Annotated in this window: 185 protein-coding genes, 2 tRNA genes, 1 other RNA gene, 4 pseudogenes and 1 riboswitch; of the genes and pseudogenes, 111 read left to right on the forward strand and 81 right to left on the reverse strand. The window is 59.5% G+C overall.

Features of this window, described 5'->3' with window-relative positions; translation table 11 throughout:
- Together VJ651_RS04175 and VJ651_RS04180 are read left to right on the forward strand one after the other, a co-directional pair.
- Nucleotides 1-789, forward strand: a pseudogene (locus VJ651_RS04175) (hypothetical protein); the annotation flags it as partial.
- Between the two features lie 7 nt (nucleotides 790-796).
- Nucleotides 797-1,396, forward strand: a complete 600-nt coding sequence (locus VJ651_RS04180; RefSeq protein ID WP_324106223.1) for a hypothetical protein — start codon at nucleotides 797-799, stop codon at nucleotides 1,394-1,396.
- A 136-nt stretch (nucleotides 1,397-1,532) separates the two neighbouring features.
- On the opposite strand, the gene VJ651_RS04185 is transcribed toward VJ651_RS04180, so the two are convergent.
- The 6 genes from VJ651_RS04185 to VJ651_RS04210 all read right to left on the reverse strand — a co-directional run bounded on the left by VJ651_RS04185 (nucleotide 1,533) and on the right by VJ651_RS04210 (nucleotide 7,988).
- Nucleotides 1,533-4,760, reverse strand: coding sequence for a pilus assembly protein (locus VJ651_RS04185; RefSeq protein WP_324106224.1), 3,228 nt, complete (start codon nucleotides 4,758-4,760; stop codon nucleotides 1,533-1,535).
- Nucleotides 4,761-4,832: 72 nt separating this feature from the next.
- Nucleotides 4,833-5,360, reverse strand: coding sequence for a pilus assembly PilX N-terminal domain-containing protein (locus tag VJ651_RS04190; protein WP_324106225.1), 528 nt, complete (start codon nucleotides 5,358-5,360; stop codon nucleotides 4,833-4,835).
- Nucleotides 5,360-6,439, reverse strand: coding sequence for a PilW family protein (locus VJ651_RS04195; protein WP_324106226.1), 1,080 nt, complete (start codon nucleotides 6,437-6,439; stop codon nucleotides 5,360-5,362). The genes VJ651_RS04190 and VJ651_RS04195 overlap by 1 nt, the downstream gene beginning before the upstream one ends.
- A 5-nt stretch (nucleotides 6,440-6,444) precedes the next feature.
- On the reverse strand, nucleotides 6,445-7,038 hold the full coding sequence (gene pilV, locus VJ651_RS04200) for a type IV pilus modification protein PilV (protein ID WP_324106227.1): 594 nt from the start codon (nucleotides 7,036-7,038) through the stop codon (nucleotides 6,445-6,447).
- Nucleotides 7,035-7,538 carry a GspH/FimT family pseudopilin gene (locus VJ651_RS04205; protein WP_324106228.1) on the reverse strand — a complete coding sequence of 168 codons (504 nt, stop codon included), beginning with the start codon at nucleotides 7,536-7,538 and terminating at the stop codon, nucleotides 7,035-7,037. Before VJ651_RS04205 ends, pilV (VJ651_RS04200) begins: the two co-directional genes overlap by 4 nt.
- Before the next feature lie 9 nt (nucleotides 7,539-7,547).
- Nucleotides 7,548-7,988 carry a type IV pilin protein gene (locus VJ651_RS04210; protein WP_324106229.1) on the reverse strand — a complete coding sequence of 147 codons (441 nt, stop codon included), beginning with the start codon at nucleotides 7,986-7,988 and terminating at the stop codon, nucleotides 7,548-7,550.
- 176 nt (nucleotides 7,989-8,164) lie between these two features.
- On the opposite strand from VJ651_RS04210, the gene VJ651_RS04215 reads away from it, so the two are divergent.
- On the forward strand, nucleotides 8,165-9,157 hold the full coding sequence (locus VJ651_RS04215; protein WP_324106230.1) for a serine/threonine protein kinase: 993 nt from the start codon (nucleotides 8,165-8,167) through the stop codon (nucleotides 9,155-9,157).
- Between the two features lie 16 nt (nucleotides 9,158-9,173).
- Here the strand turns inward: VJ651_RS04215 and VJ651_RS04220 are convergent, their stop codons facing one another.
- Both VJ651_RS04220 and VJ651_RS04225 read right to left on the reverse strand, forming a co-directional pair.
- On the reverse strand, nucleotides 9,174-9,512 hold the full coding sequence (locus VJ651_RS04220; protein ID WP_324106231.1) for a hypothetical protein: 339 nt from the start codon (nucleotides 9,510-9,512) through the stop codon (nucleotides 9,174-9,176).
- 21 nt (nucleotides 9,513-9,533) lie between these two features.
- Complete coding sequence (locus VJ651_RS04225) at nucleotides 9,534-9,980, reverse strand: Lrp/AsnC family transcriptional regulator (protein WP_324106232.1); 447 nt, start codon at nucleotides 9,978-9,980, stop codon at nucleotides 9,534-9,536.
- A gap of 131 nt (nucleotides 9,981-10,111) precedes the next feature.
- Here VJ651_RS04225 and VJ651_RS04230 point away from each other — a divergent pair, with 131 nt between their 5' ends.
- The 8 genes from VJ651_RS04230 to VJ651_RS04265 are packed head-to-tail and all read left to right on the forward strand — an operon-like array spanning nucleotide 10,112 to nucleotide 19,973.
- A complete protein-coding gene (locus VJ651_RS04230) occupies nucleotides 10,112-11,203 on the forward strand; it encodes a saccharopine dehydrogenase family protein (RefSeq protein WP_324106233.1) in 1,092 nt (363 codons plus the stop codon).
- Nucleotides 11,204-11,233: 30 nt separating this feature from the next.
- Nucleotides 11,234-12,739 (forward strand): aldehyde dehydrogenase family protein, encoded by a 1,506-nt coding sequence (locus tag VJ651_RS04235; RefSeq protein ID WP_324106234.1) that lies wholly within the window; start codon nucleotides 11,234-11,236, stop codon nucleotides 12,737-12,739.
- A 56-nt stretch (nucleotides 12,740-12,795) separates the two neighbouring features.
- Complete coding sequence (gene astC / locus VJ651_RS04240; protein ID WP_324106235.1) at nucleotides 12,796-14,052, forward strand: acetylornithine/succinylornithine family transaminase; 1,257 nt, start codon at nucleotides 12,796-12,798, stop codon at nucleotides 14,050-14,052.
- Nucleotides 14,053-14,084: 32 nt separating this feature from the next.
- On the forward strand, nucleotides 14,085-15,116 hold the full coding sequence (locus tag VJ651_RS04245) for an arginine N-succinyltransferase (protein WP_324106236.1): 1,032 nt from the start codon (nucleotides 14,085-14,087) through the stop codon (nucleotides 15,114-15,116).
- Between the two features lie 8 nt (nucleotides 15,117-15,124).
- Nucleotides 15,125-16,165: an arginine N-succinyltransferase gene (gene astA, locus VJ651_RS04250; RefSeq protein ID WP_324106237.1), complete on the forward strand. Its 1,041-nt coding sequence runs from the start codon at nucleotides 15,125-15,127 to the stop codon at nucleotides 16,163-16,165.
- Nucleotides 16,158-17,621 (forward strand): succinylglutamate-semialdehyde dehydrogenase, encoded by a 1,464-nt coding sequence (gene astD / locus VJ651_RS04255; RefSeq protein ID WP_324106238.1) that lies wholly within the window; start codon nucleotides 16,158-16,160, stop codon nucleotides 17,619-17,621. Before astA ends, astD begins: the two co-directional genes overlap by 8 nt.
- Before the next feature lie 12 nt (nucleotides 17,622-17,633).
- Entirely contained in the window at nucleotides 17,634-18,980 is a 1,347-nt protein-coding gene (gene astB / locus VJ651_RS04260) for an N-succinylarginine dihydrolase (protein ID WP_324106239.1), read from the forward strand.
- 51 nt (nucleotides 18,981-19,031) lie between these two features.
- Nucleotides 19,032-19,973, forward strand: a complete 942-nt coding sequence (locus tag VJ651_RS04265; protein WP_324106240.1) for a succinylglutamate desuccinylase — start codon at nucleotides 19,032-19,034, stop codon at nucleotides 19,971-19,973.
- A 43-nt stretch (nucleotides 19,974-20,016) separates the two neighbouring features.
- On the opposite strand, the gene VJ651_RS04270 is transcribed toward VJ651_RS04265, so the two are convergent.
- Genes VJ651_RS04270 through VJ651_RS04280 form a run of 3 tightly spaced genes read right to left on the reverse strand, consistent with a single transcriptional unit; the run spans nucleotide 20,017 to nucleotide 24,038 of the window.
- A complete protein-coding gene (locus VJ651_RS04270) occupies nucleotides 20,017-21,693 on the reverse strand; it encodes a putative bifunctional diguanylate cyclase/phosphodiesterase (protein ID WP_324106241.1) in 1,677 nt (558 codons plus the stop codon).
- Between the two features lie 5 nt (nucleotides 21,694-21,698).
- Nucleotides 21,699-22,100 (reverse strand): response regulator transcription factor, encoded by a 402-nt coding sequence (locus VJ651_RS04275; protein WP_324106242.1) that lies wholly within the window; start codon nucleotides 22,098-22,100, stop codon nucleotides 21,699-21,701.
- A 9-nt stretch (nucleotides 22,101-22,109) separates the two neighbouring features.
- Nucleotides 22,110-24,038: a response regulator gene (locus VJ651_RS04280; RefSeq protein WP_324106243.1), complete on the reverse strand. Its 1,929-nt coding sequence runs from the start codon at nucleotides 24,036-24,038 to the stop codon at nucleotides 22,110-22,112.
- Nucleotides 24,039-24,443: 405 nt separating this feature from the next.
- On the opposite strand from VJ651_RS04280, the gene VJ651_RS04285 reads away from it, so the two are divergent.
- The 11 genes from VJ651_RS04285 (at nucleotide 24,444) to VJ651_RS04335 (ending at nucleotide 36,738) form a co-directional block, all read left to right on the forward strand.
- Nucleotides 24,444-28,730 (forward strand): hypothetical protein, encoded by a 4,287-nt coding sequence (locus VJ651_RS04285; protein WP_324106244.1) that lies wholly within the window; start codon nucleotides 24,444-24,446, stop codon nucleotides 28,728-28,730.
- 219 nt (nucleotides 28,731-28,949) lie between these two features.
- Complete coding sequence (locus tag VJ651_RS04290; RefSeq protein WP_324106245.1) at nucleotides 28,950-30,068, forward strand: tetratricopeptide repeat protein; 1,119 nt, start codon at nucleotides 28,950-28,952, stop codon at nucleotides 30,066-30,068.
- Complete coding sequence (locus VJ651_RS04295; protein WP_324106246.1) at nucleotides 30,068-31,348, forward strand: L,D-transpeptidase family protein; 1,281 nt, start codon at nucleotides 30,068-30,070, stop codon at nucleotides 31,346-31,348. The genes VJ651_RS04290 and VJ651_RS04295 overlap by 1 nt, the downstream gene beginning before the upstream one ends.
- A gap of 322 nt (nucleotides 31,349-31,670) precedes the next feature.
- Complete coding sequence (locus tag VJ651_RS04300; RefSeq protein ID WP_324106247.1) at nucleotides 31,671-32,618, forward strand: hypothetical protein; 948 nt, start codon at nucleotides 31,671-31,673, stop codon at nucleotides 32,616-32,618.
- A 73-nt stretch (nucleotides 32,619-32,691) separates the two neighbouring features.
- A complete protein-coding gene (locus VJ651_RS04305; RefSeq protein ID WP_324106248.1) occupies nucleotides 32,692-32,859 on the forward strand; it encodes a hypothetical protein in 168 nt (55 codons plus the stop codon).
- Between the two features lie 302 nt (nucleotides 32,860-33,161).
- Nucleotides 33,162-33,416 carry an AbrB/MazE/SpoVT family DNA-binding domain-containing protein gene (locus tag VJ651_RS04310; protein ID WP_324106249.1) on the forward strand — a complete coding sequence of 85 codons (255 nt, stop codon included), beginning with the start codon at nucleotides 33,162-33,164 and terminating at the stop codon, nucleotides 33,414-33,416.
- Nucleotides 33,410-33,730, forward strand: coding sequence for a type II toxin-antitoxin system PemK/MazF family toxin (locus tag VJ651_RS04315; protein ID WP_324106250.1), 321 nt, complete (start codon nucleotides 33,410-33,412; stop codon nucleotides 33,728-33,730). Before VJ651_RS04310 ends, VJ651_RS04315 begins: the two co-directional genes overlap by 7 nt.
- Nucleotides 33,731-33,748: 18 nt before the next feature.
- On the forward strand, nucleotides 33,749-34,063 hold the full coding sequence (gene flhD, locus VJ651_RS04320; protein ID WP_136414970.1) for a flagellar transcriptional regulator FlhD: 315 nt from the start codon (nucleotides 33,749-33,751) through the stop codon (nucleotides 34,061-34,063).
- Nucleotides 34,064-34,171: 108 nt separating this feature from the next.
- A complete protein-coding gene (locus tag VJ651_RS04325) occupies nucleotides 34,172-35,224 on the forward strand; it encodes a hypothetical protein (RefSeq protein ID WP_324106251.1) in 1,053 nt (350 codons plus the stop codon).
- A 150-nt stretch (nucleotides 35,225-35,374) separates the two neighbouring features.
- On the forward strand, nucleotides 35,375-35,854 hold the full coding sequence (locus VJ651_RS04330; protein ID WP_324106252.1) for a chemotaxis protein CheW: 480 nt from the start codon (nucleotides 35,375-35,377) through the stop codon (nucleotides 35,852-35,854).
- A gap of 515 nt (nucleotides 35,855-36,369) precedes the next feature.
- Nucleotides 36,370-36,738, forward strand: coding sequence for an SPW repeat protein (locus VJ651_RS04335; protein ID WP_324106253.1), 369 nt, complete (start codon nucleotides 36,370-36,372; stop codon nucleotides 36,736-36,738).
- A gap of 80 nt (nucleotides 36,739-36,818) precedes the next feature.
- Here the strand turns inward: VJ651_RS04335 and VJ651_RS04340 are convergent, their stop codons facing one another.
- Entirely contained in the window at nucleotides 36,819-37,019 is a 201-nt protein-coding gene (locus VJ651_RS04340) for a DUF2905 domain-containing protein (RefSeq protein ID WP_324106254.1), read from the reverse strand.
- Nucleotides 37,020-37,253: 234 nt separating this feature from the next.
- Between VJ651_RS04340 and VJ651_RS04345 the strand changes: the two genes are divergently transcribed.
- From VJ651_RS04345 to VJ651_RS04365, 5 genes are all read left to right on the forward strand, one after another.
- Nucleotides 37,254-37,802, forward strand: a complete 549-nt coding sequence (locus VJ651_RS04345) for a hypothetical protein (RefSeq protein WP_324106255.1) — start codon at nucleotides 37,254-37,256, stop codon at nucleotides 37,800-37,802.
- A 144-nt stretch (nucleotides 37,803-37,946) separates the two neighbouring features.
- Entirely contained in the window at nucleotides 37,947-39,428 is a 1,482-nt protein-coding gene (gene styD, locus VJ651_RS04350) for a phenylacetaldehyde dehydrogenase StyD (protein ID WP_324106256.1), read from the forward strand.
- A gap of 80 nt (nucleotides 39,429-39,508) precedes the next feature.
- Nucleotides 39,509-41,617, forward strand: a complete 2,109-nt coding sequence (locus VJ651_RS04355; RefSeq protein WP_324106257.1) for a PQQ-dependent dehydrogenase, methanol/ethanol family — start codon at nucleotides 39,509-39,511, stop codon at nucleotides 41,615-41,617.
- A gap of 296 nt (nucleotides 41,618-41,913) precedes the next feature.
- Nucleotides 41,914-42,882, forward strand: coding sequence for a helix-turn-helix domain-containing protein (locus VJ651_RS04360; RefSeq protein WP_324106258.1), 969 nt, complete (start codon nucleotides 41,914-41,916; stop codon nucleotides 42,880-42,882).
- A gap of 118 nt (nucleotides 42,883-43,000) precedes the next feature.
- The gene (locus VJ651_RS04365; protein ID WP_324106259.1) at nucleotides 43,001-45,100 is read left to right on the forward strand and encodes a TonB-dependent receptor; all 2,100 of its coding nucleotides are present in this window, start codon (nucleotides 43,001-43,003) and stop codon (nucleotides 45,098-45,100) included.
- Nucleotides 45,101-45,119: 19 nt separating this feature from the next.
- On the opposite strand, the gene VJ651_RS04370 is transcribed toward VJ651_RS04365, so the two are convergent.
- On the reverse strand, nucleotides 45,120-46,145 hold the full coding sequence (locus tag VJ651_RS04370; protein WP_324106260.1) for an XdhC family protein: 1,026 nt from the start codon (nucleotides 46,143-46,145) through the stop codon (nucleotides 45,120-45,122).
- A gap of 82 nt (nucleotides 46,146-46,227) precedes the next feature.
- Complete coding sequence (locus VJ651_RS04375; protein ID WP_324106261.1) at nucleotides 46,228-47,751, reverse strand: CoA-acylating methylmalonate-semialdehyde dehydrogenase; 1,524 nt, start codon at nucleotides 47,749-47,751, stop codon at nucleotides 46,228-46,230.
- 555 nt (nucleotides 47,752-48,306) lie between these two features.
- Here VJ651_RS04375 and VJ651_RS04380 point away from each other — a divergent pair.
- From VJ651_RS04380 to VJ651_RS04400, 5 genes are all read left to right on the forward strand, one after another.
- Nucleotides 48,307-49,557, forward strand: coding sequence for an ABC transporter substrate-binding protein (locus VJ651_RS04380; RefSeq protein ID WP_324106262.1), 1,251 nt, complete (start codon nucleotides 48,307-48,309; stop codon nucleotides 49,555-49,557).
- A 107-nt stretch (nucleotides 49,558-49,664) separates the two neighbouring features.
- Nucleotides 49,665-50,546: a branched-chain amino acid ABC transporter permease gene (locus tag VJ651_RS04385; RefSeq protein WP_324106263.1), complete on the forward strand. Its 882-nt coding sequence runs from the start codon at nucleotides 49,665-49,667 to the stop codon at nucleotides 50,544-50,546.
- Nucleotides 50,547-50,551: 5 nt separating this feature from the next.
- Nucleotides 50,552-51,556, forward strand: coding sequence for a branched-chain amino acid ABC transporter permease (locus tag VJ651_RS04390; protein WP_324106264.1), 1,005 nt, complete (start codon nucleotides 50,552-50,554; stop codon nucleotides 51,554-51,556).
- The gene (locus VJ651_RS04395; RefSeq protein ID WP_324106265.1) at nucleotides 51,553-52,305 is read left to right on the forward strand and encodes an ABC transporter ATP-binding protein; all 753 of its coding nucleotides are present in this window, start codon (nucleotides 51,553-51,555) and stop codon (nucleotides 52,303-52,305) included. Before VJ651_RS04390 ends, VJ651_RS04395 begins: the two co-directional genes overlap by 4 nt.
- A complete protein-coding gene (locus tag VJ651_RS04400) occupies nucleotides 52,305-53,027 on the forward strand; it encodes an ABC transporter ATP-binding protein (protein ID WP_324106266.1) in 723 nt (240 codons plus the stop codon). Before VJ651_RS04395 ends, VJ651_RS04400 begins: the two co-directional genes overlap by 1 nt.
- A gap of 60 nt (nucleotides 53,028-53,087) precedes the next feature.
- On the opposite strand, the gene VJ651_RS04405 is transcribed toward VJ651_RS04400, so the two are convergent.
- The 7 genes from VJ651_RS04405 to VJ651_RS04435 form a co-directional block, all read right to left on the reverse strand.
- Entirely contained in the window at nucleotides 53,088-54,215 is a 1,128-nt protein-coding gene (locus tag VJ651_RS04405; protein ID WP_324106267.1) for an ABC transporter substrate-binding protein, read from the reverse strand.
- A gap of 209 nt (nucleotides 54,216-54,424) precedes the next feature.
- Nucleotides 54,425-54,814 (reverse strand): carboxymuconolactone decarboxylase family protein, encoded by a 390-nt coding sequence (locus VJ651_RS04410; protein ID WP_324106268.1) that lies wholly within the window; start codon nucleotides 54,812-54,814, stop codon nucleotides 54,425-54,427.
- 25 nt (nucleotides 54,815-54,839) lie between these two features.
- The gene (locus VJ651_RS04415) at nucleotides 54,840-55,232 is read right to left on the reverse strand and encodes a tautomerase family protein (protein WP_324106269.1); all 393 of its coding nucleotides are present in this window, start codon (nucleotides 55,230-55,232) and stop codon (nucleotides 54,840-54,842) included.
- Nucleotides 55,233-55,313: 81 nt separating this feature from the next.
- Complete coding sequence (locus VJ651_RS04420; RefSeq protein ID WP_324106270.1) at nucleotides 55,314-57,710, reverse strand: xanthine dehydrogenase family protein molybdopterin-binding subunit; 2,397 nt, start codon at nucleotides 57,708-57,710, stop codon at nucleotides 55,314-55,316.
- A 13-nt stretch (nucleotides 57,711-57,723) separates the two neighbouring features.
- Complete coding sequence (locus VJ651_RS04425; protein WP_324106271.1) at nucleotides 57,724-58,215, reverse strand: (2Fe-2S)-binding protein; 492 nt, start codon at nucleotides 58,213-58,215, stop codon at nucleotides 57,724-57,726.
- Between the two features lie 22 nt (nucleotides 58,216-58,237).
- A complete protein-coding gene (locus VJ651_RS04430; RefSeq protein ID WP_324106272.1) occupies nucleotides 58,238-59,092 on the reverse strand; it encodes a xanthine dehydrogenase family protein subunit M in 855 nt (284 codons plus the stop codon).
- A gap of 32 nt (nucleotides 59,093-59,124) precedes the next feature.
- The gene (locus tag VJ651_RS04435; protein ID WP_324106273.1) at nucleotides 59,125-59,781 is read right to left on the reverse strand and encodes a carbon monoxide dehydrogenase subunit G; all 657 of its coding nucleotides are present in this window, start codon (nucleotides 59,779-59,781) and stop codon (nucleotides 59,125-59,127) included.
- A 315-nt stretch (nucleotides 59,782-60,096) separates the two neighbouring features.
- Here VJ651_RS04435 and VJ651_RS04440 point away from each other — a divergent pair, with 315 nt between their 5' ends.
- The gene (locus VJ651_RS04440; protein WP_324106274.1) at nucleotides 60,097-60,768 is read left to right on the forward strand and encodes a TetR/AcrR family transcriptional regulator; all 672 of its coding nucleotides are present in this window, start codon (nucleotides 60,097-60,099) and stop codon (nucleotides 60,766-60,768) included.
- Here VJ651_RS04440 and VJ651_RS04445 read toward each other — a convergent pair whose 3' ends face one another.
- The 13 genes from VJ651_RS04445 to VJ651_RS04505 form a co-directional block, all read right to left on the reverse strand.
- Complete coding sequence (locus VJ651_RS04445; protein WP_324106275.1) at nucleotides 60,769-61,233, reverse strand: VOC family protein; 465 nt, start codon at nucleotides 61,231-61,233, stop codon at nucleotides 60,769-60,771.
- A 185-nt stretch (nucleotides 61,234-61,418) separates the two neighbouring features.
- The gene (locus tag VJ651_RS04450) at nucleotides 61,419-62,102 is read right to left on the reverse strand and encodes a type 1 glutamine amidotransferase domain-containing protein (RefSeq protein WP_324106276.1); all 684 of its coding nucleotides are present in this window, start codon (nucleotides 62,100-62,102) and stop codon (nucleotides 61,419-61,421) included.
- Nucleotides 62,103-62,172: 70 nt separating this feature from the next.
- Nucleotides 62,173-63,282, reverse strand: a complete 1,110-nt coding sequence (locus VJ651_RS04455) for an alkene reductase (protein ID WP_324106277.1) — start codon at nucleotides 63,280-63,282, stop codon at nucleotides 62,173-62,175.
- 89 nt (nucleotides 63,283-63,371) lie between these two features.
- Nucleotides 63,372-63,968 (reverse strand): TetR/AcrR family transcriptional regulator, encoded by a 597-nt coding sequence (locus VJ651_RS04460; RefSeq protein ID WP_324106278.1) that lies wholly within the window; start codon nucleotides 63,966-63,968, stop codon nucleotides 63,372-63,374.
- A gap of 333 nt (nucleotides 63,969-64,301) precedes the next feature.
- Nucleotides 64,302-64,377: transfer RNA gene (locus tag VJ651_RS04465), tRNA-Lys, on the reverse strand.
- A 154-nt stretch (nucleotides 64,378-64,531) separates the two neighbouring features.
- Complete coding sequence (gene ybgF, locus VJ651_RS04470) at nucleotides 64,532-65,278, reverse strand: tol-pal system protein YbgF (protein WP_324106279.1); 747 nt, start codon at nucleotides 65,276-65,278, stop codon at nucleotides 64,532-64,534.
- A 2-nt stretch (nucleotides 65,279-65,280) separates the two neighbouring features.
- Nucleotides 65,281-65,808: a peptidoglycan-associated lipoprotein Pal gene (pal, locus tag VJ651_RS04475; RefSeq protein ID WP_324106280.1), complete on the reverse strand. Its 528-nt coding sequence runs from the start codon at nucleotides 65,806-65,808 to the stop codon at nucleotides 65,281-65,283.
- Between the two features lie 38 nt (nucleotides 65,809-65,846).
- A complete protein-coding gene (gene tolB, locus VJ651_RS04480; protein WP_324106281.1) occupies nucleotides 65,847-67,118 on the reverse strand; it encodes a Tol-Pal system beta propeller repeat protein TolB in 1,272 nt (423 codons plus the stop codon).
- Between the two features lie 3 nt (nucleotides 67,119-67,121).
- On the reverse strand, nucleotides 67,122-68,009 hold the full coding sequence (gene tolA / locus VJ651_RS04485) for a cell envelope integrity protein TolA (protein WP_324106282.1): 888 nt from the start codon (nucleotides 68,007-68,009) through the stop codon (nucleotides 67,122-67,124).
- The gene (locus VJ651_RS04490; RefSeq protein WP_136415033.1) at nucleotides 68,006-68,443 is read right to left on the reverse strand and encodes an ExbD/TolR family protein; all 438 of its coding nucleotides are present in this window, start codon (nucleotides 68,441-68,443) and stop codon (nucleotides 68,006-68,008) included. The genes tolA and VJ651_RS04490 overlap by 4 nt, the downstream gene beginning before the upstream one ends.
- The gene (tolQ, locus tag VJ651_RS04495; RefSeq protein WP_324106283.1) at nucleotides 68,443-69,144 is read right to left on the reverse strand and encodes a protein TolQ; all 702 of its coding nucleotides are present in this window, start codon (nucleotides 69,142-69,144) and stop codon (nucleotides 68,443-68,445) included. The genes VJ651_RS04490 and tolQ overlap by 1 nt, the downstream gene beginning before the upstream one ends.
- An 81-nt stretch (nucleotides 69,145-69,225) precedes the next feature.
- A complete protein-coding gene (gene ybgC / locus VJ651_RS04500) occupies nucleotides 69,226-69,645 on the reverse strand; it encodes a tol-pal system-associated acyl-CoA thioesterase (protein WP_324106284.1) in 420 nt (139 codons plus the stop codon).
- A gap of 19 nt (nucleotides 69,646-69,664) precedes the next feature.
- Complete coding sequence (locus VJ651_RS04505) at nucleotides 69,665-70,411, reverse strand: SDR family oxidoreductase (protein WP_324106285.1); 747 nt, start codon at nucleotides 70,409-70,411, stop codon at nucleotides 69,665-69,667.
- A 151-nt stretch (nucleotides 70,412-70,562) separates the two neighbouring features.
- Nucleotides 70,563-70,671, forward strand: a riboswitch (ZMP/ZTP riboswitch).
- Between the two features lie 92 nt (nucleotides 70,672-70,763).
- On the opposite strand from VJ651_RS04505, the gene glyA reads away from it, so the two are divergent.
- The 13 genes from glyA to VJ651_RS04570 all read left to right on the forward strand — a co-directional run bounded on the left by glyA (nucleotide 70,764) and on the right by VJ651_RS04570 (nucleotide 81,465).
- Nucleotides 70,764-72,008 (forward strand): serine hydroxymethyltransferase, encoded by a 1,245-nt coding sequence (gene glyA / locus VJ651_RS04510; protein ID WP_324106286.1) that lies wholly within the window; start codon nucleotides 70,764-70,766, stop codon nucleotides 72,006-72,008.
- A 182-nt stretch (nucleotides 72,009-72,190) separates the two neighbouring features.
- Nucleotides 72,191-72,661, forward strand: a complete 471-nt coding sequence (gene nrdR / locus VJ651_RS04515) for a transcriptional regulator NrdR (protein ID WP_136415043.1) — start codon at nucleotides 72,191-72,193, stop codon at nucleotides 72,659-72,661.
- Between the two features lie 78 nt (nucleotides 72,662-72,739).
- A complete protein-coding gene (gene pilV / locus VJ651_RS04520) occupies nucleotides 72,740-73,363 on the forward strand; it encodes a type IV pilus modification protein PilV (RefSeq protein ID WP_324106392.1) in 624 nt (207 codons plus the stop codon).
- Nucleotides 73,364-73,383: 20 nt separating this feature from the next.
- A complete protein-coding gene (locus tag VJ651_RS04525; RefSeq protein WP_324106287.1) occupies nucleotides 73,384-74,370 on the forward strand; it encodes a PilW family protein in 987 nt (328 codons plus the stop codon).
- Nucleotides 74,367-75,101, forward strand: a complete 735-nt coding sequence (locus VJ651_RS04530) for a pilus assembly protein (RefSeq protein ID WP_324106288.1) — start codon at nucleotides 74,367-74,369, stop codon at nucleotides 75,099-75,101. The genes VJ651_RS04525 and VJ651_RS04530 overlap by 4 nt, the downstream gene beginning before the upstream one ends.
- Entirely contained in the window at nucleotides 75,085-75,564 is a 480-nt protein-coding gene (locus tag VJ651_RS04535) for a type IV pilin protein (RefSeq protein WP_324106289.1), read from the forward strand. The genes VJ651_RS04530 and VJ651_RS04535 overlap by 17 nt, the downstream gene beginning before the upstream one ends.
- Nucleotides 75,561-76,115: a GspH/FimT family pseudopilin gene (locus tag VJ651_RS04540; protein WP_324106290.1), complete on the forward strand. Its 555-nt coding sequence runs from the start codon at nucleotides 75,561-75,563 to the stop codon at nucleotides 76,113-76,115. The genes VJ651_RS04535 and VJ651_RS04540 overlap by 4 nt, the downstream gene beginning before the upstream one ends.
- 83 nt (nucleotides 76,116-76,198) lie before the next feature.
- Complete coding sequence (gene ribD / locus VJ651_RS04545; protein ID WP_324106291.1) at nucleotides 76,199-77,290, forward strand: bifunctional diaminohydroxyphosphoribosylaminopyrimidine deaminase/5-amino-6-(5-phosphoribosylamino)uracil reductase RibD; 1,092 nt, start codon at nucleotides 76,199-76,201, stop codon at nucleotides 77,288-77,290.
- Nucleotides 77,291-77,303: 13 nt separating this feature from the next.
- Nucleotides 77,304-77,918, forward strand: coding sequence for a riboflavin synthase (locus VJ651_RS04550; RefSeq protein ID WP_324106292.1), 615 nt, complete (start codon nucleotides 77,304-77,306; stop codon nucleotides 77,916-77,918).
- 132 nt (nucleotides 77,919-78,050) lie between these two features.
- A complete protein-coding gene (gene ribBA, locus VJ651_RS04555; RefSeq protein ID WP_324106293.1) occupies nucleotides 78,051-79,163 on the forward strand; it encodes a bifunctional 3,4-dihydroxy-2-butanone-4-phosphate synthase/GTP cyclohydrolase II in 1,113 nt (370 codons plus the stop codon).
- 134 nt (nucleotides 79,164-79,297) lie between these two features.
- Nucleotides 79,298-79,783: a 6,7-dimethyl-8-ribityllumazine synthase gene (gene ribH, locus VJ651_RS04560; RefSeq protein WP_136415056.1), complete on the forward strand. Its 486-nt coding sequence runs from the start codon at nucleotides 79,298-79,300 to the stop codon at nucleotides 79,781-79,783.
- Between the two features lie 3 nt (nucleotides 79,784-79,786).
- Nucleotides 79,787-80,257, forward strand: a complete 471-nt coding sequence (nusB, locus tag VJ651_RS04565; protein WP_324106294.1) for a transcription antitermination factor NusB — start codon at nucleotides 79,787-79,789, stop codon at nucleotides 80,255-80,257.
- Nucleotides 80,258-80,295: 38 nt separating this feature from the next.
- On the forward strand, nucleotides 80,296-81,465 hold the full coding sequence (locus tag VJ651_RS04570) for a pyridoxal phosphate-dependent aminotransferase (protein ID WP_324106295.1): 1,170 nt from the start codon (nucleotides 80,296-80,298) through the stop codon (nucleotides 81,463-81,465).
- 73 nt (nucleotides 81,466-81,538) lie between these two features.
- On the opposite strand, the gene VJ651_RS04575 is transcribed toward VJ651_RS04570, so the two are convergent.
- Nucleotides 81,539-82,486, reverse strand: coding sequence for a transglycosylase SLT domain-containing protein (locus VJ651_RS04575; protein ID WP_324106296.1), 948 nt, complete (start codon nucleotides 82,484-82,486; stop codon nucleotides 81,539-81,541).
- Nucleotides 82,487-82,954: 468 nt separating this feature from the next.
- Between VJ651_RS04575 and ubiD the strand changes: the two genes are divergently transcribed.
- The 10 genes from ubiD to VJ651_RS04625 all read left to right on the forward strand — a co-directional run bounded on the left by ubiD (nucleotide 82,955) and on the right by VJ651_RS04625 (nucleotide 92,505).
- Nucleotides 82,955-84,439, forward strand: coding sequence for a 4-hydroxy-3-polyprenylbenzoate decarboxylase (ubiD, locus tag VJ651_RS04580; protein WP_324106297.1), 1,485 nt, complete (start codon nucleotides 82,955-82,957; stop codon nucleotides 84,437-84,439).
- A 69-nt stretch (nucleotides 84,440-84,508) separates the two neighbouring features.
- Nucleotides 84,509-84,607: signal recognition particle sRNA small type (gene ffs / locus VJ651_RS04585), an RNA gene on the forward strand.
- A 195-nt stretch (nucleotides 84,608-84,802) separates the two neighbouring features.
- Nucleotides 84,803-86,713, forward strand: coding sequence for a DNA polymerase III subunit gamma/tau (dnaX, locus tag VJ651_RS04590; RefSeq protein WP_324106298.1), 1,911 nt, complete (start codon nucleotides 84,803-84,805; stop codon nucleotides 86,711-86,713).
- Between the two features lie 21 nt (nucleotides 86,714-86,734).
- Nucleotides 86,735-87,061, forward strand: a complete 327-nt coding sequence (locus VJ651_RS04595) for a YbaB/EbfC family nucleoid-associated protein (RefSeq protein WP_136415068.1) — start codon at nucleotides 86,735-86,737, stop codon at nucleotides 87,059-87,061.
- Between the two features lie 68 nt (nucleotides 87,062-87,129).
- Nucleotides 87,130-87,744: a recombination mediator RecR gene (gene recR, locus VJ651_RS04600; protein WP_324106299.1), complete on the forward strand. Its 615-nt coding sequence runs from the start codon at nucleotides 87,130-87,132 to the stop codon at nucleotides 87,742-87,744.
- Between the two features lie 30 nt (nucleotides 87,745-87,774).
- Complete coding sequence (locus VJ651_RS04605; protein ID WP_324106300.1) at nucleotides 87,775-88,446, forward strand: N-methyl-D-aspartate receptor NMDAR2C subunit; 672 nt, start codon at nucleotides 87,775-87,777, stop codon at nucleotides 88,444-88,446.
- On the forward strand, nucleotides 88,443-89,687 hold the full coding sequence (locus VJ651_RS04610) for a CaiB/BaiF CoA-transferase family protein (RefSeq protein ID WP_324106301.1): 1,245 nt from the start codon (nucleotides 88,443-88,445) through the stop codon (nucleotides 89,685-89,687). Before VJ651_RS04605 ends, VJ651_RS04610 begins: the two co-directional genes overlap by 4 nt.
- Nucleotides 89,688-89,695: 8 nt before the next feature.
- Entirely contained in the window at nucleotides 89,696-90,736 is a 1,041-nt protein-coding gene (locus VJ651_RS04615) for an ABC transporter substrate-binding protein (RefSeq protein WP_324106302.1), read from the forward strand.
- 49 nt (nucleotides 90,737-90,785) lie between these two features.
- Nucleotides 90,786-91,595, forward strand: a complete 810-nt coding sequence (locus tag VJ651_RS04620; RefSeq protein ID WP_324106303.1) for an ABC transporter ATP-binding protein — start codon at nucleotides 90,786-90,788, stop codon at nucleotides 91,593-91,595.
- Nucleotides 91,596-91,653: 58 nt separating this feature from the next.
- A complete protein-coding gene (locus VJ651_RS04625; protein ID WP_324106304.1) occupies nucleotides 91,654-92,505 on the forward strand; it encodes an ABC transporter permease in 852 nt (283 codons plus the stop codon).
- Between the two features lie 33 nt (nucleotides 92,506-92,538).
- Here VJ651_RS04625 and VJ651_RS04630 read toward each other — a convergent pair whose 3' ends face one another.
- Nucleotides 92,539-94,032 carry a PLP-dependent aminotransferase family protein gene (locus tag VJ651_RS04630; protein WP_324106305.1) on the reverse strand — a complete coding sequence of 498 codons (1,494 nt, stop codon included), beginning with the start codon at nucleotides 94,030-94,032 and terminating at the stop codon, nucleotides 92,539-92,541.
- Here VJ651_RS04630 and VJ651_RS04635 point away from each other — a divergent pair.
- From VJ651_RS04635 to VJ651_RS04645, 3 genes are read left to right on the forward strand one after another with little or no spacing between them, the layout of a single operon-like run.
- Complete coding sequence (locus tag VJ651_RS04635; protein WP_324106393.1) at nucleotides 94,021-94,536, forward strand: GNAT family N-acetyltransferase; 516 nt, start codon at nucleotides 94,021-94,023, stop codon at nucleotides 94,534-94,536. The genes VJ651_RS04630 and VJ651_RS04635 overlap by 12 nt on opposite strands.
- A 21-nt stretch (nucleotides 94,537-94,557) precedes the next feature.
- Entirely contained in the window at nucleotides 94,558-95,019 is a 462-nt protein-coding gene (locus VJ651_RS04640) for an OsmC family protein (protein ID WP_324106306.1), read from the forward strand.
- Nucleotides 95,020-95,055: 36 nt separating this feature from the next.
- Nucleotides 95,056-95,688: an FMN-binding negative transcriptional regulator gene (locus VJ651_RS04645; protein WP_324106307.1), complete on the forward strand. Its 633-nt coding sequence runs from the start codon at nucleotides 95,056-95,058 to the stop codon at nucleotides 95,686-95,688.
- A gap of 89 nt (nucleotides 95,689-95,777) precedes the next feature.
- On the opposite strand, the gene tal is transcribed toward VJ651_RS04645, so the two are convergent.
- From tal to pgi, 4 genes are all read right to left on the reverse strand, one after another.
- The gene (gene tal, locus VJ651_RS04650) at nucleotides 95,778-96,713 is read right to left on the reverse strand and encodes a transaldolase (RefSeq protein WP_324106308.1); all 936 of its coding nucleotides are present in this window, start codon (nucleotides 96,711-96,713) and stop codon (nucleotides 95,778-95,780) included.
- Between the two features lie 85 nt (nucleotides 96,714-96,798).
- Nucleotides 96,799-97,668 (reverse strand): SIS domain-containing protein, encoded by an 870-nt coding sequence (locus VJ651_RS04655; protein WP_324106309.1) that lies wholly within the window; start codon nucleotides 97,666-97,668, stop codon nucleotides 96,799-96,801.
- A 45-nt stretch (nucleotides 97,669-97,713) separates the two neighbouring features.
- Nucleotides 97,714-99,186 (reverse strand): glucose-6-phosphate dehydrogenase, encoded by a 1,473-nt coding sequence (gene zwf, locus VJ651_RS04660; RefSeq protein WP_324106310.1) that lies wholly within the window; start codon nucleotides 99,184-99,186, stop codon nucleotides 97,714-97,716.
- A 117-nt stretch (nucleotides 99,187-99,303) separates the two neighbouring features.
- Complete coding sequence (gene pgi / locus VJ651_RS04665) at nucleotides 99,304-100,953, reverse strand: glucose-6-phosphate isomerase (protein WP_324106394.1); 1,650 nt, start codon at nucleotides 100,951-100,953, stop codon at nucleotides 99,304-99,306.
- Nucleotides 100,954-101,205: 252 nt separating this feature from the next.
- Here pgi and edd point away from each other — a divergent pair, with 252 nt between their 5' ends.
- The gene (edd, locus tag VJ651_RS04670) at nucleotides 101,206-103,122 is read left to right on the forward strand and encodes a phosphogluconate dehydratase (protein ID WP_324106311.1); all 1,917 of its coding nucleotides are present in this window, start codon (nucleotides 101,206-101,208) and stop codon (nucleotides 103,120-103,122) included.
- Between the two features lie 3 nt (nucleotides 103,123-103,125).
- Nucleotides 103,126-103,749, forward strand: coding sequence for a bifunctional 4-hydroxy-2-oxoglutarate aldolase/2-dehydro-3-deoxy-phosphogluconate aldolase (locus tag VJ651_RS04675; RefSeq protein ID WP_324106312.1), 624 nt, complete (start codon nucleotides 103,126-103,128; stop codon nucleotides 103,747-103,749).
- Nucleotides 103,750-103,766: 17 nt separating this feature from the next.
- Here VJ651_RS04675 and VJ651_RS04680 read toward each other — a convergent pair whose 3' ends face one another.
- Genes VJ651_RS04680 through VJ651_RS04690 form a run of 3 tightly spaced genes read right to left on the reverse strand, consistent with a single transcriptional unit; the run spans nucleotide 103,767 to nucleotide 105,719 of the window.
- Entirely contained in the window at nucleotides 103,767-104,717 is a 951-nt protein-coding gene (locus VJ651_RS04680; protein ID WP_324106313.1) for a diguanylate cyclase, read from the reverse strand.
- 25 nt (nucleotides 104,718-104,742) lie between these two features.
- Nucleotides 104,743-105,357: a chemotaxis protein CheX gene (locus VJ651_RS04685; RefSeq protein WP_324106314.1), complete on the reverse strand. Its 615-nt coding sequence runs from the start codon at nucleotides 105,355-105,357 to the stop codon at nucleotides 104,743-104,745.
- Nucleotides 105,357-105,719, reverse strand: a complete 363-nt coding sequence (locus tag VJ651_RS04690; protein WP_324106315.1) for a response regulator — start codon at nucleotides 105,717-105,719, stop codon at nucleotides 105,357-105,359. The genes VJ651_RS04685 and VJ651_RS04690 overlap by 1 nt, the downstream gene beginning before the upstream one ends.
- Nucleotides 105,720-105,874: 155 nt before the next feature.
- On the opposite strand from VJ651_RS04690, the gene rpiA reads away from it, so the two are divergent.
- Nucleotides 105,875-106,546, forward strand: a complete 672-nt coding sequence (rpiA, locus tag VJ651_RS04695; protein ID WP_324106316.1) for a ribose-5-phosphate isomerase RpiA — start codon at nucleotides 105,875-105,877, stop codon at nucleotides 106,544-106,546.
- A gap of 67 nt (nucleotides 106,547-106,613) precedes the next feature.
- Here rpiA and VJ651_RS04700 read toward each other — a convergent pair whose 3' ends face one another.
- Nucleotides 106,614-106,886 (reverse strand): oxidative damage protection protein, encoded by a 273-nt coding sequence (locus VJ651_RS04700; protein WP_136415107.1) that lies wholly within the window; start codon nucleotides 106,884-106,886, stop codon nucleotides 106,614-106,616.
- 55 nt (nucleotides 106,887-106,941) lie between these two features.
- Nucleotides 106,942-108,252 (reverse strand): amino-acid N-acetyltransferase, encoded by a 1,311-nt coding sequence (argA, locus tag VJ651_RS04705; RefSeq protein WP_324106317.1) that lies wholly within the window; start codon nucleotides 108,250-108,252, stop codon nucleotides 106,942-106,944.
- 134 nt (nucleotides 108,253-108,386) lie between these two features.
- On the opposite strand from argA, the gene hrpA reads away from it, so the two are divergent.
- The 12 genes from hrpA (at nucleotide 108,387) to VJ651_RS04765 (ending at nucleotide 128,204) form a co-directional block, all read left to right on the forward strand.
- Complete coding sequence (hrpA, locus tag VJ651_RS04710) at nucleotides 108,387-112,265, forward strand: ATP-dependent RNA helicase HrpA (RefSeq protein WP_324106318.1); 3,879 nt, start codon at nucleotides 108,387-108,389, stop codon at nucleotides 112,263-112,265.
- 345 nt (nucleotides 112,266-112,610) lie between these two features.
- Nucleotides 112,611-113,921, forward strand: coding sequence for an NAD(P)/FAD-dependent oxidoreductase (locus VJ651_RS04715; protein WP_324106319.1), 1,311 nt, complete (start codon nucleotides 112,611-112,613; stop codon nucleotides 113,919-113,921).
- Between the two features lie 335 nt (nucleotides 113,922-114,256).
- Entirely contained in the window at nucleotides 114,257-114,823 is a 567-nt protein-coding gene (dcd, locus tag VJ651_RS04720; RefSeq protein ID WP_136415121.1) for a dCTP deaminase, read from the forward strand.
- Nucleotides 114,824-114,851: 28 nt separating this feature from the next.
- Nucleotides 114,852-116,507: a PAS domain S-box protein gene (locus tag VJ651_RS04725; RefSeq protein WP_324106320.1), complete on the forward strand. Its 1,656-nt coding sequence runs from the start codon at nucleotides 114,852-114,854 to the stop codon at nucleotides 116,505-116,507.
- The gene (locus tag VJ651_RS04730) at nucleotides 116,504-117,136 is read left to right on the forward strand and encodes a response regulator transcription factor (RefSeq protein WP_324106321.1); all 633 of its coding nucleotides are present in this window, start codon (nucleotides 116,504-116,506) and stop codon (nucleotides 117,134-117,136) included. The genes VJ651_RS04725 and VJ651_RS04730 overlap by 4 nt, the downstream gene beginning before the upstream one ends.
- Before the next feature lie 388 nt (nucleotides 117,137-117,524).
- Nucleotides 117,525-117,986 (forward strand): chemotaxis protein CheW, encoded by a 462-nt coding sequence (locus VJ651_RS04735; RefSeq protein ID WP_324106322.1) that lies wholly within the window; start codon nucleotides 117,525-117,527, stop codon nucleotides 117,984-117,986.
- On the forward strand, nucleotides 117,973-119,361 hold the full coding sequence (locus tag VJ651_RS04740; protein ID WP_324106323.1) for a CheR family methyltransferase: 1,389 nt from the start codon (nucleotides 117,973-117,975) through the stop codon (nucleotides 119,359-119,361). Before VJ651_RS04735 ends, VJ651_RS04740 begins: the two co-directional genes overlap by 14 nt.
- Nucleotides 119,358-119,999 carry a chemotaxis protein CheW gene (locus VJ651_RS04745; protein ID WP_324106324.1) on the forward strand — a complete coding sequence of 214 codons (642 nt, stop codon included), beginning with the start codon at nucleotides 119,358-119,360 and terminating at the stop codon, nucleotides 119,997-119,999. The genes VJ651_RS04740 and VJ651_RS04745 overlap by 4 nt, the downstream gene beginning before the upstream one ends.
- Nucleotides 120,000-120,036: 37 nt before the next feature.
- Nucleotides 120,037-121,671 carry a methyl-accepting chemotaxis protein gene (locus tag VJ651_RS04750; protein WP_324106325.1) on the forward strand — a complete coding sequence of 545 codons (1,635 nt, stop codon included), beginning with the start codon at nucleotides 120,037-120,039 and terminating at the stop codon, nucleotides 121,669-121,671.
- Nucleotides 121,672-121,719: 48 nt separating this feature from the next.
- Nucleotides 121,720-123,921 carry a hybrid sensor histidine kinase/response regulator gene (locus tag VJ651_RS04755; protein WP_324106326.1) on the forward strand — a complete coding sequence of 734 codons (2,202 nt, stop codon included), beginning with the start codon at nucleotides 121,720-121,722 and terminating at the stop codon, nucleotides 123,919-123,921.
- 11 nt (nucleotides 123,922-123,932) lie between these two features.
- Nucleotides 123,933-125,003 (forward strand): chemotaxis-specific protein-glutamate methyltransferase CheB, encoded by a 1,071-nt coding sequence (cheB, locus tag VJ651_RS04760; RefSeq protein ID WP_324106327.1) that lies wholly within the window; start codon nucleotides 123,933-123,935, stop codon nucleotides 125,001-125,003.
- Between the two features lie 9 nt (nucleotides 125,004-125,012).
- Nucleotides 125,013-128,204 carry an EAL domain-containing protein gene (locus VJ651_RS04765; protein WP_324106328.1) on the forward strand — a complete coding sequence of 1,064 codons (3,192 nt, stop codon included), beginning with the start codon at nucleotides 125,013-125,015 and terminating at the stop codon, nucleotides 128,202-128,204.
- A 475-nt stretch (nucleotides 128,205-128,679) separates the two neighbouring features.
- On the opposite strand, the gene VJ651_RS04770 is transcribed toward VJ651_RS04765, so the two are convergent.
- From VJ651_RS04770 to VJ651_RS04815, 10 genes are all read right to left on the reverse strand, one after another.
- Nucleotides 128,680-130,929 carry an arginine/lysine/ornithine decarboxylase gene (locus tag VJ651_RS04770; protein WP_324106329.1) on the reverse strand — a complete coding sequence of 750 codons (2,250 nt, stop codon included), beginning with the start codon at nucleotides 130,927-130,929 and terminating at the stop codon, nucleotides 128,680-128,682.
- Nucleotides 130,930-131,188: 259 nt separating this feature from the next.
- A complete protein-coding gene (locus tag VJ651_RS04775) occupies nucleotides 131,189-132,538 on the reverse strand; it encodes an erythromycin esterase family protein (protein WP_324106330.1) in 1,350 nt (449 codons plus the stop codon).
- A gap of 84 nt (nucleotides 132,539-132,622) precedes the next feature.
- A complete protein-coding gene (locus VJ651_RS04780; protein WP_324106331.1) occupies nucleotides 132,623-133,804 on the reverse strand; it encodes an SRPBCC family protein in 1,182 nt (393 codons plus the stop codon).
- Nucleotides 133,805-134,383: 579 nt separating this feature from the next.
- Nucleotides 134,384-134,953 carry a DUF4337 domain-containing protein gene (locus VJ651_RS04785; RefSeq protein ID WP_324106332.1) on the reverse strand — a complete coding sequence of 190 codons (570 nt, stop codon included), beginning with the start codon at nucleotides 134,951-134,953 and terminating at the stop codon, nucleotides 134,384-134,386.
- An 8-nt stretch (nucleotides 134,954-134,961) separates the two neighbouring features.
- Entirely contained in the window at nucleotides 134,962-135,444 is a 483-nt protein-coding gene (locus VJ651_RS04790) for a dihydrofolate reductase (RefSeq protein WP_324106333.1), read from the reverse strand.
- Complete coding sequence (locus VJ651_RS04795; RefSeq protein ID WP_324106334.1) at nucleotides 135,444-136,238, reverse strand: thymidylate synthase; 795 nt, start codon at nucleotides 136,236-136,238, stop codon at nucleotides 135,444-135,446. The genes VJ651_RS04790 and VJ651_RS04795 overlap by 1 nt, the downstream gene beginning before the upstream one ends.
- Before the next feature lie 58 nt (nucleotides 136,239-136,296).
- Nucleotides 136,297-138,084, reverse strand: coding sequence for an ABC transporter transmembrane domain-containing protein (locus VJ651_RS04800; RefSeq protein ID WP_324106335.1), 1,788 nt, complete (start codon nucleotides 138,082-138,084; stop codon nucleotides 136,297-136,299).
- The gene (locus tag VJ651_RS04805; RefSeq protein ID WP_324106336.1) at nucleotides 138,081-139,202 is read right to left on the reverse strand and encodes a carotenoid 1,2-hydratase; all 1,122 of its coding nucleotides are present in this window, start codon (nucleotides 139,200-139,202) and stop codon (nucleotides 138,081-138,083) included. Before VJ651_RS04805 ends, VJ651_RS04800 begins: the two co-directional genes overlap by 4 nt.
- The gene (locus tag VJ651_RS04810) at nucleotides 139,202-141,742 is read right to left on the reverse strand and encodes an FtsX-like permease family protein (RefSeq protein ID WP_324106337.1); all 2,541 of its coding nucleotides are present in this window, start codon (nucleotides 141,740-141,742) and stop codon (nucleotides 139,202-139,204) included. Before VJ651_RS04810 ends, VJ651_RS04805 begins: the two co-directional genes overlap by 1 nt.
- Entirely contained in the window at nucleotides 141,739-142,401 is a 663-nt protein-coding gene (locus VJ651_RS04815) for an ABC transporter ATP-binding protein (RefSeq protein ID WP_324106338.1), read from the reverse strand. The genes VJ651_RS04810 and VJ651_RS04815 overlap by 4 nt, the downstream gene beginning before the upstream one ends.
- Nucleotides 142,402-142,589: 188 nt before the next feature.
- Between VJ651_RS04815 and egtD the strand changes: the two genes are divergently transcribed.
- Nucleotides 142,590-143,543 carry an L-histidine N(alpha)-methyltransferase gene (gene egtD / locus VJ651_RS04820; protein WP_414691310.1) on the forward strand — a complete coding sequence of 318 codons (954 nt, stop codon included), beginning with the start codon at nucleotides 142,590-142,592 and terminating at the stop codon, nucleotides 143,541-143,543.
- A gap of 14 nt (nucleotides 143,544-143,557) precedes the next feature.
- Nucleotides 143,558-144,793: an ergothioneine biosynthesis protein EgtB gene (gene egtB, locus VJ651_RS04825; protein ID WP_324106339.1), complete on the forward strand. Its 1,236-nt coding sequence runs from the start codon at nucleotides 143,558-143,560 to the stop codon at nucleotides 144,791-144,793.
- A gap of 12 nt (nucleotides 144,794-144,805) precedes the next feature.
- On the opposite strand, the gene VJ651_RS04830 is transcribed toward egtB, so the two are convergent.
- Nucleotides 144,806-145,255 (reverse strand): GNAT family N-acetyltransferase, encoded by a 450-nt coding sequence (locus VJ651_RS04830; protein ID WP_324106340.1) that lies wholly within the window; start codon nucleotides 145,253-145,255, stop codon nucleotides 144,806-144,808.
- 171 nt (nucleotides 145,256-145,426) lie between these two features.
- Between VJ651_RS04830 and senA the strand changes: the two genes are divergently transcribed.
- Nucleotides 145,427-146,614: a selenoneine synthase SenA gene (gene senA, locus VJ651_RS04835; RefSeq protein WP_324106341.1), complete on the forward strand. Its 1,188-nt coding sequence runs from the start codon at nucleotides 145,427-145,429 to the stop codon at nucleotides 146,612-146,614.
- A 131-nt stretch (nucleotides 146,615-146,745) separates the two neighbouring features.
- Here senA and VJ651_RS04840 read toward each other — a convergent pair whose 3' ends face one another.
- Nucleotides 146,746-148,149 (reverse strand): DEAD/DEAH box helicase, encoded by a 1,404-nt coding sequence (locus VJ651_RS04840; RefSeq protein WP_324106342.1) that lies wholly within the window; start codon nucleotides 148,147-148,149, stop codon nucleotides 146,746-146,748.
- Nucleotides 148,150-148,496: 347 nt separating this feature from the next.
- Nucleotides 148,497-149,279: an enoyl-ACP reductase FabI gene (gene fabI / locus VJ651_RS04845; RefSeq protein WP_324106343.1), complete on the reverse strand. Its 783-nt coding sequence runs from the start codon at nucleotides 149,277-149,279 to the stop codon at nucleotides 148,497-148,499.
- Nucleotides 149,280-149,633: 354 nt separating this feature from the next.
- Between fabI and VJ651_RS04850 the strand changes: the two genes are divergently transcribed.
- Genes VJ651_RS04850 through VJ651_RS04865 form a run of 4 tightly spaced genes read left to right on the forward strand, consistent with a single transcriptional unit; the run spans nucleotide 149,634 to nucleotide 155,115 of the window.
- A complete protein-coding gene (locus tag VJ651_RS04850; RefSeq protein ID WP_324106344.1) occupies nucleotides 149,634-151,433 on the forward strand; it encodes an extracellular solute-binding protein in 1,800 nt (599 codons plus the stop codon).
- 3 nt (nucleotides 151,434-151,436) lie between these two features.
- On the forward strand, nucleotides 151,437-152,498 hold the full coding sequence (locus tag VJ651_RS04855; protein ID WP_324106345.1) for a microcin C ABC transporter permease YejB: 1,062 nt from the start codon (nucleotides 151,437-151,439) through the stop codon (nucleotides 152,496-152,498).
- The gene (locus VJ651_RS04860) at nucleotides 152,495-153,538 is read left to right on the forward strand and encodes an ABC transporter permease (protein ID WP_324106346.1); all 1,044 of its coding nucleotides are present in this window, start codon (nucleotides 152,495-152,497) and stop codon (nucleotides 153,536-153,538) included. The genes VJ651_RS04855 and VJ651_RS04860 overlap by 4 nt, the downstream gene beginning before the upstream one ends.
- A complete protein-coding gene (locus VJ651_RS04865) occupies nucleotides 153,535-155,115 on the forward strand; it encodes an ABC transporter ATP-binding protein (protein ID WP_324106347.1) in 1,581 nt (526 codons plus the stop codon). Before VJ651_RS04860 ends, VJ651_RS04865 begins: the two co-directional genes overlap by 4 nt.
- Nucleotides 155,116-155,154: 39 nt before the next feature.
- Here VJ651_RS04865 and VJ651_RS04870 read toward each other — a convergent pair whose 3' ends face one another.
- Nucleotides 155,155-156,639, reverse strand: coding sequence for a transglycosylase SLT domain-containing protein (locus VJ651_RS04870; protein WP_324106348.1), 1,485 nt, complete (start codon nucleotides 156,637-156,639; stop codon nucleotides 155,155-155,157).
- 132 nt (nucleotides 156,640-156,771) lie between these two features.
- On the reverse strand, nucleotides 156,772-157,545 hold the full coding sequence (gene gloB / locus VJ651_RS04875; RefSeq protein ID WP_324106349.1) for a hydroxyacylglutathione hydrolase: 774 nt from the start codon (nucleotides 157,543-157,545) through the stop codon (nucleotides 156,772-156,774).
- Nucleotides 157,546-157,548: 3 nt separating this feature from the next.
- Between gloB and VJ651_RS04880 the strand changes: the two genes are divergently transcribed.
- The 14 genes from VJ651_RS04880 (at nucleotide 157,549) to VJ651_RS04945 (ending at nucleotide 175,090) form a co-directional block, all read left to right on the forward strand.
- A complete protein-coding gene (locus VJ651_RS04880) occupies nucleotides 157,549-158,325 on the forward strand; it encodes a class I SAM-dependent methyltransferase (protein ID WP_324106350.1) in 777 nt (258 codons plus the stop codon).
- 2 nt (nucleotides 158,326-158,327) lie between these two features.
- Nucleotides 158,328-158,762: a ribonuclease HI gene (gene rnhA / locus VJ651_RS04885; protein WP_324106351.1), complete on the forward strand. Its 435-nt coding sequence runs from the start codon at nucleotides 158,328-158,330 to the stop codon at nucleotides 158,760-158,762.
- A gap of 78 nt (nucleotides 158,763-158,840) precedes the next feature.
- Complete coding sequence (locus VJ651_RS04890) at nucleotides 158,841-160,001, forward strand: efflux RND transporter periplasmic adaptor subunit (protein WP_324106352.1); 1,161 nt, start codon at nucleotides 158,841-158,843, stop codon at nucleotides 159,999-160,001.
- A gap of 12 nt (nucleotides 160,002-160,013) precedes the next feature.
- Nucleotides 160,014-163,106, forward strand: coding sequence for an efflux RND transporter permease subunit (locus VJ651_RS04895; protein WP_324106353.1), 3,093 nt, complete (start codon nucleotides 160,014-160,016; stop codon nucleotides 163,104-163,106).
- A 2-nt stretch (nucleotides 163,107-163,108) separates the two neighbouring features.
- Nucleotides 163,109-163,828, forward strand: a complete 720-nt coding sequence (gene dnaQ / locus VJ651_RS04900) for a DNA polymerase III subunit epsilon (RefSeq protein ID WP_324106354.1) — start codon at nucleotides 163,109-163,111, stop codon at nucleotides 163,826-163,828.
- Nucleotides 163,829-163,865: 37 nt separating this feature from the next.
- Nucleotides 163,866-163,940: transfer RNA gene (locus tag VJ651_RS04905), tRNA-Val, on the forward strand.
- A 163-nt stretch (nucleotides 163,941-164,103) separates the two neighbouring features.
- Nucleotides 164,104-165,321, forward strand: coding sequence for a tyrosine-type recombinase/integrase (locus VJ651_RS04910; RefSeq protein WP_324106355.1), 1,218 nt, complete (start codon nucleotides 164,104-164,106; stop codon nucleotides 165,319-165,321).
- Nucleotides 165,322-165,530: 209 nt separating this feature from the next.
- Nucleotides 165,531-166,295 carry a hypothetical protein gene (locus tag VJ651_RS04915; protein ID WP_324106356.1) on the forward strand — a complete coding sequence of 255 codons (765 nt, stop codon included), beginning with the start codon at nucleotides 165,531-165,533 and terminating at the stop codon, nucleotides 166,293-166,295.
- 88 nt (nucleotides 166,296-166,383) lie between these two features.
- Nucleotides 166,384-166,617, forward strand: coding sequence for an AlpA family phage regulatory protein (locus tag VJ651_RS04920; protein WP_324106357.1), 234 nt, complete (start codon nucleotides 166,384-166,386; stop codon nucleotides 166,615-166,617).
- Between the two features lie 9 nt (nucleotides 166,618-166,626).
- A complete protein-coding gene (locus VJ651_RS04925) occupies nucleotides 166,627-166,950 on the forward strand; it encodes a hypothetical protein (RefSeq protein WP_324106358.1) in 324 nt (107 codons plus the stop codon).
- Nucleotides 166,951-167,179: 229 nt separating this feature from the next.
- Nucleotides 167,180-168,202 carry an AAA family ATPase gene (locus tag VJ651_RS04930; protein WP_324106359.1) on the forward strand — a complete coding sequence of 341 codons (1,023 nt, stop codon included), beginning with the start codon at nucleotides 167,180-167,182 and terminating at the stop codon, nucleotides 168,200-168,202.
- Nucleotides 168,203-169,050: 848 nt separating this feature from the next.
- Nucleotides 169,051-170,607 carry a class I SAM-dependent DNA methyltransferase gene (locus tag VJ651_RS04935; protein WP_324106360.1) on the forward strand — a complete coding sequence of 519 codons (1,557 nt, stop codon included), beginning with the start codon at nucleotides 169,051-169,053 and terminating at the stop codon, nucleotides 170,605-170,607.
- A gap of 88 nt (nucleotides 170,608-170,695) precedes the next feature.
- Nucleotides 170,696-171,955: a restriction endonuclease subunit S gene (locus tag VJ651_RS04940; protein WP_324106361.1), complete on the forward strand. Its 1,260-nt coding sequence runs from the start codon at nucleotides 170,696-170,698 to the stop codon at nucleotides 171,953-171,955.
- 54 nt (nucleotides 171,956-172,009) lie between these two features.
- Nucleotides 172,010-175,090, forward strand: a complete 3,081-nt coding sequence (locus VJ651_RS04945) for a type I restriction endonuclease subunit R (protein ID WP_324106362.1) — start codon at nucleotides 172,010-172,012, stop codon at nucleotides 175,088-175,090.
- Between the two features lie 52 nt (nucleotides 175,091-175,142).
- Here the strand turns inward: VJ651_RS04945 and VJ651_RS04950 are convergent, their stop codons facing one another.
- The 4 genes and pseudogenes from VJ651_RS04950 to VJ651_RS04965 form a co-directional block, all read right to left on the reverse strand.
- Nucleotides 175,143-175,445, reverse strand: coding sequence for an STAS-like domain-containing protein (locus VJ651_RS04950; protein WP_324106363.1), 303 nt, complete (start codon nucleotides 175,443-175,445; stop codon nucleotides 175,143-175,145).
- Nucleotides 175,426-176,289 (reverse strand): ATP-binding protein, encoded by an 864-nt coding sequence (locus VJ651_RS04955; RefSeq protein ID WP_324106364.1) that lies wholly within the window; start codon nucleotides 176,287-176,289, stop codon nucleotides 175,426-175,428. The genes VJ651_RS04950 and VJ651_RS04955 overlap by 20 nt, the downstream gene beginning before the upstream one ends.
- A gap of 393 nt (nucleotides 176,290-176,682) precedes the next feature.
- Nucleotides 176,683-177,057 (reverse strand): hypothetical protein, encoded by a 375-nt coding sequence (locus VJ651_RS04960; protein ID WP_324106365.1) that lies wholly within the window; start codon nucleotides 177,055-177,057, stop codon nucleotides 176,683-176,685.
- An 8-nt stretch (nucleotides 177,058-177,065) separates the two neighbouring features.
- A pseudogene (locus VJ651_RS04965) lies at nucleotides 177,066-177,545 on the reverse strand (chromate transporter); the annotation flags it as partial.
- A 540-nt stretch (nucleotides 177,546-178,085) separates the two neighbouring features.
- On the opposite strand from VJ651_RS04965, the gene VJ651_RS04970 reads away from it, so the two are divergent.
- The gene (locus tag VJ651_RS04970) at nucleotides 178,086-179,036 is read left to right on the forward strand and encodes a DUF5996 family protein (protein WP_324106366.1); all 951 of its coding nucleotides are present in this window, start codon (nucleotides 178,086-178,088) and stop codon (nucleotides 179,034-179,036) included.
- Between the two features lie 52 nt (nucleotides 179,037-179,088).
- A pseudogene (locus tag VJ651_RS23600) lies at nucleotides 179,089-179,561 on the forward strand (DUF2127 domain-containing protein).
- A 114-nt stretch (nucleotides 179,562-179,675) separates the two neighbouring features.
- On the opposite strand, the gene VJ651_RS04975 reads toward VJ651_RS23600, so the two are convergent.
- Entirely contained in the window at nucleotides 179,676-180,587 is a 912-nt protein-coding gene (locus VJ651_RS04975) for a LysR family transcriptional regulator (protein ID WP_324106367.1), read from the reverse strand.
- Nucleotides 180,588-180,836: 249 nt separating this feature from the next.
- On the opposite strand from VJ651_RS04975, the gene VJ651_RS04980 reads away from it, so the two are divergent.
- The 8 genes and pseudogenes from VJ651_RS04980 (at nucleotide 180,837) to VJ651_RS05015 (ending at nucleotide 188,640) form a co-directional block, all read left to right on the forward strand.
- Nucleotides 180,837-182,069, forward strand: coding sequence for an acyl-CoA dehydrogenase family protein (locus VJ651_RS04980; RefSeq protein ID WP_324106368.1), 1,233 nt, complete (start codon nucleotides 180,837-180,839; stop codon nucleotides 182,067-182,069).
- 47 nt (nucleotides 182,070-182,116) lie between these two features.
- Entirely contained in the window at nucleotides 182,117-182,878 is a 762-nt protein-coding gene (locus VJ651_RS04985; protein WP_324106369.1) for an SDR family oxidoreductase, read from the forward strand.
- A 13-nt stretch (nucleotides 182,879-182,891) separates the two neighbouring features.
- Nucleotides 182,892-183,965, forward strand: coding sequence for a phosphotransferase family protein (locus VJ651_RS04990; RefSeq protein WP_324106370.1), 1,074 nt, complete (start codon nucleotides 182,892-182,894; stop codon nucleotides 183,963-183,965).
- 244 nt (nucleotides 183,966-184,209) lie between these two features.
- Complete coding sequence (locus tag VJ651_RS04995) at nucleotides 184,210-184,737, forward strand: flavin reductase family protein (protein WP_324106371.1); 528 nt, start codon at nucleotides 184,210-184,212, stop codon at nucleotides 184,735-184,737.
- A 22-nt stretch (nucleotides 184,738-184,759) separates the two neighbouring features.
- Nucleotides 184,760-185,719: pseudogene (locus VJ651_RS05000) on the forward strand (NAD(P)H-dependent flavin oxidoreductase); the annotation flags it as partial.
- A 120-nt stretch (nucleotides 185,720-185,839) separates the two neighbouring features.
- Nucleotides 185,840-187,030 (forward strand): DUF3095 domain-containing protein, encoded by a 1,191-nt coding sequence (locus VJ651_RS05005; RefSeq protein WP_324106372.1) that lies wholly within the window; start codon nucleotides 185,840-185,842, stop codon nucleotides 187,028-187,030.
- A 187-nt stretch (nucleotides 187,031-187,217) separates the two neighbouring features.
- Entirely contained in the window at nucleotides 187,218-188,066 is an 849-nt protein-coding gene (locus VJ651_RS05010; protein ID WP_324106373.1) for a helix-turn-helix transcriptional regulator, read from the forward strand.
- Between the two features lie 94 nt (nucleotides 188,067-188,160).
- Complete coding sequence (locus VJ651_RS05015; protein WP_324106374.1) at nucleotides 188,161-188,640, forward strand: 2,4'-dihydroxyacetophenone dioxygenase family protein; 480 nt, start codon at nucleotides 188,161-188,163, stop codon at nucleotides 188,638-188,640.
- A gap of 64 nt (nucleotides 188,641-188,704) precedes the next feature.
- Here the strand turns inward: VJ651_RS05015 and VJ651_RS05020 are convergent, their stop codons facing one another.
- The 3 genes from VJ651_RS05020 to VJ651_RS05030 form a co-directional block, all read right to left on the reverse strand.
- Complete coding sequence (locus tag VJ651_RS05020; RefSeq protein ID WP_324106375.1) at nucleotides 188,705-189,388, reverse strand: FecR family protein; 684 nt, start codon at nucleotides 189,386-189,388, stop codon at nucleotides 188,705-188,707.
- A 130-nt stretch (nucleotides 189,389-189,518) separates the two neighbouring features.
- A complete protein-coding gene (locus tag VJ651_RS05025) occupies nucleotides 189,519-194,861 on the reverse strand; it encodes a pre-peptidase C-terminal domain-containing protein (protein ID WP_324106376.1) in 5,343 nt (1,780 codons plus the stop codon).
- Between the two features lie 1,236 nt (nucleotides 194,862-196,097).
- Nucleotides 196,098-198,314 (reverse strand): YgiQ family radical SAM protein, encoded by a 2,217-nt coding sequence (locus tag VJ651_RS05030; protein WP_414691311.1) that lies wholly within the window; start codon nucleotides 198,312-198,314, stop codon nucleotides 196,098-196,100.
- Between the two features lie 250 nt (nucleotides 198,315-198,564).
- Between VJ651_RS05030 and VJ651_RS05035 the strand changes: the two genes are divergently transcribed.
- Nucleotides 198,565-198,894 carry a hypothetical protein gene (locus VJ651_RS05035; protein ID WP_324106377.1) on the forward strand — a complete coding sequence of 110 codons (330 nt, stop codon included), beginning with the start codon at nucleotides 198,565-198,567 and terminating at the stop codon, nucleotides 198,892-198,894.
- A 59-nt stretch (nucleotides 198,895-198,953) separates the two neighbouring features.
- Here VJ651_RS05035 and minE read toward each other — a convergent pair whose 3' ends face one another.
- The 6 genes from minE to kynB form a co-directional block, all read right to left on the reverse strand.
- Nucleotides 198,954-199,217 (reverse strand): cell division topological specificity factor MinE, encoded by a 264-nt coding sequence (gene minE / locus VJ651_RS05040; RefSeq protein ID WP_324106378.1) that lies wholly within the window; start codon nucleotides 199,215-199,217, stop codon nucleotides 198,954-198,956.
- Nucleotide 199,218: 1 nt separating this feature from the next.
- Nucleotides 199,219-200,034 carry a septum site-determining protein MinD gene (gene minD / locus VJ651_RS05045; RefSeq protein ID WP_324106379.1) on the reverse strand — a complete coding sequence of 272 codons (816 nt, stop codon included), beginning with the start codon at nucleotides 200,032-200,034 and terminating at the stop codon, nucleotides 199,219-199,221.
- A gap of 30 nt (nucleotides 200,035-200,064) precedes the next feature.
- Nucleotides 200,065-200,805: a septum site-determining protein MinC gene (gene minC / locus VJ651_RS05050; protein WP_324106380.1), complete on the reverse strand. Its 741-nt coding sequence runs from the start codon at nucleotides 200,803-200,805 to the stop codon at nucleotides 200,065-200,067.
- A gap of 286 nt (nucleotides 200,806-201,091) precedes the next feature.
- Nucleotides 201,092-201,931, reverse strand: a complete 840-nt coding sequence (kynA, locus tag VJ651_RS05055; RefSeq protein WP_324106381.1) for a tryptophan 2,3-dioxygenase — start codon at nucleotides 201,929-201,931, stop codon at nucleotides 201,092-201,094.
- A 16-nt stretch (nucleotides 201,932-201,947) separates the two neighbouring features.
- Nucleotides 201,948-203,198: a kynureninase gene (kynU, locus tag VJ651_RS05060; protein WP_324106382.1), complete on the reverse strand. Its 1,251-nt coding sequence runs from the start codon at nucleotides 203,196-203,198 to the stop codon at nucleotides 201,948-201,950.
- Nucleotides 203,195-203,842, reverse strand: a complete 648-nt coding sequence (kynB, locus tag VJ651_RS05065) for an arylformamidase (protein ID WP_324106383.1) — start codon at nucleotides 203,840-203,842, stop codon at nucleotides 203,195-203,197. The genes kynU and kynB overlap by 4 nt, the downstream gene beginning before the upstream one ends.
- Before the next feature lie 133 nt (nucleotides 203,843-203,975).
- On the opposite strand from kynB, the gene VJ651_RS05070 reads away from it, so the two are divergent.
- Complete coding sequence (locus VJ651_RS05070) at nucleotides 203,976-204,449, forward strand: Lrp/AsnC family transcriptional regulator (RefSeq protein ID WP_324106384.1); 474 nt, start codon at nucleotides 203,976-203,978, stop codon at nucleotides 204,447-204,449.
- Nucleotides 204,450-204,502: 53 nt separating this feature from the next.
- On the opposite strand, the gene VJ651_RS05075 is transcribed toward VJ651_RS05070, so the two are convergent.
- Entirely contained in the window at nucleotides 204,503-205,033 is a 531-nt protein-coding gene (locus tag VJ651_RS05075; RefSeq protein WP_324106385.1) for a hypothetical protein, read from the reverse strand.
- A 413-nt stretch (nucleotides 205,034-205,446) separates the two neighbouring features.
- On the opposite strand from VJ651_RS05075, the gene phbB reads away from it, so the two are divergent.
- A complete protein-coding gene (phbB, locus tag VJ651_RS05080) occupies nucleotides 205,447-206,193 on the forward strand; it encodes an acetoacetyl-CoA reductase (RefSeq protein ID WP_324106386.1) in 747 nt (248 codons plus the stop codon).
- 439 nt (nucleotides 206,194-206,632) lie between these two features.
- On the forward strand, nucleotides 206,633-207,337 hold the full coding sequence (locus VJ651_RS05085; protein ID WP_324106387.1) for a phasin family protein: 705 nt from the start codon (nucleotides 206,633-206,635) through the stop codon (nucleotides 207,335-207,337).
- Nucleotides 207,338-207,448: 111 nt separating this feature from the next.
- Here VJ651_RS05085 and VJ651_RS05090 read toward each other — a convergent pair whose 3' ends face one another.
- From VJ651_RS05090 to VJ651_RS05110, 5 genes are all read right to left on the reverse strand, one after another.
- Nucleotides 207,449-208,261 (reverse strand): Crp/Fnr family transcriptional regulator, encoded by an 813-nt coding sequence (locus VJ651_RS05090; RefSeq protein WP_324106397.1) that lies wholly within the window; start codon nucleotides 208,259-208,261, stop codon nucleotides 207,449-207,451.
- A 475-nt stretch (nucleotides 208,262-208,736) separates the two neighbouring features.
- Nucleotides 208,737-209,381, reverse strand: a complete 645-nt coding sequence (locus VJ651_RS05095) for a response regulator (RefSeq protein ID WP_136415241.1) — start codon at nucleotides 209,379-209,381, stop codon at nucleotides 208,737-208,739.
- A complete protein-coding gene (locus tag VJ651_RS05100; RefSeq protein WP_324106388.1) occupies nucleotides 209,378-210,547 on the reverse strand; it encodes a PAS domain S-box protein in 1,170 nt (389 codons plus the stop codon). The genes VJ651_RS05095 and VJ651_RS05100 overlap by 4 nt, the downstream gene beginning before the upstream one ends.
- Nucleotides 210,548-211,184: 637 nt before the next feature.
- Nucleotides 211,185-212,765 carry a PAS domain-containing protein gene (locus tag VJ651_RS05105; RefSeq protein WP_324106389.1) on the reverse strand — a complete coding sequence of 527 codons (1,581 nt, stop codon included), beginning with the start codon at nucleotides 212,763-212,765 and terminating at the stop codon, nucleotides 211,185-211,187.
- 242 nt (nucleotides 212,766-213,007) lie between these two features.
- Nucleotides 213,008-214,747: a PAS domain-containing protein gene (locus VJ651_RS05110; protein ID WP_324106390.1), complete on the reverse strand. Its 1,740-nt coding sequence runs from the start codon at nucleotides 214,745-214,747 to the stop codon at nucleotides 213,008-213,010.
- 323 nt (nucleotides 214,748-215,070) lie between these two features.
- Between VJ651_RS05110 and VJ651_RS05115 the strand changes: the two genes are divergently transcribed.
- A complete protein-coding gene (locus tag VJ651_RS05115) occupies nucleotides 215,071-215,538 on the forward strand; it encodes a DUF2721 domain-containing protein (RefSeq protein ID WP_324106398.1) in 468 nt (155 codons plus the stop codon).
- A gap of 35 nt (nucleotides 215,539-215,573) precedes the next feature.
- Here the strand turns inward: VJ651_RS05115 and VJ651_RS05120 are convergent, their stop codons facing one another.
- Nucleotides 215,574-216,479: a peptidase U32 family protein gene (locus tag VJ651_RS05120; protein ID WP_324106391.1), complete on the reverse strand. Its 906-nt coding sequence runs from the start codon at nucleotides 216,477-216,479 to the stop codon at nucleotides 215,574-215,576.
- A 256-nt stretch (nucleotides 216,480-216,735) separates the two neighbouring features.
- Here VJ651_RS05120 and VJ651_RS05125 point away from each other — a divergent pair.
- A partial coding sequence (locus tag VJ651_RS05125; RefSeq protein WP_414691307.1) for a transposase occupies nucleotides 216,736-216,857 on the forward strand: 122 nt, incomplete at its 3' end.

Consider the following 216,857-nt stretch of genomic DNA (forward strand, 5'->3'; position numbering starts at 1 on the left):
GCGGGCAGTGTGGACAATCCCAGTGGATTGGCAAGAATTAATGTCTCGGCCAGCAATTTTTCTGTGAACAATACGGCGATTGCGGCCTATGGCGGTGACCTGCTTGGGAACATGTGGCGCTTCGACCTGAATGCTGGCGCCGTCACCAAAATTGCGCAGTTTGGCGTGAGCAAGCCAATCATGGCCGCGCCGGAAATCGGTGATGTCAATGGCAAAACGGTTGTCTACTTCGGCACTGGCCGATACCTTGGCAACAGCGATCTGGAGGACACCAGGGCACAATCGATCTATGCAATCAAGGACGACGGCGCCGCGGCGCTGACTGATACGACGAAGCTCATCCAGCAGACGCTTTCCACATCGGACGCGGGGGTGCGCACTGCGACCAAGCAGGATGTCGACTGGACGTCTGCCGATGTGCGCGGCTGGTTTATCAATCTTCCGGACAGCGGTGAACGGATCGCCCTTGATCTTCAACTCTACGCAGGCACCCTGGTTGCGAGCAGCATCGTCCCCACCGCATCGGAGTGTCAGCCCGGCGGCTATAGCTGGCTGTATCAGCTCGATTACAAGACGGGCGGCTATGTTGGCAATACGAGCGTGCCGGTAGCGATGAAATCGACATCGCCGTATGTTGGTGTCACTGTATCGAGGCTGCCAACGGGATTGCCGGTGATTTATCCGATCAGTGCCGATGGCTCTTTGACCAAACCGTCTATCCTGGAGGTCCAGCCTCCGAATGCCGTCGGCGGAGCGCGGCGCGTGATCTGGCGCGAACTGTTTGAATGAACAAGGCATGAGGTCGTATCATTTGCCCGCGCTGCTGTTGTCGGCAACAGCCCATCTTGGCGCCGGCTTTGTTGTTGCGGCAAGTACGGGGTTGCAAGGAGGCGGTACGCCAGCAGATGCGGCATCCCGCAAGCCTGTGTCGATAACCCTGGAAACGACGGATAAGGCAACGGCGAAGCCACGTTCGACGGTCGCAAAATCTGAAACGTCGGAAAAGTTGCCGGAGCAAGCGCTTGACGAGCATGTCGTACTTTCGCAGCGCGCTGCGACGACGTGGGTTCCGGCAATCCAGGCGCCCCCCGAACCGCACTATTTCCGTGTGAGCGAGCTGACGGAAAAACCGCATGTTGTGAGGGACATTGCTTCCAATCTGACGCTGGCGACGCCGGATATTCCGACGCAGGCCGCAGTTCTGCGACTGTTCATCAATGATGAGGGTGGAATCGACAAGGTAGTGATCGAAGAATCGAGACTCCCTGCGAATGCGCAGCGGCGCATTGTTGATGCGTTTTCCGGGATCATGTTCCAGCCGGGGAAAATCGGGCGGCTTTCGGTGAGAAGCCAGTTGAGAATTCAAATCACCTTGCAGGACGTCGTGGCATCATGAGGCCGATTTCTTTTTGACATCCAGCCGCAGCGCATTTCCGAAGTGAAGTGGAAGCGGGCGTGCGTGACTCGTTCACCGCTTTCGTACGCTTGCCGGCAAACCACTTGAGCGCAGAATGCCGGCCGCACGCAACTACTTACTTCTTGTACCAGTACGTCCTCTTGGTCTTCTTCGGCACATCCGCATCCTTGTAGCAGTTCTCCAGTGCCGACTTGCAGGGGATCGTCGAAATCTGGGGCGGTTGCCCTTCGATGGAGACGCAGCCGATGCAGAAGCCGACCTTCTTTCCGCCAATGCTTACCACGCCGCTGACCGGTGACGGTGGCAGGCCGCCGCCGTCCAGCGTGGTGCTTGTCATGGTTCCGTCGAACAGGCTCAGGCTGTAAATCCTTGCCACGCCAAGGGAGGTCGAGCACGAGTGCTCGGCGGGCGGGATGGCCTGGTTAGTGCCGAAATTTGTGACCCCGCCAACCGTAAGTGGGGCATTGACCGATTTCTCGCCGACGCCGAGCGTGTGGTAATAGCCGCGCCCCGTTCCATTGTAGGTGGCGCTGGTGGCATCAAACAGCGATCCCTCCGTAATCGTTGCTTGCCCGGAGCCATCCTTGCCCGGCTTGATATCCTTGAGCATGTACAAGCGGTTGGTCGTGTTGTACGAAGCATTTGTGTACAGGGGGTGTTCGCGGTCACCGGAGCCGACCAGTACCGCGTCGTAAGACGTGGTCTGCGATGTGGCACCGACGGGAACAACGCTGGGCTGGAAAAGGAACTTGCGCGGCGTCGTACCGGCGCCGCACGGGCCGCTGCTGCAACCGAGAGCCGCCAGTTTGGTGACCTGCCAATTCGACGGCGCAGTTCCGGCGGATGGCTCGAGATCGACACGCCAGACGTTGCCGCCCACGTCGACGGCATACATGCGTTCAACATAGCCGTCGGCATCGCGATCAAGCAAGGCAATGTCAGCGGCGACACTGTAATCCATGCCGGACACCTGGCGCGTTGCGGAGGCGGTGGGGCCTGCGCTCCACACCAGGTCGCCGGTTACGGCGTCTAGTGCAAAGATGCCACGGCCCATGGTGTCGGCGGCAGGCGGCTCACTGTCTTGTGTGCTGCTGTAGCCGGCACCGAAGATCAGCACCGGATTGGGGTTGCCCTTCACCACTGCGAGCTTCGGGCGGGACCAGGTCTGGCCGAGTTCGCCCATGCCGGTATCGCTGTATGATTTCTTCCACAACACCCGCGGGCTGGAAGGGGAGGTGACGTCGATTGCGTAGACGAATCGTCCACCACGCCGCATGGTGAGATAGATATAGGCACGCGCGATGCTGCCGTCGGCGTTCAGCTTCTGGTACATCCCGGTCGGGCCGTCGACGAAGTAGTCTTTGGGCTGCGGATGGAGGTCCGGATCGGTGGTGGAGAGCTTCAGCACCGGCGAGTTCTCGCGCTGGCGCTTGAGCTTGCTGTAGAACTCCGGCAGCACCAGCCCCCACAATTCGCTACCAGCTGGGACGCCGGCGATAGCCGCTGTCTGGTTGCCGTTAACCGCATGGAACACGCCGTCGTTACTGCCGTAGTAGACCACGACAGATTCGGACGAGCCGCCGTAACTGATCACCACCGGGCGCGAATGCAGAACATCGCCGTGAATGGACGGGCGAACAGTGACGCCACCCGGGCCGTGCTCATCGCCCTTGTTGTCTTCGCCTCGCACCCAGTTGATCAGCTTGGTGCGGTCCAGATCGGTCGAAACGCCTAACATGGCCTGCGTGATCGCCGAATTGCTTGGCGCAAAGACATTTGCACTGTTCGTCAGATCGGCATTGCAGCCTGTGCCGCCCGGGCAGTAGGTATATAGCCGCCGCGGATTGGTGCTGGATCCCGCCGCGCTGGTGTAGTTGTCGAGCAGGTTGTCGATTCTGAGACGCTGCGCTGCACCGCCTTTCTCCACCACTTCGCCATCCGGCGAATCATAGGCCCCGCCGGCTCCCTGGGGGCTGTTCTTCCAGAAGCCGCCGGTGCTGTCCGGTACGCCGGCTGCGTTCTTGACTGTCCAGAAGCTGACTGCGTTGGGCGAGATGAAACCCGTGCCGGAGGACGCGATGGCGGAAGCGCCGGTACTGTCGGCCAGCCGCAAGGTACCCGAGCTGGAATCCATCATGAACTGGTACTGCTTGAGGTTGCCGACCCAGCGCGGATTGCCGTCCTTGTCGGGACGGAACATGCCCATGTAGATCTGGTTGAGGTAGGTGCCTTGTGTGTTTACGCTGACCGGAAGGCTGGAGGAGGCGAACACGCTGTTGACGGCCTGGACTTCGTTCAGGATCTTGGTCAGGGCGGCACTGATTTCGCTGTAGCTTGATGTGGCGAAATATTTGCCGCCGCCGACATTGGCCATGCTGTTCAGCAGCGCCGGATAGTCGGACTTGCAGCTTGGGCCCAGCAGGCCCACCGTATAGGTCGTGATATTGCGCAAGCCGCCGGCTGTGCCGCTGAGATCGACCTGGTACATGTAGCGTGTCCACTCGTCAGCGTACAAGCCGGACGAATTGGTATGGTTACCCATCGAGTAGGTACCGCAACTGAACGCCGGGCTCGACACGACCGGACAGGATGAGGCGTAACCGAAGGTGCCGTAGCAACCGGACGGTACGGTGATGCTTGTTTTCAGGGCAGCCGTAATGCCGGGCGCGGTGTTGAGTGCTGAGCTGGGGTTGGCGCTACCGCCGTCACCCGGCGTACCGGAATTCGTGAACGCGTTGCCAATATAGACGATATAGTTTTTTTGGCAGGACTCCTCTGTGACCCCGGAATAGGTGGTTCCTGAAAGGCCGGTTTTCCCGGCAAAATAGGCCCATGCCTCCTGCACGACCGCTGCGGTCGCTTCGCCGCTGGCCTTGATATTGTTTGCCGTGTTGCCCGAGGTGACCCACTGCCTGATCCAGGCTTTCAGCGCGGCCTTGTTGGCCACCGTCATTGGTGTGAGCGGCTTGACCAGACACCCGCCGTTGCCGCCGCTAGCGCAGCCGAAGTTGGTGCCGAAGGAGGCGTTGAAAAACATCATCCCGATATTGACTTTGGCGCTGCCGTCAGAATTGACATCAAGGGAATTGATGACGTTGTAGATGGCGCACTGTTCGATGCCGCCGGCCGTGCCGTTGAGCGTCGGCGCCGTACCATCGTCGTCATAGGTGCAATTACCGGCATTGGCGGAAAAATTGGCCGCGTTGTCGAGAATGATCAGCAGGTTAGGCGCATGACCCGTATTGTTGCCGTCATAGATATCAATATCGTCGGCTCTGCCCGCAAGCGGAGAGAAAAGAAGCGCGGCGAGCAGCCCGGCCCGGAAAATTGACATTGTCTTCATGGTGATTTCCTCCCCGGCATGGATGCGCCGTTCGTCTTCCTTGTGTGTTCAACTGTTGAATGTGGTCTTGGATCAGCAGCCTGACATCCGGCCCGCGCGAACCGCAACGCCTTGCACCAGCGTCGTCTTGGCGCCGCTGTTGCTGTCGCTGACATCGGCCTGGATTTCCCATAGCTGCTTGTTGCACAGCGAGGCTTCGAGAACCTGCTTTTCCGTGCCACCGGAAACCTGGGTGACGGAGGTCGGATCGGCGGAGCCGAAGCAAGCCAGATCTTTAGGGTCATTGGCGCTCAATTCATCCGTGGACACCGGAGCCGTATTGGCACAGACGGGTTGCGACACGGCGACGTTGTAGTCGACTGCACCCATCGGCACGGTAATGGTCTCCGCGACCGGATTGTTGGTGTAGTCGGTATCCAGCACTTGTTCGATCGCCTGCTGCGCAGCGGCGGTTGCTTCCCCCTGGATTTGCATGTTGCCGGTAATCCGCAGGTTGGTAGTGCTGGAGCGGATGCCCGATACCACGAGCAGGGTCAGCACGACCAGCATGATCATGGCGACGACGAGCGTGGCACCGGATTGATCGTGTTTGGTTTTCATCATGACCTCCGCCCGCTGGGATTGGTTGCGCGAACGACTTCGCTGAAGACGCGCCGTTTGTACGCATCACTGAACGGGCCCACCGAGCCTGAGGCGCCAAGCGCATAGGTTTTTGCATCGGTGTACCCTGCGGTACGCTCGGCGTTGCGTGCGAGGATATTGGCTCTGACCGTCACGACGTTGCCCCAGTCGGCCGCTGTCAATGCCACGCCGACGTTATTGTTGGTTCCGGTGGTGTAGTAGTCCGGCGTACCGTCGCCATCGGAATCGATGCCGTAATCGAGCTGCATGTTTTCAATGCCCTCGGCCAACGGCATGATGGTGAACGAAGCGACGCCTCCTGTGACCGTGAGCTCGAGTCGCTTGAGCGTGGGAACGGGATTGCCGCTGTCATCGCCGCTGCCGGAACATGAAGTTCCGCTGGCGGGCACATTGCAGGGGCTGATGAAGTAGATGTGGACGGTATAGCTGCGCAAAGGTGCGGCAGTGCCGTCGCGTTTCTTCAATGTGAAGACGCTGGTGTCTGATCCCGTGCCGATCACTTTGTCCATGGTGCTCGATACGTTCAACCCTGCCTGCACATAAGGCTGGGCGGCCGCGGCGCTCGCCAGCGGAATGGTGGCCGTGTCCGCACGCCGCACGACGAGAATATCGGTCCCGGGCTTATGATCGGCACTCGAGAGGCAGCCGGACACGGGAGAAGGTACCGAAGCGGGAGAGTCATAGCCCTGAATCGGCAGGCTGATGGCGCTGACCAGGTCGGCGATGGCGGTCGCGCACGGATCATACAAGGAAGTAGGCGCCGGCACGTTGTAATACTCGCCCCAGAAACCCGCGAGTTCCAGGTCTTCACGCAGCAACTGCGTTGCATAGCGGCCGTTTTCGATTTGCCGGCTGGCCCTGTCCAGTTCTGTCGAGGCTTTGCTCTGCTGCGTAATCAAGGAGGTGATTCCGGCCATCAGGGCAAGTCCTATGGCAATCGAGATCATCAATTCCACCAGCGACAAGCCGGCGTGCCGGTTCAGCTGCAATAACGATTGGCGATGGTGCCTGACGAGTTTGTGGTTGAAGGTATCCATGGCAGTCAATCGAGGGCTGCGATTCTGAGAGTGACGCTCACCACGCGTCGCCATTTTTCGTCGCCGTAATTGCCTTTTGCGCAGTTCCAGGCGGCGGGAGGCGCGGCGGTCTTGCCGAGGCCTTGCCAGGCAACGCTGACCTGATAGACGCCGGTGCTTGCGTCGTAGGTGACGCAACCGCGTGCGCCATTCATTGCGCCTAGATTGGCATTGTTGTTGGTGGCGACTTCCGCGGCGCCATTCAGCAAGGCGCTCCATTCAGCCATGTCCTGTAAGGCGAGGGCGTTCTGGGTTGCCGTGCCGGCAGCGCATGCCGGGACTGCGGTTGAAGACGTGCCGAGGTACGGTGTCCCCGCCGCTGCATCGGTCGTGAAGGCATAACAACTGGCGACATTCCGGTTGGCGTTGATGCGCGCGACCATGTCCTGCAGCAGCACCAATGCCTGGGCCCGTTGATAGGATTCGGCCTCCGACCGGTGGCCATGCATCATGGTCCCGGCCAGTCCGAGCAGGCCGATCAGCAGAACCGTCAGCGTCACCAGGACTTCAACCATGTTGAAGCCGCCCTGCCTGATGAATCGATTGATGGAGGTATTCATGAGCAGCTTCCCGTCTTGCCGTTCGGCAGGCCGCTCAATGTGACCTTGACACAGCGGGTGTGCGAACCGCCGGTGATCTCGAACGTCGGCACGGTCAATCCCTGGACTCTTCCATTGCTGCCGTAGGTCACGGAGCTGACGGGGCTGGTGATGGTCAGACCGTTGTATGCGCTCTGCTTTCCGAGTGTCGTCGTGGCGCCGCCGATGGTGACATCCACCGTCCAGCCATTCTTCCAGTCGCCCGACACCGGTGTTGCAACCACATTGGCATTACGCTTGATGGCTTCGCTGCGCGCCAGGACGAGCATGGCTGTCACATCGTGCGAGGCGGTGGTGATAGCCTGGCTTCCCATGAAGCTGCTCAATGACGGCAACCCGATGCCAAGAAGGATCGCCGCGATCGCCACGGTGATCATCAATTCCGTCAGCGTGAAGCCTCCGGAGTGACCGACGCGCTTCACGCGGGTATCGATGATCTGCAAGGAGCGGACGTTGGCCAAGATGTTCTCTTACCAGCAGCTTGAAACGGCGGCACTCCCCGAAACACCTTTGGTGCCGTCCTGTGTCAGGGTCAAGGTGCCGCAACTGGTATCACTGGTCAGCTGACCGCCTGTCGGTGTGGCGGTGATGGTATAGGACGGCGGCGCAGCGACCGTGGTAATGGTGACCGTGTAGTTGCGCATGACATCCGTCGGCACTGCAAGGAGATCGGTAACAGTGGCGGTATATTGGCGACTGTCCAGCAGGTATTGCTCTTCCTTGTTGGCGAGCGACATCATGAAGCTCTCCGCCGCCGAACGGTTCGACTTGGTCACGTTCCGCGTATAGGACGGGTAGGCAATTGCCGCGATGATTCCGACGATTGCAAGCGCGATCATCAGCTCGATGAGAGTGAAGCCGCGATCCGAAAGCGCTCTGGTCGTGCGGATAGTGCTTATTTTTCTGTTCATGTTGTTGGTAAATTGCCTATGCGAAAAAACACTCTGTCAATACCATAAACATAGGATACCAACTTATTGCTGTACGGCAATATTCAGGTGATGATCGGTTGTTTTCGGGATACGAGTGGTCAAGTCGCCCAGCAACTGGTTGGTGGGGAGGGGCGTGCCGCGTACAATGTCCGACGATGAACACCACCGCCTCCCACCCCTTCTCCCGCCTGACCCCCGATTCGGTTCTTGCCGCTTTGGAAAGCCTCGAACTGTATGGCGACGGCCGCCTGCTCGCGCTCAACAGCTATGAGAACCGGGTTTATCAAATCGGCATGGAGGATGGCTCGCCGCTTGTTGCCAAGTTTTACCGCCCGCAGCGCTGGAGCGATGCGGCCATTCTTGAAGAGCATGCGTTTGTTCAGGAGCTGGCCGAGCGGGAAATTCCCGTGGTGCCGGCGCTATCGCTGGCGGGGAAGGGAACGCTGCATCATTTCGAGGGGTTCAGTTTTGCCGTCTTTCCCCGGCATGGCGGCCGCGCGCCGGAGCTGGACGATCGCGCGACGCTGGAGTGGATGGGGCGCTTCATCGGACGCATTCATGCCGTCGGCGCGTTGCAGCCGTTCCAGACGCGGCCGACGCTCGATGTGGCGAGCTTCGGGGAAGAACCATGCGAATACTTGCTGACCCACGGTTTCATTCCGCCTGATCTGGCCGACGCATATCGCAGCGTCGTCACGCAGGCGCTGGATAGCGTACGGCGTTGCTATGACCGCGCCGGCGAGGTGCGCCATCTGCGCCTGCACGGCGATTGCCATTGCGGCAATGTGCTCTGGACCGACGCCGGCCCGCATTTCGTCGATTTCGACGACAGCCGGATGGGGCCGGCGATCCAGGATTTATGGATGCTGTTGTCGGGCGAGCGGACGGAGATGGTGCGGCAAATGTCCGATCTGCTGGCGGGATATGAAGACTTCTTTGAATTCAACGAACGGGAATTGCATCTTGTCGAGGCACTGCGGACGCTGCGCCTGATTCACTATGCCGCATGGCTGGCACGGCGCTGGGATGACCCGGCCTTTCCCGCGGCCTTCCCATGGTTCAACACCCAGCGTTACTGGCAGGACCGCATCCTCGAACTGCGCGAACAGATTGCGCTGATGGATGAGCCGCCGCTGTGGCAGGGCTGAACACTCAGCGCCTGCATCAAACCTTTTGCGCAGCAGCCGCGAGCGCGTCCAGATTCTCGATCAGCTTGTCGACCGTCGGCGCATTGTGCGCGGTCACGACCGCATATTCGATCGCGTCGTCGCGTGCGGTCTTCGAAAAATACTTCAACAGGTAGTCCGCATTTTCCACGCCGGGCTTGCCGCGCAGGTCGTCCCTTGCGAGCTTGCGCACATACCAGACGGCATAGCCGTTCGACTCTTCGCAACAATAGATTTCGACCGAGTGGAAAGGCCCGAGCGGATGCGTCTCCGGATCGGTATGCCAGATCACCTTGCGCCACAGGTGGTTCTTCTTGGTATCGGGGATGGAATGCATGAGGATGCTCCTTTTCGGTATCTAAATTGCGCCTCGATCGATGCGCTTGGTGAGGATGATCGAGGTCGAGGTCTGCCGCACGCCTTCGATGGCGCCGATCTGGTCGAGCAGCCGGTCAAGCGCGCCGGTGGACTGGCAGCGCAGCGTGAGCATGTAGTCGACCGGACCGCTGACGGCGCACAGGGTTTCCACTTCCGGCATTTTCTGCAGCACCTTGACCAGATTGGTCGCCTTGCGCGGGTCCATCACGACGCCGACATAGGCGCGCACTGCCGGTTGATACAGTTCCTGGTTCAGTCGCACGCCGTACCCGGCGATGATGCCGCGTTTTTCCAGATTGCTGATGCGTGCAATGGCGGTGGTGCGCGCAATATCGACCCGCTTGGCGATGGTGGAGGTCGGCATGCGTGCATCATCCATCAGCAAGGCCAGGATCTTGTTGTCGATATCATCGAGAGTCGGCTTCATCTTGTGCGATCTGTCCTATCGTTTCGTCAGATTGTAGTTGAATCATACGTTATGACAACGCTTTGCTCCCTGTTTTCTGACATCGAGCAACTTTAGACTGAGGACATGTCCCCGCAATGGAGGTTCGCGCCATGAAAACCAAACTCATCCTCCTCGGTGCCGGCAAGATCGGCGACGCGATCCTGAACCTGCTGTCGCATTCGGGGGATTACCGGCTGACGGTGGCCGACTGCGATCCGCAACGGCTTGCCCATGTGCAGGCAATGCGCTTTCCCGATGTCGCGGTGGTGCAGGCGGACATCTCCGATGCGAAAACCGTGCTGGACCTGATCGATGGGCACGATGTCAGCTTGTCCGCGTGCCCCTACTTCCTGACCCCGGTGATCGCGGCGGCGGCGAAAAAAGCCGGCTCGCATTATTTCGACCTTACTGAAGACGTGGAGAGTACGCGCGTGGTGAAACATCTCGCCAAGGAATCGCCCACCGCCTTCGTGCCGCAATGCGGCCTCGCGCCCGGTTTCATCTCGATCGTCGCCAATGATGTTGCCAGCCACTTCGACACCTTGCGCGACGTGCACATGCGGGTCGGCGCGCTGCCGACATTTCCGAGCAATGCGCTGAAGTACAACCTGACCTGGAGCACCGACGGTCTGATCAATGAATACTGCAATCCCTGCGAAGCGATTGTCGACGGGCAGTTGCGCGAGGTGTCGGCGCTGGAGGAGGTCGAGCATTTCTCGCTCGACGGCATCGCCTACGAGGCGTTCAATACCTCGGGCGGTCTTGGCACCCTGTGCGAAAGCCTGGCCGGCAAGGTGCGGAATCTGAACTACAAGACGGTGCGCTATCCGGGGCATCGCGATATCATCAAGATGCTGGTGCGCGATCTGCAGCTGGGCTTGCTCGACCGCCGTCCGATCCTGAAGGAAGTCCTGGAGACAGCGATACCGATCACTCGACAGGATGTGGTGCTGGTATTCACCAGCGTGTGCGGCATGCGCGAGGGCCGGCTGGAGCAGGAGACCTACGCGAAGAAGATCTACAGCCAGCAGGTGAATGGCCAATTGTTGTCCGCCATTCAGATCACGACGGCTACCGGGATCTGCACGATGGTGGACCTGGTGATGCAGGGCAAGCTGCCGAAGGCGGGCTTGATCCGGCAAGAACAGGCGAAGCTGAGCGATTTCCTGGACAACCGCTTCGGCCGCTTCTATGCAGCCTGATTCTATGCCGCCTGATAAAGGAGCATTCGAATGGAATCCGTTACGCAATTATTTGCCGAACTCGGCGTCGACCTGACGCCATACCAGGGCAGGAGCCTGCACAGCATCAGCCCGGTCAATGGCGAGACGCTGGCCGGCTTGCATGCCGATACGCCGCATCATGTGCAGGAAAAAATCGCGCGCGCCCACGCCGCATTCGGCCAGTGGCGCGCAGTTCCGGCGCCGCGGCGCGGGGAACTGATCCGCTTGTTCGGCGAGGAATTGCGCACGCACAAGGAAGCGCTTGGCAAGCTGGTGACGATGGAATCCGGCAAGATCCTGCAGGAAGGACTGGGCGAAGTGCAGGAAATGATCGACATCTGCGACTTCGCGGTCGGCCTGTCGCGCCAGTTGTATGGATTGACCATCGCCTCCGAGCGGCCGGGCCATCGGATGATGGAAACCTGGCACCCGCTCGGCGTGGTGGGCGTGATCTCGGCGTTCAATTTTCCGGTGGCCGTGTGGTCGTGGAATGCCGCGCTGGCCTTCGTCTGCGGCGACAGCGTGGTGTGGAAACCCTCCGAGAAGACGCCTCTGACGGCGATCGCCGTGCAGGAATTGTTCAGCAAGGCAATGCGACGCTTCGGCTCCGACGCGCCGCAGGGCTTGTCGGAATTGATCGTCGGCGGACGCGAAGTGGGGCAGGAGCTGGTGGACGATGCGCGCGTATCGCTGGTCAGCGCCACCGGCAGCACGCGCATGGGCCGCGCAGTTGCGGAACGCTGCGCGCAACGGCTTGCACGCTCCATCCTGGAACTGGGCGGGAACAATGCGATGATCGTCGCTGCCAGCGCCGAGCTGGAACTGGCGACGCGCGCCATCGTGTTCTCCGCGGTCGGCACCGCCGGCCAGCGCTGCACCACCCTGCGCCGCCTGTTCGTGCACGACAGTGTGTACGACACGCTGGTGCCGCGCCTCAAGAAAATCTATGCATCGCTGCCGATCGGGAATCCGCTGCAGAAAGAGACTCTGATCGGACCGCTGATCGACGGCGCCGCGTTCGACGGCATGCAGAACGCACTGGACAGGGCACGCTCGGAAAACGGCCAGGTGTTCGGCGGCGAGCGTGTGCAGATCGCAGGATGTGAGAACGCGTACTACGTCCATCCGGCGCTGGTGGAAATGCCCGCGCAAACGCCCGTCATGCACCATGAAACCTTCGCGCCAATACTGTATGTGGTGCGCTATCAGACGCTGGATCAGGCGATCGCCTGGAACAATGCGGTGCCGCAGGGCCTGTCGTCGAGTATCTTCACGACCGATCTGCGCGAAGCGGAGCGGTTCATGTCGTCAAGCGGCAGCGATTGCGGCATCGCCAACGTGAACATCGGTCCGAGCGGCGCGGAAATCGGCGGCGCGTTCGGCGGCGAAAAGGAGACCGGTGGCGGCCGCGAATCAGGTTCGGATGCCTGGAAGGCATATATGCGGCGCGCGACCAACACGGTCAACTACAGCCACGCTTTGCCGCTGGCGCAGGGAATCAATTTTGATTTTTGAAGCGGGCGGCGTTGGCCTTATCATTGGAAGAAAAATCAAACACAATGGAAAATGGAATGACTGCAACGCAGCGACTTGATGCAAAGGCAATGTCCGATGCCGAGCCTGTCACACGGAAAACTTTTGACGAGGTGATGGTGCCGGTCTACGCGCCGAGCGCGATGGTGCCGGTGCGCGCGCATGGCCTTGATCTGTGGGATCAGGAAGGCAAGCACTATCTCGATTTCACCGCAGGCATCGGCGTGACCAGCCTGGGGCACGCGCATCCGGCGGTCGTCGAGACGCTGAGCGCGCAGGCGGAAAAGCTGTGGCATGTGGGCAACGGCTACACCAACGAACCGGTGCTGCAACTGGCGCGCGCGCTGACCGCGGCCACCTTCGCGGACCGCGCGTTCTTCTGCAACTCGGGTGCGGAGGCGAATGAGGCGGCGTTCAAGCTGGCGCGCAAATATGCTCACACGCGCTTCGGTCCGTCCAAATCGCGCATCGTGTCCTGCGTCAATGCCTTCCATGGACGCACCTTGTTCACCGTCTCGGTCGGCGGCCAGCCGAAATACACAGAGGGCTACGAGCCGCTGCCGGCGGAGTTGCTGCACATTCCGTTCAATGACATCGACGCGGCGCGCGCCGCAATCGGCGACGATGTTTGCGCGCTTGTCGTGGAACCGGTGCAGGGCGAAGGCGGGGTGCTTCCGGCGGATGTGGAGTATCTGAAGGTATTGCGCGCACTTTGTGATGCAAGCGGCGCCTTGCTGATCTTCGACGAAGTGCAATGCGGCATGGGCCGCACCGGCGACCTGTTTGCGTACATGGACTATGGCGTCACGCCGGATATCCTGACTTCCGCCAAGGCGCTCGGCAACGGCTACCCGGTTGGCGCGATGCTCACCACCGACGACGTGGCAAGCGCATTCACGGTCGGCGCGCACGGCACGACATACGGCGGCAATCCCCTGGCGGCATCGGTCGCGCTGAAGGTGCTGCAAACCATCAATACGCCGGATTTCCTGGCGCGCGTGAGGCAGGCTTCGGCGACGCTGGTGAAAAAGCTGGAAGCGATCAAGGACGACTACCCGCAGGTATTCGCCCAGGTGCGCGGCAGGGGCCTGATGCTGGGCATGGTGTTGACCGACGCCTGGCGCGGACGGGCCAAGGACATCACCAAGGCAGCCGAAGCGCAGGGACTGATGCTGCTGATCGCCGGCCCGGACGTGGTGCGCCTGCTGCCGGCGCTGGTGGTGAGCGATGCGCAGATCGAGGATGCACAGAGTCGCTTGCGGCGCGCACTTGACGTCGTGTTGTCCGCGCAATGAGGGGACGCGTCGGCTATTGATGGGAGAACTCCGTGTTCGTGGTCCGGCCCACAGCAAGCTCAGACATTCCGGCACTTGAAGCCTTGGCATCGGTAGTGACGCCCGGCGTGCACACCTTGCCGAGAACGCGCAGCACGATAGAAAGCGCGGTGGAGCGGTCGAACGCCGCGTTCGCGGCGCACCCCGATACGCCGTCGACGGAAGCCTACCTGTTCGTGCTGGAGTCGACGGTCGACCAGTCGCTTGCCGGCACGGCGGCGATTTCCGCCACGGCCGGCGCGAGCGGCACTTTCTTTGCATTCCGCAACGACGTGTTGAGCCAGGTATCGCGCGACCTGAACATCAGTCACAACGTGCACGCACTGAGCCTGTGCTCGGACTTGACAGGGCATTCGCAATTGTCCGGTTTTTACCTGCGCGAGCGACGCCGGGCAGGAGCCGAGGCCGCATTGCTGTCGCGCGCGCGACTGTTGTTCGCGGCGGTCGCACCACGCCGTTTCAGTGAAAAATTCTTTGTATCGATGCCGGGCATGACCGACGCCGACGGCAGCTCGCCGTTCTGGGAAGCGCTGGGGCGCAAGTTCTTCCAGATGGATTTCCTGCAGGCTGAACGCATGATCGAAGGCGCTCGCAATCGCACCCTGATCGTCGAGCTGATGCCTCCCTATCCGGTGTATGTGCCGCTGCTGCCCGCCGAGGCGCAGGCGGCGCTGGGACAGGTGCATGGCGAAGGCGAATTGCCGTTTAGGCTCCTGACCGAGGAAGGCTTCGAGCCTGACGCGTATGTCGATATTTTTGACGGCGGTCCGATCCTGTGCGCGCGCAGAAATGCCTTGCGATCGTTCTCCCGCTCGATGCCGCGCATGGTCACCGACGAGGCAGGCAAGGCAACCCGCGCAAGCCGCGGCATGTACCTGATTGCCACGGCGCGCGACGAGCGCTTCCGGGCCATCGTGGCGGAATGCGCGTCCCCCAGGCTGTCGGACAGCATCACGCTCACCCAGGAGGCGATGCGCCGCCTGGATGTGGTGAAGGGCGATTCCGTGTTGTGTGTGAAGCTATGAGGCCGCCGATGCCAAAGCTGGTAGTCCGCGCCATCCGGGAACAGGATCTGGAAGGCCTACTGGCGCTGGCGCAACGGGTCGGTTCGGGCATGACCACATTCAAGCCGGACCACCTGGCGCTGCGGCTGCGGGTCGAAGTCGCCTGCGCTTCGTTTGCCGGGCGGATTGCGCCGACGCAGCGCGATTATCTGTTCGTGATGGAAGATGTCGAGGCAGCGCGGGTGGTCGGCGTCTGCGCGATCAAGAGCGCGGTCGGCCTGGTCGACCCATTCTACAACTACCGCATCGGCACCCTGGTGCATTCCAGCAAGGAGCTGAACGTCTTCTCCCGCATGGACACGCTCTACCTGTCCAACGACCTGACCGGATGCGCGGAGCTGTGCTCGCTGTTCCTGCACCCCGATTACCGCGTCGGCAACAACGGCAAGCTTCTGTCGCGCAGTCGCTTCATGTTCATCGCGCAGTTTCCGCATCTGTTTCCGGAAAAGCTGATCGCGGAAATGCGCGGCTACCAGACGCCGGAAAGCCGTTCGCCGTTCTGGGACAGTCTCGGCCATCATTTCTTCCAGATGGATTTCGATCGCGCGGACGATCTCACCAGCCTCGGCAAGAAATCCTTCATCGCCGAACTGATGCCGCGCCATCCGCTGTATGTCGCCTACCTGCCGCAGGAGGCGCAGGACGTGATCGGCCGCGTGCATGTCGATACCGCGCCGGCGCGCCACCTGCTTGAGCAGGAAGGCATGCACTTCGAAGGTTATGTCGATATTTTCGACGCCGGCCCGGTCTTGCAGGCGCGCGTCGGCGAGTTGCGCGCATTGCGCGACAGCGCATTGTCCACAGTTGAAACCGGCGATGCGACACAGGCCGAATCGCCATCGCTCATCGCGAGCACGGCGATGCAGGATTTCCGCGTGATCGCGGCCGATGCCTCTCCGAACGCCGGCCGCATTGCCTTGTCGGGCGAACAGCAGGCACTGTTGGGCTGCGGCGACGGCGACTTCGTGCGCAGCATGTCCCTTAACCCGAGGAAGAATCCGCATGCATAGTCATTTCTTGAACGGACAATGGATAGCCGGCGAAGGCGCGCCGCTCCTTGTCCACAATCCGGCCGACGGGATACAGATATGGAGCGGCAGGGCCGCCAGCGCAACCGAAGTCGACGTCGCCTGCATGTCGGCGCGCGCCGCCTTCGGCAAATGGGCGATGCAGCCCGTCGATGAACGCGTTGCACTGTGCCAGCGTTTTCGCGATCTGCTGAAGAAGAACAGCGAGGAGCTGGCAAGGCTGATTTCAATGGAAGTCGGCAAGCCCTTGTGGGAATCGCGCACCGAAGTAAGCACCATGGCCAACAAGATCGACATTTCCGTTCAGGCCTATCATGCGCGCACTGGCGAATCCCTGAGCAAGGTCGCGGACGGCAATGCGGTGCTGCGGCATCGGCCGCACGGCGTGTTCGCGGTGTTCGGCCCGTACAATTTCCCCGGCCATCTGCCCAACGGCCATATCGTGCCGGCACTCATTGCCGGCAATGCCATCGTGTTCAAACCGAGCGAGTATGCGCCGCAAACCGCGATCAAGACTGCGGAACTGTGGGAGCAGGCCGGCCTTCCTTACGGGGTCTTGAACCTCGTGAACGGCGGTCGCGATACCGGCGCCGCGCTCGCGCAGCATCCGCAGCTTGACGGCATCCTGTTCACCGGCAGTTATCAGACCGGTGCGCTGCTGCACAAGCAGTTCGCCGGGCAACCGGGCAAGATGCTGGCGCTGGAAATGGGCGGCAACAATGCGCTGGTCGCCTGGGATGTCGGCAACATCGACGCAGCGGTGCATCACGCGATTTTTTCCGCGTTCGTCAGCGCGGGGCAGCGCTGCACCTGCGCGCGCCGGCTGATCGTCCAGGACTCGCCGCAGGGACAGGCCTTGATCGAGCGGCTGGTTGAGGTTGCCGGAAAAATCCGCATCGGAAAATTCGATCAGGAGCCTGCGCCGTTCATGGGGCCGGTGATTTCTGTCCAGGTTGCACGAAAACTGCTGCGGGCTCAGGATGATTTGATCGCGCGCGGCGGCAAGGCCTTGCTTGCGATGCGATCGCTGGCGGCGGATACAGGGTTCCTTACGCCCGGCATCATTGACGTGACAGGCGCGCTGGACGTGCCTGACGAAGAATGGTTCGGGCCGCTGCTGCAGGTGCTGCGCGTTGCCGATTTCGACGCGGCGCTGCATGCCGCCAATGCCACGGCCTACGGCCTCGCTGCCGGCTTGCTGTGCGACGATGAAGCGCTGTGGCGGCGCTTCGTGGTGCAGGCGCGCGCCGGCGTCGTCAACTGGAACCGGCCGACGACCGGCGCGGCCAGCACAGCGCCTTTTGGCGGCATCGGCAAGTCAGGCAACCACCGTCCGAGCGCGTATTATGCCGCCGACTACTGCGCCTATCCGGTCGCTTCGATCGAGAGCAACACGCTCGAGATGCCGAAGAATCTCTCGCCGGGTCTGGCGTTCTGAAAGAGGGGAACCATGTCGATGGCACGCGAATACAACTTCGATGGGCTGGTCGGCCCGTCGCACAATTACGCAGGCTTGTCCTTCGGGAACGTGGCGTCCGCACGCAACTTCGGCAGCGTGGCCAATCCGAAGCAGGCGGCGCTGCAGGGGCTCGCCAAGATGCGCGCACTGGCGTCGCGCGGTTTTGCGCAAGCGGTTCTTCCGCCGCAGCTGCGACCGAACTTCAGCCTGCTGCGCACCGTCGGCTTCAGCGGCAGCGATGCCGAGGTCATCGCCCGCGCCAGCAGGGAAGCGCCCGCCATCCTCGCTTGCGCTTATTCGGCCTCGCCGATGTGGACCGCCAACGCGGCGACCGTCAGTCCATCCGCCGACACTGCGGACGGACGCACACACTTTACCGTGGCCAATCTGAACAACAAGCTGCATCGGTCTTTCGAACATGTGGAAACCGAACGCGCCTTGCGCGCCATCTTCGCCGAGGAGAAGTTTTTTGCCGTGCATGGCGCGCTGCCGTCGACGCCCGCGTTCGGCGATGAAGGTGCCGCCAACCATACGCGCTTGTGCGCTTCATATGGAATGTCGGGCGTGGAAGTGTTCGCCTACGGCCGCGTGGAATTCGAACCCGACGCGCCTGCACCCAGGCACTTCCCGGCGCGCCAGACGCTCGAAGCCAGTCAGGCGATCGCCAGACGGCACGGCCTGCACGAGCAGCGCACGATATTCGTACAGCAAGATCCGGCCACCATTGATCAGGGCGTGTTTCATAACGACGTGATCGCCGTCGGCAACGGCAATGTGCTGTTCTATCACCAGCAAGCATTCGTCAACGAGGCCGAGACGATTTCCGCGCTGCGCAGGGCGATGGAGAACGTGGGGGCAGAATTGCGCCCGATTCGCGTGACGGCGGACGAGGTCTCGGTCGCCGATGCGGTGTCGAGCTATCTGTTCAACAGCCAGCTGCTCTACCGGCCGGATGGACAGATGATTCTGGTCGTGCCGCAGGAATGCCGCGAGAATCAGGCTGTGTCGCGATACCTGCAAAGCCTGGTGGAAAGCGAGGATCCGATCGACGAGCTGATCAGCTTCGACCTGCGGCAAAGCATGCGCAACGGCGGCGGACCCGCATGCCTGCGTCTGCGTGTCGTGCTGAACGACGCGGAGGCGGCGACGATGCATCAGGGCGTGATCATGACGAACGATTTGTACGGCCAACTGGTCGCGTGGGTGGAAAAACACTATCGCGACTGTCTGGCGCCGGAGGATCTGGCCGACCCGTTGCTCGCCGTCGAGATCAGGACGGCGCTCGATGAACTCACCGGGATTCTGCGTTTGCCCGGTTTATACGACTTTCAGCGCTAAATGCCGGATCCCGACATATCCGATTCAGTACGCGCAATTGCTGCAGGCGACTTGACGCAGATCGCCGCCGGCTTCGATGCGTCCGGATATGTCGTGACGCAGCCGGCAAGCGGCATCCTGCAGGTCACCACGCCTAACGCTGCGCCATCGCGTGCACGACTTCTGCTGTCGGTTGGCGTGCACGGCGACGAAACCGCGCCCATCGAAATGCTGGTGCAGATTCTTCATGGACTCGCCGCGCAGCCGCATTCCCTGCGGGTGAATCTGATGGTGGCGATCGGCAATCTGGCGGCCATCCGGCAGGGCAAGCGTTTCATCGACGTCGACATGAACCGCTTGTTCCGCGAGGCGCGCGGCGCGCTGCAATCCGGCGCGGAGGCGCAGCGTGCCGATGAGCTGATGCGTGCCGCCAGCACGTTTTTCTCAGATTCGGATGCAGAGAACTGGCATCTTGATCTGCACACCGCGATTCGTCCTTCGCATTACCCGACCTTTGCCGTCATCCCGGCCAACATCGCCGCGCCGCGCAGGGACGTATTGGCGGGCTTGCTGGGGCAAGCCGGCATCGGCGCGCTGGTCATCAGTCCGCCCTCCGCGGGAACCTTCAGCGGCTACACGGCAACCCGTTACGGTGCCGCCAGCGCGACGGTGGAATTGGGGCAGGTGACTGCGCTGGGCAGCAACGACCTGAGCCGGTTCGCCGCCGCACAGCAGGCGATCGACGGTTTTCTTCGCATCGGCCACGTGCCGGCAGGGATCGAGCGCCCGCATGTGTTCACCGTGACGCAGGAGCTGATCAAACGCAGCGATGCGTTTCGCATGGCCTTCGATGCCAGCACGAAAAATTTCACGCCGATGGAGCCGGGTACAGTCATTGCGGCGGATGGCGACACCGTGTACCGCGTCGGCCCGGTTACTGAATATGTCGTCTTCCCCAATCCGGATGTGCGCGTCGGATTGCGCGCGGGACTGATGGTGGTGCGTCAGGCCTGAATCGGCGGACAGGAACGGAACGCGCAATGCAATATCGGTCTGTTCATTTCAGCAAGGCCGGCTTTCCGAAGTGATATCCCTGCCCGAGTGCGACGCCGAAGCCGCGCAGTATGTCCGCTGTTTCCTGATCTTCCACCCATTCGGCGATAACGTCCATGCCGAAGACCCGTGAGATTTCAACCATGGCGCGCACGAAGACCTGGTCGTTCGGGCTGTGCGGCAGCTTGGCGATGAAAGAGCCATCGAGCTTGAGGTAGTCGAAGTCCAGTTCCTTGATGTAGTAAAAGGAAGAAAAGCCGACACCGAAATCATCCAGCGCAAAACGGCAGCCGAGGCTCTTGATGCGGCGCACGAAATGGCGCACTTCTTCGAGGTTGTAGAAGGCCGCCGTTTCGGTCAGCTCGAAGATGATGCGGCTGGGGTCGATTTCCAGGCTCTTGATGCGTGTCTCGATCAGGTGCAGCAGGTCGGGGTCGCCGATCGACTTGCCGGAAAGGTTGATCGCAATCCCGGCATTCGCGGGCACGCGCGCCACGTCCCGCAAGGTGGCCTTGACCACGGCGCGATCCAGCTCTCCGATCAGGCCGAATACTTCGCAGGTCTTGACCAGTTCGCCGGTATTGCACGGCGTGCCGTTGTCATCCATCAGCCGCAACAAGGCTTCGTAATGGCTGACGGCCCCGGTGTCGAGATTGATGATCGGCTGGTAATGCATGGCAATGCGCTGCGTATCGCGCAGCGCCGCGCGCACCACCGCGACCGTATTGAGCTGATGCGACAGCTCGCGTTTATGCACATCGTCCGCTTCACTGTACAAATGGATGCGATTGCGGCTGCGGTCGCGCGCCAGATGCAGTGCGAAATCGGCGCGGTTGAGCAGGTCTTCCATTTCCATCATGCCGTAGGCGCAGGCTCCGCCGGCGACCACGGTCAAGGTGAGTACTTCGCCCGCCAGCGGCATCTTGGTGCTCTCGACCGTCTCGGCCACATTGAGAATCCGCTGTTCGACCTGCCCATGATCAATCGCATCGAAATGGATGGCAAACATGTCGCCGCCGAAGCGGGCAAGCAGATCCGATGACCGCACCAGCCGCGACAGGATGCGCGCGGAAAGCTGCAGCGCCTTGTTTCCTTCGTTGCGTCCGTAGCTGTGGTTGATATGGTTGAGGCCGACAATCTTCAGCAACAGCAGTGCGCCGGCCGATGTGCCATCCGGCATGTCCCGCAGGCGATCGGTCAGGCGCTGTGAAAACCCCGCCTTGTTCATCAAGCCGGTCAGCGTATCGTGGTGCGCCAGCGCCATCTCGTTGACGGACGCGCTTTTCTGTTCTTCGTACTTCGCGATCGCGTCGACCACGGTGGCGCGCAGGGTATCGAAGCGCAAGGGCTTGGTCAGGTAGCCGTAGGCGCCATTGCGCAGCGACGCGACCGCGTGCTCGGCGTCGTCGTGGCTGGTGGACATGATGAACAGCGGCGGCTGCGGGCGGCCGCGCGTCGCTTCCAGCAGACCCATGCCGCCGATGCCCGGCATCGAAATGTCGCACAGCACCAGATCGGCAGGCTGATCTTCCAGCAGGCGCAGCGCTTCTTCTCCGCTGGCCGCGGTGATAACCGAGAACCCCAGTTTTTCCAGCATCGACTTTCCTGCCATGCGCTCGACCGGCCCGTCATCGACGACCAGCGCGCTTTTTGCGGAAAGTTTATTAACCGCCGAATCCATTCTGTTCACCCCTGTTTTTGCACTTGTTTCTGCTTCAGGCAGTTTTCGATGGCGTCCACTACCTTGATGGCGTTGAAAGGCTTGACCACGAAGCCGCTGGCACCCGCCTGCAATGCGGTCTGCACATTCTCCAGGGTGGGAAGCGCACTGATCATGATGACGCCGACATTCGGCAGCTTTTGCCGGATCGCTTGCGTCGCCTGGTGTCCGTCCATGCGCGGCATGGCAATGTCGATGAAGGCGAGGTCCGGCTTGTGCATCTCGCACAGTTCAATCGCCTTTTCGCCGTCGCGCGCCTCTCCGACGACCTGGTGACCGTGCTCGCGCAGCAGCATGCGCAGCACATGGCAGGTGGTGGCGTCGTCATCGGCGATGATGATGTTCAGAGCCTTGGTTCGTTTGCGCATAGTGCTCCGTCAGGAAAGCATCGATTGCAGTTTCCCGCTGATGCGCCGGAATTCGGCTTCGATGGCATTCATGCGTCTTTCAAAATCGATCCTAGCGCCGCTCTTCATGAGCATCTCCAGATCCCTGCACATGGCCGACAGGCCGGAAGCGCCGATCGATGCACTGCTGCCGCCGAGCGCGTGCGCGGTCTTCGCAAACAAGACATGGTCGCCGCACGCATGGGACTGGCGCAACAGCGCTAGGCGCGGCGGCGCATCGTTCTGGTACAGCGCCGCAAGCTCGCGGAAATCGGCGCCGAACGCATCGTGCACGTATTCGAGTTCATCGGCGCAGGGCGCAGCCATCGGCTCCGGTTCTGCGGCGGCATGGGCCGGCAGCCAGCGCGCCAGCGTTTCCTGCAAAAGCTGCGGTCGAATCGGTTTGGAAATAAAATCGTCCATATCGGACGCCAGGCATTTGTCGCGCTCGTCCTGAGCCGTGCTCGCAGTCAGCGCCACAATCGGCGTGCGGCGGCCGTTGCCCTGCAATGAGCGAATCGTCTGCGTGGCTTCAAAGCCGTCCATCACTGGCATGTCGCAATCCATCAAGATCAGGTCGTAGCCGACTTCGCGGTGCATGTCGACCGCCCGCTGTCCGTTGTCCGCAAGGTCGGCCTGGCAGCCGAATTTTTCAAGCATGCGCAGCGTGACTTGCTGATTCACCGGATTGTCCTCGGCGATCAGAATGCGACGACCGGCAAAGGGCAGTCGTGCTCCTTTGTCTTCCGGCGTTGAGGTCGTGCCGCTGGCGTTGGCGCTGACGGGCGACGGCTTGCTCTCCCTGATTTCCTCGCACAAGCGCAGCAGTGCGGTCGCATCGCGCAGCAGCTCGGGCTTGACGAACGAAGCTGAAAATCCGGACAGCGTCAGGCTGGCCTGATCCGGCTGTGCCTGCTCGTCCAGGAGTACCAGCGCGACATGCCAGTATGCCGCATCGGCCTTGATTGCCGCGCCCAGCAGTTCGCCGTCCATGCCTTCGATCCATCGATCGAGCATGACAACCCGAAAAGGGTCTTGCGCTGCCTTAGCCGCGGCCAGGCTTTTCAATGCCTCCACGGCGGAGCCGCTGGCCTGCACGCGCATTCCCAGTGCGGTCAACATCGCCGCAAGTGCCTCGCGTTGCGGAGATGCTTCCGATACGAGCAGTGTTCGCATATCGGCTGCGGGATTTGGCGCGAGCGGCAAAGAGAGGGAGAGGCGCAGGGACGTGCCCTGTTGCGGGAGGTTGCTGATGCCTATCCGTCCGCCCATCAGCTTGGCCAGTTGCACGCACAGGGCCAGCTCAACGGCGGCGGTGCTACGCGGTGGCATCACCGGTTCTGTTTCCTGGTTCAACATCGCGACGAGACGTTCGCCGATGTCGAATAGTCCCGGGGCGTGGAGCTGGATGCGCACATCGCACGCGCCGTTTTCGCACTTGGCCTGCGTGGTGATGGTGATATTGGACTGTTCGGAGAGACGGATTGTGCCATTGACCAGCATCGAGACCAGTTGCCGCAGCCGCGCCGGATCGCCTTCCACCAGGACCGACGGTGGCTCGTCGAGATGCAACTGGACGCCCTTGATGCGGGCGGCTGCGATCTTGTGCAGGCATGCTCCCTGGATTTCCGGGCGCAGATCGAATGGCGTCCGCGCCAGCGCGAAGCGATTCGCTTCCAGGAGCGACATGTCGACGACGCGTTCGGTCAGGTCGAGCAGGGTATCGAGCTTGTTCTGGACGACAGCCGCATATTCCCGCTGGGAGTCCGACAGATTCGTGTCGCGCAGCATGGTCAACATGCCGGCGATGCTGTTCATTGAGGTGCGGAGGTTGTGATTGAGGTCGGCAAACTGGCGGCCCAATGGCGACGTGCCGGAGTCGTCCAGGACTTCAATCGCCTGATCAACAGGCTCTGTCATCTTCGTGTTTTCTTTGAGCATGACTGACGCTGGCGGCGGTCGGCGGTACGGCGACGAACCGCGCAGCAATTTCATAACGAAGTTAGCAATGAATCATAGCGAGGTTCCGGCTACTGTAGTGCCTTTTGAAACAATTTGTCTCGTGTTCACATCAAGTGTTTTTGTCTGCAAGCGGGGGTGTTAGCCGGATATTGACGAAACGACAACTGCGAGGATGCGCGCAATCCCTTTTTGCCGAGATTGTGGATGCAATATATGCAATACATATTCATGAACTGGCTCGGATTTCCCCCTTTATTCGCGCCCCCGATTCACTACCGCGCCTCTGATAATGCATGGTAAGAAATTCCGGCCAGCGGCAAGAACAAGAGAACGCCGGAATCGCTCATCCAGCGGGAGTCCAAGATGGAAACGAATCAGGCGATGCGAAACAACCTCAACGAGCAGGACAAGTCCTACGACGACGAAGACGTCGATCGCAGCGCTGGGGTGCAGCCGGCAGCGACCAACCCGCGCACCGGCGGGGTCGATCTAAAAGCGATCCGCGAGGCCATCGCCCGCGTCGAAGCCGAAGCGAAAGCAACCGTCGCCGCCGAAAATCGCGCCCACGCCGAAGCGCGCGCACGGGCACTCGCCGAAGACAAGGCCAAGATGGAAGCGGCGGCCGCCGCCGAGGCCTATCAAAACGCCAGGGCAGCCGAAGAAGCGATTGAAGCAGGCCGCGCGCGACTGGATGCGGAACGCCAGGCCCGCGAAGCCAGCGAGGCCCGCGCCGCCGCCGTCAAGAAGGAGATCGAAGCACTGCGCGCACGCGCACAGGCGGAAGCCGAGGCCAAGCGCATGGCGGAAGAGCGCGTCCGCGCCGAGCAGGAAGCCCGCAAGCGCGCGACCGAACAGATCGTGAAGGAAACCGAACTGGCCGCGCGCGCCACTGCCGCCGCCGAAGAGCTGGCGCAGGAAACCGAACTGGCGCGCTGGCAAGCCGCCCAGCGTGTTGCCGCCTCCGAAGCCGCGAAACAGGAGGCGGAAGCCCGTGCCCGTGCCGACGCGCGCATGGTCGAGCTGGCCCGCGAACAGGAACGCCGCGAGCGCGAAGCGCGCATGGCCTCCGAGATGCTCGCCAAGGCGCGCGCCGAGGCAATGGAAGTGGCACGCGAGCGCGAGCGTGCCGAGGAGATGGCATTGCAAGCCGCCTTGAGCCGTGCTCCGGTCGAGGTCCGTGCGCGCGAGGAAGCCCGCGCACGCGCGCTGGCCGAGCAGGAAAGCGAAGCCTCCGCACAGGCCCGGGCCGACCTCGAACGCAAGGCTGCCGATGCCTACCAGTTGCGCCTGCAGGCCGACGCCGAGCTGCGCGACGCCGCCGTGCGTCGCGAACAGGCCGAATCCCTGGCAGCGGCCGCCGCCCAGGCACGCCGTGAAGCGGAAGAGCGTATTCGCATCGCGACCGAAGCACGCATCCGGACCGAGCGTGAACTGCAAACCCTGGCGCTGACCCGCGTCGAAGCCGAGCACAAGGCCGACATGCAGGCCCGCGCACGCGCCGCCGCGGAAGCGCGCGCCGTGTGCGAGGCGCGCGAACGTGCCGAAGCCGAACAACAAGTCGCCGAAGCGATGCAAAGCCGCGCGGAGGAAGAGCAGCGCGCCAGGCAGCTCGTGGAAAAGCGCATCGAATTTGAACGCGCCGCCGCCAAGATGGCCGCCGACCAGGCCGCTGCGGAACAGCAGGCCTATGAGCGTGCCGCCGAACATGCGGAACTGCAACGCCAGACCGCCGAATTCGCCGCCGCCAAGGCGCGTGAAGCGGTCGAACTGGCGCGTACCGAGCGCGAGCGCGCGGAGGCCGAACAGAAAGCCGTCGAGGCCTTGCAGGAAAAGCTGCGGGCCGAAGAAGCCGCCATTGCGCAAGCCGCGGCGCGTGCCGAGGCCGAGCGTCAGCACACCGGTTTGCTGCGCATGCAGGAGCAGGCGGAACTGGCAGCCCGCGCGGCCAAGGAAGAAGAATGCGAAGCCGCCAAGACCGCGCTCGCCAAGGCGATGGAGCGCGCCGATGCACAGCGCGAGGCTGCCAATGCCGCCGTCCTGAAAGCGCGCGAGGCGGTCGAACTGGCACGCCTGGAACGCCAGCGCGCAAATGACGAGCAGCAGGCCCTCGCCACCTTGCAGCAGAAAGTGCAGGTCGAGCGGCAACGTGCGGAAGCAGCGCAAAAGGTACTGAAAGCCACCCAGGAAAAACTCGCCGCGGAACAGGCCGCGCTGGCCGAGGCCGAAGCGCGCGCCCAGGCCGAACTCGAACTGGCCGAATCCCTGCGCGCAAAGGAAGAATCCGACCGCGCCTTGCGCGCCGCGCATGAAGCCGAATCCACTGCCGCTCGGCATACCGCCGAGCAAACCAACGCCGCCGTCGAACTGCAGCGCAAGACCGCCCAGCTGGCTCTGCTGAAGGCACGCGAAGCCACCGAAGCCGCGCGTGCCGAACGCGAGCGTGCCGAAGCCGAACAGAAGGCGCTGCAGGCTGAACAAACCAGGCGCCAGGCCGACGAAGCCGCGCGCGTCGAAGCGGAAGCGCGCATGCGCGCCGAGCAGGAGCAGGCCGAACTGCTGCGCGCAAGGGAGCGTGAGGAACTGGAAGCGCGCTCGGCAATTGAAGCCCGGCTGGCTGCGGAAAAGGAGCAGTTGGAGCAGGCCGCCCGCAAGGCCGATCTGGAACGCGAAGCCGCCGAGGCGGCCGAAGCCGGCGCGCGCGAAGCCGTCGCACTGGCCCGCACGCAGGAAGAGCGTGCCGCCGCCGAGAAGCAGGCGCTGGAATCCATGCAGAAGAAGCGCGCCGCAGAGGAAGCGGTACGCAACTATGCCGCCGCCCGCGCCCGCGCCGAGACGGAACACGCGGAAACGATGCGCGCTCGCGAACAGGCCGAGCTGGCTGCGCGCGACGCCATCCAGGCCCGGCTTGAGGCGGAAAAGCAGCAGCTGGAACAGGCAGCGCAACAAGCCGAAATGGAGCGCAAGGCCGCTGAAGCGGCGGAAGCGAAAGCGCGCGAAGCCGGCGAACTGGCTCGTATCGAACAGGAGCGCGCCACTGCCGAACAGCGCGCGCTGGACGCCGTCCGCGACAAGCTCGCTGCCGAACAGGCGGCAAAAGCCGATGCCGAAGCACGCGCACTCGCCGAGCATGAACAGGCCGAAACGATCCGCGCGACCGCGCAAGCCGAGCGCAAGGCGCGCGAATCGGTCGAAACCCAGCTCGCCGCCGAAAAACAGCGCATGCAGAAGGCGGCGGAGCGTGCCGAACTGGAACGCCAGGCCGCCTACGTCGCGCTGAAAAAGGTACGCGAAGCGATCGACCTGGCCAAGGCGGAGAAGGACCGTGTCGCCGCCGAGCGCGAGGCGCTCGAAGCCATCCAGGCAAAACTTGCCGCCGAAACGCAACTGCGCAATGAAGCGCAGGCACGCGTCAAGGCGGAAGCAGAGCAGGCCAAAGCGATGAAGGCGCGCGAGCAGGCTGAGCGCGTGGCACGTGAGGCGAGCGAAAGCGCTTGCGCCGCAGAGCAGGAGCTGCTGGCAAAGGCCGCCGAGAAGGCCGAATCACAGCGCAAGACCGCCGAGCTGGCAATCGCCAAGGCGCGCGAAGCGATCGACCTGGCCACGGAAGAACGCCGCCGAGCCGCAGCCGAGCAGAAATCGTTGGAAGCGGTGCAGGAGAAACTGCGTATCGAACGCGAGCGCGCCGACATTGAACAGAAGACCCTGGCCGCGATCGAAGAAAAACTGGCGGCGGAAAAGAATGCAGCGCACGACGCGCAAGCACTGCTGCGCATCGAGCAAGAGCAGGTGCAGATCACGCGCGCGCGCGAGCAGGCCGAACGCACGGTGCGAATCGCGAGCGAAAGCCGACTTGCCGCCGAAAAGCAATTCCTCGAAAAGGCAAGTGAACACGCCGAGTTGCAGCGCCTGGTCGCCGAAACCGCCGAAGCCAAGGCGCGCGAAGCCATCGAACTGGCTCGCGTCGAGAGCGCCCGTGCCAAGGCCGAACAGCAGGCGCTGGCAGCGATTCAGGAAAAGCTGAAAGCGGAAGACATCGCACGTGTCGAAGCCGAGCAGCGCGCCAGGGCGGAACGCGAAGCGGCCGACCTGGCCAGCAAGCGCATGGAAGCGGAGATCGAGGCGCATGCCGCCGAAGAAGCACGGGTGGCCGCCGAACGTCGCGCATTGCAGGCTGCGCGCAGGCAGAAGGAATATGCGGCAACGAGCACGGAGCAGGCCGAGACGCTGCGTGCCAGAATCGAACGCGAACAGGACGAGGCGCAGGCGATCGCCGCCGACCTGATTGAACGCATGGCGCAGAAGAGCGAAGCGCTCGGCGACTGGCGCGTCCGCGCCGAGAGCGTGCTGGCCGAATCGCCGGTGCCGGCAGTCAAGGTCCGCGCGGTCCGACGGCCGCTGGTCGCGGTACTGGGCGGTGCCGCCTTCGCTGCAGGCGTAGCGGTTGCCAGCACCTGGGCCCTGCAGACCGCACCGGCAAGCACGGAATTGGCGCACAAGGCGGTCCCGGCCGTCGCAACCTCCGTCAGCCAGTCCGGCCCGATCGGTATTGCCATCCCCTCAAAATTGCAAATGTCCTATCAACTCAGCGCCCAGCCGGAAATCGCCCCGGCCGTCGAGAGCACGGCGCAGGTCGACGCCGTGAAGGAATAGGCGAGGGCAGCCCGCGTTGTTTTTTCCTCTGCCAGTCCTTGCAGGGTTGGCAAGCCGCCGCTTCCGAAATAGCGTATTTAAGGCAGGAAGTATAGAATGCACTGGTTTAAAAATCGGCGCGAGCGGCTTGTCAACAACGCTGCATTCCGGCTACCGTACGGTTTCCATGCGCTTCCCGTGCGCTTTCTTTTTGCTGCAAAATAACACCAACCAAGACTCATGACTTTCTTCTCGCGCCGCATGATCCGTATTCGTTTGCGCCCTGTACTGAATAACACCATTGCATTGTCCGGTCTGGTGGCAGCCTTGTTTGCCGGTCCCGCGTTCGCGGACGATTACACCGACGTCAACAAGCTCATGCGCGGCGGCCAATATGCGGAAGCACTGACGAAAGCGGATGCCTTCCTGAACAAGAATCCGCGCGATGCGCAGATGCGCTTCCTCAAGGGCGTGATTCTCACCGAACAGAACAAGGCGGCCGAAGCCATCACGGTCTTCACCAAGCTGACCGAGGACTATCCTGGATTGCCTGAACCGTACAACAACCTCGCCGTGCTGTATGCGGCGGCCGGTCAGTACGAGAAGGCGCGCCTCGCACTGGATGCTGCCATCCGCACCAATCCGAGCTACGCGACCGCCTATGAAAACCTGGGCGATGTGCATGCCAAGCTCGCAAGCCAGGCCTATGACAAGGCCTTGCAGCTCGATTCCGGCAATTCCGCCGCGAAGTCCAAGCTGACGCTGGTACGTTCACTGGTGGGCAACATGAACGGTGGCACCAAGGTGGCCGCCGCTGCACCTGCACCGGCTCCGGTGGGCGCGGCGCCTGCGCCGGCACCCAAGGCTCCGACCCCGGCAGTGCCGGCACCGGCCGCGCCGCCGGTCGCTGCTGCACCCGCTCCGGTCAAACCGGCACCGATCGCAAAAAATGAAGCCCCCAAGCCTGAGCACAAAGTGGAGCCCAAGGCCGAGCCGAAACCAACGGCGAACGCCAATGTCGAACGGGACGACGTGTTGAAGGTCGTGCATGGCTGGGCCAAGGCCTGGAGCTCGCAAGACGTGAAGTCGTATCTGGGCTATTACGGCAGCGATTTCCATACGCCGAACGGACAGTCCCGCAAGGCATGGGAAGACGACCGGCGCGCACGCATCGTCGGCAAGAGCAACATCAGCGTCAAGGTCGAATCCCCGCAAGTCAGCATCAATGGCAATACGGCAACGGTGAAATTCCGCCAGGTTTATGTGTCGGACCGTCTGACCGCAAACACCCGCAAGACCCTCGTGCTGGCCAACAAGGGCGGCAAGTGGCAGATCAAACAGGAGAATACGGGTAGCTGATGTTGCGTTTCCAATCTACCAAGCGCCAGCCAAGCGCCGGCACCTCTAGGCAAGTCCTGTCCTGGTTGCTGGCTGCCAGCCTCATGGCCGCGCCTTTCGTCGCGAACGCGAAGGCGCATGCCAAAAAGCCGGCGCACGCGCCCGCGCCCGCACGGGCAGTCGCCGCGCCGGTGGCGGACAAGCCGGATCCCGAAGTATTGCTGGTCGAAGTGTATAAAGAGCTGGGCGCCAACCGTTTGCGGCACGCGCTGGCCAAGGCCGACAAGCTGGTCGAGGACTATCCGAATTTTCGCCTCGGCCATCTGATTCGCGGCGACCTCCTCCTGATGCAGACGCAGCCGGTCACCACCTTCGGCGCAGTCAATGGCCCGGAGGACAAGCTCAAGAACCTGCGCCAGGAAGCGATCGTGCGCCTGAAGTGGCTACGCGAACGTCCGGATCCGAGCCTGCTGCCGCGCCTGGTACTGCAATTGCGCGATGACCAGAAGCATGTGATCCTGGTCGACGCCAAGCGCTCGCGCCTGTACGTGTATGCCAATGATGCCGGCCGTCTGAAATTCGTCAGCGACTATTACGTCAGCCAGGGCAAGCTCGGCGTCAACAAGCTCAAGGCCGGCGACCAGAAAACGCCGATCGGGATCTACTACATCACCAGCCATCTCTCGGGTGAGCGCCTGCCGGACTTTTACGGCTCCGGTGCGTTGCCGATCAATTATCCGAACGAATGGGACAAGGTCAACGGACGCAGCGGATCGGGTATCTGGCTGCACGGCACGCCCCCAGACAGTTACAGCCGTCCGCCGCTGTCCTCCGACGGTTGCGTCGTGCTGACCAATCCGGACCTGCACAAGCTCGCCGGTTCGGTCGAGATCGGCAAGACGCCGGTGGTGATCAGCGAAAGCGTGGACTTCGTCAGCAAGACCAAGTGGGAAAGCGATCGCCATCTTGCGACGCATCTGGTGGATGACTGGCGGCGCGACATGGAGAGCATGAATCCGCAGCGCGTGATGGAAAATTACTCTCGCCAGTTCCGGTCCGACCGCGGTGAGGACCTGAGCACCTGGTTTGCAAAGCACCAGCAATTCATGAGCGGCGTGAAGGATGTCTCGATCGAGCTGAAAGATTCGACTTTCTTCTTCTACCCCGGTCGCGACAACATGATTGTCAGCACCTTCACCCAGGAGTCGCGAGTGGGGAAGAGCAAGACATCGATTCGCAAGCGCCAGTACTGGGCGAAGGAAGGTGCGCAGTGGAAAATCGTGTATGAGCTGAATCTCTGAGGCGACACGAATAACGCACGCAATATTCACGGAACGGCTGCCTGATGGAATGGCAGCCGTTTTTCTTTTTCCGGCCCGATTCCGTTCTCAAGGGAATTATCGTTGCGAGAGCAGGCGATGATATTAATCAAGCGATGTGCTCGTTTTTGCTCAGGAACAGTGAAAGAAGCTCGCCGGATACTTTCCTGTTGAACTAAGTTTTGCCGACAATGGTCATTCAGAAGCATGTGCATCGGATAACACGCAGGTCGCCATGCGATGCCAGAATTGCGGGGCGGAAAACACCGGATTTGCACGGATTTGCGCCTCTTGCAGCAAGCCAATGCCCGTTCCGGGTGGCTACCAGAAGTTCAGTCAGACCGGCCATGCCCAGTTCGAAGGCAAGGGCATCGGCGGCGCGTCGTCTTTGCTTGAATACGGAGTACGGCTGCGCGCTCATCGATTCAGGAGGACATGCCATTTGACCGCTGCCAAGCAACGTACCCCACCTCCCGCGCCGAAACGCGAGGATCTTCGCCGCAATAGCGCCGCGGCAACCGCCCCCCGCGGCGAGCGGACACGCACTCCACAGGAGTCCTCTGCGGATTCGACTACCCGGCAACGAACCGAGCCGCAGTGGAACGACACTGCCGCCTTCGCGCATCAGGAGCCGCCCTGGCAGACCGCCTTTCAGGAGGGCAAACCCAAACCTCGCCGCGTTTCGCGCCTCATGCTGATGTCGGGTATCTTCGTCATTGGCGCCGCCGTCGGCCTGGGTGTCGCCGTCTGGTTCGGCAATTCCGGCACACGCCAGGCTCCTGCCCGTGCATCTCTGCCGCCGCCCACGGTTCAAGCGCCATCGCAAACGGAAACGCAGGGGGCGCGCGCTCCGGTTCGCGGCATCAGTCCGGATGAACTTCCCTACGACGGTGCACCACCGCCGCAGCAAGCCGAGCAGGCGCCCGCAGCCACGCCGGTCCCGACGCAGAAGGCCGAGGAGCACGACGATGGTGTCGACTCTGGCAAGGGCGCGACGACCGCCAGCAGTAAGCAAGCCGAAACCGATACGCTCAGCGCAGCACCGCCAAAGCGCGCCAGGAAGCCGGAGGTTTCCGAGGCGGGCCGGGCTGCATCGGAAAGTCCTGCGCCCAGGCCGCGCGCAAAGCCGGTCGAGAAGAAGACTGCCAAGGCGCCGTCGAAACGTCATGTGCCGCAGCAGGCCGCCGCCAAGGACAAGGAGATCGAGCGTATCCGTCAGCAGGCGGAAGAAGAGTTAAAAAAAAAAGACTAGCGCCAGGCGAAGCGTAGGAGAAGCACGCCTCTCCAAACGCAAGCGCACCGGCCAGGCGTACGGCGGGCCGACGATGTCCGCCTCGTCGCAATCGCGCTATGCCGCCACGCGCGCCACGCTCGCGCGCTGCGAACGCATCCAGGGCCTCATCGATCGCGAGAAGTGCAAGTGGCGCATCTGCGCCGGCAAGTGGGGCAAGAACGGTTGTCCATCCTACGAGCCGCACATTCCCGCCTATTGACCACCTCATTTCCCGCACGCAATCTGCCGCGTCTTCCCGCCTCGCTGAGCACCCCTTCAAAGCGCAATTTTCCTTTTCAGTAACTTAAAGTACTTTTTGAAGTTTACTTAAAGTGTTACTTCACTAACCGCAGCCGCTGCGCTCTCGCTTTTCCGGTTTACCGATGACATTTCATCCTGTTTTTCATAATAGTTAAAACAAAGTAATAACATAAAAAATTATGTACCAACATTGTTTTAATAAAAATTTGCTATGCGGTAATTTTGTTGTACTATGTTAGAACATCAGTTCGAGGAACTTCTATGAAGACTGCAATCCGCAAGATGGGCAATTCGCAAGGGGTGTTGATTCCCAAGCCATTCTTGATGCAGACCGGTCTTGATATCGGCGAGGTCGAGATTGAGGTGGAGAACGAAGCGATCGTGATCCGCAAGCCGAGGAAGAAATCCCGTGAAGGATGGGCGGAGGCATGCCGTTTGCTTGCGGACAAGTCCGCAGAACTTCCGATCGCCTGGCCTCTGATTACCAACGAAGCGGATAGTGGATTCACATGGTAAAGCGGGCCGATGTATGGCTGGCCGATTTTGAAAAACCGATCGGCAGCATGACCCAGAAGCGATGGCCTTGCGTCGTCGTCTCGCCTGAGGAAATGGACGAGTACCTGTCCACGCTCATCATGGCGCCGATGTGCTCGCACGAACTGCCCGCGCCGTTTCGTATTCCCGTCACGTTCATGCAGAAAGAGGGGCTGATCCTGCTGGATCAGATTTGCACCCTCGAGAAGTCGCGTTTGGTAAAGAAGCTGGGGGTCATCAGCGAGGAGACGATGGCCAAGACTCTGGAAGTTCTACAAGAAGTTTTCGCTTATTAAACATAAGGACCGTACTCAATGGCTAACGATTATTTGTCAGAAATTCGCGATGTCAATCTGAGCTACCTGATGATTGCCCAGCAAATGATTCGCCACGATCGCGCAGAGGCCATATTCCGCCTCGGCATCAGCGGCGAGATTGCCGATCTGCTGGCCAGCATGAGTAACGGTCAAGTCCTGAAAATGGCCAGCTGTAACGTGATGCTCTCGCGCTTCCGCTTCAACGATACGGCGATCCTGTCGACGCTGCTGCGCGACAAGGCCGGCACCGCCAGCGCGCCGGTGCATGCATCCATCATCATGGCGTCGCAGGCGCCCGAAACCATCCTCTGACGGCGCATTGACGCCGCCAGCCCCTTGCGATCATGTGCGCCTGTTCCGGACTGCCGCTTGCCTTGCGAACGCGTGTCGCATACATCGCCGCGCTAGGAGCGGCATAGCATGCAAGCGCTCGACGTGCTCAATGTGCTCGACAGTCCCCTGCGGTGGGAGACCGAACGGCAGAATCGCATTCATCAGGAAGCCCTCGAGCAAAAGAAGAAACAGCCGCGCGCTGGCGATGCACGCAAAGATCCGCACCTGATCGCCAATCCCGCGCAACACAAGAACACCAGCGCGGCCGTCACCCTCCCGCAGGAATGGGTCGACAAGGTCCGCAACATTCCCGATATGCGCTCCGCGCTGATTCCGCTCGACGAGCAGACTGAAGGCAGCGAGTGGAGCAAGCCGTTTTCCCTTTGCAAGGCGGACATGGAGCCGTGGCTGTCCTTTTACCAGGGTTACCGCGAGTCGCGCCTGTTCCTTGAGAATGCTTCCGCCGACCAACAGGATGCCTCGCAACTCGATTTCCCGGTGCGCGCGCTGCTGGAATTGAAGCAAGCCGGCGCGAACATCATCCTGCAGCCGCCGGTTCAGATCAACGGGCTGGTTGAGTATCATGATCTCGAGGGCGAACTGAATGCGTGTCGCGATCAGGTACTCGCCAAGGCGCTCTTCAAGGTGGCCAACGAAGTCCATCAAAACCATCTCAGGAAAGCCGTCGAACGCGGTCGCGCAATGGGCAACCTGCTGCATGATGCCCTGATGGGCGAAGGCCATGCGAATCTGATCCGGGCCTGGGAAAAGGTCTACCAGCGCAAGCCGACCATCGACGAACTGCACCAGATGCTGACCACCGGACGTGTCCGGCTCTCCGAGAAACGGCAATCGCCGCCGGAACCGAAGGCCATCCAGAGTCAGGCGAGGACGGCTCCAGCCCGCAGGGAAACGGCGCCGGATCCCGAGGATGATGCGATCGTCGTCAACGTCGCGCGTGCGCGGCCAAATCCAACCGCGTTGCCGCCGGAAGAACGCGAGAAAACCGTCGCTCCGACCCCATCCCCGCCTCAGTCCCCGCCCACATTCACGCCCGGAAAAACGCGCGCAATCCTCGTCCATGTCTTGCAGGCGACGGTGTGCTGCGCAGCACTTGCCGCACTGGTTTTCCTGACCTGATCTTCCCGAAAGCAGGAAGCGGCTCCCGTCCTCGGGAAGCGGCAGGCGGTGTGCTGCCGCAGCGCCGACGAAGTTCATCGACGCTGGCAGGCGCCTACGAGGCTTGGTGGCATAAAACTTGCGACACGGCAAGTTTTAAACGGGCCAATCATGAATTCTTCCGAAGTTCACAACGCTTCCTCCATGGAAGTCATCGCTTTCACCCTGGGAAGCGAAGAGTACGGCATCGACATTCAACGGGTACAGGAGCTGCGCGGTTACGACGCGGTCACCCGCCTCGCCGACGCGCCGGATTACATCAAGGGCGTCGTCAATCTGCGCGGCCTGATCGTGCCGATTGTGGATATGCGCATCAAGTTCAATATCGGCACGCCGACCTACGACCAGTTCACGGTCGTGATCATTCTCAATATCGCCGGCAAGGTGATCGGCATGGTTGTCGACAGCGTCTCCGACGTCATTACCCTGGCCGGGGAAGAAATCAAGCCGGCGCCGGACATGGGATCCACGCTCAATACCGACTACCTGATCGGCCTCGGCACGCGCGACGATCGCATGCTCATTCTGGTCGATATCGACAAGCTCATGTCGGGCAGCGAAATCGGATTGATCCAGCGCCTTGCCGCCTGAGACAACGTCGATTGACAGTCCACTCGGCAAGCACGCATTGCGGCGGTGCGGAGATGAACCTCGCTGCGCAAAAAAGGTCTTCAGGAAAGCTGGCTGCGGCGACGGAAAATGTGCCCGAAGTCCTTCGCGAGCCCTTCTGTTTCTGAAATGAGTTCTGCGCCAAAGGAGAATTTCGATGGCACCTCATCAAGCTGAAGACAAATGCGCGCTTCCGCGCTGCACCTGTTCCGTGCCGGTCGGACAACGGTATTGCAGCGAAGAATGCCGGCGCGAACACGCGAATCAGGACGAGCAGGGCGAGCAGTGCCCCTGTGGCCATGCGGAATGTTCGTCGAACGGGCCAAGCGGCGGTGTGACCTTGTAGATTATCAGCTCTGCGTGCAGCGAACGATGGTCGCAATGAAGATGAAGGCGAAACCGCGTCATCGCCTGCCCTCGCGCATCCGGAACAATCGCTCGTCTCCAAATATCTAAATCTGCATTCACCACGCAACTGAAGAAAGGAGGTAAGCATCATGAAAACCAAACGATGGCAAGACTGGATCAATCTGCTTCTCGGTGCCTGGCTGTTTGCCTCGCCGTGGGCATTGAAATACGCAAGCACCCTGCCGAAGGCTGCCTGGAACGCCTATATCCTCGGCGCCGCGATCGTGATCTTCGCGGCGGTCGCGGTATCCGTTCCGAAAGCATGGGAAGAGGCGATCAACATCATTCTCGGGGCCTGGGTGGCGATCTCGCCCTGGGTATTGCGCTTTGCAGCCGAAAAGAATGTCGCCATGAATGCGGCACTGGTTGGATGCGCGGTGCTGCTCCTCGCCATCTGGGCGATGGTGCGCGATCAGGACTTCCAGCGCTGGCGCCATGGAGGACATACCGCCACGTAGACATCACGTAGGCGCGCTCCTGCCGCGAAGCAAGCCGATCCCCTTGGGGCATGCATCCAAGGGGATTTTTTTATGGGTGATCAGCGGCGGAAAATCCAGAGCAGAAGCGACAGCAAGAGCGACACAAGAATGCTGGTCATCACCGGGAAATGGAAGCTGAAACCTTCACGCACGATATGTATGTCCCCGGGCAAGCGGCCAAACGGAAGCCGGGACAGCCATGGCCAGAACACGCCGGCAAGCAGGAGAAGGGCGCCGGTAATCAGGAGAAAGCGCTGCATGTGAAGGGCTGCCGCAAGGATGATCGACACTGCATTGGACGCCGAGGAGCATTCGCAATTCCCGCTCAGGCAGCACGCCAATTGCGCGCTTTCCGCGTGTCTTGATACGAGTCAATGAAATATATTCTGGAAAGAAATACCTTCTCCTCATCGGCAGGCGCAAAGGACAAGAACGCGTCCGATTCCATCGCGTGAAACTCGAACAAATCACGCATCATCTTCATCACGTCTGCAATGAAAATTTCTGTAAAACTTGCCGCAGCCGTACTGGCGCTCGCTGCGCACACGGCCTGGGCCGGCAATCTCGCGCTGTTCGGATTGGAACTTGGCGTGGCCACCCTCGACAATGTGCAAAAGGAAATCGGCGCGAAAACGCGCCTGGTTCCGGCGGGGACCAACCGGTATACGCGCGGCCCGATGCTGTCCGGACCGGGCAAGGGAATCGATGTCGAAGGGCTGAGCGAAATCGTCTTCATCTTCGACACGGCCCGAAAACTGAACGCCGTCGTCATGTACTTTCCGAATGGCGAGGGCAGCCGCGACGGACGAATCGGCACCTTTCGCAAGGCCATGAACGGACTGGCCGCCAGATACACGCTGGTCGAAAAACGCATCGCGTCGGGCGGCGATGCCTACGCGCGCTTCAAGCATGGCAACGCAGTCATCGAGCTTGATGCGCCGCGCTACGACTTCGACATGACGCTGCGCTACATCACCGGCGATCTGCAGGACGCGTTTATCAGGCAAACCGGCAGTACGCCGCCTGCGAAGGGTGCCGGCTAGACCCTGACAGTGCATGGGCAATGCAGCCTGCCTGAAACGTCTTGCACGATTTGACAAGCCCGCTGCACGGGCCTTCAAGCTTCGAAGCGATCCCCGGTGTTACGGTGTGTGCTCCGCATAACAACCAACATCAGGAGACGCTCCATGACCAATCTCGCAGATATCCGCCAATCCATCCGTTCGAAAATGCTCATCAACGGAGAATGGTGCGGCGCTCAATCCGGCAAGACATTTGCCGTTTTTGATCCGGCCAGCGGCGAAGAGATCGCACAGGTGCCCGAATCGGACGCCGGCGACATTGACAGGGCGGTGCGCGCCGCGCGCGCGGCCTTCGAGTCATCGGCCTGGCGCGACATGCTGCCGGCGCAGCGCGAGCGCCTGCTGCTGAAACTGGCCGACCTGGTCGAAGCCAACAACCTGGAACTGGCGCAACTCGAGACCTTGAACAACGGCAAGCTGCTCGGTGTATCGCAAGCCATCGACATCAGCGCCAGCGCGCAATGGCTGCGTTACATGGCCGGATGGACCACCAAGATCGAAGGCAGCACGCTGGATCTGTCGATCAGATTTACGCCGGGCGTGAAGTACAACGCATCCACGCGCCGCGTTCCGGTCGGCGTGGTCGGCGCCATCGTTCCGTGGAACTTCCCCATGCTGATGGCGATCTGGAAAATCGCTCCGGCGCTGGCCTGCGGCTGCACGGTGGTCCTCAAGCCCGCCGAGGAAACACCGCTCACCGCCTTGCGTCTGGCTGAACTGGTGCAGGAAGCCGGTTTCCCGCCGGGTGTGCTGAACGTGGTGACCGGCGACGGTCCGGTGGCGGGCGCGGCGCTGGTCAATCATCCCGGCATCGACAAGGTGACCTTTACCGGTTCCACCGAAGTCGGTCGCATCATCGGCCAGCAATGCGGCCAGGCCATCCGCCGCGCTTCGCTCGAGCTGGGCGGCAAGAGTCCGGTGCTGGTCCTGGAAGACTGCGATCCGGAACTCGCCGTGCAGGGCGCGGCCGCTGCGATCTTCCTCAACCAGGGGCAGGTTTGCACCGCCGGCTCGCGCCTGTATGTGCACAAGAAGAACTACGACCGCGTGGTCTCCGGCCTGGCTTCCGTGGCGGAAAACACCGTGCTCGGATCCGGCTTCGATCCCGCCACGCAAATGGGTCCGCTGGTATCTGCGCGCCAGCGTGAGCGCGTGATGGGCTATATCGAAAGCGGCCGCAGCGAGGGCGCGGAAATCGTCAGCGGCGGCGTCGCACCGAACCGTCCGGGTTACTTCGTCAAGCCGACGGTCGTCTCGAACACTGCCTGCAAGTCGCTGACCGTAGTGCGCGAGGAAATTTTCGGGCCGGTCGTGGTCGCCATGCCTTTCGACGATATCGACAGCGTGCTGCGGGAAGCCAACAACAGCCAGTACGGCCTGGGCGCCAGCATCTGGACCAACAACCTGAGCGCGGCCAACAAGCTGATCGACCGCATCGATGCCGGCACGGTCTGGGTCAATACGCACAACGTGGTCGATCCCAGCATGCCCTTCGGCGGCTTCAAGAGCTCGGGCGTCGGCCGCGAGCACGGACGCGCCGCGCTGGATGCCTATACCGAAATCAAGTCGGTCTGCATCGCCTACTGATTGGTTCAGCGCCGGCAAGAGCGCTCATGCCCCGGTCGCTCGGCCGGGGCGACGATTTTCCATAAGAAGAGGAGGAGTGAATGAACAGGAAAGCAGTGTTCGCCATGGCATTTGCCGCAGCGGCTTTTATCGCGCCGCAGTGGGCTGCCGCCAAGGCCGGGCCGGCCAACGTCGATGCCGCACGCATTGCGGCCTCGCGGAAGGACGGCGCCAACTGGCTCAGCCATGGCCGCACTTACGCGGAGCAGCGCTACAGCCCGCTGGCAAAAATCAATGATCACAACGTCAGCCGGCTCGGGCTGGCCTGGTACGCTGATCTCGACAACGACCGCGGCCTGGAAGCAACGCCCATCGTGGTCGATGGCGTGCTGTATGCGACGCTCGCCTGGAGCCGGGTGTTCGCGGCGGATGCCGCCACCGGCAAGAAGCTGTGGGAATTCGATCCCGGCGTCGAAAAATCGAAGGGGCGGCACGCATGCTGCGACGTCGTCAATCGCGGCGTCGCGGTCTGGAAAGGCAAGGTTTATGTCGGCACCATCGACGGGCGCCTGATCGCGCTCGACGCATCCAGCGGCAAACAGATCTGGTCCGCCCAGACCACCGACAATACACAGGCTTACACGATCACCGGCGCGCCGCGCGTCGTCAACGGCAAGGTCATCATCGGCAATGGCGGCGCGGAACTCGGCGTGCGCGGCTACTTCTCGGCCTATGATGCGAACAGCGGCAAGATGGCCTGGCGTTTCTATGTGGTGCCGGGCGACCCCTCCAAGCCGCAAGAATCGCCCGAGCTGGAAAAGGCGCTGAAGACCTGGAACGGCGAGTGGTGGAAATATGGCGGCGGCGGAACCGCGTGGAACGCCATGGCTTACGATCCGCAGCTCAATCTGCTGTATGTCGGCACCGGCAATGGTTCGCCATGGAACCGTCAGATTCGTAGCCCGGAAGGCGGCGACAACCTCTATCTGTCGTCCATCGTCGCTGTCAACGCCGATACCGGGCGCATGGTCTGGCACTACCAGACGACACCGGGCGATTCATGGGACTTCACCGCGACCCAGGACATCATCCTCGCCGACATGGAGATCAACGGCAAGAAGCGCAAGGTGCTGATGCAGGCGCCGAAGAATGGTTTCTTCTACGTGCTTGACCGCCAGACCGGCGAATTGCTGTCGGCCGAAAAATTCGGCAAGGTGACCTGGGCCGAGCGTGTCGATCTCAAGACCGGCCGTCCCGTCGAGACGCCGGGTGCGCGTTACGAAAAGGATCCGTCGGTGCAATGGCCAGGTCCGTTCGGCGCGCACAACTGGCAGCCGATGTCCTTCAGCCCGAAAACCGGCCTCGCCTATATTCCCTACCATGAGCTGCCCTTCGTGTATTCGAACGGGGCGAAGGATTTCCACTATCGCCCGGGAGCCTGGAACCTCGGTTCCGGCGAGGAAAACTTCACTGCCTTCCCGCGTGAAGTCGCCAGCGGTGCACTGGTTGCCTGGGATCCGGTCAAGCAGAAGGCTGCATGGACCGCGCCCTATGCCTTCCACTGGAACGGCGGCACGATGGCGACCGGCGGCAACCTGGTGTTCCAGGGCACGGCTGATGGCCGCTTCGTCGCCTATTCGGCCGATGCCGGCAAGAAGCTATGGGAATTCGGTGCGCAGACCGGCGTGATGGCGGGGCCTGTCACTTACTCGGTCGGCGGCAAGCAGTACGTCGCCGTCATGGCCGGGTGGGGTGGTGCGGCCGGCCTGATCGGCGGCGAGGCAACGCTTGCACCCGGCGTACGCAACATCAGCCGCTTGCTGGTCTTTGCACTTGACGGCAAGGAAGCGCTGCCGCCGATTCCGGTCAAGAAGGTCGTCTATACGCGCATACCGCAACCGGTGCAGGCCTCGCCCGAGTCGATCGCACACGGCAGCCGGATCTTCCACACCACCTGCGCCATGTGTCACGGCGTCGGTGCGGTGAGCGGCGGCATCATCCCCGACCTGCGCTTCTCCTCCGATGCCACGCGCAATGCCTTCGAAGAGATTGTGCTCAAGGGCGCGCTGCATGCACGCGGCATGGCGTCGTTCGGAGACGTCGTTACCAGTGCCGATCTGGCGGACGTCAAGGCATACATCATGGACAAGGAATATGCCGACTACATGAAGAGCAAGGAACAGCACGACAAGCAGAGCGCGCAACGCTGATTTTTCTCTTTTCCCCGGCGGCATCGATGTCTGTGGGCGTCGATGCCGTTTTTTTGATTATTAATCCATGGAAATGCAATTTCTCAGACTTTCGTTTGTTAAAACCGAGACAATTGGGGCCAGGCGATTATGGTAATCTGCACGGACAAAAAGCTGTACCGAACAACATCCGCAGGAGACAACGGCAGGCTCGCGTCGCGGTCGCTTCATTGAGAGCGGCATCGGCGAACCGCCTTCGCACGCACAGTGCGATCCACTCGTTGCATGAGCCGCCGCACCACATTGGAGATAGCGCCATGGCATCGCTGTTTGCGCCGCAAGTCGACCGACTTCATGAATCGCATGTGCATTCCCTCGATCAGTTGACGGAGATGGTGCACACCAGTTTCTACGAACTGGACTGCCGCTACACCACGCCGGACCGTTGTCATACACGTGCACTGGCGGCGAAATTCAAGGACAGCCTGGTATCCATGGTCGACACCACCCCAGCGATGTTCCGTCGCACCGATGGCGCATCGTCGCGTTCCGAAGCCGGCACTTTCAAGATCATGTGGCAGATCACCGGGCAAAGCTGCATCCAGCAGGGCGGACGCGAGGCCATGCTGGTTCCCGGCACCTGGGCGGTGTATGACAGCACCCGGCCGTACAGCGTGAATGTGCTCGACGAGGACAGCCGCTTTGTCGTGCTCTTCCTGCCGCAGAACGAAGCCTATGCCTGGGGGCCGGCGATTCCGCGCCTGCTCGGCACTGCGCTCTCCGGCAAGGGAACGGCGGAGGTGGCGCTGTCGGCCATCGGCCGCTTGCTCGACGATCAGGTCACGCTCGACAGCGCGGGGCAGATGGTGGTGCAGGACTCGGTGGTCGCGCTGATGGCTGCGGCCATGCGGCAGACCGGCAATTGCGACACATCGGCACAGTCGCGCGTCATGAATCCGCACAAGCTCGAGCAGATCCGCGAGTTCATCCTTGAGCACATTGCCGAACCCGACCTGTCGGCCGAACGCATCGCGCAGGCCTTCTCCATGTCGCGTCGTTCGCTCTACTACCTGTTCGACCGGATGGGCGAGACGCCGCACGCCTATATCCTCGGAATGCGGCTGGAGGCGGCACGAAAGAGCCTCGCCGATCCGCGCGAGGCGGACAAGACCATCACGCAGCTCGCCTATGAATTCGGTTTCTCCGACGCCGCGCATCTGAGTCGCGCATTTCACGAACGCTTCGGCGTCAGCCCCAGCGGCTGGCGCGCGCATCGACGCATGTGACATGCGTTGCACTTGCACGCAAGTTCAATTCCCTGCATGAATCTGCAAGCACGGCTTGCCGGCCTGCTGTTACCTTTCCCCAGGCAAATACGTCATCGCGAAGAGGCGCTTGACGTCGATGAACAAGAAAAGGATTGCGTCATTCATGCTCGACCACTTCAAACCCGCGTCTTCCGCACTGGCAGGAGTCGTGATTGCCGGCACCTGCATTGCCGCGTCCGCCCAGGAACGCTCGCTCGCGCCGGTGAGCGTCACCGGCAATCGCGTTCAGCAACGGCTGTTCGACACGCCCGCCGCCGACGGACTTGAGCTCGACTGGCGCGAGGGCGCCGCGCCGGCAGTGAGCATGACGGAAGCCTTGACGGCCGTGCCCGGCATTGCGGTGCGCGACCGGCAAAACCTTGCGCAGGACGTTCAACTCTCGATCCGCGGCTTCGGCAGCAGGGCGACCTTCGGCTTGCGCGGCAGCCGCTTGCTGGTCGACGGCATTCCGGCATCGACGCCGGACGGGCAGGGGCAGGCATCGACCGTCAGCATGATCGCCGCGCAGCGCGTCGAGGTGCTGCGCGGGCCATGGGCGCAGATGTATGGCAATGTCGGCGGCGGCGTGATGCTGGTGGAAACCCGCCCGGCGCCGGATGCGGCGGAGGCCGATATGCGGCTTGCGGCGGGCAGCCGCGGCTTTCGGCAGGCGATGCTGAGCGGTGGCGCGCCGCTCGGCCCCGGACTCGACCTGCGCGCGGATGTATCCGGCTTCGACAGCGACGGCGCGCGCGAGCATTCGGCCGCGCGGCGTCGCTATCTTGATCTGCGCATGGACTGGAAAGCGGATGCAAAAACCTCGCTGCGATTCGGCATCAACGGTTTTTCGCAACCGCTCGCGGAGGATCCGCTCGGATTGACGCAGGCAGAGTACCAGCGCAATCCGCGCGGCGTGACTTCCGTGGCCGAGCAATTCAACACTTGCAAGACGGTGGATCAGTACCAGCTGGGCATGGCTGGCGAGCATCGCCTCGGCGCAATCGACCGGCTCTCGTTCAGCAGCTACGCCGGGCAGCGCAAGCTGCGCCAGTTCCTTGCGTTCAGCGGCGCCGCTCTCACCAGTTCCGGCGGCGTGGTCGATCTGGAGCGCCAGTATTACGGCGCATCGGCCGCATGGCATCACGATTTCCGTACCAGCGACAAGGTGCCTGTGCGCTGGAGCGTCGGCAGCGAAATCGAGGCCACGCGCGACAAGCGTCTTGGCTTCGTCAATGCCAACGGTAGTGCGGGCGATGTGCGCCGCGATGAAGACAATGACGCCACCGCGTACGGACTGTACGCGCAGGCGGATGCCTACGTGCATCCGGAAGTGCTGCTGTCGGCGGGTGCGCGCTACAGCCGCGTCGACATGCGTGTCGATGACCGCTACATCACATCCGTCAGCCCGGACGACAGCGGCAGCATTTCCTACAGCCGCTTCAGTCCGGTGATCGGCGTGCTCTGGCATGCGACGGAATCACTCAATACCTTCGCCAACCTCGGTTATGGATTCGAAACCCCGACGCTGAGCGAGCTGGCCTATCGGCAGGGCGGTAGCGGCTTCAATTTCGCGCTGCAACCGGCGCGCAGCCTTCATGCCGAAACCGGCCTGAAGTGGATGCGCGATGGGACATCGCTGCAGGCCACGCTGTTCCGCAGCACCACCGATGGGGAGATCGTGCCCTTGGTCAACCAGGGTGGGCGAACCATCTTCCGCAATGTCGACGGCGTCGAGCGCTACGGTCTGGAGCTGGGCGGCAAGCTGCGTTGGCGGCAGATCAATTGGACGCTCGCCTATACCTGGCTGCAGGCGCGATTCACGGACGGTTTTCAAAGTGCTGATGGCAGGACGGTCAATGCGGGGAACCGCTTGCCCGGTACCGCGCGTCACACAATCCAGCTCGAAGCCGCTTGGAAGCCAAGCGAGACCTCGCGCTTCGGCGCGGAATTGCATGCGGAGAGCCGCATCCAGGCCGACGATCTGAACACCGAAGCAGCGCCCGGGTACTTCACGCTCGGCCTCAATGCCGAGCGCGCGTTCCAGGTGGGGTCGCACCGCGCCTCGGCCTTCGTGCGGTTCGACAATCTGCTGGACCGCAATTACATCGGGTCGGTTATCGTGAATGAATCGAATCGCCGCTTCTATGAACCGGCGGCAGGGCGTACTGTCCTTGTCGGCATGCGCATTTCCTTGTGAGACACGCTGCCGGCCAGTTCTACGGCGTCGGCAAGCCGCAACCGGCAGTTGCCGGCTGTAGTGCAACAGTCTTGCCATGGCCGGCCTGTTGTTCCGGCACGAACTGAACGCCGTTTCTGATCGCGGTCATCTCGGCGAGAGTCGAGATCGCGATTTCGGGTGGCGTCTTGCTGCCGAGATGCAGTCCGATCGGACCGTGCAGCTTGCCGATCTGGGCATCGGTGAGGTCAAACTGCCTGAGGCGCTCGCGCCGTTTTTCGCTATTCGCGCGCGAGCCGATCGCGCCGACATAAAATGCATCGGAACGCAGCGCTTCCATCAGCGCCAGATCGTCCAGCTTCGGGTCATGGGTGAGCGCGACGACGGCACTGCGGGAATCGAGCCGCATCTCCATCACCAGATCGTCCGGCATCGCATGGACCACCGGCACCTCGGGCAGATTCCATGCAGTGCGGTATTCTTCGCGCGGGTCGCACACCACGACCTGGTAATCCATCCCGGTCGCGATCTGCGCCAGAAAGCGCGAAAGCTGGCCGGCGCCGATCACAAGCAGACGCCAGCGCGGACCGTGGACGGTCACCAGTTCTGTTTCGCCGAGCTGCAGGCACTGCCCCGGGTGGGCGGACAGCAATTGCACCTGGCCACGCAACAAATCCAGATGACGAGCCACCAGCTGCTGCTGCGCCACGCGCTGCAGCAGCTCCGGGATGCGGCTGGCATCCGACAAGGGCTCCAGAGCGAGCCGGATTGTGCCGCCGCAGGGCAGGCCGAAGCGGTGCGCTTCGTCCGCCGAAATGCCATAGGTAACGATCTGCGGAAGATCGGCGGGGATGCCGTGCATGCGCACGCGCTCGATCAGATCGTCCTCGATGCAGCCGCCCGACACCGAACCGACCACCCGGCCATCGGCGGCCATCACCATCATTGCTCCCTCGGGGCGGGGACTGGAGCCCCAGGTCTTGACGACGGTGACAAGCTGGCAGCGCAGGCCGGCCGCGAGCCAGTCGGTACAGGCTTTCAACACTTCAAGATCGATGCTGTCCATAGCGGATTGTCCTGTTCATGCGTCCGTCAAATGATACCTGCCGCCATTCCCGATCGCGGCGGCAGGTTTGCGCAGAAGCGCCTTACTTCGAGGTCGGTATCGCGAATTCGGCGCCTTTCGCGATCGAGGCCGGCCAGCGCTGCATGACCGACTTGTAGTGCGAGTAGAAACGCACGCCTTCTTCGCCATAAGCATGGATGTCGCCGAACAGGCTGCGCTTCCAGCCGCCGAAGCTGTGGAATGCCATCGGCACCGGAATCGGCACGTTCACGCCGACCATGCCGACCTTGATCTGCTTGCAGAACTCGCGTGCCGTACCGCCGTCGCGCGTGAACACGCAGGTGCCGTTGCCGAATTCATGCGCGTTGATCAATTCCACTGCGGAAGCGAAGTCGGGAACACGAACCACCGCCAGCACCGGCCCGAAAATCTCTTCGCGATAAATCTTCATTTCAGGCCGCACATGATCGAACAGCGTGCCGCCGAGGTAGAAGCCGTTTTCATGGCCCGCCAGCCTGAAGCCGCGGCCGTCAATCTTTAGTTCCGCGCCTTCTTCCACGCCCGACTGGATGTAATCCATGATCTTTTGGCGATGCTGGCCGGTGACGACCGGCCCCATTTCGGCGGAGAGATCCATACCGTCCAGAATCTTCAGATTACGCACGCGGGGAATCAGTTTTTCAATGAGCGCATCGCCGGTATTGCCGACCGCGACCGCCACCGAGATCGCCATGCAGCGTTCGCCGGCCGAGCCGTAGGCGGCGCCCATGAGCGCATCGACCGCCTGGTCGAGGTCGGCATCCGGCATCACGATGGCATGGTTCTTCGCGCCGCCCAGCGCCTGCACCCGCTTGCCCCTGGCCGCGCCGGTTGCGTAAATGTACTCGGCGATCGGCGTCGAACCGACGAAGCTGACGGCGGCGATGTCGGGATGATGCAGGATGGCGTCCACGACAGTCTTGTCGCCCTGTACCACATTGAACACGCCGTCCGGCAGTCCAGCCTGCTTGAGCAGTTCCGCCATCAAGAGACTGGGCGAAGGATCGCGCTCGGAGGGCTTGAGAATGAAGGTATTGCCGCAGGCAATGGCAACGGGAAACATCCACATCGGCACCATCACCGGGAAATTGAATGGCGTGATGCCGGCACAGACGCCCAGCGGCTGGCGCATCGCAAAAGCGTCGATACCGGTCGCGACCTGGGCGGTGTAATCGCCCTTGAGCAACTGCGGAATGCCGCATGCGAATTCGACAACTTCGATGCCGCGCTGCACCTCACCCTGAGCGTCGGTGAACACCTTGCCGTGTTCGGCGGTGATCATCGCCGCCAGGTCGTCCTGATGCTGTTCCAGCAGGGCCTTGTACTTGAACATCACCCGTGCGCGGCGCAACGGCGATACCTCCGACCAGGACTTGAACGCCTTGCGGGCCGCCGCGACCGCCTTGTCCACTTCGGCGGCATCACCGAGCGCGACGCGTTTCGTCACCCGGCCGGTCGACGGATTGAAGACGTCGGCGAAACGGCCGGTGGCCGACGGACTGACAGCGCCGCCGATGTAATGCTGGATATCTTCCTGCAGATGTGCGGCTTCTGTTGGGGCATTCATGTTTTCTGGGCTCCTGATAACGATAGGGTGGTGGAACATTCAAATTCGCCTGCATGCGTATGCAAGCGCTGCGAACCCGCATTCTTGCTACGCCGCCGGGGCGATGAAGCCTCCGGATCGGCACCATGCAGTGCAGCATTCGCATCTGTGCGCTGTCAGGGGTGCGCCGTGCCAGGTCTCGTGAACCGGGCGTGGCGCACCGAATTCCGGCCTTTCGTTGCAGCAGTGGCTTGCACCGTCGGCGGAACGTGCCGGTAACGCGCCAGCAGCCGGAATCGTGATTGACATCGGATTCCTCAGCCACTATATTTACCAACGGGTAAATAATATATTATGATTCGGCGAACGGCAAACTATTTACCAAAGGGTAAATAAATATTATTATTCAATCAGAGGAGACCGGGCTTTTGCCTGCGCCGTTGTAGTGTGCAGGGACTGCCTTACGCAGGATCGTTGCAGAAGTCTGAAGAAGTGGAGCGGATGCGCGCCTCCCGGCGCAGTGCCTGCCTCGGAAAGCAAACATAAGAGCTGTATTTCCAACCTGGAGGAGTCAACATGGATAACTCGAAACATAGCAAGATGCGCCGCAAGGTCCTGCGCACCATGGTCGCCGGCGGTACGCTGGCAGCCGGCGGCGCGGCATTGCCGTCGCTGGTGCGCGCGCAATCGGACACGGTGCGCGTCGGCTTTCCCGTTCCGCTGACCGGCGCGTTCGCAGCCGAAGCGCAAGCCGTGGTGCGCGGCGCGGAACTGGCGATCAAGGAATTCAACGATGCGGGCGGACTCAATGGCCGCAAAGCCGAGTTGCTGGTGCGCGACGACAAGCTCAATCCGCAGGAGGCCGCCACCCGCACCATCGAACTGATCGACAAGGACAAGGCGCACTTCATCGTCGGCTCGGTGTCCTCGGCCGTGCAACTGTCGGTCAACAACGTGACCAAGCAGCGCAAGGTGATCTACAACTCGATCAGCCAGTCCGACACCATCAACGAGGCGAAAGACTGGAGTCGCTCCACTTTCCATGAATGCCTCAACCCGCACATGACAGCGGGCGCCGTGGCGCGCTATGCAATTCCGAAAATGGGCAAGCGCGTGGTCTTCCTGACGGCTGACTATGCCTACGGCCATGAAATGGTGCGCGGCTTCCAGACCGCAGGCAAGGCGCTCGGCATGGAAGTCCTGGCCGATATCCGCCATCCGCTCGGCACCACCGACTTTTCCAGCTATTTCCCCAGGATCCTTGCGCTCAAGCCGGATGTGCTGATCGTCTGCAATTTCGGCCGCGATCAGCAGATCGCTTTCAAGCAGGCGAACGACTTCGGCATCAAGAAGCAGATGAAGATCATTGCGCCCCTGCTGATGCACAACGGCCGCAGCGTCGACGGACACAAGACCTACGAAGGTGTCATTGGCGGCACCGGCTACTACTGGGGGCTTGAAGGCTCGCTCGCATCGTCGAAGAAATTCAATGATGCGTTCAAGGCCTTGCACAAGGGCGTGTACCCGACCGACTACGCCGGTCTCGGCTACGCCGGCGTGCGCAATGTGCTTGCCGCCGCCAAGTTCGCGGGCACCACCGATACCGAAAAGGTGGTGGATGCGCTGCGCGCCGTCAAGGGCGACCTGTACAAGGGGAACGTGTTCTTCCGCCAGTGCGATCACCAGGCCGTGCAGTCGGTGCTGATCATCGAATCGAAAGACCGCTCCGCCGCGGCCAATGATCAGGACATCTTCAGGATCCTGGCAACGGAAACCTTTGACGAGAGCAAACTGCGTTCCTGCAACGAGCTCGGGCATCAGGCCTGATTTGACAACGAAAGGAGGAGGGCGCAGGTTGAAGGGCGCCCGCCTCCACGCAGCGCGCACGCTACGCATTGCGCATCGCGTTATTCAGTACAACAGTCAGGTTGATCATGGATCTCTCTTTCAGTCTCATCGCGCAGCAGCTTGTCACAGGCCTTGCGCTCGGTTCGATATATGTCCTCGTCGGTGTCGGCCTGTCACTGGTTTTCGGCCTGCTCACGATCGTCAATTTCGCGCATGGCGCGTTCTTCATGGTCGGCGCGTATGTCGGCGTGTTCATTTTCGCCAAGACGGGCAATTTCTGGTTCTGCATGGTCGCGGTCCCGCTTGCCACAGGCGCGATCGGCCTTGTGGTCGAACGTTTCCTGGTGCGCCCCTTGTACGGCAGGGGAATCGACTATCCGCTGCTGCTGACCTTCGGCCTGGCCTACGTCATGATGGATGTGGTCCGCATGGTTTTCGGTGTGCAGGGCGAGCAGTTCGACACGCCTGAACTCCTCCAGGGTGCGGTCGATATCGGCATCGGCATGTTCCCGATCTATCGCCTGTTCCTGATCGCGGTGACGGCGGTGGTGCTGTTGCTCTTGTGGCTGGTGATTGAAAAAACGCGTTTCGGGCTGATCGTGCGTGCCGGCGCGCGCGACCCGATGGTGCTGCGCGTGCTGGGCATTGATGTGTCGAAGGTCTGGCTGGCCATTTTCGGCGTGGGCACGGCCATCGCCGGGCTGGCGGGCCTGCTCGCGGCACCAATGCGCGGCGTGTCGCCGGAGATGGGTGTTCCCGTTCTGATCGAAGCCTTCGTGATCACCGTGGTCGGCGGCATGGGTTCGCTTGGCGGTGCGATTGCAGCCGGCCTGCTGGTGGGCGTCGTCATGAGCTTCACCACCTTGTTCGCGCCTGAGCTGGCCGACTTTTCAATGTTCGCCTTGATGGCGATAACGCTGATCTTCAAGCCGAACGGCTTGTTCGGCCGCAAAGGTTTGATGAGCTGATTGCCATGGAAAAAATCTCTTCACCCATTCTCGCCAAACCGGACCTCATCGCACCGGCGTGCCGGGCCCCGGCAATCGGAAGCCTGCTGGCACAGTATCCCGCCGCAAGCGCAATTACGGTGCTCGCGCTGTTCCCGCTGGTATTTCCGTTTTATTCACTGGCCATCAATATTCTCCTGTTCGGCCTGTTCGCGGCGGGCTACAACCTGACCTTCGGTTACACCGGCAAGTTGTCGTTCGGGCATGCCGCCTTCTTCGGCAGCGGTGCTTACGGCTGCGGCATCCTGATCTCGCAGTTCGGCATGGGCTGGCACGTCGCCCTGATTTCCGGCGTGCTGCTGGCGGGTGTCATCGCGCTGGTCATCGGCCTGCTGGCGATGCGCACGCGCGGCATTTATTTTGCGATGGTTACACTGGCACTTGCGCAATGCGTCTACTTCTTGTTCTTCCATGCCACTTCGCTGACAGGTGGCGACAACGGTCTGCGCGGCGTCAACGTGGGCGCCGTCAACCTCGGCTTCGTGAAGCTCGATTTGCTCAATCCCTTGACCAAGTACTACTTCACGCTGGTCTTCGTGGCGCTGGCGGTGTGGCTGCTCGCACGCATTCTGCAATCGCCGTTCGGCGCGATCCTCGAAGCCTTGCGTGAAAACGAGCATCGCGCACGAGCCTGCGGCGTCAATGTCGAACGCACGCGACTGCTGTCGCTCGTCATCTCCGGCATGATCTGCGGTCTGGCCGGGGCACTGAACGCCATCAACCTTTCGACGGTGTCGATCGACAGCCTGTCCTACCACACCTCGGGGCAGGTCATGATGATGACGCTGCTGGGCGGCATGGGAACCTTCTTCGGCCCCTTCATCGGCGCCGGCATGTTTCTCGGCATCGAGCACATCGTCACGGGATTCACCGAGCGCTGGCAGTTGATCGTCGGCGTCATCTTCATCGTCCTCGTGCTCTTTTTCCCGAAAGGCATCTGGGGCACTGTTCTGGATTGGTACAAGAAATGAATGCTTCCGCCATCCTCAGCACCCGCAACATCACGAAAAAGTTCGGCGGATTTACCGCCAACAAGGATGTCAGCGTCGATTTTCCGAAGGGCAAACTGACGGCCATCATCGGGCCGAACGGCGCGGGAAAGTCCACGTTCTTCAACATGGTGTCGGGCAGCTTCGCTCCGACCTCGGGCGACATCCTGTTCGACGGCAACAGTGTCGTCGGCCTCAAGCCGCATGAATTCGCGAAGGCCGGCATCTCGAAGTCGTTCCAGATCACCAATCTGTTTCCGGCATTGACCGTGCTGGAGAATGTCCGGGTCGCCGTGCAATCGATGCACAGCGCTTACGATCTCTGGACACCGCGCAGTCGTCGCACCGAATGGGTGGAGCAGGCGGAGCGCTTGCTGGAGCTGGTCGGCCTGCAGGACAAGCGACGCGAGAGAGCGGAAAACCTGGCGCACGGCGAACAGCGCAGCCTGGAAATCGCGGTCGCACTCGCCTGCGATCCGAAGCTGTTGCTGCTCGATGAACCGACCGCCGGCATGAGCCCGGAGGAGACGCGGGTCATCATGGACCTGATTCTCAAGCTGCTGGAGCATCGCACTGTCGGATTGGTCGAACACAAGATGAAGCTCGTCATGGGCGTGAGCGACAACATCATCGTCCTGCATCACGGCGAACTGCTGGCGCAAGGTTCGCCGGACGAGATCCGGGCCAATGAAGAAGTGAAGCGCGTCTATCTGGGCAAGGGGAATCACTGATGGCAGAGCAGGCAATTTTGTCGGTGGACAAACTCAACGCATGGTATGGGCGCAGCCACATCCTGCAAGGCGTGAGCTTTCACGTAATGCCGGGTGAGGTGGTGTCCCTGATCGGACGCAACGGCGCAGGCAAGACGACGTCCATGAAGAGCATCATGGGCTTGTTGTCCCGCACTTCCGGTTCTGTCCGTTTTGATGGAAACGATATCCTGCAGGAGCCGGCACATCAGCGCTTCCATCGCGGACTCGCCTATGTTTTCGAAGAGCGGCGCATCGTTCCGGGATTGACGGTGATGGAAAATATCGAGCTTGGCGTCATGGCCTCGCCCGAAGATCGCCGCCGCACACGCGAGGTGGTCGAGGAAATCGCGGAGACCTTCCCGCGACTCAAGGAACGCCTGTCGCAGGAAGCGGTCACGATGTCGGGCGGCGAACAGCAGATGCTGGCGATTGCCCGCGCGATGGCAGCGCGGCCGAAGATGATCATGCTCGACGAGCCGAGCGAAGGCATCATGCCCAAGCTGGTCGATGAAATGTTCGAGTACTTCGAGGACCTGAAGAAACGCGGCGTCACCATTCTGCTCGTCGAGCAAAGCGTGGAACACGCACTGCGCATCTCCGATCGCGCCTACATCATGGACCAGGGAGAAATCGTCTACGAGTCCACCGCCAAGGCGCTGCTGGCGGACGAGCAGATGCAGGAGCGCTATTGTTCGGTGTGACGACCCGTCACACCGGCTGCGACACAGGATGGGCAGGCACGATCGCCCATCCTGCCCGGTTCAATACGACAAGCGCGCGTTGACCCCGACAACGGCGATGTCGAGATAGGAAGAGCCGCGGCGATTGGTGCTTGTGAAGTCGATCGGATAACCGGCCAGTTTATAGTCATGCATGGAGCTCAGGCTCTGCGTCACTTTTTCCGGGGTCGGGTGCGGGCCTGACAACTTGATGGCTTCGACGGCGAGCCGGATGTTCAGATACGCCTCGAAGAGGAACGGGCTGGGTGTGATTCCCTTGAGACTTGGCGTCTGCATGAAATTCTTGAATTCCCTGCTCAAGGCAAACTCGGATGAATTCGGATTGGGCACAACCTGGCTGATACCGATGCCGCGAACTTTTTCTTCGCCCGCGAATTCCGCCAATCCCTTCGGCGATACGAAGGACAAGGCATAGAGCTGTGCAAAGCCGGTCGGTGCGTCATACACCTTCATGAACCGGTATACCGCTTCCGGCACGCCCATCAGCAGAATCGCCTGGGGCTTGGAAGCGATGAGCTGTTTCGCGTTGGCGGCGAAGTCGCGCTCTCCCGGCTTGTAGGACGATTTGAGAACGATGTCGAAATTGTATTGCTGCGAAGCCTTGGTCAGGCTGGCCAGCACATCCGCGCCGAAACCGTCATCCTGGTAGAACACCGCCACACGCTTCAGGCCAATGGTGGATACATGCCGTGCGATCTTCATGATTTCGTCGTTATACGACGCGCGGGTGTGGAATATCTGATCCGATCCCGGTCCTCTGATCGCCTCGGAACCGCTGTACACACCGAGCAGCGGCAGCTTGTACTTGTTCAGGGTGCCGGTCTTCACGAGGGTTGCCGTATTGGCGGTGCCGGCACCGTTGACTAGCACGACGACATGGTCCTTGGCGACGATGTCCTCGACCATGCCGACTGTTTTCTTGGGATCGTAACCGTCGTCGCGCAGGACAAGCTTCAACTGATTGCCGTTGATTCCGCCCTTGGCATTGACCTGGTCAAGATAGGTGGTGGTTACCTTGAGCACATCGGCCGTGGTGAGCGCAAGGGGGCCCGTTATCCCCGATACGCATCCGATCTTCACTTCTTCGGCATTGGCCAAACCAAGCGCCAGGCTTGCGGCCATGGCCGCAACGATTTTCTTCGAGTTCATATGTCCCCCTTGTGGTGTGTGGTTGTACAGGCGTGTCTCCGCCTTTGCGCTTGATGTTAGCTGATTTATGTGGGAAACGGTATGGTCGGCCGTGCTCGTTGTCGTAAGTCGGAACAACTGTCATGGGCGCGACATTTGCATGACCGAGAGTCAGGACCGCATAGCGGAATTGGGCAGGCTGAAGTCGTTGCCAATGCACCGTATTGGCGTCACGGCTGTTGCTGTTCCGCGATGTATTCCGCAATGATGCGATCGGCGATCTTGAAGCCTTCGGACGCGATCGGCACGCCTGCGTACACGCCCGCCTGCAGCAGGACTTCGGCGATCTCCTGCTCGGTCACGCCATTGTTCAGTGCGCCGCGCACATGCAATGCCAGCTCATTCCAGCGCGCCATGGCCGCCAGCATGGCAAGGTTCAACATGCTGCGCGTCTTGCGATCCAATCCTTCCCGAGACCACACATAGCCCCAGCATTGCGTCGACGTGAAATCGACAAAATGCTGGTAGAAGGGCGATGCAGTCGCCACGTTGCGGTCAACGAAGGCCGCGCCCAGCACCTCGCGGCGAATCGACTGACCGATCTGCTTTGCATCCGACATGATTTTTCCTCTCAATGAACAGTGCTCAGGCCTGGAGTGGCGGGACATACTGCGCGAGGCCATTGCCGAAGGACCAGTCCTCCTTGCGCACCTCGACAAGATTGATGATCAGGTCCTTCGGATTGAAACCGATTGCTTCCACGCCTGCGGCGAGCGCGCGGTACAGGGCCTGTTTCAGCTCAATGGTTCGGCCGGCATTGAGGAAGATCTGCACGAAGATCACCTCTTCTTCATGCGGTACGTCCAAGTAGGAATCGGGAAATACAAGATTGCCGGGACGATGCTCGGTGATGATCTGGAACTTGTCGGCAGGCGGCACGTTGATGGTGTCGACCATGGCCTGGTGAATGGCATCGCCGAGGCGACGGCGGAAATCTTCGTTTTTCCCTTCGCGCAGGTTGACTCTGACTAAAGGCATGTTGTCTCCGGAAATGAGTACGTGGATGAAGTAAACGGTGAAGGCCGCTGCCACACAGGGGCGGCAGCGGCCTTGATTGGCTTAGATCGTGCCGAGCGCGCGCAGGATCTTTTCCGGCGTGATCGGCTGCGATGTGACCGACACCTTGAATGGTGACAGCGCATCATTGATCGCGTTCATGACGGCCGCCGGCGCGCCTGCGGTTCCTGCTTCACCGGCGCCTTTTGCACCGAGCTGCGAAGTCGCGGTAGGCGTCTCCACATGCGCCAGCACGATGTCCGGCATTTCCGACGCCATCGGCACCAGGTAGTCGGCCATGCTGCCGTTGGTGAGCAAGCCGTTGCTGTCGTACAGGCATTCCTCGAACAGTGCGCCGCCGATGCCTTGCACGATCGCGCCGCGCATTTGCTCGTCGACCAGCATCGGGTTCAGGATCCGTCCGCAGTCTTCCACCGCCCAATGCTTCAGCAGCTTCACGAAGCCGGTTTCGACATCCACTTCGACATAGGAAGCCTGTACGCCATTGGTGAAGGCGAACGGATAGTCGCGTTGGGCATAGGTGCGCGTGACGACCAGTTCAGGCAAGGGGCCGGGCGGAAGGGTGTCGGGACGGAAATGAATGATGCGGCCGAGTTCGGCAAGCTCGACAAGACGCTCGCCGCTCGCGCGATCCACCACATGGCCGCGCGCGATGTCCAATTCCGCGACGTCGCGCTTGAGTACGATGCCTGCAAGCTTCCGCAAGTTCTCGCGCAATGCCAGGCCGGCCTGCAAGACCGCCTCGCCGCCGATGCCGGCGCCGCGCGATGCCCAGGTGCCGCCGCCATACGGCGTCACCTCGGTGTCGCCGGTGACGACCTTGACGCACTCCATCGGCACGCCGACGGCATCGGCGGCGATTTGCGCAAAGATCGTTTCGGTGCCCTGGCCTTGCTCGCCCACGCCGACGAGGCAGGTCACCGTGCCGGTGGGCTCGAAGCGGATCGTCGCGCCATCCTGCGCGGCGATGCGCGCTCCGCCGACACCATAGAATGCCGCGCCGGGATTGGTCAGCTCGATCAGCACCGCAATCCCGATGCCGCGATAAATTCCTTGCTCGCGCAGCCTTGACTGCTCGCGCCGTAGCGCAGGGTAATCCATCAGCTTTTCCAGCTTGTCCAGGCATTGCTGGTGCGACAAGCGCTCCAGCTTGATACCCGACGCACCGGAACGCGGGAAGCTGTCGTCCGGCATGACGTTCCTGCGACGCATTTCCAGCGGGTCGATGCCCAGCTTCACGGCGGCGGCGTCGACAATGCCCTCCGTCACCGCGCACGCGATCGGATGGCCCACGCCGCGGTACTGACTGGTCGGTGCCTTGTTCTGGAACACGACGTCGAGCGTCGCACGGTATTCCTTGTGCTGGTAAGGACCGCCAACGATGTTCAGCACCTGGTTGCCTTCGATCGCGCTGGTGCGCGGATATACCGAATACGGCCCGACGCCAGTCAGGTCAATCATGTCGAAGGCAAGGATCTCGCCGTCGGACTTGGCCGCAAGGCGCAGCTTCACCACATGTTCGCGCGCATGGATATCGCTGACGAAGGACTCGAGGCGGTCGGCGACGAATTTCACCGGACGCTTGAGCAGGATGGATAAGGCCACCGTCGCAAAATCATCCGGATAGGAATGCACCTTGATGCCGAAGGAACCGCCCACGTCTTTGCAGATCACGCGCACGGACGTCTCCGGCAGATCGAAGTGACGCGCATACAGATCCTGCATCATGTGCGGCGCCTGATGCGAATGGTAGACAGTCAGTTTCCGCTCGGCCGGATCGAAGTCGGCCAGCACCGAGCGCGTCTCCATGGTCACGCCGGTATGACGGCCGAAGCGGTAGGTCTCTTCCACCACCAGGTCGGCAGCGGCAAAGGCGGCATCCACATTGCCCGTATCAATGGTCTTGCGAAAGCACAGGTTGTCGCCCAACTCGGGATGAATGACCGGAGTATCGGGCGCCAGCGCGGTTTCCATATCGGTGACCGCCGGCAGTTCTTCCCAATCCACATTCACCATCTGCAAAGCATCTTCGGCTTGCTGACGCGTCTCGGCGACGATGGCCAGCACCGGTTCGCCCTGCCAGCAGGCGCGTTCAATCGCAAGCGGATACTGCGGCGGCGATTTCATGCCCGGCAAATGCGCAAGCGTGGCCACCCACGGGCTGCATATCGCTGCGATCTGCTTGCCATCCACGATCGCAATCACGCCCGGCATGCTGCGCGCGTAATCGGCATCGATAGTGCCAATGCGCGCGTGTGCCAGCGGGCAGCGCAGAAAAACGACATGCGCCATGCGGGCCAGCACTACGTCGTCGACGTAGGTACTGCGCCCCTCGAGATGACGTCGTGCATTGGGCCGCGACACCGAAGTGCCGATATATGCATTTGCTTGTCCGGCGGCGGAAACGGCGTTCAGTTCTTTGCGCGTAACATCGTTCATGTTCTTCTCCTGCTCACCGGCCCGCGCCGTTCGCACGGCGCTGCTGCAGCACGTCGGAAATGGCATCGACAATCGATTGATACCCGGTACAACGGCAGTAATTGCCGGACATGTATTCGCGCACCTGCTCGCGGTCGGCGTCCGGCTTTTCGTGCAGCAGCGCGGACGCAGTCAGCAGCATGCCGGAGGTGCAAAAGCCGCATTGCAATGCGTTGTGCGCGTGAAATGCCGCCTGCAGATCCTTCAGATCGCCGCGATCGCTGGCACCGTCGATGGTTTCGATTTCCTTGCCATCGGCCTGCACTGCCAGTACCAGGCAACCGCGCACGATCTCGCCATCGAGGCGAATGGTGCACGCACCGCACACGCCGTGTTCGCATCCGGCACGCGCGGTCTTCATGCCAAGCTCGTCGCGCAGGAAATCGATCAGGTGAAGTCGCGGATCGACCGGCCTCTCGACGGTCACGCCGTTGACGCGAAGATTGATGAGCATCGGTTCGGACATCTTGGTCTCCATCACAACAGGTTTAAGCCGCAAGCCGCTGAAGCAGGCGGCGCATCAGGACTGAGGCGAGATGCTGCTTGGCCTCTGCGGAGTGATACAGGTCGGCGGCGGGATGCAATTCCGTGGCCAGGGCAGTGCGTGCTGCCTCGAAAGTGTCGGCATTCAGGGGCTTGCCCTCGATAGCAGCCTCTGCCGCGCGTGCACGCAAGGGAATGTTGCCGGTGCCGAGGAACACCAGCCTGACCTGCCGCAGCACACCGTCAGCAAATTGCCCGCTGGCCGCAAGGCCGACAATCGCGTAGTCGCCGCGGCGACGCGCCAGCTCGTCGAACGCAAAGTGCATCGAGCGCGGCTGAAGAGGAAATTCGCACGCAGTCACGATCTCGCCAAGTTCCATCGCTGTCGTATAGAGGTCCTGGAAAAAATCCTTTGCCTTGACGCGGCGCTCACCGGACCGGCTGGCGAGAACGATGCTGGCGTCGAGCGCGACGGCGCAGGTCGGCCATTCGGCGGCCGGATCGGCGAACGCGATCGACCCTCCCAGCGTGCCGCGATTGCGGATCGCGCGATGCGCCACGAAGGGTGCGGCCATCGAAAGCAGCGGAACGTGTTCCGCGATCAGCGGCGAGTCTTCGATCTCGCAGTGGCGGGTAAGGGCACCAATCTGGACGCAGTCGCTGTGCAGCGTGATGCCGCTCAAGCCCGGTATGGCATTGATATCGAGCAGCAACTGCGGCTCGGACAAGCGCATGTTCAGGGTGGCGAGCAAGGACTGCCCGCCTGCGATGATGCGTGCATCGTCGCCATGCGTTTCCAGCAGCGAGAACACCTGGGCGAGCGAGCTTGGTTTGACGTAATCGAATGCGGGTGCTTTCACGATGACTCCATGGTTGCAAAGGCGAGAATCGATCAGGACAGCCAGCGGGTCGTCAGCAAAGTGAAGACCACGCCGATGCCGAACCAGAAGAAGCGGTACAGCTCATGCTGAAAACCGCCGCCTGCGAATGGGACCTGCACCGGGAGAGGCGCGCTTGCCGACCGTGGCGGAGCGGATGCGGTCGAGGGGATGTTGACTTGTGCTGCATCGGGCGTCACCTCGGCTGCTGGCACGGCGGCGGCCTGGGCGGGACTTTGCAGCGCGGCGTCGAACGCGGCGAAGAATTCATCGGCCATTTTTTTCGCCGACGAGTCGATCAGGCGGCCGCCGATCTGGCCAAGTTTTCCACCGACCGATGCTTCCACCGAATAGGTCAGGCGTGTGCCGGCGCCTTCTTCCGCGAGTGCAACCGCCGAGCGACCCTTGGCGAAGCCGGCAGCGCCGCCCGCGCCTTCAAAACTCAAGGTGCATTTCGCTGGCGCCTCCATGTCGGTCATGAAAATCTTTCCCGAGAAACGCGCGCGCACCGGACCGATTTTCAGCATGACGCGCGTGTGCGTTTCCGCTTCCGAGATCTTGTTGATCTCTTCGCAGCCGGGTATGCAGCGCGAAAGGATCGCCGGGTCGTTGAGCGCCTCCCATACCTTTCCGCGAGGCGCACCGATGAGCTGTTCTCCGATGAGTTCCATGTTTCTCCTTAAGGCAGTGCTTGTTGGGACAGGGCGCGCCGCGAGGCGATTTACCGAGGTGAACCTTGCTTCGGGCGCGATGCCGCTTGTTCTGTTTTTCTATTATTTACCAACTGGTAAATGAAGTCAAACAATAGTTCTGGACGAGATTCATCGAAGCCGGCAGTCAATACGGGTATCATTAGCGCCACTGAGAAATGGCTCATCAGATTCGTCCGGCAGGTGCCGGCAAGCGCTGCCAATGGCAGGCCCGGATGAGTCCGACCAACCGGGAAAGGCGCGCGACCCGCGCTCCCCACTGCACAATTCATCGTCATGCGAGCTCGAACCAAAGAACCGACACCGGACGCCGCCAAGAAAGAAGGCAAGGTCCGCCAACGCCTCAGCACCCAGGAACGCGAGCAGCAAATCCTTCAAGGTGCCATCAAGTTTTTCTCCGAGCGCGGGCTCGAAGGACAGACGCGCGACCTGGCAAAGAACATCGGGATCACCCACCCGCTGCTGTATCACTATTTTCCGACCAAGCAGGCGCTCATCGACCGGGTGTACCAGGAGGTATATCTGGGGCGCTGGAAGCGCGAGTGGGAGACATGGCTTGACGACAAAGATGCGGAACTGGAAGAGAAGCTGACTCGCTTCTACCTCGACTATGCGGCAACGATCCTGACGCCGGAGTGGGTTCGCATACTGGTGTTCTCAGGCTTGAATGACGGTTCCATTCCGGACAAATACCTCGGCTTGCTCAGGCAAAAGTTGTTTCCACGTATCGTCACTGAAACGCGCAAGCATCTCGGCCTGCCGCTGCGCGGCAAGATTAGCGAGCGAGAGAATGAACATGCCTGGGGCCTGCACGGGGGCATCTTTTATATCGGTATCCGGCAGTGGGTGTACAACCTGCCCGGGCCGGAAAACCTCACCCAGGTCATCAAGGATCGCGTGCATGCCTACATCGTGGCGGCGCAGGAAATGTTCGGTGGCGAGAAGTAACTAGGCGCTCTGCATACTCGCAGCAAGGTCTTCTGCCGCAGCATAGTTCAGTTCAATCGTGATCCCGTTCGGATCCTCCAGAAACACCTGATGCAAATCCATTTCCGGAACGCGACGTTCCCTGAACGGGATGCCATGCGATTTCAGGGCAGCATACGTCCCGGCAAGCCCGGTTACGCGGAAGGCGACATGATCGAGTTTGCCTGTCCCGCCACCTTCCCTTGATTCCTTCGCGCCCAGATAATCAGTGAGGCCTTCTGTATCCTGCGGGTCCACGCCGACGATATGGACCAGGGCATTGCCCGCCGGTTCGCCGTTGACGCCGGCAGGGTAGAGCCAGGCACCGGGAAAGCGGAATGGCGGCCGAGGGCCGGTAACCATGTTCAACGCAAGGCGGTAGAAGCGGATCGACTCTTCGACATCGCTTGTGCGGATGGAGTAATGATCGAGTGTGCGAACTTGCATGGCGGACCTCGGCAAGGGAGAGTGTTTTATGCTTTATTGAACATATGGTAAATTAAATCATTGCCGAGGGAAAGTGTTTTGTCACGGACGCGGCCGATTGGAAGCTGGCGAGGCGCTTGCCGCCCATGTGCGGAGCCGGGTGCCGCGTGCTACGCGGTACCCGAGCACCCGTGAATGCGGACTGCTTACGCTTGCCGCAGCATTTGCAGGAGCGCCGCTGCCGCCGGCTCAGACGACGCCGGATTCTGTCCGGTGATGAGGGTTCCGTCGACAACGACATGCGGATGCCAGTCGGCTTCCTTGCTGTATTTGCCGCCGTTCTTCACCAGGGCATCCTCGACCAGGAATGGCACGATTTCAGTCAGCTGCACGGCGGCTTCTTCGGTATTGGTAAAGCCGGTCACGCCCTTTCCCTTCACCAGGGGCGTGCCATCTGACGTCTTCGCATGACGCAAGACACCCGGGGCATGGCAAACCGCGGCAACAGGCTTGCTGGCGGCGTACATGGTTTCAATCAGGCGGATGGAATCACGGTCTTCGGCAAGATCCCACAAGGGGCCGTGCCCGCCGGGATAGAACACCGCGTCGTAATCACCGGCGGATACCTCGGACAGTTTCACGGTCCGCGCAAGTGCGGCTTGTGACTCGGCATCGCTCTTGAAGCGTCGGGTAGCATCGGTCTGCGCAGTCGGGTCGTCGCTCTTCGGATCGAGCGGCGGCTGTCCACCCTGGGGCGAAGCCAGCGTGATGTCCGCGCCCGCATCCTTGAAAACATAGTAGGGCGCGGCGAATTCCTCGAGCCAGAAGCCCGTCTTTTTTCCCGTGTTGCCCAGTTGGTCGTGCGATGTCAGCACCATCAGAATTTTCATCTTTGCTCCTTGCGTGTATGTGTTGAGGGAATGCGAGGCAAGGTTCAAGAGCTTGCCTCGCGGATCGGCTTCAAGCGGTTTCGAGCTGCAGCGTCGGGTAGTCGGTATATCCGTGTGCGCCACCGCCGTAGAATGTTGCGCGATCCGGCTTGTTCAGTTCCGCGCCGCGACGGAAACGCTCGACCAGATCCGGATTGGCAATGAAGGGACGACCGAATGCAATGGCGTCCGCAATTCCCTTCTGCAACAAGGCTTCTGCGCTCTCTGCGGTATAGCCGCCGCAAAAGATGAGCGCACCGGAGAACGCCTCGCGGATCTGCGCACGGAAGGCGTCTGTGAGCTTGACGCCGCCAGCCCAATCCGGTTCCGCAATATGCAGGTAGGCGATGCCACGACGGCTGAATTCCTTCGCCAGATACAAGGCACTGGCTTCCGGTTCGGTATCGGCGATGCCGTGCGCGGCAAAGTGCGGCGACAGGCGTACGCCGACGCGTGAGGCGCCCATGACGTCGACCACCGCATCGACCACCTCGAGAATCAGGCGTGCGCGGTTTTCCAGCGAGCCGCCATAGCTGTCGGTGCGCTGATTGCTGTTGGTCGAAAGGAATTGCTGCAACAAGTAGCCGTTGGCCGCGTGGACTTCCACGAAGTCAAAGCCGATGCGCTTTGCCCGTTCTGCCGCCTGGCGATATTGCGCCACGATGCCCGGCAATTCTTCCAGCGCAAGTGCGCGCGGCGTCTCGCACGGCAAGGTGGCAAGGCTGCCATCCGGCTGAATGACAAAGCAGCTCGAGTTCGCCGGCGCGAGAGCAGAGGGCGCAACCGGCAGAGTGTCGTTTCCCTGGATGAGTCGATGAGAAATGCGTCCGACGTGCCACATCTGCAAGGCAATCCGTCCGCCTTTTGCATGTACGGTTTGCACAATGTTTTTCCAGCCCGCTTCCTGTTCATCGGTATAAATGCCCGGCGTCCAGGCATAGCCCTGACCCTGACGCGAAATCTGGGTGGCTTCAGTGATGATCAATCCGGCACTGGCCCGCTGTGCATAGTATTCAACGTTCAAGGCCGTCGGTACATCGCCCGGCTGGCCGGCACGCGAGCGGGTGAGGGGTGCCATGATGACCCTGTTGGGAAGGGATTGAGAGCCGAGGGTGAGGGGCGAAAGCAGCTTTTTTGACATGAATTCCTCGCTATAAATATTAGACCGGTCGTCTAGTTAAACATCGAAAAAAAAGGCGAACAATCGCCCACTTGCAAAGATGAATCCATTCAGCCGGCACTGAGCATGTGTTCAGTCTGGCGATAAGCAATGTTCAAGGCATCGATGCTTCGTTTCGCCTTCGCGCGCAAGGAGGCTCCCAGCCACATCGCATACAGCGCTTCGGCAAGCTGTTGGGAATCATGAGCGCGATCGAGCGACCCTTCTTCCTGTGCCGCGAGGATGGCGTCGGCAATCAGGCGAATGACGCTATCCATGCCATCGGCCAAGGCTTTTCGCATCGGTTCCGACAGATCGGAAACTTCCGCCGTCAACTTGACCGCCAGGCAGGTGTCATGACACTGACTGGCGACATGCAACTGGCGCCAACCATCGAAATAAGCCAGCAATCTTGCATGCGCCGGAACCGCCTTGTCCGCGAACAGCTTCCGCAATCGCTCTTTGTAATGCTCGAAGTAGCGCTCCAGCAAAGCCACGCCAAAACCTTCTTTGGACTGGAAGTAATGATAAAACGAGCCCTTCGGCACATCTGCGGCGGTCAGCAGTTCGCTGAGCCCCATCGCGGTAAAGCCGCGCCCGAGTATCAAGCCTTCTCCTACGCAGAGAATGCGTTCGCGATTGTCCTGATAACGCGTATTTCGTTCCATGGTGTGGATTGTACTAGACCGGTCGTCTAGAAGCAATCGCCGGATTTATCTTCATGAAGAAGATAGAAGGATTGCGCAGTGGCATTGAACGCCTTGCGAACGGGCTAGCTGGGCCGGACAGATTGGCGACGCACACTTTTTTGTTCGCTGCACGTTAAGCAGCAGGGCACGACTCGAGGGGATGTAGCGGAATTGTCGGCCAGGCGTGATGCGACTCGGTTGGCTCCGCATGGCGTCGTTAAAGCCGCATAATCCAGCCTTGAATTATTTGATCGCGGCAACTTGCAGCGCAAATAAAAACAGCTCCCATCGCTGGAAGCTGTTTTCGATTTCTGGTAGGCCGTGCGGGACTCGAACCTGCGACCAACGGATTAAAAGTCCGCTGCTCTACCAACTGAGCTAACGACCCGAAAGACAGCGATTATAAGAAGCTTTTGTGTTTGCTGTCAAATGGTGCAACGAAAATTTCCATCAACAATGGCAGCCGACGGCATCGATAATATTCCTGACGACAGAAGCGATGATCGTAATGCGATCCGTCGCATCCGTCGCGTCGGCAATTCTCACTTCAATGCAGTCAGGCGTTCTTTTGCCGTGCGTGCTGCGGGCGAATCCGGATACTGCGCGACCAATGTTTCCAGCGTTTTCTTCGCAGATCCCTTGTCCTTCAATTCCATATGGCAGCTTGCGATGTTCAACAGGGCATCCGCTGCCTTCGGGCTGTCCGGATAATTCTTCACGACCACCTGCTGCGCCGAAATCGCGTTGCGGTAATCGCGTTGCGCATAGTAGGTGTTGCCCAGCCAGTATTGCGCGGACGGCGCAAAACCCGAGTTGGGATAGCGGCGCAGGAAATCGAAGAAGGATGCGCCGGCGTTCTTGTAATCGCCCGCCTTGAAGTAGGCAAGCGCCGCTTCGTATGCGCGTTGTTCACCCTGTTCGACGCTGACTTCCTTGCCATCGACCGTGATCTGCTGCGGCTCCAGCTTGCGCAGGCGCGTATCGAGATCGACGTAGAAATCCTTCTGCCGCTTCTGCGTATTCGCCAGTTCGTTGGTCAGCATTTCAATCTGGCCGCGCAAACGAGCGATTTCCTGCTTCAGCTGCTCATTCTGGTTATTGAGATCGAAGCTGTTCGACTTGTCTGCCTTGGCGTTGATTTCGCTCTGCATGTTGTTGAGGCGCTCGCGGATTTCGAGAATGGCCCGACGCGCTTCATCGTCTTCAAACAGGGCGGCGCGCGCCTGCAGCGGCACCAAAGAAATTGCGGCCATGGCGGCCGCGGCCAGTGTGGATTGGAATTTATTCATGGTTATTGGTAGACCAGATCGGCACGGCGATTTTCGGCCCAGGAAGCCTCATCACTGCCGCTTGCTTTCGGCTTTTCCTCGCCGAACGAGACTGCTTCCATCTGCGAGTCGGACACGCCGAGCAGGGACATCGACTTGCGGACGGCTTCCGCGCGCTTCTGCCCCAGCGCCAGGTTGTATTCGCGGCCACCGCGCTCATCCGTATTGCCCTGGATGACGATCTTGCGGTTCTTATTCGCGGTCAGGTATTTCGAGTGCGCCTGGACCAGCGGCTTGAACTCATCCTTGACGATGTAGCTGTCGAAGTCGAAGTAGATGCTGCGTTTCGCCAGGACGCCCTTCGGGTCGTTCAGCGGATCGGTAGAGCCGGTTGTGATCGGCGCAACCGTGCGTGCATCGGCGGAGGTCGTCGGAACAGTGCCTGAGCGCTCTTCAACTTTGACCTTGTCGTCCAGTTTGACGGACGAGCCGCACGCGGTCAGAAACAACGCGCTGGAAAGGATGAGAGCCAGACTTGTGATGGGGCGCATTTGAATTCTCCTGATTAAATTGTTTCCACAAACTCATATTATTTCATGAATGGTCCCCAGGTAGGTTCGCGCACGTCGCCTGCCTGGGTTGTCAAGGTCTGCTTCACACGGCCATCGACCGACACAACGGCGAGCGTGCCGCGACGACCGGACTCGGTGGCGTACATGATGTATTTGCCGTTCGGCGCAAAGCTGGGCGACTCGTCCTTCGTTGTGTCGGACAGGCGCAGCTCCTGCCCGCTGGCCAGGTCGAGCGCATACAGCTGGAAGCGGCCTTCGCGACGCGAGATAAACGCAAGGGTTTTTCCGTCGGGCGACAGGCGAGGGCTGATGTTGTAACTGCCGTTGAACGTCACCCGGTGCGCTTCACCGCCATTCACGCTCATGCGATAGATCTGCGGCCCGCCGCTGCGATCGCTGGTGAAATAGATGCTCTGCCCGTCAGGCGAGAACTGCGGCTCTGTTTCGATGCTTGTCGTGCTGGTCAGCTTGCGCAAGCCGCCGCCATCCGCATTGACCGTGTACACCTGCGTATAGCCGTCGCGCGACAAGGCAATGGCGAGCTTGCTGCCGTCCGGTGACCATGATGGCGCGGAATTGCTGCCGCGGTAGTTGGCAACCACGATACGCTGGCGGCTGACCAGATCCTGCACGTAGACCACCGGCTTTCTGGATTCGAACGAGACGTACGCGACCTTCGTGCCGTCGGGCGACCAGGCGGGTGAAATGATCGGTTCATTCGAGCGCAATGCGACCTGCGTACCTTCTCCATCCGAATCGGCGATCTCCAGGCGATATTCGCGTCCTGCCTTGGTGACATAGGCGATGCGGGTGGCGAATGCGCCGCGCACGCCAAGCAGCTTTTCGTAGATATCGTCCGCGATGCGATGCGCCGCGACGCGCAGCCGATCAGGCGCGGCGACCTGGCCAAAGCCCGAGAGGTTGGACGATTTCAATGTGTCGAGCAAGCGGTAACGCACGTCGAGGCGGCCGTCCGCCAGGCGCTGCACGCTGCCGACCACGAGGGCTTCCGCGCCGCGCGATTTCCACTCGTCGAAGTTGACTGGTGTGGTTTCAGACATCACGTTGCCGGTGTCGATGATCTTGAAGAAACCGCTGCGCGTGAGATCGGCCTTGACGATGGCGGTGATCTGTTGCGGTGCTGCCGCTTCATCTGCAAATCCGGCGATGGCGACGGGAATCTGATTGGCGCCCACACCGGAAATTTCCACTCTCAATTGGGCATGCGCGAGGGTGGCAACCATCAATCCCAGTACGGCGATACTGCGAAATAGAAGAGTCTTCATCATGACTTATTGGTCTTTCGGTCTATGCGAGATAGTAATTTTGGACGGCACGCTGCCTGTTTTGTCGTCGCGTGGGAAGGGCTGCGACTTGTCGATCGCCCGCAGCACGGCTTCGTCAAAACCCGGCACGTTGGAGGATTTCAGCTTGCGCGGCGCACCGCGCAGGGTTCCGTCAGGCAGTAGTTCGACGACGAATTCGACAGGCGGGTTGCCGGTCAGGTCGAGCGGCACATTGAAGACGGTATGCGATTTGATGCGTGCAGCGATCTTCTGCATATAGCCGGCATCCGCGCGGCCGCCCTGGGATTTCGCCTGTTCGCCGGTTCCGCCGCTACCCGTCACGCCGCCGGTAATGCGGCGCATTTCCTCATCGCGCGCCTTGGCCAGCAATTTCGCATCGGCTTCTTCCTGTTTGCGTTTCTTCTCGGCTGCGTCTTTCTTCGCCTTTTCAGCTTTCTCTTTGTCGAGCCGCTTGGTTTCTTCCTGTTCTTTCAGCTTCGCCAGGCGTTCTTTTTCTTCTTCCAGCCGCTTCTTTTCCTTTTCCTTGCGCAGCTCTTCTTCGTGGCGCTTCTTCTCTTCCAGCGCCTTGCGCTTTTTTTCCTGTTCCAGCGCGATGTCCGGCTTCGGCACCGGTGCTTCCTCAATCGCTTTGGGTTTGGGTGTCTCTTTGACAACAGGCTGCGGTTCCGGTTCCTTCTGGGGAACAGGAAGGGGCGCCGCTTCGCGGGTCTCGGGGCTCCATACTTCTGCCTCGATGGTGGCCGGCGTATCGTTCTGCCAGCGCACGCCTATCCAGAGGAAGGCGAACAGCAGTGCATGCATCAGCGCCGCAAAAGTCAGAGCGCGCCAGCGTCCGGGTTCCTTAGGGACGATGTACGGTGTTTCGTCGGTCATTGCTTGGTCGCCAGCCCCACGCGATTGATGCCCAGTTTTTTCGCTTCCGAGATCACCTGGATCACTTCGTCGTACTTGATGTCCTTGTCGGCGGAGATCATCACTGGCAGATCCGGATGCTCCTCATGCAGGGCGCCCAGTTTCTGCACCAGCGCGCTGCGTCCGCCAACCTTGTCGGCAGCCTGTCCGCGACTCTTGTTGCCGCTGATGCCGATCGTCGCGCTGGTATCCGGTTTCAAGGAAATCTGAATGTATTCCGTCGGCGGCAATGCCGACTTGCCGGCCGTCGGCAGATTGACCACGCCGGGATTGGTCATTGGTGTGGCCACCATGAAGATCACCAGCAGCACCAGCATCACGTCGATATAAGGTACGACGTTGATTTCGGATTTGAACTTGCGGCCGCGTCCGCCGCGCATCGTGCTGTTCGCCATTAGCGGACCTGCCGTTGCAAGATGTTGGAGAACTCTTCGATGAAGCTTTCGAAGCGGATCGCCAGGCGATCGATGTCATGCGAATAGCGGTTGTAGGCGACCACCGCCGGAATCGCGGCGAACAGGCCGATGGCCGTCGCAATCAGCGCTTCCGCAATGCCCGGCGCGACCGCCGCCAGGGTCGCCTGCTGCACGTTCGCCAGCCCGCGGAAAGCATTCATGATGCCCCACACCGTGCCGAACAGACCGACATACGGCGATACCGAACCGACCGACGCGAGGAAAGCCAGGTGCGACTCCAGCGCGTCCATCTCACGCTGGTAGGCAGCCCGCATCGCGCGGCGCGCGCCGTCGATCACGCTGCCGGAATCGACGTTGCCCTTGGCGGCAAAGGTCGCCTTGACCTTGATGAATTCGCCCATGCCGGATTCGAAGATACGCTCCAGCGCACCGCTCTTGCCTGCCGTATGGCGGCGATTCGAGGTGGCTTCTTCATACAAGGCATTCAGGTTGCCGCCCGACCAGAAAGCGCGCTCGAAATCCTCGGTCTGCGTCTGGGCGCTCTTGATCGCAAACATCTTGCGGAAGATATATGACCAGCTCATCACCGAGACGAGAAGCAGCAGAGCCATGACGAGCTGGACGAGCAGGGAGGCGTTGCCGATAAGGGAAATGAAGGAGAGGTCTTGGGTGACGGTCATTGGTCTGTATCTATGTGCAATTATCTCGTTATGCCGCAACGCACCGGAACGGCACCGGCGCGATTGAGCAATGAGGGGAAATTATCCTGTCTTTTTTATCCTGGCCAATACCTCGTCGGGTATCGGACTGGGGCGGAACGTCCTGGTATCCACGCAGCCAACCCTGATGCGTCCGCTGGAAAGCAGATGCCGCTGTGTTCCATCGACGCGCCAGGCTTCTTGTACAAATTGTACCGAAGCACGTCCGAGCCTTTCGACAACGACGGTGAGTTTCAGTTCATCATCTAATTTCGCCGGAGCATGATAATCCACTGCCGTGCTTTTGACGACGAACATTGAATGATGCTTTTCTGCTAACAATCCCTGGTTGATTCCGGCTGCGCGCAGCCACTCGGTCCGCGCGCGCTCGAAGAATTTCAGGTAGTTTGCATAGAACACTACGCCGCCGGTATCCGTGTCCTCATAATAGACGCGAACGGTCCAGGTGAAATCGGCATTCATCACAATCCGGTCCGCGCCTTTAACTCGTTCGCTTGATGGAGAAAGGTCCGAATCCCTGACAGGTCGGCATCATTTCAATGTAATTGATGTTGACATGCGGCGGCAGGGTCGCAATCCAGTAGGCGGTCTCAGCGATGTCCGCGGAAGTCAGCGGCACCGTGCCTTCATAGACTTTCGCCGCGGCTGCGTCATCCTTCAGGCGCACATTCGAGAATTCGGTTCCACCGCACAAGCCCGGAGCGATATTCGTGGCACGCACCCCGGTTCCGACCAGGTCCGCGCGCAGATTCAGCGTGAACTGATCGACAAAAGCCTTGGTCGCACCGTAGACATTCCCGCCCGGGTAGGGATAGGCGCCGGCGGTCGACCCAATGTTGATCACGGTGCCGCGCCCACGTGCCACCATGCCGGGGAGGACCATGTGAGTCATGGTGACCAGACCCTTGCAATTGGTATCGATCATCGTTTCCCACTCTTCCAGCGAGGCCTGATGTGCCGGCGCGATGCCAAGTGCCAGGCCGGCGTTGTTGATGAGGACATCAATATCGCGCCAATCGGATGGAAGTGCCGACAATGCGCTGCTGATCGATGTTTTGTCGCTGACATCCATTGCAACAGGCAAGAGAGCAGAGCCAAGTTCCTTGGCCAAACCGTCGAGCCGATCCTTGCGGCGGCCGGTTGCGATCACCTTATGACCCATTTTGGCGAATTTGCGCGCCATTTCGGCGCCAAAACCGGAAGTTGCGCCCGTAATCAAGACGATCATATTGCCTTTCCCTTTTTTCGAATGAACGGTTGTCAAAATTGTAGCCGAAAGGCGGCATTCCGCCTTGAACAAACTTTCCAGACGGCACTAGCGATGGTGTATACCCTCATCCTTGCTGAAATCAGGTACCTATCTTACAATCTAGCTCCATTTCGTCTCACGTAACTGGCGAAAAAGGCCGGGCAGTATTTCCGGCGACAAGGTGGGCATCCACCGGGGAACGTGAGACTTATCTTTAGCCGTTCGCCTGGGCAGCCCAAATGGAATGCACGACTGAGGCTGCCTGTCATTTCTATCGGCCCTCATTCGATTTAGGCAAACCCACTTTGCAACTTAATCGATTGGAGTTTTCATGTTTTCAAAAGACCAGACCATCGCCAAAGTCGATCCTGAACTTTGGTCCGCCATCCAGCAGGAAAACAAGCGTCAGCAAGATCACATCGAGCTGATCGCGTCCGAGAACTACACGTCGCCGGCTGTCATGGAGGCGCAAGGCTCTCAGTTGACCAATAAATATGCGGAGGGTTATCCGGGCAAGCGCTATTATGGCGGCTGCGAATTCGTCGACATCGCCGAAACGCTGGCAATCAACCGCCTGAAGGAATTGTATGGCGCCGAAGCCGCCAACGTGCAGCCGAATTCCGGCTCGCAAGCCAACCAAGGCGTCTTCTTCGCGATGCTCAAGCCGGGCGATACCATCATGGGCATGTCGCTGGCGGAAGGCGGCCACCTCACCCACGGCATGGCGCTGAACATGTCGGGCAAGTGGTTCAACGTGGTCTCCTACGGCCTGAATGACAAGGAAGAGATCGACTACGACGCGATGGAGCGTCTGGCCCATGAGAAGAAGCCGAAGCTGATCATCGCCGGCGCTTCCGCCTATGCGCTGCGCATCGATTTCGAACGTTTCGCCAAGGTGGCAAAAGACGTTGGCGCCTACTTCATGGTCGATATGGCGCACTACGCGGGTTTGATTGCTGCCGGCGTGTATCCGAATCCGGTGCCGCATGCCGACTTCGTCACGTCCACTACACACAAGTCCTTGCGCGGTCCGCGCGGCGGCGTGATCCTGATGAAGGCCGAGCACGAAAAGGCCATCAACTCGGCGATTTTCCCGGGCATCCAGGGCGGTCCCCTGATGCACGTGATCGCCGCCAAAGCGGTCGCATTCAAGGAAGCACTGTCCCCGGAATTCAAGGATTACCAGCAGCAGGTCGTGAAAAATGCAGACGCGCTGGCCAAGGCCTTGATCGCGCGCGGCTTGCGCATCGTATCCGGCAGAACCGAATCGCACGTGATGCTGGTCGACCTGCGGGCGAAGAAGATCACCGGCAAGGAAGCCGAAGCGATCCTCGGTTCCGCGCATATGACCTGCAACAAGAACGCCATTCCGAATGATCCGGAGAAGCCGTTCGTGACCTCCGGTATCCGCCTCGGCAGCCCCGCCATGACGACCCGCGGTTTCAAGGAAGCGGAGGCAACCAAGGTCGGCAACCTGATCGCCGACGTGCTGGACAATCCGCATGACGCGGCCACCATAGAACGCGTGAAAGCGGAGGTCAAGAAGTTGACCGAGGCATTCCCCGTTTACGGTTGAGTGCGTTACTCTGTGCCGCGAGTCTTGCGGGATGTGCGGCACATTGGAATGCGAGATGAACTGATGTAGAGTCCGAAAAGCGGTTCGTCTTGCATTCCGCACCATATTCATGGGATTGAAATTTCGGGCGGGTGGCAAGAAAATTATTTAATTAACAATTTTTCAAAGGCAACACCGCCGCCATGAAATGCCCCTTCTGTCATCACGAGGACACCCAAGTCATCGATACACGCGTGTCGGAGGAAGGGGACACCATTCGCCGCCGTCGCCGCTGCGCCCATTGCGACAAGCGATTTACCACCTACGAACGCATCGAACTCTCGATGCCGGTTATCGTCAAGAAAAACGGCAGTCGTGCCGAGTTTGATCCTGCGAAATTGCGCGGCAGCCTGATGCTCGCTCTGCGCAAGCGTCCCGTTTCCGCCGAGGCGGTCGACGCTGCGATTCATCGCATCGAAGAAAAACTGCTTTCCAGTGGCGCCCGGGAAGTTGTATCAGGCCACATCGGCGAGCTGGTCATGCGAGAACTGAAACGCCTCGACAAGATTGCCTATATCCGCTTCGCATCCGTCTACAAGAGCTTCGAAGACGTCGCTGAATTCCAGGACGCGATTGCCGAAGTCGGACCAGAACGCAAAAACCCCGCAAAGTAATTCATCGCGGCCATAAAGGCGCTCAGTTTTTTCGAGTAAATTATTGTCATAAAAACAATTATGCCTCATTTTTATAAAATGAATCCATGCAGTACATCTCGTTCATGGGCAGGCCGTTGCCAAACGTGGCAGTCGTGCGCCGCAGGCTTTTCCTTGGTTGAAGCATTGGTTGCCATCGTTGTCCTGGCAATCGGCGTGATCGGGGCCGCAGGGCTCCAACTGGCGGCCTTTCGCACCGCGCAGCAATCTGCATATCAAACGTCTGCCTTGCAAATCGCCAGCGAAATGGCCGATGCGATCAGAATGATTAATCAGCATTTGAGCCAGGCAGGCGGTGCAAGCCCGTTCGCGCAAGTAAGCTACCAGTCGACGGGCGACGGTGATCTGCCGATGCCACCGAAGCTCTGCTATGCCGCCAGATGCGATGCAGAGGAACTCGCCCAATTTGAACTCTATGAGTGGAAAAGCCGCGTACACGCAACGCTGCCAGGTGGACGGCTTGTGATTTGTCATGACGCATCACCATGGGATAGCGGGAAAAAATCACTATCCTGGGATTGCACGGGCACATCGGAAAGTACGGCGCCTTTGGTAATCAAGGTTGGCTGGCAAGCAAAAAATCCGGACGGTGCCTTGGTCAAGGATGGTGATGGCAAGTTCCCTCCCAGTGTCGCAATTACGGTCGGGCTCCCTGCAATATGAACGCTCTCCCGATATGCAGAGTGCCCGATCCAGGCCAGGCGTCTCTCGCCGAGCAATACGGCCTGACCCTGGTCGAGCTGATGATTTCAATGGCCCTTGGTCTGCTGATTGTGATGGCAACGACGACACTGTTTGTTTCGACGAAAACCACCTATTTGATGCAAGACGATGATGCGCGCATACAGGAGACCGGACGTTACGCCATCGACGTCATCACGAGATCGATTCGAACTGTTTCCTTTGAAGAAGAAAGTTCATCGGAGCTGCCGATTTCCGCAGCGATGACGAATGCAAGCATTTCCGGACTGGATGCGGCCGGTTTGAAAAGCAGAACGCAGGGCATTGATGGGCCATACACAAAAGCGGTCAACGGAAGCGACGTGCTTGCTGTCCGATTTTCTGGCGCCGGAAGTGGAGACAATGGTGACGGCACGATGCTCAATTGTGCCGGCTTCAGTGTTTCTGCACTCAGTGCCTCGGAGAGTGCGGATGAGAGTCGTGGCTGGAGCATCTTCTACGTCGCCGAAGATGCGAGTGGGGAGCCCGAGTTGTATTGCAAGTATCGCGGCGACGATTCCTGGACCTCGCAGGCAATCGCGCGCGGGGTCGAATCATTTCAAGTTCTTTATGGACTCGATATGGACGACGACGGCTTGCCGGACCAGTTTTTGAACGCAACCGCCATTGATGCCCTGGACAATGCAAGCTCGTCTCGCGACGCGAGACTGCATGATCGGGTCACAGAACGGCGGGGAAAAGGCTATTGGAAAAAAGTCGCAGCAGTGAAGTTTTCACTGTTGATTCGAGGCGCGAATCGTACTCAAAGCGAGAAGGCGACGACTCAGTACGACCTTTTCGGCAAGGATTATTCAAACGCCTATGCCGGCGCGGATGCCGGCGTGCGTTTGCTGGAATCCTCGTTGCCGAAATCGGTACGAGGCAGACAACGGCGGATCTTTAGTTCAATGGTGCTGTTGCCAACCGCGCTGGCCAAAAACCATACATGAATTCCGGATTTCCAAGACGTGCTCGGCCGTCGCTCGGGTTCCGCTCATCCTTTGCGCGACAACATGGAGCGGCGCTGATTGTGGCGCTCTTGATGTTGACGGTTGTTCTGACGCTTGCCGTATCTGCGGCAAACATGGCGCTTCAGGGAGAAAAAGCAGCCCGCAATGACCGCGACCGCCAGATTGCCTTGCAGGCTGCGGAAGCGGCATTGCTGGATGCCGAACTGGATATCGAGGGTTCGCCTCCCGGCGAAACCGCGCGTAGCGATTTATTCGGCAGCGAACAAATGGAGCGTATTCCGAATGGCTGCAGCCCGGGAGCTTCCCGGCAATTTCTTGGCATATGCACTACCGATGACCGTATGGCTCCGGCCTGGCAAACCGTCGACTTTACGGATGCAGGCGCGGATGCGGCCTCGGTACCCTACGGCTTTTTCACTGGGCGGGCCTTTCAGGTCGGACAAGGTTCACTGCCAGCGCGCCTGCCTAGATACATCATTGAACTCGGTGTTCACCGGAATCCGGATAACTCTGCCGTCAAACCCGAAGCAGAGAATGTTTACCGGATCACGGCAGTGGGATTCGGTACACGCGAGACCACACAAGTCGCCTTGCAGACGCTTTACAGGAAAAAAGGCCGTAGCAAACCTGAAACCAATGTGCCGGTCGGTCGATTCAGCTGGCGCGAGATACATAACTGGGAGGAATTGCGTAGTGGTTCTCAAAAGTAGGGGGCGACAAGGGGCATGCAAACCGGACCGTGCGGGATTCACCCTCATTGAAGTCATGGTCGTGCTGGTCATCATCGTGATCCTTTCCTTGATTGCCTACCCGGGTTATCAGGAAGCGGTTCGCAAGGGAAGGCGAGCCGAGGCGCGTGCCGCATTGATGCAGCTCCTGCAGCAGGAGGAGCGCTCCTACTCGCAGCACAACAGCTATATCAAGTTTTCGCAGGAATCAACTGATGAAGAAGAAAAGAAGTTCAAGTGGTTTTCCGGCGAAACTTCAAAGAGCAGCGCCTACGAGATCAAGGCCGAGCCATGCAAGAACGACACAATCAGGAATTGTGTGCAACTGATTGCCATGCCGGGTACGAAGAATGTTGATTCAAGCTACAAGGACATTGCTTGTGGTGAATTGAGCGTGACCAGCACTGGCCTGAAGGCCGCCAACAGTCCCGGTTGCTGGAAATGAGACGCCGACATGCATGGATTCCGGCGACAAGGCACCGCGGCCTTTCGCTGGTTGAACTACTGACCGTACTCGCAGTTGTCGCTGTTCTGCTTGCAATGGGTTTACCAAGTCTCCAATCCTTCATCCAGAGCCAGCAGATAAGCGCAGTCGTTAACGACTTTTATGCGGCCATCAGCCTGACTCGCTCGGAAGCGATCCAGCGCGGGACTCGGGTCGATTTGGTGCCGCAGGACGCGGATGGGAACTGGGCCAGCGGCTGGGTCGTGTTTGTCGATGAAAACAATAATCAAAGGCCAGACGCAGGAGAAAGAGTGATTTTCATCCATGATGCGCTTCAGAAAGGCACCAGCATCAGGGCAAGTCTTACCGATTCGACAGTACAATATCTCGCGTATAGCGGCGCGGGCCGGACTCGTACCAATTCCAGCAGTCAGCGAACCCAATTCGGAACATTCACATTCAAGTTGAATGATCAGGTGCGCAAGATCAAGCTCAATTTCCTGGGGCGGCCACGTGTGTGCAATCCGGCACGCGAGGGAACATCCTGCTAGGCGTGGATGCATTTGGGTCGATGGCGGAGATACAATCGCCCAGGCTTGACGCGCCGAACTTATTAACCGAACTCACATCATTCGTGGATATACATTCCGACTCACAGGGCATCGAACTCGCGCTGCAATGGGCGGCGAAAGGACTCTTTATCACCGCGCCGAATCCCAGGGTGGGGTGCGTGATCGTCAAGGACGGACGGGTTATCGGTGAAGGATACACGCAGCCGGCGGGGCAGGCGCATGCGGAGATACAGGCGCTCAACGATGCCGCCAGGCGGGGAGCCGACGTTCGCGGCGCCACGGTCTACGTTACGCTCGAACCTTGCAGTCACTATGGTCGTACGCCACCATGTGCGGACGCCTTGATTCGTGCCGGCGTGGCGCGAGTGGTTGCCGCAGTGGCCGATCCCAATCCGCTCGTTGCCGGCCAAGGCGTGGCGAAGCTGAAGGCCGCGGGTATCGAAGTGGCATGCGGTGTACTGGAAGATGAAGCGCGCGAATTGAATATCGGCTTTATGTCCCGCATGCAGCGGGGCAAACCCTGGATTCGCATGAAGGCGGCTGCCAGCCTCGATGGCAAGACGGCACTGCATAACGGATGCAGTCAATGGATCACCTCCGACGCCGCGCGAAATGACGGACACTGGTGGCGTGCCCGAGCGTGTGCCGTGCTGACCGGCATTGGCACCGTGCGGGAAGACGACCCTCGGCTCAACGTGAGGGCGATTGACACACCGCGTCAGCCGCGCCGAATCGTGATCGACAGTCAGCTGCAGATAAGTCCGGACGCCCGCATTCTCGAGGGCGGCGGTACATGGATCGCAACCGCCTGCTCCGATCCGGAGAAGGAAGCGCGTTTGCGCGAACGCGGCGCTGAAATCCTCATGCTGTCGAACGCGCAAGGCAAGGTCGATTTGCCGGCCCTGATGCTGGAATTGGGGAGGCGGCAGATCAATGAGCTGCATGTCGAGGCAGGATTCAAGCTGAACGGATCCTTGATTCGTGAAGGATGCGTCGATGAATTGTTGCTCTATCTGGCTCCCAGCCTGCTCGGAGACGCGCGAGGTTTGTTCGATTTGCCGGCACTGGAAAACCTGAACGGCCGACAGCAACTCGCTTTTCACGAAATCAAGCAAATCGGGCCGGATTTGCGTATCCTTGCTCGTTTCATCTGATCGGATTGCACTCATGTTTACCGGAATCGTCGCCGCGATCGGCACTATCACATCCATTACTCCCTTGGGCAATCAGGCCGATTCGGGCGTGAGGCTGACGATCGATGCCGGCGGCCTGCCAATGAGCGATGTTGCACTCGGCGATTCGATTGCACTCAACGGCGCCTGCATGACGGTCGTGAGCAAGACGGACAAGGGGTTTGTCGTCGATGTGTCACGCGAAAGCCTGAACCGCACAGCCGGTCTCGATGCGGTCGGCGAGGTCAATCTTGAAAAGGCGCTCACGCTGGCCGACCGGCTAGGTGGCCATCTGGTATCGGGGCATGTTGACGGACTCGGCGTGGTTCGCAAGTTCGATCCGGTTGGCGAATCGATGGAACTGGTCATCGAAGCGCCGAAGGAACTCGCCAAGTATCTCGCCTATAAAGGCTCAATCGTGGTCAACGGCGTATCGCTGACCGTCAATCGCGTGACCGATGGGCTAAATGGATGTGAATTTTCCATCAACCTCATACCGCATACGGTGGAAGTCACCACGCTCAAACACTTGAAACCTGGTACGAAGCTTAATCTGGAAATCGACCTGATCGCGCGTTATGTGGAACGTATGTTGAGCATGAAGGACTAGGTGCCGCGCAAATTGGTTGTGTGATTGGCAAGAAAGTGTCTTTAGGCGTGGCCGCGCGATCAATTGTTTCGGCCTTGAAAGTTAGGGGCGGTGTAAATCCTTTAAAATAGCAGGCTACATAGGATTTTAGTCATGGCTATTTCAACAACTCAAGAAATCATCAGCGAGCTGCGCGCAGGCCGCATGGTCATACTGGTGGATGAGGAAGACCGCGAAAACGAGGGCGACCTGGTTCTTGCCGCGGAATTCGTCACTCCGGAAGCAATCAATTTCATGGCGAAGTTCGGGCGCGGGCTGGTCTGCCTGACGCTTACCGAAGAGCGCTGCAATCAGCTCAATCTGCCGATGATGACCTCCCGTAATGGAACTTCATACGGCACCAATTTCACGGTATCGATCGAAGCCGCCGAGGGAGTAACGACTGGTATCTCTGCGGCTGACCGGGCAAGGACGGTGCAGGTCGCAGTGGCAAAAAATGCCGGGCCGGCCGATATCGTTCAGCCTGGTCACATTTTCCCGCTGAAGGCACAGAAGGGTGGTGTGCTGATGCGCGCCGGCCATACCGAGGCGGGTTGCGATTTTGCAGAACTCGCCGGACTGACGCCAGCTGCAGTCATTTGCGAGATCATGAAGGACGACGGCACCATGGCGCGTCTTCCCGACCTCATGGAGTTTGCGAAGGAGCATGGACTGAAAATCGGCACGATTGCCGACCTGATCCATTATCGCAGTCGGAATGAAAGCATCGTAGACCGGGTCGCGGAACGCCAGATGCATACCGTGCATGGCACCTTCAGGGCCATTGCCTATCGTGACAAGCCGAGTGGCGGCGCGCACCTTGCGCTGGTGCACGGCGACGTCAAGCCGGAACTTGAAACGCTGGTTCGCGTGCACCAACCGGTGTCGATTCTCGACCTGCTGGAAACACAGGCAACCACCCATTCATGGAACCTGGCTTCGGCCATGTCCGCCATCAAGGCCTCCGAGCGCGGTGTCATGGTTTTGCTGAATTGCGAGGAATCCGCCGAGCAGATGTTTGCGCAGTTTGAAGCGCTGAATACGCCCGACGCCAAGCCGCAGCCGCGCGGTTCGCGCATGGATCTGCGGACCTACGGCATTGGCGCCCAGATCCTGAAGGACCTGGACGTCGGAAAGATGAAGCTGCTGGCCAATCCGCGCAAGATGCCGTCGATGACCGGCTTCGATCTGGAAGTCGTTGGCTACCAGGATAAGCCGGAAAGCTGATTCCCCGCTTTTACTGGCGCAAATAGCTGCTACATTTCTGTAATAACAAACGCTCCACGCGTGGTTCGCTTGCCCGAACGAAACACGCGTGGTGTCTGATTTTAACGAGCGCAGTCGCGCATGAAGGAACAACCATGACCGTAGGAACATACGAGACCAATTTGAGCGGCGAAGGCGTGCGCGTCGGTATCGTGCAAGCCCGGTTCAATGAAGATGTCTGCCACGGGCTGCTGTCTTCGTGCCTGGCCGAACTGAAGCATCTCGGCGTTGCTGACGAGGACGTACTGCACGTCACGGTTCCTGGCGCATTGGAGATCCCGTTTGCGCTGCAGAAGATGGCGGAAACCCAGCAGTTCGATGCGCTAATCGCTATCGGGGCGGTCATTCGTGGTGAAACCTACCATTTCGAACTGGTATCCAACGAGTCCGGCGCGGGCATTACCCGGGTTGGTCTCGACTTTGGCATTCCGATTGCCAATGCCGTGCTGACGACGGAAACTGACGAACAGGCAGAAGTGCGTATGGCTGAAAAGGGCGCAGATGCCGCTCGTGTTGCGGTCGAAATGGCGAACCTTGCCATTGCTCTGGAAGAACTCGCTGAAGCAACCGAGGAAGAGTAATTCATGACACAGAAGAATGTTCATGCGAATCCGAACAAGAATCGGACGCCACGCCATCGCGCGCGCGAATTCGCACTGCAGGGCTTGTATCAGTGGTTGCTGAACAACGAAGATACGGGGGCGATCGATGCGCATATCCGTGAAGCGCACGGGTTTGACAAGGCCGATGCCGAGCACTTTGATACGCTGCTGCATGGCACGATCAGGCAGGTTGACAAGCTGCGCGAAGGCCTGGGCCCTTTGATCGACCGTCCGATCGATCAATTGTCGCCGGTTGAGCATGCGGCGCTGCTGATCGGCGCCTACGAGCTCAGCAATCATCTGGAAATTCCCTACAAGGTCGTGATCAATGAAGCCGTCGAGCTGACCAAGTCATTTGGCGGCATCGATGGCCACAAGTATGTGAACGGCGTACTCGACAAATTCGCAGCCAAGGTGCGCGACGTCGAAGTGGATGACGCGAAAAGGCGCTGAGAACGACAAGCTGATCCGCCGCAAAATCAACTATTGTGATGAATCCCATTCTTGCTTCGCGACTGGCCAACATTGCGCCGTTTCATGTCATGGAACTCGCGAAAATGGCGACGGAACTCGAGCGCCAGGGTCGTTCGATCATTCATATGGGCATCGGCGAGCCTGATTTCACGGCGCCGCCGCCGGTCATCGAGGCTGCGACTCGCGCCATGGCGGATGGCAAGCTGCAGTACACCTCCGCAGTCGGTATTCCTTCCTTGCGCCAGGCGATCTCCGCACATTACGAGCGTGTCTACGGTCTGGACATCGCGCCGTCGCGCATCATCGTCACCGCCGGCGCTTCTGCCGCGCTTCTGCTGGCATGCGCGGCCTTGGTGGAAAGGGATGCCGAGGTACTGATGCCCGACCCGTCTTATCCTTGCAACCGGCATTTCGTGGCCGCCTTTGAGGGCGTCGCAAAGCTGATCCCCAGCGGTCCGGAGGATCGATTCCAATTGTCCGACGCGACGGTGTGCGATCAATGGTCGCCGGCCACGCGAGGCGTGTTGCTCGCATCGCCCTCGAATCCCACCGGCACCTCGATTCCGCATGATGAATTGGCAAAAATCGTCGCCAGCGTTCGGGAGCGAAAGGGCTTCACGATTGTCGATGAGATCTATCAAGGGCTGACTTACGACGAAGCGCCATTTTCGGCCTTGTCGCTGGGTGAGGACGTGATTGTCATCAACAGTTTTTCCAAGTACTTCAACATGACAGGTTGGCGTCTCGGCTGGCTGGTCGTGCCGGAACGGATGGTCCCGCAGGTGGAGAAGCTGGCCCAGAATTTGTTCATCTGTGCATCCAGCATTGCGCAGCATGCCGGTGTCGCCTGTTTTTTGCCTGAATCGATTGCAATCTATGAGCAGCGCAAGGCTGAATTCAAAAGGCGTCGCGACTACATCGTTCCCGCCCTGCGCGAACTCGGTTTCAAGGTGCCGGTGACGCCGGATGGTGCGTTCTATGTGTACGCGGATTGTTCCTCGTTGTCAGATGATGCGGACCGGTTGACGATCGAGATGTTGAACAAGGCGGGAGTGGTGCTGGTACCGGGACTCGACTTCGGCCCTTACACGGCGCGTCAGTATATTCGTTTGTCCTATGCGACATCCATGGACAATTTGCGTGAAGCGGTCGGCCGCTTGACGAGTTTTTTCGCCCAACGATCCTGAGCGACGCAGGGACGTTTTTGCAGGAAATAAAAAAAGGAGCCTCGAAGGCTCCTTTTTTACGACTGTTGCAAGCTTACAGCGCCGCGAACTGATCCGCCTTTGCCAAGGGTTCAGTCTTCCCTTCGAGCTTCGCGGATTCTCCGTCCGACTCAGCCTTGCGCTCCTGGCGGGGCTTGAGCGTACCGGAGCTCGCCGAAGTCGAGAAAACCGGAACCTTCTTGCCCATCGCGACTTCCTTCAGCCGCCGGTATTCTGCCAGCACCTTGGCACCATAGCCGGAATCGGAGTCGGATGCGCCGGCTCCGACATACAGTTTCAGTCCCGCCTCGACAGAGCCGCCGCGGGTGACGTAATCCTTCAGAATCAGCGAGCCAACCCGGATGTTCGCGACCGGATTCAGCGCCGCCTTCACGCCTCCCAAGTCCTCGAACTTGTCGTGGTGGACCTTGGACATGACCTGCATCAGGCCTTGCGCTCCGACCGGGCTCTCCGCGAACGGATTGAATCCGGACTCGATTGCCATGACCGACAGGATCAGGAGCGGATCGAGCTTGATTTCCTTGGCTGTCATGTAGGCGGCCGAAACGAGCATGTTGGTGGCGTCGGACGCGACCCGATAGCGCTTGGACAACCAGCTCGTCACCCACTGTTGCTGGCGGGTGTTGCCCACTGCGTCCTCGGCCGCAACCGCTGCATGCGCATTGCCGGCGGCGGCCGCTTTGGTGATCGACTGGGCCGGCATGTCAAGGGCCGCCGTGGTAGGAGGCGTTTCCTCATCCGTTACTTCGTCTGCGCTTGCTTCAGCGAACGGAGACAATTCCTTGAGCTGATCGGCGATTTCCGGCTTGACGAACATGATGCCAAGCGCGGCGATGGCGATGATCCCGAGGACGAGTACGGTGTGATGCGCGGTCGTAATGAAGCCGCTGACGGTGTCGCGGGCGAATACCGCCCATGCGGCCGACTGGCTGGCAGTTTTACGGGTAACGTCGAACGTTGCCCGGATAAATCGATTTAACATTGAACCTCCTAATCGTCGCGGCATGCGAAGAACCCACTACAAAGCCTTGTAGACCCTTGTGCTTGCCGAGAATCGGTCATCGTCCGCTGCCGCGCGCGGCGCAGCATGCAGACGTCGGAATTGTTTGCTCCAGGCTGGCGGCTGCGCGAAGGCGCCGGATCAGCGGCAAACAACTTGTTCGGGGAGAAGGCAGACGCCTTTTGGAAACACTCCTTAAAATGTTATGTGGGCCCCGACCCCGTGAATGATGAAGATTTTTGCTGCCTCGCCTTCACTCCCCAGGCGGGCCTCCTCATCGAGTTGGGCAAATTCTAGGGGGCTGTTTATATCAAGTCAATACTATCAACTTGATTCTTTATAACTTTTGAATCTAGATTTATCGCTGCACCGCAACAGAAAATCAATAAAATCAACTACTTGGGCTTGCAATTAAAAAATAGAAGCAGCTCTTCAACCTTGTGAAAAATCATGAAATATTCTGATTTGCGGGATTTTATTTCCCAATTGCAACAATTGGGCGAACTAAAGCATGTCGCGACGCCGGTTTCTCCGTATCTTGAGATGACGGAGATATGCGATCGGACCCTGCGCGCGGGCGGTCCGGCGCTTCTTTTCGATCAGCCGAGCGGCCACACGATCCCGGTGCTGGGCAATTTGTTTGGTACGCCGCGTCGCGTCGCATTGGGCATGGGCGCGGAGGATGTGAGCGAACTGCGCCGCATCGGCCATGTGCTGGCATCGCTGAAGGAGCCGGAGCCGCCGAAGGGATTCAAGGACATCGTGGGCTTAGGTTCGATGGTGAAAGCCTTGTGGGACATGGCGCCGAAAGAGCATCGATCGGCGCCATGCCAGGAAGTCGTTTGGGAGGGGAATGATGTCGATCTGGCGAGGCTGCCGATCCAGCATTGCTGGCCGGGCGACGTGGCGCCATTGATCACCTGGGGACTGGTGGTGACCAAGGGGCCGCACAAGAAACGGCAGAACCTCGGCATCTACCGCCAGCAGGTCGTCGGTCGCAATAAGGTGATCATGCGCTGGCTGGCGCACCGAGGTGGCGCACTCGACTTTCGCGAGCATTGCATCGTCAATCGCGGCAAGCCATATCCGATTGCGGTCGCCCTCGGAGCCGATCCGGCAACTATCTTGGGTGCGGTGACCCCGGTACCGGACAGCCTGTCCGAATACCAGTTTGCCGGCCTGCTGCGCGGCAGTCGGACCGATCTCGTGAAGACGATCGGCAGCGAACTGCGCGTCCCGGCCTCGGCGGAGATTGTGCTGGAGGGGCATATCAATCCTGATCCATCGCATCCGAGTGGTTATGAACATGCGCTGGAAGGCCCGTACGGTGACCACACGGGTTACTACAATGAGCAGGACTGGTTTCCGGTGTTTACGATCGATCGCATCACCATGCGGCGCGATCCGATTTATCACTCCACTTATACAGGGAAACCGCCGGATGAGCCGGCGATCCTGGGCGTGGCGCTGAACGAGGTGTTCGTTCCCTTGCTGCAGAAGCAGTTTGCCGAAATCACCGATTTCTATTTGCCGCCCGAGGGCTGCAGCTACCGCATGGCGCTGGTGCAGATGAAGAAGTCCTATCCGGGCCACGCCAAACGCGTGATGTTCGGAGTCTGGAGTTTCCTGCGTCAATTCATGTATACCAAGTTCATCGTCGTAGTGGATGAGGATGTCAATGTGCGGGACTGGAAGGAAGTGATCTGGGCGATCACGACGCGTGTCGATCCGGCGCGGGATACGACCTTGGTGGAGAACACGCCCATTGATTATCTCGACTTTGCGTCACCAGTGAGCGGGCTGGGTGGCAAGATGGGAATCGATGCGACCAACAAGTGGCCGGGGGAAACCCAGCGTGAGTGGGGAAGGGCGATTGCCATGACCGATGAAATCAAGGCGAAAGTCGATCGCATCTGGCAAGAGTTGGGGATCTGATCGGCTGCAATCGGCTGTACACGGGAAATGCTCGGGCGTGCCGGGCGCTTTGCTGTTAAAATAGCGCTAGGCGGGCCCCTGCGCATTGTGGCATGGCCAACCTGGTCAGGTCGGGAACGAAGCAGCCAAAGCCATTTCCCGCAAGTGCCGCAGACAAGGCTCGCCCCTTTCCTGTCTTATCCTCATTAAACTTCCCGTCCGTTGCCTGGTGTGCGTTTTCGGCGTCATGCCGTATGCATGCAATATGCATGTTTACCCTTGCGTAATCGGTATTCTTTTTCTGGCATCGATGTGAGCAAGTGCCGTCTATAACTTGCAGCATGTCAGGTAAAATGCGGCGTATCGACAATTGCCATCGCCACCATGTCCTATCAAGTTCTCGCCCGCAAGTATCGCCCCAAGAGCTTCGAGACGCTCGTCGGGCAGGAGCACGTCGTGCGGGCGTTGACGCACGCATTGGACCAACAGCGCTTGCATCATGCCTATCTTTTTACCGGCACCCGCGGCGTGGGCAAGACAACCTTGTCGCGCATTCTCGCGAAGTCGCTGAATTGCGAAACCGGCATCACCGCCAAGCCCTGCGGAACATGTGAAGCGTGCACGGCCATCGATGCGGGGCGCTTTGTCGATTACATCGAAATGGACGCGGCGTCGAACCGCGGCGTCGACGAGATGGCGCAATTGCTGGAACAGGCGGTTTACGCGCCGTCCAATGCGCGATTCAAGGTCTACATGATCGACGAAGTTCATATGCTCACCAACCATGCGTTCAATTCCATGCTGAAAACGCTGGAAGAACCGCCTGAGCATGTGAAGTTCATCCTGGCAACGACGGATCCGCAGAAGATTCCGGTTACCGTGCTGTCGCGCTGCCTTCAGTTCAACCTGAAACAGATGCCGCCCGGTCATATCGTCGGGCATCTGGACAATATTCTCGGCCAGGAAGGCATCGATTTCGAACCGCCGGCATTGCGCTTGCTAGCCCAAGGGGCGCACGGTTCGATGCGCGATGCCCTGTCGCTGACCGACCAGGCAATCGCATACGCTGCAGGCAAGGTGACCTTGGAAGCAGTGCAGGGAATGCTTGGCGCGCTTGATCAGTCTTATCTGATTCGCGTGCTGGATGCACTGGCAGCGAAGGATGGCGCAAGCCTGCTGGCTGTCGCAGATGAAATGGCGACGCGCAGCCTGTCGTACAGCGCGGCGCTGCAGGATTTGGGGACCTTGTTGCACCGGATTGCGCTGGCGCAAACCGTGCCCGCCGCGCTGCCCGATGATGTGCCGGAAAGGGAAGATATTCTTCGCCTGGCGCAAATATTCGATGCGGAAGAGGTGCAATTGTTTTACCAGATTGCGGTGCATGGACGAAACGAGTTGAGTCTCGCGCCGGACGAGTATGCCGGCTTCTCGATGACCTTGTTGCGCATGCTCGCCTTCCGTCCTGGTGTGGGTGGTGCTGAAGCAAGGCCGGCGGCGGCGACGCCTGCGGTTTCTTCGCCGGCGCCGATGCCTGCGCGACCGAGTGCCGCATCGCAGCCAGCGGCAGCGCCGGCGCCTGCAGCACGTGCCGCAGGCGGCATGAGCCCGGCACGCGCCGCGCTGGAAGCTGCCCGCAACGGCGGCAAGCCGCAGGCTGCGGTTTCCTCGTCCGCGAGGCCCGCGCCGGCTTCCATTCCGCCATGGGAAGACGAGCGCCCTCAGGAAAGTCAGCGTCGTTCAGACGATTCTGCCGAGGCAGCGGCTCAAAAAAAAACTGAACCGCAATCGCACGGCGCGGGACAGGCCGATGCTGCGGTTGCGATAGAAGAGGCACCGCCCGCGGTGCGGCAGGAAGCAAGCGCAGTGATCGCGCGTGTAAAACCAGCCCCCGCAAAGCCGATGCCGTCCTTGAACTGGGATGGCAACTGGCCGGCGCTGGCTGCCGCCTTGCCATTGCGAGGCGTGGCGCAGCAACTTGCGCAACAGAGCGAGTTGCTGGGATGTGAAGACAACGGTGGCGGTGTGCAAGTGCATCTGCGCATCCCCCTTGAAACCTTGTGCTCGGCCGGCAGCGTCGACAAACTGACAGCGGCTTTGGCGGAGCACTTCGGAAAACCGACCCGGGTCACAACCGAGATCGGCGCGGTGGAGCAGACCGCGAACGCACATGCGACAGCGGAACGCGAGGCGCGCCAGCGTCAGGCGGAGGAAAGCCTGCAGAGCGATCCCTTCGTGCAGACCTTGATGCGCGAATTCGGCGCGACTATCGTGCCGGGATCAGTCAAACCAATTTAATCAACGATCAGGAGTATCACCATGATGAAGGGCCAACTCGCCGGGCTGATGAAGCAAGCCCAGGCCATGCAGGACAACATGAAGAAGATGCAGGACCAGCTCGCCGGGATCGAAGTCGAAGGACAATCGGGCGCTGGCCTGGTCAAGGTCGTGATGACCTGCAAGAACGACGTCAAGCGTGTGTCCATCGATCCGTCGCTGTTGGGCGACGACAAGGACATGCTGGAGGATCTGGTTGCGGCGGCATTCAACGATGCAGTCCGCAAGGCGGAAGCGACGACGCAGGAAAAGATGTCGGGCATGACTGCCGGCTTGCCGCTGCCGCCGGGCTTCAAGCTGCCGTTCTGATTGGCGTGGATTGTTGACGTCCGCAGCACGGGCCGCGGCCCTGGTCGCGTCCGTGTGGCTTGACGCCGATGACAGAGAAAAAATTGGTGAAAACTCCCTCCAGTCTTGAATTCCTCACAGAAGCCTTGCGCCGCTTGCCCGGTGTCGGGCCGAAGTCGGCGCAGCGCATGGCTTACCACCTGATGCAGCATGATCGCGAGGGTGCGGCGATGCTCGGCCGTGCGCTGACGCAGGCGGCCGAGCGCATCCATCACTGCGCGAAGTGCAATACCTTCACGGAAAACGAGATTTGCGAAACCTGTCTCGACGCGTCGCGCGATGCCAGCCTGTTATGCGTGGTGGAGACGCCGGCTGATCAATTGATGATCGAGCAGACGATGACGTACAAGGGGCTGTATTTCGTGCTGATGGGCCACCTGTCGCCATTGGACGGAATCGGGCCGAGGGATATTCACCTTGAAAAGCTGATTGCGCGAGCGACGGACGGCGTGGTCAGCGAAGTGGTGCTGGCGACCAACTTCACCAATGAAGGCGAGGCGACCGCTCACTACATCAGCGAGACGCTCAAGGCGCGCGGCCTGAAGGTCAGCCGCCTCGCGCGCGGCGTCCCGGTCGGCGGGGAACTCGAATACGTCGACGCCGGAACGATTGCGCGAGCGATGCTGGACCGTCGCTCAACCTGAGCCGGAATCCTCCGGCGCGAGCGCACAGCGATGTTTATCCATACCGCGGAAAATCAGAGCTGGTTGCGTGCCCGATGGCAGGCGCTGATGACGCATCTCGCATCGGACCGGGCGGCCGCCGACTCCGCCTGGGAAGTGCTGGTCAGGCACTACGCAGAACCCCATCGCGCCTACCACAATCTTTCCCACATCATGGCATTGCTGCGTCATGCCGACGCTGAACGCGCGCATATGGCTCGTCCGGAAGTCGTCGAGCTGGCGATCTGGTTTCATGACCTGATCTACGATACGCGCGCAACGGACAACGAGCAGCGCAGCGCCAGGTGGGCGCATCACGCCATGCATGCCATGCGTATCGACGCGGATCTGATCCATCCCGTCGAACAGTGCATCCTCGCGACACAAAGACATGAGGTGCCGTCGGCTCAGATTGCCGATCTGCCCTTGTTCCTCGACATAGACCTGTCCATTCTTGGCAGCTCTCCCGAGATCTATCACCGCTACAACCAGGCAATCCGGGCCGAGTATGACTGGGTTCCGCCGCAGGCTTACCGATCCGCTCGCACCGACGTATTGCAGCGTTTCCTTGCGCGTTCGACGCTGTTTTTCACGCCATCGATGGCGGCGCGTTTCGAAGCACAGGCGCGGCAAAACATCGCATGGGAATTGAAAGAGTTATCGTCTTTACAAACAGGGATATGACAAATAAAGCTTCCTCCGGCCCCCTGGCGGGCATCAAGGTTCTGGAACTCGGGACGCTGATCGCCGGACCGTTCTGTTCGCGCATGCTGGCCGAGTTCGGCGCGGCAGTGATCAAGATCGAGTCGCCCGACGGCGGCGATCCGATCCGGCAGTGGCGCGTGCTGAAGGATGGAACCTCGCTCTGGTGGTCGGTGCAATCGCGCAACAAGAAAAGCGTCACGCTGAACATGAAGGAGGCGCGTGGTCAGGAAATCGCCAGGCGTCTTGCGCTGGACGCGGACATCATCATCGAGAACTACCGGCCCGGCGTTCTGGAAAAATGGGGTGTCGGTTACGAAGACCTGAAGAAGATCAACCCGGCCACGATCATGGTTCGGCTTTCGGGTTATGGCCAGACTGGACCGATGAAGGACCTGCCAGGCTTCGGCGCAATCGGGGAGTCGATGGGCGGCATGCGCTATGTTTCCGGACACCCGGACCGGCCACCGGTGCGGATCGGCATTTCGATTGGCGATTCACTGGCGGCCTTGCATGGCGTAATCGGCGCGATGATGGCATTGCGTCACCGTGACGTGACCGGTGGCCGCTGGAACGGCAAGACAGGCGAGGACTCCGTCGCAGGGCAGGGCCAGATGGTCGATGTGGCCTTGTATGAAGCGGTGTTCAACATGATGGAGTCGCTGGTGCCTGAATATGATTTCGCCGGCGTCGTGCGGGAGCGTACCGGCGGCGCGCTGCCCGGCATCGTGCCCTCGAATACCTACACCACCAGCGATGGCGAGAACATCGTCATTTCCGGCAACGGCGATGCGATCTTCAAGCGCCTGATGCTGGCTATGGGACGCGACGATCTGGCGAACGATCCGCAACTGGCACGCAATGATGGACGGGTGCCGCGCACCGAAGAAATCGATGGCGCAATCCAGGCATGGTGCGGCACGCAGACGATCGACAGTGCGCTGGCCATCCTCAAGGCAGCGGACGTGCCGGTCGGGAAGATCTATTCGGTGCGCGACATGCTGACTGATCCGCAGTTTCTCGCCCGCCGCATGTTCGAGCAACATGCCTTCCCCGACGGCACGCCGATCAAGCTGCCGGCGATCACGCCCAAGCTGTCGGAGACGCCCGGCGAGACCAAATGGCTGGGCCCGGCGCTCGGTGAGCACACCGCTGAAGTCTTGCGCGGGCTGGGGTATGATGATCAGCACATCGCGCAGTTAAGACACGATCACGTCATTTAGGGGACAGCATGAACAAGAAATTCTGGAAGCAGTTCGCCATCGCGCTTGCACTTTTCCTGCTTGGCTACTTTACTTTCAACAGCAAGCTGTTTGCGCAGACGCTGGAGAAGCCCAAGGTCTCCATCGCAGTCGGTGGCAAGAACCTGTTCTACTATCTTCCCCTGACGATCGCCGAGCAGCTCGGGTACTTCAAGGAGGAAGGGCTGCAAGTCGAGATCAGCGATTTCGCCGGCGGCGCGAAGGCGCTCCAGGCCCTGGTCGGCGGCAGCGCGGATGTGGTATCGGGTGCGTATGAGCACACCATCAACATGCAGGCCAAGGGGCAGCCGATCACGGCCTTCGTGTTGCAGGGCCGCGCGCCGCAAATCGTGCTGGCGGTATCGAACAAGGCCATGCCGAACTACAAAACGATCGCGGATCTGAAAGGCAAGAAGATCGGCGTCACCGCGCCGGGTTCATCGACCAACATGATGGCTAATTTCGTACTGGCGAAAGGCGGACTGAAGCCGAGCGACGTATCCTTCATCGGCGTCGGCACTTCGGCCGGCGCGTTGTCGGCGCTGCGTTCGGGACAGATCGACGCGATTGCGAATCTCGACCCGGTCATCACCATGCTGCAGCAAAAGAATGAAATCAAGGTAGTGGCTGACACCCGAACGCTCAAGGACACCAATGAGGTTTTCGGCGGCCCGATGCCGGCCGCCACGCTCTACACCACCGACGCCTTCCTGAAAAAGAATCCGAACACGGCGCAGGCGCTGACGAATGCCATGGTTCGTGCCTTGAAATGGCTGCAGAAAGCCGGCCCCTCGGACATCATCAAGGTCGTGCCGGAAAGCTATCTGCTGGGCGACCGCGGGCTGTACATCGAAGCTTTCCTGAAAGTGCGCGAGGCGATTTCGCCTGACGGCATGATGCCGGAAGCCGGACCGAAGACCGCGCTGAAGACCTTGCAGGCATTTGAGCCTCAACTCGCCGGCAAGAACATCGATTTGTCGAAGACCTACACCAACGATTTCGCGAAGAAGGCAAACGCGAAATACAAGTAAGGTCCTGTCCGGCAGCATTGCGGACCACTTCGTCCGGAGACGACAATCGATGATTCCTGCGCTTTCGCTCGACAACATTACCTGCACGTTCATTTCCAGGGACGACCGCTCGCAGCGTTACACGGCGGTCGCCGACACGACAGTCCATGTCGCGCCGGGGGAGTTCGTGTCGATTGTCGGTCCCACCGGTTGCGGCAAGTCCACCCTGTTGAATCTGGGCGCAGGACTTCTTCAAGCTTCATCGGGTAGCGTCAAGGTGTTCGGAGAAACGCTGGACGGAATTAACCGTCGTGCGGGATACATGTTCCAGGCGGAGGCATTGATGCCGTGGCGCAGCGCCCTGCAGAACGTGATCGCCGGCCTGCAGTTTCGTGGCATGGATGAAGCACAGGCGCGCGGGCTCGGTGAGGAGTGGCTGACGCGGGTCGGCTTGCAGGGCTTTGGAGACCGCTACCCGCATCAACTGTCGGGCGGCATGCGCAAGCGCGTCGCCCTCGCGCAAACACTGATTCTCGATCCCGACATCATCCTGATGGACGAACCGTTTTCCGCGCTCGACATCCAGACGCGCCAGTTGATGGAAAACGAAGTGCTCGAATTGTGGAGCGCGAAGAAAAAGGCGGTGCTATTCATTACTCACGACCTGGACGAGGCAATCGCCATGTCGGATCGCGTCGTCGTCCTGTCCGCCGGGCCGCGCACGCATCCCATCGGAGAATTCCGGATTGATCTGCCGCGTCCGCGCGACGTCGCCGAGATTCGCACGCATCCGCGCTTTGTTGAATTGCATGCGCGAATCTGGGATGTCTTGCGCGAAGAAGTGCTGAAGGGATATCAGCAGCAGAAGGTGCGCGCTTGACCGATTCAGAAACTTCTCGCCGGAAGAAGAGGGCCTTGTCCGACTTCAAAGCATAATCATGTGGCGCATTCTCAAACCAAATCATAAAAATCTTCGCGTCTGGCAGGCATTCGTCCTGGTTGCCTTCTTCGCCATCTGGCATGTCGCCACGCGCGATCCGCAGGCAGCATTCTTCTTCGGCGAACCGCTCAAGGTACTGGCCCGGGTCTGGGAGTGGTTCACCGTCGGCAGCGGCAGCCTCGAGGTGGGAATTGGTGACGCGACCTGGTTCACCCTGAGTTTTCCTGCCGAGATTTATTCGCATCTGCTGGTGACCCTGGCCGAAACCCTGCTCGCGTTCGGCATCGGCACAGCGCTCGGACTCGGCTTCGGGCTGTGGCTGGCTTTGTCGCCGGTCGCATCCGCGATTCTCGATCCCTATATCAAGGCAGCCAACTCGATGCCGCGCGTGATTCTTGCACCGATTTTCTCCATGTGGTTCGGCCTAGGCATCTGGTCGAAAGTGGCGTTGTCGGTCACGCTGGTGTTTTTCATCGTGTTTTTCAACGTCTATCAGGGCGTGAAGGAAGTGAGTCCGGTCGTGCTTGCCAATGCGCGCATGCTGGGCGCCAGCCGGCGGCAATTACTGCGTCACGTGTACCTGCCATCCGCCATGTCGTGGGTGTTCTCCAGCCTGCATACCTCGGTGGGGCTGGCCTTCGTCGGCGCAATCGTCGGCGAGTACCTCGGCTCCGCGCGCGGAGTCGGCTATCTGATCCTGCAGGCCGAAGGCACGTTCGATATCAATACCGTCTTTGCGGGGATTCTGGTGCTGACCGCATTTGCGCTGGTGTTGGATGGCATGGTGGGTGTCATTGAGCGACGCCTGATGAAATGGCAGCCGAAGTCCGGTGAAACCGAAAAGATGTAAAGCAAGTCCTGCATCCGCCTGTCCAATTGAACGTTACTTCTCCAAAAGCCCGCGCAGCGTGGACACACCGCGCTTGATCTCCGCCTCGGGGATGGACGCAAATCCGAGCAACAGACCCGAGACGCGGCTTCCCAGTCCCGCTACCTCCTGATCGGCGTTATAAAACTGCGATAGCGCGCGCAGCTCGATGCCGTGCGGAAGGGCCGTGCGCGTCAGCATCTGGTCATTGCGCTTGCGCCGGAACCGGACCGGGAGATGCAGGCCGGCATCGGCGGGACCGATGTGAAACTCGTCCGGCATATGTGCGGCAATGGCGTCGAGCAAGGTGGCGCGCCGTTCGGCATAAACTTCCCTGGTGCGCTTGATGTGGCGGCTGAAGTGGCCTTCCGCAATAAAGTCGGCAAGCACCATCTGCGGCCCGATCGCGGTATGCCGGTCGAGGATGGCCTTGCCTTGTGCGAATGCCTCCGCGAGTGCCGGCGGAGCCACGATATAACCAAGGCGCAGGCCCGGAAACAGCACTTTCGACAACGTGCCGACGTAGATGACGCATCCGGCCTTGTCCAGGCTTTGCAGCGAGGCGATCGGCGGCCCGGTGTAGCGGTATTCGCTGTCGTAGTCGTCTTCCACCACCCACATTCTTTTCTCCGCTGCCCATGCCAGCAATTCAAGCCGGCGCTGCAGGCTCATTGTCACGCCGAGCGGAAGCTGGTGCGAGGGCGTGACATAGGTCAGCTTTGCATCAGGATGCATGGCTGCGCCGAAGGACACGGAAAGTCCTTCATCGTCGATCGGGATATGGCACACGTGCGCTTGGGCGGCCCGCAGCGATGCATTGATTCCGCGATATCCGGGCTCCTCCACCCACGAGGCATCGCCGGGCGACAGCAGCAGGCTGGCAATCAGGAACAATGCCTGCTGCGAACCGGACGTGATGATGATCTGCTCCGGCGCGCAATGGACGCCGCGTGCCGCGCCCAAGTACGCGGCCAGTCCTTCGCGCAAAGGATGAAAGCCGGCCGCGTCTCCGTATCCCAGCTCATGCGGCGTATGACGCCAGCGCCGCGCCTCCAGCCGTGCCCAGACATCGAATGGAAACACGTCCAGCCCCGGCATGCCGATGCGGAAGGCTTTGGGCACGCCTGAGTGGTAGTTGAGCACCGCTTGCGGTCCGACGAAACATTGCCCGCGTGCGGAGAGCGGTCGGAGCATCTGAGGCCGGGCGGCGACGCCATGCAACCGGGATTTGGGCGCGATGGGAAGGCTGGCGCTGACGAAGGTTCCTCGCCCGACCGTGCCCGACAGGTATCCCTCCGCCATCAGTTGTGCATAGGCGTTCAGCACTGTCTGGCGCGACACGCGCAACTGCGATGCAAGTTCGCGCGTCGGCGGCAATTGCATGCCGGGGCCGATCGTGCCGGCCAGAATGGTTTGCTTGACCGCCTCATACAGCTGGCGAAACATCGGCGCGGATGCCGTTGGATCGAGCTGCAGACTGGCGAGCGATTGGGCGAGATGCATGGTCATGCTGTTTCTGAAATTGGTATTTTAAAAATAGCATTTATTGGCTATTTAAGAAAGCCAAAGCAGGAGATATGCTGCGGTAAATCGGACTGGAAAAGGAAAGACATGGCATCCATTTCATATCGCACTAATGCTCGCATTTCGCCGGAACAGCTGGCTGAGATATTTCACCGTTCCGGAATTCGCCGGCCGGTTGACGACCTTGCCCGGATGGAGGCCATGCTTGCGCATGCGAACCTGCTGATCACCGCCTGGGATGGCGAGCAATTGGTCGGTGTTGCGCGCGCATTGACCGATTTCAGCTATTGTTGTTACCTGTCCGACCTTGCCGTCGACCAATCGCATCAGAGGCGCGGGATAGGTGCGGCGCTGGTGGAGCAGGTGCGACGTGCGATCGGCGAAAAGTCCATGCTGCTCCTGCTTGCAGCGCCGGAGGCCATGCAGTACTACCCGAAGATCGGGTTTGAGCCGGTGCCGAATGGATGGATTATCAAGCGCGCCGCATAAGCAATTTCATCGGGGATTTATATGCATACTTACGAAGCGAAGGTTTCCTGGAAGCGCCAGGATCAGAAATTTGTCGACAATCGCTACAGCCGCGGGCATGCATGGCATTTTGATGGCGGCGCGGTCGTGCCCGCCTCCTCGTCGCCCTACGTCGTGCCCGTGCCGATGTCAATCGCTGCCAATGTCGATCCGGAGGAGGCGCTGGTTGCTGCAACTTCCAGTTGTCACATGTTGTTCTTCCTGTCGATTGCGGCAGCACGGGGTTTTGTGGTGGACTGTTATGAAGACAAGGCTGTGGGTGTGATGGAAAAGAACGGTGAAGGAAAACTCGCCATGACACGCATTACACTGCGCCCGGAAATCGCGTTCGGCGGCGAGCGCGCACCCACGCAGGAGGAACTCGACGCGATTCATCATGCCTCGCATGCGCAGTGTTACATTGCGAATTCGATCAGGGCCGACGTCCTGGTCGAGCCCGCATGAGTGTCGCCGCTTGATCCGCGTTTTGATGAGGACCACATGTACCTTCAACAGCAATTCGAAGAAACCCGATTGGACGTGTTGCACGGCCTGATGAAGTCGCATCCGCTCGCCACGCTCGTGGTGCAGTCCGCATCCGGGTTCGTCGTGAACCACATACCGCTTCTCGTGTGCAGCCCGGACGGCGAACTCGGAACCTTGCGCGGGCATGTCGCGCGTGCCAACCCGGTTTGGCAGCAGCTGGCGGACACTGTGCACGCCGTCGCAGTCTTTCAGGGGCCGGAGTCCTACATCACGCCCTCGTGGTATCCAAGCAAGCATACCGACGGCAAGGCGGTGCCGACCTGGAACTACGCTGTGGTGCATGCGCACGGTATTCCACGTGCGATCGACGATGCGGACTGGCTGCTCAATCACTTGAGAGAAATGTCCGACGAGCACGAACGGACCCAAGCTTTGCCGTGGAAGATTTCCGATGCGCCGGCAGACTTCATTGATCGCCTCGTCGAAGCGATCGTCGGTATTGAAATCCCCATTGCCAGGATCGAAGGTAAATGGAAGGTGAGCCAGAATCGTCCGGTGGGGGACAGGCTGGGCGTTGCGGCGGGATTGCGTGCACGCGGCGACGATCGTTCGCATGCCATGGCGGATCTTGTGATGCAGCGCGCGTGAGAGGCGGCAGGGAAACGCTGAGGATCGTTTCGGGAGCGCTATGTGGCGTGCCCCGGCGCACGCCATGGCTTACAGCCCATCCTCGTGTTTCAGCGTAGCGCTTCCACCATTTTTTCAAGCTTCACTGCATCGGCGCAGAACAGGCGGATGCCTTCAGCCAGCTTCTCGGTACCCATTGCGTCTTCGTTCAGCATGAAGCGGAAAGCTTTCTCGTCAAGGTTCAGCTTCTGGATATTGGCCGACTGCGCATCTTCCAGGCTCAGTCGCCGCGTGACCGGCGCTTCGCTCTCGGCAAGTTTTTGCAGAAGCTCAGGGCTGATGGTCAGCAGGTCGCAGCCGGCCAGTTCCGTGATTTGCGAGGTGTTGCGGAAACTGGCGCCCATGACTTCGGTCTTGTAGCCGAACTTGCGGTAATACTGATAGATCCGCTTGACCGATTGCACGCCCGGGTCGTCCGCACCGGTGTAATCCTGGCCGGTGGACTTTTTGTACCAATCGTAGATGCGTCCGACGAAGGGCGAGATGAGTTGCACATTCGCTTCCGCACAGGCAATCGCCTGCGGCAGTGCGAACAGCAGCGTCATGTTGCAGCGGATCCCTTCTTTTTCCAGCACCTGCGCGGCACGAATGCCTTCCCAGGTCGATGCGATCTTGATCAGAACGCGTTCGCGCGAAATTCCCGCTGCTTCATACAGCGCGATCAGTGCGCGGCCCTTGTCGATCGTGCCCTGCGTATCGAAGGACAGGCGCGCATCGGTTTCGGTCGATACCCGTCCAGGGACCAGTTTCAAAATCTCCAGACCGAACGCTACCAGCAAGCGGTCGATCACCTCGGCGGTCGGTTTCCGTACATGGTCGTGCACCGCTTTTTCCAGCAGCGGCTTGTATTCATCCTTTTGCACGGCCTTGAGGATCAGCGACGGGTTGGTCGTAGCGTCGCGCGGCGCAAACGCCTTCATCGACTGGAAATCGCCGGTGTCGGCGACGATGGTGGTGTATTGCTTGAGTTGTTCGAGCTGGTTCATGAAAAATCCGGCGAAGAGGAAGCGACAATCTTCAATGATAACCGGATCGACCGCCGGCCGGTTAGACCTGTATCAGCCTGGAAGCTCAGATTTTGGGCGGATGCCTGAGGAAGGAGTCGAACTGCATATCGAGTTTTTGTAGCGCCTTTTGCGCATTTTGCATCTTCTTGCGGAATTCCGGGCCGCCCTTGAGCGCCAGACCGACTGCGAGAATGTCGATTACCACCAGATGCGCCAGGCGAGCCGAAATCGGCGTGTAGGGGTCGATGTTGAAGCTGAGGTCGATCGGCACGAGCGCCGTTGCCAGATCGGCCAGCGGCGTCCCGCTCGGCGTCAGCGCGATTACATCCGCTCCGACTCGCCTCGCCAGTTGCACGCTGTGAAGCAGTGAGGTGCTGTTGCCGCGTTGCGAGATGGCGACAACGGTATCGCCTTTTTTCATGAGCGCCGCAGAGATTGCATGAATATGCGGGTCGGCATATGCCACCGTGTGCACGCCGGAGCGGAAGAATTTGTGCTGCGCATCTGCCGCCACGATGCCGGATGTGCCTTGACCCCAGAATTCGATCTTGCTGGAGCGCGACAGGATATCGAGCGCCTTTTCGATCGCTGCGGGATGCAGGTTGTTGCGCAGGTCGAGCAGGGCATTGATGGAGCGGCTGCAAATCTTGTTGACGAGGTCTGCCGCGAGATCGCTTTGCAGAGGCAGTTCGTCTGCATGCGGCACCGCCAGCGCCAGCGTCTGCGCCAGTTTCAGCTTGAAGTCCTGCCAGCCGTCGTAACCCAGCGCGCGGCAAAAGCGCACCACGGTCGGCTCGGATACCTGCGCGTTTTTGGCGAGCGCGGTGATGTTTCCCGCCACCGCGAGGTCGGGATTCTTGAGTACCGCGATGGCGACCTTTTTTTCCGATTTGGATAATGTGTCGATCTGGGTCTTGATGGAGTCGAGCAGCATGGGCGATCTATGAATGTCTTCCGGCAGGCAGATTATAGTTGCCCGTTACAGCTCAGGAAGCGCTTCTTCACGCCATTGCAATCCATCGCGACTGATCAGCGCGCTGGAAGCGGCCGGCCCCCAGGTGCCCGAAGCGTAGGGTAGCGGCTCGTCGCCTTCCTGTTCCCAGTAATTCAGGATTGGCTCGACCCATTCCCATGCAGCTTCCAGTTCGTCGCTGCGCATGAACAGGGTGAGTTGACCGCGCAGCACGTCCAGCAACAGGCGTTCGTAGGCTTCCATGCGCGGCATCTTGAAGGTTTCGCGGAAATCCAGTTCCAGCTCCACCGGACGCAGGCGCATGCCGTCGCCCGGAGTTTTTGCCATCAGGTTGAGCTGCAGGCCTTCGTCGGGCTGCAGCCGGATGATCAGGCTGTTCGGCTGGAAGCTGCTGTTTGGCTGCGCGAAGATCGAATGCGGAATGGTCTTGAAGCGCACCACGATTTCCGCGAGCTGGTCCGCCATGCGCTTGCCGGTGCGCAGGAAGAACGGCACCCCAGCCCAGCGCCAGGTGTCGATCTCTGCCTTGAGCGCGACGAAGGTTTCCGTGCGCGAATGCGGATTGGCCTGCGGCTCCTTGCGATAACCGGGAACCGCTACCCCCTCCACATGGCCGGAGCGGTACTGACCGCGAATGACGTTCTGCGCGAGCGTGTGCGGCGTGAAGCGCTTGAGCGAGCGCAGCACCTTCAGCTTTTCGTCGCGCACGGCATTCGGCGTGGCCGATACGGGCGGCTCCATTGCGACGATGCACAGCAATTGCAGCAGGTGGTTCTGCAGCATGTCCCGCAGCGCACCGGCGGTTTCGTAATATTCCATGCGATTGCCGACACCGATCTCTTCCGCGATGGTGATCTGCACGTCGGAGATCCATTCGCGCCGCCACAAGGGTTCGAACAGCACATTGCCGAACCGGAGAGCCAAGAGGTTCTGCACCGTTTCCTTGCCGAGATAGTGGTCGATGCGGAAGATCTGCGACTCGGAAAAGAAGCGGCCGACTTCGGCGTTGATCTGCTTGGCGCTGCTGAGATCGCGGCCCAGCGGCTTTTCCAGTACGACGCGCGACTCGGGCGTGGCAAGTCCGCATTCGGCGAGATTCTGGCAAATTCTTGCGAACAGGCTCGGCGGAGTCGCGAGGTAGAACACGCGAGTGATGGCAGGGTCCTTGCGCATTGCCTTGGTCAGTGCCGCATACGTCTTGCCGTCGGTCGCATCCAGCGACACGTAATCAATATGGGCGCAAAACGCATCCCATGCCGTCTGGTTGAATGTCTCTCTTGGAATATGCGGTTTGGCGTTCTCGTCGACCGCTTTCAGGAATTCATCGCGGCTCCATTCATGCCGCCCCACGCAGATGATGCGGGCGGTGGAGGGCAGGTCGTTGACGCGGTTGCGGCTATAGAGCGCGGGCAATAGCTTGCGCATCGCGAGGTCGCCGCTGCCGCCGAACAAGACCAGATCGAAATCGTGAAGGGCCATGATGTGAAGTGATTTAGGTAAACAAAATCCGGCTCGGTAATGAGCTATTCATTGTAGTCTGCTTGTTGCCATTGTCGATGCGCGGAAACCGCGCCGCCTGGTCGACAATCGAGAACTTTATTCGGACAACGCGGCTTTGGCTCGCGCAATCAGTGCGTTCGTCGAGCTGTCATGCGCGTCCGGGCGGGGAGTGCCGGTCAGTTCCGGCTCAATGTTTTTCGCCAGCACCTTGCCCAATTCCACGCCCCATTGATCGAAACTATTGATACCCCAGATTGCACCTTGCACGAACACCTTGTGTTCGTAGAGTGCAATCAATGCTCCCAGCGTTGCCGGCGCCAATTCGTCCATCAGAATGGTGTTGCTCGGGCGGTTTCCGGGGAAGATCTTGTGCGGCCGCAGCGCTTCGATCTCTTTGTCAGAGAGGTGTTGCGCGCGCAGGTCGGCGCGTACTTCCTCGGTGTTCTTGCCGCGCATGAAGGCTTCCGATTGTGCAAAACAATTTGCGAGAAGAACCGTATGGTGACCCGACAGGTCGTGCATGGGTTTCAGCGCGGCGATGAAATCGACAGGAATGATATCCGTACCGAGATGCAGCAGCTGAAAATAGGCATGCTGGCCATTCGTGCCGACGTCGCCCCATACAACCGGGCAGGTCTGCACTGAGAGCGTTACGCCGTCAGCCGCCACGCGCTTGCCATTGCTTTCCATCTCAAGTTGCTGCAGGTAGGCGGGAAACCGGTTCAGGTCCTGATGATAGGGAGCGATCGACAAAGATGTGGTGCCAAAGAAATTGCGATACCAGACGCCGATCATGCCCATGATCACCGGCATGTTGCGCTCGAGTGGCGCGGTGCGGAAATGCTGGTCCATCGCGTGGGCGCCGCCGAGGAATTCGCTGAAGGCGTCGAAGCCGATCGCCAGCGCAAGCGGCAAGCCGATCGCCGACCAGATCGAATAGCGTCCGCCTACCCAGTCCCAGAACGGGAACATGTTGTCGGGATCGATGCCGAATTCGCGCACTGCTTCGACGTTGGTGGAAACCGCGACAAAGTGTTTCGGCAGATCGGCTGCAACATGGCGGCTGAGAAACCATTCGCGAGCCGACTGCGCGTTCATCATCGTCTCCCTTGTGGTAAAGGTTTTGGAGGCGATAATGAATAGCGTGGTCGCTGGATTGACCTTCGACAACACCGCATCGAGGTCGTGCCCGTCGACATTGGAGACGAAGTGCATGGTCAGACGCGGGTGCGTGAAAGGCCGCAAGGCGCGGCAAGCCATGGCCGGACCAAGGTCCGAGCCGCCGATGCCGATATTGACGATGTCCGTGATGGCGCGACCGGTCGCGCCGAGCCAGGCGCCCGACCGTACGCGCTCTGTGAACGCCTGCATATGATCGAGGACGGCATGAACCTCCGGGAGTACATCCTGTCCATCCACGACCAGCGTCGCACTGCGCGGCATGCGCAAAGCAGTATGGAGGGCCGAACGATGTTCGGTGACGTTGATTCTCTCGCCGCTGAACATGGCGTCCCTCTTCTGCTCCAGGCCGCGTTCGCGCGCGAGTTGAAACAGCAATTGCATGGTCGTATCGTTCAGCCGGTTCTTCGAATAGTCGAGCAGCAAACCTGCTGCTTCCGTGGAGAAACGGTCAAAACGGTCCGGCTGGCCGGAGAAAAGGGTCCGCATCTGCCAGTTCTTCGCTTCGGCGTAGTGCGAGGAAAGCGCATGGAAGGCGGCGGCATCGGTAAGGTTGATTTCGCGCATGTCGAGCAGGGTTTCCAAAAAAGTCAATTTATTCAACTATACAACATTTTTTGGTAAATTCACTACAAAATATTAAACATGTTTTGTGGCTTGTTTGAGGTGGCTCAGTAAGAATATTGGCGCTTCTGCTCTATTTCCTGGGCTTTGGCTTGCCGGAAGGTTGTGGTGGCAGGGGAAATGCTCAAGCACGCTGAGTCCTTCCATTTCTGCAAAAATGTAGTAAAATTTCAAAAAAATTGCGAAAGGCTGATCATGTCTCTTCATCCCGTCCTGAACACCGTCACCGCGCGCATCACGCAACGCTGCCGGCCCTATCGTTCCGCGTATCTCGCGCGTATCGAGGCTGCCCGGCTGAAGGGCGTGCAGCGCAGCGCCTTGTCCTGCACGAACTTGGCGCATGCCTTTGCCGCCTTTCCTGCCAACGACAAGCTGAAACTCAAGCAGCAGCATGCGCCATCCATCGCAATCGTCTCGGCATACAACGACATGTTGTCGGCGCATCAGCCGTTCGAGCGTTTTCCGGATGTGATCAGGGAAGCGGCGCGTTCGGTCGGCGCTGTGGCCCAGTTTGCCGGTGGCACGCCTGCCATGTGCGACGGCGTCACACAGGGGCAGCCGGGCATGGAGTTGTCCCTGTTCTCACGCGATGCGATCGCAATGGCGACGGCGATTGCCTTGTCGCACAATACCTTCGACGCGGCGCTTTTTCTCGGCATATGCGACAAGATCGTGCCGGGGTTGCTGATCGGCGCACTGCACTTCGGCCACTTGCCGGCGGTGTTCGTTCCGGGTGGGCCGATGACTACCGGTCTGGCGAACTCGGAGAAGGCCAAAATTCGCCAGTTATACGCGCAAGGCAAGATTGGACGTGACGAACTGCTGGAATCGGAAGCGCAGTCCTATCATGGTCCCGGCACCTGCACGTTTTACGGCACCGCCAACAGCAATCAGATGCTGATGGAAGTGATGGGCCTGCATCTGCCGGGAGCCGCTTTCATTACGCCGAATACGCCCCTGCGCGATGCGCTGACTGCGGCGGCTACTCGCCGGGCAGCGGAAATCAGTGACCAAGGCAAGGACTATATTCCCGTGGGCCGCGTGGTGGATGAGAAATCCATCGTCAATGCCATCGTGGCGCTGCTCGCCACCGGCGGCTCAACCAACCATACACTGCACCTGATTGCAATCGCCAAGGCGGCGGGCATCGTGATCGACTGGAACGATTTCGACGAATTGTCCGGTGTCGTGCCGCTGCTGGCGCGCATCTATCCCAATGGCGATGCCGATGTAAACCATTTTCACGCAGCGGGCAGCACTGGTTTCGTAATCCGTGAATTGCTCGATGCCGGCTTGCTGCACGAGGATGTGACGACGGTCCTGGGCAAAGGACTGCGCGCCCATTGCGTGGAACCGTTCCTGCAAGGCGAGTCGGTCGTCTGGCGGCCTGCGCCGCCGGCCAGCGGCGATCTGGCAGTGCTGCGGCCGGCAGCGGAACCGTTTTCGGCGGATGGCGGACTGCGTCTTCTCTCGGGCAATCTCGGACGGGCTGTCATCAAGGTGTCCGCGGTCAAGCCGCAGCATCGCGCGGTCGAGGCGCCGGCGCTGGTGTTCAATTCGCAGGAAGAATTCATGCTTGCCTACAAGGCAGGCAAGCTGGATCGGGATTTCGTCGCCGTCGTGCGCTACCAGGGGCCGCGCGCGAACGGCATGCCGGAGCTGCATGCCTTGACGCCGGCGCTGGGCAGTTTGCAGGATGCCGGAAGACATGTTGCGCTGGTCACTGACGGGCGCATGTCGGGCGCCTCAGGCAAAGTGCCGGCGGCCATCCACGTCTCGCCGGAAGTGCTGAGCGGTGGACCGCTCGGTCGCGTTCGCGACGGCGACCTGATCCGCCTTGATGCCGATGCCGGCGTGCTGCAGGCCTTGGTGGCCGACGCTGAATGGGATGCGCGCAGCAACGAGGAAGCCGAATTGTCCGCCAACCATGTTGGCATGGGGCGCGAACTGTTTGCGATGTTCCGCGCATCTGTCAGTGCTGCCGAGGAGGGGGCTGCTACCTTCGGCTTGCCGCCTCCGCTGCACATGCCGGAAGAGCAGGACAACCAGCTTGCGGTGCCCGAAGATCAATCCTTCTCCGATGAAGATTCCCTGATTAAAGTGAATAAATAAATCATGACACTGCTCGACATAATGCGTGCCTCGCCGGTCATTCCGGTCATTGCCATCGATAACATCGATCACGCCGTACCCTTGGCGCAAGCGCTGGTTGCAGGCGGAATCCGCGTACTGGAAGTGACGCTCCGCACGGCGCACGGATTGCCGGCCATCCGCGCGATGGCGGAGCAGGTGCCCGATGCGATTGTCGGCGTCGGCACTCTGACGCAGCCGGATGAATTCGCAGCTGCGAGGGATGCTGGCGCGGTGTTCGGCGTATCTCCGGGGCTGACAACCAGCCTGATCAGCGCGGCGAAAGCGAGCGGGCTGCCTCTGCTGCCGGGCGTGATGTCGCCCTCCGAGGTGATGGCGGCGCGCGAAGCCGGTTTCCGTCAATTGAAACTGTTTCCCGCCGTGCCGGCCGGTGGCATCGGCATGCTCAACGCGATCGCCGGTCCGCTGCCGGATGTGACTTTCTGTCCTACGGGCGGCATCTCGCAGGAGACGGCTTCGCAATTTCTTGCATGCAAGAACGTCGCGTGCGTCGGCGGATCATGGCTGACGCCAAAGGAGGCGATGCAGGAAGGGGATTGGGCACGGATCACAGAATTGGCGCGGGCAGCGAGCCGCCTGCGCACCTGAACCCTGCAATGCCGGCGTCAAACGCGAACGGTTGATGTGTCGGCGTGTACGACCACGCAATTGCGTCCTGAACGTTTGGCCTGATAGAGCGCGCGGTCGGCTCCGCGCACGAGGCTGCTGGTCTTGGCGAGATGTTCGGGCGTCAGGGTACTGACACCGAGGCTGACCGTCACGTATTCCGCGACACCGGAAAAGGCATGCGCCAGCGCAAGCGATTCCACTTCCGCGCGCATCGCTTCCGCCACCTGCAAGGCGCCGTCTTCGTTGGTATTGGGAAGAATCACGGCGAACTCTTCACCACCATAGCGGGCAACCAGGTCGTTGGCGCGATTGAGGACGCGGTCCAGCGATGCTGCGATCTGTACCAGGCATTCATCGCCGCGCTGATGTCCGTAATTGTCGTTGTAGTTCTTGAAGTAATCGACGTCGATCATGATCAGCGAAAGCGGTGAGGCATTGCGTTTCGCGTTCCTGAATTCATGTTCCAGGTGCAGATCGAAGCGGCGGCGATTGGCAATGCCCGTCAATCCGTCGACCAGGGACTGCGACTGCAATTCGACGGCTTGCTCACGCAACTTCCTTTCGCGCGATACCGCCATGCTGACATCCGTGATCTGCACCAGGCAATGGCGCGGCAGGGTTTCAACATGCAGCGGCATGACATGCACAGCCTGCTGCATGCGTGCGCCGGCGGCGGCATCGGCTGGCGTCGAATAGAGCGGGAAGGGCGCCTTGTTCAGCGTTTGCGACAGCAGAGAGGCAAAATTGTTGCGCAAGGCCTCGGTGATGGCGACATGCGTGCGCCCATCCGTCATGTCCGGGAACACTTCCGTAAAGGCTTTCCCTATGACGCTGTCGGCCGGCATGCGCGAATGCTGTTCGACCCAGTTGTTCCACAAGACGATGCGCTGCTCGGCATCAAAAACGATGATGCCGGTGCGGACCGCCTTGAGAACTCCTTGTAGCAAGCCGAGCTGCATGATATTCCCGGCCTCAGCCGGACAGTTTTGCGAGATAAGCGTTGATGTACAGCTGCAGGTCATGCAGCGCAGGCATGTCGAGCAGGAAAGCGACGTATCCGTGGATCTGGTGCTTTTCGATATTGAAGTCGATTTTCAGCGTGAGCACGATGCCATCCCATTCCTTGCCCGACACGCTGAGAATGTCCTCGCTGGTGCCGACGTGGTACATGGGCAGCGATCCGTGCAGCTCCTTGCCGGATGCATTGGCCAGCGTTCCCATGCAGGAATTGAGGATGATGTTGCCGATTTCACTCATCGCTTCCTGTTCCATCTCGCTGAGTTCTTCGAGCGAGAGGCTTTGCCCGACCATCAGGCGCACGATTTCCAGGCTCTTTTCCTCAGGGAACATCAGGAAGGCTTCGGTCTTGAATGCGCCTTCGAAATGCTGCGTGATGGCGCAGATGCGGCGGCCCTCGTCGCTGCCCAGGGTTTTCGCCACCTCGGAGCGGCTCTGGAAGGCAATCATCGGCACTGACATCTTCACTTCTTCATTCACGATGCGGCTCATCGCCGCGGCCGCCTGGCCGACTCCAAGGTTGAAAATTTCAACCAGGGCATCGTGTTGAAGCTCAGTGAGTCGGAACATTACCGGTTTTCCAGAACAGAGATCACCTGGTCGATACGGGCTTCGGTAATCGGTTTTTCGGCAAAACCGATGCCGAGCGCTTGCGCCTTGTCGCGAGTGGCATCCTGCACATTGGCGGTCAGCAGGGTGATGCGGGCGGAGGGGCACTTGGCCTGGATTTTATCGACTGCGGCCAAGCCACCCATGCCAGGCATGTTGAGGTCCAGCAGGATCAAATCGGGCGTGACTGTTTCCAGCTTGTCAATTGCCTCCTCGCCGCTGGCCGCTTCCGCAATATTCCAGTCGGGGTGTCTCTGGAGGATGTACTGCCTGGACAGCATGCGGGAAACTTTGCTGTCGTCGACCACGAGTACGGTTGTCATCTTTATATCGCTCTTGTATCAGTTCGTGACGCAATCATTCTTTGGAGTAAGTCTACCACTCGATTGAGCGGCGACGATGCCCCGGCCGGAGAAAAAGTCTTCTTGATCGCGGGTCTCGATTAAAATAACGGCATTCTTTTTCATTGCAATGCACCATGACCCAAGACGAATTGAAACAAGCCGTTGCCCGCGCCGCAATCGAGTATGTACCTGACGGAGAGATCATCGGCGTCGGCACTGGTTCCACCGCCAATTTCTTCATTGACGAACTTGGCAAGATCAAGGGGCGCGTCAAAGGCGCGGTAGCGTCCTCCGAAGCGACGGCCGCGCGCTTGAAATCGCATGGCATCCCGGTGCTTGACCTGAACGAGGTGGACTCGATGTCGGTCTACATCGACGGCGCGGACGAAATTACCCCGCAGGGCGCCATGATCAAGGGCGGCGGCGCAGCATTGACTCGCGAAAAGATCGTGGCATCGGTCGCCAGGAAATTTGTCTGCATCGCGGATGGCTCCAAGCTGGTGGACATGCTCGGCGCCTTCCCGCTGCCGATTGAGGTGATTCCCATGGCGCAAGCCGCCGTGGCGCGCAAGCTGAAATCCTTCGGCGGCGAACCGCGCCTGCGTATGAAGGACGGCAAGCCGGTCATGACCGACAATGCCTGCATGATCATCGACCTGGTTGGACTGAAGATAGCGAATCCGGCCGAACTGGAAGCGCAGATCAACAGCATTCCCGGTGTGGTCACGGTCGGGCTGTTTGCACATCGCGGCGCGGATGTCGGCCTGCTGGGAACGGCGGAAGGCGTGAAGAAGCTCAACTTCTGAAGCATTCATCGCAAAGCAAAAAGCCCGCTCGACAATGTCTGCGGGCTTTTTTTCTGGCGACAGAGAATTATTCGCTCGGCGGCACGTAACCGGCTGCCTGATCGGCGCCGGCGCCGAAAAAGTGGTTTTCCATCTGCTGCGCCAGGTATTTTCGTGCGCGCGCATCGGCCAGGTTCAGGCGGTTCTCGTTGACCAGCATCGTCTGGTGCTTGAGCCAGCCGGCCCAGGCTTCCTTCGATACGCTTTCGTAAATCCGCTTGCCGAGTTCACCCGGATACGGCGGAAAATCGAGACCTTCGGCTTCCTTGTTCAGTTTGATGCAGTGGACCATGCGGGCCATGTTTTTCACTCCTCGTTCATTCAAATGTGCTGCCTTGTTGGAAAATGCAGCGGTGTTAAAGTTGCTTGATCAGTACCAATGATTTGCGTTGCCAGTTATACATGTGCTGCCGATCCTTCGGTAGATCGTCGACTGTCGCATGCACGAATCCGCGCTTGAGGAACCAGTGCGCGGTGCGCGTCGTCAGCACGAACATCCGGGTAAATCCGGCTGCCCGCGCGCGGTTTTCCATGTGTTTCAGGATACGCTCGCCGTCGCCCTGGCTTTGCACTTCCGGATTGACCGTCAGGCATGCCATTTCAGCCATTTTTTCCGCCGGGAAGGGATACAGCGCGGCGCAGCCGAAAATCACGCCGTCATGCTCGATCACCGAGAAATAGTCGATTTCACGTTCGATCAGTTCGCGACCGCGCTTGACCAGTGTGCCGTCGGCTTCCAGCGGCTCAATCAATTTGAGGATGCCGCCGACGTCTTCAATGGTCGCCTCGCGCAGCGTTTCGAGGTTTTCGGTGCTGACCATGGTGCCGACGCCATCGTGCGTAAAGATTTCCAGCAGTGCTGAACCGTCCATTTCGAAGGGGACGATATGCACCCGCGGCACGCCCGCGCGCGACGCTTTTGCGCAATGCTGCAGGTAGAAGGCAGTATCGGCCGGCAATTTGCCGCTTTTCAGCAAGGCGTCCGCCTGGGCGGCGGTCAATTCGCGCACGTCGCGGCCTTCCTGGTCGGTCATCAGCGGTGTTTCGGTAATAAAAATCAGCTTGTCGGCGCGCAGGGCGGACGCGGCGGAGACGGCCACATCCTCCATGGTCAGATTGAAGGCCTCGCCCGTTGGCGAGAAACCGAGCGGCGACAGCAGCACCAATCCGCCGGCACTTAATATCGGATGGATGGTCTCATAAGCGATCTTGCGCGCCACGCCGGTGAATTCCAGATCGACCCCGTCGATGACACCGATCGGGCGCGCAGTGACGAAATTGCCGGAAATGATACGAATCGCAGCATGTGCCATGGGGGTATTCGGCAAACCCTGACTGAACGCGGCTTCGATATCGAGCCTCAATTCGCCGGCCGCCTCCTTCACGCACTCCATCGCTGCCGCATCCGTGATGCGCAGGCCTTTGTGGTAGCGCGCGGTGAGGTTGCGCAGCGCGAGCTGCTCCTCGACCTGGGGACGCGAACCGTGCACGATGACGACCTTGATGCCGAGCGCATGCAATAAGGACAAATCCTGCGCCAGCACGGGAAGGGCGCCGGACACCACCAATTCGCCGGGAAAGGCGACCACGAAGGTCTTCCCGCGGAATGCGTGAATGTACGGCGCGACCGAGCGCAGCCATTGAACGAATTGAATTGGATTTTCCATGAACCGCATTATATACAGTGCGCCATGGATCGACCGCGCAAACTGATCCCGCGCACCCGTGATATTGGTTGCGCAAGGGGGCATGGCGCCGGTTCCCGCGACGATCCGTACCGCTCTGTATAATTCGCCCCGATATGTCTGCATCCGAACAAGCCCAGAAAAGCCCCGCGAAGCCCCGTCCGCAACAGGGCAAACCCGCTGCGCCCGCGGTTCGCAATCCGCTGCCTCCGATTACCTTCCCCGAGGAGTTGCCGGTCTCCGGCAAGCGTGCGCAGATCGCGGACGCCTTGCGCGCCCACCAGGTCATCATCGTTTGCGGCGAGACCGGTTCCGGCAAGACCACGCAACTGCCGAAGATCTGCCTCGAACTCGGCCGCGGGACGTCGGGCCTGATCGGCCATACTCAGCCGCGCCGCATTGCGGCGTCTTCGACCGCAAAGCGCATCGCGCAAGAGCTTGGTTCGCAACTCGGCGTCCACGTCGGCTTCAAGGTGCGCTTCACCGACACCTTGTCGAAGGGCGCGTCGATCAAGCTGATGACGGACGGTATCCTGCTGGCGGAGACGCAGACCGATCCCCTGCTCAGACAGTACGACTCCATCATTATCGACGAGGCGCATGAACGCAGCCTGAACATCGATTTCCTGCTCGGCTATCTCAAGCAGTTGCTGCCGAAGCGGCCGGACCTGAAGGTGATCATTACCTCCGCGACCATCGATGCGGATCGCTTCGCGCGACATTTCGGCAAAGGCGACAAGCCGGCGCCGGTGATCGAGGTATCGGGCCGCCTGTATCCGGTCGAAGTGCGCTACCGCCCGGTCGAGCCGAACGACAAGAGCGAAACCAAACTCTCCGCGCAGAAGGAACAGCGTGACCTGATGGATGCGGTCGTCGATGCGGTGGATGAACTCGCGCGCATCGGTTCCGGCGACGTGCTGGTGTTTCTGCCCGGCGAACGCGAAATCCGAGATGCCGCGGAAGCCTTGCGCAAGCATCATCCGCCGCACGTCGAGATCCTGCCCCTGTTCGCGCGCCTGTCGGTGCAGGAGCAGGAGAGGGTGTTCAAGATTTCGAACGCGCGTCGCATCGTTCTCGCCACCAATGTCGCGGAAACCTCGCTGACGGTACCGGGCATCCGCTATGTCGTCGATGCCGGGCTGGCGCGCGTCAAGCGCTACAGCTATCGCAACAAGGTCGAGCAATTGCAGATCGAGCCGATCGCGCAGTCCGCCGCGAACCAGCGTGCGGGCCGTTGCGGCCGCGTTGCTGCGGGCGTTTGCATCCGTTTGTATGACGAACAGGATTTCCTGCAAAGACCGAAATTCACCGATCCGGAAATCCTGCGTTCCTCGCTGGCCGCGGTCATCCTGCGCATGAAGTCCTTGCGCCTGACCGATGTCGAGTCGTTTCCCTTCATTGAACCGCCGATGGGACGCGCCGTCGCGGACGGCTACCAGCTGCTGCAGGAGCTGGGCGCGGTCGATGACAACAACCAGCTGACGCAGCTCGGCAAGCAGCTCGCGAAACTGCCGCTCGATCCGCGCGTGGGGCGGATGATCCTTGCCGCGCGCGACAATGCGGCGCTTACGGAAGTCTTGATCATCGCGTCCGCGCTATCGGTGCAGGATCCGCGCGATCGCCCGATGGAAGCACAGGATGCGGCCGACAACGCGCACAAGAAATTCGCCGATGAAAAATCCGAGTTCCTGAGCTATCTGAAAATCTGGAAGTGGTTCGAGGACGCGATCGAGCACAAGAAATCGAACAGGCAGTTGATGGACAGCTGTCGCGCCAATTTCCTGTCGCAGCTGCGCCTGCGAGAATGGCGCGACGTGCATTCGCAATTGCTGACGCTGGTGCGCGAACAGGGCTGGCGCATGAACGAATCGCCGGCCACCTATGAGCAGCTGCACACTGCGCTGCTGACTGGCTTGCTGGGCAACGTCGGCTACAAGTCGGAGGAAGAGCCGCACTATCTCGGCGCGCGCGGCATCAAGTTCTACATCTGGCCCGGATCGCATCTGGCGAAGAAAGCCGGGCGCTGGGTCATGGCGGCGGAACTGGTCGACACGACTCGATTGTATGCACGCTGCATCGCGCAGATTCAGCCGGAATGGCTGGAACGCGTCGGCGGCCACCTGCTGAAGAAATCCTATGGCGATCCGCGCTGGGAAAAACGTACCGGGCAAGTCTCGGCCTACGAGCGGGCGACGCTGTACGGCCTTGTGGTGTACAGCCAGCGTCGCATCAACTTCGGCGTGATCAACCCGGCCGAGGCGCGCGAGATTTTCATTCGCAGCGCGCTTGTCGGCGGCGAGCTGGACACGCGCGCACCCTTCCTCGCGCACAACCAGAAGCTGGTGCGCGAGATCGAAAACCTCGAACACAAGTCGCGCCGCCTCGACGTGCTGGTCGACGAGGAACTGATCGCGGCCTTTTACGACAAGCTGATTCCGCAGGAAGTGCATGACGCCTTCGAGTTCGAGAAATGGTACAAGCAGGCGACGGTCAAGAATCCGAAACTCTTGCACCTGAACCGCGACGACCTGATGCGGCACGAGGCCGCAGGCGTGACCACCGATCTGTTCCCGAAGAAAATGCCGGTGGCGGGTGTTGACATGATGCTGTCGTATCACTTCGAGCCCGGCAGTCCGCGCGACGGTGTGACACTCACCATTCCGCTGTATGCGCTCAACCAGGTGTCGGCCGAGCGCAGCGAGTGGCTGGTGCCCGGCATGCTGAAGGAAAAGGTGCACCTCTTGCTGAAGTCGCTGCCGCAAAAGCTGCGCCGACATTGCGTGCCGCTGCCGGATTATGCCGCCGGTTTTTGCGAGCGGATCGCGTTCGGCAAGGGCAGTTTGATCGATGCGGTGATCGCGGATGTGCGCGAGCAGACCGGCATTGCAGTCAAGACCACCGACTTCAAGCTGGAGACCTTGCCTGCGCATCATTTCGTGAATTTCAAGATTGTCGACGAACACGGACGACAGCTGGAGATGGGCCGCAACCTGGCAGGTTTGCAGGCTGAATTCGGCGGGCAGGCACGGGAGAGCTTTCAGCGGATCGCCGAAAAAACGGTGGTGGCGCCGGCTGCGACAACGGAAACTGGCCATGTTCGCGCAAGCGGTGTTGTAGCCTCGCCGAGTAATGGCGGCGGCACCGAACACCAGAACCTGACTGCGTGGTCCTTCGGTGAATTGCCGGAGCTATTGGAAATCCAGCAAGGCAAGCAAACACTGATCGGTTTCCCGGCGCTGGTGGACAAGGCGACGCACTGCGATCTGGAGGTGTTCGACGATCCGGCGGAGGCTGCCCGCGTGCATCGTATCGGCCTGCGCCGCCTGTTTGCGCTGCAGCTGAAAGAGCAGCTCAAATACCTGGAAAAGAACATCCCCGGTCTGCAGCAAATGGGTATGCAATTCATGTCCCTCGGTTCGCAGGAAGAGCTGCGCGACCAGATCATCCAGGCCGGGCTTGAACGTGCCTGCCTGCAGGACCCGTTGCCGAAAAATGCCGAGGAATTCAATCAGCGCAAGGATGAGGGCAAGTCACGGCTGGGTCTGCTGGTCAATGAGATCGCCCGTCTTGCCGCGCAAATCCTGGCCGAGTACTACACGCTGCCGAAGAAGCTGCAAGGCGCAAAGGCGCACGCTCAAAGCGCGGCCGACATGCAGTCGCAATTGCAGGCGCTGATCGGCAAGCGCTTCATCGCGGAGAACGATTACGGGCAGCTGTCCCATTTCCCGCGCTACCTGAAGGCCATTGGCGTGCGCCTGGAAAAACTGCGTGCCGATCCGGCGCGTGACCAGCGTTTGATGGCGGAGTGGGCGCAGGTGGCGGCGCCCTGGCAGCGGGCGCAGAAAGACAGGCAGAAGGGCACCGATCCGAAGATGACGGAATTCCGCTGGCTGCTGGAAGAGCTGCGGGTATCGCTGTTCGCCCAGGAACTGCGTACACCGATGCCGGTGTCGGCCAAGCGGCTGCAGAAGGTCTGGGAGTCGATGCAACGCTGAGAAATTGCCGTTTCTATTTTGGCGGAAATGACGGCCATCAAGAGCGGGATACGGCCTCCGGCTGAAGCCGCTATTGCCTGAGCGCAAGCGACGATCCAAGCTCCCAGTAATTCCCACCGGGATATGACGTGGCATATCTTGTGGTGCGATCAGCGCTGAATATCGGTTTCATCTGCGCCGCGACATGAAGCCGGTACACGACCCTTGATCTTATTCAATTGACAATGGCAGGCCGCCGATATAGTGGTTTTTTGTAAAACCTGATCCATCTGGAGGGGTAATGCAAGAATCAGCGGCAAGCTTTGTTGCAATGTGGGGCGGCTCGGCGCGGACGAGAGAGCGCACATGAAACACGTCATTATCGGCAACGGTCCGGCAGGCGTGATCGCCGCGGAAACGATTCGCAAGAATGCGCCGGTCGACGATATCGTGCTGATCGGCGACGAACCCGGCCCGCCCTATTCACGCATGGCCATCCCGAACTTCCTGGCCGGGAACACCAATGAGGCCGGCACCTATCTGCGCCGCGACAAGAACTATTTCGCGCGACTGCAAATCGTCCAGATATCCGGGCGCGCGGTCCATGTCAGCAGCCGTACCCGCACCGTCAAGATGGAAGACGGCAGCGTGGTCGACTTCGACAAGCTCTTGATTGCAACCGGCGCGAGGCCGCGCATGCCGCTCATTTCCGGCATCGACTCTCCCGGCGTGCATGCCTGCTGGACTCTCGATGACGCGCGCGCCATCATGGACCTGGCCGTGCCGGGTGCGCGCGTGATTCTGATCGGCGCCGGATTCGTCGGTTGCATCGTGATGGAAGCCTTGGCTGCGCGCGGCGTCGATCTGACAGTGATCGAGAAACGCGATCGCATGCTTCCCAACATGATGGGGAAGGGCGCCGGCGAGATGATCCAGCGCTGGTGCGAGAAAAAAGGCATCAAGGTGCATACGGCGACGCGGGTGGCGGGCATCATCGGCGACGGTTCGCCGCTGACGGTGCGCTTGTCGAATGGCACGCAATTGCACGCCGACCTGGTCGTGCATTCGGCCGGGACGACGCCCAATATCGAATTCCTGAGAGGCAGTGGCATCCGTTATCTGCAGGGAGTCGTGGTCGATGCATCGATGCAGACCAATGTGCCGGGCGTGTATGCCGCCGGCGATTGCGCTGAAGCGTTCGACAGCGCAAGCTGCCGCAGCATGATTTCCGGCGTTCAGCCCAATGCGGCGGATCAGGCTTATTGCGCTGCCTTGAACATGACCGGCAAGAGCGCCTTCCAGCGCGGATTGCGGCAGATCGACGTGTTCGACACGATGGGATTGATTTCCTCTTCCTTCGGTCAGTGGCAGGGCGTGCGCGGCGGGCAATGGGTGGAAATCGCGGACGAAGAGCATTTCAAATACCTGCGCCTCGAATTCAGCCAGGATGTCCTGATCGGATGCAATACCGTCGGCGTGACCGAGCATGCGAGCATCCTGCGCGGACTCATCCAGCACCATGTTCATCTCGGGGAGTGGAAAGATCTGCTGCTGCAGGATCCGACCCGCTTGAAGGACGCCTACCGCGAATGCGTGCAGCAGCAGTATGTGCATCAGGCGTCGCCATATCATGTGCCCGGGACTTCTTATCCGGGCGAGCTGCGCCAGTCGGTCTAGCAGGTTGTTGAAAGACTACTGCGCGGGGCGAGCTTGGATGCCGCGGTGCTCTGCGTACCGCTCTGTACGCGTGTGGTCCTCACACCCAAACTCGCGCCGCTCGCGACGTTTTTCAACGTCCTGCTACGGAATGTCGTTTCAACAAGATTGTCCGAATTTTTGGCCCATCCGCTGCGCCAAAGCTGATACGCCCTTCGGAATAGTGGCTCGGCGAATGTTTTCGCGTAAAATCGCGGGTCAACGCGCATAAAAGACCCTTCCGGCTTCACGCTTCGCTCGCCGGCCGCGACCTGATATGCGTCGCTCCGACCCCATATCAACCCTCCGCGAAAACAATGAGCATTAAATCCGACAAGTGGATCCGCCGCATGGCGCAGGAACACGGCATGATCGAACCGTTCGAGCCGGGCCAGGTGCGCCATGTGAATGGCCACAAGATCGTCAGCTACGGCACTTCGTCGTATGGCTACGATATTCGCTGCGCAGACGAATTCAAGATCTTCACCAACATCAACAGCACGATCGTCGATCCGAAGAATTTCGACGAGAAATCCTTCGTCGATTTCAAGGGCGACGTCTGCATCATCCCGCCGAATTCGTTTGCCCTGGCGCGCACCATGGAGTACTTCCGCATTCCGCGCACCGTCCTGACCATCTGTCTCGGCAAATCGACCTATGCGCGTTGCGGCATCATCGTCAACGTGACGCCGTTCGAACCCGAATGGGAGGGCTATGTGACACTGGAGTTTTCCAATACCACGCCGCTGCCCGCGAAGATCTATGCCGGCGAGGGTTGTGCGCAGGTTTTGTTCTTCGAAAGCGACGAGGTCTGCGAAACCTCCTACAAGGATCGTGGCGGCAAGTACCAGGGGCAGCGCGGAGTAACGTTGCCGAAGACCTGAGCACGACCGGTTCTGTCCGGTTTCGCACATGACTTCCGAAAGCGCCATCAACGAGCGCCGGCTGCGCACCCTGAGCGACCTGACGAAACGGATTTCGCTCGGGAACCGACTGGACGACTGCTTCGACCTGATCCGCGAGGCGCTGTCGCGCAATCAGCGCGACATTCCGTTTGCCGTGCTTTTCCTGGCCGATGCCGGCGGTCGTCTTGGCGAGCCGGCATTTTGCTCCGGCTTGCCCGGCGCACAAGCGATTTCCATCCCCTTGCATGCGACCGGCGGCGGCGATGAGCATCCCGTCGCGCGCGCTGTGCGCACCGCAGAGCCGCAGTTGTTCCACGCGCGCGGGATATGCGGCGAGACCGCTTCCTGCAATGGCTGCGCGGAGCGCGATCAGGCGCTCGCCTTGCCATTCCTGTTGCCGGGGCAGTCAATGCCGCGCGGAGTGCTCGTCGTCGGCATCAATCCTGACCAGCCTTTCGACACGACCTATCGCATGTTTCTCGAACTGGTGGCTGCACATATCGCGACGGCCGTGGCGCATGCCGAAGCGGTCGGCGCGGAGCGGCGCAAGGTGGCAAGCCGGACGCAAGCGCTGCAGACGGCCAGCAAGCTGCTTTCCGCTGTTTTCGACAGGGCGCCCGGCGCCATCGCGATCACTGATCTCGACGGGCGATTCGTGCGCGCCAATCCGGCCTATCAGCGTCTGGTCGGATATGCTGAAAGCGAACTGATCGGACGCTCGATGCAGGATCTGGCCGATCCCGACGATTTCACGCGCAAGGCGGCGCTGCTGGAGCAGCTATTGCGCGGCGAGCGTGCATCCTTCGAGCTGGAAATGCGCTACGTGCGCAGGGACGGCTGGGTCATCTGGGTCAATAATTTCGTGTCGGTCATCGATGATGAACAGCGTCGACCTCGCTATTTCGTCAAGATCGCGCAAGACATCACCGACCGCAAGCGCACCGAGCGTGAACTGCTCGTCTCACGCAATGAATTGCGCGCCCTGTATGACAGGCTGCAATCGGTACGCGAAACGGAGCGGGCCGCCCTTGCACGTGAAGTGCATGATCAACTGGGGCAGATCCTTTCCGCGGCAAAAATCGATATCAAGCTGCTTGAGGACGATATTCGCCGCCGCGACACGGTGCTCTCACGGCGCAAGGTCTCAACCGAACTTCGCTCCGCCCGCGGCACGCTTGACAAGGCGATCCTGCTGGTTCGGCAGATCGCAACCGAACTGCGTGCGGTGGAGGTCGAGGAGCAGGGCTTGTATGCAGCCGTTGAATGGCATGTCCGCGATTTCGAGCGGCGCACGAGGGTCACCTGCCATGTCACGCTGCCAGCAGATGTACCGGAGCCGCAAGGCGCAAGGGCGACTACACTGTTCCGGATTTTTCAGGAGGCGATGACCAATGTGCTGCGGCACGCCAATGCAGGCCAGGTCTGGATCAGTGTCATGCAACGCGGGCGCAACGTGCTGCTTCGCGTACGTGATGATGGTGCCGGCATTTCCCGTGAACGCGTACGCAGCGCGCATTCAATCGGCATCATTGGCATGCGCGAGCGCGCCGAACTGGTCGAGGGGCGTCTGCTGGTGGGGCCGCTGCGCTGCGGCGGCACCTTGGTCTCGGCCCGCATTCCCATGAGCGCCGCGAACGATACGCAGAGGGGAAATCGCACATGATACGAATCATCATCGCTGATGATCACGAACTCATTCGAGAAGGCATCAAGAAGATCATCCGATCTTCCAGGGACATGCGGGTCGTGGGCGAAGCCGGCGATGTCGACGGCTTCCTCACGCTCGCCACTCAGCATGCTCCGGACATAGCAATTCTGGACATCGGACTTCCGGGATACGACGGTCTGGAAGGGCTGGCGGAAGTGCGTCTCCGGTTTCCGGACATGCCGGTGCTTATCCTGAGCATGCATCCCGAGGAGCGCTTCGCGATCAGGGCGCTAAAGGCCGGCGCCGCGGGCTACATCACCAAGGCCATGGCGGCCGAGGAATTGATCAAGGCGATCCGCAAGGTCATGTCCGGCGGCAGCTATGTCAGTCCGCGCCTCGCGGAACTGCTGGCGCTGGAAGTGCGCGAGTCGCACGACGCGGCCCTGCATGAAAGTCTGACCGTTCGCGAACTGCAGATCGCTTCATTGATTGCTTCGGGCAAGCAGATCAAGCAGATCGCCGCCGAACTGTCGATCAGCATCAGTTCAGTCAATACCTATCGTCTTCGAATCTTCAAGAAGATGGGATTGTCCTCGAACGCGTCACTGATCCGTTATGCCGTAAAACACGGCCTCGTCGAGTAGATTCCCTTCCGCGCAATCGCGGCAAGGACGGATGGTCGCGGCCTCCGTCTCGTTCCTCTTTTTCGTCTTCGTGTCGTTAAATTTGCGACAGGATGGCGCATACATTGCGACAATTACAGTCAGCCAATGCCTGATGTTGTCGTGTAGAACTATCCACTATGATCAATTCAGTGCGGCGCGTCGGATACGCATCGTTTTTTAAATACCGGGGGAAATTTTTTTCGCGCGGGTTCGACCGAATTTGCTGCATAGGGAGCATCGTCCGACTGCAATGCATATGCATGCATATCGACGGGCAAGGTGGCCGGGTATTTCCGGAAGATGGATGTGATGATTTTGCGGAGGCCCGGTTGTATTCATCGCCCGATTTGATGCATGGGAGCTTGCGATGAAATTGATTGAATTCGAATGTCGAGGCCATCGTTTCGCAATGCCCCTTGATTGTGTGCGACGCGTCGTTCCCGGCGCGATGCCGACGCCGCTTCCCGGAGCACCCGATATCGTCCTCGGCGCACTTAACCTGGGAGGCGAAATCCTCGCGGTCATCAATTTCAACCGGCGCATCGGCGTTCCTTTTTCCGGCATTGATTCGTCGCAATTCCTGCTCGTGTCGGACCTCAGCGACTTTCCGGTCGGTTTCGTGGTCGACAAGGTGAATGGCGTCACCGAACGCGACCTGGGCGGAGCGACCGTACTGCCCGAACGGTTCGCGGCAGGGGATTTCGTCGAGGCGGTAGCCCGGCTTGACGACGGCTTGTGCGTCATCATCGATCCGGACCAATTCCTGTTCGATGAAGAGAAAAGCCTTCTTGGCGAAGCGTTGGAGAAGGTGCGGCATGAAGATCATTGAAAGCGCGGTCACGCCGCTGCTTCTCAACCAGCTTGAGGCAAGGATCGAAGCTGAGATCGGCCTGTCTTTTCCAGCGCCGAAACGGCGCGACCTGACCAACGCCATGCGTGAGATGGCGGCTTCCGCAGGTTTCGAATGCGCGAAGGATTGCATTGACTGGCTTCTTGCCGACCCATGGGATGGCGCGAAATCGAAAATGTGCGCACGTCATCTGACGGTCGGCGAGACTTATTTTTTCAGGGAACCGCGCGCGTTCGATCTGGTCTGCGATTACACAAGGGAGAAAATGGCCGAGGACGATGCGCGCCTGCGCATCTGGAGCGCCGGCTGCTGCACTGGCGAGGAGCCATACTCCATCGCCATGGCGCTCAAACAGGGCTTGCCTCAATTGGACCCGCGCCGGATTTTCATCCTGGGTACCGACCTCAACGGCATCAACCTGCAAATTGCTCGCGACGGCATATATCGTCAGTGGTCGTTTCGTGCGCCCGGCAAGCTGCCGCAGCCGCGCTGGTTCCGGGAGGAAGACGAGAACCGGCTCCGGCTCGACGCTTCGATCACGAACATGGTGCGCTTCGCGGAGCTGAACCTGACCGATCCGGGGTATCCGTCAGCGGCGACGCAGACGCAGGAAATGGACATCATCTTTTGCCGCAACGTTCTGATGTATTTCTCGAAATTGCAGGCGCGACGAGTCATCGAGCGCTTCCGGAAATGCCTGGTCGATGGCGGCTGGCTGATTGTCAGTCCGAGCGAGGCGTCTGCCGACATGTTCAGCGGATTTTCCCCCGTCTATTTTCCGGATGCGATCTACTTTCAGAAAACCGGCGCTTCCAGCCAAAGCGCGCCGGAAAAATGGGCATTGCCGACCGCGTCGTTCGCCGCCCCTCAGTTGGATTGCGCTGCGCCCGTGCATGCGGAGCCGGCATCCGCGAGCATCCGACCGCCCGCGCGCAAGAATCATCCACGAGAAGCTGCAGCCGGCGCCGCTGCCCGGGCGCGCACGCTTGCGTCCGAAGGCAAGGTCGATGCCGCCATGCATTGCCTCGACCGATCGATCAACAACAATCCGCTCAGCGTGGAGCTCCACCACGCCAAGGCCTTGATTGCGATGGAGGCGGGAGCGCAGCGCGACGCCTTGCAGAGCCTGAAGCGCGTGATTTACCTCCAGCCCGATTTCATCCTCGCGCATTACCTACTGGGTGTCCTGCAAACGGCACGCAGCAGGCCGAGGGACGCGGTCCGGCATTTTGAAACGGCCAGGGAAATGCTCAGCGGTCTGCGCAGCGACGAGGTGGTGCCGGGATCCGACGGCCTCACTGTCGCCAGCTTGCTGGATTCGGTGGGCGCGTACATCGGGAAGGGGAGCGCATGACGCACAAAGTCCCGGCACGCCGTCGCGCAGGCACGATTGACTGGGCCGGCATTCATCGTCGCCTGGAGGAAATGCGCAATGCGATAGACAACATTGGAGCAAACAATCTCCTTGATACCATGGAGCAGGAAAGAATTCTGCGCGAACGCGCCGTCGCATTGGCCAAACCCGTGTTGCCGTCGAAGGCAGACACGCTTGCCGGCGATCGCATCGATATCCTGGTCTTTCAGGTGGCTGGCGAGAAGTACGCCTTCGACGCCGCGTTTGTCGCGCAAGCCTATCCGGTGCCGCCTGTCGCAGCGGTTCCCGGTACACCGGATCACGTGGTCGGCATCGTGGCCATCGAGGGGGATGTGCTGTCGGTGATCGATCTGCGTTCTTTGCTCGAGCTCCCGCTTTCCAGTCTGACGGATCCGACCGCAATCATCGTCCTGAAGAACGACGCAATGGAATTCTGTGTGCTCGCCGAGGAGATCGCGGGAATGGAGCAGGTTTCGGAGGAGGCGCTTCAGCACGCCTTGCCGACCATGGGCAGCAAGCAAACGAATTATCTCAAGGGTGTGACCGCCGATCGTGTCGCGGTGCTGGATGCGGAACAGCTTCTGTCCGATGCGCGCCTGGTGGTCGACATGCGCTGACGACAAGACAGATAAGACAGTGGAAATTGGAGGGGCGATGAAAACGATTCTGGATCTCAGCACGCGTGCCAAGCTGTTGCTCGGCTTTGGGCTGTTGATTGCTCTGCTGGCGACAGTCAGCACGATCGCGTATCGCGACACGGCGCATCTGAAGGAGTCGCAACGCGAGTTGTTCCAGGAAGATTTGTCGATTTCGCTGGAACTGATGGCCTTGCGCACCACGCTGAACCGCGAGCGCGTCGCGCTGTTGTCGCTCGTGATCGGGGATGCGGAAGAGCAAGCCAGGCAGCGGCTGAAGCTCGAACAGGAAGGCGCGGCATTCGAGGCCTTGATCAAGAAGCTCTCCGCGCACAAGCTGAAAGATACCGTCTTTGCGCAAAAACTCGACAAGCTTGTCGGTCTACGCCGGCATCTCATCGAAGACCGCAATCGCGAAGTGTTTCCCGCAGTGAAAGCCGGGAAGCGCGATCAGGCCGCGTCGATCATCCTCGGGCCCTTGCAGCAATCCTTTCAGTCATTTCGCGAACTGGCCGATCAGATGGGCGAGGAGCAGATTGTCGAAGCGGAGAAGCGTATGCGCGAATCCGAAATACTCGTCGATACCGCGCAGACCACACTGATCGTCGCCAATCTCGTTGCCATCGTTCTTGGGCTGGCGCTTGTGCTCTGGCTGGACCGACTGATTGCCATGCCGCTGAAGCAGGCCACCGCTGTCGCGCAGAGGATCGCAGGCGGTGATTTGACGGTGAGCGTGCCGACATCTGGCGGCAAGGATGAAGTCGGCCAGTTGCTGGGCGCGCTCGACACCATGGTGGATAACTGGAAGCAGACGCTGAAAGAGATCAGCGGCGGCATTGTCACGCTGAGCGCTGCCGCCAGCGAGATCCTCGCCAGCACCATGCAGGCATCGGCGGGGGCGACGGAAACGGCGGCCGCAGTCAGCGAAACCACGGCAACCGTGGAAGAGGTGAAACAGACCGCGCTGCTGGCGAGTCAGAAGGCGCGCACCGTGTCGGACGCGGCGCAACGCGCGGTGCAGACCGCGGATGCCGGCCGCAAGGCGGTCGAGGGCGGCATGGAGGGCATGGAAAACATTCAGGAGCAGATGGAATCCATCGCGGAGACCATCGTGCGCCTGAGCGAGCGCAGCCAGGCCATCGCCGAAATCATCGCCACCGTGGGCGGTCTGGCCGAACAGTCCAACCTGCTGGCAGTCAATGCGGCGATCGAAGCCGCCAAGGCCGGCGAGCAGGGCAAGGGGTTTGCGGTCGTGGCGCAAGAGGTCAAGGACCTGGCCGACCAGTCGAAGCAGGCTACCAGGCAGGTGCGCGTGATTCTGAGCGACATCCAGAAGGCGATCAGTGCGGCGGTCATGACGACCGAGCAGGGATCAAGGACGGTTGCCGGCGGCGTCGAGCAGACCACCGAGGCGGGCAATGCGATCAGGAGCCTCGCGCAGAGCATTTCCGATGCGGCCCAGGCGGCGGCCCAGATCGCGGCGTCCAGCCAACAACAGCTCGCCGGAATGGACCAGGTTGCCATGGCAATGGAAAACATCAAGCAGGCCAGCGCCGAGAACGCAGCCGGTGCCAGGCAATCGGATGCCTCTGCCCAGCACCTGCATGAGCTGGGCCAGAAACTCAAACAGGTGAGCGAGCGCTTCAAGTTCTAGTGCGATCAGATCATGCCGGATCCGAAGAACGCGTTTCTGCAAAAATTGATGCAGACTTTCCGTGTCGAGGCGGAAGAGCATCTGCAGAACATCGTCTCGCAAGTCGTGCTTCTGGAGCAGAAGGGCGAATCGCCGTCGCAGGAGCAGGTGGAGCGCATCCTGAAAACGCTGCATACCCTCAAGGGCGCGGCGCGTGCGGTCGATCTGACCGATCTCGAGACGCTCTGCCACGCGATGGAAAACGTTTTCTCGGCGATGCGCACCACGGGCGACGGGCTTGCCGCCGAACAGTTCGACCTTGTCCATCAAGCCTGCGGTCTGGCCCGGACCCTGACCAACGAACCGCCGGGCAGGGCGCGCAATCTTGCCGGAGCGCTCGCGCAGCGGCTGAACAGTCTGAGCGCGCAACTCGACGCCGGCGCAACCAGCGTACCGGCGGCACCGGATGCTGCGCAACGCTTGCCGGATGAGGATGACGAACCGGCGCATCAGGCTGTCCGCACCAATGTCGTCAAGGTCGAGGGACAGAATCTCGACGCCATCCGGTATCAGACCGAAGCCTTGCTCTCGGTAGAGCTGGGACTGCAGCAACATATCGCGGATCTGCTTGCTCTTGCCGACAACATGGCCGAATACACCGCGCGTCTGCCTCCCGCCGAACCCATATCGCACAGGCGGGCGCGTTCCGCACGATCAATGCAATCAAAGGATGCGGCCGGCGAGAGCAAGGCGCCCAGGACCGACAAGGTGCGCGAGGATTTCGAACTGCAATGCCGGCGCCTGGCGAACGCTATCGGCAGGACGCAGCGCGACTTCTCGACGATCCGCTCGCGCCTGCTGGATGCGACGCTGGAAACCGCACTGGTGCCGTGCACATTCGCCCTGGAGCAGCTTCCAGGCCTGGTCCGGAATCTCGCGCGAACCCGGGCCAAGGAAGCAGTGCTGTACATGCAGGGAGAGAGCACACGCATGGACCGCCGCATTCTCGACACGATACGCGAGGTCATGATCCATCTCGTGACGAACGCGGTTGACCACGGCATCGAAGCCGCCGAGAAACGCCTTGCGGCGGGCAAGTCGGCGGCGGGCGCGATTCGCATCACGGTGGCGCAATGCAGCGACAATCGGGTTGCATTCACGCTTAGCGACGACGGCGCCGGGATTGACGTCGAAGCGATCATCAAGGCCGCAACCGGCCGCGGCAAGCTGAGCGCCGGGCAACTGGCCGGTCTGAGCGACCGGCAAAAGCTCCAGCTCGCGCTGCACGCGGGCGTTTCCACCAGCCGCGAAGTGACTCACCTGTCCGGCCGCGGCGTCGGTCTGGCCATCGTCGCGGAAAAAGTCGCCTCGCTCGGTGGCGAACTGTTGATCGACAATCGCCCCGGCGAGGGATGTTCCTTCGAATTGCTGCTGCCGGTGCGGCTGGCGACTTTGCGCGGCCTGATATTGCGCAGCAGGGGCGCGCAATTTGTCCTCGCGTTATCCGGAATCGAGTCGGTGCGGGCGCTCAGAGAGGGCGACATTCGGACGATCGAGAACCGGGAAACCCTGCTGGTGCGCGAGAGCGTCGTGCCCGTGATCCGGCTCGGGCACTTGCTGGGTCTGGAGCGTGTTGCGGCCGGGCCAGCCGGCGGCGAAAACATAGCGCTGATCGCACGTGCCGGAGGAACCCTGTTTGCATTGCTCGTCGACGAGATTCTCTCCGAGCAGGAAGTGTTGCCCAAGGGTTTGGGCAAGCAGTTGCGGCGCGTCCGTTTCATCGCCGGCGCGACGCAATTGGGCGATGGCAGCCTGGTGCCCATACTCCGCATGGAAGACATTGGCGCACATGGATTGACGGGCAATGACGCTGCATCTGCGGGCCGGGTGCAAGGCGAGACACGGGTCGCGAAGCGGATTCTGGTGGTCGAGGATTCCATTACCTCGCGCCTGCTGCTGAAGCACATCCTCGAGGGCGCCGGTTATGCGGCGGAAACGGCGATTGACGGATTGGATGCCTTGTCGAAGCTGCGCCAGGGGAATTTCGATGCTGTCGTCAGCGACGTGGAAATGCCGCAAATGGATGGGCTTGAGCTCACTGCGCAAGTTCGCGCCAATCCGAAGACCGAGGAGTTGCCGGTGATTCTCGTGACCTCGCTGCAATCGTCCGAGGAAAAGGAACGCGGCTTGCGAGCAGGCGCCGACGCCTATGTGGTGAAGGGCGCATTCGATCAGGACAGCCTGCTGGCGACGATCCGGCGTCTGATTTGAAAGGAAGGACGATGATACGCGTGTTGGTGGCGGACGATTCCCCTTCGGTGCGCGAGGTGCTGGTGTACATCCTCGGCTCGGACCCGGAGATCGACATCGTCGGATGCGCCGAGGACGGCGAAGAAGCGGTACGGATGGCGCAGCAGAAAAAGCCGCATGTCATCACCATGGATCTGCACATGCCGAAGCTCGACGGCTTCGAGGCGACGCGCAAGATCATGCAGACCTGCCCGACGCCCATCGTCATCGTCAGCGGCAGCGTGGATCCGGAGGAAGTCGGCATGAGCTTTCGCGCGATCGAGGCCGGCGCGCTGGTCATGGTGCAGCGCCCCTTCGGCATCGGCAACGCGATGCACAACCAGACCTCGAATGCGCTGATCCGTACGGTGAAATCGATGGCCGAGGTGAAAGTGGTGCGTCGCTGGTCGCGGGATCCCGCCGTGAAGAATGAAAGCGTCGGCACGGCGATCGCCGAACCGCGGAAGAGGCAGTGCAAGCTGGTGCTGCTCGGCGCATCCACCGGCGGGCCCGCCGTGCTGCGCGACATCCTCGCCCAGTTGCCCGTCGATTATCCGCTGCCGGTTGTCATCGTGCAGCACATGGCCTCGGGCTTTGTCGACGGATTCGCGGATTGGCTATCGTCTGCAAGCGGCTTCAAGGTCGCGCTCGCGACGCATGGGGAGCACCTGGTCGGCGGCCGTGCCTATCTTGCGCCCGACCGCTTTCAAATGGCCATCGGCCGGAACCTGCAGATCGAATTGTCGTCCGGCCGCCCCGAGCACGGAATGCGCCCGTCGGTGTCGCATTTGTTCCGGTCGATCCACAAGGAGCTCTGCCGCGGAACGGTCGCCGTGCTGCTGACCGGCATGGGCAAGGATGGCGCACAGGAGCTGCGCCAGCTCAAGGACAAGGGTGCGATCACGATCGTACAGGACCGCGCCACCGCAGCCGTGTACGGGATGCCGGGCGAGGCCATCAAACAGGACGCGGCATCGCTGATCCTGGATCCGGTGGAGATCGGAAAACTATTACATGCGTTGGGCAGGGAGTTGCCCTCGAATTCGCCTTATATCGGTATTTGAAGGAAAAGAATGAATCACATCGTTGTCCAGAACGAATTGCCCGCCGACATTCTGGTCGTCGAGGACAGTGAAACGCAGGCGGGTCAAATTGCGCATCTGCTGGAAACTGCCGGATACCGCGTTCGCGTCGCGAGAAACGGGCGCGAAGGCCTGGCGCAGGCGCGGGCGGTCAAGCCGACACTGGTGGTGAGCGATATCGCAATGCCCGAGATGGATGGCTTCGCGATGTGCCAGGAGATCAAGAAGGACATCGGACTGAAGGATGTGCCGGTCATTCTCCTGACTGCGCTGACCAGCCTGTATGACGTGATCAAAGGACTCGACTGCGGCGCTGACAATTTCATCCGCAAGCCGCTCGACGGAAAATACCTGCTCGGCCGCATCCGCTTCATCCTCGCCAATCGCGCGTTGCGCAGCAACGACCGGGTCGAACTGGGCATGAAGATCAATCTCGGCGGGCAAACGCATTTTGTCACGGCCGAGCGTCAGCAAATTTTCGACCTCCTCATCTCGACGTATGAGGAAGCGATACAGATGACGGAAGAGCTGCGCCTGCAGCAGAGCCAGATTGCGCATTCCTACCAGTCCCTGCACGGCTTGTACCGGATCGCGGAAGCGTTGAATCCGACCATCACCGAAAAGGCGGTTGCCGAGATGGCGCTGGAACGCGCGCTCGACCTGCCGGGTGTGATCGGCGGCTGCGTTCTTCTGCTCGATGCCGAGGGTGGATTCCGTTGTGTCGCTGCGCAGGATTTCGGCACTGCCGCTCAAGTGGCCGAGGAGAAGATGGACTGTGCCTGTCGCAGCAGACTGCTGGCAGGAGATTTTCGCGTGCCGCAGGTCATCGAGGATTGCGCGATGTTGCGCCAGGATCCTGTCGCTTATCCGAACGGAGGCGGGCACGTCAGCGTGCCGCTGGCCGTCGGCGACCGCACTCTGGGCGTGATGAATCTTCTCATCGTCGACACGAACGCGGTGAGCGAAGAAGACCTGCGCGTGCTCGACACCGTCGGCAACCAGATCGCCATCGCGCTGGAACGGGCGAATCTGTATGCGCACATGGAAGCGCTGGTCAAGGAACGCACCGAAGCATTGCAGGCGGAGCGCAATCTGCTGTCCGCCGTGGTCAACACGACCGGCGCGCTGGTCTTCCTGGTCGACCTTGCCGGCCGCATCGTGATGTTCAATCCCGCCTGCGAACAGACGCTAGGATGGAAGGCGGAAGAGGTGCAGGGGCGCACTTACTGGGAGCTCTTTCTCGATCCGGAGCGCGCGAAGGTGGTCAAGTCCTTCTTCGGCAGCCTCGACATCACGAAATTGCCGGCGCAAATCCAGGGTGACTGGATTGCGCGCGACGGCAGCCGTCGCAATATCATCTGGTCAACCACCTTCCTCAAAAATTCGGAAGGCAGCGTCGAGTATTTTCTTGGCAATGGCATCGATGTCACCGAGCTTCGCCTGGCCGAGGAAAGAGTGCGCTATCTCAGCAACTTCGACACCTTCACGGGGCTGCCCAATCGCATTCTGCTCAGGGATCGTGTCAGGTTCTGGCAGGAGCGCGTGTCGGCGACCAGGAAGGTCATGGGGTTTCTGGTCATCCACTTCGATCGGCTCACGCTCATCCGCGAAAGCCTGGGAATCCGTGCCGAGCAGGACCTGCTGCTGCAGATCACGCGCCGTCTCAAGGAATGGGCGTCGGCGGACGACAGTATTGCGCGCTACGGCGACACCAGTTTCGCAGCGATCGCCGTACGCTCCGAGCCGCAGGATCTGTCCGTCGTGGCGCGCCAGATCCTCGCCGCGATGAGTGCGCCGTTTCAATTTGAACAGCAGGATGTGCACATCGACGCCCATATCGGAATCACCATTTTCCCGAATGATGGCGAGGAGTACGACACGCTGTCGCAGGGGGCGGAGGCAGCCATGCGCCGCGCGTTGACCAGCAGGACGGAGCGGTGCGAATTCTACCGGCCGGAACTCAACCGCGAAGCGAATGACCGCTTCAAGCTGGAAAATGCACTGCGCCGTGCGCTGGAGCGCGACGAATTCCTGCTCCACTATCAGCCGCAGGTCAGCCTGAAGACAGGAAGGATCGTCGGATTCGAGGCGCTGCTGAGATGGCAACAGCCGAAATTCGGGCTGGTTCCGCCAGGGCGATTCATCGGTCTCGCCGAGGATACCGGACTCATTCTGCCGATCGGCGCATGGGTGTTGCGCACGGCATGCGAGCAGATTCGCGCCTGGCGGCAGGCGGGCTTGCCGCCGGTGCCGATTGCGGTCAACCTCTCGGCCAAACAGTTTTCCATGAATATCGCCGATACGGTCAAGAGCATTCTCGAGCAGACAGGCGTGGATCCGAGCCTCATCGAACTCGAGCTGACCGAGACGGTGTCCATGGAGGATCCGGAAAATACCATCCAGATCCTGCGCACGCTCAAGGAAATGGGCGTGCTGCTGGCGATTGACGATTTCGGGACTGGCTACTCGAACCTGAACTACTTGAAGCGGTTCCCGGTCGATAAGCTCAAGCTCGACCAATCATTTGTCCGCGACCTGATCTCCGACCCGGATGACCTGTCCATCTCGCATGCGATGATCGCCATGGCGCACAGCCTGCGCCTGACAGTAATTGCCGAAGGAGTGGAAACCGAGGGGCAACTTGCTCTGCTCGCGCAGCACGGTTGCGATGAAATCCAGGGTTACTTCTTCAGCAGGCCGGTGGATGCGGCCAGCGCCGCAAGCATGCTCAGTGAAAACAAGTCGCTGGCGCTGGCTACCCTTGAGCGCCGTCCGTACCGGCGCACAGTGTTGATCGTCAGCGGCGGGGCAGACCTTGCCGCGCCGATGCGGGACGCGATGACACGTGCGGGATTCACTGTGTTCCAATCCGGCAGCGCGGCGCAAGCTTTTGAAGTGCTGGCTGCCGAGGAAGTCGGCGCCGTTCTCTTCGATGGCCGCATCCGGGACATGGACGGGGTCGAATTCCTGGCCCGGGCGGGCCAGATGTATCCGATCGTCGTCCGCATGATATCGATGCATGACGACGATCTGCGGTCGATCGGCGAGATCAAGGGAATCTTCAGGATTGTGCCCAAACCCTGGAAGCTTGCGGAACTCCTTGCGGCCCTTGGCGATGCGCTTGCCGAGTTCGAATCGAAGGCAAAAAAAATCCCTCTTCCTTCGCAGGAAGAGGGAGGATAAGGGGTAGCGTATTTGCGATACGGCCATTTGTACTTCACACACGCTGCCCCCAACCCAAACATCTCCTCCACGGAGACGCAGCCCACCCCTAAGGAGCCTGGAAACGGATTTGAATTGGATTGCTCATGCGATGAATCCTCGTCGCATCGAGAAATTCATCGCATGTTCGAAACTCGGCTTGCCATGAGCGCGCGTCGGTTACCTCGCTGAGGTTCTTCTGCATCTCATTGCGTGTTGTTATTGTTTAATGATGATGCACGGAAACACTCTGCGTGACTGTTTCACAATTGCGAGAGATGTTGCCAAATGTAAAAACGGGGAACGCAAGTCCGATGCCAGGAGGAAATTCGGTGGAGAGTGACAGAGTTTGTCAGTGCACGCGGGGATGCGGGCATTTGTGGATTCATCCGGTGACAATTCACGTCAGGTGAATGCGGGCGCAATGCGAATTCATCCGCACTGCGCCCGATGAAGCTTACCTCACGCAGTCGACGTAGTAACCGCGCTTGCCGTTGACTTCCTGCGTCACGAGGCCGTGGACGTCGGTCTCGAAGCCCGGGAACTTCTCGTTGAAGTCGCGTGCGAATTTCAGGTAGTCGACGATGGTCTTGTTGAAGCGCTCTCCCGGAATCAGCAGCGGAATGCCGGGCGGGTAGGGCGTCAGCAGGATCGCGGTGACGCGGCCTTCCAGTTCGTCGATTGCAACGCGCTCGATCTCGCGATGCGCCATCTTCGCGAACGCATCCGACGGCTTCATCGCCGGCTGCATGTCGGACAGGTACATCTCCGTGGTCAGGCGCGCCACGTCGTAGATCTTGTACATGTCGTGGATGTTCTGGCACAGGTCGCGCAGGCCGATGCGCTCGTAGCGCGGATTGGCCGCGGCGAACTCCGGCAGGATGCGCCAGATCGGCTGGTTCTTGTCGTAGTCGTCCTTGAATTGCTGCAGCGCCGTCAGCAGCGTGTTCCAGCGGCCCTTGGTGATGCCGATGGTGAACATGATGAAGAACGAATACAGGCCGGCTTTTTCGACAATGACGCCGTGCTCGGCCAGGTATTTGGTGACGATCGACGCCGGGATGCCGGTCTCGCCGAACTTGCCGTCCAGCGACAGGCCCGGTGTGACGATCGTGGCCTTGATCGGGTCGAGCATGTTGAAGCCCGTCGCCAGCTTGCCGAAGCCGTGCCAGTTGTCTTCGGCGCGGATGATCCAGTCTTCGCGCGAGCCGATGCCTTCTTCGGCAAAAGTGTCCGGTCCCCAGACCTGGAACCACCAGTCCTGTCCCCACTCCTGATCGACCTTGCGCATCGCGCGGCGGAAGTCGAGCGCTTCCAGGATGCTTTCCTCGACCAGCGCGGTGCCGCCCGGCGGCTCCATCATGGCGGCGGCCACGTCGCAGGACGCGATGATCGCGTATTGCGGCGAGGTGGAGGTGTGCATCAGGTAGGCTTCGTTGAACATGTCCTGGTCGAGCTTCACCGTCTGCGAATCGCGCACCAGGATCTGCGATGCCTGCGACAGGCCGGCCAGCAGCTTGTGGGTGGATTGCGTCGAGAAGATCAGCGATTCCTTGGCGCGCGGGCGGTCCTTGCCGATCGCGTGCATGTCCTTGTAGAACTCATGGAAGGTCGCGTGCGGCAGCCATGCCTCGTCGAAGTGCAGGGTGTCGATCTCGCCATCCAGCATATCCTTGATGGTTTCGACGTTGTAGACCACGCCGTCGTAGGTCGATTGCGTGATGGTCAGGATGCGCGGCTTCTTGTTCTTCGCTTCGCGGGCGAAGGGATTGGCCTCGATCTTCTTCATGATGTTTTCGATCTTGAATTCCTCCAGCGGGATCGGACCGATGATGCCGAGGTGGTTGCGCGTCGGCATCAGGAACACCGGAATCGCACCGGTCATGATGATCGAATGCAGGATCGACTTGTGGCAGTTGCGATCGACCACGACGATGTCGCCGGGGCCAACCGTCGAGTGCCACACCATCTTGTTGGAAGTCGAGGTGCCGTTGGTGACGAAATAGCAGTGATCGGCATTGAAAATGCGCGCCGCATTGCGCTCGGAGGCGGCGACTGGACCGGTATGGTCGAGCAGCTGGCCGAGTTCTTCCACCGCGTTGCAGACGTCGGCGCGCAGCATGTTCTCGCCGAAGAACTGGTGGAACATCTGGCCGATCGGCGACTTCAGGAATGCCACGCCGCCCGAGTGGCCGGGGCAATGCCATGAGTAGGAACCGTCCTTGGCGTAATGCACCAGCGCACGGAAGAAGGGCGGCGCCAATCCGTCGAGGTAGGAACGCGCCTCGCGGATGATGTGGCGCGCGACGAATTCCGGCGTGTCTTCAAACATGTGAATGAAGCCATGCAGCTCGCGCAGGATATCGTTGGGGATGTGGCGCGAGGTACGTGTTTCGCCGTAGAGGTAAATCGGGATGTCGGCGTTCTTGTGGCGAATCTCTTCGACGAAGGCGCGCAGCGACCGGAGCGCATGTTCGGTTTCTTCCGAGCTGCCGCCGCCGAACTCCTCGTCATCGATCGACAGGATGAAGGCGGAGGCGCGCGATTGCTGCTGCGCGAACTGCGACAGGTCGACATAGCTGGTCACGCCGACCACTTCCATGCCTTCGCTTTCCATTGCTTGTGCCAGCGCACGGATGCCCAGACCCGATGTGTTCTCGGAGCGGAAGTCTTCGTCGATGATGACGATGGGGAAGCGGAATTTCATGAGGTCTCCAAAGGGACAGATGACAGGGAGACGCCTGGGTCAGTCGTGGCAACAACCGCTTGCGCGCCGAAAAAAACGAATTTTCGCAGATATGGAGATTATGTGGGGAAAAACGCAGGCAAAGCTTGCAGATTCGCCGCCCACCCACCGCTTTCCGCCGGCGCGACGGCCGGCGGGTGTCATTTTGATAAGTTTGCGCCTGCGGCCGGCACTTGCCCGATCGGTAGGCTTTTCCGGCCGATCGCTGCGCATTCAGCGCCTAGACGCCGACCGGGTAGGTTTCCGGCGCTTCCCCGGGCTCCTTGTGCGTGCCCTGATCCAGCGCCTGCACGGCCTGGGTTTCATCGAAGTGCAGCACCGCGTCGAATTGATGGGCCAGATGCGCGTAGAAATAGTGGCTCTGCCGCTCGGTGTTCGGGGCATAGATGACGCCGATCGCCCGTTCCAGGAGAGCGCTGGACGGCAGCACGCGGGTCTCGACATGATTGATGCGCAGCGGCAGCATGAAACGCGGCAAAGCTGTACGGTGAAAGGCTTCCTCGTAGCTGCCGGGCAGGGCGGGCCGGACCTGCTTCTGCTCGGCCGGGCCGTCCCAGTCGGAAGCGGCCATGACCGTGCCCTGATAGGTGGTAAATCCGATCAGCACCGCGTTGTCATGGTAGCGTTCGCGCGCCAATTGGCCGACGTTCCATTCGCCCTGGTAGCCGATTTCGGTCGCCCGTGCATCGCCGATGTGGGAATTGTGCTCCCACACCACGATTTTGGCGGCCTTGCCGGGTCTGGATAAATGCGTCGCCAGCGCCTGCAGGGTATCCGCCATGTGCAAATCGCGCATGTTCCAGGACGAGATCCGGCCCTGGAACATGGTGCGATAGTACTTTTCGGCGTTCCTGACCAGGCGCGCGTTCTGTTCCGCGTAGAAGAACTCGTCCGCCGCAAGCTGGTCGTCCGCATCGCGGAATTCGAGCGCTCTCGAGCGCAGGTCATGCAGTTGGGCGAGCACCTGTTCTTCGCAGGAGGGCGACATGCCGAAGCTCGTCGCATAGCCGTAACGCTGGCTGTCCCGATGATAATGATCGAAGCAGGCATAGCGGGCGCGGGCACGCGCGGCGGCTTCCGGATCCACCTTGTCGAGGTAGCGCAGCACCTCGTTCATCGAGGTGAACATGCTGTACAGGTCGAGTCCGTAAAAGCCGGCACGCGGCGCTTGCGAGGGCAAGGCCTCGTTATGCGCGCGCAGCCAGTCGACGAAGCCGAGCACATCGGTATTGCGCCACATCCAGGTGGGGAAGCGTTCGAAACCCGACAATGCGCGTTCGGCGGAAACATCGTCGCCGCTTCCGCGCACGTAACGATTGACGCGGTAGGCATCGGGCCAGTCTGCCTCGACGGCAACGGCATCGAAGTTCTTTTCGAGGATCAGGCGCTTGGTGATTTCAGCGCGCTCCCGGTAAAACTCATGCGTGCCATGGGTCGCTTCGCCCAGCAGCACGAAACGCGCGTCGCCAATCAGATCCATCAAGGGATCGTAATCGTTGCTTGACCCGGTCAACAGATGCGCAGCCGAAGCGATCGACACGCTGAGTGGAGAATTGGTAGCGGTAGTCATGGCTCATCCGGATCGGAGAGGTTGGACATGCCTGAAGCCGCTTCCCCGGAAAGCGGTTTCAGGTGCTCTTTGCAATGCTCACGTTCAATGCACGATGGCGCCCATGCGCGATGCAGGCTGCGCGGCATCGCGTGGCGACATGCCGCTCTCGATGAAGGACTTCATGCGCATCAGATCCTCATCCATCTGCCGTTTCGGATTGCCATTGAACAGCGAGGCGACCGCATGGCCAAGCGTTCCGGCGGGCGGGTTGTAAACCATGTGCACGCTGACCCGCGTGCCATCGCCTTCCGGTTCGAAATGCACCGTGCCGGTATTCTGTACCGTCGCGTCCGGCTCACTGCGCCATGCAAGGCGTTCCGGGCGATGCGAGTCGGTGATGACCGCGTCCCATTCGATTTGCGTGCCGGCCGGTCCGCTCACGATCCAGTGCGAGCGTCCATTGCCCAGATCGCGCACTTCCTGCACGTTGGACATGAAGCGCGGGAAGTTCTCGTAGCGTGCCCAGGTATCGAACACGGTATCGGGCGAGGCCTGGATATAGATGGTCTTGTGCAGATCGACGGCCTGCTTGCCAGCGCTCATCATGCGGGTGAAGGGGCGGTTGCTGATACTGCGCGCCAGCAAGCCGATCCCGATCGCGGCCGCCGCGGCGCCGACCGGCGAGCGGCGAATCAGCCCGTACAGGCCGAGCGCGCTGCCACCGACGGTACCCACCGCGCGCAAGGCGGGCGGCCAGGTTTCCTGCATCATGGACGAGCCGGCGCGGCGCAACCTGCCTTCGCCTTGCAGGCTGGGAATTCCCGCGCCGCTTTCATGCACATCCAGATAGTCCTGCACCTCGTTGACGCCGGCCACCGACTGCACGCAATCGAGCAATTGCTGTCTTTCACTGGCAAGGACAGAACCATGCAAGGTAATGCAGCCATTCTGCGCATTCACCTTGACTGCACGGGGATGCGATACGACACGGCCGATTTCCTTGCGTACGCGCGCCACCAGCGTTTCGTCGTCGCCGGTTTGAGAGCGTTGCGAGAACAGGCGGCCCGCCTGCGCACGCCAGCCCTGCATCCGATTGTTGAGATCGCGCGATGCGACATCGATCGCCCCGCTGGTCTTGGTCGCCACGCTGCGCACCTTGTCGGAGGCCAACGCACGGCGGCGCCTGCCGCGATCAGGATCCGCCAGATACATCGCGACCGCACCCAGTGCGGCGCCCGCGACCCAGAATGCCAATGATTGACCCTTGCTTGATTGCTGATCCATATCCATCTCCTTTATTCAAGTATTGACGGTGCGTGGCACAAGCCTGTCGGAGCGGAACGAATCACACCTTGGCAGGCATTGCTCACGATTCCTGCATACCAGACCCATTCATACGGCTTGATGTTCCCGAAATGATCATCACTTGCGTTCAGCCTGCCTCGAATTGCCGGGGGTTAAGCATGTGGGAGTGCGGAGTAAAGGCGGAATCGACGCGGCATGCTGGCCTTGCGAGGGTGGCGGAAAATTCATGGAGAGCATGTCTGCCATCGGCCGGAGCCAGAAGCGATACTGCCGATTTCGTTCACTGCGCCTGCCATGCCGCCCTTTCCGTGCCTGTCTTCCAGCGGGTGTCATGCGCTGAAAACTGGCAACCAATCAACAGGATCGATCGAGATAGAATCGGGAAACATCCAAACAGTTGGACATGACATATGCATAAACGTTGCACGCCTTCGGCGAGTTTGCATATGCCACGGGAGGCGGTGAAGCGAAACGGCAGGAACGAGGAGGGGAAAGGCCGCCGGCTTTGCGCAAGTCGACGGCCAGGTATTGCGTTGGTTCAGGGCATGGTGCTCCGAATCAGAAGTGCAGCCATGCCATCACGCCAAGCGCGATGCCCACGCCTGCCACGCCATAGGAGGCGAATTCCAGCCACTTCTTGCGGGTCAGGAGCGTAATTGCAGCCAGTGAAATCGCGATCTGCTCCGCGGTCATCGCCTGTGCCCAGCGATGATGCTGATGCATCTGCTCGTCCGATTGCTTGTCCCAGTCGTGCGACACCGCTTCCAGCTTCTCGGCATCGGTCTTGATGTCGGTCTTTTCCTTCTTGTAGCGTTCGACTTCCGACTTGTATTTTTCGGTATCGACGCCGGGCAGGCTCATCGCCAGTTCCGCCAGATTCTGCTTGTTGGACTTGGCCTGATAATAATTCCACTGGTTGGACGCTTCGGTCTTCTTGATCGCCGCGTTGTTCTTGAAGAGCGCCGCGTTGTTCTGCGTCGCGCCGGCCTGATAACCGAAAATCGCGCCAACCGTCGCGAGTATCGCCGTGGTCACCGCGATCTTGCTGGAAAAACTATCGCCGCCGTGTGCGGCATGTTCCACTTCATGGTCATGCGGACCATGTACATGAAAGCCGTGTCCTGACATTGCCTCTCCTAGATTCTCTGGTAAGTAACGAATGCGTAGTCGAATCCGTTTGGATCGGAATGATACTTCTCGCGCGCGACTTCTTTCCACTGCTTTGGATCGATCGCCGGGAAAAATGCATCACAATCGAAGATCCTGGCAATTTCGGTAACCACCAGGCGGTCGGTGTGCGGCAAGGCTTCTTGGTAGATCTGCGCGCCGCCGATGATGCAGGCTTCCGCGTCGCCCACCAGTTCGATCGCCGCATCGAGCGACGTCACCGCCTCGACGCCCTCATGCCGCCATGCGGCGTTGCGGGTGATGACGATATTGCGCCGGTTGGGCAGGGGGCGGCCGATCGACGCGAAGGTCTTGCGGCCCATGATGACGGGATGCCCCATGGTCGTGCGCTTGAAATGCGCCATGTCTTCCGGCAGGCGCCAGGGCAGGGAATTGTTAATGCCAATGCCACGTTGTGCGTCGGTGGCGACGACGATGGTCAAGTGCGCCATTACACCGCCACCGGCGCCTTGATATGCGGATGCGCCTGGTAATCCGTGATCTCGAAATCCTCGTACTTGTACTCGAAGATCGAATCCGGCTTGCGCTTGATGAGCAGCTTCGGCAGCGCATAAGGCGTGCGCGACAACTGTTCCTTCACCTGCTCCATGTGGTTCGAGTACAAATGGCAATCGCCGCCGGTCCAGATGAATTCGCCGGGCTGCAGGCCGGTCTGCTCCGCCACCATGTGGGTGAGCAGCGCATAGGACGCGATATTGAAGGGCACGCCGAGGAAAATGTCGGCACTGCGCTGGTACAACTGGCAAGACAATTTGCCATCGGCCACGTAGAACTGGAAGAACGCATGGCAGGGCGGCAGCTTCATCTGCGGAATGTCGGCCACGTTCCATGCCGAGACGATCATGCGGCGCGAATCGGGATTGTTCCTGATCTGATCCATCACCTGCGCGATCTGGTCGATGTGCTTACCGTCCGGCGTGGGCCAGGAGCGCCATTGATAGCCGTAGATGGGGCCGAGGTTGCCATCCGCATCGGCCCATTCGTCCCAGATCGAGACGCCGTTGTCTTTCAGGTATTTGGTGTTGGTCGAGCCGGCCAGGAACCAGATCAGCTCGTGGATGATGGACTTCAGATGCAGCTTCTTGGTGGTCAGCAGCGGAAAGCCCTGCTGCAGATCGAAACGCATCTGATAGCCGAACACCGAGCGGGTGCCGGTGCCGGTGCGGTCGGTTTTTTCGGTGCCATGTTCTTGAACATGGCGCATGAAGTCGAGGTATTGGCGCATGTGTGTTTTTCGTGAGTTGCGCTATTTTAACGGGTAAAAAGGCGGCAGCGTGTTTGCTTTAATCTTGCGAAAACTGCAACGCCGCGAGACTGGCATAGAGTCCGCCTTGCGCCGTCAGCGACGCATGGGTGCCGATTTCGATGATCCGCCCGTGCTCCATCACGACGATGCGGTCGGCGCGCTGCACGGTTGCCAGCCGGTGTGCGATCACCAGCGTGGTTCTCCCCTTCATCGCCGCTTCCAGTGCGCTCTGCACCAGGCGCTCCGATTCCGCGTCGAGCGCGCTGGTGGCTTCATCGAGCAGCAGCAGCGGCGGATTCTTCAGCAAGGCGCGCGCGATCGCAATGCGTTGCCGCTGGCCGCCGGACAGGCGCACGCCGCGCTCGCCGAGGAAGGAGCGGTATCCCTCCGGCAGCTTCTCGATGAATTCATGCGCCGCCGCCAGCTTGGCAGCGGCGATGACTTCTTCATCGCTTGCGCCTGCGCGGCCATAGCGGATGTTCTCCATCGCATCGGCCGAGAACACGACCGTATCCTGCGGCACGATGCCGATGGCGTCGCGCAGCGTGTGCAGGTCGAGCTTGCGGATGTCGACGCCATCGAGCCGGATACTGCCGTTCTGCGGGTCATAGAAACGCAACAGCAGCTGAAACAGCGTGCTCTTGCCCGCGCCCGATGGGCCCACGACGGCGACGTTTTCTCCGGGGCGGATGTCGAGGGAAAGATCGAGCAGCGCCGGCGACTGCGGGCGGGAAGGGTAGCGGAAGCCGATCCCTTGCAGCGTGAGCGAAGCACCGTTCGCCGTGCGCGGCGGCAAGGCTTGCGGCTGCGAAGGCGACTGAATCGGCGAGCGGACCGCCATCAGCTCCAGCAGGCGTTCCGCCGCACCTGCCGCGCGTTGTGCGTCGCCGATCACCTCGGACAGCGCACCGATCGCGCCGGCCACGATGGTGGCATACAGGATGAACTGGCCAAGCTCGCCAGCCGTCATGCTGCCCTGGATGACCGCTTGCGCGCCGAGCCACAGTACGAACACATTCGCGCCGAACACCAGCAGGATCGCGACCACCGTCAGCAGTGAGCGCGCGCGGATGCGCTGCAACGCGACCTGAAATGCACGCTCGACCAGTTCGCCAAAGCGTTGCGCTTCCAGCTTCTCGTGGGTGTATGCCTGCACCGTCGGCATCGCATTCAGGATTTCACCGGCGAGTGCCGAGGTGTCCGCGACACGGTCTTGCGATGCACGCGACAGCTTGCGCACGCGCCGACCGAACAAGACGATCGGCAATACCACCGCGGCAAGCAGCACGATGATGATCCCGGCCAGCTTGGCGCTGGTGACGAACAGCATGATGAGGCCGCCGATGCAGAGCAGTGCATTGCGCAGCGCCATGGAAATGCTGGTACCCACCAGTGTCTGGATCAGCGTGGTGTCCGTGGTCAGCCGCGACAGCACCTCGCCGGTTTGCGTGGTTTCAAAAAACTGCGGGCTTTGTGTGACCACATGGCGATAGATGGCGCTGCGCATGTCGGCAGTCACGCGCTCGCCGAGCCACGACACCATGTAGAAGCGCGCCGCGGTGGCGATCGCCAGCACGCTGGCAACGCCGAACAGCGCAAGGAAATACAGGTCGATATGCGCGCTGCTTTTCGCTCCGGCCGCGCCGAAGCCGAGATCGATCATCTGCTTGAACGCATACGGAATCGCAAGCGTGGCGCCGGCGGCGACGAGCAGCGCGATGCCCGCGAGGATGATCTGCTTCTTGTAGGGGGCGAGAAATGGCAGCAGGCCCTTGAGGGTGGCCAGGCTGCCTTTGCGTGTTTCTTTTAATGTGCTTGTTGTCATAATTTGAGTGGTTTGACGTAGCCCGTCAGTTCGAGATAGCCGCGGCCGGCTGCCTTGCCGTCGCGCTTGACGGTGACCGCGCCCTCCCAATACACCGCACCGGTTGATTGCCGCGAATCGAGCTCCTGATCGTCCTGCAGCGGGGCCAGGTCCCAGGTTGTCGACCCGGTTTCGATGCGCGTGGCCACGGGGTAAGTCGCATTGGTGCGCGGCGAGTTCCAGCGGCGCTGCGGCAGGAAGCGCACCTGATCCGGATCGTAGTTTGTGATGCGTCCCGCCGGATCGCGCAGGGCGGCATGCGCCCACAGCTTGGCGCCATCCTTGCCGCGGATCTGAAATGCCATCAGTGCGGAACCGTCATCGAGATTGATGCCGGTCCAGTCCCAGCCGGCCGCGTCGGCGTCCAGCACGCTGGTCGACCATTCATGATCGAGCCAGGCAATGCCGCTGACCTTGACTGGTTTCCCCTTGCGCATCACGGTACCGGCAAGCTTGAGCTGGGGTTCGCTGTAGTAGTAACTTGCCTGTCCCGGCTTCGGCCCCTTGCGGGAAAATCCATGATCGCCCTGCAGCATCGGCTCTTGTGTGGCCGTCAGCGAAAAATCCAGCGCGAAATCGTGTGCTGCGGCATGCATGCGATAGCCGCCATTCGCGTTTCGCACCAGGCGCCAGTCGCCAAGCTTGACGTCGGTATTGCCTTGCTTTGAATATGCGAGGTCGAAGCCTTCGCGCGCAATCTTCTGGTCGTGCAGGAGCCTGCCGATGGCCGGATCGGACAAGGCCGCATGCGCGATGATGAGCTGTTTTGGAGCGAAGCGGCTCGGGTTGGCCGGGTCGTGCTCGGTAGCGGAGCGGAAGAAGGTGATCTGGAATCCAAGCTGCTTGTTATCCGGCGTTTCCAGCCAGCCGGTGACATACCACCACTCGGTGCGGAAATCCGGATGCGCGCCGAAGTCACGCGGAAAGATAAGCTGCCTGCCCGGATCGACTGTCGCGAATCGCGGCGCATCGGCAAACGTCGGCGCCGCCACAAACGGCAAGAGCGACAAAAGCAGTACCATCCAGCGTGCCGCAGCGCAGAACTTGTTCGACAAGGACGAAAACATGGCGCTGGCCATTACCAATCCTCCCTTACTGCACGCACCGCCTGTCCGGACACGGCGTATCGCCCCGCGATCAGGGCAGTAACTGCCGCCGAACCCGAGAGCACCGCGGCGACCGTGAGCAGCACATTCCATGGCATGTGCAATTGCATCGTCCAGTGGAAGGATTGCGGATTGACCACAAACACCAGGATCAGACTGATCGCGCCGCCCAGCAGAAAACCGGTCGCCACGCCCAGCAAGGAAAGCAGGCCGCCCTCGATCGCCAGCATGGCGAGGATCTGCCGGCGCGTGACGCCGATGTGACGCAGCATGCCGAATTCCTTTGCGCGCGCGAGCGTTTGCGCGGAAAAGGTTGCCGCCACGCCGAACAGGCCGATCACGATGGCCACCACCTCCAGCAGATAGGTCACGGCAAAGCTCCTGTCAAAAATCTTCAGGGTGATGGCACGAATGTCGCCGGGCAGGGCGAATTCGAGCGCAGCGCCGAACGGCAACCGTCGCAATTCGGCGATCACTTGTTCCGCCTTGATGCCGCTGCGCAAGCGCAGCGCCGCGTCATTGACTTCCATGTCGCCCGACAAGCTCCGGTAATCCGACAAACGCATCTGGATCGCGCCCGACTGTCTTGCGTAATCCCGCCACACGCCGGCCACGACGAACGGGGGCGTGCGGCCTGCAATATTCAGCGAAACGCGCGCGCCGACACGGAAGCGATACAAATCGATGACCGCTTCCGATACCCAGATCGGCATCACGCCAGCCGGCAATTCGCTCGCCGACAAAGCCTTTCCTGCAAGCGGCAAGGTCTTGCCCGGATCGACAACATCGATCGGCCTTGCCATCAGCGTGACCGGCGGACGCGCCGGATCAAGCACCAGCGGCAGCGTGCGCAGGAAATCGGCGCGTGCGACGCCCGGCAAGGATGCGATCGCTTGCTGGTCGGCGGGAGACAGCGCGCCGGTGTTGCCGCTGAGGGCCGAGCGCACATAGAGGTCGGCGGAGAGCACATCCGACAGCCAGTTGTCGACCGAGACCCGGAAGCTTGCCACCATGATCGCCATCGCCACCAGCAGGCTGAAACTCGACAGCACGCCGCCGAGCGCAATCGCCGCCTGGTTCGGCGCGTTCGCCAATCGTGCCAGCGTCAGCGTCGCGATGACCTGCGGCTTGCGGCCTGTGATGCCGGACAGCATCGCAAACGCCAACGCCGAAAATCGCGGCATCAGCCCGAGGCCGCCAATCAGCAGCAAGGCAATCGCAAGATAACCGAACAGCGGCAGTTCGAAGACTGGAGGCAGACGCGTCAGCAGTGCACCGGCAGCGAGGCAGGTCAGCGACGGCCAAGGCGAGGACAGTCTGGACAAGGCAACGTCCTCGCTCCCCGACTTGATCGCCTGCGCCGGTCTAGCGCGGGCGGCTTCCCATGCCGGACTGGCGCAGCCGAGCAATGCGGCAAGCGTGCCGAGAGCGAAGAACAGTGCCGCGGCCCAGGGCGAGAACTGCACGGTCGGCTGGACGCCGGGAAAATACCCGCCGCCCAGGTCGCCTCCGAATAAGCGCAATGCCGCCGCAGCGATTGCATAACCGCCGGCCAGACCCAGCAGCGATCCGGTGACGCCAAGCAGTCCACCCTCCAGCAGGATCTGGCCCAGCACCTGCCGGCGCGTCATGCCGATCACGCGCAACAAGGCAAGCTGGCTGCGCCGCCGTATCACCGACAAGGCTTGGGTGGAAAAAACCAGGAAGGCGCCGGTGAACAATGCCACCAGCGCCAGCACATTCAGGTTGACGCGATAGGCGCGCGACATGTTATTGGTCCGCTCCTCCTGGTCCTCGGTCTCCGTGACCAGATATTGCGGCTGCAATTCCCTGGCCAGCGCGGCCTTGAACGCGGCGCGATCGATGCCTGCGGCCAGCTTCAGGTCGATATGCGAAAGCTGCCCGATGCGGCCGAAGCGCCATTGCGCCGCCCCGATATCCATGACCGCAATGCGCTGTCCCGCACGTGCGCGCACCAGTCCGCCGGCCACGCGCAAGACGAGCGCTCGCGTTCCGACGCGCAATTCCAGCCGATCTCCGCGCCGGACCTGCAGCCATTCCATCGCCGCCGGCGAAAGAAAGATCGCATCGTCGGCGAGCGTGTCGAAAGGCCGGTCTTCGGCCGGCATGCCGATCAGATCCGGTGCAATGGCTGCGGCCTTGAACATGTCGATGCCCAATATCTTGAGGGCGCTGCGCTGCCCCGGAATCGCCGCATCGATTTCCAGCACCGGATTGGCGAGCGCGATGCCTTCATGCTGCGCGAGACGGGGATAAAGCGATTCGTCGAAGAAGGCTTGCGTGCTGCGCACCTGCAGGTCGGCCTGGCCGGACAGGCTCTTGATCGCTGCGGAAAACTCGTTGTAGGCGGCGGCATTGATCAAATGGATGGCGAAGCCGAGCGCCACACCCAGCGCAATCGCGCCGGTGGCGATCAGCGTCCGCACCGGATGCGCGCGCCATTCGCCGAGCGTCAGCCATTGGCCGAGAAAGGATCGCTGGCCGCCACTCATGCCGGTACCGATTCCATCGGCAGCAATCCTTGCTTCGTCAACATCAAGATGCGATCCGCGGTGGCCGCTGCTGCCGGCGAATGGGTGACGAGAATGCCGGACGCGCCATTTTGCTTGATTTCATCACGCAGCAGGCGCAGCACCTCGTGTGCGGTATCCGGATCGAGGTTGCCGGTCGGTTCGTCGGCCAGCAGCAGTTTCGGCTTGTGTACCAGGGCGCGCGCAATCGCCACCCGCTGCAATTCGCCGCCGGAAAGCTGGCGCGGAAAATCCTGTTCCCTGCCGCGCAGGCCGACCGCCGCCAGCATCAGCCTCGCTCTGTGTGTCTCGCTGTGATTGAGCATCAAGGGCAAGGCAATATTCTGAAACAGCGTGAGATGCGGCAGCACGTGAAAAGCCTGGAAAATGAATCCGAACTTTTTTCGCCTCAGCAAGGTTGCTTCATCGTCGTTCAGCGAAGACATCGGCACGCCATCAACGACAATTTCGCCCGCATCCAGCGAATCGAGGCCGGCGACCAGATTCAGCAGGGTCGATTTGCCGACGCCGGACTCTCCCATGATCGCGACGTATTCACCATCCTTGATGTCATGCGACAAGTTGCTCAGAACATTCCGGCCATTGGGATACGACTTGCTGATATTGCGAAGCTGTAACATCGATACGCTTTCTTCTCGGTATGCCTGATTGCTGAAGCTTACTTGTTGTGACAAAAAAGATCGGGATGCCCTGTCCGGACTTGTGACGCATCAAGGGACGGTCAATTCACGCGACCTATGATAGCCAAATTCCCTTCACGCGGCGTCGCCCGGATCGGCCACCGCTGCATTGCCCTTGACAGGAAATCTTGCAAAGCGGATTCATTCAGATCTATCACAGGAACACGGATGCGATATGCGCGGAGCTCAATGCAGGCTTGCTCGCGCCGCAAGCCTGCATCTCGCCGAAATTCCTCTATGACGGGCTGGGTTCAAAATTGTTTGCAGCCATTTGCGAACTGCCGGAATATTACCCCACGCGGACCGAGGCGCTGATTTTTGAGCAATACCGCGCCGAGATCGCGCGATCCACGGGACGCGGTTCCACCTTGATCGATTTGGGCGCGGGCAATTGCGAGAAAGCCGCCAGTCTGTTTTCCGCCTTGCAGCCGGTGCAATATGTGCCGGTCGATATCTCGGTCGATTTCTTGCGCGAGGCGGTCGAGTGTTTGCGCTACCGCTATCCGCAGATCCGGATGACGGCGCTGGGCATGGACTTTTCCAGCGCGCTCGAACTTCCCGACGCAGTTCGCTCTGAAAAGCGCTTGTTCTTTTATCCTGGCTCGTCGATCGGCAACTTCACGCCGGAGGAAGCCGCGGCCTTTCTCGGCAGAGTGCGCGATGCCTGCCGTGCCGACGGGGGCCTGCTCATTGGGGTTGATCTCATCAAGGATGAGGGCTTGCTGTACGCGGCCTATGACGACGCCATCGGACTGACCGCGGCATTCAATTTGAATATGCTGCAACATTTGAACCGTTTGCTCGGAACCAACTTCAAGCCGCGCGACTGGCGCCATGTCTGCGCGTTCAACGCCGGCGAGAGCCGCGTCGAATTGCACCTGGAAGCGCTGCGTAGCGTGATCGTGACGTGGGACGGCGGCGAGCGGCGTTTCTCAGAGGGCGAACGCATCCATACCGAAAACAGCTACAAGTACACGCCCGAGAAATTCCTGCAATTACTGGAGCGCGCCGGATTCGCGCATGTGAACAGGTGGAGCGATCCCCATGGCTGGTTCATGTTGTGCCATGCACGGGCGGTTTGAAACGGGAGGTGAAGATGAGCGCATTCGCTGACGATCTGCAATCTGCCTACCGCCGTGTTCGCGGTCGCACCGTCGCCTTGTCGGAGCCTCTGACCGATGAAGACTGCTGTGTGCAGTCGATGCCGGACGCCAGCCCTGTCAAATGGCACCTGGCGCACACGACCTGGTTTTTTGAAACCTTCATCCTCGAGCGGTTCGAGAAGGATTTCCGCTCGTATCATCCGGCGTATCGGGTACTGTTCAATTCCTATTACAACGGCATTGGCGAAAAGCACCCGCGCCCGCAGCGCGGCATGCTGACCAGGCCCTCGCTGGGCGATGTGCGTGCCTATCGCCGCAACGTCGATGAGCGGATTGCGCTCCTGATGTCGGGCAAGGAAGAGCACGATGAAATCGCACGTTTGCTGGAAATGGGCTTGCACCACGAACAGCAGCACCAGGAATTGATCCTCACCGACGTCAAGCATCTGCTCTCCCTGAACCCCTTGCTGCCCGCATACAGCAGCACAAGCTTGCCGAACACCAGCTACGAGGAACCGATGGCCTGGCGCGCATACGATGCCGGTGTCGTCGAGATCGGCCATGCCGGCGACGTATTCTGTTTCGACAATGAATTGCCGCGTCACCGCCAATTCCTCGAACCGTTTTCGCTGGGCTCCAGGCTGATTTCGAATGGCGAATACCTCGCATTCGTCGAAGATGGCGGCTATGCGGAGCCAGGCTTGTGGCTGTCCGAGGGATGGGATTGGGCACAGGCCAACCGAGTGGCGCAACCGATTTACTGGCGCCAGGGCGACGATGGATGGCAGGAATTCACGCTGCATGGTTTGCAGCCGCTCGATCGCCATCGTCCCGTGACGCATGTTTCCTGCTTCGAGGCGGATGCCTATGCGCGATGGAGCGGTGCACGTCTGCCGACAGAGTTTGAATGGGAACATGCCGCCACCGGCGCGAGCGATTTCGGGCACGGCAGCTTTCATCCGAGCGCACATATCGGCTCGCGGGACACCGAACTGACGCAGCTGTTCGGCGAATGCTGGCAATGGACCGCGAGCAGCTATGCGCCTTATCCCGGATATCGCGCGGAGGCAGGCGCCATCGGCGAATACAACGGCAAGTTCATGTGCAATCAGTACGTGCTGCGCGGCTCGTCCTGCGCGACGCCGCCCGGACATGCGCGCACGACCTATCGCAATTTCTTTCCCGCATACGCGCGCTGGCAGTTTTCCGGCATTCGCCTGGCGAAATAAGGATAACCGTCTTCAGTCCACATTCAGGCTGTAGTGAAAGAAGCTGGTGTCACGCTGGTAACCCACGGACTCATATAACTTCTGCGCAGGGTTGTCGTGCGCCGTGGAAAGAGCAAGCCGCTTTGCCCCGCATGCCACGGCATGCATCCTGGCCGCCTCCAGCAAGGCCTTTCCCGCACCTGTGCCGCGTGCTTGCGGCACGACAAACAAATCGTTGAGGATCCAGATCCGTCTTGCACTGACTGAAGAAAACGACGGATATAGTTGCGTAAAACCGAGAGCTTCACCTTGCCCGTTCTCCGCCAGCAGAATGACCGACTCCAGCAACGCCAGCCGATCGCGGATGAACTCGCGCGCCAGTGGCAAATCGGACGCCTGCCCGTAGAACTGCCGATACCCGTCGAACAAGGGAGCGATGATCTCGACGTCGACTAATCCCGCCTGGCGAACGTTTACTTGCATGGTGTCCCTCTCCACAGTGATGTTGAAAGGGCATCATTGTACGTCGGCGCTTTCGCTCGCAGGCATGATTCGCGCTTGCATGATTTCGCTGACGCGTTGTTGGCTTTTGCCAATGCGAGGTCGATAATTGGCAAATACCCCTGACATTTCAAGATCTGTTCAAGCATTGCAATGAATTTTTCCTTCCGAACCGCCGCGCCCAATGAGTTGGCCGGAGCGCTGCAGGATGCACGCGATTACACGCTGACACTCTTTGAATGCTATGCGGCGGCAGGTCTGGACCTGCCGGGCAAGGTTCCGGTCCTTCCTTCCATCAATCCGCCCTTGTGGGAACTGGGACATATCTCATGGTTTGCGGAGTGGTACATTCTGCGCGACGCCCAGTCGAGCGATCCGACTGCCGCGCAACGTACCTCCATGCTGACCAAGGGAGACGACTGGTTCGACCCCAATACCGTATCGCATCGCGCGCGATGGAAAATCGAGCTGCCGAGCACCGGCGCACTGAAGACATATTGCCGTGAAGTGCTCGATCGCGTGCTCGACAAATTGACGCGCGCGAAGAACGAGCATGCGGCGCTCTATCCGTATCGACTGGCCCTCGCGTATGAAGACATGCGTGGAGAAGCATTGGCCAGTGGCCTGCAAACACTCGACGTGGTCTTGCCGCAGCAACTCGCCAATCATGCGATTCCTTCCTGGGCGCAGGGTGAAATCCGTTTTCCCGGCGGCACCATCCATCTCGGCAGCACGCCGGATTCCGGATTCGTGTTCGATAACGAAAAGTGGGCGCATCCTTATTATGTGCCGGTCTTCACCATGGATTCGACCCTGGTGTCGAACGCGCAGTACAGCGAATTCGTGGCGGACGGCGGCTATCAGAAGCCGCAGTTCTGGACTACGGCGGGACGCGCGTGGTTGATGGCGCAGGATCGTTCCGCGCCGCGAGATTGGGTGCGCGAAGGCCGGCACTGGCGTTGCCGCCGTTTCGGGAAAGAGATTGCCTTGCCTGCCAATGAGCCCGTGCGTCACATCAGTCTGTATGAGGCGCAGGCTTATTGCACCTGGGCAGGGCGTCGCCTGCCGACGGAAGCGGAATGGGAATTCGCGGCCATGTCCGGCCATCCGGCATTTCGCTGGGGAGATTTATGGGAGTGGACCTGCTCGCCCTTCGAGCCGTATCCGGGATTCGCGCCGGATGCCTATCGGGAGTATTCCGCACCGTATTTCATGACGCATCAGACGGTACGCGGCGCGTCGTTCGCAACAAGACTGCGTATCCGGTCGCCGAAATTCCGCAATTTCCATTTGCCTGAGCGCGACGATCCGTTCATCGGTTTTCGTACCTGCGCCCTATAAGAAAAATGTCCACGGAAAACACAAAAGGCACGGAAAAATTTATTGAAAATTTCCGTGCCTTCCGTGGGGTACGCCGAATGTTTTCCGTGGACAGATTCCCCTCAGGGCTGCCCGCGGATGCTATCGATCAATCAGCGGTCGCCGAAGGAACGACGGCTGTTACCGCTGTCACCGAAGCGCGAACCTTTGTTGAAGCCGCCTTCCTTGCGCGGAGCACCCGGCTTGCTGAAGGTGCGCTGACCCGGCTTGGCGCTGCTGTTGCCACGGTTGTCGCCCGGCTTCCAGCCGCCCGGTTTGCGGGCGCTGCGCGGCGCGGAGGCCGTCTTTTTCGGCTCCAGGCCTGCGACGACATCGACAGGGATCAATTGCTTGGTGAAACGCTCGATACGCTTGATGTTGATGTTTTCAGCATGGTTCACCAGCGAAATCGCCAGACCGTTGCGTCCTGCGCGGCCGGTGCGGCCGATACGGTGGACATAGTCTTCCGGGAACTTCGGCAGGTCATAGTTCACCACGTGCGTGATGCCCGGCACGTCGATGCCGCGCGCCGCTACGTCGGTTGCCACCAGCACTCGAACCTGGCCGCGACGCAGTGCATCCAGCGTACGATTGCGCGCACCCTGATGCATGTCGCCATGCAAGGCAGCAGCGGCAAAGCCGGCGATGTTCAGACGATCGGCAATCGTATCGGCATCGCGCTTGGTCGCGGTAAATACCACGGCCTGGTCCAGCGACGCATCGCGCAGCAGGTGATCGAGCAGGCGGTTCTTGTGCGACAGGTCATCGACGAAGTGTACGCGCTGCTGGATGTTCTCATGCTTGGTCGCGGAACCGGCGATCTGGATCACCAGCGGTTCACGCGTGATGCGCTTGGCCATGTTGCCGACCACGCCGTCGAGCGTAGCGGAGAACAGCATGGTCTGACGCGTTTCCGGCGTCGAAGCAACGATCTTTTCGATATCGTCGATGAAGCCCATGTCCAGCATGCGGTCGGCTTCGTCCAGCACCAGAATTTCCAGTTGCGAGAAATTGATCTTGCCCGATTCCATGTGATCGATCAGGCGACCCGGTGTGGCGACGAGGATTTCCGGATTCTTCGCCAGCAATTGCATCTGCTTCGGATAGGGCATGCCGCCGAGGATCGAAACGGCGCGCACGCGGCGCAGATAGGAGCCGTATTTGGCGGTCGCGGTCGTCACTTGCAGCGCGAGTTCACGGGTCGGGGTCAGCACCAGCATCTTCGGTTGCGCCGGCTGGAAACGAGGACGCTCGCCGCGCGAACGGGCGGACTGGCGTTCCTGGTTGGCGGTCTTTGCGCCCGGCTGCGGTTGTTGCTCGGCCAGCGCGAATTTGTGCAATGCCGGCAGCATGAATGCTGCGGTCTTGCCGGAACCTGTCTGCGAGGACACCATCAGGTCGCGGCCTTGCAGGGCCGCGGGAACTGCCTGCTCCTGAACGGAAGTAGGTTTGGTGTAGCCGGCTTCGGTCAGTGCTTTCAGAATGGACGCGTGCAGGCCAAGTGCTTCAAAAGTCATTGTGTTTCTTTCTTAAAATTCAACGCCGCGACCACACACAGGACGGGTGCGCAGGCGTATTAAAAAGGCAACGCCAACCAACGAAACAACTGAGAATTTTTCTGAGAAATTTCGGCACAAAAGCTTTGCGCCGGGACGGTGTCTGAAAATCAACACCAAAAGGCGGGATGGCTTTATCGTTTATTGCTAAAGGGTTGCGATGCTACGATATGCATGCTTGTTGCGATGCACTGCGGCGCATTATACAGACTAATCGATTTCGGTGCCGGGTATTTTTTGCGCTGCAAAATGCGTGGGCAAGCGCAATCCCGGCGGGCAGGGCGGACATGCGCCGCCCTGGGAACCTCTTACTCTTCCGGCGCGTACATCACGTGCGAGAAGCCGCCGTCGACATAGGTGATTTCGCTGGTAATGCCGGATGCCAGGTCCGACAGCAGGAACGCAGCGGTATTGCCCACGTCTTCGATCGTGATGTTACGACGCAGCGGCGCATGCGCGGCGACAATGCCGAGCAGTTTGCCGAAGTCCTTGATGCCGCTCGCCGCCAGCGTCTTGATCGGGCCGGCGGAAATGCCGTTGACACGAATGCCTTTCGGGCCGAGGGCCTCTGCCAGGTAGCGCACGCTGGCTTCCAGCGATGCCTTGGCGAGACCCATGGTGTTGTAGTTCGGCGTGGCGCGGGTCGAACCCATATAAGTAAGAGTCAGCAGCGAGGAGTTCGGACGCAGCATCGGTAGCGCCGCCTTCGCCATTGCCGGGAAGCTGTACGAGGAAATGTCGTGCGCGATGCGGAACGATTCGCGCGACAATCCGTCCAGGAAATTGCCCGTGATGGCTTCGCGCGGCGCGAAGCCGATGGAGTGCACCATGCCGTCCAGATGATCCCAGGACTTGGCAAGATCGGTGAACACGCCATTGATCTGTTCATCGCTGCCGACGTCGCATTCGAACACCAGCTTGCTGCCGAATTCATCGGCGAATTCCGTGATGCGCTCCTTGAAGCGCTCGCCAACATAGGTGAATGCCAGTTCGGCGCCTTCACGTTTGCAGGCCTGCGCGATGCCGTAAGCGATGGACCGGTTGGACAGAAGGCCGGTGATCAGTATTTTTTTGCCTTGCAGAAACGCCATGAATGACTCCAAATGAATTTGTCGTATTTTATCGCTTAACGGGCTGCGGGCTGCCTGCGTCAGCCGGAAATGCAGTTAAAGTGCCCGTTTCCGCCGTTTTTGCGTTTGATTTCACGAATTGGGCACGATTGTAGGGAGACTTCGGGCGCACGGCAACTTTTGCGTTTGCGCAGCAAGCTTGTTTGAAAATTCCAGTTGGTGCTAATTGCTGTGATAAAACACGGAAATTCAATTAACGTGCGGCAAGTCTCGTTGATCGGCTAAAAAACTCGTCAACTCAACCTGTCCCTTTCGGTACAATAGCCCCACTTTTTCGACCCGCTATGCTGAACGGCATTTCTCGTGAACAGGCGAATGCGTAAATATTTCCTATCCTTTCTGCTTGTCAGTAGTCTCCCATACAGCGGCAGCGCATTCGGCGCCCATGCCTTTTCCATGTACGACACGCCGAAGTATCCGGCAGGTTTCACGCACTTCGATTATGTGAATCCCGATGCGCCGCGAGGCGGCGAGTTGTTTCTCGCGAATCCGGACCGTCGAACCAGCTTTGACAAGTTCAATCCGTTTTCGTTGAAGGGCGTGGCGGCGGCCGGGGTATCCAACCTGATGTTCGAAACCTTGGCGACCGGTTCTTCCGACGAGGTTGCCACCATGTACGGTCTGCTGGCGGAAGACATGGAGCTGGCGCCGGACCGGATGTCGATGACCTTCCGTCTCAATCCGAAAGCGAAGTTCAATAATGGCGACCCGGTAACCGCTGCCGACGTCAAATACTCCTACGATACGCTGGTCGCGAAGGGCGCTCCACAGTTCAAGTCGATCTTTGCCGACGTCAAGCAGTGCGTGATCGTCGATCCGCGTACCGTACGCTTCGACTTCAAGGCGCTCAATCGTGAGTTGCCCCTGATCGTGGGCGGCGTCCCGGTGTTTTCCCGCAAGTGGGGCGCCGGCACCTCATTCGACAATATCCAGCTTGAACCGCCGATTTCCACCGGCCCCTACCTGATTGACCGTTACGACGTGGGCCGCTCGATCAGTTACAAGCGCGATCCGAATTACTGGGGCGACGACGTTCCCTCGCGCCGCGGCATGTTCAACTTCGGGCGCATCCTCTACCGTTTTTACAAGGATGATGTGGCACGCCTGGAAGCGTTCAAGGCGGGCGAATTCGACGTTGTTGTCGAATACAGTGCGAAGAACTGGGCGCGCAGCTATATCGGGCCGAAATTCAAGAGCGGCGAAATCGTCAAGCGCGAGCTGCCGCATTCCAACGCTGCGGGCATGCAGGGTTTCGTGATGAATTTGCGGCGGCCGCAGTTTGCCGACATCCGCGTGCGCAAGGCGCTCGGTCTCGCGCTGGATTTCCAGTGGATGAACCGGCAACTGTTTTATAACCAGTACAAGCGCATTTACTCCTTCTTCAACAACAGCGAGCTGGCGGCGGTCGGCATGCCCAGCGAAGGTGAACTGAAAGTGCTGCAGCCCTTGCGCGACAGGCTCGACCCGGCCGTGTTCGGGCCTGCACCGGTGCCTCCGCGCACCGATCCGCCGAGTTCATTGCGCGCCAATTTGCTGCAGGCCAAGGCATTGTTCAAGGAAGCCGGCTGGGAGTATCGCGACGGCGCGCTGCGCAACAGCAAGGGCGAACCGTTCACCTTTGAAATCCTCGACGATCAATCGGCTTTGTCGCGCGTGATCAGCGTGTATGTCCGCAACCTGCAAAAGCTCGGCGTGCAGGTCAAGCAGCGCACCGCCGATTACGCGCTGGTGCAGAAGCGCATGGAGGAATTCGATTTCGACATGACCAGCATTCGCTTCCCGGATACGAACAGTCCGGGCAATGAAATGTTCGACATGTTCAGCTCCAAGGCCGCCGACGAAAAAGGTTCGAACAATGCCTGGGGATTGAAGGACCCCGCTGTCGACAAGCTGGTCGCGGGCCTGGTTTCCGCGGAGACGCGCAAGGATCTGGTCGCCGCAGCCCGTTCGCTCGATCGCGTGCTGTTGAACAAATACATAGTCGTGCCACATTGGTATTCTTCCACACACAGGGTCGCGTATCGCAGCCGCTTTGGCATTCCGGCCAAACTGCCTTTGTATTACGCTGCGGACCCTTACGTGATTTCAACCTGGTGGCAGGAAAAGGCAAGGTAGAGCATGAATATCTGGTCTTATATCGGAAAGCGGGTATTGCTGATGGTGCCCACCCTGCTGGGTGTCATTGCCATCACTTTCGCGGTCATTCAGTTCGTGCCCGGCGGCCCTGTCGAACAGGCGCTGATGGAATTGAAAAAAGGACAGGTTGCCGGCGGCGAAGCCACGGGTGGCGGCGGCTCCGAATATCGCGGACGCCAGGGCATCGATGCCGAGCGCGTGAAAGAGATCAAGGCCTTGTACGGCTTCGACAAGCCGCCGCTGGAACGCTTCTGGCAGATGCTCAAGGGCTTTGCCACATTCGATCTCGGCAAGAGTTTTTATCACCATGCGGATGTGTGGCAGCTGGTGAAATCGAAGCTGCCGGTGTCGATCAGCATCGGGCTATGGACCTTTTTCCTGACCTACCTGATATCGCTGCCGCTGGGCGTTGCGAAAGCGGTTCGCGAAGGCAGCCGATTCGATGTCGCAACCAGCATCGCGGTGCTGATCGGCTATTCGATTCCCGGCTTCGTGCTGGGCGTGTTCCTGCTGGTGCTGTTCGGCGGCGGCAGCTTCCTGCAATGGTTTCCTTTGCGCGGACTGACCTCGGATAACTGGGATCAACTGTCCTGGTTCGGCAAGATCACCGATTATCTCTGGCATATCACGCTGCCGGTCACCGCATCGGTCGCCGGTTCGTTTGCAGTGATGACGATGCTGACCAAGAACACCTTTCTCGAAGAGATTCGCAAGCAATATGTGCTGACCGCGCGGGCCAAGGGCTTGAGCGAGAAAACCGTGCTCTACAAGCATGTATTCCGCAATGCGCTGATTCCATTGGTAACCGGCTTTCCGGCGGCATTCATCGGCGCCTTCTTCGCCGGCAGCCTGCTGATCGAAACCTTGTTTTCGCTCGACGGTCTTGGATTGCTTTCCTACGAATCGGTGGTTCGCCGCGATTATCCGGTGGTCATGGGGACGCTTTATCTGTTTACGCTGATCGGCCTCGTGGTGAAATTGCTGGGTGATCTTTGTTATGTGTGGGCCGACCCGCGCGTCCAGTTTGAAAGTCTGAGCCGATGAATTCAAACAATAAGAACCGTTCCGTCTCGCCCTGGCGTCGCATCTGGCTGCGTTTCAAGCAGAACCGCCGCGGTTACCTGAGCCTGATCATTTTCTGCGTGTTCTTTGGCATCAGCCTTCTTGCAGAGGTGATCTCGAACGACAAGCCGCTGGCGGTGCGGTACAACGGCCGGATCATGTTTCCGATCGTGACGACTTACTCGGAGAAAGTGTTCGGCGGCGATTTTGATACGCCTGCGGATTACCTCGATCCCTTTATTCAGGATCAGTTTCAACGCCCCGGCAACTGGGCCATTTATCCGATCAATCGCTATTACTTCAACACGCTGAATTATTTCGCCAAGTCGCCCAACCCGGCGCCGCCGTCCGCCGATAACTGGCTGGGAACGGACGACCGCGGCCGCGACGTGTTTGCGCGTCTGCTGTATGGTTTCCGGGTTTCGGTATTGTTCGGCTTTGCGCTGACCATCACTGGCGTCATACTCGGCGTCGTGACCGGCGCGATACAGGGTTACTTCGCCGGCAAGACCGATCTGTTCTTTCAGCGTTTCATGGAAATCTGGGGATCGATGCCGGAACTGTATCTGCTGATCATTTTCGCGTCGATCTTCGAGCCCGGTCTGGGCTTGCTCCTGATCCTCCTGTCCTTGTTCGGCTGGATGGGGCTGTCCGATTATGTGCGCGCCGACTTCCTGCGCAACCGTAACCTGGAATATGTGCAAGCCGCGCGCGCGCTCGGCTTGTCCAATCGGCAGATCATCTGGCGTCATGTCCTGCCAAACAGTCTGACGCCGGTAGTCACCTTTCTGCCGTTTCGCATGAGCGCCGCGATTCTCGCACTGACCAGTCTCGACTTTCTCGGGTTGGGTGTGCCGCCTTCGACGCCAAGCCTGGGCGAACTCCTGGCGCAGGGCAAGAACAACCTCGATGCGTGGTGGATAGCGACGTCGACTTTCGTGGTACTAACAATGACCTTGCTGTTGCTGACCAATATCGGCGATGCACTACGCAACGCGCTGGATGTCCGGAGGAAAGCATGAGCTTGCTGGATGTACAGAAATTGCGGGTGCAGTTCGGCCCTTCGACAGTCGTCAGCGATGTCAGCTTCACCATTGCGCCGGGTGAAAAGTTCGCGCTGGTCGGCGAATCCGGTTCGGGCAAAACGGTGACATCGCTGTCCATCCTGCGCTTGAATCAGGATGCGCAATACAGCGGCCGCATCCTGTTCGAAGGCCAGGATCTCCTGCAAAAACCGGAAGCGGCGATGCGCTCCGTGCGCGGCAAGGATGTCGCGATGATCTTCCAGGAACCGATGACCGCGCTCAACCCGCTTTTCACGATCGGCAACCAGATCGCGGAAGTGCTGATGCTGCACGAAGGCATCAGCACCAAGGAAGCGGCAAAACGTACCGTCGATCTGCTGGAAAAAACCGGCATTCCGGAACCCGCGAGGAGGGCGCTCGCCTTTCCGCACCAGTTGTCCGGCGGCCAGCGCCAGCGCGCAATGATTGCCATGGCGCTGGCATGCAAGCCGAAGCTGCTGATTGCGGATGAACCGACGACCGCACTCGATGTGACGATTCAGGTGCAGATCCTGGAGCTGCTGAACCAGTTGCAGCGCGAAGAAAACATGGCGGTGCTGATGATCACGCACGACCTGAACCTGGTACGGCATTTCGCGGATCGTGTCGGCGTGATGGAAGGCGGGCACTTGATCGAAACCGCGACGACAGCTGATTTGTTTGCCAATCCGCGCGAAGCGTACACCCGCAAGCTGCTCGCCAGCCACCCACAGCGCGTGGTTGAAACGGTTGATATAAATGCCGCACCCTTGCTCACTGCGGAGCAGATGCGCTGCACCTTTTCGATCAAGCGCGGCGTGTTCAAGAAGGTGCCCTTCGTGGCGGTCGATAATGTCGATTTGCAGTTGAAGCCGCATGAAACGCTCGGCATCGTGGGGGAGTCCGGCTCCGGCAAGTCGACGCTGGGAATGGCGCTGCTGCGCCTTTCATCCGCCGAGGTGGATGGCCGTATTGCCTTTGTCGGGCAGCCGATCAGCGAGATGTCCAGCACTGCGCTGCGTCCTTTGCGCGCGAAGATGCAGGTGGTGTTCCAGGACCCGTTCGCATCCTTGTCGCCGCGTCGCACCATCGAACAAATCGTGGGCGAGGGCCTGGCCTTGCACCAGCCGCAACTGGGCAGGGATGGTTTGCGCGCGGCGGTTGCCAAAGGTTTGATCGAGGTTGGCCTGGCACCGGAGATGATGTCGCGCTATCCGCATGAGTTCTCGGGCGGACAGCGTCAACGGATTGCGATTGCGCGCGCGCTGGTGCTCAAGCCGGAATTGATCCTCCTCGACGAGCCGACGTCTTCGCTCGACGTGTCGGTGCAAATGCAGGTGTTGATGCTGCTGGCGGAACTGCAGCGCAAATACGGAATGGCGTATCTCTTTATCAGCCACGACCTGGCTGTGATTCGCGCCATGGCGCATCGGGTGATGGTCATGAAAGACGGCAAGGTCGTCGAGAGCGGGATGACGGAAGAAGTGCTGTCGAATCCGACGCAGCCATATACACAGCGGCTGCTCGCAGCGGCGACTTATTCCACGCTTTCATAACGGGCAGGACAGCGCAGGCTCCAGGCCTGCGCGGATTTGTCAGCCGTGTCTTTTCTTGCTGGAGGATGCGGTCTTGCGGGTGGGGGCCGGTGCCGCCTTGCGATGGGTAGTGGTGCCTCGCGCGACGTGGCGTTTTCCCGATGCCTTGTTCGGCACATTGAGCTGCAGCGTTTGACCGGCAGCGACCTTGTCGCGCTTCAGGTTGTTCCAGTCCTTGATCTGCGTAATGCTGACGTTGTGCCGTTTCGCGATCGAAGCGAGGGTGTCGCGTTTGCCGACCTTGACATACAGGCGACGGGTTTCCGGCACGTCCGGCACGGTCACCATTCTCGCGTTGTCCACGATTTCCGGTGCGATATCCTTTTCCGGCGCATGCTCCGGTTTAGGAACCAGCACCGTGGATCCCGCCTTCAGGAGCATTTTCGGCGGGATATGGTTTGCTTCGCGAATCACTTCCGGCGTGGTGCCGAATTTCTTTGCAATGGTCTCGATCCGCTCGCGCGCACTGGTCACCTTGTGCGCCGTCCATGAAGACAGAGCGTGCCCCCATTTCGCCAGGTTCGACTTGAATTTTTCGGCATTGCTCTGCGGGAGCAGGATCTGCGTATCCGAGCTGCCAGTGATGACAGGACGATTGAACTGCGGATTCAGCGCCTTGAATTCGTCGATCGACAGCTCGGCCAGTTGGGCTGCGACCTTGATGTCGATATCGCGCGTCTTGCCGATCGTGACGAAGTAGGGCTGGTTCTCGACCTTCGGCAGCATGATGCCGTATTCCGCCGGCGAGGCGATGATGTTCTTGACCGCCTGCAGTTTCGGCACGTAGTTGCGCGTCTCCGCCGGCATGTACTGCGACAGGCTGTTGAAGTCGGTCGGGCGACCAGCGGCCTGTGCCTTGTTGATCGCGCGCTGCACCGAACCTTCGCCCCAGTTGTAGGCGGCCAGCGCGAGCTGCCAGTCGCCGAACATGCCATACAGCTTCTGCAGATAGGTCAGCGCCGCATCGGTCGACGCAATCACGTTGCGGCGATCGTCCTTGAACATGCTCTGCGTCAGATTGAAGTCCCGCCCGGTGGACGGAATGAACTGCCACATGCCGGCCGCCTTCGCGGTCGAATAGGCCTGCGGATTGAAAGCGGACTCGATGAAGGGCAGCAGCGCCAGTTCGGTCGGCATGCCGCGCTTTTCGAGTTCCTGCACGACGTGGAACAGATAGCGCGAGGCGCGTGTCGTCGTGCGTTGAATGTAGTCCGGACGCGAGCTGTACCACTGCACCTGGTTCGCCACCAGCGGATTATCCAGATCGGGAATGCCGAAACCCTTGCGGATGCGCGCCCAGACATCCACCTCTTCCATCGCGAGCAATTGCACCAGCGGGTCGTTGGGATCGTAGGGCTTCTCCAGTGCGGAGACCTGCGTCCATGTATTCAGAGGAAGGGAAAGATCCGCAGCGTGCACAGCGAATGGTGCGCTGAGGAGAAGAATCGCTGTAAACGGAAATTTTCTTATTTTCAGCGGCTGCATGGGTCCTCGCTTGCTGTTTTATTGCGGGGCTATCGTCAGGCACCCGGGGAATCAATGGAGTTTACGTAATGGTGTTTTCCTGCGTCAAGGCTTATTGCAAAACATTACGGACCGACAAGTCGACCGCGCTGCTCAACGGTAGGAATTTTTCCATTGCCGTAAGGCAGTAAAAACGGCGATAGGTTCCCTGTCGGAAAGGTGCCCGGCTGCGACAAGCCGGTCGGCAATGCCGGATTCACGGTACCGCAGGAACGGATTTGTCGATTTTTCCAAGCCGATCGTTGAGGGAACCGTGGGCTGTCCCTGATCGCGCTTGACTTGTTCCTGCTGAATACGTGCTTTTATTGCAACATTTTCAGGTTCGACTTCATTGGCGAAGCGAAGGTTCGCCAGCGTGTATTCATGCGCGCAGTAGATTTGCGTTTTATCAGGAAGCGCGGCGAGTTTTGCGAGCGAGGCAAGCATTTGTTCGGGCGTGCCTTCAAACAAGCGGCCGCAGCCGCCCGCAAACAGGGTGTCGCCGCAAAACAGCCAGCCCTGTTCCGCTGCGAAATAAGCAATATGGCCGCGCGTATGGCCGGGCACGTCGAGTACACTGAGTCTCAGCGCCGGCTGGGCGAGCGTGACCGTATCTCCTTCGCCCAAGGGGTGGGTGATCTGCGGAATGGCCTCATGGCGAGGTCCGAATACCGGCACCTGGAAGTGCCGCAGCAGTTCGGGCACGCCGCCGACATGGTCAGCATGATGATGAGTCAGTAGAATAGCGGCCAGGGAGAGGCGATGCTCTTCGAGTGCGGCCAGAATGGGCGCTGCATCACCCGGGTCGACCACCGCGGCATGTTTGCCATCGTGAATCAGCCAAAGGTAGTTGTCCTGGAACGCCGGTACAGTCAATACATTCAACATACGATGGAACGTCAGTCGCCTGAAAAAGCCATTATAGCGCTCGGTCCCTGGCTGGATACGCCGGCCGGAGCCTACGTGCGCGCGTGGCAGCAGGAACGGCTGGACATGCTGACCGCGGATATCTTCGGTTTCAATGCCATGCAGATCGGCCTGCCGCAGATCAATGCGCTGCAGGCCAACCGCATGCCGCACAAGTGGCTGACCGATACGCAACTGCCATCGGTAAACAATGACGGATCGCGCTCGCCGATCGTCGTGGTGCATGATTTCGCCGAATTGCCTTTTGCCTCGCAAAGCCTCGATCTGGTGGTGCTGCCGCATGTGCTTGAGTTTGCGGATGAGCCGCACCAGGTGCTGCGCGAGGTCGAGCGCGTGCTGATCCCGGAAGGGCAGGTCATCATTTGCGGCTTCAATCCTGCCAGCCTGTGGGGCTTGCGACAGGTCGCCAGTCGTGTCACCGGAGCGCATTTCCTTCCGCAGAATGGCGAATTCATCAGCCTGCCGCGTTTGAAGGACTGGCTGAAACTGCTGAACATGGAAGTCAACCGCGGGCATTTCGGCTGCTACGCGCCGCCATGTGTCACCGACAAATGGTTGAACAGGTTCGTCTTCATGGAAAAGGCAGGCAATCGCTGGTGGCCTTTTCTTGGCGCGGTGTATATCGTGCAGGCGATCAAGCGCATCCGGGGCATGCGGCTGATCGGCCCGGCCTGGACGCGGAAAGCCGCCACCGCGCCGCAAGGCGTTCCCGTCACCAATCGAATTCAAAAGCACAAGTAAGCATGGACAAAGTTGAAATTTTTACGGACGGGGCCTGCAAGGGAAATCCCGGTCCCGGCGGCTGGGGCGCGTTGCTGATCGCCGGCGGACATAAGAAGGAAATGTTTGGCGGAGATCCCAAGACCACCAACAATCGCATGGAGCTGCAAGCAGTGATCGAAGCCTTGTCGGCGCTCAAGCGTCCGTGCGAGGTCGTCGTCCACACCGACAGCCAGTATGTACAAAAAGGCATCAGCGAATGGATCCACGGCTGGAAGGCGCGCGGCTGGAAAACAGCCGCCAAGGAACCGGTCAAGAACGTCGACTTGTGGCAGGCGCTCGATGCGGCGCAAGCCATCCACACCATTGAATGGCGCTGGATCAAGGGCCATGCCGGCCATGACGGCAACGAGCGCGCCGATGCGCTCGCCAATCTCGGTGTCGCCTCAGTAACTTAACGTGGCTGCTTGTGCTACATTCGCTCGTTGGCGACGAGTTCGCATGCTGCCTGGTATTCATCCTGACAAGTAAAGTTCATGGACGCACGAAGATTGTTGTACCCCGGCATAGCTGCCATTGGTATTGCCGCATTGGGTTCGTACGCGTATTACGCGCAGCGTCAGCCGCAAAGGCCGGTCGAGCAAACAGCAATCGCCGCACCGGCAGCGCCCGGCACGGGCAAGGCAACAGGCGCAGGCAGCCCCGCCGCCGTTGATGTTGCTAAAGTCACAAGCACCAGGCTAATCAGCGATGTGAATGCAGTCGGGACCATACGCTCGAATGAATCGGTTGTGATGCGGCCTGAAGTGTCCGGCCGCATCAGCAAACTCAATTTCGATGACGGACAGCAGGTGAAGAAGGGGCAATTGTTGATTGCCTTCGATTCCACCGTCAATCAGGCCGAAGTCCTGCAAGCGAAGGCCGAACTCGGCATTGCCAAAGCCAATTTTGAGCGCAATGCCGACCTGGCCAAGCAAAAGTTCATCTCCGAGCGTGCCAGAGACGAGTCCCTTGCCAATGTTCAGGTACTCGAAGCCAAGCTCGCATTGGCGGAGGCACATCTGTCCAAGATGGAAATCCGCGCGCCGTTTTCCGGCATCGTCGGCATTCGCAACGTCAGCGTCGGCGACTATGTGAAGGACGGCGCCGATCTGATCAACCTGGAAGACATTTCAAGCGTCAAGGTCGATTTCCGCATCCCCGAAAAATATGCGGACGTCGTGCAAAAAGGGCAGGCCCTCGAAGTGGAGGTGGATGCCTTGCCGAACAAGCCGTTCCATGCAAAGGTCGATGCGGTCGATCCGCAGGTCGACAGCTCCGGACGCTCCGCCTTGCTGCGCGGTCGCATTGCCAATCCTGAAGGCAGGCTGAAACCCGGGATGTTCGCGCGTGTCAGACTGATACTCGGCGCGCGCGACAACGCGCTGGTGATCCCGGAAGAGGCGATCGTCCCGCAGGGTAACAGGATGACGGTCTGGAAAGTTGTCGATGGCAAGGCAGTCAAGACGGAAGTGAAGACCGGATTGCGGCGCGCAGCCAAAGTCGAAATCACGCAGGGCTTGCAAGAGGGCGACACCGTGATTACCGCCGGCCAGGTGCGCCTGTCCAGGGATGGCACGCCGGTGCGCATCGTCCAGTCCGGCGGGCCGGAGTCAAAGCCGGTGGAAGCGTCCGCCACCGCCACGCCCAAGAGCTAACCGGAGCGCATCATGGTTTTATCGGATATCTGTATCCGCCGTCCCGTTTTCGCGACGGTGATGTCGCTCATCATCGTGCTGATCGGGCTCGTCTCCTACAACCGGTTGGCGGTGCGCGAATACCCGAAAATCGACGAGCCGGTCGTGACCGTCGCAACGAACTACCCCGGTGCGAGTTCCGAAATCGTCGAATCCCAGGTGACAAAGCCCATGGAGGATTCGATCGCCGGCATTGACGGCGTCGACGTGCTGACATCCATTTCCCGTTCCGAGCAGAGCCAGATCACGGTGAAGTTCCGGCTTGAAAAGGACCCGGATTCGGGCGCAAACGACGTGCGCGACCGCGTGTCGCGCGTGCGCTCCAAGCTGCCGCAGACGATCGAGGAACCGGTGATTGCCAAGGTAGAGGCCGATGCCAATCCGATCATCTGGCTGTCGTTCTCCAGCGACACCATGTCGCAGCTCGACCTGACCGACATCGCCAATCGCATTGTCAAGCCGCGCCTGCAATTGCTGCCGGGTGCCGCCGATGTCCGCATCGGTGGCGAACGCAAATATGCGATGCGCATCTGGCTCAACCGCGACAAGCTGGCCGCATACCGGCTCGCGCCGGCCGATGTGGAGGATGCCCTGCGCAAGCAGAATATCGAAGTGCCAGCCGGTCGCATCGAATCGCGGCAGCGCGAATTCTCGGTGGTGTCGCAGACCGACCTCACCACCCCGAAGGAATTCGGAGACATCATCGTGCGCTCGGTGAATGGCTATTCGGTTCGCCTGCGCGATGTGGCAAACGTCGAGATCGCCCCCGCCGCCGAACGCACATCGGTACGCTTCAACGGCAAGAACGCTGTGTCGCTCGGCATCATCCGCCAGGCGACGGCCAACCCGCTCGAACTGGCCGGCTATGTGAAGGCCGAATTGCCGAAACTGAATGAAGAACTGGCGGCGCAAGGCGTGCAAATCGGCATCGCGGTCGACAACACGCTGTTCATCGACCGTTCGATCAAATCGGTCTACAGGACCATTGGCGAGGCTATCGTCCTGGTGGCGCTGGTGATCTTTGTCTTCCTGCGCTCCTTCCGCGCTTCCATCATTCCGCTGGTCACGATTCCGGTGTCACTGATTGGTGCGTTCGGCCTGATGTCGCTCGCCGGGTTCAGCATCAATACGCTGACGCTGCTCGCGCTGGTGCTGGCAATCGGCCTCGTCGTGGACGATGCGATCGTCATGCTGGAGAACATCTTCCGGCACATCGAGGACGGCATGAAGCCGTTCGACGCGGCGCTCAAGGGCGCGAAGGAAATCGGCTTCGCGGTGGTCGCCATGACGCTGACGCTGGCCGCGGTGTACGCGCCGGTTGCGTTCACGCCCGGCCGCACGGGACGCCTGTTCGTGGAATTCGCGTTGACGCTGGCCGGTGCGGTGCTGGTGTCCGGATTCGTCGCGCTTACCTTGTCGCCGATGATGTGCTCTGTCCTGTTGCGGCACCAGGCGCGGCACGGCGTGGTGTATCGATTGATCGAAAACGCCCTGGACATGCTGACCGCGGCCTACCGCAAGATCCTCTCCGGCACGCTCTCGGCCCGCTGGATGGTGGTGCTGGTGTATGTCGTGGTGATCGGTGCGCTCGTTTGGCTTGCCACCAGCATGAAGAAGGAGCTGGCACCGATCGAGGACCGCGGCACCATCTTCACCACCTTCGCAGGGCCGGATGGCGCATCGCTGGAATACACCGAGAAGTATGCGCGCCGGATGGAGGAGATCGCCGCCGGGATCAAGGAAATCGACCGTGTCTTCATTTTCGCCGGCAACCCCACCGTCGAGCGCGGCAGCGCTTCCTTCCGCACGATCGACTGGACCGAGCGCAAGCGCAGCACGCTCGACATGCTCAAGGAAATGCAGCCCAAGATGGCGGCTATCCCCGGCATCCTTGCCTTTCCGAATGCGCCGCCTTCGCTCGGCCAATCGATCCGCGAGCGGCCGGTGAACCTGGTTGTGCTTTCCAATGCTTCCTACCCGGAATTGCAGAACGTCGCGCAACAGATTGTCACCGAGGCAAGCAAGAATCCGGGGCTGGTCAATATCGATACCGACCTGCGTCTGAACAAGCCGCAGGTGAACGTGGAAGTCGACCGCGACAAGGCGGCGGACGCCGGCGTCCAGATCGAAACCGTCGGGCGCACGCTGGAGACCATGCTGGGCGGGCGCAATGTCACGCGTTTCAAGAAGGACGGCGACCAGTACGACGTGGTGGTGCAGATCCAGAACGGTGAGCGCGATGCGCCGGACGACATCAACAACATCTTCGTACGCGGCCTGAGCAAGACAGGTGGACAGGACCAGATGATTCCCTTGTCCAGCCTGCTCAAGGTGCGCGAAACGGTCGCGCCGCGCGAGCTGAACCACTTCGGCCAGCGCCGTGCAGTCATCATTTCCGCCAATCTCGCGAACGGCTACACGCAGGGCGAAGCTATCGATTTTATGGAGCGAACCGCAAAGAGCATCCTCAAGCCGGGATACGCGACCGACCTGTCCGGTTCGTCGCGCGAATATCGTGATGCCAGCGGAAGTCTCGCGCTCACTTTCGTGCTCGCGCTCGCCTTCATCTACCTGGTGCTGGCCGCGCAGTTCGAGAGCTTCATCTACCCCTTCATCATCATGTTGACTGTGCCCCTGTCGATGGCCGGCGCGCTGGCGGTACTGAAGTGGGGCGGCGGAACGCTGAATGTGTACAGCCAGATCGGACTCATCACGCTGGTCGGCCTGATCACCAAGCACGGCATCCTGATCGTGGAATTCACCAACCAGTTGCGCGAACAGGGCAAGGCCCTGCACGAAGCTGTGGTCGAGGCGGCGGTGCTGCGCCTGCGGCCGATCCTGATGACAACCGGCGCGATGGTTCTCGGCGCGGTGCCACTGGCGTTCGCGACAGGCGCGGGCGCGGAGTCGCGCATGCAGATCGGATTGGTCATTGTCGGCGGCATGAGCTTTGGTACACTGCTCACGCTGTTCGTCGTGCCCACGTTTTATACTTTCCTTGCCCGCAAGAAGACAATTCACCCTGTGGCGGATGCTGTTCCGCCCAAACCGGCAACTGCTCAATAACCATGCGACAAATCGTTCTTGATACCGAAACCACTGGCCTGAACCCGCGTTCGGGCGACCGCATCATCGAAATCGGCTGCGTCGAGATCGTCAATCGCCGCCTGACCGGCAACAACTTCCACAGCTACATCAATCCCGAACGCGACTCGGAAGAGGGCGCGCTCGCGGTGCACGGATTGACTACCGAATTCCTCAGCGACAAGCCTAAATTCGCCGAGATTGCGGCCGAGTTGCGCGACTATGTGCGCGATGCGGAAATCATCATCCACAATGCGCCATTCGACCTGGCCTTCCTGGACGCGGAATTCGAACGACTCAGTTTCCCGCGTTTTATCGAGCATGTGGCAATCGTGACCGACACCTTGGTGCAGGCCAAGGAAATGCATCCCGGCAAGCGCAACTCGCTGGACGCGCTGTGCGATCGCTACGGCATTTCGAACGCGCATCGTGCCTTGCACGGCGCCTTGCTGGACGCGGAACTGCTGGCCGAAGTCTATCTGGCAATGACGCGCGGCCAGAACAGCCTCACCATCGACCTGGGTGCGCAGGATGCAGTTGCAACGAGTAACGAATTGCTCGAAGTCGTCCCTCTTGCCGAGATCCTTGTCCTGCAGGCGACGGCGGACGAGATGGCCGCACATGAAGCCTTGCTGGACCGGCTAGACAAGGATGTCAAAGGCAGTTGCATCTGGCGGACCGAGCCCGCTGCATCGGCAAATTGATTCCGCGCAGGGTTTATGAGATAATGCCGACCGCTTCGGACAGTTAGCTCAGGGGTAGAGCACCGCCTTCACACGGCGGGGGTCACTGGTTCAATCCCAGTACTGTCCACCAAGAATTCATTCAAAGAAGTCCAGAATAGTCCTAAAAGGCCCGCGAATAGCGGGCTTTTTCATTTTTGTTCGTCCAAAACGAACTAACAAAATGCAGCAAAATCCAAGGGGTACAGGGGGTACATCCAGTGGTACAGGATGCCCCTGCTCACGGAGGTACCCCCATGCCGCTTACCGACACTGCGATTCGCAACGCCAAGCGAAAGGACAAGCCCTTCAAGCTTGCTGATGAAAGGGGGCTGTTCTTGCTGGTCCACCCGAACGGCGGCAAGTACTGGCGTTTCAAGTACCGGTACGGCGGCAAGGAAAAGCTGCTCGCCCTTGGCATCTATCCCGACATATCCCTCAAGGATGCGCGGGAACGGCGCGACAATGCGCGCAAGCAGGTTGCAGCCGACATCGATCCAAGCCAGCACCGCAAGGCGATCAAGGTAGCAAGGGCCGCAAGTGCGGAAAACAGCTTCGAGGTTGTTGCACGTGAGTGGTTTGTAAAACATACACCAAACTGGGCAAAGAGCCACAGTGACAAGATCATTCGGCGTTTCGAGAACGACGTTTTTCCATGGATTGGCGGACGGCCTGTTGCTGAAATAACCGCGCCGGAACTACTGACTGTCGCGCGACGTATCGAGAGCCGGGGAACGCTGGACACGGCGCGCCGTGCGTTGCAGAACTGCGGGCAGGTTTTCCGCTACGCGATTGCGACAGGGCGGGCGGAACGCGATCCATCCGGTGATCTGCGAGGCGCACTGCCCCCGGTGAAGCAAAAGCACTACGCCACCATCACGGAGCCGAAGGCCATTGGTGAACTCTTGCGAGCCATGGCGGGCTATCAGGGGTCGTTTGTGGCGAAATGTGCCTTGCGCCTGGCCCCACTCCTTTTCGTACGTCCCGGCGAGCTGCGGAAGGCTGAATGGGCCGAATTCAATCTCGACGCTGCGGAATGGCGTATTCCCGCCGGGCGCATGAAGATGCGTGAGCAGCACATCGTGCCACTGCCAACGCAAGCAGTGGCGATACTTCGCGAACTTCACCCCTTGACCGGTCATGGGCGCTATGTCTTTCCGGGGGCGCGAACAAACGAGCGGCCCATGAGCGAAAACACCGTCAATGCCGCGCTGCGCCGCCTTGGCTATCAAAGTAACGAAATGACTGGCCATGGCTTCCGCAGCATGGCCTCCACCATTCTGAACGAGCAGGGATGGCACCGCGACGCCATCGAGCGACAGCTCGCACATGCCGAGCGAAATGCGGTGCGCGCTGCGTACAACTATGCGGAGCACCTGCCGGAGCGGCGACGAATGATGCAAGCGTGGGCTGATTATCTCGACTCTCTTGCGACCGAAGCAACCGTTATCCCGATCCGAGCGGGTGCTGCGTAGCGGGATACGCACAATCACGGGCCATCCGCTACTCCCTTGAAAGCACAAAGGTGGTCGTAAAGGGAAATAGGTGGTCGCGAGGGGGAATGTGCTGGATATTTGCAAAGCCTAACGCAAAAAATTTTTTGGGCTTTTCGTCGAAATATTTGTCCAAGGACGTGCAGCGAAATTCAATTACGTTTATGCAGTCTTAGAAAGGGATAACGACGATGGCTAAGAATCGTTGCTTTTCGCCGGGGCAAATCGACTCCATCGTTGACGAAACCGGATTAGGCGTACTTTCAGAAGAAAAATCAGCCATCCTTATTGACCGTCTCGACGAGTACACTCGCACATTTCTTGTCGAGTGGCGCTGGCAGGAAAGCCCATCGTCTTCTGATTTGGAAAAACTGTTAGGTGCAATTGAAAACAACGCAAAGCGGTTGCAAAACAGCCTGCCAAAGAAAAACGATGCATCCTTGCTGAACCGCGAGGCAAGACGCAGGCTGCAAAGTGCCGCCGGAGGTTCAACTCGTCTTCAGGCTGTGGTGGAATCGGTAAACGAACTGCAGACGTGGGCAGAAACTGCACGAACACGTGCACAGGTGGGCATCGTACTGCAACGAAGAAAAGATCAGGCAAGATCGCAAGCTGATGATCTGGCTCATATCGGCGATGAAAGCCAACCGCATCGACATGGCGGAAATGCAGCATTGAATGGCTATCTTGCCGGACTGATCAGCGTGTATGAGCAAATTTTCAAACGGCAGGCAGGGACCACGTCTTCGGTCGACGGAGAAGCGGGTGGTCCAACAATTCGTTTTGTGAGCGCATGCCTTGCGACACTTCGGGCGAACCTTGCAAAGGGAGATTTGCAGTGCGAATGCGCCCTGATCCAATCCCTTGATCTGACCAACAGCGCGCTGCGCTCCCGCATTCGCGCGATTCTCAAATCCCACAAGGGCATGGCCAAATCAGCGCAAGAAAAAAATTGATTTCGCCATTTTTTCAGCCACTTGGAGAAAAACCATAATAGCCACCAATGCTCGATGAAGCCCGAGCACGTTCAATAGAGGAGCAATTATGGTGGTTCAATACAACGTACTTCCAGCAACCGGCTATATTCGCCTGCCGCAAATCATCGGCAATCCGAAAGCGAATCCGCCGATCCCCGCAATCATCCCGGTAAGTAAATCAACATGGTGGTCCGGCGTGAAATCCGGTCGCTACCCGAAGCCTTGCAAGCTTGGTCCGCGCACAACCGCATGGCGGGTGGAGGCAATACGCGCGCTGATTGAACAGGGACCGGAACAATAGGAGGCGGCAATGAAGAAATGGGAAAAAAACTTCGTCGTGGAGGAACCGGCATGCAGGCGCTCACCCTATGATTTGCAGCTACGTGGAGCTCTTATCGATCATCTTCACTACTTGCTTGAAAATGCCGCCGAGGGTTGGATTCCGCTTGGCCAAGACAATGAAGGGTGCTATCCGTGGGACCGGATCGGTATCAAGCGCGAATTGTTCGATGGCATTATCAAGGATTTCGTCTGTGCCGAAATAATCACGATTGAAATCGACCCGAAACATGGCCTGATCGCACGCCGTGTAGAGCAAACTTCCGAAGGCACCTCCATGGTGAATCCGAATTAGGTGCCGAGTGATGGTGCCGATAATTGAGTGGGGGCGGGGGCATGATCCGTGTAGCTGGCATCGAACCGTCAGTTCTGATAGGGGGCGGCAATATTTGCGTCCGGGCTTTCGGTGCGTAGGCTGCACGCCTGTCCTCATACCCCGCGATAACGAGGCGCGGAACCACCGTCCCCATGACCGCGAACCCGATGCGCAAGCAGACCCGCTAGACGACTCCAAAACGCCGCCCATGCGATATAAATTGCTGTCGGGTGCCGATCTTTGCGCCGCACCTCCGATGCGCTGGATGGTGCGCGGTATTCTGCCGATGGAAGGGCTGGCCGCGCTATACGGCCCAAGCGGAAGCGGCAAGTCATTCCTGACGCTGGACCTTTGCGCGGCCATTGCCGGCGGCGGGAACGATTGGTTTGGCCGACGCGTGCAGCAACGCCCGGTGACCTATGTTTGCCTTGAAGGCGAGCAAGGCATGGGCAAGCGCGTCAATGCATGGAGCCTGTATCACCGCACGCCCGCGCCAGGCGCACTGCGGTTCGTTACGCAGCCATTCGACCTGCGCAAGGTGGGCGACGTGCGTGATTTGGCGGCTGCCGTCGAGGCGGCAGGCGGTGTCGGTGGGCTGGTAGTTCTCGACACATTGAACCGGGCCGCACCGGGCGTTGATGAAAACTCCTCGGTCGATATGGGCAGAGTCATCGCCGCCGCGAAGCAGTTGCAGTCGCTGACAGGGGGCCTTGTGCTGCTGGTGCATCACACCGGCAAGGACGCGAACAAGGGCTTGCGCGGGCATTCAAGCCTGCATGCCGCGCTTGATGGCGCGATTGAGGTTTGCCAGAGCGACGGCTGCCGTACATGGCGCATCGCGAAGTCGAAGGATGATGAAACGGGCTGCATGCGCGGGTTCAAGCTGCATGCGCTGCTTGTTGATGTTGACGAGGACGGTGACAACATCACCTCCTGCGTGGTGCTTCCGGACGATACCGGTGCGACGGTGAAACGGGCAAAGGTACCACAGGGAGAAAACCAGAGGCTGGTTATGGACGCGCTGCGCCCCCTGTTCGAGACCGGGGTAACCGGCAGGCCGGGAGCACCGCCTACACGCCGCTGCGTTGAACTTGAGGTCGCCGTGACCGCGGGGGCATGCAACCTGACATGCGCGACCGATAAGCGTACCTCCCGCGCCAGAGAAGCGATTACTGGCCTAATTAATCGTGGCGTGCTTGGCTGCTGCGACGGGTGGCTATGGCAGGCATAAAAAGCCGAAATTCTCCGTTTTCGCCGTGTTCGGAGAGTCCCGACACCGAAATTCTCCTCTCCCCCTATACGGAGGAGGAGAGGTTCGGCGGCTTTTCGGTGGCTCGGGCACATTTGACTGGCAGTATATGCATAGTCGTGCAGGTGCAGCGTATGCAGATGTTTGTGCCGTAAAACAGCTATTCGTTGCTAAGAATCGCGAAAAAATGACGGTTAATGCCTCGTTTTGCCACATGGTGCCGTATTAAATGCCTCATCTGAGATGTCGGGTGTTGTGCGGGTCACAGGCGAAAAATGGCGCAGATTCAGAGCATTACTGTCGTGATGCATCTCGCAGTAGTGGTTTGATGAAGAAGCAGGAATGATCTTCATAACGTAGCGAATGAAAAAGTCTTCCACATCGCCCTGCGACGGCGCACCGTCGCGGCCGACTCTACACCTTCGACCGCGACAACCGTGAAGTGGTGAGGGAGGAGGTAAAAACGTGACAAGCACTTATTCTCGATGCGGTAGTCGATTCGCTGAGGTTGCCGTAAAAAAGTGCGTGGCCGCTGACGTTTATTGCTAAAAATGGGGGTGTTCGTCCTTCAAGTGCCGGGTCGCGTCGCGCGCATCCCTCTCATCCTCCACAAATTTTTGTTTTTTGCGAGGGGAGAATATTGCAAATCTATCAATCACACATGCGCGAGCACTAATGCCCTTGTAGACCCGCCGCGAGCGTGAGGAGGTGCAATCACGATTGATTAGCCTCACTTGACGTAGCAGTTTATCCCCTTTTGTTGTTTCGATAAGGCAATCTTGCGCTACCATTCCCGATTGCCTGCAAATCCACACAAAGCAACACAACTCATGATTGAAGACATCAAACGGACGCTATGGGCGACCGCCGACAAGCTGCGCGCCAACATGGACGCCGCCGAATACAAACACATTGTCCTCGGCCTCATCTTCCTGAAGTACATCTCCGATACCTTCCAGACCCGCCAGAACGAGCTGCAAGCGCGTTTCACCGCAGCGGAAGATGATTATTACCTCGAAGGCGCGACCGTCCTTGAAATCAACCAGGAACTCGAAGACCGCGACTATTACAAGGAAGTCAACGTGTTCTGGGTGCCGGAAAAAGCGCGCTGGGAGATGCTGCGCGCGAAAGCCAAGCAGGCCGACATCGGCAAACGTATTGACGACGCGCTGGCCCTCATCGAAGCCGAGAACCCGAAACTGAAGGGCATCCTCGACAAGCGGTATGCGCGCGCGCAGCTCCCGGACGGCAAGCTCGGCGAACTGGTCGATTTGATTTCCACCATCGGTTTTGGCGACAGCCGCCAGAACGCCATCGACCTGCTCGGGCAGGTGTACGAATACTTCCTTGGTCAGTTTGCCAGCGCCGAAGGCAAGAAGGGCGGCCAGTTCTACACGCCGGCTTCCATCGTGAAGACGCTGGTGGCGGTCCTGGCTCCCCATCACGGCAAGGTGTACGACCCATGCTGCGGTTCGGGCGGCATGTTCGTGCAGTCGGAGAAATTCATCGAGGCGCATGGTGGCAAGCTGGGCGACGTGTCGATATACGGGCAGGAATCCAACCCGACGACGTGGCGGCTGGCGGCGATGAATCTCGCGATTCGCGGCATCGACTTCAACCTCGGCAAGGAGCCGGCGGACACCTTCGTACGCAACCAGCATTCCGACCTGCGCGCCGATTTCGTGCTCGCCAACCCGCCGTTCAACGTCTCCGACTGGTGGCACGGTAGCCTCGAAGGCGACCCGCGCTGGGTGTACGGCACGCCGCCGCAGGGTAACGCCAACTATGCGTGGTTGCAGCACATGCAGTATCACCTGAAGCCGACAGGTCGCGCCGGCATTGTACTGGCGAACGGGTCGATGTCGTCCAGCCAGAGCAGCGAAGGCGATATCCGCCGAGCGATGGTCGATGCCGACAAGATCGAGGTGATGGTGGCGCTGCCAGGGCAGTTGTTCTTCAACACGCAGATTCCGGCCTGCCTATGGTTCCTCGCAAAGCAGAAAAAGGTACGCAAAGGTGAAGTGCTGTTTATTGATGCGCGCAAGCTTGGGCGGGCAATTAGCCGCGTCCAGGTCGAACTGACCGACGACGACATTAAGAAAATCGCGGACACCGTACATGCATGGCGCGGCGATGGCGAAACTGATGCGACCTATGCGGATGTGCCCGGGTTCTGCCGCAGCGTCACACTGGCGGAAATCGCCGAGCATGGCCATGTGCTCACGCCGGGACGGTATGTTGGTGCGGAAGAGGTGGAGGATGACGACGAGGCGTTTGCGGAGAAAATGCAGAGGCTGACCGAGAAGCTGGGCGAGCAGATGGCGAAGGGCGCGGAGTTGGATGCGCTGATTCGTCAGAAGCTGGAAGGGCTGGGGTATGAATTCTAGAACGCGACGCGTGCTGCTTCGGTCTCTGCTAATTGAAAGCAAGGACGGGGAGTGGGGCAAGGATTCTAGATTTGAGTCTAGCGTTCCGATGGCGGTTATTCGTGGAACTGATTTTGATTTGGTTGGTGCGAATTCACTGCACGGTGTTCCAGTTCGGTTTATTGCTCAGAAGGCTGTCGATAGGAAAACGCTCCGACCCTTTGACATTCTGATTGAAGCTGCTGGTGGAAGCAAAGGCCGTCCGACGGGTAAAACGGTGTTCTTGCGGCCTGGGTTGTTTGAGAACGCCTCACTACCAATTACCTGTGCTTCGTTTGCACGCTATCTGCGAATTGACGCGGCGATAGCCCATCCAGAATATATATATTGGTATTTGCAACACCTATACCGAAATGGTGTTATTGAGACCTATCAGGTGCAGCACACCGGAATTGCGCGTTTTCAATTTACTAAATTTGCAGATTCAATCGAAATTGAACTTCCGTCGCTGCAATATCAGCAGGAAATAGCAGATTTTCTAGGCTCAATGGATGTACGTATAGCGGCACTGCGAGAAACTAACGCCACCCTTGAAGCCATTGCGCAAGCCCTGTTCAAATCGTGGTTCGTGGACTTCGACCCCGTGCGCGCCAAGCAGGAAGGCCGCGCGCCGGACGGCATGGATGAAGAAACGGCCACGCTGTTCCCTGACGGGTTCAAGGAGTCGCAGTTTGGCCGCATACCACGGGGATGGACCATCGACACAATCAAGAACCGCGCGTCGAATGTCCAATACGGTTTCACACAGAGTGCTACTGCTAGACCTGTAGGCCCACACTTTCTCCGCATCACTGATATTCGCGGCGGTACCATTGACTGGAGCACCGTTCCATATTGTGAAGCGAACGCACAAGAGTGCGAAAAATACAAAGTGATGGACGGGGATATTTTCGTCGCCAGAACTGGTGCGTCGACTGGGGAAAATGTCTATGTAGTGTACCCGCCACTTGCCATCTTCGCGTCCTACTTAATTCGAATTCAATGCGAATCGCCGGCATTCGGTCGGGTTGTGGCGGAATTCATGCGCACGCGGAATTATTCTGCTCACGTAGCAGGAGTTACGGGTGGTTCCGCTCAGCCAAACGCTAACGCGCAGTCCCTTACAAGCGCAGAAATGGTGTTTCCGACAGAGGCTGTTGCGCGTGCCTTTTACGATACATTGCGGCCATTGGACCTGAAGAGGGCAGCTAACGAGCGGCAAGTTCAAACTCTATCCGTTCTCCGCGACACATTGCTTCCCCGCCTGATTTCCGGCCAGTTGCGCTTGCCAGAAGTGGAGGAGCAGCTCGGCGAGTTCGCTGGTAGTTAAACGACAAAGCATCAAGCACGTCCCTCCAACAAAAACAAAGGGAGAAACGGCGGCATGACCGAAGACCAACTTGAACAGGAAACGCTGGCATGGCTTGCCGATGTCGGCTACAGCCATCTTTATGGGCCGGATATCGCGCCGGACGGCGACGCGCCGGAGCGGAACGATTACCGGCATGTTGTACTAATCGAACGCCTGCGCGACGCCATCGCCCGCCTGAACCCATCCATTCCGCTGGTCGCACGCGAAGACGCCTTGCAGCGCGTGCTGAACCTCGACGTGCCGGCGCTGCTGTCGGCGAACCGCGCCTTCCATCAACTGCTTGTCAACGGCGTGTCGGTCGAATACCAGAAGGATGGCGAGACGCGCGGCGATTTCGTACGGTTGATGGAATTTGCCGACATCGATGCGAACGAATGGCTGGCGGTCAACCAGTTCTCCATCAAGGGTGCGCACCATACCCGCCGTCCCGACATCATCCTTTTCGTCAACGGCTTGCCGCTGGTGCTGCTGGAGCTGAAAAACCCGGCGGATGAAAACGCCGATATCTGGAAAGCCTACGACCAACTCCAGACCTACAAGGAACAGATTCCCGACGTGTTCCATTACAACGAAGTGCTGGTCATCTCGGACGGGACGGAGGCGCGCATGGGTTCGCTGTCCTCCAACGCGGAGCGTTTCCTTGCCTGGCGCACTATCGACGGGGTTGCGCTCGACCCGCTCGGCCAGTTCAGCGAGCTGGAAACGCTGGTGCGCGGTGCGCTGGCACCGGCCTATCTGCTCGATTACCTGCGCTTTTTTGTGCTGTTCGAGGATGACGGCACGCTGGTCAAGAAAATCGCCGGCTATCACCAGTTCCACGCGGTGCGCGCGGCCATCGCGCGCGTGGTGGAGGCGTCGCGCCCCGGCGGCAGCCAGAAAGGCGGCGTGGTGTGGCATACGCAGGGGTCCGGCAAGAGCATCACGATGACCTGCTTTGCCGCGCGCGTGATGCGTGACGCGGCGATGGAAAACCCGACCATCGTGGTCATCACTGACCGCAATGACCTCGACGGCCAACTTTTTGGCGTCTTCTCTTTGGCGCAAGACCTGCTGCGCGAGCAGCCGGTGCAGGCCGATACCAGGCAGGATTTGCGCGCGAAGCTGGCCAACCGGCCCTCCGGCGGCATCATTTTTGCGACCATCCAGAAGTTCATGCCGGGCGAAGATGAAGACACGTTCCCGGTCTTGTCCGACCGTCACAACATCGTTGTGATTGCCGACGAGGCGCACCGCACGCAGTACGGCTTCGAAGCCAAGTTCAAGGGGGATGCGAAGGGGTATCAGGTGGGCTATGCGCAGCACCTGCGCGATGCGCTGCCGCATGCCACCTTCGTCGCCTTCACCGGCACGCCAGTTTCCAGTGAAGACCGCGATACCCGTGCCGTGTTCGGCGACTACATCCACATCTACGACATGCAGCAGGCGCGCGACGACGGCGCGACCGTGGCCATCTATTACGAATCGCGGCTGGCCAAGCTTGGACTGAAGGAAGACGAGCTGCCGGCCATCGACGCTGAGGTGGACGAACTGGCGGAAGACGAGGAAGGCGACGAGCAGGCGAAGCTGAAGAGCAAGTGGGCGGCGCTGGAAAAGGTGGTCGGCGCGGAGCCGCGCATCAGGCAGGTGGCGACTGACCTCGTCGCCCATTTCGAGGAACGCAACAAGGCGCAGAATGGCAAGGCGATGGTGGTCGCGATGAGCCGCGAAATCTGCGTGCACCTGTATGACGCCATCGTGTCGCTGCGTCCGGAATGGCACGACCCGGACCCGGAAAAAGGGGCCATCAAGATTGTGATGACAGGCTCGGCCAGCGACAAGGCGCTGCTGCGGCCACACATCTACTCCAAGCAGGTCAAAAAACGGCTGGAAAAGCGGTTTAAAGACCCGGCAGACCCCTTGCGGCTGGTGATTGTGCGCGACATGTGGCTCACCGGTTTTGACGCACCCTGCGTGCATACGCTATATGTGGACAAGCCAATGAAGGGGCACAACCTGATGCAGGCAATTGCGCGCGTGAACCGCGTGTTCCGCGACAAGCAGGGCGGGCTGGTGGTGGACTACATCGGCATCGCCAACGACCTGAAGCAGGCGCTGAAGGAATATACGGCGAGCAACGGGCGCGGACGCCCGACCGTCGACGCGCATGAGGCATATGCGGTGCTGGAAGAAAAGCTTGATGTGCTGCGCGCCATGCTGCACGGCTTCGATTACAGCGGATTCCTGACTGGCGGGCACAAGCTGCTGGCACAGACCGCGAACCATGTGCTTGGCATCAAGGACGGCAAGAAGCGCTTCGCGGACGAGGTGTTGGCGATGTCGAAGGCGTTCACGCTGTGCTGCACGTTGGACGAAGCCAAGGTGGTGCGCGAGGAGGTCGCGTTCTTTCAGGCGGTAAAAGTGCTGTTGACCAAGAAGGACATCACCGCGAAAAAGAAGACGGATGAAGAGCGCGAACATGCGATTCGCCAAATCATCGGCTCGGCGGTGGTGTCGCAGGAAGTGGTCGATATCTTCGGCGCGGCGGGACTGGACAAGCCCAACATCGGCATTCTCGACGACGAGTTTCTGGAGGATGTGCGCAACCTGCCGGAACGCAATCTGGCGGTGGAGCTGCTGGAACGGCTACTGGAAGGCGAAATCAAGAGCAAGTTTGCCACCAACGTGGTTCAAAACAGCAAGTTTTCGGAGTTGCTGGCGAACGTCATCAAGCGCTACCAGAATCGTGCCATCGAAACGGCGCAGGTTATCGAAGAACTCATCGATATGGCGAAGAAGTTTAAGGAAGCGGCTGACCGGGGCGCGGACCTGGGCTTGAATGCGGATGAGTTGGCGTTCTACGATGCACTGGCCAACAACGAGGAGTCGGTGCGCACGCTGGGCGACGCGACGCTGAGGAAGATTGCCCACGAGCTGGCGGAAAACTTGCGCCAGAACGTGAGCGTGGATTGGGCGGTGCGCGACAGTGTGCGCGCGAAGCTTCGGCTGCTGGTCAAACGCATCCTACGCAAATACAAGTACCCGCCGGTCAAGCAGGACGAGGCGGTGCAACTGGTGCTGGAGCAGGCGGAAACGTTGAGCGCGGAATGGGCGTAAAGCGCAACAACCTTAAAATGACAAACCCTCCGCGAAGCGCAGGGGGAATTGGTTAAGAGCCAGCGGCGCTACAGCGAGTTAAAATTACATGCTTAACCAAAGGCTTTGAAGATTCGCTGACGTTAGTAAGCTTCACGCGTTTCTTGAATTCATTGAGACCGATTTCTGCCGCTAGGCGACCGATGCATTCATCAGCAAACGACGGTGTTAAGCTAAGGCTCAGAAAATCTACTTCAACCGAATCATAATCTTGAAGCATTTGAAGCAATCGCTCTCGTGCCTGTATGCCGACAGGTCTTGTACTTAGGTCCGGAGCGATGTCAGTAACTTTCACGCTAAAAGTTGAAGTCATCATCTGTCATCCCCTCGGGTAGCGGGAAACTCTTGTACACATCACCGATGTTCATCGGCACGTGAATGTCCCATTCAATAATTAACAAAGTACCATGCCACGTGTGCTTCGTGTTGAAACGACTCATCTTTCCTATCCGCAGGCTAAAACCTTCTGTACCGGATCGGACTATCAGGTTCCCGTTGTTCAGCTCCATTAGTTTCTTTGCGACGGCGAGGCCATAGCCTGAATGACCTTTTCCAGGTTTACCCGTGACACCGTATTCCGTCGCAAGTTCACAACAGTTTTCTAACTTTAATCGCGGTGCAAGCTTCTCGTTCATGGAAAGAGAAGTACGAATGCCGACACCGGTATCTGCAATCGCAATTTGCGCCTTTTTTCCTCCAGCCCACACCTGCGCACAAATTAGTCCAAAAATTCCATCTTTTACATCCGAATGGGAGTAGCAGTTGTCGACCAGTTCGCGCAGCATGGTATTCACAGAATCCAGCGTCTTTGCATCGGAACAGACCGGGGCTAACAGCTTAATAAGTGTGTCCGCAGTATCTTCCACTGTCGCTTGATCCCGCAGAACCTCAATTGGATGGTATCGCCCCGCTGCATTTCGCTGAACAACAATTTCCGGTGGAGTAAGCCCAAGCGCCTCCCATAGCATCATGGTGTTGGCATAAGGGGCAATTTTCTCGGGTAGATTAAGGCTCGACAAATTCGTAAGGCGCATCTTATGCGCCAGCGTCGCGAGATGAAACGGCTTAATAAACCGGGGTGCTGTACATTGTTTCCTGTTAGCTAATGAATGCAGTTCTTCCAGCCAAATTTCAAGTTCCGCCGGGGTCGTAAATTCCATTCGCTTCCTATGATTCGTCCGCTATAAGTGAGGAATCGATTGTATGTCTATCCCGCGTTGACTGAAAGCGCCGTCGGTAACGCTCGCGCTGTAGCCGGATCTGTAACCGTCTTGAGCCGCGGGTAATAACGCAACGCTATTTTAGCCGCCAGCAAGATAGGGGAAAGGGTATATTTTGGGGTACATCAACTAATTGACATGTCGTACACGACGTTTTCATGCGGGTTTCCAGCGTTAATGTGAGGGAAGTACTGCCACCAGAACACCATCCATAGCATTCCCAAGAAGACTGAAAATCGCCAAAGAGCCCGCAAATAGCGGGCTCTTTGCTATCTGCCAAAACTCGTGCCACGCATTTGGGCTGATTTTGCGGGAGGCTGATAATTGCGCTTTCTATGCTTCTTCCGGCGTCACGAGACCCATCACATATGAACTGCGTGTTGGTACGTCCATCTGGGAAAGCGCGCTCCGGATCAACAGCAGAGCAATGGCCCAGCCCAGCCCCGGCATGAACGGGACGAGTACCAAGAGAATATTTGCCGGCAGGTGGGTGAACACCATTGTATTGACCAGGCCAATACGGTTTGCAACTCGCACCGCCACGAGGTACGAGACAGCCGATAAGACGCCGGACCAGAAGAAAATAGTGCCGGCGACCGCAGTGGACAGCGCGAACTTTTGGAAAAGCCACAAGGCAACCAAGGATTGCACGACAAAACCGCCGCCGAACGAGTCAAGGCTGAATAGGAGTGCAAGCGTATAAACCATTTTCCTGGATCGATGACTATGCCCCCGTAGAGAAACGGCACAATAGCCAAACTGGAGCCGAATACGAAGGCACCGGCCTTTGCGAAGAACAAACCGATTTGCATAGGCAGCGATACATCCAATGTTCCGAAGATGCTTCCGGCCATCGGCAGTTGCGTGAGTGCCGCGCCATTCAAGGTGCCTTTGCTCGGCCAGCGTGGCGGCGCGCGCAGTAGCCAAGTCGGTACGCCTGCCGCGATAAATAACCAGGCAATCTCGGATTCGGTTATGACGGTCACTACCGCCAATAACAGGTAGATAACCCACAACAATCTGACCTGGCCGACGCTCTTCTCAGTTAGCTTCTTGGCGCTCATCGTAATGATGCCAATCACGGCGGCACCCACGCCGTAGAACACCGCCTGCATCCAGGGTATGCCGCCGAAGCGCACATTGGCCCAGCCCAAGGCAACGACCATGATGAACGACGGAATGACAAACGCGAGTCCCGCTGTCCGACGGAGGCAGGGAAGCCAATTCCTTCCGTGCTTTCATCAGCATTTCAAGCAACGACGCATATTCCTCCGAGCGATCAAACAAGGCCTGAAATGCAGCATTGTCTTCGGCAGAGCGAGCAGCAACATCAACCTCCCACGCTTGTCCGCCTTCGGCATTGGTTTGGGCCGCAAGGTTGGTCAACGCTTCAATATGGTTATTAATACCTGGCAAGAGATTTCATGTGGCTTGGTCTACATAATGTATGAAAATTTGCAGATAAGCTTTGAAAGTCGATTAAATGCCCACGTGACCGGCGGGCGCCTGGCGAGAACAACGGTCAAGCGAAGCGACTTTTAACGGCGGGTCCATGGCAATAATCGTTCGCATTGATGGGCGCGTCTCCCGCTCGATTAGGCATGATCCTCGCTTTCAAAAAACCTCGACGGCAGAGGATCCATGAGGGCTTCTGGCGCACAAGAGCTGTTCAGGAAAACTATTGAAGGCTTTACCCAATTCGTCAGATTCTGCATCAGGAAGGAGAATTAAAAGCAATGGCTTTTTCAATGCCGCCGGTCCATACACCGGGCGCTCAATCCTGGCCGGATTTGCCCTTTGATGCATGGAGGGATACTCTTGCAACGCTGCATATGTGGACGCAGATCGTCGGCAAGATCCGCCTCGTTCAGACACCTTTTCTCAATCACTCCTGGCATGTGACTTTGTATGTAACGGCACGCGGCCTGACGACGTCGCCCATTCCATATGGAACGCGTATTTTTGAAATCGATTTTGATTTTATCGACCACCGCCTTCGCATCCGCACGAGCGATGCACTGACCAGGGATTTCGCATTACGGCCTTGCTCGGTGGCCGACTTTTATCGTGAGTTGTTTCGCTGCCTGGCGGAAGTCGGCCTGGACATCAAAATCCACGCAATACCAAATGAGGTCCTCGATGCGATTCCGTTCGAGCAGAATTACCTCGATGCCTCCTATGATCCAGAGTACACCAACCGGTTCTGGCGAATCCTGACCCAGGTGGACCGCGTGTTTAAGCAATTTCGTACCGGCTTCATTGGCAAGTGCAGTCCAGTGCATTTTTTCTGGGGAAGCTTCGACCTTGCGCTGACGCGGTTTTCCGGACGTACGGCTCCGCCGCATCCTGGTGGCGTGCCCAATTGTCCGGACTGGGTTATTCAGGAAGCGTATTCACATGAGCTTAGCAGCTGCGGGTTCTGGCCTGGAAGCGACGCGATGCCAGCTCCAGTTTTTTATGCTTACGCGTATCCGGAGCCGGCCGGTTTCAAGACCGTGCAAATCCGGCCGGACACGGCAAGCTACGATACGACGCTCGGAGAATTCATCTTGCCTTATGCTGAGCTTAGGCAATCGCATGCGCCGGATGCAGTGCTGCTTGAATTCCTGCAGAGCGCCTACGAGGCAGCGGCAAATCTGGGGCAGTGGGACCGCGCGAGTGTTGAACGGTCGGCTTACCGCAAATAGATCGCAAGGGCTGGTTTGCGGCGGGAAATAATGATCTGTTTAGTGCGTCGCAATGGGATTGCAGCGCAGGAGGTGTGTGCTGTTGCGAACAATCAGGGCCGTTGCCATCTTCGCGGCACTTAAGGGGGTTGCGGTCTTGCTCGCCGCCACCAATATTCTGTCGCTCATCCATCGAAACGTCTGCGCGTTCGCAGCAAAGTTTATCGAACACGTCCGCTTGAACCCGGCGTCAAGGTGTCTGCGTATCGTTCTCGACGCCGCCAGTCATATGCCCGACACAAGACTTCTCCCGCTTGCTCTCGGGGCGGCCACATATGCAATAGCCTCTACTACGAGCGCAAGTGGGCCGAGGTGCTTGCCGCGTGCGGCGGGGCGATGTATTTCCCGTTTGAGTTGGTCAGCATTTTCCGAACACCCGCTCGGCACGGATTCGCGCTCCTTGTGCTCAACGTTGCTTTCGTAGTGATTATGGTCCGCGCCCTCGTTTTGCGACGCAAGCTTGCTGCGAGGGCTGATGCTGCCTAGACTTTCGCTTGCACCTCACCAGTGATTTGGCACGAGAGATTCTCCCGGTATCGGCTAGCTGGTGCCCGGGCAAACGGCGCAACGACCGTGCTGAAATGCGAGATCAGAGATTGCCTACTGCACTGGCGGCGTCCAAATGCCGAAAATCTGTTCGCGCAGCCAGCGGTTCCCTGGGTCGTTTTCCGCATTGGTGTGCCAGTATAGAAAAATGTCGTGTGCTGGCAGTTCCGCGGGAAATGGAACGATCTGATTGCCAAGGCCCTCGTTCACCGCACGCGCGAAACGTTCCGGTATCGTGAGCAGCATGTCGGAGACCTGCACCGCGTGGCTCGCCGTCAAGTAGTGCTGGCATCGCAGTTTGATTCGACGCTGGTAACCGCGCCGGGACAGTTCGTAGTCTTCGAGCGCGGGCCCGAGTCGACGCGAACTGGCGACGATGTGGTCTTGTTCAAGATAGGTCTCCATCGAAATGGATCCATGAACGGCTGGATGACCTTGGCGCGCAACGACAACCATCTTTCCTCCGCCGAGATGCTTGTGATTGATCATCTGAGTGATCGGTTGCATGATGTCGATGACTGCCGCGAGTGCCCCGCTTGCAAGCTGCGTCTGGAAGTCGGACCGGTCATAGTGGACGGCCGATATCCGGACGTTCGGCGCCACCGTTTCCATGGATTCGATCAGAGCGGGTATCAAGGATGATTCGACGATGGGGCGCATGCCGATCTTGAATTCCCGCTGGGATTCGGCCGGGTTGAATTCCGACAGCTGATTAAGCGATCCTTCGATTTCGCCCAGTGCGCGCCGGACCGGTCCAATCAATTCATGGGCCATCGCAGACGGCACCATCGCATTGCCCTTCCGAATGAACAGAGGATCACCGAGCAGGTCGCGCAAGCGGTTCAACGCGTGGCTAATCGCAGGCTGCGAAAGTTTAAGGCTATCGCTGGCGCGCGTGATGCCGCCCTCGGTATAGATGGCGTTGAACACGACAAAGAGGTTCAGGTCGATCCGGCTCAAGTTCATGAATGCCCTCATGTCAGTAGTGATCGTCCATTCATTATCTGAATAGCCTTGTTCGCACGCAAGTCATTGTTGCGGATTGAGCGGGATAGAGAAATCGGGAAGAAGCAAGCGCTTCCCGATCGTTCAGGCCTTTCGGCAGGTCATGCATGCCATGAATGACCGTCTTCGATATTAAGCATTAGTCAGGCCGTGCGCCCCACGCTAAGCTTCAGCACGCAACATCACATCACCAAAGGAAGAGGGCGTCAGATGAATCTCGAATATTCCCCCCGAGTGCTCAGTCTTCACAAGCGTGTCAAGGCGTTCCTGGACGAGCACGTCTTTCCACAGTATTCGCGCCGTGAACAGGAAATTGCGGAGAACGCGAGGAAAGGGCGTCCGTATGCGCCGTATCCGGTGCTGGAGGAGCTCAAGACGAAGGCAAAAGCAGAAGGATTGTGGAACCTCTTTCTGCCCGAATCCGAATTTGGCGCGGGTCTCACCAATCTTGAGTACGCGCCGATTGCCGAAATGATGGGAAAGCAGTATTGGGCATCCGAAGTATTCAATTGCTCCGCGCCGGATACCGGCAACATGGAAGTCCTGGTTCGTTACGGCACCGAAGAGCAAAAACGCCAATGGCTTACGCCGCTGCTGAATGGAGAAATCCGCTCGGCGTTTGCGATGACCGAGCCTGCCGTGGCGTCGTCCGACGCAACCAACATCGAATGCAGCATCAGGCGCGATGGCGATGACTACGTGATCAACGGGCGCAAGTGGTATATCACCGGCGCGGCTGCGGAAAATTGCAAGGTATTTGTGCTGATGGGTAAAACCGATCCGCACAACCCCGACCGCCATCGCCAGCAATCGATGATCCTGGTGCCCAAGGACACACCGGGCGTCACGATCGTGCGCGACATGGCGCTGTACGGTTTCATGGATCCGCCGGCGGGCCATCCTGAAGTCCTGTTTGAAAATGTCAGGGTGCCGGCGACCAACATTCTGCTGGGCGAAGGGCGCGGTTTCGAAATCGCGCAGGGGCGCCTCGGGCCTGGCCGCATTCACCATTGCATGCGCGTCGTCGGCATGGCAGAGGCGGCGCTGGAACTGATGTGCAGACGCGTGGTGTCACGCGTTGCCTTTCACAAGCCGCTGTCCGACCAAAGTGTGTGGCGCGAGCGTATTGCCAAGTCGCGCATGCTCATCGAGCAGACCCGGCTGCTGGTCTTGAATGCCGCATACAAGATGGACACCGTGGGCAACAAGGTGGCGGCAAAGGAAATTGCGATGATCAAGGTGGTGGCGCCGAACAATTGCTGCAAGGTGATTGACTGGGCGATCCAGGCGCATGGCGCGGGCGGATTCAGCCAGGATTACCTGCTGACTTCGTATTACGCCTATGCCCGTCATCTGCGCACGGCGGACGGACCGGATGAGGTTCACAGCAATGCGATCGCGAAGCAGGAGCTGGCGCCGTACCTGGCTGCTGCCCGCAAGTGAGAGCACGGGCACAGACCTCAACGCAATTTTATTTTCTGGAGAATTTTATGGGCTTGTTCGACCTGACCGGCAAGGTGGCCATTATTACCGGTTCCAGCCGAGGCATCGGCCGTGCCATTGCGGAGCAGATGGCGGCAGGCGGCGCGAAGGTGGTTGTTTCCAGTCGCAAGGCCGAGCCCTGCGAGGAAGTCGCAGCAGACATTCGCAACAACGGCGGCCAGGCGATTGCCATTCCGGCCAATATCTCCGTCAAGGCGCAGCTCGAACACTTGGTGGCGCAAACGCGTGCGCAACTCGGGCCGATCGACATCCTCGTATGCAATGCCGCCACCAATCCCTATTACGGGCCGAGCAGCGGCGTGACCGACGAAGTGTTCGACAAGATCATGCGCAACAATGTGCTGTCCAACCACTGGCTGTGCCAGGCGGTGCGCCCGGACATGGCAAAGAAGAAGGACGGCGCGATCGTGATCATTTCCTCGATCGGTGGCATGCACGGCGACGCCAACATCGGCATGTATTGCGTCTCCAAGGCCGCTGACATGCAGCTCGCGCGCAATCTTGCGGTGGAATGGGGACCGGACAATATACGGGTCAATTGCATCGCTCCGGGAGTGATCAAGACCGATTTTGCCAAGGCCATTCATGAGAATGAGGAGGTGCGCAAGATGGTGGAAAACGAGCTGCCCTTGCGTCGTCTCGGTGACCCGAACGACATCGCGGGCGTGGCGATGATGCTGGCCAGTCCGGCCGGAAAATACGTGACCGGGCAAACCATTGTTGCCGACGGCGGCTTGATGATTCGCTGAGACCGGATAGATGATGTTTGACGATGAAAATTCCGGCACCAAGTCGGTCGCGCACCAGCATCAGTTCGATGTCGAGCGACTGGAGGCTTTCCTGCGCAGGAGCCTCTGCGGATTTGAGGGACCGGTTTCAGTGCAGCAGTTCAAGGGCGGGCAGTCCAATCCGACCTACAAGCTGTCCACCCCGAATCATCACTATGTCATGCGGGCGAAACCCGGGCCCGCCGCAAGCCTGCTGCCGTCGGCGCATGCGATCGAGCGCGAATATCGTGTCCTGCAGGCACTGCATGGCAGCGGCGTCCCGGTCGCTGCGCCGTTGCTGCTATGCGAGGACGAGACGGTGATCGGCCGGGCCTTCTATCTGATGGAAATGATGGATGGGCGCGTGCTGTGGGACCCGGCCATGCCCGGCGTATCAGCCGATGAGCGCGCGCGCCTTTACGACGAGATGAACCGCGTGATCGCCGCCTTGCACAAGATCGATCATGCGGCGGTCGGGCTGGCCGATTACGGCAAGCCCGGCAACTATTTCGCGCGGCAGACCGAGCGCTGGACGAAGCAATACCGGGGCTCGGAAACCGAAGTGATCGAGGCAATGGATAATCTGATCGCCTGGTTGCCGCGGAATATGCCGGCTGACGATGGATTGGCATCCATCGTGCACGGCGATTTCCGGGTCGACAACCTGATCTTCCATGCCACGCAGCCGCGTGCGCTCGCGGTCTTGGACTGGGAATTGTCGACCTTGGGGCACCCGCTGGCGGACTTCGCCTACCATTGCATGGCATGGCGCGCTCCACGCGCCTTCCGCGGATTAGCGGGCGAGGATCTGGCTGCGCTCGGTATCCCCGATGAGCGGGCCTATGTCGAGAAATACTGCGACCGAACCGGTTTTCATATGGGTGGCAACTGGAACTTTTACCTGGCGTTCAACCTCTTCCGGCTTGCCGGCATCAATCAAGGTGTTGCCAAGCGCGCATTGGACGGCACGGCATCCAGCGAGCAGGCGCAACGGGTCGGCAAGACGACTCGCCCACTGGCGGAAATGGCGTGGTCGTACGCACAAAGGGCGGAAAAGAATCTCGCCTGAGCGATCATGCATGCCGTATGCGCGGCATGCATGATCGTGTATTAAAAACAATCATTGGACGCATTCCTTCCGTCCGCATAAGCTTTTTTCCCTTAAGCAGCGTTTGGGCGGTCCGGCATCTCGTTGCAAGACGCCCAGCCAGGCGTACTGGTTGCCTCTGCTCTCAAACGACCATGTCCGCGGTGACGCTGGTCCGGTGATCGGCGCCCGGTGCACATCCTTGACCCATTCCAGACCTTCTTGCATGTCCACTTGCACGTTGCCTGATTCCACCCGTTTTCGCAAAGCGCTCGGTGCATTTACGACCGGTGTCACGATTGTCACGACATGCGACCGTGCTGGAAGAGATGTCGGATTGACCGTGAACAGTTTCAATTCGGTGTCGATTGATCCGCCAATGGTGCTATGGAGCCTGGCCAGGAACGCCGGCAGTTTGCCGGCATTTGCCGGCGTCGACTTTTTTGCCGTGCATGTTCTCGCGGCCGACCAGGCATCGTTGTCGCACCGGTTTGCGCAACGCGGCGCGGAGAAATTTTCGGGGATGCCCGTGCAGCGAGGCCTTGCCGGATTGCCCTTGCTGGACGGTTGCGCGGCCCGTTTCGAATGCAAGAGCGTGCATCGCTATGAAGGCGGCGATCATGAAATCTTCGTCGGCGAGGTAGTCAGCTTCGTGCATTATGAACGTGCTCCGCTTGTATTCCAGGATGGAGCGTATGCGACCGTCCTGAAGAAGCTGGATGCGGCAGATTCTGCCAGCGAGCCAATGAGTTAAACGGACAAGAACGGAGACCAATCCAATGACGATTAAAAACCGCGTCACCACAATGCTTGGCGTCGAGCATCCCATTATCCAGGCGCCGATGGGGTGGATCGCCAGGGCACAGCTTGCCTTGGCGGTATCCAATGCCGGTGGAATGGGGATCATTGAAACCTCCTCCGGCGATCTGGACGCGATTCGCAACGAGATCCGCAAGATGCGAGAACTGACCGACAAGCCGTTCGGGGTCAACATTGCGTTGACTTATGTCCGCGATCCCGCGATCGTGCAATTCGTGGTCGATCAGGGAATCAAGTTCGTGACGACATCGGCCGGGGATCCGACGCGCTATTGCGCCGCTCTGAAGGCGGCAGGGCTGACGGTTTTTCATGTGGTGCCGACACTGGCCGGGGCGCTCAAGGCGGTGGCCGCCGGGGTCGACGGCCTGATTGTAGAAGGAAGCGAGGGCGGCGGTTTCAAGAATCAGCGCGACGTGACGTCCATGGTCCTGCTGCCGCTGGTGTGTTCCAAGGTCACGGTTCCGGTCGTGGCCGCGGGCGGTTTCTGCGATGGTGCAACGATGGCCGCCGCATTCGCGATGGGCGCGGAAGGCATTCAGATGGGGACGCGCATGTTGTCGTCGACCGAATCACCCGTGCACGATAACTGGAAAAGCGCCATCGTCAATGCCGAAGAGACCGATACCGTCTTCCTCAACCGCGGTGGCAAGGGACCGGCCTTGCGCGCGCTCCGCACCGAGCGTACGTCGCGCATTGAGCAACAGATTCCGGAAAGCATCATGAGCGAATTCGCCGGCGTTCAACAGTTGTACTTCGGCGGCGACATGGAGGCCGCCGTCCCGCTGACGGGGCAGGTCTGCGGACGCATCGATGCGGTGAAGTCGGTGCGTGAGATCATTGAGGAAACGGTTCGCGATTTCCATCGCGTGGTCGACGGTCTGGCGGCACGATACGGATCGGCGCGTGCGTCAAGCTGACACAGACAATTCTGAGGAAAGAACACGACAGCGACGTAGCACTCTAACTTGACGCCGCGACTTCCGATGAGGTCTACTGCACCTTGCAGAAGCAAGAGACGCATCTATCGGCGGACGACAATGGCGCAAACTTTCGACACGCTACATTTCTATCGCGACGTGCCCTCCGCATCGTCGTTTGCCGAAACGATGTCGGGACGTCAGCATCGTGAACTGCCGCGCGATTGGTGGGTCGCAATCGCTGACGTCGCCGGATCGACGCGCGCCATCGAGGCGGGAGCCTACAAGGATGTGAATACGGTTGGCGTTGCCTGCATCGCTGCCGTGCTGAACGTCGAGCCGGACATCGACCTGCCGTTTGTATTCGGCGGCGACGGAGCGACGTTCGCCTTGCCGGGAGTGTTGCGCGAACGCGTCGAACGCGCATTGCGTGGTGCGCAGAAGCTCGCGCGCGAGGCGTTCGACTTGACCTTGCGCGCAGGCGTGGTGAGCGTTGCAGATCTGGTCGACAGCGGCTATCCGGTCTGCGTCGGCAAGATGCGTCTGTCGCAGCATGTCGCCCAGGCGTCCTTTTCCGGCACCGGATGGGACGAGGCCGAACGGCGCATCAAGACGCCCGGCGCAGGCGGAGTGCTGCGCGTCGATGAGAACAATGGTGCAATGGATGCACGCTTCGACGGTTTTGAATGCCGCTGGAAGCCGTTCCCCAGCGTGCATGACCACAAGCTTTCACTGTTGGTGGTTGCACTGGCAGCGGATGCGGATCGCAAACACGAGGTCTACGAACGCGTGCTGGGCCGGATTCAGTCGATTTACGGCGATGTTCCAGCGTATCACCCCTTGCGTGCCGAGCGCATGCGGCTGGCATTCAATCCACACATGCTCTCGCATGAGCTGCGGGTTCGCACCGCAGGGCAGGGAGCGCTGCGACGCGCTGCCTATTTCGGCGAGCTCCTGTTTCGCAGCGCAGCCGGTACGTATTTGTTTGCACGCAAGCGCGATACGGCATTGACACGCTGGAGTCACTATGTCGACGAGCTGGTGGAAAATTCCGACTTTCGCAAGTTTGACGGCATGTTGCGCATGCTGATCGACGGCAGTGAAGATCAGTACGCGCAACTGCAGGAATTCCTCGACGCTGAATACCGCGCCGGTCGGCTCGCATGGGGCGCGAGCAAATCGCGCGAAGCACTCCTGACCTGCATCGTCCGTTCCTACAACGGTCAGCACATGCATTTTCTTGATGGCAGCGATGGCGGCTATGCGCTCGCGGCGCGCGACCTCAAGAAGCGTCTTGCACAAAATAAATGAGGCAAGGGTGTCGCCGCATTTGCATGCATGTTCAATCCGGTGCATGCATTGACAAGCGGTGAATGTCGAATCGCGGTAATTTCAAAAACGTTTCCGATTCACCTGTGTTGCCGACGTGCACCTGATGGCATGGTTTGCCGCGGGAACGCATACCGGCGCGCATCGATCGACATCGCTGAGGAATGCCATGGCCACGACATATCTCGACCCGGCGGAAGTGCTGGCTGCACAGAAGACACTCCGCACGCGCTTGCTCGATCATCGCAGCGCGATTTCATGGCCCGCGGGCCGGGAACTGGCAGCACGGTTGCTCCTGCATATCGATGAACCGATGGCCTGCTGGCAATTGGCGGTGGAATGGATGTGCGGTGCGTTCGATGTGGAGCGTGTCGACGGCGGTTACGCAACGCCCGCGCAGCGCACATACACGCTCGGTAGTGCAGAGGCGCGTTGCGCTGACCTGGAGATCGATTCATTGCGAGGTATCGCCATCGATAACCACGACCCGGGCGTGGCATGGATATGGTCGTCCTCGCGACCTGTCGTTTTTGCGGAGATTCCGCAAGCAAAGCGCATGAGCAGGGGCTTGCGTCAGCGTCTCATGGCGGCAGGCACGGCCTCCAAGATCGCGGTGGCCTTACGCGAAAGCGGTAAGCCATTTGCCTTGCTTTGTATCGATCACATGGAAAAGCGGCGCGATTGGACCGCTGAACAGTTTGCGTGCTTTCAAAGCCTTTCTGCCGAAGTCCTTGGCCCGATCCTGTGGACGGCGGAGCGCTTGCAGGCAGACGCATCCGCCCATGCGCACACGGGCGATATTGAGGACTTGACCCCGGCCGAGCTGAGAGTAGCCATGCTGGCGGCGACCGGCATGAGCTACAAGGAAATCGCGCGCAGTCTGAGCCGCTCCTTTTCGACGGTCGACCACCAGCTCCGCAGCATTCGCCGGAAATTGGGCGTGCAATCCTGCGCGCGATTGGCGCGTCTGCTGGCAATACGAAGCGGGACAGCCTGGCATCGCGAATATTCGCGATAGACGAGGCCTGGGGGCCGGCATATCGTTTGCCTGACGCAGCTGCGTTCCCTGCCTCGCGGCAGCGGCCATATCACACGTAAATCAGGAGACTTCAATGACAACCATGCCTCCGGCACTGGCCGGAATTCCGCACGTTACGCATCGCAGTGAAAACGAGCTTCCATTCGTCGATTTCATGGAAGGACTTGCAGTGCAGTTGCTGCAAGTGGATATTGAATCAGGACTGTGGGTCGTCCGTGCCCGGTTCGCACCGGGGCTGACCTTGCCTCGGCACAAGCATACCGGCGAAGTGTTCGCGCTGACCTTCTCGGGTTGCTGGAAATATCTCGAGTACCCCGAGGTGAACACGGCCGGATCCTACCTGTTTGAACCGGCCGGGGCAGTGCATACATTGCACGCGCCCGCCACCAATGCGGAAACGACCGAAGCATGGTTCGCGATCCGCGGTGCGAACCTGAACGTCAATGACGCAGGCGAAGTGGAGAGCGTGTGGGACGCAGGGTTTATCCGCGACACCTATCTGGCGCTCTGCAAGGAAGCCGGCCATTCCAACCCGAACGTGATCGGACTCTGACGCGAAATGCTTGTGCCGTGTTCGTCATGCTTGCGGATTCCGCATGGCGAACACGCCTGAGCTGCTAGTTTTGAATGGGCAGGTCGCGAGGCGGCATTTTCGGTTCGCTCTCCATGAACCGGTGGAGATCCGCAAAATCTGGATTGTTGGCTGGAACAGCTTGAGCGGCCGCTTCGCCTTTTTTGAGGACGAGCATCATGTTTTCCGTGCCGGTCAGGAATGCTTTGGCATTGTCACATTCGCTTGTCCGTTTTTCGGGACTGCACTGGCTGTTCAAAGGAGTCATGCTTGCCTTACCGACGGCGACCGTTAATCGCGTGCTGTCCTCATCAGCGTCTATCGTCGCGCCCGCGTCGCCCGATTCAACCATCGCCAGCGTGGTACGCACGTGGAACGGCTGATTCTTGGCAGGCCGATTAGCGCAAATGAAGCGTAGAACGCCTTGGTCGAGACGCAGCCGGCTTTCATTGGGGGAAGCGTCATCGATCATGACCCGGCTTTCCGCTCGCAGAATCAGCAGTTCGCCGAATCGCAGCCTGAGCTGAAGATGAGCGCCGGTAGCTGTCTGGTACACATCGCCGCCATGAACAAGTTGGCCGGGCAAAACGGGGATGCGAAGGCGGGTTCCTTCTTTTTGGAGAAACACCTTTCCGTGTACGATTAAGATCTCGCCCAGGGTATCGGCGGCCGCGCTCGACGCGCCGAGCGCAAGCAGAATGCTGAAAACGGCAAGTCGCAGCGGCTTCACGATCTTCTCTCCGGGATTCCTGCGAGCGCAGGCAACGAGTCTTGGCTGCGTTTTCGCACCGGACGTTGAGCGGAAAAAGTGGCAGGGCAGATTCAAGGCTCCGCCATGCCACTCGTTGTACTGCTGAGGCCTACGCCCAGAAGCTGCTATAGAAGTTGCTCATGCCGGTCAGCCCGACGATCGGGTACTCGGTCGCATTCAGATAGCCGCTATGGCTGCTCTGCGGCATGTACACAGTGACACCATGCGCGGTGGTCAAGCCTCCAGTATCCACGACCGCATCGCTCAGCGCCGTCAGCACGCTTTGGGCGGCGGTGTCGAGACTGCCCACCGCGTTCAACTGCATGAAGTTGGTCATCAAGCTGTGCAAGTCGACATAAGTATCGTTCTGGAAGTCCAGGGCCGTGCTTCGCGCGCTGCGCAAGGTTTGCATCGCGCTGCTGCCGGCGGCACTGACCGCTTGGGCGAAATTGTCCCATGCGGTGGCAAGATCGCCCACTTCCGAAGCATTCAATGCCGCAAGCGTGACTTGATTGTTGCCGTGCGCCTGATAGAAGCTGGCGTAGCTGTTGACCGCCTGGGTGGCGAGCTGCGATCCGGACGGCGATGCCTGTTGCTGGAACAATGACAGCCAGTTGGTGTAGTCCCAGCCATCACCCGGCTCGGTGTCTTCGGAAACGACCATGTAATCAGTCTGCGTGCGCAGCGCATAGCCTTGGTCCAGCACGCCCTGGAGGCAGGCATCGAAACCGATCATGTCGAAATGCGTCACGCTGGACGCAGAAATCGCCTGGCTGACTTCATTCAAGGACAGATTGGCGCTGTAGCTAGTGTCATCCCAGGCAACGCCGGCGATGCCGCCGCCATGATCCCAGATGACCAGCGCATAATGGTCGGCCGGCGCAGCTTGCACTGATGCGTTGATGAACTCGGTGAGCGTGGACGTGCTGCCCATGTTGCGCTCGCCCCAGCTCGTCAGATTGCTGGAGATATGGTTCAGGTCGTTGTCATGGCTGAGAATGCCGAAGCGCGTATCCGTCCAGTTGCCGTCGGCGGAACTGTAGCCGCCAATGCGGTCGACCAGCGCCGCTACCCGCACGTTTTGCGGAAGGCTTGCGGCCTCCATTTCATTTACATCGGACAGGGCGAAGCTTTCAAGGTTGTTGTCGCCGTCGACATAGACCATGACGGTCCAGGTACCGTGCGTGCCGGAACTCGGTGCCGGCGTCGCACTTCCGGTGTCGGCGCTTGCATTCTCGCTGACGGTCAGCTTATACGTGCCTGTGCTCGACGCATACCCGCCGGCAGAGACGTAATAGGTGCCGCTGCTGGTCGGGCTGAACGTGACCAGCGCATCATTGCCATAGCCGCTGTCGTCATCCGTGGTGCCGGTAATGAGAAGGCCGGTACTGTCGTAGACGCCTCGGAGGTAGGCGTCGGTCAGCGTACCATTGCCGCTCGCTGCCCCTGCGAGACTGATGTTGTAGCTGTGTCCCGCTGACAAATTGACCGCGAACCAGTCCTGATCGCCGGCTGTGCCGATGACGCTGGAAGCACTGCCTCCGACGGACACGGTGCCCGTGGTCGACGTGCTCGCTGCAAGGTCGGCTGTGGACGTGGTGCTGCCGGAATTGGTCGAGCTTCCGCTGCTCACACTCAACACATAGTTGCCGGTATGGTTGCTGTACCCGCCGGCCGAAATGTAATAAGTGCCGCTGCTGGACGCCGTGTAGGTGACCTGCGCGCTCGCCCCGGTGCCGGAGTCGTCATCGGTAGTGCCCGAAATCAGGTTGCCGCTGCTGTTGTAGACGCCGTACAGATACGGGTCATTCAATGGCGTGGTGCTGTTTGCCTTCGGCTGCAGATCGATCGTGTACGTTTGCCCTGCCGTGAGTGACACAGCGAACCAGTCCCGATCTCCTGCTTCGTTGACCAGACTGTCGACGCTGCCTCCTGGAGTCACCGATGCTGTCGTTGTCAAATTTGCCGGTATGTCGGTCACGCCCTGGCTGCTTACCGAGAGTGCGTAGGTGCCGGTGCCTGTGCCGTATGCGCCTGCCGAGATGTAGTAGGTGCCGCTGCTGGTGGCGTCGAAAGTGACACGCGAGTTTGCGCCCTCGCCTGAGTCGTCGTTTGTGGTACCGGAGATCAGGTGACCGCTGCCGTCATAAATGCCGCGCAGGTAGGGATCCATCAACGTGCCGCTGTTGGTAGGCGATCCTTCGAGGTCGATCTGGTATCGCGTCCCGGCTGTCAGGTTGACCGCGAACCAATCCTGATCGTTGGCGACGTCAATTGTGCTGGTGGCGGAGCTGTTGACAAAGACGACACCCGTGGTTGCCGTGCTCGCAGCAAGATCGCTGGTGCTTTGCTGTTCGACACTGAGGCGGAAGGTGCCGGTATAGCTGCCGTAGCCTTCGGCCGAAACGTAGTAAGTGCCGGAACTGGTTGGCGTGAAGTTGATGCGTGAATCGCGGCCATCCTGGTCGTCTGCATAGGTATTGGCAACCAGTACACCGTTGGAATTGTAGATGCCGGAGATGAGTGGATCGTACAGCGTGCCGTTGCTGCTGCCGGAACCCTGCATGCGGACGGTGTACGTGTTCCCGGCTGTCAGATTGACTGCATACCAGTCGGCATCTGTCGTACTGCCAATGGTTCCGGTCACGGAGCCACCGACTGCAACCGTCCCTGTCGTGTTCGTATTGGCTGCAATATCGCTGCCGCCGGAATCGTTCACGCTCAGGCGGAACGTGCCCGTGTAATTGCCGTAGCCTTCCGCGGAGATGTAGTAGGTGCCGGTGCTGCTCGGCGTAAAGTTGATGCTCGAATCACGGCCATCCTGGTCGTCGGCATAGGTGTTGGAGACGTACACTCCGTTGGCGTTGTAGATACCGGAAATGAGGGGATCGTAGAGCGTGCCGTTGTTGCTGCCCGAGCCCTGCAGACGGATCGTATAAGTCGTATTCGCGGTCAGGGATACCCTGTACCAGTCGGCATCCGATGACGTGTCGATCATCCCGATCACCGAACCGCCCACGCTGACCGTGCCGGTCGTGCCTACATTGGCCGCGACATCGGCTGCGGTCTGGGTTGCGCTCAGCGTGTAGTTGCCCGCGTAATAGGAGTAAGCGTCGACATAGTAAGTACCTGAACTCATGGGCGTAAAGCTTGCCGTGGCAGTGTACGACGATCCATTGCTGGCTCCGGTCGCATAGCCTCCGTCATAATTGCCCGACGCATCGTAGATGCCATAGATGACAGGCGCGGTATTGCCGCCGCTTCCCGCGAGCGTGAACTGATAAGTATTGCCGCTTGTGAGCGACACCGCGTACCAGTCATGGTCATAGGCCTGATTGATGGTGACGCTGGTGCTCCCGCCGATAGGCAGGGTGGCAGTTGTCGCCGACGAGCCGGCGACGTCGGACGCCGTCTGTGACACGCTCAAACGGAACGTGCCCGTGGAGCTGCCATAGCCCTCCGCAGCGATATAGTAGGTACCGGAAGTGGTAGGAGCGAACGTGAGGCTCGAATCGGTGCCGTCCTGGTCGTCGGCATACGTATTGGAAACCAGCGTGCCGCTCGAATTATAGATACCCGAGATAAGAGGGTCGCTCAAGGTGCCGTTACTGGAGTGGCTTCCTTGCAGGCGAATGGTATAGATGTTTCCAGCCGTCAGAGTGACTCCATACCAGTCCGCATCGGTCGCGCTGTCAATTGTTCCGGTGACTGAACTGTTGACCGAAACTGCCCCGGTCGTTGCGGTGTTTGCTGCAATGTCGTTAGTGCTGGATCCGCCCGATGAGCTGACCGAAAGGGTAAACGTCCCGGTATACGACGAGTAGGCGCGTGTGGCGATGTAGTAGGTGCCTGAGCTGGTAGGCGTAAACGTACTCATTGCGTCGCGGCCCGTCGTGCCGGCGCCTGATGCGGCGTCGTCGTTATATCCGCCAAGGTAGGCCGCAATGGTGCCGGTGCCGTAACTGTAGTAGACACCGTCAATGATCGGGTCGAACAGTGTGCCTGAGTTCGCTCCTTGTCCTTGCATGCGGATGGTGTAGGTGACGCCCGCCTGCATGGCGATTCCGTACCAGTCAATGTCACCGGACGAATCAATTGTGCCCGTGACGGAAGTGCCGGCGCTGACGAGTGCGCTCGTGGTGGCATCGCCTGCTACGGTATCGACCGAGCGGTCGAGGTAGGACGGGATGATGTCCCCCCGGCTAGCCTTGCCGCCCGCGACTTCGCTGAACGCGAAGGTGAAATTCCCGGTGTCATCGTAGGAATCGGCGACAACCCCGTAGTACGTCCCGCTTGAAGTCGGAATGATGTTGAGGCTGAGTGTGCCGTTCGCTGCCTGGCCGTAGCTGCCGGCCAGCTGCTTGCCGCTTTCGTCATAAATTCCCTGCAGCACGGGAGCGTTGAGGGCGTCGCCCGACGTGGCGCTTTGCAGCGTGAAGTGGTACTCCTGGCCAGCGGTCAGGTTAAAGAAGACGGAGCGCGTCTGGAATCCGGTGCTGACGGTGCCGGAATAGGTCTGCCCGGCGGAGATGGTCGTCTGCGCATCGTTGTTACTCGCCGCTACATCGAGGTCCGTGACCGTGACCACATATTGTCCTGTGGTGCTGTTCTGGCCCTGAACGCGAATATTGAAGTTGCCGCTGCTGCTGGGTGTAAAAGTCAGTTGCGCATTCTGGCTGATGCCGTAATCGGCGTTGGTCGCATCGGCAACCGGATTGTTCGAAGGATCGCGCACTTGCACGATTTCCGGATCCAGCGTACTGCCTGCGGCCGCCTGGACTTCGATGCGATAGGAATGCCCCGCGATCAGGTTGTAAGGATTGTTGTCGATTTCGCCGACGGCGCTAATGCTGTGGCTCGCCATGTTCGCCAGGGTGTTGATCGCGATGCTCTGATAGGTTGCGGCGCTTGTGTTGGCGTTGACGAGGCCGAGCATTTCGCGTGCCGCTGCGGCTGCCGTATTGCCGGAATACGCGTTGATCTCATCCTGCGAGTCAATGCTATTGGTGAAGCTTGATGCAGCGGCAATCCGGTTTGCCACCAGGGCGGCGTCGATCAGGCCTTGCGGCTCTTTATTCGTCTCGGCGCCTGCCATGATGTTGAGCGCAGCCTTGCCGCGCACAAGGCTGCCGCTGTTGATTGCTCCTGCCCAGAATGCCAGACCGCCGGCATCCGGCGCGCGCCCCAGGACATTGTTGTAGATGGCCGTCACGAAATCGGTCGTGCCGCCCGTGTACAGCGCAGCCGACTCCGCACTGTTGCCGAAGCTGTCGATGATGGCCCGTACAGTGCTGTTGGTGTCATAGGCGCCGACAAAGTCGGAGGTGGAAGTCGGGGCGCCTACCGCATTGAGTTGCGTTGCCATGTTGTTCAAGCCATTGGCGTCGGCAGGACGGCCAAAGTAGGCAACGTAGAATTTTTGTACCAGGGAGTAGTAATCAGCGACGGCCATAGTGTTATTCCTATTTGATTTATGTGACGTGAGGCTGCAGTTCAGCGAATTCTCTTTTAGGGCCCAGCAATGCGTTGATCGGAAACGCGATGGCAACTCTTTTTGTGCGGACAAGGCTCGGCGGCCTTGCTTTCGGCGCTGTGCAAGCGATCATCGTGGGAATCTTGTGACTTCTCGGGATCGGTCCGCGAGCGTGATGCGACGGGCGCGCCTCTTCTGGCTTGAAGAAAGGCGGAGGGTAAAAGAAGGGAGAATGGGCTCGCCCTGCGACGCATTTTTTGTATTTCTCAGTCGGGTCGGAGAAAGTCAGTACACGTCCGGCGCCATACAGAACACCATTTCGTCGGAGCGCTGTAAATCCCTATGTTGCTTGTTACATATTTTTACAAATGACAAGTATATCTTTTAGTTAAGTTTTTGCCTATGAGATACAAAATATTATGACCGCGGTGCTGCGATGGATGGGGAAGTGCGAATCGCTTGGCGACGTTTGGCAGGCAGACTGCTTGTAGGGGCAATTATTGCCTAGTGGGAGGGCTTGGAAAAGGAGATGCGTCCTGAGGACGTTTTCAGATTGGCGGCTTGCGAATCGAAGAACAATCCGCGATGAGGCGCGCGCGCCTTGAAATGCTTAAAAGAAAGATTTGATTGCCCAAGAAATCAGCGCGATGCTGACGGCAGCCGAGGAAAGCATGCATGCGGCAGCTTGCAGCTTGTTGTAGTTGAAGCTGGTTTTTGCATGCGAAATACCGGCGTCTTGTCTCACTCGCTCCATGGCATCCTCGTTGGGCTGGGGAAATCGTTACCTAGAGTCATTGTATAGAGATGACGATCGGAATCAATAGTCCGTTCAGCAACATTTACGCAAATTAGCTTGAGAAATATCAAGCGGCGATGCCTAGGGGAACCGGGAGCGGGTAGGGTGTTGAAATGATTGCAAGGCTTTGCTACTTGCTTTCCAATGGCGGCCGAAGGTCATGGTGGCAATTCGGAGGAGCAAAAAAAAAGCCCGCAGATCTTGCGATTGCGGGCTTAAATCCAATTCAAGAAGAGTTGGAGGAGACAGGAGAACTATATCTCAGCCCTGTTCCCTCGTCCGCTTTATTATTGCAATAACAGACATAAGAAATATGTATATCTGATGTGGCGAACGGTGGAACGTAAGTGGCTTCCTGTCCAGTTCCCTCATGTCGACCGAGTATGCCGTAGCGGCGATGGAGACGAATCGCGTGCGGACTATTTTCGTCCCGTTTTTCGGACAGGCGGCGAATCCTTTTTCGTTGTCCGCCCGATTGCCGGTGTGCGCATTCCTGGCACTTTCTTCGGGTCCTTGGGCTTGGCGGGAGCTCGACCCGCGCAAGTTCCGGCGAAGCGGCGGGGGCCGGTCGCACCGGCGCCCGTATTGTCAGAGCGCGGCACGAGATGTCTTTCGCTGTTGCCGATCAAATCCGATCGCCCCATGCGCTGCAGCGCTTCGCGCAGAATCGGCCAGTTTTCCGGATCGTGATAGCGCAGGAAGGCCTTGTGAAGACGGCGGATCTTGCCGGCGCGCGCGGTTTCGACAACTTCGGAATCGGCCGACACCTTGTGCAGCGGGTTTCGGCGGCCGTGGTACATCGCGGTCGCCATGGCCATCGGCGTCGGCAGGAAGGTTTGCACCTGATCGATCTGGAAATTGTTCTTCTTCAGCCACAGGGCCAGGTTCAGCATGTCTTCATCGGTCGTACCGGGATGCGCGGCGATGAAGTAGGGGATGAGATATTGTTCCTTGCCGGCTTCCTGCGAATAGCGCTCGAACATTTCCTTGAACTTGTAGTACGCGCTCATGCCGGGTTTCCCCATTTTCGACAATGGGCCGTCTTCGGAATGCTCGGGCGCGATCTTCAGGAGTCCGCCAACGTGGTGCGTGACCAGTTCCTTCACGTATTCGGGTGAGCGCACCGCGAGATCGTAGCGCAGCCCGGAGCTGATCTGGATCTTTTTGATGCCGGGAATGGCGCGCGCCTTGCGGTACAACTGGACCAGCTTGCTGTGATCCGTGTTCAGGTTGACGCAGATGCTCGGGAAGACGCAGGAAAGCCGGCGGCAGGTTTGCTCGATTTTCTTGTCCTTGCACGCAAGCCGGTACATGTTGGCGGTCGGCCCGCCGAGATCCGAAATGGTACCGGTAAAACCCTTCGTCTTGTCGCGGATCTGCTCGATTTCGTGCAGGATCGACGGCTCCGAGCGGCTTTGGATGATGCGGCCCTCATGCTCGGTGATCGAGCAGAAGGTGCAGCCGCCGAAACAGCCGCGCATGATATTCACCGAGAAGCGGATCATCTCCCAGGCCGGAATGCGCACCTTGCCATAGCTGGGATGCGGCCCCCGCGCGTAGGGCACGTCATAGATGCCATCCATTTCGTCCATCGTCAGCGGAAATGGCGGCGGATTCAGCCAGACGTCGCGTTCGCCATGCGCTTGCACCAGTGCACGTGCATTGCCGGAATTGGATTCGAGATGCAGCACGCGCGATGCATGGGCGTACAGGACGGGATCATCCTTTACCGCTTCGTAGGACGGGAGACGGATGACGGTCTTGTCGCGCTGCTCTTTCAGTGCGGCCTGGCGTTCTTCGCGGCTCAGGATGCGCACCGGTTGTTCGACCACCGGTTTTTGCTCGGTGACGCAGCTTGCCGTTTCCTTCGATTTCGTTTCATAGGGATCGGGAAGCGGTTCGAGGCGGCCCGGTGTGTCGTAATGGGTCGAATCGACCACCGTCCAATCATTGGCCGGCGTCCAGCCGCTGGGAACCATATAAGCGGTGCCGCGCAGATCGCGAATCGTCTTGATTGCTTCGCCGGCGGCCAGTCGATGCGTGAGTGCAACGAGTGCCCGTTCGGCATTGCCATACAACAGAAGATCGGCTTTGGAATCGGGCAGCACGGAGCGCCGCACCTTGTCCGACCAATAATCGTAGTGCGCGATACGGCGCAGACTGGCCTCGATGCTGCCGACGATGATATTGGTGTCGGGATAGGCCTCGCGGGCGCGCTGGGCGTATACGACAAGCGCACGATCAGGACGCTTGTTTGGTTCGGCATTCGCGGTATACGCGTCTTCCGACCGGATCTTGCGATCCGACGTGTAGCGATTGATCATCGAATCCATGTTGCCGGCTGTTACGCCGAAGTACAGATTCGGCTTGCCGAGCGCGCGAAACGCGTCGGCGGAATGCCAGTCGGGCTGGCTGATGATGCCAACCCGAAAACCTTGCTTTTCCAGCAGTCGTCCGATCAACGCCATGCCAAAGCTGGGATGATCGATGTAGGCGTCGCCCGTGATCAGAATGACATCGCAGGAATCCCAGCCGAGCGTATCCATCTCAGCCCGAGACATCGGCAGAAAGGGAACCGGATTGGTGTAATCGGGCCGGTAGCGGGGATAGGAAAAGAGGTTCTTGGGAGCGTTCATGGTGGGGCGGATTGTACCGGAAATGCGCTGCCGGACGCCGCGAAACGGTTATGGCGCGCCGGGCCGGCATCTGGTCATTGCATGTGACTGAAAGGAACCAGGCAAGTTCGTGGGCAATCCTGATGCTATGGCAGGATTGGTCCGATTTCTTTTCTCAATGCGCGGCGCCGGGCTGGAACTCCGTTAACCTGCATTTATCAAAACGGGGCTGTTGTTTCTATTCGCAGCGCTTACCGAAAGGAGACATGCCATGATGCGCCAGAACGAACTCCAACAACGCTTCAGCCAGATTGAAAACACGATTCATCAGGCCGCGCAACGCTGTCAGTCGGCGCAAGCTGTTCCGATGGATCTGAAAGACTGCATCCAGCAACTCGATCAGCAGACTACCCAGGCGAGGAACATGCTGCAGTCGCAGGATGAAAACCAGATTCGCCAGTACGTGGACAACCTGGAGCAACTCGGTGACCGGGCCAAGGATGCATGCGAGCATTCTTCCGGAAATGTGGATGGCGAACTGAAGAACGCCATCATGCAAGCGCACCGCGAACTATCGGACCTGAAGCATCAACTCCACTGATCGTTTGATGGCTTGCAATTCTCGCGAAGGAATTCCTTCGCGAGAAGCAGGCTGCCTCATCATTTGCCGGGTACCGCGTCCGGCAGTACCACGTTGACATCCAGCACTTCCAGGTTGCCCTGACGGTCAAGTGAAATCTTGATGTCGTCGGCGTTCACCTTGGCATACTTCGAGATCACTTCGATCAATTCCTTGTGCAGTGCAGGCAGGAAATCAGGGCCGTCGCGTCCATTGCGTTCGCGAGCGATGATGACCTGCAGTCGCTCCTTCGCCGTGCTGGCGCTTTTGGGCTTGTTATTGAACAGGAATGAGAGTAGCGCCATATTACTTGCCCTTGAACAGTCGCTGGAACAGGCCCGGCTTTTCATAAGCGGTGAAGCGCAGCGGCACTTCATTGCCGAGGAAGCGTGCAATCACGTCCTGATACGCTTCCGCGACATCGCTGCCGGCCATGTGGATCGCCGGATTGCCTTGATTGGAGGCATGCAGCACCGATTCGGATTCCGGGATGATACCAATCAGCGGGATGCGGAGGATTTCCTGTACGTCAGTGTAGGACAGCATCTCGCCCGCATCGACGCGCTTGGGAACATAGCGCGTGATCAGCAGGTGTTCCTTGACCGGGGTGTCGCCCTTGAGCGCACGGCGCGACTTGGCCTGGATAATGCCGAGGATGCGATCCGAGTCGCGCACCGACGACACTTCCGGATTGGTGACGACGATGGCTTCATCGGCGAAGGTCAGCGCCATCACCGCGCCGTGTTCGATGCCGGCGGGCGAGTCGCAGATGATGTACTCGAAATCCATCTTGGCCAGATCGTTCAGCACGCGCTCGACGCCTTCTTCGGTCAGCGCATCCTTGTCGCGCGTCTGCGATGCCGGCAGCACGAACAGATTGTCGCAATGCTTGTCCTTGATGAGGGCCTGGTTGAGGGTCGCTTCATTGTTGATGACATTGATGAAGTCATAGACGACGCGACGCTCGCATCCCATGATGAGGTCGAGGTTGCGCAGACCGACGTCGAAATCGATGACGACCGTCTTGTGCCCGCGCAGCGCCAGCCCCGATGAAAAGCTGGCGCTGGAGGTGGTCTTGCCGACGCCCCCTTTGCCGGACGTTACAACAATGATCTTGGCCACAAACAAACTCCTTTCAGAAAAGTCGAATAACTAAGCGCGAATGGATATCACATCTATCCGGTCGCCAGCAAGACGGACCTGCGCAGGTTTTTTCGCCAGATCCTGGGATAAGCCGCTCTCAAAGGTGCGGTAAATGCCGGCAATCGAAACCAGCTCGGCTTCCATGCTCAGCGAAAAAATGCGTGCTTCGGCGTTGCCGCTGGCGCCGGCCAGTGCCCGTCCGCGCAGGGGCGCGTAGACATGGATGCTGCCGTCGGCGATCAATTCGGCGCCGCTATTGACGATGGCCGTCACGATCAAATCGCTGCCGCGCGCGTAGATCCGCTGGCCGGCCCGCACGGGCGTATCGACGATCATGGCCGCCGGCGCAGCGATTGGTGCTGCCGGTGCCGGCGGAACGGGGGCAGGGGCCTGTGCGGCAGGCTGCTCTTCCGGTGCCTCCTGGCGCGGTTTGACCAAGGTGTCGATGCTCAGGCCGCTGGCGACGATCTCCGGCTCCATCTCGGCCGGTGCGCCGCGTACGGCGACCGGATTCAGGCTGTAGGACTTGAGCAAGGCGATCAGCGCCGGCCAGTCGACGCTGCCGGTGAAATCGCAGCCGGCAACGTCGATGACGGCAAATTCATGATCGAAATAGTCGGATGCGCCGCCCGTCATCTCTTGCATTGCCTTGTCCAGCGTCGCCAGATCGGATATGCGCAGGATGGCGGAAACGGCAACGACAGTTGAAATCTTGATTTCTATCGGTTTGCTGCTTTGGGTCTTTGACATAAATGCTAATCGTGGTTACCGCTGCCTGAAGTGCTGTTCGAGAGGGGCAAGCTGCGTGCCTCGTCCGGAAAAGCGCTCTCTGGTGAGCAAAAAACTATGCGCCGGCCGCCAAATGAATCGGGCCGCGGTAGGCGGCCCGAACATGCTCGGAAATGAAAATTCGTTACAGCGCATTGAATAATTGCTCACCACTCGCTCTGTGCTTCAAGAATATTATACCTGTTGCCGTCGCGCCATCTCCTTGATTACGCGTTCTATTTGCGGGAACGTTGCGGGAAAGCGCCGCTCAGAGCGCGGTGCGCAACGCGAACAGCTCGGGAAACAGCACGACGTCGAGCATTTTTCTCAGGTAGCTGACACCGGCTGTTCCGCCCGTGCCGGTCTTGAAGCCGATGATGCGCTCGACGGTGGTCACATGGCGGAAACGCCAATAGCGGAACGCCGTCTCCAGGTCGACCAGTTTTTCGGCAAGCTCATACAAGGCCCAATGCCGTGCCGGATCCTGATAAACCGCGAGCCAGGCAGCCTTCACCGATTCGTCGGCAGTTGTCGCCTGCGTCCAGTCCGCATTCAGGCGAGCCGTGTCGATCGCAAATCCCTGCCTGGCCATCAGCAGGATCGCCTCATCGTATAGCGAGGGCTGATGCAATGCAGCGTCCAGTCGCGCGTGGTGCTCCGGCGTTGCGGCATGAACGGCGAGAAGCGATGCATTCTTGTTTCCGAGGACGAATTCGAGCTCCCTGTACTGGCAGGACTGAAAACCGGACGACTGCCCGAGATAGGGCCGGATCGCGCTGTATTCGGTCGGCGTCATCGTCGCCAGCACATCCCATGCATGCACCAGCTGATCCATGATGCGCGCCACGCGTGCCAGCATCTTGAATGCCGGCGGCAAGTCGTCGAGATGCATTTGTCGGCGCGCTGCATGCAATTCGTGCAACATCAGTTTCAGCCACAATTCGCTGGTTTGATGCTGCACGATAAACAACATTTCATTGTGGTCCGGCGAGCGCGGATGTTGCGCCGACAGCACCTGGTCGAGTGCCAGGTAGTCGCCGTAGCTCATCGCCTGGCTGAAGTCCATCCTGGCGCCATGCCAGGATGCAGACGGGTTTTGCGATTCCATGATTTGCCTCGCTTGTTCAGGTCACCGCATCGCGCGGCGCTGCGACGTCGTATTTCTTGTTGTCCAGGATATCCGCCAGGATTTCCATTGCATCCCACACGTCGATAAAGCGCGTGTACAAGGGCGTCAACCCGAAACGCATGATTGCCGGTTCGCGATAGTCGCCGATTACCCCACGCCCGATCAGCGCCTGCATCACTGCGTAGCCATGCGGGTGCGCGAAGCTGACCTGGCTCCCGCGCCGCGCGTGTTCGCGGGGCGTGACGAGCGATAAGGGATGCTTGGCGCAGCGATCCTCGACCAGCCGGATGAACAGATCGGTCAAGGCCAGCGACTTCGCACGAATGGCGTCCATGCTGGTTTGCGCAAAGAGATCAAGTCCGCATTCCACCATTGCCAGCGACACGATCGGCTGCGTGCCGCAAAGTGCGCGACGGATGCCGTCGATTGGCCGGAATTCGGCTTGCATGGCAAATGGCGCTGCGTGGCCCCACCATCCCGACAGCGGTTGCTGAAAACCCGCCTGATGCCGCGCCGCGACCCAGATGAAGGCAGGCGCGCCGGGGCCGCCATTGAGATACTTGTAGGTGCATCCGACCGCAAAGTCGGCCTTGTCTGCATTCAGATCGACCGGCACCGCGCCGGCGGAATGCGCCAGGTCCCAGACGGTGAGCGCACCGCAGGAATGGGCGCGTGCAGTGAGCGCTTTCATGTCGTGCATGTAGCCGGTGCGATAGTTCACGTGGGTCAGCATGACAACCGCAGTTTGCGCATCGATTGCGGCAGGCAGATCTTCGGGAGAATCAACAAGGCGTATTTCAACCCCGCGCGCGAGCCAGGAGGACAGGCCCTGCGCAATATAGACATCGGTCGGAAAATTGGCGCGCTCGGTCACGATGCGCTTGCGGCCCGCACTTGACGGGCTGCCGGCCTGAATGTGAAGGGCGGCAGCCAGGGCCTTGAACAGGTTGATCGATGTGGTATCCGTCACGACCGTTTCGTTTTTCGCGGCGCCGATCAATGGAGCGAGCTTGTCGCCCAGGCGGGAGGGCAGGTCAAACCAGCCGGCCTGGTTCCAACTGCGAATCAAGTCATCACCCCATTCCCGAGCAATGACTTCCTGCGCGCGCGCGAGTGCTGCCTTGGGGCGAGCGCCGAGGGAGTTGCCGTCGAGGTAAATCACGCCTTCCGGCAGGGCGAACTGGTCGCGCAGACCGGCCAGAGCATCCGCGGCATCCATTGCCAGGCAATCTGAACGCGTCGTCATCGTGCGTTTCCTCCCAGGGATCGCAGCACCGCGCGTACCGGGCTGGCATCCATTGCGTGCAGTTTCAAGGGCAGGGCGATCAGTTCGTAATCCCCTGCCGGGATTTCGTTCAGGACAATCCCTTCAAGGATAGCCATCCGATGCTTTCGCACGGCATGATGCGCGTCCATTGTTTTTGATTCCTGTGGATCGAGCGATGGGGTGTCGATGCCAATCAGCGCGACACCATGGTCAGCGAGCAGCGCGATGGTATCGGCTGCAACGCTGGCAAACGAAGGGTCCCAGGAGCCTTGCGGCGCGGCGATGTAAGTGCGCAACAGTACGCGCGGCGGAACATCATTTAGCGCATGCGCGACATGGCGCGGCTCGACACGGCCGATGCCGATGCAGTCGATGACGCGACACGGACCGAGATAGGCGTCGAGCGCCACCGCATCGATCGACGCGCCGCCCGCATCGTAATGTGACGGCGCGTCGCAGTGCGCGCCGGTATGGGTCGACATACTGATGCGGCTGACCGCGACCGGGCAGCCATCACTCATCTGCCATGTGGGCTCTGCATGAAATGCCGTATCGCCTGGCCAGACTGGCGTGGCGGACGAGATGACGGGACTGATATCCCAGAGGGTTTTCGAATCGGGCATGCGCGTTTCCTGCAAACGTGATGAGTAAGTGTAAGACGAAAGCCCTGAATTTTTGTTGCCGATTCCTCCTGAAAATTCGCCGGAATTCGAATACAGTACGAGAAAACCCTCCGAATCTGAACAATCATTCGAAATGAAACTTGACACCACCGACTTGAAGATTTTGACGCTGCTGCAGGAAGACGGCCGGATGAGTAACCTCAATCTCGCCGAGAAGCTTTTCTTGTCGCCGTCTTCCTGTCTGCGACGGGTCAAGCTGCTGGAAGAGAGCGGGATTATCAGCCGTTATAGCGCAGTGCTGAATACCGAGAAGCTCGGCCTTGAGGTCGATGCCTTCGTGCAGGTGACGATGCGGCGCGATGTGCAGCATTGGCACGAAAACTTCAGCGTTGCGCTCAAGGGCTGGCCCGAAGTCATCGGCGCGCACATCATCACCGGCGACGCCAACTATCTGCTGCGAGTGAGGGCGCACAATCTCAAGCACTATTCGGCTTTCATCCTCGAGAAACTGTACAAGACCGAAGGCGTGCTCGACATCCGTTCCAATGTGGTGCTCGAGACTATCGTCGATACCCAAACCATTCCGGCCTCGCTGCTGGATCGATGAGGCTGCAAGGGAGCGTTCGCCGCATCGGCCTCGCCGGGCCGCCGCTGCCGGACTCAGTGAGCCGGCACCTTTTCGCATAAGCGCCAGTACTTGCGCAGGAATTGCACGATATTGATATCAAGCCCCGGCGTCATAAACGTCCAGACGCCGTCTTGCCTCACCATGCGAAGCAAGCGCCTGGCCTTGACGTTGACCTCCTGCACGGGCAATGCTTGCGTGCGGTAGGCTGACTCATCCGCTTCGATATCGCCGTCGCTCTTGAAGAACAGCCACTCTTCAACGAAGCGCGATTGAGCGCGCTCCAGTTCATGCCCTACCGACTCGGGCACCGGGCAACGAATCTCGTCCCGGGTAGGTGGATAGTCGATGGTCCATGGGCCGTATACATCGTCCTGCACGCTGCGATAGAGGTGTGGCGTGCGGTTCGCATAGAAATGTTCGGCCATGAGGAAGGCTGCCGAGAAATACAGACCTCTCGCTTCGATATGCCAGCCATAGATGTCATCACCGGACTCGAAATAAAACAACGCAAAGACAGAGCCCAGTTTTCCTGGCGAATATGAAATGTATATCTTGGGCTGCATTCATTCATGGCCTAAGCAAGCTGACGGGAACCGGCTGTCACCGTTGGCGGCGATTCTGTCTTGCAGTCCTGTCGAAGCGCAAGAATCCAATGGATGCTAAATGCGAAACAGGTCGCGCACTCTCATAGACAAGCCTTGGTTCGGCTGGTTCGCCTTGATGGATGTGCGGCGCGCTGCCGGCCTTCACTGAGCTGAAATTTCCAGTGTGGAATACGCCGCGCAAATTGCGAATGTGAGTGAAGAAGAGTGGCTTTTGATCAAATTGCCCTTCGATTTAATTGGCTATTCTCTGAACCGATTTGCCTGGCTGGGTAATTCGGACTGGAAAGCGATGGATCGAAGCGCCCCTTGTTTCTGTTCACGGATTTTGCAGCGTCGGCAGATATTACTTGGACATAACGCGAGAGGAAATCATGAACACACAACGAGTAGCGCTGGTCACAGGAGGCATGGGCGGCCTGGGGGAAGCAATAAGCAGAAAACTTTTCACCGCCGGATATCGCGTGGCTACGACCTACTCTCCCCACAACGATCACGCCGAGACGTGGCTCAATGAACAAAAAGCGCAGGGCTTCGATTTTTCAGCATACAAGGTAGATGTCTCCGACTTCAGCTCATGCGAGGCGGGCGTGATGAAGGTCGTCAGTGATCTGGGTCGGATCGACATCCTGATTAACAACGCAGGCATCACACGCGACACGACACTCAGGAAAATGTCACTGGAGGATTGGCATGAAGTACTGACGACCAACCTTGACAGCGTATTCAACATGAGCAAACCCGTGCTTCACGGCATGCTGGAAAACCAGTGGGGACGTATCGTCAACATCTCCTCGGTCAATGGGCAGAAAGGTGCCTTCGGGCAGGCAAACTATTCCGCTGCGAAAGCTGGCGTGCATGGCTTCACCAAGGCACTGGCGCTGGAGGTTGCGAGCAAGGGCATTACCGTGAATACGGTTTCTCCCGGCTACCTGCGGACGAAAATGGTCATGAAAGTGCCCAAAGAAGTTCTCGAGGCAAAAATTCTTCCGGAAATCCCGGTGGGCAGACTGGGCGAGCCCGACGAAGTTGCCGGCCTCGTTGCCTATCTTTGCTCCGAGCAGGCAGGGTTTCTGACCGGAGCAAATATCGCCATCAATGGCGGTCAGCATATGTATTGAACGAAGCCTCGGCGGTCGGGCTGCGGCCGTCATTTCAGGTTCGATGGCAGCACTCACTCGAACCTGGACCAGGTGCCTCAATTGGCGCCGTTGGACATTCCGCATCGATGAAACGTATTCCAATCGGGATGGTGCTTGATTTGTCTCAAGCGCGGTTGGAAGCGGGTGGAAGACGGTCCTGAATGCGCACAGAATATACACGGTTCATCTCACTACATCCCATTATTAATTCTCTTTGCAGCCCGCCCTGCAGACAGAATCGCAGGCGGCGTGGATTGCAAGAGTTGCGCGCGTAACCGGCGCGTTGGACACGATGGGATCTGCTTCATTGGCCGCAAGACTGGTACAGCGGGAATCATCGAAATGCCGACTAATGTCGGAAACGGGAATGTATTGAACTTCTTATTTTTCTCTTCTCATCTTTCCTAGGAGAGCAATCATGCAGAATTTTTTGAATCCATTGGTCACGATGTATCAGACGCAATTGGAAGCATCGCGCCGCTTTGCTGACGCTTTGTTTTCCGGCACGGAAAAAATAGATCGTGTGGTCATCGGCGCATCGCATCGTGCCTTCAACGAACAGCTGAATTTTGTCCAGGCGATGACGGCCGCGCGTGATCCTCGCAGCGTGGGGACCACATTGCAATCCGGTTTCTTGTCGCGCAATCCCGACGAGGCGATGAACTACCAGAAGGAAATAATGCGGATTTTCGCCGAAATGCAGAATGAAATCGGTCGCTCGATGCAGGATTATCTTGAACAGGTCGGTTCGCATGCGACCAGCACTGCCACGGCACCGCTCGAGACCGCGCAGGACCAAGCGAACGATGCCGCGTTCAACCCGATGACAAGCATGTTTTCCGTGTGGGAGTCCGCATTCAAGGAAGTTGCCGACCTCGCCAAGAAGAATATGATGGCGGCGCGGTCTACTGCCGAGAACGCGGCACGGCGGACGATGCAGAGCGCGGGTAATTACGCGAACGTGGCCAATGTCGCGGCCGGTTCCGCGCAGGACGCAGCGACCAGCGCTGTCGATAGCGCTGCCAGTATCTCGGCGCAGGCAGCAAGGCAGACGGCGACAGTTGCGGAAGAAGGCAGCGACGAAAAAAGAGGAGTTCCTCCCGGTGGGGGGAAACGCAAATAGATCAAATACACGTCCAAAAACATGCCCAAAAAAATAAGCCGACGCTGGTCGGCTTATTTTCTATCAGACGCACTGGCGGGAGGTTTATCCCCGCAGCGCCTGTAGCCGACGTCACGCCGTTGCGAATTGTCCCCAGTCGGTGTCCGGCTGCTCCGGAGATTGCGGCGCTAAACGTGCTTTCTTGGCGGCGACCTGCTTTGCACGCGAGCTGGATGGGGGCAGGCGACGCAAGGTCTTCAGTGCCTCGGGATCCTTGATGCCGATTGAACGCTGGTCGACGGTAATCAAGCCGATTTCATTGAATGCAGACAAGGTGCGGCTGACCGTTTCCAGTGTCAGGCCAAGGTAACTGCCGATTTCATGACGTGTCATGCGCAGATTGAACAGCTTGCTGGAGTAACCCATTTCCGCATAACGCTCCGACAAATTGACCAGGAAGCGCGCCACGCGTGCCTCCGCGCTGAGAGCACCGAGCATGCTGACCATGGCTTGTTCGCGGACCAGTTCACGGCTCATCACGCTGTACATGGCATGTTCGAATTCCACATGCGCACGGCCGAGTGCGGTGAGTTTCTTGAACGGAAGCAAAATGAGGTCGCAGTTCGACAGGGCAACCGCTTCTGACGCATAGCGCTTGGTATGAATGCCATCCACGCCGAACAGATCACCTTTCATCGGGAAGCTGAGCACTTGCTCGTTACCGAACTCGTCGATCAAGACGGTTTTCAGAAAACCGGAATGAACGATATACAAGGTATCGAAAGGCTGTCCGATTGTATGGATGCGCTGGCCCGTCTTGAACTGGACATGCTGGAATAGCAGCTCTTCGTCGGTATGGATCGCTGCCGAAGGAATGCGCAGGACGTCACACAATTCCTTCAGGTTCGACCAGAGTTTTCCCTGACGTTGCCATCCCGCTTCCAGAGAAGATGAATGCAGAGCAGAAGCTGATGAATCGGAACGGATTTCAGGCATTTGCGAGGACAACATGGTCATCTCCTAATTCAGATAATTCGACACATTCATCGCGCGTCAGCTCAACCTGCTCGCACGAACGTTAAATTCGACTCCGCCGATGTGTGGAAACGCCTCCTTGGGCGTTTAAAACATGTTCAGGGTAAATAAAGAGTTGCTTGCCTGGCATGCATCATGCGAAGTGCTCAGTATCGCAATCGCAACAAGCAATTGCTATCGGTGCGGGCTGAATTGGAATGTAGGGGACAGTCAGTCGCTGTAGGATTATTCCTACAACGCGCTGTTGAATTTTCCGAATGGCAGCGTTTCCAACTGGAAATTAGCAAGGCTGGGTATCGCGTTTTTGATGCACAGCCCAAGAGTCTCTCGGCGAGGATTTCGAGAGCTCATCATGGGAGAAAGTGAGGGAAAGAAAACGCTGAATTCAGTTCTTCATCGGTCCGAGCAGGCGATGCTGGACCGCGTATTGCACCATTTCTGCCAGCGAATTCATATTCATCTTGGTAAGAATGCGCGTTTTGTGCGTACTGACGGTTTTGGCGCTCAAATGAAGAAAGTCGGCGATTTCGGTGATCGATTTTCCGCTGACCAGGAGCGTGAACACTTCAAATTCTCGGTTGGATAGCTGTTTGTGGGGCAAATCCTCATTGGCCGGCATGACATCCATCGCAAGCTGCTCGGCAACTTCAAGGCTGATATAAGGCCGCCCGGAAGCGACCTTGCGGATCGCACTGACCAGCTGCGTTCCGGCGCTTTCCTTGGTGAGGTAGCCGCGCGCCCCGGCACGAATGGCCCGTACGGCGTACTGCTCTTCTTCATGCATGGTCAGAATCAGGATCGGGAGCTTCGGCACCTCGTCCTTGATCTGGCGGATCAGTTCCACGCCACTGCGCCCCGGCATCGACAGGTCGAGCATCAGGAGATCGAATCCGCCCTTGCGTACATGGGCGAGCGCCTCGAAGCCGTCGACGGCTTCGCCGACGACCTCAATGTCATCGGCACCATCGAGAATGCGCTTCAAACCTTCGCGCATAATAGTGTGATCGTCAGCGATTACGATACGGATCATAGGCGTTTCGTTGGCGTATGCGAAATAGGTTCAGAATAAGAAATCGGTTCTATCGGAATGGTGGCATGAATGGCGACCCCGTGCGGCTCAAGATTCCGGATGCTGATTGTACCGCCTAACATGAAAATCCGTTCCTGCATTGCAATCAGGCCATAACACCCCGATTTACCCTCGCAGCCCCTTGCCATGCCGATTCCATCATCCTGAATCATAACATCGACCTGATCGTCGCTCCGGACAAATGCGATACGGGCGTGAGTGGCGTGCGCATGGCGCTCAATGTTCGACAGTCCTTCCTGAATGACGCGGAAGATCGCCGACTCGATCGGATCACCAAGCTTTGCCATCATACCGTGCGTTTCAACCGAGCATTTGATCTGCGTCTTTTTCTGAAAATTCTCGGCCATCCACTCGACGGCGGGCAGCAGCCCGAAGTCATCCAGCAAGGGAGGCCGCAATGCGGATGCCATGTTTTTCGTCATGGTGATCACATTGTCGAGCAGGCCTTGCATCTGTGCCAGACGGGCAGGCAAGCCTTCGTCGGTGTTCGGCAGACTGTTCTCAAGCCAGTCGAGATCCAGTTTCAGAACGCTCAGGCGCTGGCCAATGTCATCGTAAAGTTTTTTCGAGAACCGTCTTTTCTCCACCTCAGTTGCCTGCTGTGAAGAAACCGCCCATTGGCGCAGTTCGGAAGGCCTGATGGAACGCCGGCTGCCTTCGCTCGAGGCTTCGGGGTGCAGTCTTGAATCATGCAGGATCAGGGCGAGAAACAACTCGCCATGCACGGTGATGCGGGAAATGCTGGCGTTGAGGGACAAGTGCGCTCCGTTGGAATGCACCCCTTTCAGCTCGAGCTTGCTTCGCCGGCCGTGCATCCGTATCGCTGCCAGTCGATCCATTCGACGCTTTTGATCGTTGCTGATACGAGGAGGCATGAGGACGTCGAGCGACTGTTCCAGCAACTGCTTGGCGGGATAACCGAACATCCGCTCCACCTTTTGATTCACCAGTACGATCTGTCGCGCCGCGTCCACGATGATGACTCCGTCCATTGCGGATTGAATGATCGACAGCAATGACGGCCCGACTTTGCTGGCAGGGAAGCGGGACAGCGTGGTGATGAAGTTCGGCAGCTTGCCGGTGCTGTATTCCAATTGGATGGTCATCACAATTCTCTATTGCCAGAGCCTGTTTGACGGTTACTCGTAAGCGCCCCCGGGCGCGATTCGATCGCAAGATGCGGAAGGAAAATCCGCCTTTGCAGACAGCTCCACGGTGCTGTGCCGACACCTGATACAAGAGGGACGCTCATATACGTGGTTTGCCGCATCGCTTAAAACAGTATTCGCATCATCTTCGTGTCCCGCCTGCACGAATCCGCTGCTGTTGCGGTCGCCGGCGCTACCTTGCTGCGCTAGCCGTGAGGAATGCCGGCGCTGCCCTGAGTCGTTTGAAAATGATCGTTATTTTCGATCGTACTGGCCGCTGTAATGGTTCGCTTTGCGCTAACCGATATCCGACGGCTTTTGCCGGTGAACATATGGGGCCGGCTGCCGGTATTGCGAATATGCACTCTTCCGAATCCCAAAATTCATATCGAAACATCTGATAGAAGTTCATGCATACCTGCCTATGACCGTCGCAAATTCAAATTAACAGACAAAATCGAAAGCAGATTGAGAAATCACAATCGCGCACTTGCTGAAAGCCAAGTAACGGACTCGGCCGGAGCGCGCTGCCTAACTCCATATGCACACGGCACGCAGCGCCGATCCGGGTCAAGCGATCAGCAAAAGCGATGCATCAACAGGTCGGTGCAGCCTGGGCGCGGAGGGGAATAACAATCTTGATGGTCGTCCCGTGGTCGCCTCCGCTCTCGATTTTCATTTCTCCGCCGAGTGCGCTCGCCCGTTCCTGCATACCGATCAGCCCGAATGAACCAGGCTTGTGCAGGCACGCCTTCTGCAGGCCTCTTCCGTCGTCACGTACCGTCAGTGCGATGGACGTCGTGTCGCAATCGATCCGCAGCCAAACCAATGTCGCGCATGCATGCTTGGCGACGTTATTGAGTGCTTCCTGCGCCATGCGAAAAAGTGCGGTCGCGACTTTCGGATCCAGCTCCGGCTCCAATCCTGAAAACTCGAGATCGCAGGCGAGTTGATGGCGTTTCTCGAAATTCCTGGCCATGGCCCGCAAGGCATTGAACAGGCCAAGATCATCGACCATCTTCGGCGGAAGATCGGCGAGGATGCGCCGCACCGAGGTCACCATCGCATCGACAAGGTCGTTGATGCTGCCGAGATATTTGACGGCTTCGGAATCCTGGCTGGACAAATGCTGCTTCAGGGTGCACAGGTCCAGCTTCATTGCTGCCAGCAATTGCCCGAAATCGTCATGCATTTCATGAGCCAGCCTTCGCTGCTCTTCGACGCGCAAGGTATCGAGCGCCGTGATCAGTTCTTGCAGTTCGCCATGTGATCGCTCCAATTCTTCCTGCGCCTGCTTGCGCTCGGTGATATCGATGATGGCCCCTTGCAGAAAGAGTGGCTTGCCATCATCGTCCACGATCACGCGTCCCTCGTCATGAAACCAGCGCATGCCGTCGTCGCGCCTGAATATGCGATAGTCGATCAGGTAGCTGTTCCTGGTTTCGATGGCGTGCCGAATAGCCTGGAGAACCTTTTCTCGGTCCGCTGGGTGCAATTGCCTGATGCGAAGATCCGGGTTGGAGCACCATTGCTGCGGGCTGAAGCCAAGCAGTTCTTCAATGCGAGGGCTGACGTATATGTTTCCGTCGGCATTATTCAGTTGTGCGATGTAAGGCATGCCGGGGAGCTGTTCGACGAATGACTGCAGTCGCGCTACGGACTTGGCACGATTCAGTTCCGCCTGTCGGCGTCCGCTGCTCCTTCGCCTGCGCTCTGTAATGTCGTGCACGACACCGGAAAATGTCCGTCGTTGATTGTCGTTCGACATGGACTCGATATAGTCGTACAGATAACCCACGGCATTCCCGCGCGTGGTGTGGCGTGGCTCGGTGTTTTTGATGTTCTTTTCGAGAATCGATTTTTGTATTTCAGCACGGATATGCGTCTGGTCGTCCGGGTCGATGACGGCACTTGCATACCCTTCCCGGATTTTTGCCTTGGCATGCCTGTTTTTCTTGTCGTCGCATGGCTCCTTTTCCGATGGCTTTGAAAGAATGACCGTCTTGCAGCGCGGAAGATGTTGCGAGAGGTAGTCAAACAACCGGCGCCGGCCATCCTGGTCGGGTGCGGGATTGAGCAGGAGCAGGTCCGGCTTGAGTTCGGCCAGGCTTTGCGGTGACACGGATTTGTTGCTCGTTACGCCGACAAGTTCGACAACGGGAATTTCGTCGAACATGCGCAACAAGCTCCGCCTGACAGGGCCTGAGCTGGCCACGACGAAAACCCTGACAGTGTTTCTTGGAACTTCCATAGCTGGATGCGCTGCGTTTTGCCCGGATGCGCGGCAATTCAGTCGCGGCAAGAATGGTGCATGAGTCGCATAACCCTGTATCAATATGGCCGCAGAAAATGAATTCGATTCCGCTAACTGTCAAAAGTTTAAGCCAGCTCAAATTGCGAGCTTTTGCTGAAGGATTTTCAGCCTGATTCCACAGAATGCTGAATATCGACCGGAAGCCGGATATGTAGCTTGGTGCCGTCGCCTGCTTGGCTCTCAATGCGGACTTCGCCTTTCAGTGTGGCTGCGCGCTCGCGAATCCCAATCAGGCCGAATGACCCGTTTTTCTGCTGCGCACTCGGCGTCATGCCTTTTCCATTATCCGCAATGCACAATCCAATGCTTTCGTTTTGCAGTTCAATGCTCACCGCGACCTGTGTCGCGTCGGCATGCTTCGCCACGTTATTGAGCGCCTCCTGGACCATCCGGTATATCGCGGTCGCAATTCTTTGTTCGATAGCGAGCTCCTGCTCGGGCAAATCAAGATGGCAGCCAATCTTGTATCGTTTCTGGAAGTTGGACGCCAGCACTCGAATCGCGTTGATCAGACCGAGATCCTCGAGGATCTTGGGAGGCAGATCCGAAATAATACGACGTACCGATGTGACCATCGTATTGACCAGATCGTTGATGCCCTCCAGTCTCTGAATCACCTTGACGTTGTTTTGCGGCAGGTATTGCTGCAAGTCCGACAAGTCCATCTTCATTGCTGCCAGCAGTTGCCCCAAGTCGTCATGCATTTCCCTCGCCAATCGCTTTTGCTCTTCTTCTCTCAATTCATCGAGGGCAGAAACCAGTTTTTTCAGTTCGCAATGAGAGCGCTCCAGATCCTGTTGCGCCAGCTTGCGTTCCGTGATGTCGAACATGACACCTTGCAGAAACAGCGGCTCTCCATCGGAATCCGCCACAATACGCGCTTCGTCGTGAAACCAGCGCAGGGAACCATCTTTTGCATAAATGCGATAGTCGATGCTCAGTGGCTCCCGACCCGCAATCTGAGTCGCCAGCGTTGAAAGGACCTCGGCTCTATCGTCTTCATGCAACTGGCGAATGCGTAACTCGGGGTCGGCACACCATTCCTCTGACGTGAAGCCGAGAAGACGCTCGACCCGGTCGCTGATGTAGACGTTGGTGGCCTGCTCATCAAGTCTGCTGATGTACTGCATGCCTCCCAATTGCTCGATAAAAGTCTTATATCTTGCCGTGGACTCCAGCCTCTCGTATTCAATCAGTTTGCGTTCGGTTATATCGAATGCCTGTCCGAGGAATATCTTTTCACCGCCCGTCGTGGACGCGAACTCAAGATAGTCGTAGATGTGCTTGATGTCGCCGTCGGAGGAGCGGATGCGGTATTCGGAGACCGTGCTTTCGCAGTCGCGCAGGGCCTTGCGCACAAGTGTCCGGACATTTTCCTGGTCGTCGGGATGCACATAGAGTTCGATGTATTCGTCCATCGGTAACGATCCGGATTCCGGGTCCCGGCCGACTATCCGAAACATTTCCTGGGACCATCGTGTAGATTCATGGGGAGTATTCATCGCCACATGGATTTCATAGGTTCCGAATTGGGCGAGGACCTGCGCCCGATCAAACCAGGCGGCGCTGACATGCGGCGGGGACGCTGCGCCATTTTTCGTGCGGGGCCGGCGTTTGCCCAAGGCTGTGCGAACAATTTCGCATAAGGCGACGCCGAACAGTACGCCTGCGGCCAGCGCGAGCTGCAACTCGAGAGGGCTTCGCTTGCCTTCGTTCTGTCGGCCAAGCGCGAAATGAAAGAGAAACGCTGCGGCGATCAATGTCAGGATGATCGCCCCGGATGCGGCAACGGAGGTCAGTCTTGATCGGGGCAAAGCAGGAGCCGGAAGCCGCGTCTGTCTCATAAAAACCTTCCCCTACGCAAAAGCACCGATCGGTGCTGAACAAATTCATTATTAGGTGGCTTTGCTTGGTAAGCGTTAAGCTGTCGCTGCGCTGTTTTGCTGCGCTGCGATGAAGAGATAATATTGAATATCAGATAACGAGGCAAGGGGCGAGGGCTGCGGAAAAACGGTCGGACGGGTATAAGTTCCCCTATGAAAATGAACATGAATAATGGTTTTCGCAGGCAGAGCCGCGTGCAGGCATCAATCTGTATTTAAACTGAACAAGTTCTGCATTGCCCGATTACAATCCCTTCGTTCTGTCAACACAAATCGCCATAATCATGGATATTCAGCTCGGAGACATCAGCCACATTATTCAGCTTGCCATCGCCCCGGTTTTTCTTCTGACCGGCGTCGGCACCAATCTGACCGTGCTGACCAATCGACTTGCGCGGATCATCGACCGTTCGCGCATACTGGAAGACCGCATCGCCACAACGACGGGCGCGGACCATTCGGAGGCGTATCAAGAGCTCGCTACGCTCTATCGCCGAGCGCATCTGATCAATCACGCCATTACCCTCAGTACCTCCTGCGCGCTATTGGTTTGCATCGTTATTGCGGCGCTCTTCATCGGTGACGCGCTGAATCTGGAACTCGCAAAAGTCATTGCGCTGTGCTTTGTGCTTGGAATGTTCGCATTAATCGGCAGTTTCGTCTTTCTGCTGCGCGAGATCTTCGTTGCCACGAGAAATCTCTCGATGCGTCATATCGTCGCGCCGAAACGAAATGCGTCGACAGCCGAGTGAGATGGCAAACGTTCCGACCGCGCCGCGGTCAACGGTCAAGATTCAGATGACACCTTGTCGAGTTCATTGATCCAGGAAGATCTCACTGAATAACGGCAAGGGTCATCGAGGCAATCGTCGATAGCTGCGCGCCACACACGTACCGTTTGTGCGAGCTCGATCGGATTGCGCGACGGCGTTTCAATATGAATCGCGTGAACTCCGACTGCCGCCAGCATCGGCAAACCCTTTAGCATTGCGGTGTTCGAAGTTCGCGGTGCTTGATAGCATCGGTCGTTGGCCGCATCCTCATTGCCGACGCATTGTTCCAGCGGAGAGGGCGGGCGATCCTTCGCCCAGACTATGATGCGCTCCTTCTCGCGTTGTTCGCCGATTGCGCGGCAGATTGTCGAGCCGGGGATTCCGAGCTCCAGGTTTGCGCATTCCGAAAGTTGCATCACTAGTCGCTTTATCGCGGACAAGGGTGGAGTTTCCCGCAGGACGATACGCGAAATGCCGAAACGGGCGCGAAGTAGATCGATGGCGCGTTTGTCCTGAACCGGATCAAATGCGACATAGTGCCTGGGTATTGCCGGATATCGGGCGGCTGCATATAGCACCAGAGAGGCATCAGCGAGGAGTATTGCGTCAATCCCCGATTGGGCAGCGCATTCAAGCGTACCGGACACGCAACGCCAATCCGGCCCGTGCGATCGGGTATCAAGTTGAAGAATCGCCTTGCATCCATGGTCGTGGGCGTATCGAACTCCATTGTGAATATGGGCTGTCAGCAAGGGCGTAAGCGATTTGCTGTGATATGAAATACAGACGCAATCTGTGCCGCTGTCGACGGCTGCGCGGAGGGCGACAAGCGTAGCGACCGGGGAAGCCAGTTCCAGCCATGGCGAAATCGGAGCGGGAATTACACTGAATGAGGAGGCATCAGCGAAGGCCTTGTCCATATTCATTCCACTGACATATTTCATTTCCGGCATTGACGAAACAGGCTGTTGGAAAGAAATGCAGATGCTTCTCCGACGGCTTTCGGTTGCAGCTCGCAGTGTGCGGAATCAGTCGGCGTTTGGTGTTACATGCCTGCACGGCCGCAAATGCGGAGGGCGCGGCCTGACGCACACGGTACCTCTTATTTCTCGTTCGCAATGACTTTGACTCTAGAGAGTGTTATGAACTAAGGGATCGGAAAGAAGTCTGGCGAGCATGAATGCTCGCAAATCTTACCCAAGCGACGTGAGTGATGAAGAATGGGAATTCGTCGCGCCCTACCTTTCCTTGTTGCCATTGGATGCCAAGCAGCGTGACCATGATTTGCGCGAGGTTTT

Source organism: Noviherbaspirillum sp., assembly GCF_035254865.1.
Classification (GTDB): domain Bacteria; phylum Pseudomonadota; class Gammaproteobacteria; order Burkholderiales; family Burkholderiaceae_D; genus Noviherbaspirillum.

What these genes read in the sequence shown, in the direction of transcription:
- VJ651_RS04180 (WP_324106223.1), top strand. Translation starts at nt 797, where the DNA reads ATGAGGTCGTATCATTTGCCCGCGCTGCTGTTGTCGGCAACAGCCCAT.
- VJ651_RS04185 (WP_324106224.1), bottom strand. Translation starts at nt 4,760, where the DNA reads ATGAAGACAATGTCAATTTTCCGGGCCGGGCTGCTCGCCGCGCTTCTT.
- VJ651_RS04190 (WP_324106225.1), bottom strand. Translation starts at nt 5,360, where the DNA reads ATGAAAACCAAACACGATCAATCCGGTGCCACGCTCGTCGTCGCCATG.
- VJ651_RS04195 (WP_324106226.1), bottom strand. Translation starts at nt 6,439, where the DNA reads ATGGATACCTTCAACCACAAACTCGTCAGGCACCATCGCCAATCGTTA.
- pilV (WP_324106227.1), bottom strand. Translation starts at nt 7,038, where the DNA reads ATGAATACCTCCATCAATCGATTCATCAGGCAGGGCGGCTTCAACATG.
- VJ651_RS04210 (WP_324106229.1), bottom strand. Translation starts at nt 7,988, where the DNA reads ATGAACAGAAAAATAAGCACTATCCGCACGACCAGAGCGCTTTCGGAT.
- VJ651_RS04215 (WP_324106230.1), top strand. Translation starts at nt 8,165, where the DNA reads ATGAACACCACCGCCTCCCACCCCTTCTCCCGCCTGACCCCCGATTCG.
- VJ651_RS04220 (WP_324106231.1), bottom strand. Translation starts at nt 9,512, where the DNA reads ATGCATTCCATCCCCGATACCAAGAAGAACCACCTGTGGCGCAAGGTG.
- VJ651_RS04225 (WP_324106232.1), bottom strand. Translation starts at nt 9,980, where the DNA reads ATGAAGCCGACTCTCGATGATATCGACAACAAGATCCTGGCCTTGCTG.
- VJ651_RS04230 (WP_324106233.1), top strand. Translation starts at nt 10,112, where the DNA reads ATGAAAACCAAACTCATCCTCCTCGGTGCCGGCAAGATCGGCGACGCG.
- VJ651_RS04235 (WP_324106234.1), top strand. Translation starts at nt 11,234, where the DNA reads ATGGAATCCGTTACGCAATTATTTGCCGAACTCGGCGTCGACCTGACG.
- astC (WP_324106235.1), top strand. Translation starts at nt 12,796, where the DNA reads ATGACTGCAACGCAGCGACTTGATGCAAAGGCAATGTCCGATGCCGAG.
- astA (WP_324106237.1), top strand. Translation starts at nt 15,125, where the DNA reads ATGCCAAAGCTGGTAGTCCGCGCCATCCGGGAACAGGATCTGGAAGGC.
- astD (WP_324106238.1), top strand. Translation starts at nt 16,158, where the DNA reads ATGCATAGTCATTTCTTGAACGGACAATGGATAGCCGGCGAAGGCGCG.
- astB (WP_324106239.1), top strand. Translation starts at nt 17,634, where the DNA reads ATGTCGATGGCACGCGAATACAACTTCGATGGGCTGGTCGGCCCGTCG.
- VJ651_RS04270 (WP_324106241.1), bottom strand. Translation starts at nt 21,693, where the DNA reads ATGGATTCGGCGGTTAATAAACTTTCCGCAAAAAGCGCGCTGGTCGTC.
- VJ651_RS04275 (WP_324106242.1), bottom strand. Translation starts at nt 22,100, where the DNA reads ATGCGCAAACGAACCAAGGCTCTGAACATCATCATCGCCGATGACGAC.
- VJ651_RS04280 (WP_324106243.1), bottom strand. Translation starts at nt 24,038, where the DNA reads ATGACAGAGCCTGTTGATCAGGCGATTGAAGTCCTGGACGACTCCGGC.
- VJ651_RS04285 (WP_324106244.1), top strand. Translation starts at nt 24,444, where the DNA reads ATGGAAACGAATCAGGCGATGCGAAACAACCTCAACGAGCAGGACAAG.
- VJ651_RS04290 (WP_324106245.1), top strand. Translation starts at nt 28,950, where the DNA reads ATGACTTTCTTCTCGCGCCGCATGATCCGTATTCGTTTGCGCCCTGTA.
- VJ651_RS04295 (WP_324106246.1), top strand. Translation starts at nt 30,068, where the DNA reads ATGTTGCGTTTCCAATCTACCAAGCGCCAGCCAAGCGCCGGCACCTCT.
- VJ651_RS04300 (WP_324106247.1), top strand. Translation starts at nt 31,671, where the DNA reads ATGCCCGTTCCGGGTGGCTACCAGAAGTTCAGTCAGACCGGCCATGCC.
- VJ651_RS04305 (WP_324106248.1), top strand. Translation starts at nt 32,692, where the DNA reads ATGTCCGCCTCGTCGCAATCGCGCTATGCCGCCACGCGCGCCACGCTC.
- VJ651_RS04310 (WP_324106249.1), top strand. Translation starts at nt 33,162, where the DNA reads ATGAAGACTGCAATCCGCAAGATGGGCAATTCGCAAGGGGTGTTGATT.
- VJ651_RS04315 (WP_324106250.1), top strand. Translation starts at nt 33,410, where the DNA reads ATGGTAAAGCGGGCCGATGTATGGCTGGCCGATTTTGAAAAACCGATC.
- flhD (WP_136414970.1), top strand. Translation starts at nt 33,749, where the DNA reads ATGGCTAACGATTATTTGTCAGAAATTCGCGATGTCAATCTGAGCTAC.
- VJ651_RS04325 (WP_324106251.1), top strand. Translation starts at nt 34,172, where the DNA reads ATGCAAGCGCTCGACGTGCTCAATGTGCTCGACAGTCCCCTGCGGTGG.
- VJ651_RS04330 (WP_324106252.1), top strand. Translation starts at nt 35,375, where the DNA reads ATGAATTCTTCCGAAGTTCACAACGCTTCCTCCATGGAAGTCATCGCT.
- VJ651_RS04335 (WP_324106253.1), top strand. Translation starts at nt 36,370, where the DNA reads ATGAAAACCAAACGATGGCAAGACTGGATCAATCTGCTTCTCGGTGCC.
- VJ651_RS04340 (WP_324106254.1), bottom strand. Translation starts at nt 37,019, where the DNA reads ATGCAGCGCTTTCTCCTGATTACCGGCGCCCTTCTCCTGCTTGCCGGC.
- VJ651_RS04345 (WP_324106255.1), top strand. Translation starts at nt 37,254, where the DNA reads ATGAAAATTTCTGTAAAACTTGCCGCAGCCGTACTGGCGCTCGCTGCG.
- styD (WP_324106256.1), top strand. Translation starts at nt 37,947, where the DNA reads ATGACCAATCTCGCAGATATCCGCCAATCCATCCGTTCGAAAATGCTC.
- VJ651_RS04355 (WP_324106257.1), top strand. Translation starts at nt 39,509, where the DNA reads ATGAACAGGAAAGCAGTGTTCGCCATGGCATTTGCCGCAGCGGCTTTT.
- VJ651_RS04360 (WP_324106258.1), top strand. Translation starts at nt 41,914, where the DNA reads ATGGCATCGCTGTTTGCGCCGCAAGTCGACCGACTTCATGAATCGCAT.
- VJ651_RS04365 (WP_324106259.1), top strand. Translation starts at nt 43,001, where the DNA reads ATGAACAAGAAAAGGATTGCGTCATTCATGCTCGACCACTTCAAACCC.
- VJ651_RS04370 (WP_324106260.1), bottom strand. Translation starts at nt 46,145, where the DNA reads ATGGACAGCATCGATCTTGAAGTGTTGAAAGCCTGTACCGACTGGCTC.
- VJ651_RS04375 (WP_324106261.1), bottom strand. Translation starts at nt 47,751, where the DNA reads ATGAATGCCCCAACAGAAGCCGCACATCTGCAGGAAGATATCCAGCAT.
- VJ651_RS04380 (WP_324106262.1), top strand. Translation starts at nt 48,307, where the DNA reads ATGGATAACTCGAAACATAGCAAGATGCGCCGCAAGGTCCTGCGCACC.
- VJ651_RS04385 (WP_324106263.1), top strand. Translation starts at nt 49,665, where the DNA reads ATGGATCTCTCTTTCAGTCTCATCGCGCAGCAGCTTGTCACAGGCCTT.
- VJ651_RS04390 (WP_324106264.1), top strand. Translation starts at nt 50,552, where the DNA reads ATGGAAAAAATCTCTTCACCCATTCTCGCCAAACCGGACCTCATCGCA.
- VJ651_RS04395 (WP_324106265.1), top strand. Translation starts at nt 51,553, where the DNA reads ATGAATGCTTCCGCCATCCTCAGCACCCGCAACATCACGAAAAAGTTC.
- VJ651_RS04400 (WP_324106266.1), top strand. Translation starts at nt 52,305, where the DNA reads ATGGCAGAGCAGGCAATTTTGTCGGTGGACAAACTCAACGCATGGTAT.
- VJ651_RS04405 (WP_324106267.1), bottom strand. Translation starts at nt 54,215, where the DNA reads ATGAACTCGAAGAAAATCGTTGCGGCCATGGCCGCAAGCCTGGCGCTT.
- VJ651_RS04410 (WP_324106268.1), bottom strand. Translation starts at nt 54,814, where the DNA reads ATGTCGGATGCAAAGCAGATCGGTCAGTCGATTCGCCGCGAGGTGCTG.
- VJ651_RS04415 (WP_324106269.1), bottom strand. Translation starts at nt 55,232, where the DNA reads ATGCCTTTAGTCAGAGTCAACCTGCGCGAAGGGAAAAACGAAGATTTC.
- VJ651_RS04420 (WP_324106270.1), bottom strand. Translation starts at nt 57,710, where the DNA reads ATGAACGATGTTACGCGCAAAGAACTGAACGCCGTTTCCGCCGCCGGA.
- VJ651_RS04425 (WP_324106271.1), bottom strand. Translation starts at nt 58,215, where the DNA reads ATGTCCGAACCGATGCTCATCAATCTTCGCGTCAACGGCGTGACCGTC.
- VJ651_RS04435 (WP_324106273.1), bottom strand. Translation starts at nt 59,781, where the DNA reads ATGGAACTCATCGGAGAACAGCTCATCGGTGCGCCTCGCGGAAAGGTA.
- VJ651_RS04440 (WP_324106274.1), top strand. Translation starts at nt 60,097, where the DNA reads ATGCGAGCTCGAACCAAAGAACCGACACCGGACGCCGCCAAGAAAGAA.
- VJ651_RS04445 (WP_324106275.1), bottom strand. Translation starts at nt 61,233, where the DNA reads ATGCAAGTTCGCACACTCGATCATTACTCCATCCGCACAAGCGATGTC.
- VJ651_RS04450 (WP_324106276.1), bottom strand. Translation starts at nt 62,102, where the DNA reads ATGAAAATTCTGATGGTGCTGACATCGCACGACCAACTGGGCAACACG.
- VJ651_RS04455 (WP_324106277.1), bottom strand. Translation starts at nt 63,282, where the DNA reads ATGTCAAAAAAGCTGCTTTCGCCCCTCACCCTCGGCTCTCAATCCCTT.
- VJ651_RS04460 (WP_324106278.1), bottom strand. Translation starts at nt 63,968, where the DNA reads ATGGAACGAAATACGCGTTATCAGGACAATCGCGAACGCATTCTCTGC.
- ybgF (WP_324106279.1), bottom strand. Translation starts at nt 65,278, where the DNA reads ATGAATAAATTCCAATCCACACTGGCCGCGGCCGCCATGGCCGCAATT.
- pal (WP_324106280.1), bottom strand. Translation starts at nt 65,808, where the DNA reads ATGCGCCCCATCACAAGTCTGGCTCTCATCCTTTCCAGCGCGTTGTTT.
- tolB (WP_324106281.1), bottom strand. Translation starts at nt 67,118, where the DNA reads ATGATGAAGACTCTTCTATTTCGCAGTATCGCCGTACTGGGATTGATG.
- tolA (WP_324106282.1), bottom strand. Translation starts at nt 68,009, where the DNA reads ATGACCGACGAAACACCGTACATCGTCCCTAAGGAACCCGGACGCTGG.
- VJ651_RS04490 (WP_136415033.1), bottom strand. Translation starts at nt 68,443, where the DNA reads ATGGCGAACAGCACGATGCGCGGCGGACGCGGCCGCAAGTTCAAATCC.
- tolQ (WP_324106283.1), bottom strand. Translation starts at nt 69,144, where the DNA reads ATGACCGTCACCCAAGACCTCTCCTTCATTTCCCTTATCGGCAACGCC.
- ybgC (WP_324106284.1), bottom strand. Translation starts at nt 69,645, where the DNA reads ATGAATGCCGATTTCACCTGGACCGTTCGCGTCTATTATGAGGACACG.
- VJ651_RS04505 (WP_324106285.1), bottom strand. Translation starts at nt 70,411, where the DNA reads ATGATCGTCTTGATTACGGGCGCAACTTCCGGTTTTGGCGCCGAAATG.
- glyA (WP_324106286.1), top strand. Translation starts at nt 70,764, where the DNA reads ATGTTTTCAAAAGACCAGACCATCGCCAAAGTCGATCCTGAACTTTGG.
- nrdR (WP_136415043.1), top strand. Translation starts at nt 72,191, where the DNA reads ATGAAATGCCCCTTCTGTCATCACGAGGACACCCAAGTCATCGATACA.
- pilV (WP_324106392.1), top strand. Translation starts at nt 72,740, where the DNA reads ATGAATCCATGCAGTACATCTCGTTCATGGGCAGGCCGTTGCCAAACG.
- VJ651_RS04530 (WP_324106288.1), top strand. Translation starts at nt 74,367, where the DNA reads ATGAATTCCGGATTTCCAAGACGTGCTCGGCCGTCGCTCGGGTTCCGC.
- VJ651_RS04540 (WP_324106290.1), top strand. Translation starts at nt 75,561, where the DNA reads ATGAGACGCCGACATGCATGGATTCCGGCGACAAGGCACCGCGGCCTT.
- VJ651_RS04550 (WP_324106292.1), top strand. Translation starts at nt 77,304, where the DNA reads ATGTTTACCGGAATCGTCGCCGCGATCGGCACTATCACATCCATTACT.
- ribBA (WP_324106293.1), top strand. Translation starts at nt 78,051, where the DNA reads ATGGCTATTTCAACAACTCAAGAAATCATCAGCGAGCTGCGCGCAGGC.
- ribH (WP_136415056.1), top strand. Translation starts at nt 79,298, where the DNA reads ATGACCGTAGGAACATACGAGACCAATTTGAGCGGCGAAGGCGTGCGC.
- nusB (WP_324106294.1), top strand. Translation starts at nt 79,787, where the DNA reads ATGACACAGAAGAATGTTCATGCGAATCCGAACAAGAATCGGACGCCA.
- VJ651_RS04570 (WP_324106295.1), top strand. Translation starts at nt 80,296, where the DNA reads ATGAATCCCATTCTTGCTTCGCGACTGGCCAACATTGCGCCGTTTCAT.
- VJ651_RS04575 (WP_324106296.1), bottom strand. Translation starts at nt 82,486, where the DNA reads ATGTTAAATCGATTTATCCGGGCAACGTTCGACGTTACCCGTAAAACT.
- ubiD (WP_324106297.1), top strand. Translation starts at nt 82,955, where the DNA reads ATGAAATATTCTGATTTGCGGGATTTTATTTCCCAATTGCAACAATTG.
- dnaX (WP_324106298.1), top strand. Translation starts at nt 84,803, where the DNA reads ATGTCCTATCAAGTTCTCGCCCGCAAGTATCGCCCCAAGAGCTTCGAG.
- VJ651_RS04595 (WP_136415068.1), top strand. Translation starts at nt 86,735, where the DNA reads ATGATGAAGGGCCAACTCGCCGGGCTGATGAAGCAAGCCCAGGCCATG.
- recR (WP_324106299.1), top strand. Translation starts at nt 87,130, where the DNA reads ATGACAGAGAAAAAATTGGTGAAAACTCCCTCCAGTCTTGAATTCCTC.
- VJ651_RS04605 (WP_324106300.1), top strand. Translation starts at nt 87,775, where the DNA reads ATGTTTATCCATACCGCGGAAAATCAGAGCTGGTTGCGTGCCCGATGG.
- VJ651_RS04610 (WP_324106301.1), top strand. Translation starts at nt 88,443, where the DNA reads ATGACAAATAAAGCTTCCTCCGGCCCCCTGGCGGGCATCAAGGTTCTG.
- VJ651_RS04615 (WP_324106302.1), top strand. Translation starts at nt 89,696, where the DNA reads ATGAACAAGAAATTCTGGAAGCAGTTCGCCATCGCGCTTGCACTTTTC.
- VJ651_RS04620 (WP_324106303.1), top strand. Translation starts at nt 90,786, where the DNA reads ATGATTCCTGCGCTTTCGCTCGACAACATTACCTGCACGTTCATTTCC.
- VJ651_RS04625 (WP_324106304.1), top strand. Translation starts at nt 91,654, where the DNA reads ATGTGGCGCATTCTCAAACCAAATCATAAAAATCTTCGCGTCTGGCAG.
- VJ651_RS04635 (WP_324106393.1), top strand. Translation starts at nt 94,021, where the DNA reads ATGCATGGTCATGCTGTTTCTGAAATTGGTATTTTAAAAATAGCATTT.
- VJ651_RS04630 (WP_324106305.1), bottom strand. Translation starts at nt 94,032, where the DNA reads ATGACCATGCATCTCGCCCAATCGCTCGCCAGTCTGCAGCTCGATCCA.
- VJ651_RS04640 (WP_324106306.1), top strand. Translation starts at nt 94,558, where the DNA reads ATGCATACTTACGAAGCGAAGGTTTCCTGGAAGCGCCAGGATCAGAAA.
- VJ651_RS04645 (WP_324106307.1), top strand. Translation starts at nt 95,056, where the DNA reads ATGTACCTTCAACAGCAATTCGAAGAAACCCGATTGGACGTGTTGCAC.
- tal (WP_324106308.1), bottom strand. Translation starts at nt 96,713, where the DNA reads ATGAACCAGCTCGAACAACTCAAGCAATACACCACCATCGTCGCCGAC.
- VJ651_RS04655 (WP_324106309.1), bottom strand. Translation starts at nt 97,668, where the DNA reads ATGCTGCTCGACTCCATCAAGACCCAGATCGACACATTATCCAAATCG.
- zwf (WP_324106310.1), bottom strand. Translation starts at nt 99,186, where the DNA reads ATGGCCCTTCACGATTTCGATCTGGTCTTGTTCGGCGGCAGCGGCGAC.
- pgi (WP_324106394.1), bottom strand. Translation starts at nt 100,953, where the DNA reads ATGCGCGAAATCAACCTTACCGATGCCGCCGCCTTCCATGCGCTTTCC.
- edd (WP_324106311.1), top strand. Translation starts at nt 101,206, where the DNA reads ATGTCTCTTCATCCCGTCCTGAACACCGTCACCGCGCGCATCACGCAA.
- VJ651_RS04675 (WP_324106312.1), top strand. Translation starts at nt 103,126, where the DNA reads ATGACACTGCTCGACATAATGCGTGCCTCGCCGGTCATTCCGGTCATT.
- VJ651_RS04685 (WP_324106314.1), bottom strand. Translation starts at nt 105,357, where the DNA reads ATGTTCCGACTCACTGAGCTTCAACACGATGCCCTGGTTGAAATTTTC.
- VJ651_RS04690 (WP_324106315.1), bottom strand. Translation starts at nt 105,719, where the DNA reads ATGACAACCGTACTCGTGGTCGACGACAGCAAAGTTTCCCGCATGCTG.
- rpiA (WP_324106316.1), top strand. Translation starts at nt 105,875, where the DNA reads ATGACCCAAGACGAATTGAAACAAGCCGTTGCCCGCGCCGCAATCGAG.
- VJ651_RS04700 (WP_136415107.1), bottom strand. Translation starts at nt 106,886, where the DNA reads ATGGCCCGCATGGTCCACTGCATCAAACTGAACAAGGAAGCCGAAGGT.
- argA (WP_324106317.1), bottom strand. Translation starts at nt 108,252, where the DNA reads ATGGAAAATCCAATTCAATTCGTTCAATGGCTGCGCTCGGTCGCGCCG.
- hrpA (WP_324106318.1), top strand. Translation starts at nt 108,387, where the DNA reads ATGTCTGCATCCGAACAAGCCCAGAAAAGCCCCGCGAAGCCCCGTCCG.
- VJ651_RS04715 (WP_324106319.1), top strand. Translation starts at nt 112,611, where the DNA reads ATGAAACACGTCATTATCGGCAACGGTCCGGCAGGCGTGATCGCCGCG.
- dcd (WP_136415121.1), top strand. Translation starts at nt 114,257, where the DNA reads ATGAGCATTAAATCCGACAAGTGGATCCGCCGCATGGCGCAGGAACAC.
- VJ651_RS04725 (WP_324106320.1), top strand. Translation starts at nt 114,852, where the DNA reads ATGACTTCCGAAAGCGCCATCAACGAGCGCCGGCTGCGCACCCTGAGC.
- VJ651_RS04730 (WP_324106321.1), top strand. Translation starts at nt 116,504, where the DNA reads ATGATACGAATCATCATCGCTGATGATCACGAACTCATTCGAGAAGGC.
- VJ651_RS04735 (WP_324106322.1), top strand. Translation starts at nt 117,525, where the DNA reads ATGAAATTGATTGAATTCGAATGTCGAGGCCATCGTTTCGCAATGCCC.
- VJ651_RS04740 (WP_324106323.1), top strand. Translation starts at nt 117,973, where the DNA reads ATGAAGATCATTGAAAGCGCGGTCACGCCGCTGCTTCTCAACCAGCTT.
- VJ651_RS04745 (WP_324106324.1), top strand. Translation starts at nt 119,358, where the DNA reads ATGACGCACAAAGTCCCGGCACGCCGTCGCGCAGGCACGATTGACTGG.
- VJ651_RS04750 (WP_324106325.1), top strand. Translation starts at nt 120,037, where the DNA reads ATGAAAACGATTCTGGATCTCAGCACGCGTGCCAAGCTGTTGCTCGGC.
- VJ651_RS04755 (WP_324106326.1), top strand. Translation starts at nt 121,720, where the DNA reads ATGCAGACTTTCCGTGTCGAGGCGGAAGAGCATCTGCAGAACATCGTC.
- cheB (WP_324106327.1), top strand. Translation starts at nt 123,933, where the DNA reads ATGATACGCGTGTTGGTGGCGGACGATTCCCCTTCGGTGCGCGAGGTG.
- VJ651_RS04765 (WP_324106328.1), top strand. Translation starts at nt 125,013, where the DNA reads ATGAATCACATCGTTGTCCAGAACGAATTGCCCGCCGACATTCTGGTC.
- VJ651_RS04770 (WP_324106329.1), bottom strand. Translation starts at nt 130,929, where the DNA reads ATGAAATTCCGCTTCCCCATCGTCATCATCGACGAAGACTTCCGCTCC.
- VJ651_RS04775 (WP_324106330.1), bottom strand. Translation starts at nt 132,538, where the DNA reads ATGACTACCGCTACCAATTCTCCACTCAGCGTGTCGATCGCTTCGGCT.
- VJ651_RS04780 (WP_324106331.1), bottom strand. Translation starts at nt 133,804, where the DNA reads ATGGATCAGCAATCAAGCAAGGGTCAATCATTGGCATTCTGGGTCGCG.
- VJ651_RS04785 (WP_324106332.1), bottom strand. Translation starts at nt 134,953, where the DNA reads ATGTCAGGACACGGCTTTCATGTACATGGTCCGCATGACCATGAAGTG.
- VJ651_RS04790 (WP_324106333.1), bottom strand. Translation starts at nt 135,444, where the DNA reads ATGGCGCACTTGACCATCGTCGTCGCCACCGACGCACAACGTGGCATT.
- VJ651_RS04795 (WP_324106334.1), bottom strand. Translation starts at nt 136,238, where the DNA reads ATGCGCCAATACCTCGACTTCATGCGCCATGTTCAAGAACATGGCACC.
- VJ651_RS04800 (WP_324106335.1), bottom strand. Translation starts at nt 138,084, where the DNA reads ATGACAACAAGCACATTAAAAGAAACACGCAAAGGCAGCCTGGCCACC.
- VJ651_RS04805 (WP_324106336.1), bottom strand. Translation starts at nt 139,202, where the DNA reads ATGGCCAGCGCCATGTTTTCGTCCTTGTCGAACAAGTTCTGCGCTGCG.
- VJ651_RS04810 (WP_324106337.1), bottom strand. Translation starts at nt 141,742, where the DNA reads ATGAGTGGCGGCCAGCGATCCTTTCTCGGCCAATGGCTGACGCTCGGC.
- VJ651_RS04815 (WP_324106338.1), bottom strand. Translation starts at nt 142,401, where the DNA reads ATGTTACAGCTTCGCAATATCAGCAAGTCGTATCCCAATGGCCGGAAT.
- egtB (WP_324106339.1), top strand. Translation starts at nt 143,558, where the DNA reads ATGAGCGCATTCGCTGACGATCTGCAATCTGCCTACCGCCGTGTTCGC.
- VJ651_RS04830 (WP_324106340.1), bottom strand. Translation starts at nt 145,255, where the DNA reads ATGCAAGTAAACGTTCGCCAGGCGGGATTAGTCGACGTCGAGATCATC.
- senA (WP_324106341.1), top strand. Translation starts at nt 145,427, where the DNA reads ATGAATTTTTCCTTCCGAACCGCCGCGCCCAATGAGTTGGCCGGAGCG.
- VJ651_RS04840 (WP_324106342.1), bottom strand. Translation starts at nt 148,149, where the DNA reads ATGACTTTTGAAGCACTTGGCCTGCACGCGTCCATTCTGAAAGCACTG.
- fabI (WP_324106343.1), bottom strand. Translation starts at nt 149,279, where the DNA reads ATGGCGTTTCTGCAAGGCAAAAAAATACTGATCACCGGCCTTCTGTCC.
- VJ651_RS04850 (WP_324106344.1), top strand. Translation starts at nt 149,634, where the DNA reads ATGCGTAAATATTTCCTATCCTTTCTGCTTGTCAGTAGTCTCCCATAC.
- VJ651_RS04855 (WP_324106345.1), top strand. Translation starts at nt 151,437, where the DNA reads ATGAATATCTGGTCTTATATCGGAAAGCGGGTATTGCTGATGGTGCCC.
- VJ651_RS04860 (WP_324106346.1), top strand. Translation starts at nt 152,495, where the DNA reads ATGAATTCAAACAATAAGAACCGTTCCGTCTCGCCCTGGCGTCGCATC.
- VJ651_RS04865 (WP_324106347.1), top strand. Translation starts at nt 153,535, where the DNA reads ATGAGCTTGCTGGATGTACAGAAATTGCGGGTGCAGTTCGGCCCTTCG.
- VJ651_RS04870 (WP_324106348.1), bottom strand. Translation starts at nt 156,639, where the DNA reads ATGCAGCCGCTGAAAATAAGAAAATTTCCGTTTACAGCGATTCTTCTC.
- gloB (WP_324106349.1), bottom strand. Translation starts at nt 157,545, where the DNA reads ATGTTGAATGTATTGACTGTACCGGCGTTCCAGGACAACTACCTTTGG.
- VJ651_RS04880 (WP_324106350.1), top strand. Translation starts at nt 157,549, where the DNA reads ATGGAACGTCAGTCGCCTGAAAAAGCCATTATAGCGCTCGGTCCCTGG.
- rnhA (WP_324106351.1), top strand. Translation starts at nt 158,328, where the DNA reads ATGGACAAAGTTGAAATTTTTACGGACGGGGCCTGCAAGGGAAATCCC.
- VJ651_RS04890 (WP_324106352.1), top strand. Translation starts at nt 158,841, where the DNA reads ATGGACGCACGAAGATTGTTGTACCCCGGCATAGCTGCCATTGGTATT.
- VJ651_RS04895 (WP_324106353.1), top strand. Translation starts at nt 160,014, where the DNA reads ATGGTTTTATCGGATATCTGTATCCGCCGTCCCGTTTTCGCGACGGTG.
- dnaQ (WP_324106354.1), top strand. Translation starts at nt 163,109, where the DNA reads ATGCGACAAATCGTTCTTGATACCGAAACCACTGGCCTGAACCCGCGT.
- VJ651_RS04910 (WP_324106355.1), top strand. Translation starts at nt 164,104, where the DNA reads ATGCCGCTTACCGACACTGCGATTCGCAACGCCAAGCGAAAGGACAAG.
- VJ651_RS04915 (WP_324106356.1), top strand. Translation starts at nt 165,531, where the DNA reads ATGGCTAAGAATCGTTGCTTTTCGCCGGGGCAAATCGACTCCATCGTT.
- VJ651_RS04920 (WP_324106357.1), top strand. Translation starts at nt 166,384, where the DNA reads ATGGTGGTTCAATACAACGTACTTCCAGCAACCGGCTATATTCGCCTG.
- VJ651_RS04925 (WP_324106358.1), top strand. Translation starts at nt 166,627, where the DNA reads ATGAAGAAATGGGAAAAAAACTTCGTCGTGGAGGAACCGGCATGCAGG.
- VJ651_RS04930 (WP_324106359.1), top strand. Translation starts at nt 167,180, where the DNA reads ATGCGATATAAATTGCTGTCGGGTGCCGATCTTTGCGCCGCACCTCCG.
- VJ651_RS04935 (WP_324106360.1), top strand. Translation starts at nt 169,051, where the DNA reads ATGATTGAAGACATCAAACGGACGCTATGGGCGACCGCCGACAAGCTG.
- VJ651_RS04940 (WP_324106361.1), top strand. Translation starts at nt 170,696, where the DNA reads ATGGCGGTTATTCGTGGAACTGATTTTGATTTGGTTGGTGCGAATTCA.
- VJ651_RS04945 (WP_324106362.1), top strand. Translation starts at nt 172,010, where the DNA reads ATGACCGAAGACCAACTTGAACAGGAAACGCTGGCATGGCTTGCCGAT.
- VJ651_RS04950 (WP_324106363.1), bottom strand. Translation starts at nt 175,445, where the DNA reads ATGATGACTTCAACTTTTAGCGTGAAAGTTACTGACATCGCTCCGGAC.
- VJ651_RS04955 (WP_324106364.1), bottom strand. Translation starts at nt 176,289, where the DNA reads ATGGAATTTACGACCCCGGCGGAACTTGAAATTTGGCTGGAAGAACTG.
- VJ651_RS04960 (WP_324106365.1), bottom strand. Translation starts at nt 177,057, where the DNA reads ATGGTTTATACGCTTGCACTCCTATTCAGCCTTGACTCGTTCGGCGGC.
- VJ651_RS04970 (WP_324106366.1), top strand. Translation starts at nt 178,086, where the DNA reads ATGGCTTTTTCAATGCCGCCGGTCCATACACCGGGCGCTCAATCCTGG.
- VJ651_RS04975 (WP_324106367.1), bottom strand. Translation starts at nt 180,587, where the DNA reads ATGAACTTGAGCCGGATCGACCTGAACCTCTTTGTCGTGTTCAACGCC.
- VJ651_RS04980 (WP_324106368.1), top strand. Translation starts at nt 180,837, where the DNA reads ATGAATCTCGAATATTCCCCCCGAGTGCTCAGTCTTCACAAGCGTGTC.
- VJ651_RS04985 (WP_324106369.1), top strand. Translation starts at nt 182,117, where the DNA reads ATGGGCTTGTTCGACCTGACCGGCAAGGTGGCCATTATTACCGGTTCC.
- VJ651_RS04990 (WP_324106370.1), top strand. Translation starts at nt 182,892, where the DNA reads ATGTTTGACGATGAAAATTCCGGCACCAAGTCGGTCGCGCACCAGCAT.
- VJ651_RS04995 (WP_324106371.1), top strand. Translation starts at nt 184,210, where the DNA reads ATGTCCACTTGCACGTTGCCTGATTCCACCCGTTTTCGCAAAGCGCTC.
- VJ651_RS05005 (WP_324106372.1), top strand. Translation starts at nt 185,840, where the DNA reads ATGGCGCAAACTTTCGACACGCTACATTTCTATCGCGACGTGCCCTCC.
- VJ651_RS05010 (WP_324106373.1), top strand. Translation starts at nt 187,218, where the DNA reads ATGGCCACGACATATCTCGACCCGGCGGAAGTGCTGGCTGCACAGAAG.
- VJ651_RS05015 (WP_324106374.1), top strand. Translation starts at nt 188,161, where the DNA reads ATGACAACCATGCCTCCGGCACTGGCCGGAATTCCGCACGTTACGCAT.
- VJ651_RS05025 (WP_324106376.1), bottom strand. Translation starts at nt 194,861, where the DNA reads ATGGCCGTCGCTGATTACTACTCCCTGGTACAAAAATTCTACGTTGCC.
- VJ651_RS05030 (WP_414691311.1), bottom strand. Translation starts at nt 198,314, where the DNA reads ATGAACGCTCCCAAGAACCTCTTTTCCTATCCCCGCTACCGGCCCGAT.
- VJ651_RS05035 (WP_324106377.1), top strand. Translation starts at nt 198,565, where the DNA reads ATGATGCGCCAGAACGAACTCCAACAACGCTTCAGCCAGATTGAAAAC.
- minE (WP_324106378.1), bottom strand. Translation starts at nt 199,217, where the DNA reads ATGGCGCTACTCTCATTCCTGTTCAATAACAAGCCCAAAAGCGCCAGC.
- minC (WP_324106380.1), bottom strand. Translation starts at nt 200,805, where the DNA reads ATGTCAAAGACCCAAAGCAGCAAACCGATAGAAATCAAGATTTCAACT.
- kynA (WP_324106381.1), bottom strand. Translation starts at nt 201,931, where the DNA reads ATGGAATCGCAAAACCCGTCTGCATCCTGGCATGGCGCCAGGATGGAC.
- kynU (WP_324106382.1), bottom strand. Translation starts at nt 203,198, where the DNA reads ATGACGACGCGTTCAGATTGCCTGGCAATGGATGCCGCGGATGCTCTG.
- kynB (WP_324106383.1), bottom strand. Translation starts at nt 203,842, where the DNA reads ATGCCCGATTCGAAAACCCTCTGGGATATCAGTCCCGTCATCTCGTCC.
- VJ651_RS05070 (WP_324106384.1), top strand. Translation starts at nt 203,976, where the DNA reads ATGAAACTTGACACCACCGACTTGAAGATTTTGACGCTGCTGCAGGAA.
- VJ651_RS05075 (WP_324106385.1), bottom strand. Translation starts at nt 205,033, where the DNA reads ATGCAGCCCAAGATATACATTTCATATTCGCCAGGAAAACTGGGCTCT.
- phbB (WP_324106386.1), top strand. Translation starts at nt 205,447, where the DNA reads ATGAACACACAACGAGTAGCGCTGGTCACAGGAGGCATGGGCGGCCTG.
- VJ651_RS05085 (WP_324106387.1), top strand. Translation starts at nt 206,633, where the DNA reads ATGCAGAATTTTTTGAATCCATTGGTCACGATGTATCAGACGCAATTG.
- VJ651_RS05095 (WP_136415241.1), bottom strand. Translation starts at nt 209,381, where the DNA reads ATGATCCGTATCGTAATCGCTGACGATCACACTATTATGCGCGAAGGT.
- VJ651_RS05100 (WP_324106388.1), bottom strand. Translation starts at nt 210,547, where the DNA reads ATGACCATCCAATTGGAATACAGCACCGGCAAGCTGCCGAACTTCATC.
- VJ651_RS05105 (WP_324106389.1), bottom strand. Translation starts at nt 212,765, where the DNA reads ATGTTCGACGAAATTCCCGTTGTCGAACTTGTCGGCGTAACGAGCAAC.
- VJ651_RS05110 (WP_324106390.1), bottom strand. Translation starts at nt 214,747, where the DNA reads ATGAGACAGACGCGGCTTCCGGCTCCTGCTTTGCCCCGATCAAGACTG.
- VJ651_RS05115 (WP_324106398.1), top strand. Translation starts at nt 215,071, where the DNA reads ATGGATATTCAGCTCGGAGACATCAGCCACATTATTCAGCTTGCCATC.
- VJ651_RS05120 (WP_324106391.1), bottom strand. Translation starts at nt 216,479, where the DNA reads ATGGACAAGGCCTTCGCTGATGCCTCCTCATTCAGTGTAATTCCCGCT.